This is a genomic window from Aeromonas sp. S9(2024), from assembly GCF_041403185.1.
Lineage (GTDB): Bacteria > Pseudomonadota > Gammaproteobacteria > Enterobacterales > Aeromonadaceae > Aeromonas > Aeromonas enteropelogenes.
This window is the reverse complement of the sequence record NZ_JBGLRE010000009.1, coordinates 1-170,437: the sequence shown is the minus strand read 5'-3', so window position 1 is coordinate 170,437 and position 170,437 is coordinate 1. Positions and strand designations below refer to the sequence as shown.

Annotated in this window: 157 protein-coding genes, 6 tRNA genes and 2 rRNA genes; 108 read left to right on the top strand and 57 right to left on the bottom strand. The window is 60.2% G+C overall.

From position 1 onward, the window contains the following. The 10 genes from rrf (ACB028_RS15565) to ACB028_RS15520 form a co-directional block, all read left to right on the top strand. Nucleotides 1-103 (top strand): 5S ribosomal RNA (gene rrf / locus ACB028_RS15565); the annotation flags it as partial. Between the two features lie 47 nt (nt 104-150). Beyond that, nucleotides 151-226: transfer RNA gene (locus ACB028_RS15560), tRNA-Thr, on the top strand. Between the two features lie 27 nt (nt 227-253). Continuing rightward, nucleotides 254-368, top strand: a 5S ribosomal RNA gene (gene rrf, locus ACB028_RS15555). 165 nt (nt 369-533) lie between these two features. Next, the gene (ebgR, locus tag ACB028_RS15550) at nt 534-1,499 is read left to right on the top strand and encodes a transcriptional regulator EbgR (protein WP_042027179.1); all 966 of its coding nucleotides are present in this window, start codon (nt 534-536) and stop codon (nt 1,497-1,499) included. Nucleotides 1,500-1,816: 317 nt separating this feature from the next. Next, nucleotides 1,817-4,891, top strand: a complete 3,075-nt coding sequence (gene ebgA, locus ACB028_RS15545; RefSeq protein WP_371144663.1) for a beta-galactosidase subunit alpha — start codon at nt 1,817-1,819, stop codon at nt 4,889-4,891. Next, a complete protein-coding gene (locus ACB028_RS15540) occupies nt 4,888-5,343 on the top strand; it encodes a beta-galactosidase subunit beta (RefSeq protein ID WP_026458447.1) in 456 nt (151 codons plus the stop codon). The genes ebgA and ACB028_RS15540 overlap by 4 nt, the downstream gene beginning before the upstream one ends. A gap of 106 nt (nt 5,344-5,449) precedes the next feature. Further along, the gene (locus tag ACB028_RS15535; protein ID WP_342017900.1) at nt 5,450-6,895 is read left to right on the top strand and encodes an amino acid permease; all 1,446 of its coding nucleotides are present in this window, start codon (nt 5,450-5,452) and stop codon (nt 6,893-6,895) included. Nucleotides 6,896-6,998: 103 nt separating this feature from the next. Then, nucleotides 6,999-7,337 carry a tRNA-binding protein gene (locus ACB028_RS15530; RefSeq protein ID WP_042072611.1) on the top strand — a complete coding sequence of 113 codons (339 nt, stop codon included), beginning with the start codon at nt 6,999-7,001 and terminating at the stop codon, nt 7,335-7,337. Nucleotides 7,338-7,508: 171 nt separating this feature from the next. Then, the gene (locus ACB028_RS15525; protein WP_338611571.1) at nt 7,509-8,951 is read left to right on the top strand and encodes an amino acid permease; all 1,443 of its coding nucleotides are present in this window, start codon (nt 7,509-7,511) and stop codon (nt 8,949-8,951) included. 187 nt (nt 8,952-9,138) lie between these two features. Next, entirely contained in the window at nt 9,139-10,116 is a 978-nt protein-coding gene (locus tag ACB028_RS15520; RefSeq protein ID WP_223379663.1) for a bile acid:sodium symporter family protein, read from the top strand. A 61-nt stretch (nt 10,117-10,177) separates the two neighbouring features. On the opposite strand, the gene ovoA is transcribed toward ACB028_RS15520, so the two are convergent. From ovoA to ACB028_RS15500, 4 genes are all read right to left on the bottom strand, one after another. Then, nucleotides 10,178-12,328 (bottom strand): 5-histidylcysteine sulfoxide synthase, encoded by a 2,151-nt coding sequence (gene ovoA / locus ACB028_RS15515; protein ID WP_371144662.1) that lies wholly within the window; start codon nt 12,326-12,328, stop codon nt 10,178-10,180. 251 nt (nt 12,329-12,579) lie between these two features. After that, nucleotides 12,580-13,086: a DinB family protein gene (locus tag ACB028_RS15510; RefSeq protein ID WP_371144661.1), complete on the bottom strand. Its 507-nt coding sequence runs from the start codon at nt 13,084-13,086 to the stop codon at nt 12,580-12,582. Between the two features lie 75 nt (nt 13,087-13,161). Beyond that, complete coding sequence (gene fghA / locus ACB028_RS15505; protein WP_371144660.1) at nt 13,162-14,016, bottom strand: S-formylglutathione hydrolase; 855 nt, start codon at nt 14,014-14,016, stop codon at nt 13,162-13,164. A gap of 48 nt (nt 14,017-14,064) precedes the next feature. After that, entirely contained in the window at nt 14,065-15,192 is a 1,128-nt protein-coding gene (locus tag ACB028_RS15500; RefSeq protein WP_026457166.1) for an S-(hydroxymethyl)glutathione dehydrogenase/class III alcohol dehydrogenase, read from the bottom strand. Nucleotides 15,193-15,312: 120 nt separating this feature from the next. Here ACB028_RS15500 and ACB028_RS15495 point away from each other — a divergent pair, with 120 nt between their 5' ends. Continuing rightward, entirely contained in the window at nt 15,313-16,218 is a 906-nt protein-coding gene (locus ACB028_RS15495) for a LysR substrate-binding domain-containing protein (RefSeq protein ID WP_371144659.1), read from the top strand. 116 nt (nt 16,219-16,334) lie between these two features. Here the strand turns inward: ACB028_RS15495 and ACB028_RS15490 are convergent, their stop codons facing one another. After that, nucleotides 16,335-17,198: a YicC/YloC family endoribonuclease gene (locus ACB028_RS15490; RefSeq protein ID WP_026457168.1), complete on the bottom strand. Its 864-nt coding sequence runs from the start codon at nt 17,196-17,198 to the stop codon at nt 16,335-16,337. Nucleotides 17,199-17,344: 146 nt separating this feature from the next. On the opposite strand from ACB028_RS15490, the gene rph reads away from it, so the two are divergent. From rph to ACB028_RS15445, 9 genes are all read left to right on the top strand, one after another. After that, the gene (gene rph / locus ACB028_RS15485) at nt 17,345-18,061 is read left to right on the top strand and encodes a ribonuclease PH (protein ID WP_268856083.1); all 717 of its coding nucleotides are present in this window, start codon (nt 17,345-17,347) and stop codon (nt 18,059-18,061) included. A 74-nt stretch (nt 18,062-18,135) separates the two neighbouring features. Then, nucleotides 18,136-18,789, top strand: coding sequence for an orotate phosphoribosyltransferase (pyrE, locus tag ACB028_RS15480; RefSeq protein WP_026457170.1), 654 nt, complete (start codon nt 18,136-18,138; stop codon nt 18,787-18,789). Between the two features lie 178 nt (nt 18,790-18,967). Further along, nucleotides 18,968-21,388, top strand: a complete 2,421-nt coding sequence (locus ACB028_RS15475; RefSeq protein ID WP_371144658.1) for a heavy metal translocating P-type ATPase — start codon at nt 18,968-18,970, stop codon at nt 21,386-21,388. Nucleotides 21,389-21,398: 10 nt separating this feature from the next. Next, nucleotides 21,399-21,788, top strand: coding sequence for a Cu(I)-responsive transcriptional regulator (gene cueR / locus ACB028_RS15470; RefSeq protein ID WP_026457258.1), 390 nt, complete (start codon nt 21,399-21,401; stop codon nt 21,786-21,788). Between the two features lie 192 nt (nt 21,789-21,980). Then, nucleotides 21,981-23,135, top strand: a complete 1,155-nt coding sequence (locus tag ACB028_RS15465) for a GGDEF domain-containing protein (protein WP_371144657.1) — start codon at nt 21,981-21,983, stop codon at nt 23,133-23,135. Nucleotides 23,136-23,165: 30 nt separating this feature from the next. Beyond that, nucleotides 23,166-23,429 carry a YihD family protein gene (locus tag ACB028_RS15460; RefSeq protein WP_026457260.1) on the top strand — a complete coding sequence of 88 codons (264 nt, stop codon included), beginning with the start codon at nt 23,166-23,168 and terminating at the stop codon, nt 23,427-23,429. A 196-nt stretch (nt 23,430-23,625) separates the two neighbouring features. After that, nucleotides 23,626-25,077 carry a cytochrome c oxidase accessory protein CcoG gene (gene ccoG / locus ACB028_RS15455; protein ID WP_371144656.1) on the top strand — a complete coding sequence of 484 codons (1,452 nt, stop codon included), beginning with the start codon at nt 23,626-23,628 and terminating at the stop codon, nt 25,075-25,077. Nucleotides 25,078-25,177: 100 nt separating this feature from the next. After that, entirely contained in the window at nt 25,178-26,167 is a 990-nt protein-coding gene (locus ACB028_RS15450; protein WP_371144655.1) for a serine/threonine protein kinase, read from the top strand. Nucleotides 26,168-26,315: 148 nt separating this feature from the next. Beyond that, nucleotides 26,316-26,924 (top strand): thiol:disulfide interchange protein DsbA/DsbL, encoded by a 609-nt coding sequence (locus ACB028_RS15445; protein WP_042027154.1) that lies wholly within the window; start codon nt 26,316-26,318, stop codon nt 26,922-26,924. Nucleotides 26,925-26,994: 70 nt separating this feature from the next. Here the strand turns inward: ACB028_RS15445 and phnE are convergent, their stop codons facing one another. The 5 genes from phnE to ACB028_RS15420 all read right to left on the bottom strand — a co-directional run bounded on the left by phnE (nt 26,995) and on the right by ACB028_RS15420 (nt 32,178). Continuing rightward, on the bottom strand, nt 26,995-28,545 hold the full coding sequence (phnE, locus tag ACB028_RS15440; RefSeq protein WP_371144654.1) for a phosphonate ABC transporter, permease protein PhnE: 1,551 nt from the start codon (nt 28,543-28,545) through the stop codon (nt 26,995-26,997). After that, nucleotides 28,533-29,294 carry a phosphonate ABC transporter ATP-binding protein gene (locus ACB028_RS15435; protein WP_371144653.1) on the bottom strand — a complete coding sequence of 254 codons (762 nt, stop codon included), beginning with the start codon at nt 29,292-29,294 and terminating at the stop codon, nt 28,533-28,535. The genes phnE and ACB028_RS15435 overlap by 13 nt, the downstream gene beginning before the upstream one ends. Continuing rightward, nucleotides 29,291-30,136 (bottom strand): putative selenate ABC transporter substrate-binding protein, encoded by an 846-nt coding sequence (locus tag ACB028_RS15430; RefSeq protein WP_061476843.1) that lies wholly within the window; start codon nt 30,134-30,136, stop codon nt 29,291-29,293. Before ACB028_RS15430 ends, ACB028_RS15435 begins: the two co-directional genes overlap by 4 nt. Before the next feature lie 126 nt (nt 30,137-30,262). Continuing rightward, nucleotides 30,263-31,441: a nicotinate phosphoribosyltransferase gene (gene pncB, locus ACB028_RS15425; RefSeq protein ID WP_042072588.1), complete on the bottom strand. Its 1,179-nt coding sequence runs from the start codon at nt 31,439-31,441 to the stop codon at nt 30,263-30,265. A gap of 101 nt (nt 31,442-31,542) precedes the next feature. Next, complete coding sequence (locus ACB028_RS15420; protein WP_042027151.1) at nt 31,543-32,178, bottom strand: nicotinamidase; 636 nt, start codon at nt 32,176-32,178, stop codon at nt 31,543-31,545. Between the two features lie 74 nt (nt 32,179-32,252). Between ACB028_RS15420 and ACB028_RS15415 the strand changes: the two genes are divergently transcribed. Together ACB028_RS15415 and ACB028_RS15410 are read left to right on the top strand one after the other, a co-directional pair. Further along, nucleotides 32,253-32,903, top strand: a complete 651-nt coding sequence (locus ACB028_RS15415) for a DNA mismatch repair protein MutT (RefSeq protein ID WP_371144652.1) — start codon at nt 32,253-32,255, stop codon at nt 32,901-32,903. Further along, nucleotides 32,900-33,376, top strand: a complete 477-nt coding sequence (locus tag ACB028_RS15410) for a DUF523 domain-containing protein (RefSeq protein ID WP_371144651.1) — start codon at nt 32,900-32,902, stop codon at nt 33,374-33,376. Before ACB028_RS15415 ends, ACB028_RS15410 begins: the two co-directional genes overlap by 4 nt. Here ACB028_RS15410 and ACB028_RS15405 read toward each other — a convergent pair. The 3 genes from ACB028_RS15405 to ACB028_RS15395 form a co-directional block, all read right to left on the bottom strand. Further along, nucleotides 33,331-34,287, bottom strand: coding sequence for an acyltransferase (locus ACB028_RS15405; protein ID WP_371144650.1), 957 nt, complete (start codon nt 34,285-34,287; stop codon nt 33,331-33,333). The genes ACB028_RS15410 and ACB028_RS15405 overlap by 46 nt on opposite strands. Nucleotides 34,288-34,293: 6 nt before the next feature. Beyond that, on the bottom strand, nt 34,294-35,193 hold the full coding sequence (locus tag ACB028_RS15400) for an acyltransferase (RefSeq protein WP_371144649.1): 900 nt from the start codon (nt 35,191-35,193) through the stop codon (nt 34,294-34,296). Between the two features lie 117 nt (nt 35,194-35,310). Next, nucleotides 35,311-36,825: a YifB family Mg chelatase-like AAA ATPase gene (locus ACB028_RS15395; protein ID WP_371144648.1), complete on the bottom strand. Its 1,515-nt coding sequence runs from the start codon at nt 36,823-36,825 to the stop codon at nt 35,311-35,313. Nucleotides 36,826-37,210: 385 nt separating this feature from the next. On the opposite strand from ACB028_RS15395, the gene ilvG reads away from it, so the two are divergent. From ilvG to ilvA, 5 genes are all read left to right on the top strand, one after another. After that, complete coding sequence (ilvG, locus tag ACB028_RS15390; protein ID WP_371144647.1) at nt 37,211-38,857, top strand: acetolactate synthase 2 catalytic subunit; 1,647 nt, start codon at nt 37,211-37,213, stop codon at nt 38,855-38,857. Then, complete coding sequence (gene ilvM / locus ACB028_RS15385; protein ID WP_042005585.1) at nt 38,854-39,105, top strand: acetolactate synthase 2 small subunit; 252 nt, start codon at nt 38,854-38,856, stop codon at nt 39,103-39,105. Before ilvG ends, ilvM begins: the two co-directional genes overlap by 4 nt. A gap of 12 nt (nt 39,106-39,117) precedes the next feature. Then, entirely contained in the window at nt 39,118-40,062 is a 945-nt protein-coding gene (locus tag ACB028_RS15380; RefSeq protein WP_017781281.1) for a branched-chain amino acid transaminase, read from the top strand. Nucleotides 40,063-40,208: 146 nt separating this feature from the next. Further along, nucleotides 40,209-42,050 (top strand): dihydroxy-acid dehydratase, encoded by a 1,842-nt coding sequence (gene ilvD / locus ACB028_RS15375; protein ID WP_371144646.1) that lies wholly within the window; start codon nt 40,209-40,211, stop codon nt 42,048-42,050. A 3-nt stretch (nt 42,051-42,053) separates the two neighbouring features. Further along, nucleotides 42,054-43,574: a threonine ammonia-lyase, biosynthetic gene (gene ilvA / locus ACB028_RS15370; RefSeq protein ID WP_042072576.1), complete on the top strand. Its 1,521-nt coding sequence runs from the start codon at nt 42,054-42,056 to the stop codon at nt 43,572-43,574. A gap of 43 nt (nt 43,575-43,617) precedes the next feature. Here ilvA and ACB028_RS15365 read toward each other — a convergent pair whose 3' ends face one another. Then, nucleotides 43,618-44,013 (bottom strand): HPP family protein, encoded by a 396-nt coding sequence (locus ACB028_RS15365; RefSeq protein ID WP_371144665.1) that lies wholly within the window; start codon nt 44,011-44,013, stop codon nt 43,618-43,620. A gap of 132 nt (nt 44,014-44,145) precedes the next feature. Here ACB028_RS15365 and ACB028_RS15360 point away from each other — a divergent pair, with 132 nt between their 5' ends. After that, the gene (locus ACB028_RS15360; protein ID WP_042027134.1) at nt 44,146-44,712 is read left to right on the top strand and encodes a TetR/AcrR family transcriptional regulator; all 567 of its coding nucleotides are present in this window, start codon (nt 44,146-44,148) and stop codon (nt 44,710-44,712) included. A 124-nt stretch (nt 44,713-44,836) separates the two neighbouring features. After that, nucleotides 44,837-45,964: a porin OmpA gene (gene ompA, locus ACB028_RS15355; protein WP_042072571.1), complete on the top strand. Its 1,128-nt coding sequence runs from the start codon at nt 44,837-44,839 to the stop codon at nt 45,962-45,964. A gap of 64 nt (nt 45,965-46,028) precedes the next feature. On the opposite strand, the gene ACB028_RS15350 is transcribed toward ompA, so the two are convergent. The 7 genes from ACB028_RS15350 to ACB028_RS15320 all read right to left on the bottom strand — a co-directional run bounded on the left by ACB028_RS15350 (nt 46,029) and on the right by ACB028_RS15320 (nt 52,491). Next, complete coding sequence (locus ACB028_RS15350) at nt 46,029-47,063, bottom strand: YeeE/YedE thiosulfate transporter family protein (protein WP_371144664.1); 1,035 nt, start codon at nt 47,061-47,063, stop codon at nt 46,029-46,031. A 296-nt stretch (nt 47,064-47,359) separates the two neighbouring features. Next, complete coding sequence (locus ACB028_RS15345; protein WP_042072568.1) at nt 47,360-48,004, bottom strand: LysE family translocator; 645 nt, start codon at nt 48,002-48,004, stop codon at nt 47,360-47,362. A 110-nt stretch (nt 48,005-48,114) separates the two neighbouring features. Then, complete coding sequence (locus tag ACB028_RS15340; RefSeq protein ID WP_371144645.1) at nt 48,115-48,936, bottom strand: helix-turn-helix domain-containing protein; 822 nt, start codon at nt 48,934-48,936, stop codon at nt 48,115-48,117. 66 nt (nt 48,937-49,002) lie between these two features. Then, nucleotides 49,003-49,905 carry an EamA family transporter RarD gene (gene rarD / locus ACB028_RS15335; RefSeq protein ID WP_042027126.1) on the bottom strand — a complete coding sequence of 301 codons (903 nt, stop codon included), beginning with the start codon at nt 49,903-49,905 and terminating at the stop codon, nt 49,003-49,005. Nucleotides 49,906-50,031: 126 nt separating this feature from the next. Continuing rightward, nucleotides 50,032-50,202 carry a hypothetical protein gene (locus ACB028_RS15330; RefSeq protein ID WP_167335337.1) on the bottom strand — a complete coding sequence of 57 codons (171 nt, stop codon included), beginning with the start codon at nt 50,200-50,202 and terminating at the stop codon, nt 50,032-50,034. Between the two features lie 125 nt (nt 50,203-50,327). Continuing rightward, on the bottom strand, nt 50,328-51,824 hold the full coding sequence (locus tag ACB028_RS15325) for an aldehyde dehydrogenase (protein ID WP_042027124.1): 1,497 nt from the start codon (nt 51,822-51,824) through the stop codon (nt 50,328-50,330). Nucleotides 51,825-51,948: 124 nt separating this feature from the next. After that, nucleotides 51,949-52,491, bottom strand: coding sequence for a cupin domain-containing protein (locus ACB028_RS15320; RefSeq protein WP_371144644.1), 543 nt, complete (start codon nt 52,489-52,491; stop codon nt 51,949-51,951). A 185-nt stretch (nt 52,492-52,676) separates the two neighbouring features. Between ACB028_RS15320 and ACB028_RS15315 the strand changes: the two genes are divergently transcribed. From ACB028_RS15315 to ACB028_RS15290, 6 genes are all read left to right on the top strand, one after another. Further along, complete coding sequence (locus ACB028_RS15315) at nt 52,677-54,008, top strand: aspartate aminotransferase family protein (RefSeq protein ID WP_201981856.1); 1,332 nt, start codon at nt 52,677-52,679, stop codon at nt 54,006-54,008. Nucleotides 54,009-54,084: 76 nt separating this feature from the next. After that, nucleotides 54,085-55,581, top strand: a complete 1,497-nt coding sequence (locus tag ACB028_RS15310) for a CoA-acylating methylmalonate-semialdehyde dehydrogenase (RefSeq protein ID WP_371144643.1) — start codon at nt 54,085-54,087, stop codon at nt 55,579-55,581. An 82-nt stretch (nt 55,582-55,663) separates the two neighbouring features. Continuing rightward, nucleotides 55,664-56,392: a glutamine amidotransferase gene (locus ACB028_RS15305; RefSeq protein WP_201942264.1), complete on the top strand. Its 729-nt coding sequence runs from the start codon at nt 55,664-55,666 to the stop codon at nt 56,390-56,392. Between the two features lie 155 nt (nt 56,393-56,547). Further along, nucleotides 56,548-57,519 carry a LysR substrate-binding domain-containing protein gene (locus ACB028_RS15300; protein WP_042025300.1) on the top strand — a complete coding sequence of 324 codons (972 nt, stop codon included), beginning with the start codon at nt 56,548-56,550 and terminating at the stop codon, nt 57,517-57,519. A gap of 103 nt (nt 57,520-57,622) precedes the next feature. After that, on the top strand, nt 57,623-58,462 hold the full coding sequence (locus tag ACB028_RS15295; RefSeq protein ID WP_371144642.1) for a PfkB family carbohydrate kinase: 840 nt from the start codon (nt 57,623-57,625) through the stop codon (nt 58,460-58,462). A gap of 288 nt (nt 58,463-58,750) precedes the next feature. Beyond that, complete coding sequence (locus tag ACB028_RS15290) at nt 58,751-59,203, top strand: Rrf2 family transcriptional regulator (RefSeq protein WP_026456341.1); 453 nt, start codon at nt 58,751-58,753, stop codon at nt 59,201-59,203. Nucleotides 59,204-59,259: 56 nt separating this feature from the next. Here ACB028_RS15290 and ACB028_RS15285 read toward each other — a convergent pair whose 3' ends face one another. Beyond that, the gene (locus ACB028_RS15285; RefSeq protein ID WP_201981862.1) at nt 59,260-59,784 is read right to left on the bottom strand and encodes a ferredoxin-type protein NapF; all 525 of its coding nucleotides are present in this window, start codon (nt 59,782-59,784) and stop codon (nt 59,260-59,262) included. Nucleotides 59,785-59,924: 140 nt separating this feature from the next. Between ACB028_RS15285 and ACB028_RS15280 the strand changes: the two genes are divergently transcribed. Together ACB028_RS15280 and rmuC are read left to right on the top strand one after the other, a co-directional pair. Further along, a complete protein-coding gene (locus ACB028_RS15280) occupies nt 59,925-60,140 on the top strand; it encodes a hypothetical protein (protein WP_026456343.1) in 216 nt (71 codons plus the stop codon). Next, the gene (gene rmuC, locus ACB028_RS15275; RefSeq protein WP_042072552.1) at nt 60,137-61,477 is read left to right on the top strand and encodes a DNA recombination protein RmuC; all 1,341 of its coding nucleotides are present in this window, start codon (nt 60,137-60,139) and stop codon (nt 61,475-61,477) included. Before ACB028_RS15280 ends, rmuC begins: the two co-directional genes overlap by 4 nt. 110 nt (nt 61,478-61,587) lie before the next feature. Here rmuC and ACB028_RS15270 read toward each other — a convergent pair whose 3' ends face one another. The 6 genes from ACB028_RS15270 to glnA all read right to left on the bottom strand — a co-directional run bounded on the left by ACB028_RS15270 (nt 61,588) and on the right by glnA (nt 68,226). Further along, on the bottom strand, nt 61,588-62,259 hold the full coding sequence (locus ACB028_RS15270; RefSeq protein WP_371144641.1) for a class I SAM-dependent methyltransferase: 672 nt from the start codon (nt 62,257-62,259) through the stop codon (nt 61,588-61,590). Nucleotides 62,260-62,414: 155 nt separating this feature from the next. Continuing rightward, the gene (add, locus tag ACB028_RS15265; RefSeq protein ID WP_371144640.1) at nt 62,415-63,416 is read right to left on the bottom strand and encodes an adenosine deaminase; all 1,002 of its coding nucleotides are present in this window, start codon (nt 63,414-63,416) and stop codon (nt 62,415-62,417) included. Nucleotides 63,417-63,558: 142 nt separating this feature from the next. Then, nucleotides 63,559-64,977, bottom strand: coding sequence for a nitrogen regulation protein NR(I) (gene glnG / locus ACB028_RS15260; protein ID WP_371144639.1), 1,419 nt, complete (start codon nt 64,975-64,977; stop codon nt 63,559-63,561). A gap of 9 nt (nt 64,978-64,986) precedes the next feature. Then, nucleotides 64,987-66,042 (bottom strand): nitrogen regulation protein NR(II), encoded by a 1,056-nt coding sequence (glnL, locus tag ACB028_RS15255; RefSeq protein ID WP_371144638.1) that lies wholly within the window; start codon nt 66,040-66,042, stop codon nt 64,987-64,989. Between the two features lie 80 nt (nt 66,043-66,122). Then, on the bottom strand, nt 66,123-66,701 hold the full coding sequence (locus ACB028_RS15250) for a DUF4124 domain-containing protein (protein WP_042025292.1): 579 nt from the start codon (nt 66,699-66,701) through the stop codon (nt 66,123-66,125). Between the two features lie 115 nt (nt 66,702-66,816). After that, nucleotides 66,817-68,226 (bottom strand): glutamate--ammonia ligase, encoded by a 1,410-nt coding sequence (gene glnA, locus ACB028_RS15245; protein WP_371144637.1) that lies wholly within the window; start codon nt 68,224-68,226, stop codon nt 66,817-66,819. Between the two features lie 354 nt (nt 68,227-68,580). Between glnA and typA the strand changes: the two genes are divergently transcribed. Next, nucleotides 68,581-70,392 carry a translational GTPase TypA gene (gene typA / locus ACB028_RS15240; RefSeq protein WP_026456607.1) on the top strand — a complete coding sequence of 604 codons (1,812 nt, stop codon included), beginning with the start codon at nt 68,581-68,583 and terminating at the stop codon, nt 70,390-70,392. Between the two features lie 190 nt (nt 70,393-70,582). On the opposite strand, the gene ACB028_RS15235 is transcribed toward typA, so the two are convergent. From ACB028_RS15235 to def, 5 genes are all read right to left on the bottom strand, one after another. Continuing rightward, nucleotides 70,583-72,025 carry a TrkH family potassium uptake protein gene (locus tag ACB028_RS15235; protein WP_042072547.1) on the bottom strand — a complete coding sequence of 481 codons (1,443 nt, stop codon included), beginning with the start codon at nt 72,023-72,025 and terminating at the stop codon, nt 70,583-70,585. A gap of 96 nt (nt 72,026-72,121) precedes the next feature. Beyond that, nucleotides 72,122-73,498, bottom strand: coding sequence for a Trk system potassium transporter TrkA (trkA, locus tag ACB028_RS15230; protein ID WP_042025290.1), 1,377 nt, complete (start codon nt 73,496-73,498; stop codon nt 72,122-72,124). A gap of 87 nt (nt 73,499-73,585) precedes the next feature. After that, nucleotides 73,586-74,878, bottom strand: a complete 1,293-nt coding sequence (gene rsmB / locus ACB028_RS15225) for a 16S rRNA (cytosine(967)-C(5))-methyltransferase RsmB (RefSeq protein ID WP_371144636.1) — start codon at nt 74,876-74,878, stop codon at nt 73,586-73,588. Nucleotides 74,879-74,923: 45 nt separating this feature from the next. Continuing rightward, a complete protein-coding gene (gene fmt / locus ACB028_RS15220) occupies nt 74,924-75,868 on the bottom strand; it encodes a methionyl-tRNA formyltransferase (protein WP_371144635.1) in 945 nt (314 codons plus the stop codon). 12 nt (nt 75,869-75,880) lie between these two features. Then, the gene (gene def / locus ACB028_RS15215; RefSeq protein ID WP_026456707.1) at nt 75,881-76,393 is read right to left on the bottom strand and encodes a peptide deformylase; all 513 of its coding nucleotides are present in this window, start codon (nt 76,391-76,393) and stop codon (nt 75,881-75,883) included. A gap of 108 nt (nt 76,394-76,501) precedes the next feature. Between def and ACB028_RS15210 the strand changes: the two genes are divergently transcribed. From ACB028_RS15210 to ACB028_RS15175, 8 genes are all read left to right on the top strand, one after another. Then, entirely contained in the window at nt 76,502-77,593 is a 1,092-nt protein-coding gene (locus ACB028_RS15210) for a LysM peptidoglycan-binding domain-containing protein (protein WP_371144634.1), read from the top strand. 1 nt (nt 77,594) lies between these two features. Next, nucleotides 77,595-78,710 (top strand): DNA-processing protein DprA, encoded by a 1,116-nt coding sequence (gene dprA, locus ACB028_RS15205; protein ID WP_371144633.1) that lies wholly within the window; start codon nt 77,595-77,597, stop codon nt 78,708-78,710. Next, nucleotides 78,703-79,176: a DUF494 family protein gene (locus ACB028_RS15200; protein ID WP_026456705.1), complete on the top strand. Its 474-nt coding sequence runs from the start codon at nt 78,703-78,705 to the stop codon at nt 79,174-79,176. Before dprA ends, ACB028_RS15200 begins: the two co-directional genes overlap by 8 nt. 55 nt (nt 79,177-79,231) lie before the next feature. Next, the gene (locus ACB028_RS15195; RefSeq protein ID WP_026456704.1) at nt 79,232-79,789 is read left to right on the top strand and encodes a type I DNA topoisomerase; all 558 of its coding nucleotides are present in this window, start codon (nt 79,232-79,234) and stop codon (nt 79,787-79,789) included. Between the two features lie 594 nt (nt 79,790-80,383). Then, nucleotides 80,384-80,944 (top strand): Sua5/YciO/YrdC/YwlC family protein, encoded by a 561-nt coding sequence (locus ACB028_RS15190; RefSeq protein WP_371144632.1) that lies wholly within the window; start codon nt 80,384-80,386, stop codon nt 80,942-80,944. Between the two features lie 101 nt (nt 80,945-81,045). Beyond that, entirely contained in the window at nt 81,046-81,954 is a 909-nt protein-coding gene (gene hemF, locus ACB028_RS15185; protein WP_371144631.1) for an oxygen-dependent coproporphyrinogen oxidase, read from the top strand. Nucleotides 81,955-82,057: 103 nt separating this feature from the next. Then, nucleotides 82,058-82,879 carry a shikimate dehydrogenase gene (gene aroE, locus ACB028_RS15180; RefSeq protein WP_371144630.1) on the top strand — a complete coding sequence of 274 codons (822 nt, stop codon included), beginning with the start codon at nt 82,058-82,060 and terminating at the stop codon, nt 82,877-82,879. Then, a complete protein-coding gene (locus tag ACB028_RS15175; protein WP_201942237.1) occupies nt 82,876-83,136 on the top strand; it encodes a DUF1488 domain-containing protein in 261 nt (86 codons plus the stop codon). The genes aroE and ACB028_RS15175 overlap by 4 nt, the downstream gene beginning before the upstream one ends. A gap of 778 nt (nt 83,137-83,914) precedes the next feature. Here ACB028_RS15175 and yihA read toward each other — a convergent pair. After that, a complete protein-coding gene (gene yihA, locus ACB028_RS15170) occupies nt 83,915-84,571 on the bottom strand; it encodes a ribosome biogenesis GTP-binding protein YihA/YsxC (RefSeq protein WP_026456286.1) in 657 nt (218 codons plus the stop codon). Nucleotides 84,572-84,713: 142 nt separating this feature from the next. Between yihA and ACB028_RS15165 the strand changes: the two genes are divergently transcribed. From ACB028_RS15165 to hemN, 4 genes are all read left to right on the top strand, one after another. After that, nucleotides 84,714-85,331 (top strand): cytochrome c, encoded by a 618-nt coding sequence (locus ACB028_RS15165; protein ID WP_026456285.1) that lies wholly within the window; start codon nt 84,714-84,716, stop codon nt 85,329-85,331. 824 nt (nt 85,332-86,155) lie between these two features. Next, nucleotides 86,156-86,728: a Der GTPase-activating protein YihI gene (gene yihI / locus ACB028_RS15160; RefSeq protein ID WP_371144629.1), complete on the top strand. Its 573-nt coding sequence runs from the start codon at nt 86,156-86,158 to the stop codon at nt 86,726-86,728. 11 nt (nt 86,729-86,739) lie between these two features. Beyond that, nucleotides 86,740-87,180 (top strand): DUF2489 domain-containing protein, encoded by a 441-nt coding sequence (locus ACB028_RS15155; protein ID WP_042025274.1) that lies wholly within the window; start codon nt 86,740-86,742, stop codon nt 87,178-87,180. Nucleotides 87,181-87,211: 31 nt separating this feature from the next. Beyond that, complete coding sequence (gene hemN, locus ACB028_RS15150) at nt 87,212-88,585, top strand: oxygen-independent coproporphyrinogen III oxidase (RefSeq protein WP_371144628.1); 1,374 nt, start codon at nt 87,212-87,214, stop codon at nt 88,583-88,585. A gap of 666 nt (nt 88,586-89,251) precedes the next feature. Here hemN and ACB028_RS15145 read toward each other — a convergent pair. The 3 genes from ACB028_RS15145 to ACB028_RS15135 all read right to left on the bottom strand — a co-directional run bounded on the left by ACB028_RS15145 (nt 89,252) and on the right by ACB028_RS15135 (nt 90,537). After that, entirely contained in the window at nt 89,252-89,620 is a 369-nt protein-coding gene (locus ACB028_RS15145; protein ID WP_042025272.1) for a hypothetical protein, read from the bottom strand. 1 nt (nt 89,621) lies between these two features. Further along, nucleotides 89,622-90,269, bottom strand: a complete 648-nt coding sequence (locus ACB028_RS15140) for an AAA family ATPase (RefSeq protein ID WP_026456280.1) — start codon at nt 90,267-90,269, stop codon at nt 89,622-89,624. 97 nt (nt 90,270-90,366) lie between these two features. Beyond that, complete coding sequence (locus ACB028_RS15135) at nt 90,367-90,537, bottom strand: hypothetical protein (protein WP_371144666.1); 171 nt, start codon at nt 90,535-90,537, stop codon at nt 90,367-90,369. A 754-nt stretch (nt 90,538-91,291) separates the two neighbouring features. Here ACB028_RS15135 and arcA point away from each other — a divergent pair. The 4 genes from arcA to ACB028_RS15115 all read left to right on the top strand — a co-directional run bounded on the left by arcA (nt 91,292) and on the right by ACB028_RS15115 (nt 96,081). Continuing rightward, nucleotides 91,292-92,512, top strand: coding sequence for an arginine deiminase (gene arcA, locus ACB028_RS15130; protein WP_026456279.1), 1,221 nt, complete (start codon nt 91,292-91,294; stop codon nt 92,510-92,512). Between the two features lie 62 nt (nt 92,513-92,574). Beyond that, nucleotides 92,575-93,501, top strand: coding sequence for a carbamate kinase (arcC, locus tag ACB028_RS15125; protein ID WP_026456278.1), 927 nt, complete (start codon nt 92,575-92,577; stop codon nt 93,499-93,501). A gap of 49 nt (nt 93,502-93,550) precedes the next feature. Continuing rightward, the gene (gene argF, locus ACB028_RS15120) at nt 93,551-94,555 is read left to right on the top strand and encodes an ornithine carbamoyltransferase (protein WP_042025270.1); all 1,005 of its coding nucleotides are present in this window, start codon (nt 93,551-93,553) and stop codon (nt 94,553-94,555) included. A 122-nt stretch (nt 94,556-94,677) separates the two neighbouring features. Further along, nucleotides 94,678-96,081: a YfcC family protein gene (locus ACB028_RS15115; protein WP_026458484.1), complete on the top strand. Its 1,404-nt coding sequence runs from the start codon at nt 94,678-94,680 to the stop codon at nt 96,079-96,081. A gap of 193 nt (nt 96,082-96,274) precedes the next feature. On the opposite strand, the gene ACB028_RS15110 is transcribed toward ACB028_RS15115, so the two are convergent. The 4 genes from ACB028_RS15110 to ACB028_RS15095 form a co-directional block, all read right to left on the bottom strand. After that, nucleotides 96,275-96,766: an arginine repressor gene (locus tag ACB028_RS15110; protein WP_042025268.1), complete on the bottom strand. Its 492-nt coding sequence runs from the start codon at nt 96,764-96,766 to the stop codon at nt 96,275-96,277. A 200-nt stretch (nt 96,767-96,966) separates the two neighbouring features. Continuing rightward, entirely contained in the window at nt 96,967-97,431 is a 465-nt protein-coding gene (gene pyrI, locus ACB028_RS15105; RefSeq protein ID WP_026455957.1) for an aspartate carbamoyltransferase regulatory subunit, read from the bottom strand. 10 nt (nt 97,432-97,441) lie between these two features. Then, nucleotides 97,442-98,362 (bottom strand): aspartate carbamoyltransferase, encoded by a 921-nt coding sequence (gene pyrB / locus ACB028_RS15100; protein WP_042025267.1) that lies wholly within the window; start codon nt 98,360-98,362, stop codon nt 97,442-97,444. A 232-nt stretch (nt 98,363-98,594) separates the two neighbouring features. Continuing rightward, nucleotides 98,595-99,179, bottom strand: coding sequence for a hypothetical protein (locus tag ACB028_RS15095; RefSeq protein ID WP_371144627.1), 585 nt, complete (start codon nt 99,177-99,179; stop codon nt 98,595-98,597). Nucleotides 99,180-99,380: 201 nt separating this feature from the next. Between ACB028_RS15095 and ACB028_RS15090 the strand changes: the two genes are divergently transcribed. Next, nucleotides 99,381-99,457: transfer RNA gene (locus ACB028_RS15090), tRNA-Trp, on the top strand. Between the two features lie 280 nt (nt 99,458-99,737). After that, nucleotides 99,738-101,630 carry a methyl-accepting chemotaxis protein gene (locus ACB028_RS15085; protein WP_342013668.1) on the top strand — a complete coding sequence of 631 codons (1,893 nt, stop codon included), beginning with the start codon at nt 99,738-99,740 and terminating at the stop codon, nt 101,628-101,630. 61 nt (nt 101,631-101,691) lie between these two features. Here the strand turns inward: ACB028_RS15085 and ACB028_RS15080 are convergent, their stop codons facing one another. Together ACB028_RS15080 and ACB028_RS15075 are read right to left on the bottom strand one after the other, a co-directional pair. Beyond that, entirely contained in the window at nt 101,692-102,204 is a 513-nt protein-coding gene (locus ACB028_RS15080; RefSeq protein WP_371144626.1) for a lipocalin family protein, read from the bottom strand. An 18-nt stretch (nt 102,205-102,222) separates the two neighbouring features. Beyond that, nucleotides 102,223-103,125, bottom strand: coding sequence for an AraC family transcriptional regulator N-terminal domain-containing protein (locus ACB028_RS15075; RefSeq protein ID WP_371144625.1), 903 nt, complete (start codon nt 103,123-103,125; stop codon nt 102,223-102,225). Nucleotides 103,126-103,271: 146 nt separating this feature from the next. Here ACB028_RS15075 and yqhD point away from each other — a divergent pair, with 146 nt between their 5' ends. The 6 genes from yqhD to ACB028_RS15045 all read left to right on the top strand — a co-directional run bounded on the left by yqhD (nt 103,272) and on the right by ACB028_RS15045 (nt 112,633). Then, nucleotides 103,272-104,435: an alcohol dehydrogenase gene (gene yqhD, locus ACB028_RS15070; RefSeq protein ID WP_371144624.1), complete on the top strand. Its 1,164-nt coding sequence runs from the start codon at nt 103,272-103,274 to the stop codon at nt 104,433-104,435. Nucleotides 104,436-104,941: 506 nt separating this feature from the next. Next, a complete protein-coding gene (gene pntA, locus ACB028_RS15065) occupies nt 104,942-106,468 on the top strand; it encodes a Re/Si-specific NAD(P)(+) transhydrogenase subunit alpha (RefSeq protein WP_371144623.1) in 1,527 nt (508 codons plus the stop codon). An 11-nt stretch (nt 106,469-106,479) separates the two neighbouring features. After that, nucleotides 106,480-107,964, top strand: a complete 1,485-nt coding sequence (gene pntB, locus ACB028_RS15060) for a Re/Si-specific NAD(P)(+) transhydrogenase subunit beta (RefSeq protein ID WP_042025258.1) — start codon at nt 106,480-106,482, stop codon at nt 107,962-107,964. A gap of 423 nt (nt 107,965-108,387) precedes the next feature. Beyond that, entirely contained in the window at nt 108,388-109,686 is a 1,299-nt protein-coding gene (locus ACB028_RS15055; RefSeq protein WP_371144622.1) for a serine dehydratase subunit alpha family protein, read from the top strand. Nucleotides 109,687-109,823: 137 nt separating this feature from the next. Then, nucleotides 109,824-111,224 carry an L-cystine transporter gene (locus tag ACB028_RS15050; RefSeq protein ID WP_371144621.1) on the top strand — a complete coding sequence of 467 codons (1,401 nt, stop codon included), beginning with the start codon at nt 109,824-109,826 and terminating at the stop codon, nt 111,222-111,224. A gap of 80 nt (nt 111,225-111,304) precedes the next feature. Further along, the gene (locus ACB028_RS15045) at nt 111,305-112,633 is read left to right on the top strand and encodes a CoA-disulfide reductase (protein ID WP_371144620.1); all 1,329 of its coding nucleotides are present in this window, start codon (nt 111,305-111,307) and stop codon (nt 112,631-112,633) included. Between the two features lie 92 nt (nt 112,634-112,725). Here the strand turns inward: ACB028_RS15045 and ACB028_RS15040 are convergent, their stop codons facing one another. Then, complete coding sequence (locus ACB028_RS15040) at nt 112,726-113,481, bottom strand: outer membrane protein assembly factor BamD (RefSeq protein WP_042025307.1); 756 nt, start codon at nt 113,479-113,481, stop codon at nt 112,726-112,728. Nucleotides 113,482-113,599: 118 nt separating this feature from the next. Here ACB028_RS15040 and rluD point away from each other — a divergent pair, with 118 nt between their 5' ends. The 3 genes from rluD (at nt 113,600) to clpB (ending at nt 118,170) form a co-directional block, all read left to right on the top strand. After that, nucleotides 113,600-114,580 (top strand): 23S rRNA pseudouridine(1911/1915/1917) synthase RluD, encoded by a 981-nt coding sequence (gene rluD, locus ACB028_RS15035; RefSeq protein WP_042072517.1) that lies wholly within the window; start codon nt 113,600-113,602, stop codon nt 114,578-114,580. A gap of 109 nt (nt 114,581-114,689) precedes the next feature. After that, nucleotides 114,690-115,427, top strand: coding sequence for a peptidoglycan editing factor PgeF (gene pgeF / locus ACB028_RS15030; RefSeq protein WP_371144619.1), 738 nt, complete (start codon nt 114,690-114,692; stop codon nt 115,425-115,427). A 169-nt stretch (nt 115,428-115,596) separates the two neighbouring features. Next, the gene (gene clpB, locus ACB028_RS15025; RefSeq protein ID WP_026457211.1) at nt 115,597-118,170 is read left to right on the top strand and encodes an ATP-dependent chaperone ClpB; all 2,574 of its coding nucleotides are present in this window, start codon (nt 115,597-115,599) and stop codon (nt 118,168-118,170) included. A 296-nt stretch (nt 118,171-118,466) separates the two neighbouring features. Here clpB and asnA read toward each other — a convergent pair whose 3' ends face one another. Further along, entirely contained in the window at nt 118,467-119,459 is a 993-nt protein-coding gene (gene asnA, locus ACB028_RS15020; RefSeq protein WP_042072512.1) for an aspartate--ammonia ligase, read from the bottom strand. Nucleotides 119,460-119,612: 153 nt separating this feature from the next. On the opposite strand from asnA, the gene asnC reads away from it, so the two are divergent. Next, nucleotides 119,613-120,074 (top strand): transcriptional regulator AsnC, encoded by a 462-nt coding sequence (gene asnC / locus ACB028_RS15015; RefSeq protein ID WP_042025306.1) that lies wholly within the window; start codon nt 119,613-119,615, stop codon nt 120,072-120,074. A gap of 112 nt (nt 120,075-120,186) precedes the next feature. Here asnC and ACB028_RS15010 read toward each other — a convergent pair whose 3' ends face one another. Next, nucleotides 120,187-120,951 (bottom strand): ABC transporter substrate-binding protein, encoded by a 765-nt coding sequence (locus tag ACB028_RS15010; protein ID WP_042025208.1) that lies wholly within the window; start codon nt 120,949-120,951, stop codon nt 120,187-120,189. Nucleotides 120,952-121,037: 86 nt separating this feature from the next. Between ACB028_RS15010 and ACB028_RS15005 the strand changes: the two genes are divergently transcribed. Next, on the top strand, nt 121,038-121,574 hold the full coding sequence (locus ACB028_RS15005) for a DUF2301 domain-containing membrane protein (RefSeq protein WP_042072510.1): 537 nt from the start codon (nt 121,038-121,040) through the stop codon (nt 121,572-121,574). 50 nt (nt 121,575-121,624) lie between these two features. Here ACB028_RS15005 and ACB028_RS15000 read toward each other — a convergent pair whose 3' ends face one another. Next, the gene (locus ACB028_RS15000) at nt 121,625-122,029 is read right to left on the bottom strand and encodes a CBS domain-containing protein (RefSeq protein ID WP_042072623.1); all 405 of its coding nucleotides are present in this window, start codon (nt 122,027-122,029) and stop codon (nt 121,625-121,627) included. A gap of 148 nt (nt 122,030-122,177) precedes the next feature. Here ACB028_RS15000 and ACB028_RS14995 point away from each other — a divergent pair, with 148 nt between their 5' ends. After that, nucleotides 122,178-122,882, top strand: a complete 705-nt coding sequence (locus ACB028_RS14995; protein ID WP_225633565.1) for an SDR family oxidoreductase — start codon at nt 122,178-122,180, stop codon at nt 122,880-122,882. Here ACB028_RS14995 and ACB028_RS14990 read toward each other — a convergent pair. Continuing rightward, nucleotides 122,808-123,365, bottom strand: coding sequence for a 2-amino-4-hydroxy-6-hydroxymethyldihydropteridine diphosphokinase (locus ACB028_RS14990; protein ID WP_371144618.1), 558 nt, complete (start codon nt 123,363-123,365; stop codon nt 122,808-122,810). The genes ACB028_RS14995 and ACB028_RS14990 overlap by 75 nt on opposite strands. A gap of 123 nt (nt 123,366-123,488) precedes the next feature. Between ACB028_RS14990 and ACB028_RS14985 the strand changes: the two genes are divergently transcribed. The 4 genes from ACB028_RS14985 to ACB028_RS14970 all read left to right on the top strand — a co-directional run bounded on the left by ACB028_RS14985 (nt 123,489) and on the right by ACB028_RS14970 (nt 126,884). After that, nucleotides 123,489-123,581, top strand: a complete 93-nt coding sequence (locus ACB028_RS14985; RefSeq protein ID WP_124239460.1) for a YnhF family membrane protein — start codon at nt 123,489-123,491, stop codon at nt 123,579-123,581. 101 nt (nt 123,582-123,682) lie between these two features. After that, on the top strand, nt 123,683-125,083 hold the full coding sequence (locus ACB028_RS14980; RefSeq protein ID WP_042072622.1) for an ATP-binding protein: 1,401 nt from the start codon (nt 123,683-123,685) through the stop codon (nt 125,081-125,083). A gap of 5 nt (nt 125,084-125,088) precedes the next feature. Beyond that, nucleotides 125,089-125,607 (top strand): hypothetical protein, encoded by a 519-nt coding sequence (locus ACB028_RS14975; protein WP_026456990.1) that lies wholly within the window; start codon nt 125,089-125,091, stop codon nt 125,605-125,607. Beyond that, nucleotides 125,604-126,884, top strand: coding sequence for a sigma 54-interacting transcriptional regulator (locus ACB028_RS14970; protein ID WP_026456989.1), 1,281 nt, complete (start codon nt 125,604-125,606; stop codon nt 126,882-126,884). The genes ACB028_RS14975 and ACB028_RS14970 overlap by 4 nt, the downstream gene beginning before the upstream one ends. A gap of 80 nt (nt 126,885-126,964) precedes the next feature. On the opposite strand, the gene ACB028_RS14965 is transcribed toward ACB028_RS14970, so the two are convergent. Continuing rightward, complete coding sequence (locus ACB028_RS14965) at nt 126,965-127,438, bottom strand: DUF1097 domain-containing protein (protein ID WP_042072502.1); 474 nt, start codon at nt 127,436-127,438, stop codon at nt 126,965-126,967. 368 nt (nt 127,439-127,806) lie between these two features. Between ACB028_RS14965 and msrP the strand changes: the two genes are divergently transcribed. Beyond that, nucleotides 127,807-128,811: a protein-methionine-sulfoxide reductase catalytic subunit MsrP gene (msrP, locus tag ACB028_RS14960; protein WP_061476777.1), complete on the top strand. Its 1,005-nt coding sequence runs from the start codon at nt 127,807-127,809 to the stop codon at nt 128,809-128,811. Nucleotides 128,812-128,831: 20 nt separating this feature from the next. Then, on the top strand, nt 128,832-129,458 hold the full coding sequence (gene msrQ / locus ACB028_RS14955; RefSeq protein ID WP_061476774.1) for a protein-methionine-sulfoxide reductase heme-binding subunit MsrQ: 627 nt from the start codon (nt 128,832-128,834) through the stop codon (nt 129,456-129,458). Here the strand turns inward: msrQ and ACB028_RS14950 are convergent. Beyond that, the gene (locus ACB028_RS14950) at nt 129,455-129,703 is read right to left on the bottom strand and encodes a PepSY domain-containing protein (protein WP_042025202.1); all 249 of its coding nucleotides are present in this window, start codon (nt 129,701-129,703) and stop codon (nt 129,455-129,457) included. The genes msrQ and ACB028_RS14950 overlap by 4 nt on opposite strands. A gap of 63 nt (nt 129,704-129,766) precedes the next feature. Between ACB028_RS14950 and ACB028_RS14945 the strand changes: the two genes are divergently transcribed. From ACB028_RS14945 to ACB028_RS14930, 4 genes are read left to right on the top strand one after another with little or no spacing between them, the layout of a single operon-like run. Next, nucleotides 129,767-130,102: a PepSY domain-containing protein gene (locus tag ACB028_RS14945; RefSeq protein WP_026458645.1), complete on the top strand. Its 336-nt coding sequence runs from the start codon at nt 129,767-129,769 to the stop codon at nt 130,100-130,102. 21 nt (nt 130,103-130,123) lie between these two features. Further along, nucleotides 130,124-130,780 carry a response regulator transcription factor gene (locus ACB028_RS14940; protein ID WP_042025200.1) on the top strand — a complete coding sequence of 219 codons (657 nt, stop codon included), beginning with the start codon at nt 130,124-130,126 and terminating at the stop codon, nt 130,778-130,780. Beyond that, nucleotides 130,777-132,126 (top strand): sensor histidine kinase, encoded by a 1,350-nt coding sequence (locus ACB028_RS14935; RefSeq protein WP_371144617.1) that lies wholly within the window; start codon nt 130,777-130,779, stop codon nt 132,124-132,126. Before ACB028_RS14940 ends, ACB028_RS14935 begins: the two co-directional genes overlap by 4 nt. 41 nt (nt 132,127-132,167) lie before the next feature. Next, nucleotides 132,168-132,629 (top strand): hypothetical protein, encoded by a 462-nt coding sequence (locus tag ACB028_RS14930; protein ID WP_371144616.1) that lies wholly within the window; start codon nt 132,168-132,170, stop codon nt 132,627-132,629. A gap of 87 nt (nt 132,630-132,716) precedes the next feature. On the opposite strand, the gene torA is transcribed toward ACB028_RS14930, so the two are convergent. Together torA and ACB028_RS14920 are read right to left on the bottom strand one after the other, a co-directional pair. After that, nucleotides 132,717-135,197 (bottom strand): trimethylamine-N-oxide reductase TorA, encoded by a 2,481-nt coding sequence (torA, locus tag ACB028_RS14925; RefSeq protein WP_371144615.1) that lies wholly within the window; start codon nt 135,195-135,197, stop codon nt 132,717-132,719. A gap of 23 nt (nt 135,198-135,220) precedes the next feature. Further along, nucleotides 135,221-136,351 (bottom strand): NapC/NirT family cytochrome c, encoded by a 1,131-nt coding sequence (locus tag ACB028_RS14920; protein ID WP_026457288.1) that lies wholly within the window; start codon nt 136,349-136,351, stop codon nt 135,221-135,223. A gap of 278 nt (nt 136,352-136,629) precedes the next feature. On the opposite strand from ACB028_RS14920, the gene ACB028_RS14915 reads away from it, so the two are divergent. From ACB028_RS14915 to ACB028_RS14905, 3 genes are all read left to right on the top strand, one after another. Then, nucleotides 136,630-138,594, top strand: coding sequence for an ATP-binding protein (locus ACB028_RS14915; RefSeq protein WP_042072496.1), 1,965 nt, complete (start codon nt 136,630-136,632; stop codon nt 138,592-138,594). Nucleotides 138,595-138,653: 59 nt separating this feature from the next. Beyond that, nucleotides 138,654-139,148 (top strand): response regulator, encoded by a 495-nt coding sequence (locus ACB028_RS14910; protein ID WP_201942202.1) that lies wholly within the window; start codon nt 138,654-138,656, stop codon nt 139,146-139,148. Between the two features lie 67 nt (nt 139,149-139,215). Further along, the gene (locus ACB028_RS14905; protein ID WP_371144614.1) at nt 139,216-141,186 is read left to right on the top strand and encodes a DNA topoisomerase III; all 1,971 of its coding nucleotides are present in this window, start codon (nt 139,216-139,218) and stop codon (nt 141,184-141,186) included. Nucleotides 141,187-141,226: 40 nt separating this feature from the next. On the opposite strand, the gene ACB028_RS14900 is transcribed toward ACB028_RS14905, so the two are convergent. Together ACB028_RS14900 and ACB028_RS14895 are read right to left on the bottom strand one after the other, a co-directional pair. Beyond that, nucleotides 141,227-141,667, bottom strand: a complete 441-nt coding sequence (locus ACB028_RS14900) for a DUF417 family protein (RefSeq protein ID WP_371144613.1) — start codon at nt 141,665-141,667, stop codon at nt 141,227-141,229. A gap of 13 nt (nt 141,668-141,680) precedes the next feature. Then, entirely contained in the window at nt 141,681-142,214 is a 534-nt protein-coding gene (locus ACB028_RS14895) for a carboxymuconolactone decarboxylase family protein (protein ID WP_371144612.1), read from the bottom strand. Between the two features lie 103 nt (nt 142,215-142,317). Here ACB028_RS14895 and ACB028_RS14890 point away from each other — a divergent pair, with 103 nt between their 5' ends. After that, nucleotides 142,318-143,151, top strand: a complete 834-nt coding sequence (locus ACB028_RS14890; RefSeq protein ID WP_371144611.1) for a cupin domain-containing protein — start codon at nt 142,318-142,320, stop codon at nt 143,149-143,151. A gap of 39 nt (nt 143,152-143,190) precedes the next feature. Here ACB028_RS14890 and ACB028_RS14885 read toward each other — a convergent pair whose 3' ends face one another. Continuing rightward, a complete protein-coding gene (locus ACB028_RS14885; RefSeq protein WP_061476763.1) occupies nt 143,191-144,546 on the bottom strand; it encodes a TrkH family potassium uptake protein in 1,356 nt (451 codons plus the stop codon). Beyond that, a complete protein-coding gene (locus ACB028_RS14880) occupies nt 144,543-145,196 on the bottom strand; it encodes a TrkA family potassium uptake protein (protein ID WP_026457411.1) in 654 nt (217 codons plus the stop codon). The genes ACB028_RS14885 and ACB028_RS14880 overlap by 4 nt, the downstream gene beginning before the upstream one ends. A 127-nt stretch (nt 145,197-145,323) precedes the next feature. On the opposite strand from ACB028_RS14880, the gene murB reads away from it, so the two are divergent. Both murB and birA read left to right on the top strand, forming a co-directional pair. Next, nucleotides 145,324-146,361, top strand: coding sequence for a UDP-N-acetylmuramate dehydrogenase (gene murB, locus ACB028_RS14875; protein ID WP_371144610.1), 1,038 nt, complete (start codon nt 145,324-145,326; stop codon nt 146,359-146,361). Then, nucleotides 146,358-147,323, top strand: a complete 966-nt coding sequence (gene birA, locus ACB028_RS14870; RefSeq protein WP_371144609.1) for a bifunctional biotin--[acetyl-CoA-carboxylase] ligase/biotin operon repressor BirA — start codon at nt 146,358-146,360, stop codon at nt 147,321-147,323. The genes murB and birA overlap by 4 nt, the downstream gene beginning before the upstream one ends. A 75-nt stretch (nt 147,324-147,398) precedes the next feature. Here birA and coaA read toward each other — a convergent pair whose 3' ends face one another. Further along, nucleotides 147,399-148,337, bottom strand: a complete 939-nt coding sequence (gene coaA, locus ACB028_RS14865) for a type I pantothenate kinase (RefSeq protein WP_026457408.1) — start codon at nt 148,335-148,337, stop codon at nt 147,399-147,401. A gap of 263 nt (nt 148,338-148,600) precedes the next feature. Between coaA and ACB028_RS14860 the strand changes: the two genes are divergently transcribed. The 24 genes from ACB028_RS14860 to ACB028_RS14745 all read left to right on the top strand — a co-directional run. Next, nucleotides 148,601-148,685: transfer RNA gene (locus ACB028_RS14860), tRNA-Tyr, on the top strand. 38 nt (nt 148,686-148,723) lie between these two features. Next, nucleotides 148,724-148,798 (top strand) — tRNA-Gly (locus ACB028_RS14855). A 4-nt stretch (nt 148,799-148,802) separates the two neighbouring features. After that, nucleotides 148,803-148,877 (top strand) — tRNA-OTHER (locus ACB028_RS14850). A gap of 93 nt (nt 148,878-148,970) precedes the next feature. Then, nucleotides 148,971-150,155 (top strand): elongation factor Tu, encoded by a 1,185-nt coding sequence (tuf, locus tag ACB028_RS14845; protein WP_061476754.1) that lies wholly within the window; start codon nt 148,971-148,973, stop codon nt 150,153-150,155. Between the two features lie 53 nt (nt 150,156-150,208). Beyond that, a tRNA-Trp gene (locus ACB028_RS14840) sits at nt 150,209-150,285 on the top strand. A 60-nt stretch (nt 150,286-150,345) separates the two neighbouring features. After that, nucleotides 150,346-150,717, top strand: a complete 372-nt coding sequence (gene secE, locus ACB028_RS14835; RefSeq protein WP_026456245.1) for a preprotein translocase subunit SecE — start codon at nt 150,346-150,348, stop codon at nt 150,715-150,717. A 9-nt stretch (nt 150,718-150,726) separates the two neighbouring features. After that, a complete protein-coding gene (gene nusG, locus ACB028_RS14830; RefSeq protein ID WP_005306318.1) occupies nt 150,727-151,278 on the top strand; it encodes a transcription termination/antitermination protein NusG in 552 nt (183 codons plus the stop codon). Nucleotides 151,279-151,412: 134 nt separating this feature from the next. Further along, complete coding sequence (rplK, locus tag ACB028_RS14825; RefSeq protein ID WP_026456244.1) at nt 151,413-151,841, top strand: 50S ribosomal protein L11; 429 nt, start codon at nt 151,413-151,415, stop codon at nt 151,839-151,841. Nucleotides 151,842-151,845: 4 nt separating this feature from the next. Further along, nucleotides 151,846-152,547, top strand: coding sequence for a 50S ribosomal protein L1 (rplA, locus tag ACB028_RS14820; protein WP_026456243.1), 702 nt, complete (start codon nt 151,846-151,848; stop codon nt 152,545-152,547). A gap of 257 nt (nt 152,548-152,804) precedes the next feature. Further along, nucleotides 152,805-153,305 (top strand): 50S ribosomal protein L10, encoded by a 501-nt coding sequence (rplJ, locus tag ACB028_RS14815; RefSeq protein ID WP_005339895.1) that lies wholly within the window; start codon nt 152,805-152,807, stop codon nt 153,303-153,305. 51 nt (nt 153,306-153,356) lie between these two features. Further along, nucleotides 153,357-153,722 (top strand): 50S ribosomal protein L7/L12, encoded by a 366-nt coding sequence (gene rplL, locus ACB028_RS14810; RefSeq protein WP_026456242.1) that lies wholly within the window; start codon nt 153,357-153,359, stop codon nt 153,720-153,722. A gap of 224 nt (nt 153,723-153,946) precedes the next feature. Continuing rightward, a complete protein-coding gene (gene rpoB / locus ACB028_RS14805; RefSeq protein WP_042025333.1) occupies nt 153,947-157,975 on the top strand; it encodes a DNA-directed RNA polymerase subunit beta in 4,029 nt (1,342 codons plus the stop codon). A 91-nt stretch (nt 157,976-158,066) separates the two neighbouring features. Beyond that, nucleotides 158,067-162,371, top strand: a complete 4,305-nt coding sequence (rpoC, locus tag ACB028_RS14800) for a DNA-directed RNA polymerase subunit beta' (RefSeq protein WP_042025334.1) — start codon at nt 158,067-158,069, stop codon at nt 162,369-162,371. 194 nt (nt 162,372-162,565) lie between these two features. Further along, nucleotides 162,566-163,282, top strand: coding sequence for a transcriptional regulator (locus tag ACB028_RS14795; RefSeq protein WP_042025337.1), 717 nt, complete (start codon nt 162,566-162,568; stop codon nt 163,280-163,282). Nucleotides 163,283-163,305: 23 nt separating this feature from the next. After that, complete coding sequence (locus tag ACB028_RS14790) at nt 163,306-163,686, top strand: RidA family protein (RefSeq protein WP_042070366.1); 381 nt, start codon at nt 163,306-163,308, stop codon at nt 163,684-163,686. 84 nt (nt 163,687-163,770) lie between these two features. Then, complete coding sequence (gene tusD / locus ACB028_RS14785; protein WP_026456687.1) at nt 163,771-164,163, top strand: sulfurtransferase complex subunit TusD; 393 nt, start codon at nt 163,771-163,773, stop codon at nt 164,161-164,163. A 9-nt stretch (nt 164,164-164,172) separates the two neighbouring features. Beyond that, a complete protein-coding gene (tusC, locus tag ACB028_RS14780) occupies nt 164,173-164,532 on the top strand; it encodes a sulfurtransferase complex subunit TusC (protein ID WP_026456686.1) in 360 nt (119 codons plus the stop codon). Nucleotides 164,533-164,539: 7 nt separating this feature from the next. After that, a complete protein-coding gene (gene tusB / locus ACB028_RS14775) occupies nt 164,540-164,818 on the top strand; it encodes a sulfurtransferase complex subunit TusB (RefSeq protein WP_371144608.1) in 279 nt (92 codons plus the stop codon). A gap of 182 nt (nt 164,819-165,000) precedes the next feature. Further along, the gene (rpsL, locus tag ACB028_RS14770) at nt 165,001-165,375 is read left to right on the top strand and encodes a 30S ribosomal protein S12 (protein ID WP_026456685.1); all 375 of its coding nucleotides are present in this window, start codon (nt 165,001-165,003) and stop codon (nt 165,373-165,375) included. Nucleotides 165,376-165,468: 93 nt separating this feature from the next. Further along, entirely contained in the window at nt 165,469-165,939 is a 471-nt protein-coding gene (gene rpsG, locus ACB028_RS14765) for a 30S ribosomal protein S7 (protein WP_026456684.1), read from the top strand. A 75-nt stretch (nt 165,940-166,014) separates the two neighbouring features. Next, nucleotides 166,015-168,120 carry an elongation factor G gene (gene fusA, locus ACB028_RS14760; protein ID WP_026456683.1) on the top strand — a complete coding sequence of 702 codons (2,106 nt, stop codon included), beginning with the start codon at nt 166,015-166,017 and terminating at the stop codon, nt 168,118-168,120. Nucleotides 168,121-168,174: 54 nt separating this feature from the next. Continuing rightward, nucleotides 168,175-169,359, top strand: a complete 1,185-nt coding sequence (gene tuf, locus ACB028_RS14755) for an elongation factor Tu (protein ID WP_061476754.1) — start codon at nt 168,175-168,177, stop codon at nt 169,357-169,359. 113 nt (nt 169,360-169,472) lie between these two features. Next, the gene (gmhB, locus tag ACB028_RS14750; protein ID WP_371144607.1) at nt 169,473-170,015 is read left to right on the top strand and encodes a D-glycero-beta-D-manno-heptose 1,7-bisphosphate 7-phosphatase; all 543 of its coding nucleotides are present in this window, start codon (nt 169,473-169,475) and stop codon (nt 170,013-170,015) included. 206 nt (nt 170,016-170,221) lie between these two features. After that, nucleotides 170,222-170,437, top strand: a 216-nt coding sequence (locus ACB028_RS14745; protein ID WP_371144606.1) for a hypothetical protein, incomplete at its 3' end; no start/stop codon positions are given.

Below are 170,437 nucleotides of genomic sequence, written 5' to 3'. Positions count from 1 at the left end.
AGCGCCGTGGAACCACCTGAACCCATGCCGAACTCAGAAGTGAAACGCGGTAGCGCCGATGGTAGTGTGGCATTCGCCATGCGAGAGTAGGACACTGCCAGGCACCCAATTTTAGATTACGCGGTGAGCGTGGTCTTTACCGGTTAGTGTGCTGATATGGCTCAGTCGGTAGAGCGCATCCTTGGTAAGGATGAGGTCCCCAGTTCGATTCTGGGTATCAGCACCATTTTCAAGTTAGTTTTAAAAGCTTTTGCCTGACGGCAATAGCGCCGTGGAACCACCTGATCCCATGCCGAACTCAGAAGTGAAACGCGGTAGCGCCGATGGTAGTGTGGCATTCGTCATGCGAGAGTAGGACACTGTCAGGCACCTATTCAGAAGAGGCCTCCCCATCGGGAGGCCTTTTTGCATTTCCGGCTCGCAAAATCACAATCCACCGCTGACATTTTAGTAAAAATGCTGGGCTATCAAGACATTGACCGTTACTCTTTAGCCGTTGTCGATTAACAGTTGATGCTGCCAGAGAGGTATTGATGGCCACGTTGAAGGAAATTGCACAGGAGGCGGGAGTCTCTCTCGCCACGGTATCCCGGGTATTGAACGAGGATCCCAGCCTGAGCGTCAAGGAAGAGACCAAGCAGCGGATCTTCGAGATTGCCGAGCGGCTGGAGTACAAGACCAGCAGCGCCCGCAAGGGCGTCCACAAGAGCAAGCTGCACTTCCTGGTGGTCTATGCCTATCCCCAGAGTACAGAAGTCAACGACCCCTATTATCTGGCCATACGCTACGGCATCGAAACCCAGAGCGCGCGCCTCAACATCGAGCTGACTCATCTCTACAACTGTGCTGAAGGACGCGATCTGACCGCTGTGGATGGCATCCTTGTAGTGGGAAGTCTCACTCCCGAGCGCCTGGCTCAGTTGCAGCAGTGCTCAAGCCAGTTGGTCTTCATCGATTGTCGCTCCCAGGGGGAGTTTGACTCGGTCGACGTGGATCTGGCCCTGATCAGCCAGCAGGTCGTCGACTACTTCATCGCGCAGGGGCACAAGCGCATCGGCTATATCGGGGGCCAGGACGATAGCCCGGATCTGCGCGAACTCGCCTTTCTCGATTACGGCCAGCGGTTGGGTGTCGTGCAAGAGGGCGATCTCCATCGCGGGGATTTCTCCAGTGCCTCCGGCTATCGGCTGGCGAAGGAGATGCTGGCCGGGGATTGGCCCAAGGCGCTGTTCGTGGCCTCCGACTCCATTGCCATCGGCGTGTTGCGGGCCATTCACGAGAAGGGGTTGGCCATTCCCCAGCAGATCGAGCTTATCAGCGTCAACGATATCCCGACCGCCAAGTTCACCTTCCCACCCCTCTCCACGGTGCGCATTCACTCCGAGCTGATGGGGTCCCAGGGGGTCAACCTGCTGGTTGAGCGGCTACGTGACGAGCGGGATATTCCATTGCGGGTGTTGGTGCCGAGCCGGTTGACCCTGCGTGGTACAACACGCTAATTTTAGTAAAATATATTTTTGTTTTAGTCGCGTCATACCCTTATGGCGCGACAACATCGATCCCTTCAGATCTTTCTCCATTTAAGGATGATTCATATCTCTGTTTTATAGAGATATAGTTCATTCCCTTGATTTTCATATCAACATCCATGCCATTCGGATGGACTGGTTCATCCTTTCTCCGCCACATCTGATCTCGCTCACAAAACAGACTCTTCTGTGTGATCAGGTTAAAACTTTACCGATCTCAAACTGATATTTAGTAAATGTTTATCTAAAGTTTACCCAGTCTATGTTGTCTTGTTCCGGGAGGACATGTGAATAACTGGGAAAACGTCCACTTCGTTGGTGAAAACAGGCTGGCCCCGCGCGCCTACTTCTTCTCTTATGCCGACCGCTCTCTGGCGGCTACCATGCAGCGCGAGCTGAGCCGCCGTTTCCTCTCCTTGAGCGGGCAGTGGCAGTTCCACTACTTCGAGCATCCCCTGCAGGTGCCGGAGGCCTTCTATCACAGCCCCATGAGCGATTGGGGCCAGATCACTGTGCCCAACATGTGGCAGATGGAAGGGCATGGCCAGCTGCAGTACACCGACGAGGGTTTTCCCTTCCCTATCGATGTGCCCTTCGTGCCGACCAACAACCCCACCGGCGCCTATCAGCGCAGCTTCGTGCTGAGCCCGGCCTGGGACGGCGAGCAGGTGATCATCAAGTTTGACGGGGTGGAGACCTACTTCGAGGTCTATGTAAACGGCCACTATGTTGGCTTCAGCAAGGGGAGCCGCCTCACCGCCGAATTCGACATCAGCGCCTATGCCAAGACCGGCGAGAACCTGCTCTCGGTGCGGGTGATGCAGTGGGCCGACTCCACTTACATCGAAGATCAGGACATGTGGTGGATGGCGGGGATCTTCCGCGACGTCTACCTGGTGGGCAAACCGGCGGTCCATGTGCAGGACTTCTTCATTCAGACCGCGCTGGCGGATGACAACCAGAGCGCCACCCTGAGCTGTGATATCCAGCTCGAAAACCTGGGCGAGTCGGCCAAGGATCACCGTCTGGTCTGGTCACTGCTGGATCAGGGCAGCGAGATCGCCAGCGGCTCACTCGACCATCTCGCCATCGACGGCAAGCTCGACTGCCGCTTCACGCTGGATCTGGCCAACCCCCATCTGTGGAGCGCCGAGGATCCCTACCTCTATCAGTTGATGCTCTCCCTCTACAACGGTCAGGGGGTGCTGCTGGAGGTGATCCCGCAGCGGGTCGGGGTGCGCGAGATCAAGGTCAAGGACGGCCTCTTCTACGTCAACGGCCGCTATCTCAAGCTGCACGGGGTGAACCGTCACGACAACGACCACCTCAAGAGCCGCGCCGTCGGCATGGACCGGGTGGAGCGCGACATCGTGCTGATGAAGCAGCACAACCTCAACTCGGTGCGCACCGCCCACTACCCGAACGACCCGCGCTTCTACGAGCTGTGCGACCAGTACGGTCTGTTCGTGATGGCGGAGACTGACGTGGAGACCCACGGCTTTGCCAACGTCGGCGACCTCAGCCGCATCACCGACGATCCTTTCTGGGAGCCGGTGTTCGTGGATCGTATCGAACGCCACGTTCACGCCCAAAAGAACCACCCCTCCATCATCATCTGGTCGCTCGGCAACGAGTCTGGCTACGGCTGCAACATCAGGGCCATGTACCGGTGCTGCAAGGCGATCGACCCGACCCGACTGGTTCACTACGAAGAGGATCGCGACGCCGAGGTGGTGGACGTGGTGAGCACCATGTATTCCCGCGTCTCCCAGATGAACTGCTTTGGCGAGTTCCCGATGACCAAGCCGCGCATCCTCTGCGAATACGCCCACGCCATGGGCAACGGCCCGGGTGGCCTCAGTGAATACCAGCAGGTGTTCGACCGCCACCCCCACATTCAGGGCCATTACATCTGGGAGTGGTGCGATCACGGCATCCTGGATCAGGACGAGCAGGGGCGCCCCGTCTACAAGTACGGCGGCGACTACGGCGACTATCCCAACAACTACAACTTCTGCATGGATGGCCTCATCTACCCGGATCAGACCCCGGGGCCGGGCCTGCGGGAATACAAGCAGGTGCTCTGCCCGGTCAAGGTGCGGGCGCTGGATCTGGCGAGCGGCAAGCTTGAGCTGGAAAACCGCTACTGGTTCTCCAACCTGGACGACATCCGCCTGCTGGTCGAGGTGAAGGCGGAAGGCGAACTGCTGGCGAGCCAGCAGCTGCGGGTGGAAGGTATTGCCCCCGGCGCCACCACAGAGTTGCAACTGGCGCTGCCGACCCTCGACGAGCGGGAGACTTTCGTCCAGCTGCGGGTCATCAAGGCCACCGCCACCCGTTACAGCGCGGCGGAGCACGAGCTGGGCCAGTACCAGTTCCAGCTCAAAGAGTCGACTCGCCAGCTGCAACCCTTTGCCAATCCCAACGCCACTGCATTGCAGATTGCCGACGAGCGGCTCGCGCTGACCTTGAGCGGCAGCGGCTTTGCCCTGCGCTTCTCGCGCCTCGACGGCAAGCTGGTGAGCTGGCAGCAGGATGGCATCGAACTGATTGAACGGGCGCCGCGCCTCACCTTCTTCAAGCCGATGATCGACAACCACAAGCAGGAGTACGAGAGCCTGTGGCATCCGAACCACCTGCAGATCATGCAGGAGCACTTCCGTGGCTTGAGCTGGCGTCAGCTGGGTGACGCGGTCGAGGTGACGGTAGAGAGCCTGATCGCCCCGCCGGTGTTCGACTTCGGTATGCGTTGCCGCTACGTCTACACCCTGAGCCCGAACGGTCAGCTGCACGTGGCCCTTTCCGGTCAGCCCTACGGCAGCTATGACGACATCATTCCCAAGATCGGTTTCGAGCTGGGTATTCGCCAGGATCTCGATCGGGTGCACTACTACGGTATGGGCCCGGGCGAGAACTATCAGGACAGCCGCCAGAGCAACTGGATCGACTGCTTCCAGAGCACTGTGGGCGAGATGTGGGAGCACTACCCCTTCCCGCAGGACAACGGCAACCGTCAGCAGGTGCGCTGGGCAACCCTGACCAACCGTCACGGTGTCGGTCTCTACGTGCGGCCCGATGCCCCCATCAACCTGAGCGTCTGGCCCTACAGCTGGGAGCACATCCACGCGGCGCAGCACATCAACGAGCTGGAACCGAGTGGCTATCTCACCCTCAATCTGGATCACAAGGTGCTGGGGCTTGGCTCCAACTCCTGGGGCTCCGAGGTGCTGGACTCCTGGCGGGTACGCTTCGAGCCGTTCAGCTTCGGCCTGACCCTGCTGCCCATCGCCCGTGGCAACCTCCATCCGGCTGCGCTGGCCGGGCTCGATCTCACCATCAACGGCGGGAGGAACCTCGCATGATCACCCTGGACAACCTGACCCTGTTCAAAAACATCTATCGGGAGGGCAAGAAGTGGGGCCGCTGCGTGGAGGCCATCAACAACGTTGGCAACCTCAAGCCGGGGATCTGCCACTCCATCGGTGACTCCCTCACCTACCGCTTGCAGGAGGGGGCCAGCCCGGCCACCTCATTGTTCGAGGGGCAACGTCGTTACTTCGACGTCCACTATTACTTGGAAGGGGAGGAAACGGTGGAGTGGGCTGCCAAGAATGAGCTGCGGGTCGAACAGGCTTACGACGACACCACAGACCGCGAGTGGCTGGCCGGCGAGGTGCGCGAGCGCCAGAAGGTGGGCAACGGCCAGGTGGTGATCTTCGAGAACGATGAGGCTTACCGGTTCGCAGGCGACGGCCCGGTGCGCAAGGTGATCATCAAGGTCACCGTCGAAGGCGGCTACTTCAAAAACAAATAACAAGCCGCTGATTTTGTACTGATAAAAAGCCGGAAGGCGCGGGGCTCACCCTACAGCTCAGGCCCCGCCCTTTCGCAGACAACTACTACAGGTCTGGAGATGCACCATGTCTGATTCCAAACGGAATACGATAGGCAAGTTCGGTTTGCTGTCGCTCACCTTTGCGGCGGTATTCAGTTTCAACAACGTCATCAACAACAACATCGAGATCGGTCTGGCGTCAGCCCCGATGTTCTTTCTGGCCACCATTTTTTACTTCATTCCGTTTTGCCTGATCATTGCGGAATTTGTGTCATTGAATAAGAACTCCGAAGCGGGGGTTTATGCTTGGGTGAAGAGTTCCCTTGGCGGTCGCTGGGCCTTCATCTCCGCCTACACATACTGGTTCGTGAACCTCTTCTTCTTCACATCCTTGCTGCCGCGGGTCATCGCCTACGCCTCTTACGCCTTCCTGGGTTACGAGTACATCCTCACTCCGCTGGCCACCACGGGCCTGAGCATGATCCTGTTCGCCTTTGCCACCTATGTCTCTACCAACGGCGCCAAGATGCTGGGCCCCATCACCTCGGTGACCTCGTCCCTGATGCTGCTGTTGACCCTCTCCTACATTCTGCTGGCGGGCGCGGCCCTGATCGGCGGCGTGCAGCCGGCCGACCCCATCACGGTGGAAGCCATGGTTCCCGATTTTAGCTGGGCCTTCCTGGGTATTACTACCTGGATCTTTATGGCGGCCGGTGGTGCCGAGTCGGTGGCGGTCTACGTCAACGACGTCAAGGGCGGCTCCAAATCCTTTGTGAAGGTGATCATCGTCGCCGGCATCTTCATCGGTGTGCTCTACTCCATCGCATCGCTCTTGATCAACGTGTTTGTCCCGAGCGATACCCTGAAATATACCGGCGGCTCGGTGCAGGTGTTCGAGGGGCTGGCCTCCTACTTCGGTCTGCCTGAAATCCTGGTGAACCGCTTCGTGGGTCTGGTCTCCTTCACCGCCATGTTCGGCTCCCTGCTGATGTGGACTGCGACTCCGGTGAAGATCTTCTTCTCCGAGATCCCGGCCGGCATCTTCGGCAAGAAGACGGTCGAGCTGAATGAGAACGGCGTGCCGGCTCGTGCGGCCTGGATCCAGTACCTGATCGTGCTGCCGCTGATGGTGATCCCGACCCTGGGCTCCAACACCGCGCAAGACCTGATGAATACCGTGATCAACATGACCGCCGCCGCCTCCATGCTGCCGCCCCTGTTCATCATGCTGGCCTACCTGAATCTGCGTCTGAAGCTGGATCACCTGCCGCGGGAGTTCAAGATGGGCTCGCGCACCACCGGCATCGCCGTGGTCTCCGTGCTGATCGCCATCTTCTCGGTGGGTTTCCTGGCCTCCACCTTCCCGACCGGCGCCGACATCATGACCATCGTCTTCTACAACGTGGGCGGGATTGTGATTTTCCTCGGCTTCGCCTGGTGGAAATACAACAAATACGAAGCCTCCCTGAGCGATGAAGCGCGCGCCAAAGAGGCCCAGCCGGCCGCGCAGGTGTCGCTCCAGGCGTCATGAGCCGCGTCCCTGAACAGACAGGCCCGAGGGGCCAACACAAGCAAAGCGGGTGGCCGATGGCCACCCGTACCCCGTTAAACCCAACAAGAAAAGGAAGAACACAATGAGCGAGGTGATCGAGTTTGCCGAATTCAAGCGAGTCGAGATGAAGGTGGGCAAGGTGCTGGAGGTGGTGCGCCACCCAGGCGCCGACAAGCTCTATATCGTCCAGATCGATGTGGGTGGCGAGCGCCCCCTGCAGACCGTCACCAGCCTGGTGCCCTACTACAGCGAAGCTGAGCTGCTGGGCAGCCAGGTGGTGGTGCTGACCAATCTCAAACCCACAAAGATGCGCGGTGAGCGCTCCGAGTGCATGCTGCTCTGCGCCGAGACCCCGGACGAGAGCCAGAGCGTGCTGCTGCAGCCCCGGGTGCCGATGGCGCCGGGTACCCCGATTGTATGAGTGATTGCCGGCGCCGGCGCGACCACTGCGCGCCGGCTTGCCGCAAGGCCGCCACAGACGGCCAGTTTGACCATAACAAGAGAGTAAAGGGCGGGGCCGACAGACCCTTGCCGAACACATTCAGAGTCATCAGCGCCTCAGAGAGGAGGCGCGATTCCATTGGAGGACATCATGTCTGAATCCGTACGCGGCACCATAGGCAAGTTTGCCCTGTTGTCGATGACCTTTGCCGCCGTGTTCAACGTGCGCAACATCGTCAACAACAACATCGAGCTGGGGCTGAGCTCCGCCCCCATCTTCCTGCTGGCGACCATCGTCTACTTCATCCCGTTTGTCTTCATCATCGCCGAGTTCGTCTCGGCCAACAAAAACTCCGAGTCGGGGATGTATGACTGGTTGAAAAAGCCGCTCGGTACCCGGATGGCCTATCTCGGCTCGTTTCTCTACTGGTTCGTGAACCTGTTCTGGTTCGTGTCGTTGTTGCCGAACGTCATCGCCTACGCCTCCTACGCCATGCTGGGGTATGAGTACAGCTTCTCGCCCATGGTCACCTCAGTCATCTCCATCGTACTGTTTGCGGCGGCGACCCACATCTCCACCAAGGGGGCGAGCTGGCTGGGCAAGATTGCCGAGCTGGTGGCCTACGGCGTCTTTGCTCTGTTCGCCATCTATGTGCTGGGGGCCCTGATGGCGCTTGGCGGTGACCATGTGCCGGCCCAGCCCATCACCCTGGAGGCCATGACCCCCACCGTCAACTGGGCAACCCTCGGTATCATGTGCTGGATCTTCCAGGCGGCCGGTGGCGCCGAGACGGCGGCGGCCTACCTCAATGACGTGAAGGGCGGCCAGAAGTCCTTCATCAAGGTGATCATCAGCGCAGGTATCGTGATCGGTGCCATGTATGCCCTCGGTTCCCTTTTGGTTAACGTGTTCGTGCCGCGCGAGAGCCTCACCTATGCCGGCGGCATGGTGGAGATCTTCACCGGCATGGCCCAGTACTTCCAGATCTCCGAGACCCTGGTGGGCCGCTTCGTCGGTGTCGTGCTGTTCATCGCCATGTTCGGTTCCATGATGATGTGGACCTCGGCCCCGGTGAAGATCCACTTCTCCGAGATCCCCAAGGGGGTCTATGGCGAGAAGACCACCGAGCTCAACCAGCACGGGGTGCCGGTGCGCGCCGCCTGGTGGCAGTTTGTCTTCGTATTCGCGATGCTGGTGGTCAACGGCTTTGGCTCCGAATCTGTGCAGCAGATGATGAACACCGCCATCAATCTCACTGCAGGGACGGCCATGCTGCCGCCGATTTTCATCATGGTGGCCTACTTCGTGTTCCGCTGGAAACATGACGACACTCCCCGCGAGTTCCGCATGGGATCGCGCAAGTTCGGCATGGCGGTGGTGTCGGTGCTGATCGCCATCTTCGTGGTGAGCATGAGTGCCTCGGCCTTCCCGACCGGGGTGGATCTGGTGCGCGCTTTCTTCATCAACGTCTTCATGACGGCTGTCTTCTCGGCGCTGGCCTACTGGTGGATCTCCCGCTTCGAGAAGCGCCAGGCGAGCAAACTGGCGGCCGGCAAGTCCGCTGATGGCGTCAATCTGGCCCGCCAACCTTGAACCATGCCCGTGCGAGGGGATAACCCCTGACAAGGCCGGTCACGGTGCGGCTTTGCGCCGGCAAGTGATCGGGGTAAGCTGGGGACTCGTTGCAGCAGGAGGTGTCAAACACCTCCTGCTGTGTTTTTGCCACCCTGGCGCCCGCTCACCCCATGGTGACGGCCTGCCTCTTTGCCGGAGACGGTTCGTGCGTCTGGATCCCTTTACCTCTGTGCTGATCCTGGTGGTCGCCCTGGCCTCCTTCTTCCCCTGCGAGGGGCAAGTGGCCGTCTGGTTTGGCTGGCTGACCAAGCTGGCGGTGGCGTTGCTCTTCTTCATGCATGGCGCCAAGCTGTCGCGCCAGAATCTGCTGGCGGGGCTGGGCCACTGGCGGCTGCACCTGGTGGTGATGCTCAGCACCTTCGTGCTGTTCCCGCTGCTGGGGCTCTTGCTCACGCCGCTGGTACCCCAATGGCTGAGTCCGGCCATCTACCTCGGCTTCCTCTACCTTTGCGCCCTGCCCGCCACCGTGCAATCGGCCATCGCCTTCACCTCCATGGCCGGCGGCAATGTGGCGGCGGCGGTGTGCAGCGCCTCGGCCTCCAGCATCCTCGGCATCTTCCTCTCCCCCGTGCTGGTGGGGCTGATGATCCAGGTTCAGGGGGAGGGGATCGACACCTGGCACTCCATTCAGGCCATCATGGTGCAGCTGATGCTGCCATTCGTGGTGGGCCACCTGTCGCGCCCGCTCATCGGTCGCTGGGTCGACAGCCACCGGCCACTGATCGGCAAGCTGGACCAGAGCTCCATCCTGCTGGTGGTCTACGTCGCCTTCAGTGAGGCGGTGGTGCAGGGGATTTGGCATCAAGTAGGTTGGTACGATCTGGCCAGTATCGTGCTGCTGAGCTGTGTGCTGCTGGCGTTGGTGCTGGGCTGGAACGTCTGGATCAGCCGCCGCCTCGGTTTCAACAAGGCGGACGAGATTACCATTGTCTTCTGCGGTTCCAAGAAGAGCCTGGCTAACGGGGTGCCCATGGCCAACGTCATGTTCCCGGCTGCCAGCGTCGGGATCATGGTGCTGCCGCTGATGATCTTCCACCAGATCCAGCTGATGGTGTGCGCTGTGCTGGCCCGTCGCTACCACGAGCAGGGCGCCGAGTCCCGGGTCTCACATCAGGCGGGATAAGCCATTCTGGCAGTGCAAAAGAGAGGGAGGCCAGTTGGCCTCCCTCTCTTTTGTCGCCGCGTCAGCGTTTGCGCCACACGGTGAGCTGGGCCACGGTGTGCTGGTGCTTGCGGGCGGTCTCGCGGATGACGAAGGGCACCTCCCGCGGCGCAATATGCTCCTCGAACTCCGCCGTCAACAGCCGCTGCAGCGCCTGATAAGTGGTGAGCGCCTCGCCGTTTTCGCGGATGCCGCCGAGCCAGTTGGCCTTGGGGGTGTACTCCGTCAGCCAGGTGTAGGGGCTGGTGAGCACCAGCAGGCCGCCGCTGCGCAGCCTGGGAGCAATGTCCCGCAGGAAGCGGGCGGGTTCCCGCAGCCGGTCAATGAGGTTGGAGGCGAGCACCAGGTCATAGTCGCCGTACCTGGGCTTGAGGTTGCAGGCATCTCCCTGGCTGAAGTGGACGCGGTCGGCCTGCTCGCGGCCGAGCTCATGGCGGGAGAGCCGCGCCTCGCAATACTCCACCAGCTCCCCTTCTACCGGCACCGCGTAGCGGAAGCTGTCCTGGCTGGCGAGCGCCAGCGCCACGTCGATGAAGCGGGCCGAGTAGTCGACCCCGTCCACGTGGGCAAAGTGGCGCGCCAGCTCGAAGCTGGCGCGGCCGGTGGCGCAGCCGATGTCGAGCGCCCGTTGGTGGTTGCTGCACAGCTCGCTGGCAAGGCTGGCCAGAGCCTGGGCGTAGTTGGCGACCCCGAAGTGGCTCGGCCCGTACTGGAAGTCGAGGTACTGAGCGACGAGCGTGTCGGTTTCATAGGGATTCACGATGACGGGCTCCTGATGGCGGGATACCAGATAGCGAAAGCCCGCATGCTGGAAGAAGTGGCGACGGAAGGCGTAGCGGGAGGACTTGAGCGCCTCGTTGCCGGTACTGATCCAGCTGCCCCCTTTGATGAGGGTGTGCTTGCCATCGAAGGTGGGGGTGGAGAAGTCGTCGTAGAGGGGGTGCACCTTGAACCCCTCGAAGCCGTCGATGGCGGTGCTGGTCCACTGCCAGACGTTGCCCACCAGATCGAAGAAGCTGCCCTGCGGGCAGGCATCCACCGGACAGGAGGACGCGAAGCGGGCCAGGTTGATGTTGCCGGGCGCCTCGATCCAGTCCGGCTGATCGCCGGTCAGCTGTTCGCGCAGCAGCATCCACTCCGCCTCGCTAGGCAGCTGGATGGGCAGACCGGTCTGGGCCGCCTGCCAGCGACAGAAGGCGGCGGCCTCCAGCTGGTTCACCTCCGCCGGCCAGTCCCAGGGCATAGGGACCTGCTCGGTCATCAGCCGTAGTTGCAGTTGCTCGGGTTCGAGGGGGTCGCCGACCCAGAAGGTGGGCATGCGGGCCCCGGCATACTGGCGCCAGCCCCAGCCTTCGTCATCCCACCAGGCGCGGGTCTGGTAGCCGCCCGCCTGCACGAAGTCGAAAAATTCTGCGTTGCTCACCAGCATGCGGCTGGCCTGGAAGGGGGCCAGTTCGATGTGGCGCTCGCCATATTCGTTGTCCCAGCCGTAGGTGGCATCCTGTTTGCCGAGCCGTACCCGGCCGCCGGCCACCGGCAGCAGGGTGTTGGCGGGCACCTCGTCACGGCGATGGCGCGCCTCGGGGCAGACCGGCCACTGGGGCTGGCTGCGTACCCAGGCCAGCGGCAGCTGGCGGATCAGCACGCTGGAGGTCTCGAGGTGGATGCGTTCGTGCTCTATCCCCATCAGGATGACCCAGGCCGGGCTCTGCCAATGGATAGGCAGTTCGATCGGCATCCGCTCGATGAAATCACACACCAGGGCGCGCACCCGGCCCCGATAGTCGCGCAGCTCGCTGACGGAGGGCCAGTCGTAGTGGGTCTCGTCCAGATCGTCCCAGCTCATCTCATCCACCCCGATGGCGACCATGGCCTCAATGCGGGCGTCGAGTCGCCCCTCGATGAGGCGGGCCGCCAGCAGCTTGTTGATGAAGAAGGCGGCGGTGTGGCCGTAGTAGAAGATGAGCGGGTGGCGCAGGGGGATCGCCTTGTCAAACCAGGCGCGCTCGTCGGCCAGGCAGTCGAACAGGGAGTCGTAGAGATCGAAGGTCTGGCAGAAGTAATCGAGCAGCTCGCGGCGCTTGTGCTCGGGATCGCTGCCGGTCAGCAGCGGAGTACGGGTTGGCGCGGGCAGACCTACATCGGTGGAAAACAGGGGGCTGGCTTGGGTCACGCTTTGACTCCTTGTTGGCAGTGAAGACTGACAAGGCGGTGGTAAATCCATTACCGCGCTGGCGAGCTCTGTGGGCACAAAGTATCACTATTGGCTCAACAGACCGGCGCAGCAACCAAAAACTTGCACTGATCGTCAGCCTCGTGGGTTCCGGCGTGGTGAGTCGGCAGGGCAGTTGCCCGGCGTGATGACAGATGACAAAAGACCCCTCAGGGGCCTTTTGTCATGTCGGGTTGTCGGGGCCTGCAGCCTCAGGCGAGCGGGATCGCGAGACGAAGATCCGCATTCAGCCGCATCAACAGCCACTGCATGCCGGCGAGATGCTGGAGGTCATGGCTGACGAGCAGGCGAACCAGGCCATCCAGGGTTACCTCGCCATAACCGCCATAGCGGGCGCGCCGCTGCCAAGCCGGGGAGGGCAGGGCCTTAAGCCAGTCAACCGTCTCGCTGCGGGCGGAGCGAAAGCGTGCCAGTTGCACGGCGGGATCCTGCTGCCGGTACTGGTTGTCTTGTGCCAGTTGATAGCCATCCAGAGAAGCCAGCTCGGGCAGGCTCTCCTCCAAAGTGCGGCGAAAGCGCACCTGATAGCCCAGGGTTTCGATGTCCAGCAGGTGGCAGAGGTGGCCCCGGGCGCTGAAGCGCTCGGAGGGAATGCCGGCCCAGTTGGCCGGCTCCCAGTCCAGATAGTCGGCTGGAACTTGTGCCAGCAGTTGCTCAAATTGATCCGGCATGGCCAGCAATATGGTGAAGAGAGGCATCCTTGTTTCTCGTTCCTTGTGTCTCGGGGCCGCCGAATCACGGCGGCCACCGGGTATGTATCTGATGGCGAGTCGTCACTCCTGGGCCGGTTCACCCAGATGGCGGGCATGGAAGCGCAGGTGCGCCTCGATAAAGCTCGCCACGAAGTAGTAGCTGTGGTCGTAGCCGGGGTGGCGGTTGAGCTCCAGCGGCCACCCCTTGCCAGCGGCGGCATCGGCCAGGGCATCGATATGCAGCTGCTCGGCCAGGAAGGGATCGTCCAGCCCGACATCGACCCGGGTCGGCAGTGGCTTGACCGGCTCATTGCGCAGCAGCAGGCAGGTATCCCATTCCTGCCACAGCAGGGGGTTGTTGCCGAGGTAGGCGCCGAGCGCCTTCTGGCCCCAGGGGCAGCGGCTCGGATGGCTGATGGGGCTGAAGGCCGATACCGAGCGGTAGCGACCAGGCTCGCGCAGGGCGGCGATAAGCGCCCCGTGGCCCCCCATGGAGTGGCCGCTGATGGAACGTTTCGTCGAGACCGGGAAGTGGGTCTCGATGATTTCGGGCAGCTCGCGGGTAACGTAGTCGTACATCTGGTAGTGATCGCGCCAGGGGGTCTGACTGGCGTTGACGTAGAAACCGGCACCCATGCCAAGGTCATAACCGGGATCGTCCGCCACACCCTCGCCACGGGGGCTGGTATCCGGGGCCACCAAGGCGATGCCGAGCTCGGCGGCGATACGCTGGGCGCCCGCCTTCTGCATGAAGTTCTCGTCGGTGCAGGTGAGGCCGGAGAGCCAGTAGAGCACGGGCACCTTCTGGCCGATGAGGGCCTGGGGTGGCAGGTAGATGGCAAACTGCATGTCGCAGCCGAGCACGGTGGAGCTGTGGCGGTAGCGCTTGTGCCAGCCATCGAAGCTCTTGTTGCTGCTGATAATGTCCAGATTCATCAAGGAACTCCTGCACCCCGCCCGCAGTGGCGGGCGGGGTGATCATGCTCAGTAGTGGATGACGGTGCGGATGCTCTTGCCTTCGTGCATCAGATCGAACGCTTCGTTGATCTGTTCAAGCGGCATGGTGTGGGTGATGAAGTCGTCCAGCTTGAATTCACCCTGCATGTAGCGCTGCACGTAGCTCGGCAGCTCGCTGCGACCGCGCACGCCGCCGAAGGCGCTGCCGCGCCAGACCCGGCCGGTGACCAGCTGGAACGGGCGGGTGCTGATCTCCTGGCCCGCGCCGGCCACCCCTATGATGACAGACTCGCCCCAGCCCTTGTGGCAGCACTCCAGCGCTGCGCGCATCACCTTGACGTTACCGATGCACTCGAATGAGAAGTCGACGCCACCGTCGGTCATCTCGACGATCACTTCCTGAATCGGCTTGTCGAACTTGTTCGGGTTGATGCAGTCGGTGGCCCCCAGTTTGCGGGCCAGCTCGAACTTGCTCTCGTTGATGTCGATGGCGATGATGCGGCCGGCCTTGGCCAGGCGTGCGCCTATGATGGCGGAGAGGCCGATGCCGCCCAGCCCGAAGATGGCGACGCTCTCACCCTCTTTCACCTTGGCGGTGTTCATCACGGCGCCGATGCCGGTGGTGACGCCGCAGCCGAGCAGGCAGACCTCTTCCAGCGGGGCGGCCGGATCCACCTTGGCGATGGAGATCTCGGGCAGCACAGTGTATTCGCTGAAGGTGGAGGTGCCCATGTAGTGATAGATGGGCTGCCCATCCTTGGAGAAGCGGGTGGTGCCGTCCGGCATCAGCCCCTTGCCCTGGGTGGCGCGGATCTTCTGGCACAGGTTGGTCTTGCCGGATTTGCAGAACTTGCACTCGCCGCACTCCGGGGTGTAGAGCGGGATCACGTGATCCCCCACCTTGACGCTGGTGACGCCCTCGCCGACGGACTCGACGATACCGCCCCCCTCGTGACCGAGAATGCAGGGGAAGACCCCTTCCGGATCCTCACCTGAGAGAGTAAAGGCGTCGGTGTGGCAGACGCCGGTGGCGACGATGCGCACCCGTACCTCGCCAGCCTGGGGCGGCATGACCTCGACTTCTTCGATGGAGAGGGGCTGGCCCGGGCCCCAGGCGATGGCGGCCTTACACTTGATGCTTTGAACCTGTGCCATGAATGATGTCCTTATGGTTGAGCAGGGTGAACGGAATTGGGTTCGGACATCCAGTGTAGTTTCCCGCCGATTTGGTGATAATAAGGCGAAATCTCAAATCACTTTTACACATAGGTAATAATGTTCGGTTGGGAAGGGATCTGTGAATTTGTCAGCGTGGCGGAGCAGGGGGGCTTTACCCCGGCGGCCCGCAAGCTGGGGGTGTCGGTGGCTCAGGTCAGCCGCCAGGTGGCGCAGCTGGAAGACAGGCTGCAGGCCAAGCTGCTGCTGCGCACCACCCGTCAGGTGCGACTCACCGAGCTCGGCGAGATCTACTACCGTCACTGTCGCCAGCTGCTCGACAACCTCTACGAGGCGGAGCTGGCGGTGGGGCGCCATCAGGCTGTGCCACAGGGTTCCCTGCGCATCACGGCCCCCGTCTCCTACGGCGAGAGCCGGGTCGCCCCCCTGGTGAACGACTTCATGGTGCGCTACCCCCAGCTGGAGGTGACCCTCAACCTCACCAACCAGCTGCTGGACCTGGTGCACGAGGGTTACGATCTGGCACTGCGGCTCGGCCACCTCAAGGACTCCAGCCTGGTGGCGCGCAAGCTGGCGCAGCGGGTGCCCTATGTCTGTGCCTCGCCCGCCTACACCGCCCGCCACGGCATGCCCAACAGTCTCTCGGAGCTTGCCCGTCACACCTGTCTGGTGGGCAACAGCGACGAGTGGTACTTCACCCTGGATGGCCGCTCCCACAGCATGCGGGTGCACGGCCTGCTGCAGTGCAACAGCGGCCACGCCCTGCTCGATGCGGCGCTCAAGGGGATCGGCATCATTCAGCTGCCGGACTACTACGTCTGCGACCATCTGGCCAGCGGGGAGCTGATCGAGCTGCTGCCCGAGCTGCGGGCCCCGGCGGAGGGGATCTGGGCCCTCTATCCCCACAACCGCCACCTCTCGCCCAAGGTGCGGCTGCTGGTGGACTATCTGGCCGAGCGGCTCGGCGCCCCCCAGCAACCGGCCCTGACCCGGCCGATAGGCTAGGGGGAGGCCGCCAGGAGCTTGTTCCTGGGCCGCGCTGGCCGGACAAATAAAAAGCCCTTGAAATTCAAGGGCTCTCTCACTCGGTTACGGTGGCGACAGGCTCGCCTTGCGAGGCATCACTCGATGTTCTGGATCTGCTCGCGCATCTGCTCGATGAGGACCTTCAGCTCGACGGCGGACTGGGTCACTTCGGCGTTGATGGACTTGGAGCCGAGGGTGTTCGATTCGCGGTTGAACTCCTGCATCATGAAGTCGAGACGACGGCCACAGGCGCCACCCTTCTTCATGATCTTGTTGGTCTCGCTGATGTGCATCTCCAGACGATCCAGCTCTTCGGCCACGTCGATCTTCTGGGCCAGCAGCACGATCTCCTGCTCGATGCGAGCCGGATCCAGCTCGACTTTGGCTTCGGCCAGACGGTCGGTGAGCTTCTGGCGCTGCCACTCGATGATCTGCGGCAGGTGGGCGCGCACCTTGGTCACTTCCACCTGGATGCCGGCCAGACGCTGCTCGATCAGTGCCTTGAGGTTGGCCCCTTCACTGGCGCGGGAGGCGAGGAAGTCGTCCAGGGTCAGGTCGAAACCGCCCATCAGTTCGGTGGCGACCGCATCCATGTCCTGCTCGGCGGCGGCCATGACACCCGGCCAGCGCAGCACGTCGACCGGGTTGAGCTGGCCCTGGCCTGCTTCTTTCATTACCCAGCTGGCGCTGTCGATGATGAGCTTGGCCAGCTCTTCATTGATATGAAGCTGGCTGGCGGCGGCCTGAGCGGCCTCGAAACGCAGGTTGCACTCCACCTTGCCACGCTGCAGTTTGGCGCGGAAACGCTCACGCAGTACCGGCTCCAGGCTGCGCAGTTGTTCCGGCAGGCGAATGTAGGTTTCCAGATAGCGCTGGTTGACCGAACGAATTTCCCAAACGGCTGTGCCCCAGTCGCCCTTGAATTCCTTGCGGGCGTAGGCGGTCATGCTGTGAATCATTGATTGTTCCGGGCTTGATGAAGTGTGGGGGCAGTATACCCAGCCAGGCTGGTGCCGTCAGCCGCTGCCTTGGTTTTAGCGGCTGATATTTGGGGCAGGATCACTTATACTCCTGCGCCAATTCAGCCAGCCCAGAGGTCCGTCCCATGCCACGTCCCAGCGATCGCACCGCCGCGCAAGTTCGCCCGGTTACCATCACCCGTCATTTCACCAAGCATGCGGAAGGCTCGGTGCTGGTGGAGTTCGGTAATACCCGCGTGCTCTGCACCGCCAGCGTCGACACCAGCGTGCCGCGCTTCCTGAAGGGCAAGGGCCAGGGCTGGGTGACCGCCGAGTACGGCATGCTGCCGCGCTCCACCCACTCCCGGATGAACCGCGAAGCAGCCTCCGGCAAGCAGAGCGGCCGCACCCTGGAGATCTCCCGTCTGATTGCCCGCTCCCTGCGCGCCGCCGTGGATCTGACCGCGCTCGGCGAGCACACCATCACGGTGGACTGCGACGTGTTGCAAGCCGATGGTGGCACCCGCACCGCCGCCATCACCGGTGCCTGCGTGGCGCTGGTGGATGCCCTGAACTGGATGGTGGAGAAGGGACTGATCAAGCAGAGCCCGCTCAAGCAGATGATCGCGGCCGTCTCCGTCGGCATGTACGAAGGGGAAGCCATCTGCGATCTGGAGTACATCGAGGACTCCGCCGCCGAGACCGACATGAACGTGGTGATGACCGAAGATGGTCGCATCATCGAGGTGCAGGGCACCGCAGAGGCCGAGCCCTTTACCCATGAGGAGTTGCTGGCCATGCTGGCGCTCGCCAAGGGCGGCATCGAAGAGATTATCGCGCTGCAGAAGCAGTCGCTCTCCTGATTTTAAAAACGCGGCATTGTCCGCGTTTTTTTATACCCGATAGAACGCAACAACAAGCCAAGCAAGGAGCCAGAATGAAAGCCTACCAGCGTCAATTTATCGAGTTCGCCCTGGAGAAGCAGGTCCTCAAATTCGGTGAATTTACCCTGAAATCCGGTCGCAAGAGCCCCTACTTCTTCAACGCAGGCCTGTTCAACAGTGGCCGCGATCTGGCCCGCCTCGGCCGCTTCTACGCCGCCGCCCTGATGGATGCGGGCATCGAGTTTGACGTACTGTTTGGCCCGGCCTACAAGGGGATCCCCATCGCCTCCGCCACTGCGGTGCAGCTGGTGGAGCAGCACGACGTGGACGTGCCCTGGTGCTTCAACCGCAAGGAGGCCAAGGATCACGGTGAGGGCGGCAACCTGGTGGGCAGCCCGCTCAAGGGGCGCATCATGCTGGTGGATGACGTCATCACTGCCGGTACCGCCATTCGCGAATCCATGGACCTGATCCAGGCCAACGGCGCTTCCCTGGCTGGCGTGCTGATCGCGCTGGACCGCCAGGAGAAGGGCAAGGGCGAGCTCTCCGCCATTCAGGAGGTGGAGCGTGACTACGGTGCCCACATCATCGCCATCATCCAGATGAGCGATCTCATCGCCTATCTGGAAGAGAAGCAGGTCGAGCAGCCGGAACTGGCTACGCAACTGACCGCCATGAAAGCCTATCGCGCCCAGTACGGCATCTGAGCTGCCGTTCATCCCACGCAATAGCTGAATGTGGCGCCCGTTTGCTTCTGGGTAGCAAACGGGCGCCGTTTTTTCATCTGCAAAAAGTGGATCATGTGGCTTGAGTTTACCCTTACAGTAAAGGTTATGGTTTGGTCATCGGCGCCATTTTGGCCGATTGGTTCCGGGGAGGAACAAGATGACCACTCATATTCAATTACCCATCCATCTGCAGCTGCCGCTCACGGGCATGAGTTGTGCCAATTGCGCCAGCCGCATCTCCGCCGCCCTTAATCAGCTTGAAGGGGTGACGGCTTCCGTCAACTTTGCGCTGGAGCAGGCCGCCATCGAGCTGGACGATCCGGGCCGGCTGCCTGCGGTGCTGGAGAGCATCAAGGGGCAGGGCTACGACTACGGCAGTGAATCCTTTACCTTCCAGATCAGCGGCATGACCTGCGCAGGCTGCTCGGCCCGCCTCGAACGGATGCTGACAGCCCTACCCGGCGTGCTCTCGGCCGAGGTCAATTTCTCCATCGAACAGGCCCGCATCACCCAGGTGCCCGGTATCCAGACCCCAGCCTCCCTGCGCGAGCAGATCGAGGGGCTCGGATTTGGTGCCCAGTTGGCGCAAGGCTCCGCCAGTGCTCGCCGCCAGCAGTTGCTGGAGCGAGAGGCGCAGGAGTCTGCCGCCGCCCACCAGGCACTGATCCAGGTTATCGTCTCGGCGCTGCTGACCCTGCCGCTGCTGGTGGGCATGTTCGCCATGGCTGGCCTGCTGCCCTGGCATCTGCCCGCCTGGCTGGAGCTGGTGCTCGCCACGCCGGTGCAGTTCTGGGTAGGCAGACGCTTCTATCGTGGCGCCTGGCTCGCCATCAAGAACCGCTCCGCCAATATGGACGTGCTGGTGGCGACCGGTACCAGCGCCGCCTATTTCTACAGCCTCTATCTGTTGCTGACGCAGGGGATGGCCGCCAGCGGCAAGCTCTATTTCGAGGCGAGCGCCATCATCATCACCCTGATCTCCCTCGGAAAATTGCTTGAGGCCCGGGCCAAGCGCAGCACCCGCTCCGCCATTCGCGAGCTGATGGCGCTGCGCCCGGACACCGCCACCGTCTGGCGCGGCGAGAGCTGGCAGAGCGTGGCCATCGATGATGTGCTGCGCGGCGATCGGCTACGGGTGCTGGTGGGGGAGCGGGTACCGGTGGATGGCAAGATCCTGAGCGGCGAGAGCGAGCTGGATGAGTCGATCCTCACCGGTGAGAGCCTGCCGGTGCCGCGGGGACTGGGGGAGAGCGTGCTGGGCGGGGCCATCAACCGCTCAGGGGTGCTGGAGATCGAAGCCACGACCGTGGGGGAGGACTCCAGCCTCAGCAAGATCATTGCCCTGGTGGAAAATGCCCAGATGGGCAAGGCGCCGCTGCAACAACTGGTGGACAAGGTTTCCGCCGTGTTCGTGCCGGTGGTGATGGCCATCGCCCTGTTCACCCTGCTGGCCTGGTATGCCTATAGCGGTGACTTCGGTCAGGCGCTGCTGGCCGCGGTGGCCGTGCTGGTGATTGCCTGCCCCTGCGCCCTGGGTCTGGCGACGCCGGCGGCCATCGTGACCGGCACCGGAGTGGCGGCGCGCCACGGTATTCTGATAAAAGATGTGGACACCCTGCAGAAGGCTCACGCCATCAAGGCGCTTATCTTCGACAAGACCGGCACGCTTACTCAGGGCCGACCTGTGCTGGCGAGCTGGAGCGGCACCGATGAGCAGCTGCGCCTGGCCGCGGCCCTGCAGCAGGCGAGCGAGCACCCGCTGGCGCAAGCCATGCGCGAGGCGGTCGGTCAGGACGCCGTGTTGCCCCAACCGGAAGCGGTGGAGGTGCGGGTTGGCGCTGGCATCATGGGTCAGGTGGCGGGCCATACGGTCGCCATTGGCAACACCGGCCTGTTGACCCAGCTTGGCATTGCACAGCCGCAGCAGGATGAACAGCCCGCTGACGGGGCAACCCGGGTCTGGGTCGCCATTGATGGAGTGGCGGTGGGCATCGCCGCCCTGGCCGATACCCTGCGACCGGAGAGCCCGGCCGCCATCGCCACCTTGCGCCAGCGCGGCATCGCCAGCTGGCTGGTGAGCGGCGATGCGCCGGCGCCGGTGGCCCATATCGCCGCCAAGCTGGGGCTGGACGGGGCGTTCGATTCAGTGTTGCCAGCCGGCAAGGTGGAGAAAGTCGAGGCGCTGCGGGCGCGTACCCAGGGGTTGGTAGCCATGGTGGGGGACGGGGTGAACGATGCCCCCGCACTGGCCGCGGCGGACGTGGGGATCGCCATGGGCTCCGGCTCGGACGTCGCGATGGAGACCGCCTCCATCACGCTCATGCGATCTGACCCGCGGCTGGTGGCCGATGCCATCGACATCTCGGCGGCCACCTGGCGCACCATACAGCAAAATCTGTTCTGGGCTTTCGTATTCAACATCATCGGTATTCCGCTGGCGGCGCTGGGCTACCTCAGCCCCGAGCTGGCGGGGGCGGCCATGGCCCTGAGCAGCATCACGGTATTGAGCAATTCCCTGTTATTGAAACGCTGGCAGCCCAAGGCGGGCAACCATGCTGGCACCCGAACAGACATGTAAGGAGTCATCCATGAACATCAGCAAGGTAGCCAAAGCCACTGGGCTGACCGCCAAGACCATCCGTTACTACGAGAGCATCGGCCTGATTTCGGCGCCGATCCGCAGCGACAACGGCTATCGCAGCTATACCGAGGGATCGCTGCGGGAGCTGCGTTTCGTCAAGCGGGCACGGGAGACCGGGTTCAATCTGGAGGAGTGTCAGGAGCTGCTGGCGCTCTATCGGGATGAGCACAGATCCAGTGCCCAGGTGAAGAAGCTGGCCCAGGAGAAGATCGTCGATCTGCGTGCCCGTATTGCCGGTCTGCAGGCCATGCTCAGCTCCCTCGAGGGGCTGGTCGGTTGCTGTCACGGGGATGAAAATCCTGAATGCCCGATCCTCGACGAGCTGGAAAAAGGCTGAAATCCGGCCCGGCAGACGCCGGCGTCATGATGGAAAAAAGAGGGAGGCTGGTCGTTTGTGAACGGCTTGCCTCCCTCTTTTTGGTCGGCATCCGGCTGCGGCAAAGTTGACTAACTTCTTAATAAAAGGCGCTTTATTGTTGCTCACTGGGGGGGATGGTAGACTGTTCGGCTCTTGTACAGGAGTACTCAGTTGACCCAGAGTGTGACACACCAGGTGAAGCAGGCCATCATGGTTCAGCTTTATACTCACGCCTTGTTCAGTCTTCCCTGTCTGGGCCTGCTGGCGTTTGGCTGGAGTCTGCTGTTTCATGACTATCTGCCCGTCAGCGAGGCGCTGGGCTGGTTGGCCGCAGTGTTCCTGTTGCTGCTGTTTCGCTATTGGCATCTGCGCTGGCGCCAGCCCGCGTTGCAGCGAACGGCGGTACCTGTCCTGGAGCGGGAGATGTTCATCGGGGTGACCGTCACCTCCATCATCTGGGCGCTCGGCGTGCTGCTCTACATGGACAAGCTGCCGGATACCTATCGTGCCGCCATGATGATGCTGACCAGCCTGATCCTCACCGGCAGCGCCATCATGCTGTTTGGCTCTCGCCGCATCGTTTATGGCGCCGTGCTGCCCCTGGGGCTCGCCATGCTGTTCGAGCTTGGAGTGGGCAACGAGCAGGAGCGGATCGTGTCCACCATGCTGGCCGGCTACCTGTTCGTCTTTCTGCCGACCCTGCTGCGCCGCCTGCGCCGGGATCAGGTTGCCTCCCTCTATCACCGTTTCTCCAACGCCGATCTGGTGGCCGAATTGAAGGCGGTGTCGGAGCATCTGCGCCTCACCTCCCGCCTAGACGGGCTGACCGGTATTGCCAATCGTGCCCATCTCGATGACTGTCTCGAACGGGCGTGGCGGCGCTGTCATCGTGCCAGGGCGCCGCTCTCGCTGGTCCTGCTGGATGTGGATTATTTCAAACAGTTCAATGACTTCTATGGTCACCAGCTGGGCGATGGCTGCCTGCAACAGGTTGGCAGACTGCTGGCCGGGGTCGAGCGGCGGGAAGATGATCTGGCGGCCCGTTATGGGGGCGAAGAGTTTGCCCTGCTGCTGCCCTGTACCGGCATGCAGGGGGCACTGCAGGTGGCGGACAGGATACGCACCGCACTCAAGGAATTAGGCATTCCCCATCAGAAGTCCCTGGTCTCGAGCCGGGTCACCTGCAGCTTTGGCGTGGCCACCCTGATCCCGGACAACAGCATGAAAATTGCCGATTTGATCCAAAAAGCGGATGCGGCCCTCTATCAGGCCAAGCATAATGGGCGGGATCGAATCGAAGTGGCCTTGATGGGTAAGGTTGCCTGAGTTTAACGTGACAGATTGAAGAGGTTGTCTATGCAATGTCATCGTATCGAAGAGCTGCTGGAGTTGTTGCAGCCTGCCTGGATCAAGGAACAGGATCTCAGCCTGGTGCAGTTTGTTGCCAAACTGGCCAAAGAAGCGGGATTTGAAGGCCCCCTGTCCGAGCTGACCGACGACATGCTGATCTATCACCTCAAGATGCGGGAATCCGACAAGCAGGCGATGATCCCCGGTCTGGCCAAGGATCATGTGCCGGATTTCAAGGAAGCCCTGCTCAAGGCGCGCGGCATCAAGTGACCCCGGGCGGTGTGCTGGACACCTGGCCTAGTTTCAGTGGAATCTCTTTGAAGGCGTTTCGTCAATGGGCGAAACGCCTTTTTTGTTACCGAAATTTGCGATCGATCGCCAATATTAGATACATCTAATCCACACAATTAGCAGGTTGTTTAAGATATAATCCGCTCCATAACAAATAAGGGAGCGATGTCTTGCAATGGCCGATCATGAAAAAATCGATATCAAGGATGTCACCGACAAGAGCGTAACCGGGACTTTCAACCCCAACACGTTCAAAGCCAGCGACGACAGATTCAACCCCGGCAACCGCATCTATGTCCGGGCCCAGACCGGGTACTGGCAGCGGGTACGCAAGGGAATGGGATGGTTCTTCGTCGCCCTGTTCGTGCTGCTGCCCTGGCTGCGCTACGAGGGGCGCCAGGCGATACTGTTCGATCTCGCTCACCAGCAGTTCCACATCTTCAGTGCCACCATCTGGCCGCAGGACCTGACCCTGCTGGCCTGGATCTTCATGATCGCGGCCTTCGCGCTCTTCTTCGTGACTACCTTCCTCGGCCGGGTCTGGTGTGGCTATCTCTGCCCGCAGACGGTCTGGACCTTCATGTTCATCTGGTTTGAAGAGAAGCTGGAAGGGCCTGCCAACAAGCGGCGCAAGCTGGATGCGGCGCCCTGGAGCGGTGAGAAGCTGGCCCGCAAGGGGGCCAAGCACCTGGCCTGGCTGGTCATCTCGCTGGCGACCGGCCTTACCTTCGTCGCCTACTTCCAGGATGTGACCAAGCTGGTGCCCGACGTTCTGACCCTGCAGGCGGGTGGCTGGGTGATGTTCTGGGTGATCTTCTTCACCATCTGCACCTACGGCAACGCCGGCTGGATGCGCGCCATCATGTGTATCCACATGTGCCCCTATGCCCGCTTCCAGTCCGCTATGTTCGACAAGGACACCTTCATCGTCGGCTATGATACCAAGCGCGGCGAGACCCGCGGTGCCCGTGCCCGCAAGGCGGACCACAAGGCTCTGGGGCTGGGGGACTGCATCGACTGCGATCTCTGCGTGCAGGTCTGCCCGACCGGCATCGACATTCGCGACGGCCTGCAGTACGAGTGCATCAACTGCGGCGCCTGTGTCGATGCCTGCGACCAGACCATGGAGCGGATGGGCTATCCGAAGGGGCTCATCAGCTACACCACCGAGCACAAGCTGGCCAACGACTCCACCCATGTGGCGCGGCCCAAGCTGATTGGTTACGGCCTGGTGATGGCCATCATGCTGGGGGTCTTCGTCTACAACGCCATGTCCATCATGCCGATGGGGCTCGATATCCTGCGGGATCGCAACCAGCTGTTCCGCGAGAACAGCGAAGGGTTCATCGAGAACACCTACACCCTCAAGATCCTCAACAAGACCCTGCAATCCCAGACCTATCAGCTGGACGTGGAGGGGCTGCCGGAGCACGAGTGGTTCGGCCCGCGCGAGGTGACCCTGAAGGCGGGAGAAATTTATACCTTGCCGGTGAGTCTGGCGGTCGACCCCTACAACCTGAAGCGGCCGGCCCTGGACATCCAGTTCGTGCTCAAACGCGAAGGCGCTGCTGACGATGACAGCAAGGGCACCCTGCGTCAGGCCAGCAAGTTTATCAGCCGGCTATAACGGCAGGGGGGACAGTCAGCACTCATCAAAGTGGTTGCCCGGTTCAGGCATCCATATCAACGAGTGGTGATAGAATGGGGCGCTACGGCGCCCCTTTCTCATGGTGGATGACATGCGTTTCAACTATTCCGATCTCACACCCGACCTCATCATGGATGCGCTGGATCTCAGCGGTCTGCGGCTCGACTCCGGCCTTATCGAACTCAACAGCTACGAGAACCGGGTCTACCAGTTTCAGGACGAGGACCGTCGCCGCTATGTGGTGAAATTCTACCGCCCCGGCCGCTGGAGCCGGGCCCAGATCCTGGAGGAGCACGCGTTCGCCGCCAGCCTGGCCGAGGCGGAGATCCCGGTCGCCGCTCCTCTCTCCTTCGCGGGGGAGACCCTGCTGGAGCATCAGGGCTATCCGTTCGCCATCTGGCAGAGCGTCGGTGGCCGCCAGTTCGAGGTGGACAACCTGGATCAGCTGGAGTGGGTGGGGCGCTACCTTGGCCGCATCCACCAGATTGGTGCCAGCAAGCCGTTTCACCATCGCGTCCGGCTGGATGTGGAGAGCATGCTGCACGAGCCGCGGCAGCTGCTGGCGGCCGGTGAGTGGCTGCCGGGCGGGCTGGCCAAACAGTTCTTCGGCGTGCTCGACGAGCTGATCAAGCATGTGGGCGATGCCATGAGCCTGGATGTCTCCCATATCTCCCTGCATGGCGACTGCCACCCGGGTAACATCCTGTGGCGCGATGGCCCCCTGTTCGTCGATCTCGATGATTGCCGCACCGGTCCCGCCATCCAGGATCTCTGGATGATGCTGAGCGGCGAGCGCCACGAGCAGCTGGTCCAGCTCGATACCCTGCTGGCGGGTTACGAGGAGTTCATGGAGTTTGATCCGCGCGAGCTGGCGCTCATCGAGCCGCTGCGGGCCATGCGCATCGTCCACTACATGGCCTGGCTGGCACGGCGCTGGGAAGATCCCGCCTTCCCACGTCACTTCCCCTGGTTCAATACCGAGCACTACTGGCGTCAGCAGATCGCAACCCTGCACGACCAGCTGGAGGCGCTCAAGGCGCCGCCCCTGACTCTGACGCCGGGTTGGTGATCGGGGCGCAACCCGGCTGGTGACGAGCGCGGGAGGAGGGATCCCTGGTCACTTCTTTGCCATTGACGGCGAAGGGGGGACGCAATAGGCTTGGCACTGCTTCGGTTCGCCGGGCGTGCCTCACAGTGATCCCTTAACAGGAAACATCATGAAAAAAATCCTATTTTTCCTCGCTGCCATGCTGATGATGCCCATGGTTCACGCCGCCCCCGAATTCAAGGAAGGCGTTAACTATGACGTGGTCAAGCAGACTGGCACCGCCCAGCCGGAAGTGTTGGAGTTCTTCTCCTACTACTGCCCTCACTGCTCGACCTTCGAACCGATCGTGGAACAGCTGAAGCAGGATCTGCCGCAGGGCGTTCCTCTCAAGAAGAACCCGGTTGCCTTCCTGGGCCGTGAAATGGGCCCGGAGATGCAGCGTGCCTACGCGCTGGCGACCCTGCTGAACGTTGAAGGCAAGCTGACTCCGGCCATCTTCAACAAGATCCATACCCAGCGCAAACCGCCGATGAGCCGCGATGACGTGAAGCAGATCTTCGTGGACAACGGCGTACCGGCCGAAGAGTTTGATGGTGCCGTCGACAGCTTCGCCGTCTCCGGCATGGTTTCCCAGTTTGACCGCAACACCGAGAGCTACAACATTCGCGGTGTGCCAGCCTTCCTGGTAAACGGCAAGTACATGGTGAAAATCGAATCCATTACTTCCCAGGAACAGTTCAACCAGCTAGTGAAATTCCTGCTGGCCAAGAAAGACTGATCCAGAGTGACCCGATGAAAAAAGCCCGCCGGTGCAAACCGGCGGGCTTTTTGTTTATCAGGAGCCTGCGTCAGATCTGGCAATCCCGCTGGGTGGGGGTCGGGCGCGGCAAGCGGGTGCGGCGGCTGATGGCCTCCGCCAGCCAGACCAGCAACAGAATGGCCAGCAGCAGGGTGGCAGTCTGATCGTAACGGAACAGGCTCAGGGAGACATAGAGCTGCTGCCCCAGGCCGCCGGCACCGACCACGCCGAGTATGGTGGCGGCCCTCAGGTTCATCTCGCCGCGATAGAGGCTGTAGGCCAGCCATTGGCGCGTCACCAGCGGAAACAGCCCGTACCAGAAACTGGTGATGGGTCCGGCTCCGCTCAGTTGCAGGGCGAGGCGGGGGGCGGGATCCGCGTTCTCCAGGGTCTCCACGAACAGCCGCGCCAGCACACCCGTGGTGTGCAGGGTCAGCGCCAGTATGCCCGCCACTGGGCCCAGTCCGACCGCGATCACCAGCAGGCTGGCGAAGATGAGCTCGGGCACGGAGCGCAGCAGGTTGAACAGCAGGCGCAGCGGCCAGCAGTGGCGGGCGAGACAGGCGAGCGGCAGGGCCAGCAGGGCGCTGAAGAGGGTACTCAACAGCGCCATCTGCACCGTATCGAGCAGGCCGCTGGCCACAGTCTTGAGGAAGGGCCATGACCAGTCCGGTCGCAAAAACTCCTCCACGAAGGAACCCAGCCCGCTCAGGGAGAAGCTCAGCATGCGCCAGTCGAGTTGATAAAGGGCGAGGGCAGCGGCCAGCCCCAGGCAGATCAGCAACAACAGGCCGGGAGATCGGCTGTGGCGCAGCCAGGCGCTGAGGCCATCCGCCAGGGTCACCAGCAGGATGAAGGCCAGCAGCAGGGTCACCACCTCGCCACCGGCAAACATGCGCAAGGAGAGCTCGAGCTGCTGACCGAGCCCGCCGGCCCCGACGAAGCCCATGATGACGGAGGCGCGCAGGGCGCACTCCCAGCGATAGACGGTGTAGGAGAGCAGTTCCTGGCGCACCGCAGGCAGCACGCCATACCAGAGTGCCTGCAGCCGGCCGCTGCCGCCGAGCAGCAGGGCGCGGGCCGGTTGCAGGGCGCAGCTCTCCATGATCTCGTTGTAGACCTTGGCCAGCATGCCGCCGTAGCTGACCGCGATGGCCAGGATGGCGGCCAGCGGCCCGAGCCCCGACAGGCGCACGAACAGCAGCGCCCAGATGAGCTCGGGCAGGCTGCGCAGCACGATGGCGACGAGGCGCGAGAGGCCCCGCAAGGCGCCGCGCAGCGGACTGGGAACCGGGCCCAGTTCGGCCAGCGACAGGGCGCGCGAGCCGAGCAGGGCAAACGGCACGCCGAGCAGCAGGGCACCTGCCAGCCCCAGGGTCGCGACGGCCAGGCTCTCCAGGGTCGCGGTCAGGGTCAGGGCGAGAAAGTCCCGATCGACGCGGGGTGGCCAGCTGGTGGCGAGGAAGTTGCCCATCTGCCGCCAGCTCTGGCCGTCGAACAGGCCGAGCCAGCCATCGGCCTGTTGCCACAGGCTGTAGCCGATCAGCAGCAACAGCCAGGGCAGGGGATGGCGCCAGCGGCTAGTAGTCAAATTGAACACGCCGCCGCCTCGTCATCACCGGCGTAGAGGTCGGCCAGCATGGCCGGGGTAACGGCTGCCGCCGGGCAATCGAACTGCACCCGCCCCTCGCGCAAGCCGATGATGCGGGGGAAACGGCCGAGCGCCAGCTCGACCGCATGCAGGTTGGCGACAAGGGTGCTGCCCCGGGCTAGGGCCTGGGTCAGCAGGGCATCCAGGCTGTTCTGGGCGAGCACGGGATCGAGGGCGGAGACGGGTTCGTCGGCCAGGATCAGATCCGGCTGCTGATAGAGCACCCGGGCGATGCCGACCCGCTGCAACTGGCCACCGGAGAGCTCGCCGCAGCGTTGCTGCCACTTGTCGGCAAGGCCGAGGCGGGCCAGTTCGGTTCGCGCGCCTGCGGGGTCGCAGGGGCGCAGCAGGGAGAGCAAGGAACGGCCGAGAGACCACTGGCCGAGCCGACCGGCCAGCACGGCGGTCACCACCTGCTGGGAGGCGGGCAGTGGCGGTTGCTGCCAGATCATGCCGATCCGGCTGCGCAGCCGCTGGCGGTCCCGAGTGGAGAGGGGCCAGGGATCCTGATCCCAGAGGGCGAGCCTGCCTTCGCCGCGCAGTTCGGTGCCGATCAGCCGCAGCAGGCTGGTCTTGCCCGCGCCGCTTGGCCCTATGACGGCCACGCACTCGCCCGCCGCTATCTGCAGGCGAAACGGCTGCAGGATGCGGCTCTGGCCGAGCCGCAGACCTTCCCCGTCCAGCGCGACGGCGATCACTTCAGCAGGCCGGCCTGGGTTGCGGCGGCTTCGATGCCCAGGTAGTTCTCGGGCTTGGTCTCGATGAAGCGGCTGGCGCGTTGCAGCTTGAGGATCTCGGCCTGGGCGGGTACCGCCGGATCCAGGCTGAGGAAGGCCTGCTTGATCTTCTCTTGCAGGGCCGGATCCAGGTCGCCGCGCACGGTCCAGTTGTAGTCAAAGTAGGTGGGGGTGGTCCAGATCACCTTGACCTTGGCGGTGTCGACCTTGCCCTCTTCCACCAGTTTCTCCCACACGGAAGCGTTGAGCGCGCCAGCCGGCACCTTGCCGGAAGCGACCCAGGCGACGGTGGCGTCGTGGGCGCCGGAGAAGGCGACGTGGGCGAAGTCACGCTCCGGGTTGATGCCCTGTTCGGCTAGGAAGTGGCGCGGCATCAGGTGACCCGAGGTGGAGGAGGGGGAGCCGAACGCGAAATCTTTGCCCTTGGTGTCGGCCAGGGTCTTGATGCCGCTGTCGGCATTGGCGATGAACTTGGAGGTGAACTGGGCATCTTCCTGGCGCTGCACCAGCGGTACCACCTTGTCGGCACGGCGGTGGGCCTGCACATAGGTGAAGCCTCCGAGCCAGGCCATGTCCAGCTTGCCGGCGGCCAGCGCTTCGACCACGGCGGCGTAGTCGTTGACCGGCACGAACACTACTTCACGGCCCGTCTTCTCGGCCAGGTAGTCACCCAGCGGAGCAAACTTGCGCTGCAGCTCGGTGGGGGCTTCGTCCGGGATGGCGGAGACCCGCAGCGGTTCGGCGGCGACGGCGCTCAGGCTGGCGAACAAGGTGGTGAGAGCGAGGATCCATTTACGGGTCATGGTGCATTCCTTTGTGGTCTGTCGTTCGGGTAATAGAAAGGCCCGACACGAGTCGGACCTTATCAGGGAGGTCATGGTAGGGGGCCACCGGCCCCGGGCGCAAGATGCTCCCCGCAAAAATGGGGGCTACACCCCGACGTGGAAGGCCTGCTTGAGGTTGCGGATGAAGTCCGCATCCCGGCACAGAGTCTTGCCCGGACTGTCGGAGATCTTGGCGACCGGGCCACCGTTGCACTCCATCATCTTGAAGACGATGTTCATCGGGGTGACCCCGGGCAGATCGCAGGTGAGCTTGGTGCCGATGCCGAAGCTGGTGTTGATGCGACCGCGGAAGTGGCGCATCAGCTGCACCGCCTTGTCGAGATTGAGACCGTCGGAGAAGACCAGGGTCTTCTCGGTCGGGTCGATGCCGAGCCGCTGGTAGTGGCTGATGGCCTTCTCGCCCCACACCACGGGGTCGCCGGAGTCGTGGCGCAGCCCCTGATAGCGGCTGGCCAGCTCGAAGTCGAAGTCACGCAGAAAGGCATCCATGGTGATGCAGTCGGTCAGGGCTATCCCCAGATGGTCGGTGAACTCGTCCAGCCAGCTGGTGAGGGCGGCGCGCTGGCTGTGCTCAAGCGGGAAGCCGAGCTGCTGGTGGGCCTGGAACCACTCGTGAGCCTGGGTGCCCACCGCCGGTAGCCGGTATTTCTGGGCCAACTGGTAGTTGCTGGTGCCGCGAAACGCCGGCAGGCGCTCCTTGAGGCGCCCCACCACGGCATCCTGTACCGCGTGGGAGAAGCGGCGGCGGGTGCCGAAGTCGATGAGGTTGAACTCCTTCATCTCTTCCGGGCTGAGATCCCGCTCCAGCTTGTCGATCTTCTGGTCGAGGCGTTCCAGCGCCTGGCTGACACCAAACTGGGGGTAGCGGAAGCGGTTGCGCATCTCGCTGATGATGGCGAGCACCGGGATCTCCCACAGGATCACGTCCTGCCAGGTGCCTTCGACCCGCACATTGATGCGGCCATCCTGCTCGAACACCTTGAGCAGGGAGGCATCCAGCGGCTTGCGGCGCAGGTGATCGAGATAATCGGTGGTGAAGAAGGGGCGCTCGGCCAGGAAGTCGAGCTCGGGTCTGGTCAGCCGCAGGGAGCCGGCCAGGCGCAGCTGCTCCTCGATCTGGCCCATCATGGGCAACAGGTCTTCTTCGTTGCGGCTGTGGAATTCGGCCACCACCTCGGCATCCGGATAGCGATGGAACACCGCCTGCTGCATATGCAGCTTGTAGGCATCGGTGTCGAGCAGGCTGTTGAGTATGGGCAGCATATCAGTATCCCCGCAGGCCGGTGAGCCACATGGCCCACCCCTGCTGCATAGGTAGTTTGCAGACGCCGCTGTCGGGCAGACCCTTGAGGGTCGGGGACATATCAGGCGTCCAGCAGGCGTTGTACATCGGTCAGGGTCTGGGCCAGTTCGGCGCCAGCCTCGATCATCTGGGTGCAGGCGCTGGCAACCGTCCCGGCGGCGATGCCACGGCAGGCATCGAGGTGGACGATCACCCGGAAACCGGCGCGGCGCAGTTGCAGCACGCTGGTCTTGACGCAGTAGTCGGTGGCCAGGCCGCCGACCAGCAGGGTATCGACCCCGCGGGCTTGCAGAAACTCGATGAGCCCTGTGCTGCGCCGCTCCGCCAAATCGTGGAAACAGGTGCCATAGGGATGCAGATCCGGCTCGACCCCCTTCCAGACGAAGAAGTCATAATCGACCGGGGCCGGCAGGCCGTCGAGCAGCTCGAAGCCGCGGGTGCCCGGCACGCAGTGCACCGGCCAGGTGAGGTCGGCGTTGGGCAAATCCAGCGGCAGCAGCATGCCGGCGGGATCGGAGACTGCCCAGTCTGCATTGGCGGGGTGGGCGTCCTTGCTGCCGATGCGTAGCGAGGCGAGAGCGGCCTGGGCGTTGAGCGCAGCCACAATATCATCCCCCCCTGCGACGGGCAGTTCATTCGGGCAGAGGGGAGTGAATCCCTTCTGCGCATCAATATCCAGGCTGGCGATGATTCCCATGAGTGGCTCCTGCACATATTATTCGTGTGATATTATCTACCAAACATTAATGGAAGGCGAGCAGGGCGATCGACATGTTGAGAATGAGTCTGGATATGGTGGTGTTGCGACTGCGTGACGAGCGGCTGGAACTGCTGCTGGAGACCCGCGATCGCCCCCCCTTCGCCCACTGTTGGCAACTGCCTGCCCTGCGCATCGACGAGACGCGGGATCGGGATCTGGACGCCGCCCTGCGCCGCTTGTTGGCAGAATGGGGGCTGGGCCATTGCTACAGCGAGCAGGTCTGCACCCTCGGCAATCTGGAGCGGGATCCCCGCGGCTGGTCCACCACGCTCGTTTATCTCTGTCTGGCCGAGCCCGATGTCGAAGTGACGCGCGGCTGCTGGCATCCGCTCTCGGCCCTGCCCGGCCTCAGCCTCGCCTTCGATCATCCCCAACTCATCGCCAGAGGGCTGGAGCGGCTGCGGATCAAGAGCCGCTACAGCACCCTGCCGCTGCAACTGCTGGGGACGGAATTCACCCTCTCCGAGGTGCAGCGCGCCTTCGAGATCATCCTGCAGACCCCCATGAACACGGCGGCGTTTCGCAAGCGGATCCATCGCGCCGAGATACTGACGGACACTGGCCGCAAACGGACCGGCAAGCAGCGTCCGGCCATCCTCTACCGGCTGGAGAGCCCCTGCTGCGTCATGTTCAATCAGGTGATGAATGGAGCGGAAGCATGAGTGATACGAGGGTACACAAGGTGTTGGTGAGTGCCTGCCTGTTGGGACAGCCTGTGCGTTACGACGGCCAGAGCAAGGGCATTGTCAGCGACTGGCTGGCAGAGTTGGGAGCCGAGGGGCGGGTGCTGGCCTTCTGTCCCGAGGTGGCGGGCGGCCTGCCGACCCCGCGCCCACCTGCCGAGCGGCAGGGGGAGCTTGTGGTGACCGCAAGCGGGCTGGATGTGACGGTGGAGTTTGCGTGCGGCGCCGTGCTGGCGCTGGCGACTTGTCAGCAGCAGGGGATTCGCTTTGCCCTGCTGAAAGAGGGGAGCCCCTCCTGCGGCAGCGGCCGCATCTACAACGGCCGCTTCGAGGGGCAATCCGTGGCGGGCGAGGGCATGACCACTGCCCTGTTGCGCCGCCACGGCATCGTCGTGTTCAGCGAGGATCAGCTGCCCGAGCTGGCCTCGGCACTTGCCTTGTCGGTAACCTGACTGGACCCAGTTGTCATATCATCCTTCTGCCACTGGGCTAGCACGGCGTCCTTCTCCTGCCAGCGCTGGTTCAGCCACTCCTGAAAGCCGCGTTTGAACTGCTTGTCGTTGAAGTAATCGCCGATCAGTGCCTCATCGATCGGCAGCTCCTCGATCCGCACCCGGATCCGTTTCATCCGCCCCATCAGGAAGTCCTTGAAGGGGGTCTCGGTGTTGTCCGGGTAGCTGATGGTGACGTTGATCAGGCTGTCGAACTGATCGCCCATGGCCGCCAGGGTGAAGGCGAGCCCGGCCGCCTTGGGCGGCATCAGGTGGCGAAAGCGGGAGCGGGAGGCGTCGCGTTTCTCCTCGGTGAAGCGGGTCCCCTCCACGAAGTTGATGACGGTGGTAGGGATGTGGCGAAACTTCTCGCAGGCGTTGCGGGTGGTCTCGATATCCTTGCCCCGCAGATGCGGATTGCGCAGCAAAAACTCCCGTGAGTAGCGACGCATAAAGGGCATATCCAGCCCCCAGCAAGCGAGCCCCAGCAGCGGGATGTAGATGAGCTCGTGCTTCATGAAGAACTTGGGTACAGGCAGCCTGTCCCGGAACAGATGGCCCAGCACGACGATGTCGGCCCAGCTCATGTGGTTGCTGATGATGAGATACCAGCCATCCTTGCGCAGCCGGGTGTCGTCCTCGACCTGCCAGTCGATGCGGGTGGTGAGGCGGATCACCAGGGCGTTGCAGCCGAGCCACAGGCGCATGAAGCGGTTGTTGAGCCGGCTGCAGGCGCGGCCAAAGGCCGGCACGGGCAGCAGCAGTTTGGCCAGCGAAACCAGCAGGATCAGGCTGGCGCACAAGGCAGTAAAAAGAATGGTCAGGCCGGCGCTGATGAGTAGCACCAGCGGGCCGGGAAGCAGGGATAACATGGGTGTTTACTGCGCCTTGGTTGCCAGCAGCTGGTTAAGGGTCTGGTCTTTCTCGCGCCAGATCCCGTTCAGCCACTGTTGAAACTCTTGTTGGAAGTCGGGGTCATTGAAGTAGTCCCCCACCAGCTTGCGGTCGATCGGCAAATAGCGGATCTGGACCTTGATCTCCCCGACCCGACCGCACATGAAATCCCAGTAGCTGGGAATGCCGTCCGGATAGGCGATGGTCACATCCACCAGTTGATGCAACTGATCACCCATGGCTGCCAGGGTAAAGGCGATGCCACCCGCCCTTGGATGGAGCAGGTGCCGGTAGGGTGACCCTTGCTTCTGATGCTTGGTCGGGGTGAAACGGGTGCCTTCGACAAAATTCATCACACTCACCGGAATGTGGCGGAATCTGGCACAGGCTTTACGCGTCGTTTCAATGTCTTTCCCCTTCAAATGGGGGTTCTTTTCCAGAAATTTTCTGGAATATCGCCGCATGAAGGGGAAATCGAGCGCCCACCAGGCCAGACCGAGAAAAGGTACCCAAATCAGCTCTTTCTTGAGGAAAAACTTCAGGAAGGGGATTTTTTGATTAAAAACCCGCTGTAGTACCAGTATGTCGACCCAGGATTGATGGTTGGCAATCACCATATACCACTCATTCCGGCGCCCTTTGTCCACTCCGACCACATCGAAAGGGGTTCTGATGATGGTTTTCTGGATCAGGTTGTTGAAACCGATCCAGCAGCCGGCACAGCCATCCAGCAACCAGTTGCAGAAGGTTCGCCAGCCCCTGACGGGCAGCAACAGCTTGAGCAGACCCAGGGAGAGCACGGGGATAAACCAGAACAGGGTATTGAAAAAGTAGAGCAGGGTGGAGAGGCTGCCGCGCAGTCGCTCTATCAGCTTGTTGGGCATGATTCGGGTCCGTCTTGCAGTCTGTAGCGACGCATCAAGTGGTCAGATCTGTGGCCATAATATCAGCCGATGCTTCCCAAGACCACGGACAGGCCCTTGGTGAGACGCTTTCTCAGCTCAGCCGCTGCGCAGCCTGGAGAGCAGGCGGTCCATGGCGCGATAGCCGAGCGCCTCGATCAGGTGCTCCTTGCCGATGGCAGGCTGGCCCGCCAGATCGGCGATGGTGCGCGACACCCGCAGGATGCGGTGCCAGGCCCGGATGCTGAGCCCGAGCTTCTGGATGGCGTTCTCCAGAAATTCGGCATCCTGTGGCGATAATCGGCAAATGTTTTCGATTTCACGGCTATCAAGCAGGTTGTTGAGCTTGCCATTGCGACTCAGCATGCGCTCGCGCGCCGCCAGCACCCGCTCGCGGATCTGTTGGCTCGACTCCCCCCGCTCCGCCTTGCCGGTCAGGCTCCCCTTGGGCAAGAGCGGCACCTCCACCGTCAGGTCGAAGCGGTCGAGGAAGGGGCCGGAGAGCTTGCCGAGGTAGCGCAGGATCTGATCCGGGCTGGAGCGGGTCTGACCGTCGCCATAGTGGCCACAGGGGCTGGGGTTCATGGCGCCGACCAGCTGGAAACGGGCGGGAAAGTCCACCTGACGGGCGGCCCGGCTGATGGTGATGTGGCCCGTCTCCAGCGGCTCGCGCAGGGAATCGAGCACCTTGCGTTCGAACTCAGGCAGCTCGTCGAGGAACAGCACCCCGTTGTGGGCCAGGGATATTTCGCCGGGACGCGGGTGACTGCCACCGCCCACCAGTGCCACCGCCGAGGCGCTGTGGTGGGGCGTTCGATAGGGCCTGTGGTGCCAGTGGCCGGCGCGCGGGGTGAGGCCGCCGATGGAGTGGATGGCGGCGGTCTGCTGCGCCTCCTGCTCGCTCAGCGGCGGCAGAATGCCGGGCAGGCGGCTGGCCAGCATGCTCTTGCCGGTACCGGGCGGGCCAATGAACAGCAGGTTGTGGCTGCCGGCGGCAGCGATCTCCAGCGCCCGCTTGGCCTGGGACTGGCCGATCACGTCCTGCAGGTCCGGCACGTCGGGCAGGCTCTCCGTGCTCTGGGGATCCGGCAGCGGCAGCTCGTACTGGCCCGCCAGCCAGGCGGTGACGGCCAGCAGCTGGTGGGCGGTGCGCACCTCGGCGTCCTGGATCAGCGAGGCCTCGGGGCCGTTCTCCCGCGGAACCAGCAGGGTGCGTCCGGCATCGCGGCAGGCGAGCACGGCGGGCAGCACCCCGAGCACGGGACGGATCTCGCCGGTCAGGGCCAGCTCCCCTAAAAATTCGTGATCGAGCAGGTATTTTGCCGGTATCTGCTTGGAAGCGGCGAGAATGCCGATGGCGATGGCCAGATCGAAACGGCCCCCCTCCTTGGGCAGGTCGGCGGGGGCCAGATTGACCGTGATGTGCTTGGACGGAAACTCGAAATTGCCGTTAAGCAGGGCGCTGCGCACCCGATCCCGCGACTCCTTCACCGAGGTTTCCGGCAATCCCACCATGTTGAAGGCGGGTAGGCCGTTGGAGAGGTGAACTTCCACCGTGACTTGCGGTGCCGCGACACCTAAGCTGGCACGGCTATAAACCACAGCTAATGACATAAATCTCGTCCTTGAGTTGGTATATGTTCTGGTTAACTGCTCTTTGGTGGTTTTTTATCCCAATCCGTCGGCTGCTAAATAGCCAAAATCAGAGGGTTGTCATCTAAAAAAACGCTTGCCCAATAAAATTCACCGTGCTAGTTCTAATAGCCATTCGCGGTAAAAACCGCCCCAATTTCACAGGATTTCCGGTTGTAACTATGAACATGGCCTACCGTTTCGTCAGCATTATTGTGGTCCTAGTGGTGATTATTATCTCACCGCTCGGGGCTCGTTTAGCTGCACGGAACAAGGGATAGACCCACCACCGGACAGAACGAAACAAGCGACCCCCGAGCCTCACGGCCCGGGGGTTTTTTTTCGACCAAAGGACAGGATTTTCCAGATGAACGGCGCGCAGTTTTTGGTACAGGCTCTCAAGAAACAGGGTGTGACCCAGGTGTTTGGTTACCCGGGCGGGGCCATCATGCCGGTCTACGATGCCCTGTATGACGGCGGTCTGGCGCACCAGCTCTGCCGCCACGAGCAGGGGGCCGCCATGGCGGCGGTGGGCTTTGCCCGCGCCTCCGGTCAGGTGGGGGTCTGCATCGCCACCTCGGGTCCGGGCGCCACCAACCTGGTGACTGGCCTTGCGGAGGCGCTGCTCGATTCGGTGCCGCTGGTGGCCATCAGCGGTCAGGTGCCCTGCGCCGCCGTGGGGACCGATGCGTTCCAGGAAGTGGACGTGCTCGGTATGTCTCTCTCCTGCACCAAACACTCCTTTATGGTGACGGACGTGGCGGATTTGCCTCAGGTGATCGCCGAGGCCTTCGCCATCGCCAGCGAGGGGCGCCCCGGCCCCGTACTGATCGATCTGCCCAAGGACGTGCAACTGGCCGAGGTGCCGGCCCAGAGCCCGCTGTTTGCGGTGGCGGAGCCCGAGCATCTCAATCCGGCCGAGCTGACGGCCGCTCGTACCCTGCTGGCAGCCGCCGAGCGCCCGGTGCTCTACGTCGGTGGCGGGGTGGGCATGGCCAATGCCGAGCAGCAGCTGCGCGACTTTGCCGCCGCCACTGGCATGCCTGCGGTCACCACCCTCAAGGGGATAGGTGCACTCGACCCCGACAGCCCCGTTTATCTGGGCATGCTTGGCATGCACGGCACCAAGGCCGCCAACTATGCGGTGCAGCAGTGCGACCTGCTGCTGGTGGTGGGTGCCCGTTTCGATGATCGGGTGACCGGCAAGCTGGAGGAGTTCGCCCCCGAGGCCAAGGTGATCCACCTGGATGTGGACGCCGCCGAGTTCGGCAAGCGCCGCGCCGCCGAAGTGGGCATCACCCAGGATCTGAAACAGGTGCTGCCGCACCTCGCCATGACGTTGGCCATCGAGCCCTGGCGTGAGCACTGCGCGAACATGGCCCGCGAGTACGCCTTCCGCTACGACCATCCCGGCCAGCCCATCTATGCTCCGGCGCTGCTCAAGCAGCTCTCCGCCAGGTTGCCGGAGAGCAGTGTGGTGGCCTGCGACGTCGGTCAGCACCAGATGTGGGTGGCTCAGCACATGCGCTTCACCAGCCCGCGCAACCACCTCTCCAGCGCCGGCCTCGGTACCATGGGCTTTGGTCTGCCGGCCGCCATCGGCGCCAAGATGTCGCGCCCGGAAGATGAAGTGGTGCTGGTGAGCGGCGACGGCTCTTTCATGATGAACGTGCAGGAGCTCGGCACCATCCGCCGCGCCCAGCTCAAGGTGAAGATGGTGCTGCTGGACAACCAGCGCCTCGGCATGGTGCGCCAGTGGCAGGAGCTGTTCTTCGACGGCCGCTACAGCGAGACCATCCTCTCCGACAACCCCGATTTCGTCGCCCTGGCCGCCGCCTTCGGCATTCCGGGCGAGACCATCACATGCAAGGAGGAGATAGCCCCGGCCCTCGACCGCCTGCTGGCGAGTGAGAGCGCCTATCTGCTGCATGTGGCCATTTCAGAGGAAGAAAACGTCTGGCCCCTGGTTCCGCCAGGAGTCGCCAACCACCAGATGATGGAGCAACGCCCATGAGTCAGTTCAATACCTTGCAAATCCATGCCCAGCCCAGACCCGAAGTGATGGAGCGGGTGCTGCGGGTGGTGCGTCACCGCGGTTTCAACCTCTGCGCCCTCAGCATGGAGCAGGATTGCCAACAACTGCGGATCACGGTTACTGTCGAGTCGGTGCGTCCCATCCAGCAGTTGTGGAGCCAGCTGGTGAAGCTGGTGGACGTCTCCCGGGTCGATGCACTGGAACAGCAACCCCGGATAAGAGCTTAAGGAGCCAAGCCAATGTCACAGCCTTCCCAATCCGCCACTCATCCCCAATACATCTGGTTCAACGGCAAACTGGTGCCCTGGCAGGATGCCCAGGTGCACGTGATGAGCCACGCCCTGCACTATGGCTCCTCGGTGTTCGAGGGGGTTCGCGCCTATGACACCCCCAAGGGGACCTGCATCTTCCGTTTGCAGGAGCACACCCGCCGCCTGTTCGACTCCGCCAAGATCTACTGGATGGAGGTTCCCTACAACGAGGCCGAGATCAACGAAGCCTGCCGCACCGTGGTGCGCGAGAACGGCCTGAAAAGCGGCTACCTGCGCCCGCTGGCTTTCATCGGTAACGTGGGCCTTGGCCTGCATCCTCCCAAGGATGCCAAGGCCGACGTGATCGTTGCGGCCATTCCCTGGGGCGCCTATCTGGGGGAAGAGGGACTGAAGAACGGGGTGGATGTGTGCGTCACCTCCTGGAACCGGCTCGCTCCCAACACCATTCCCACCGGTGCCAAGGCGGGCGGCAACTATCTCTCCTCCCAGCTGATCAGTCGCGAGGCCAAGCGCAACGGCTTCGCCGAGGGGCTGGCGCTGGACGTGAACGGTTACCTGAGCGAAGGGGCGGGGGAGAACCTGTTCCTGGTGAAGAACGGCGTGCTGTTCACCCCGCCCGCTACCGCCGCCATCCTGCCCGGCATCACCCGCGACACCATCATGACGCTGGCCCGCGATCTGGGTTACGAGGTGCGCGAGCAGGCGCTGCCCCGTGAAGCCCTCTATGTGGCAGACGAGATCTTCATGACCGGCACCGCCGCTGAAGTGACCCCGGTGCGCTCCGTCGATCGGATGCAGGTGGGCGCCGGTTGCCGCGGCCCGGTGACCGAGCAGCTGCAGAACGCCTTCTTCGGCCTGTTCAACGGCCAGACCGAAGACAAGTGGGGCTGGCTGACGCCCGTCAACGACTGATGAGAGAGGGGAGGTGTCATGCCTCCCCGAGTCGCTTCCGGTCAGGGCACTGCGCTGTGCCCTCACCAGGATCGATTCCCGATCCGAGAGTCACTTTTTCATTTCCAAAGATAATGAGCCCGCTGGGCATTCAGGGAGTAGAGACAATGCCGAAGTTGAGATCCGCCACCACCACCCACGGACGTAACATGGCCGGGGCCCGCGCCCTCTGGCGTGCCACCGGCATGACCGATCAGGATTTCGGCAAGCCCATCATCGCCGTGGTCAACTCCTTCACCCAGTTCGTGCCGGGCCACGTTCACCTCAAGGATCTGGGTCAGCTGGTGGCGCGGGAGATCGAAGCCGCCGGCGGGGTGGCCAAGGAGTTCAACACCATCGCCGTGGATGACGGCATCGCCATGGGCCACGGCGGCATGCTCTACTCCCTGCCGTCGCGCGAGCTGATTGCCGACTCGGTGGAGTACATGGTCAACGCCCACTGTGCCGACGCCATGGTCTGCATCTCCAACTGCGACAAGATCACCCCGGGGATGCTGATGGCCGCCCTGCGCATCAACATCCCGGTGATCTTCGTCTCCGGCGGCCCGATGGAAGCGGGCAAGACCAAGCTCTCCGACCAGATCATCAAGCTGGATCTGGTGGACGCCATGATCCAGGGCGCCGACCCCAAGGTCTCCGATGCCCAGAGCGAACAGGTGGAGCGCAGCGCCTGCCCGACCTGCGGCTCCTGCTCCGGCATGTTTACCGCCAACTCCATGAACTGCCTGACCGAGGCGCTGGGCCTCTCCCAGCCGGGCAACGGCTCGCTGCTGGCGACCCACGCAGACCGTGAGCAGCTGTTCAAGCTGGCGGGCCAGCGCATCGTGACCCTGGCCAAACGCTGGTATGAACAAGATGATGCGAGTGCCCTGCCGCGCAACATCGCCACCAAGGCGGCGTTCGAGAATGCCATGGCGCTCGACATCGCCATGGGAGGCTCCACCAATACCGTGCTGCACCTGCTGGCGGCGGCCCAGGAGGCGGGTGTCGACTTCACCATGGCCGACATCGACCGCATGTCGCGCAAGGTGCCCCAGCTGTGCAAGGTGGCGCCCTCTACCCAGAAATATCACATGGAAGACGTGCACCGCGCCGGTGGCGTCATCGCCATCCTGGGCCAGCTGGAAAAAGCGGGCCTGGTGCACGGCGACGCCCGCAACGTGCTGGGCACCTCGCTGGTGGAGCTGCTGGCCGAGTATGACGTCAGCCGCCAGCCGAGCCAGGAGGTGGTGGACTTCTACCGCGCCGGCCCGGCCGGCATCCGCACCACCAAGGCATTTAGCCAGGATTGTCGCTGGCCCGAGCTGGATCTGGACCGCGCCGAGGGCTGCATCCGCTCGCTGGACAACGCCTACAGCCTGGAGGGCGGCCTGGCCGTGCTGGCCGGCAACCTGGCGCTAAACGGCGCCATCGTCAAGACCGCCGGGGTGGACGAGGAGAACCTCACCTTCCGTGGCCCGGCCCGGGTATTCGAGAGCCAGGACACGGCTGTCGCCGGCATTCTGGACGGCACAGTGAAAGCGGGTGAAGTGGTGGTGATCCGCTACGAGGGCCCGAAAGGGGGCCCCGGCATGCAGGAGATGCTCTACCCCACCACCTATCTGAAATCCATGGGCCTGGGCAAGGCGTGTGCGCTGATCACCGACGGCCGCTTCTCCGGCGGCACCTCGGGTCTCTCCATCGGTCACGTCTCACCGGAGGCGGCCTCTGGCGGCACTATCGGTCTAGTGGAGGATGGCGACATCATCAACATCGACATCCCGGCTCGCAGCATGGTGCTGGAGGTGGCCGACAGCGTGCTGGCCGCCCGTCGCGTGGCCGTCGACGCCCGTGGCTGGAAGCCGCTCGATCGCCAGCGTCAGGTCTCCTTTGCCCTGCGCGCCTACGCCATGTTTGCCACCAGTGCCGACAAGGGTGCGGTGCGTGATCGCACCTTGTTGGGGGAATAAATCATGGTCTCTGCGGCGGATTATCTACGCAAGGTGCTGCTCTCCCCCGTCTACGAGGCGGCGCGGGTCACCCCTTTGCAAACCCTGAAAAAACTCTCCGAGCGGCTCGGCAATCACGTCAGCTTGAAGCGGGAGGACCTGCAACCGGTCCACTCCTTCAAACTGCGCGGCGCCTACCACAAGATTGCCACCCTGACCCAGGAGCAGAAGGAGCGCGGCGTCATCGCCGCCTCCGCCGGCAACCACGCCCAAGGGGTCGCCCTGTCGGCCGCCAGGCTCGGCATCAAGGCGATCATCGTGATGCCCAAGACCACGCCGGACATCAAGATCGACGCGGTGCGCCGCCAGGGCGGCAACGTGCTGCTGTTTGGCAACAGCTTCGACGAGGCCTACGGCGAGAGTCGCCGCCTCGCTGAATTGGAAGGCTACACCCTGATCCCGCCGTTTGACGACGTCGAGGTGATCGCCGGCCAGGGCACCATCGGCAAGGAGCTGCTGGAGCAGGATACCCACCTCACCCATGTCTTCGTGCCGGTGGGCGGCGGTGGCCTGGCCGCCGGGGTGGCGGTCTATATCAAACAGCTGTTGCCGGATGTGAAGGTGATCGGGGTAGAGGCGGAGGGCTCCGCCTGCCTCAAGGCGGCGCTGGCGGCCGGCGAGCCGGTCAATCTGGAGCGGGTCTCGCTGTTTGCCGACGGGGTGGCGGTCAAGCGCATCGGCGAGGAGACTTTCCGCCTGTGCAACCAGTATCTGGACGAGGTGGTGACCGTCTCCAACGACCAGATCTGCGCCGCGCTGAAAGACATCTTCGACGATTGCCGTGCCATCGCCGAGCCGTCGGGGGCCTTGTCGCTGGCGGGCCTCAAGGCCTACAGCGAGCGGGAGCAGGTGAAGGGGGGCCGGATGGCGGCCATTCTCTCCGGCGCCAACGTCAACTTCCACAGCCTGCGCTACGTGTCGGAACGCTGCGAGATCGGCGAGAAGCGCGAGGGCATGCTGGCGGTGACCATCCCCGAGCGCAAGGGGGCCTTCCTCGACTTCTGCCGCAATCTGGGGCCGCGCATGGTGACCGAGTTCAACTACCGTTACGCCGATGCCGAGCAGGCGTCGCTGTTCGTCTCGGTGCGCCTCAGCGGCGGTGACGAGGAGCTCGGCCAGATCATCGATCAGCTCGGCGGCAACGGCTATCCGGTGGTCAACATGACCGAGAGCGAGCTGGCCAAGAACCACGTGCGTTACATGATTGGCGGCCGCCCGGCCCGGCCCCTCGGTGAACGTCTCTACAGCTTCAAGTTTCCGGAGCAACCTGGCGCCCTGATGCGTTTCCTCGAGACCCTGGGGTGTCGCTGGAACATCAGCCTGTTCCACTATCGCAACCACGGCGCTGACTATGGCCGGGTGCTCTGCGCCTTCGAGCTGCCGGACGAGGACGTGGCGTCTTTCCACGACTATCTGCACGAGATTGGCTACGGCTGGAAAGAGGTGAGCGACGACCCCGCCTACCGGCTGTTTCTGGCCAGCTGACGGCAGAGCAAAACAGAGGGAGGCGTCAGCCTCCCTTTTTCATTCAGGATGTTTGCGGACGGGGCCGCCTGAGCCACTGAAAACTGTAGGCCAGCGCAATCAGCAGCAGGGTGCCGGGCAGCACGGTCTGCCACAGGAAGGGCAGGTCCAGTCCCGTCATCAGGATCAACAGGGGATTGGCGCCCGCCGGAGGGTGGATGATATCCAGCTGCTGCATCAGGGCGATGGCCAACCCCACCCCCAATGCCATCTGTAGCTCCACCGGCAACGGCAGCCAGGAGACGGCCAGACCGACACAAGCCGCCAGCAGGTGGCCGCCCAGCACGTTCTTCGGACGAGCGAGAGGGCTGTGTGGCAGTGAAAACAGCAGCACGCAGCTTGCCCCGAAAGGCGCCATCACCAGCGCCGCATGCCAGCTGAGGTTCATCCAGCCCAACAGGCCGATCGCCAACGCCGCCCCGCTTCCCGCCCATAGTGAGCCATACCATCTTGTCATTGCAGTTCCCTCTTGGTTTGTCAGTCGTGATTAGGCACATTAGGTAGACAGATCGGTGTACTTCAAGAGGCAATCATGAGTGAAAAGCGTCAGCAACTGGTGGAGACGGCCTATCGCCTGTTCAACCGCCATGGCTTTCATGCCACCGGTGTGGATCGCATCTGGGCCGAAGCAGGCAGCACCAAGCGTACCCTCTATCGCCACTTTCCCACCAAGGACGCGCTGATCGAGGAGGTGCTGATCTCCCGTGACCGGGAGTTCTTCGCCCTGCTCGACCAGAGGCTGGCCGGGCTAACGGGGCGCGAGGCTCGCCTGCAGGCGCTGTTCGACGGCTTCGGGGAGTGGTTCGGCCGTAGCGATTTCTATGGTTGCAACTTCATCAACGCCAGCGCCGAGTTTGCCGACCCGCGCCATCCGGTGCGCAAGCTGGTGGTGGCCCACAAGCAGGCGCTGCTGAACTGGGTGATGCACCGGCTCGACTGCAATCTGGCGCAGGCCACCGGGCTTTGCCTGCTGCTGGAGGGGGCCATAGTGATGGCGCACAGCTATCAGCAGCCGCCGGCGCTGGAGCAGGCTCGTGCGCTGGCACAGGCCATTTTGGTCGACGATGCGGCGATAATGCAGCCAAGTTCACACTCCTGACCTGCTGGTCATTTGAGGCTTCTTCGGGATGGGATACCCTGAGTGACGGCGAGGCCGCCTGACGGCTTCACACAGGGAGAGTGCGCACTCAGGCGCCCATAACGACTTATTGCAGAGGCTAAAAATGAAGAAATCGATGCTTGCCGTTCTGGTCAGTGGTTTGCTGGCAACGGGGGCGGTACAGGCCGCCGCCCAGGACAACACCTGGTATGTCGGCGGCAAGGCCGGTTGGTCCAATTTCTATGGCGTTGACTACGACCAGCAGGTCAAGGAAGTGCTGGATGCGGTGGATGCCAACGAGAAGGGGAACGAACTTGGCCTTGGCGCCTTTGCCGGCTATCAGCTGAACCAGAATGTGGCGTTCGAATTTGGCTACGACTGGCTTGGCAAGTACAAGGTGGATCAGCACTACTCTGGCAATGGCATCAATGCCGGACTGGAAGGTGAAGCCAAGGCCCAGATGCTGCAGGCCACCATGAAGATTGGCTTCCCGGCCACCTCGGCGCTGGATATCTATGGCCGTCTGGGGGGCGCCTATGCCTGGACCGAGAGTTCACTCGATGCCTGGATCAGCGATGGGACCAATTCAGTTTCCGGTTCGAGCAAGGGCAACAAGTATCACGGTGCGGCCTTTGTCGGGGCGCTGGGTATCGAATACGCCATCGACAAGGATTGGGCCGCCCGCCTCGAGTACCAGTACACCACGCCGCTTGGCAAGACCTCGCTGGATGAGTCCGGCATCGAGCTGGACAACGGCCTGCTCTCCGTCGGCATGCTCTATCGCTTCGGTCAGGTCGGCGATACGGTCGCCGCGCCGGCACCGGCCCCCGTGGTTGCCGAACCCGCGCCCGTGGTGGCGCCCAAGACCTTCAGCCTGAGCTCTGACGTATTGTTCGAGTTCAACAAGGCAACCCTGAAGCCGGAAGCCAACCAGGCACTGGACAACCTGTTCAGCCAGATAGTGGCGGCCAATCCGAAAGACGGGGAGGCCACCGTGGTGGGCTATACGGATCGCATCGGTTCCGACACCTACAACCTCTCTCTCTCCGAACAGCGTGCAAGAAGCGTGGCCAACTATCTGGTCAGCAAGGGTCTGTATGCCGACAAGGTGCGGGTCGAGGGGCGTGGCAAGGCCAATCCGGTGACCGGTGACAGCTGTGCCAGCCAGTCCCGGCAGCAGCTGATCGCCTGTCTGGCGCCGGATCGTCGGGTAGAAATCCATCTGGAAGGAGTCTCTCAGCCGGCGCAGTAACAGCCGCAGAGATGACAACGGGAGGCCTGGCCTCCCGTTTTTTTATGGTGTTTCGTGTGGCAGATCAGAGCCCGAACAGCGGCCGCAGGCGGATGCCGATCAGGCTGCCGGCGAGGGCCATCAGCATCCAGACCCAGCCGTGCAGGCTGCCCGACGCCGTGCCATCGAAGAAGCCGCCCAGGTTGCAAGCGCTGTACATGGCCCCCATGCCCATCAGCAGGCCGCCGAGAATGGCCGCCATGCTGTTGCCGAGGCGGATCGGGGCGAAGTTGCCGCCACCGCTGATGCAGCGCGCCAGCATGGCCCCCAGGATCCCCAGCCAGAACATGCCGACCATGGGGTTGATGAACAGCGGCTGGGCCAGTTTCGGGTTCCCCTCGAACAGGCCGAACAGGGAGGCGCCGCGCAGCGCCATGTCATAGACGGCGCCGGTGATGGTCCAGGCCGAGCCGTGCAGGGCGACCACGCTGGAGTTAAGCAGGGCGATGATGATGCCGCCGGTCAGCACGGTGAAGCGGCCGTCACGCCAGAACAGGTTGCCGCCGCTGAAGATGGGCTTGATCTCGCCGGTGTACTGCCGCTCGCTCTTGCGAAACAGCAGGAACAGCACGGCGACCAGCGCTAGGTTGAGCAGCATGCCGCTCCAGAGGTTGCCGGTCAGATCCTTGGCCAGTACGACCTGACTGGAGAAGGTGGCCTCCAGCTCGGGGCGAAACTGGTTGCTGATGAGGGTGCCGATGCCGTAGCAGATCAGCACCAGCCAGAAGCGAGGTTGCCCCTCGCCACAGCAGTAGAGAGTGCCAGTGGCGCAGACGCCCGCCAGCTGCATGCCGATACCGAACAGGAAGGCGCCGACGATGAAGGGAATGCCGATAGCCATCACGTTGCCCACCATAGCATCACCAAACAGGGCGTGGCTGAAGGAGAGAAAGGTGGTGAACAGCAGGATCTCGATGGCGATGGTGAGCAGGTGTACCCGCACGTAGTAGCTGTTGCGTTTGGTCAGCATTTCACGCCAACCGAAGACGATGCCGAAGCGGCTGAAGGAGAGAGTAAAGCCGAAACCGAATCCAATCAGGGCCATCAGAGCCCATTTCATACCAAAGGTGTTGCCTAGCCAGAGTAACGCTCCCCCCGCGATTGCCACGATGGGGAGCGACCATTTTCGATTCATGATGTTGTTTCCTATGTGTCATGGAAGATAGCCGAGCATCCTATTCCTCCACGACAAACGGGGCCAGCTCTGATTGGAGCTTTGCGTTGAAAGTGAAAAGAAAACCCCATCCAGATCAATTTACTGTGCGGCTTGCTCGCAGGGTGAACAGCAGAGTGGGGCTAGTCTGCCGACATGGTGCACAACAGGGGCCAGCACGACAGGGGGCGGCGCTTCACTGATCAGGAGAAGGCGCGGGAGAGTTCGCCCAGCATGCCACCCAGGATGGAGAGGCTGACGGCGCCAAACAGCAGGCCGGTCACCAGGTTGAGGGGGCGCTGAACCCGGCCGAGCAGGCGTTGTGCCCGGACGGTGGAGAGACTCCAGGCCAGGGCTCCGAACCAGAAGAGCGACAGCAGGAACAGCTCCAGCACCAGCAAGCCTCGGGTCAGGCCGTCCACCTGGGGCGTCACCATGGCGGCCAGCAGCCCCATGAAGAACAACAGCGCCTTGGGATTGAGCAAGTTGGTGGCCAGGCCGCTCTGCACCCCCTTGCGCCAACCGGCGCGCTCGCCACCGGCCTTGAAAGCCAGCTCACCCGCCCCTTGCCAGGCGGCCATCAGCGCCCCCCAGCCGAGCCAGCCCAGATAGAGGGCGCCGACCATCTTCACCGCCATGAACAACCAGTAATGCTCGGCGATCAGCAAGCTGATGCCGGTCAGGCTCAGGGTGGCGTGCAGCAAGATGGCGAGAGCGATGCCCAGCGCCGCGCCAAGGGCAGTGGGCCTGTGCAGGCTGGTGCGCAGGATCAGCGCGAAGTCGGGGCCCGGGCTCGCCAGGGCAACGAGATGGATGAGACCTATGGTCAGAAACAGGCTGGTAAACATGGGCATAACCTCAACGACATGATGAGGTCACAGGATGAAGGAAGCGGGGCCGGTTTGATTGTAAAAGATTGCACCGATCGCCGCGGATCAGTCCGTGCCAGTGGCCGTCATCAGCCCGGTACGTCTGAGACGGGGCGCATCTGCTGGCGGTAGTCGGCGGGGGTGAGGCCGAAGGCCTGCCGGAACCCGTGGTGAAAGTGGCTCTGATCGAAGAAGCCGACCGCGAGCGCCACCTCGCTCACCGGCAGGCCGCTGCCGAGCAGGCGCTTGCTTCGCTCCAGTCGCAGTCGCTTGAGCCAGGCGTAGGGGGTCATGCCAGTCTTCTTCTTGAACTGGCGCAGGAAGGCGAAGCGATCCAGCCCGAACAGGGCGGCCAGATCCTCCAGGCTGTGGCGCTCGTCCAGCCGGGCCAGCAGATGGTCGCGCAGGTATCTGAGCTGGGTATCGGCCAGGGCGTGGCGTTCGGGGGCGAGATGCAGCAGCTCGCCGAGCAGGGCCAGCAGCTGGCTCTCCGCCAGCAGGCCGTCAGGTTCGGGAGCCTCGCCCAGATACATGTGCAGGCGGGCGAAACCCAGATAGAGGTCGGGACGGCTTTGCAGTCCCTTGTCGAAGAAGGGTTCAGGGCTGTCCGGCAGCCAGATGGCCAGTTGTTCGGGAGCGATGGCGAACACCCGCACCTCGTACCCTTCCGGCAGCAGGCTCAGGCCATCGTGCATCTCGTCCGGGTTGACGGTGGAGAGCTCGCCGCGCACCAGGTTGTGGCTGCCGCCCTTGTGGATGAACCTCTGGCCGCCCTGCTGCACCAGACCGATGTGGTAGTCCAGGTGAACGTGGCGGCCATAGCTGAACTCCCTGTGGTGGGAGTGGGAGAGTTCAACCCCCGGCAACAGCCGGGATTGCCAGTAGTGGATGCGGGAGTGGGGTGTGCTCATCGTCTATTGATAACCTGAAACCCGGCTCAAGGCTTGTAGATTATTGCAGCGCGACGAGCCACACCGTCAATCCTGCTGTGTTACCGGCCGGCGGCTGCCGCTGCGCAGCCCGTCCAGACTGAACAGCACCAGGGCGCTCCAGATGAAGGCGAAGGTGACCATCTTGTCCAGCGCCAGTGCCTCGCCGTACAGGGTGACCGCCAGGATGAACATCAGGCTGGGCCCTATGTACTGGAAGAAGCCCAGGGTGGAGAGCTTGAGCCGGGTCGCGGCGGCGGTGAAGCAGAGCAGGGGGGCCGTGGTGACCACGCCGGCGGCGATCAGCAGCAGATTCAGGTGCCAGCTGTTTTCGGTCATATGGCTGGTGGGGCTGTCGGCAATACCCCACAGATAGAAGGCGGCCGGGGGCAACATGATCAGGGTCTCGATCAAGAGGCCGGTGAGGGCGTCGAGGGCCAGCTTCTTGCGAATGAGGCCGTAGATGGCAAAGCTCGCCGCCAGCACCAGGGCGATCCAGGGCAGGGAGCCGAACGCGATGATCTGGATGGCGACGCCGATCGCCGCCAGCCCGACCGCCCACCACTGCAAGCGACGCAGCCTCTCGCTCAGAAACAGCATGCCGAGCAGCACGTTGAACAGGGGGTTGATGTAGTAGCCGAGGCTGGCATCCAGCATGTGGCCGTTGTTGATGGCCCAGATGAACAGCAGCCAGTTGCCGCCGACGGTCACCGAGGTGAAGGCCAGGGTGAGCAACACTTTGGGTTGACGCAGCACCGCCTGTACCTTGTGCCACTGGCGGCCGAGCAGGGTCAGCACCAGCAGCAGGGCGCAGGACCAGATCATGCGGTGGGTCAGGATCTCGGCGGCCGGTACGGCCGAAATCGTCTTGAAGTAGATGGGGGCCAGACCCCAAAGGGTGTAGGCGCACAAGGCGTAGATGACGCCCTGGCGCTGAATTTGTTGCTGCATGCGGATGACCTTCACTGGAGAGTCGGATGCGAGAACGCATCGCAAAAAAACCAGTGTAGCGATCCTTTAGGAGGGACAGAAGCGAATAAATGGGGAAAGATCGATGGTGACGATATGTTTTAACGTCTAGCGACCACCGCGCCGGATCTTGTCGACGTCCCGCAGCAGCCACAGCATCAGGGCGATGGCCGAGATCCAGGGGCCCCAGGTCACGTAGGCTTCACCATGCCCCAGTGCGAAAAACAGCAGGGGTAGGCCGATCACCAGAAACAGTACACTTCCCAGAAAAAATAACATTTTTATCTTAATATTTAACGACTTGCCTGTTTGATAATTATATCGATTGAGACGTGCGATGAAAGGGGAAAAATGAAAAAGGGGGTTTTAACCCCCTTTTGCGAAGATGGAAGCTGTTTCTGCGATTATTCCAGCTGGATCCAGGTACTTTTCAGCTCGGTATATTTCTCCAGCGCATGCAATGACTTGTCGCGCCCGTTGCCGGACTGCTTGAAGCCGCCAAACGGCATTGTCATGTCGCCGCCATCCCAGTTGTTGACGAACACAGTGCCTGCGCGCAGGGCGCGGGAGCCCTTGACCGCCTTGTTGAGATCCGCCGTCCAGATCGCCGCGGCCAGGCCGTAGTCGGTGTCGTTGCCAAGGGCGATCGCCTCCTCCAGGGTATCGAAGCCGGTCACCGCCAGCACGGGGCCGAAGATCTCCTCGCGGAAGATGCGCATCTCTGGGGTCACCTCGTCGAAGATGGTGGGCTCGATGTAGAAGCCGCCGCTCTCCTCATTGGTGCGCTTGCCTCCCAGCAGCAGTTTGGCCCCCTCTTGCTGGCCGATATCGATATAGCGCAGTACCTGCGCCATCTGGATGTCGTCCACCATGGCACCGATGCGGGTGGTGGGGTCGAGGGGGTTGGCGGAGATCCACTCGCGGGCGTGGGCCAGCAGTCGCTCCATGAATTGCGGCTTGATGCTGTTTTGCACCAGCAGGCGGGAGGCGGCGGTGCACACCTCGCCTTGGTTGTAGAAGATGGCCCCGGCGGCGCTTCGGGCGGCGGCGTCCAGATCCGGCGCGTCCGCCAGTATGATATTTGGGCTCTTGCCACCGCACTCCATAAAGGCGCGCTTGAGGTTGGACTTGCCGGAGCACTCCACCAGATGTTTGCCGATTTTGGTGGAGCCGGTGAAGGTGATGCAGTCCACGTCCATGTGCATGGCCAGCGCCTCGCCCACCGTGTGGCCGAAGCCCGGCAGTACGTTGAAGACCCCGTCCGGAATGCCCGCCTCTTTGGCAATGCCCGCGATGCGCAGGGCGGTGAGGGGGGATTTCTCGGAGGGTTTCAGGATCACCGAGTTACCGGTGGCCAGCGCCGGGCCCAGCTTCCAGCAGGCCATCACCAGCGGGAAGTTCCAGGGCACGATGGCGGCCACGACGCCGAGGGCCTCGCGGGTCACCAGTGCCAGCGCGGACTCCTCTACTGGAGCAACCTGATCGTAGATCTTGTCGATGGCCTCGGCGTTCCAGGCGATGCAGTTGGCGGCGGCAGGGGCGTCGTAACCCATGGCATCACCGATGGGCTTGCCCATGTCCAGCGACTCCAGCAGGGCCAGTTCCACCAGATTGAGGCGCATCAGCTCGGCGAAACGCTGCAGGATCTGCTTGCGCTGTTTCGGTGACAGGCCGCTCCAGCGCTTGTCATTGAAGGCGGTGCGGGCAGCCTGCACCGCCAGTTCGGCGTCGGCGGCGTCGCAGGCTGCAACCTTGGTCAGCAGCTGGCCGTTGGCCGGATTGATGCAGTCAAAGGTGGCGCCATTGATGGCGTCCCGGTAGCTGCCGTCGATGAAGGCTTGCGAGGGCAGGGTCAGGTGGGCGGCCTTGTGTTGCCACTGGGCCAGGGTCAGGTCACTCATGTTCACTCCTTGAACCGGTCTTAAGTCAGTTCCCGCGTATCAATATGCTAAACAACCCGCCACTTGTAAATCAATCTTGTAACAATTTCTTAAACACTGTTCCCTGCCGAGGAGGCGCCGTCGTTTAGAAGCTGGCGGGGGTGTTGGCCGAGATCAGCACGCACTCCTGCTCGCCCACGTTGCGAAACCGGTGCGGGGTGCGGCTGTCGAAGTAGTAGCCATCCCCGGCCGCCAGCAAGTAGATCTGCTCGCCCACCGTGACCTCGACTTCACCGCGGATGATGATGCCGCACTCTTCCCCTTCGTGGCTCAGCATGTCGTCACCGGTGTCGGCGCCCGGCGGCAGTATCTCCTGCAGCATGCCGATGGCGCGGTTGGCACGGCTGTGGCCCACCAGGCGGTAGCTGATGGGGTGGGAGCCGAGGTCCGGCATCTCATCGGCGCGAAAGACCACCTCGGAGTCCATTTCTGTCTCGTCGGTGAAGAAGCTGGCCAGGGACATGGGAATGCCTTCCAGCACCTTGCGCAGGGAGGCGACGGAGGGACTTACCTGATTCTTCTCGATCTGGGAGATGAAGCCGTTGGTCACGCCCGAACGTTTGGCCAGCTCCCGCTGGGAGAGGGCGGCCTTGGTGCGAACCGCCTTGAGACGGTGACCGATATCCATCGATAGACACTCCTTGCTGTTTACTATTATTAAATTTGTGTTAAATATCTTATACCACCCTGCTCATGCCATCTAGCCGGGGTGACACCGGACAGGGCAATAATGAGCCCTTTTTTAGGAATTCAGGTGTTTAATTTAATAGGCGATAGCCGAGAGTTGCTAAACACCTTAAGGATGAGGTGACCATGAAACCGATCAGCGACATCAATACCCCCTCCGACATGTCCGCCTTCTGGATGCCGTTCACCGCCAACCAGCAGTTCAAGGCGGCGCCGCGCATCCTGAAGTCGGCAGAGGGGATGTATTATCACTCAGAGGATGGCCGCAAGATACTGGATGGCACGGCCGGGCTCTGGTGTTGCAACGCGGGTCATGGTCGCCGCGAGATCGCCGAAGCGGTCTCCCAGCAGATTTCCCACCTCGATTTTGCTCCCACGTTCCAGATGGGCCACCCCCTGCCGTTCGAGCTGGCCAACCGGCTGGTGGAGATAGCCCCCAAGGGATTCGGCCACGTCTTCTATACCAATTCCGGGTCTGAATCCGTCGATACGGCGCTGAAAATCGCACTGGCCTGGCAGCGTGCCCGGGGTCAGGGGACCCGCACCCGGCTCATCGGCCGCGAGCGCGGCTACCATGGCGTAGGTTTTGGCGGCATCTCGGTGGGCGGCATTCCCGGCAATCGCAAATGGTTCGGCTCCCTGCTGACCGGGGTGGATCATCTGCCCCACACCCTCAACATCGCCAAAAACGCCTTCACCAAGGGACTGCCTGACGAGGATGTCACCCTGGCCGACGAGCTGGAGAAGATCGTCTTTTTGCATGACGCCAGCAATATTGCTGCAGTCATCGTCGAGCCCATCGCCGGCAGCACTGGCGTCATCATGCCGCCCAAGGGCTACCTCAAGCGGCTGCGGGAGATCTGCACCAAACACGGCATCCTGCTGATCTTCGACGAGGTGATCACCGGCTTCGGTCGCCTCGGCTCCCCGTTTGCCGCCCAGGAGTTCGATGTCATCCCCGACATGATCACCTGTGCCAAGGGGCTCACCAACGGCGCTATCCCCATGGGGGCCGTGCTGGTACAGAACCACATCTATGACGACATGATGGCGGCGGGCAAGGGGGCCATCGAGCTGTTCCACGGCTATACCTACTCCGGTCATCCGGTGGCTGCGGCCGCAGGCCTGGCGACCCTCGAGATCTACCGCAACGAAAACCTGCTCAGCCGCGCCGCCGATCTGGCGGGCTACTGGGAGGAGGCGGCTCATTCGCTCAAGGGCTGCAAGCACGTTAAGGATGTGCGCAACTATGGTCTGGTTGCGGGTATCGAGCTCGAATCCATGCCGGATGCGCCGGGCAAGCGTGCCTACGAGGTGTTTGTGCGCTGCTTCGAGAAGGGGGCCCTGATCCGGGTCACCGGCGACATCATCGCCCTGTCGCCGCCCCTCATCATAGAGCGCAGCCAGATCGACGATCTCTTTACCCTGCTGCAGGATGCCCTGCAGGCCCAGCCCTGATCCCGCCAATGGCCCCGCTTCGGCGGGGCCTTGAGCAGGTCGGGCGCACCCAGCCATTACCCATCACGGAGGATACATGACATACAGGGTCAGCAATTTTATCAACGGCGTACGTCAGGAGAGTCGCAGCGAGCTCCAGGGGGCCATCTTCAATCCGGCCTGTGGCAAGCAGCAGGGAAGCGTGGGACTGTCGAGCGCGGCGGAGTGCCAGGAGGCCATCGCTGTGGCCCAGCAGGCCTTTTCTGACTGGTCGCAGACCCCGCCGCTGGTGCGAGCGCGGGTGCTGTTTCGCTTCAAGGAGCTGATGGAGCAACACAGGGACGAGCTGGCGGAGCTCATCAGCCGCGAGCACGGCAAGGTCTTCTCCGACGCTCAGGGCGAGCTGACCCGGGGACTGGAGGTAGTGGAGTTCGCCTGTGGTATCCCTCATCTGCTCAAGGGGGAGCACTCCCTCAACGTGGGGCGCGGGGTGGACAGCTACTCCATGATGCAACCGGTCGGGGTGTGCGCCGGTATCACGCCGTTCAACTTCCCGGCCATGGTGCCGCTGTGGATGTTCCCGGTGGCCATTGCCTGCGGCAACACCTTTATCCTCAAGCCGTCCGAGAAGGATCCGTCCCTCTCCCTGCGCATGGCCGAGTTGCTCAAGGAGGCCGGCCTGCCGGACGGCGTGGTCAACGTGGTGAACGGCGACAAGGAGGTGGTGGACGTGCTGCTGACCGATCCGAGAGTGGGTGCCGTGTCGTTTGTCGGCTCCACCCCCATCGCCGAGTACATCTACTCGACCGCTTCGGCCCACGGCAAGCGGGTGCAGGCGCTGGGCGGCGCCAAGAACCACATGGTGGTGATGCCGGATGCAGACCTCGAGCAGGCAGTTTCCGCCCTGATGGGGGCAGCTTACGGGGCGGCCGGGGAGCGCTGCATGGCCATCTCGGTAGCCGTGGTAGTGGGGGATGAAACCGCCGATGCGCTGGTGGCGCGCCTCGCACCGCTGGTGGAGAAACTGCGGGTCGGCCCCGGGCTGGGGCAGGCACAAGAGAACGAAATGGGCCCCCTCATCAGCCGCGAGCATCTGGCCAAGGTGCGCGGTTATGTGGATCAAGGGGTGGCCGAAGGGGCTCAACTGCGAGTCGATGGCCGTGGTTTGCAACATGAGGAGGGTTACTTCATCGGTGGCTGCCTGTTCGATCGGGTGAGCCCGGAGATGCGCATCTACCGGGAGGAGATCTTCGGCCCCGTGCTCTCCATCGTGCGGGTCCCCGATTACGAGATGGCGCTCAAGCTCATCAACGAGCACGAGTATGGTAATGGCACCGCCATCTTCACCTGTGACGGCGATACGGCGCGGGACTTCACGGCGCGGGTGCAGGTCGGTATGGTAGGGGTGAACGTTCCCATCCCCGTGCCCATGGCGTTTCACAGCTTTGGCGGCTGGAAGCGGTCCATCTTCGGGCCGCTCAACATGCACGGACCGGATGGGGTGCGCTTCTATACCCGGATGAAGACGGTGACGGCACGCTGGCCCCAGAGTCTGCGCAGCGGTGCCGAATTCTCCATGCCGACCATGAAGTGACGTTCAGCCCCACTGCCATGGATTAACGCTTTGCCCCCGCAGGTCATGGATCTGCGGGGGCAACTTTGTAAAGGAATAACAGATGCGATTGGGTATTCTTGATTGTGACCGGCTGGATCCCGATCTGGTGGATCGTTTTGGCCCCGTTTACTCCGAGATGTTTATCAAGGGATTCCAGCCGCTGGCGCCTGAACTGGAATTTCGGGTCTGGTCGGCCCTCGATGGCGAATTGCCGGAAGATCTGCGCGAGTGCGATGCCTGGCTCATCACGGGATCCCGCCACGATGCTTACAGCGATGTTCCCTGGATCCAGGCACTACGCGACTGGATCCGTCGTGCTCACGACGCCGACGTCAAATTGGCCGGCGTTTGTTTCGGCCATCAGGTGATCGCCCAGGCGCTGGGGGGGGAGGTGGTGAAGTCTACCAAGGGGTGGGGGCTGGGGGTCTCGGTCCATCCCATGCTGGCTGATGCGCCCTGGATGGCGCCGGCGCGCGAGCAGATCCGCATCCTGGCTAGCCATCAGGATCAGGTCGCGCTGCTGCCTCCCGGAGCCACCCGGCTGGCGGGCAATGACTTTTGTCCCAATTTCATGTTTTTGCAGGGTGATCATATCGTCGCCATACAGGGGCATCCGGAATTTTCGGTGGAGTACAACCGGGCGCTGATCGAGCGCCGGCGCGGTTTGCTGCCCGATGAGCGCTATCAACACAGCCTCTCCTCGCTGGAGGGGGAAGTGGATTCCGCCACCATGATGCAGTGGTTGTTGCAGTTTCTGGGGATCTTGCCGGTGCAGCCTGGCGAAGCCTGAGGCCGGTTTGTCAGCCACCCCCTTGGAGTGCTAGATTTTGTAGCAAAATGAAGGATCAAGCGCTGCGATGTCGGCCATGAATGATACACTGGCCGCCCTTTGTGGCGGCCAGTTTGTCTGGCTTGAACGCCGCGCCAGCCTGAGAGGGTGAAGCCTTGAAACTACAGCAACTGAAGTACTTGATCGCGATCCGGGACCATAACCTCAATGTCTCGGTGGCGTCGGATGCGCTCTATACCAGCCAGCCCGGTGTCAGCAAGCAGATCGGCCTGCTGGAGAGCGAGCTGGGCGTGCGGATCTTCGAGCGTCGTGGCAAGCACCTGCACCGCATCACCCCGGTCGGGGAGGAGATCATCAAGTGTGCCGAGGCGATGCTCAACATAGAGAGCAAGATCAAGGCGATCTCTCGCGAGTATCTGGATCCGACCGTGGGCACCCTCAATATTCACACCACCCACACCATCGCCCGCTACCTGCTGCCCAAATCGGTCACCTATTTCACCAAGAAGTACCCCAAGATCTCGTTCCACCTCCATCCCGTGATGTCGGCCAGCAAGGAGCAGATCAGCAAGGGGTATTCGGATTTTTCCATCGTGGCTCACGAGATTGGCTTCGACAAGGAGCTCATCGCCCTGCCGGCCTACCTCTGGACCCTCTCCCTGGTGGTGCCGCAGGATCATCCGCTGGCCAGGGTGAAGAAGCCGACTCTGGAGCAACTCTGCCAGTATCCCATCCTCAGCTACGAGAGTGGTGCAACCGGCCGTCAGGTGCAGGACGACGCGTTTCAGGCCGCGGGCCTCTCGCCGAGCTACTACATGACGGTGATGGATGCTGGGGTGATCAAGCGTTATGTGGAGCTGGGCTTTGGCATCGGCATCATCTCGTCGCTGGTGGCCAACGATACCGACAGCCCCGGGCTGGTCTCCATCAATCTGGAGCACCTGTTCAAACCCTGCCCGGCGCAGATCTGCTTCAGCAAGAGCATCCTCTTGCAGAACTATATGTATGACTTCATCAGCTCCTTCTCGCCCCACCTCACCAAGGAGGTGATCCAGAATGTGATGCAGCAGCCGACCCAGGCGCGCATTGATGAGCTGATGGCCGGGGTGGAGCTGCCCATCTATTGATCCGGATCGGATCCTGCCCCTCTGCCGGTTGCACCTCTGGGCTGGCTGAGCTCTACTCTGGGCTCTGCCTGTGCCGTTTTCAGACTCGTCGTTAGAGGTCGCTATGTCCCGGATTCTGCTGCTTGCCAATCTCAACTGTGATCATGTGCTCTCCCTCTCCGAACCCCTGGTGGCCGGTGCCCGTCTGCAATATGTGGATCAGGGGCGCAGGCTGGGTGGCGGCGCCGCCAACACCGGCATCGGGTTGGTCTGGGCCGGTCATGAGGTGACCCTCGCCTCCCGCATTGGGCTGGACGAGACGGGGGACTGGCTGCTGGAACAGGCGGCCGGTTACGGGCTGGATTGCAGCCACGTGGAGCGCTTCGGGGGTGAGACCGGTGAACTGCTGATCCTGGTGGATGCCACCGGCGAGCGCACCATCCTCAGGCGCCCCCGGCGCCCGGATCTGCCCGGCGACATGCCGCTGGAGGGGGTGGACTGCCTCTATGTGAACTATCCGGGCACCGCCATGGTGGGTTATATGCGCCAGATGCTCGGCAAGAGCTTCGTGGTAGCCCAGTACCCCAAGGGCGGGCAGGTGCGCCGCCCTTGCCACGTGCTGATCGCCTCCCGCTCCGATCTCGGGGAGGTGGGCGATCCTTGGCAACATGCCCGCCAGCTGGCCGGTGAGCAGCTGGAGTGGCTGGTACTGACGGAAGGCAAGGCCGGCGCCGTGGCCATTCATGACGAGGAGCAGATCCGGGTGGCGGCGCGGCCCGTCTCCGTGGTCGATACCACGGGGGCTGGAGATGCCTTCGCCGGCGGCCTGATCCACGGGTTGGCGCGGGGCATGGCAATCGAGGAGGCTCTGCAGTGCGCGGTGGATTGGGGGGCCTTTGCGGTCGCCTCCGAGAGCTCCATCCCTTCCCTTGCCCTCAAGAAATGGCTGAAACAGCCCCACTGAAGTTCCCCTGACAAGGGGCGAACGCGAGAGCTGGTAGTGTGCCAAGTTCTGGAAATTTCCCCGCCATAATGCCACCAAACGCCGGGATAACCCGGCAAGTTTGCGATCAATCAAAGAAAGTGTCGATTTATGTGCATCTTCATCGACACCCGGTTGTGCTGCTCTTAACCTGTCATTCCGCAACTCAGATTAAGAGACAGGCCCGCACAGGCGACGCGGTTGTCTCCTGCCTCTTAGCTCAATGTTGTCGTCCTGATTTCTGGCTTGTAGTAAGAGGCAAGTGCGACCATGCAACTGACACGATTTACCGACTATGCCCTGCGTACCCTGACCTTCCTGGCCGTCCAGCCGAGCGATCGCCTGTCGACCATCACCGAAGTGGCCGACACCTTCGGTATCTCCCGCAACCACGTGGTCAAGATAGTGCACCAGCTCGGGATCAAGGGGTACATAGAGACGGTACGTGGCAAGCATGGCGGCATCCGCCTTGGCCGTGCAGCGGTATCCATCAATCTGCGGGACGTGGTGATGGACATGGAGCATGTGCTCTGTCCGGTCGACTGCAAGCGCGAGAACTGTCGCCTCTCCGGCGGCTGCCGCATTCAGGGGATCCTGCGTCGCGCCATGAACGCCTTCCTGGAAGTGCTGGGTGAGTACACCCTGGCCGATGCGGTACGCGATCCTACCCGTCTGTGCCACCTGCTGGGTATAGAACAGGAGTCCATCCTGGCGATGGCGTGATCCGAAACGGGAACGAACAAGACATAAGAGGGGCCCTTGCTGGCTCCTTTTTCGTATCAGCGGTTGCCCGGCTGGCGGATCAGGGTGATGGCACCGTGCAGGCAGGCCAGTCCGCAGGCGCCACAGCCGTCACACGCTTCCATATTGACGCTGACTCCATCGGCGGTGGCCTTGATCGCCTGCTGGGGGCAGGCATCTTCACACAGCAGGCAGTAGAAGCCCTGACGGGCCTGGCAGCTGGCCTCGTCGATCTGGACCCGGGTCTGCACCTGGCGTCCCAGCTGCAGGTCGAGGGCGCCGGTGGGGCAGGCTCTGGCGCAACTGCCACAGTAGCTGCACTGGCCGCATTCGAGATCCAGCACCGGGGTGCCGGCGATCGGGCTGCCTTGATATTTTTCCCGGGAGGCGGGTTTGAGCAGGCCGCGCGGGCATGCCTTGAAGCACTCACCGCAGCGGGTACAGAGGGAGAGATACTGGGATTCCTCGATGGCCCATGGCGGGCGTGCTTCCTGGCACACTACGGCGGGTGCGCGGGAAGCCTGCCAACCTTGTGTCAGCCAACGGAGGAAATAATGAGTCATGCCCACCCCTAATACCTATTAGGGGTTAATTTTATCGGAGTTTATGGACGCAAGCCAGAGAATCGCGGCAGTCAGGATCGCAAGGGCGGTTGCCCTTGTGTAAGCTAGGCGGGTCTTTTTGCGTGACTGAATGAAAACATATGTGGTTATTTCTCTGGCGTGCCTCCCTGCTGTATGTGTTTCCTCTGCTGATGTGGATCTACTGTCGCATCAAGGGTATCGAGTTTGTCGAGCTTGATACCGGCGTCAACATGCACAAGTGGGTGGTGCTGGCCGCCTATCTCCTCTATGTGGTGATCTGGTTGCTGGCTAACCGCTATCTTGAACTCTTTCTGCGTCAACGGAGTCGCAAATGATCGAGCCCGGGCTCTGGGAGATCCTGCTGCCTGCCGCCGTGCTGGCCCTGGGGATTGGCTGGCTGGCCGGACGCCGGGCCAGTGCCGCCCAAGCCAGGGAGCTGTTGCTGGCTCAGGAGCGTTATCAGGCGCTGCAGGATCGTTTCGACGAGCTGCAGGATGAGCGGATGCTGGGTCAGCAGAAGCTGGATCAGCAGCAGACCCTGCTGATCAAGCTCACCGCCCGTCTCAAGGATGCCGAGGCGACCCTGCGCAGCGAGCGGCTGGCCGCCGCCGAGAAGCTGCAGTTGCAGCAGGAAGCGGAGCAGCGCCTCAGCCAGCAGTTCGAAAATCTCGCCAACCGCATCTTCGAGCAAAACTCGGGCAACTTCCGCGAACTGAATCAGAACAGTCTCGATCTGCTGCTGACACCGCTGAAAGAGCAACTCGAGGGCTTTCGTCGTCAGGTAGGGGAAACCCACGCCCAGGAGACGGCCCAGCGTCACAGCCTCAAGTTCGAGCTGGAGCGTCTCGCCGAGCTCAATGCCCGCATGACCGAAGAGGCGGCGGCCCTGACCCGCGCCCTCAAGGGGGACAGCAAGCAGCAGGGTAACTGGGGCGAGGTGGTGCTGGCCCGCATCCTGAGCGAATGCGGCTTGCGCGAAGGGCACGAGTACCACACCCAGGTCAATATCGAGGTGGACAAGGGCAAGCGCTATCAGCCTGACGTCATCGTCCACCTGCCGCAGGAAAAAGACATCATCATCGATGCCAAGGTGTCGCTGACCGCCTACGAGCGCTGGTACAACAGCGACGACGAGTTGGAGAAATCGGTCGCCCTCAAGGAGCATGTCGCCTCGGTGCGCAACCATATCCGCGAGCTGGGCCGCAAGGATTACCAGCAGCTGCCCGGGGTGCGTACCCTCGACTATGTGCTGATGTTCGTCGCAGTGGAGCCCGCCTTTCTCACCGCCCTCGAAGCGGATCCTTCGCTGGTGCGCTACGGGCTCGACAACAACATACTGCTGGTGAGCCCCACCAACCTGATGGTGGCGCTGCGCACCATCGAAAATCTGTGGCGCTACGAGCGGCAGAACCAGAATGCCCGTCATATCGCCGAGCGCGCGGGGCGCCTCTACGAGAAGCTGCGGTTGTTTGTCGAAGAGATGCAGCAGATGGGCGGCAGCCTGCACAAGGCGCAGGAGAGCTATGACAAGGCGATGGGGCGGCTGGTCAATGGTCGTGGTAACCTGATCGCCCAGGCCGAGCGTTTTCGCGAGCTGGGGGTGGAAGTAACCAAGACTCTGCCCGAGCCGCTGGTGGAGCGGGCGCTGGAGCGCGACCAGGCGCGGGATTAATCGCTCACTTTCTTCGGCGTCAGCCAAGCCCAACCATGCCCGCTATGCACTCCAGGGGAGTGGAATCATACGCGATGGCTTGCCAGCGTCTTCATTACCAGGGGAAATAGTCATGGCTGTTTTTTCAAAATAGCCAAGTAATTACCATCGTCCTCCTTATGAAGTATTTCAGTTGAGAAGCCATATATTTCGCCCTGGTGGCGCAATGTGTCCTGATCGATATCCAGCCAGCTGACAGTTTCATCACATTCATCTTTATATTCAAAGGAGAGTTTTCGTATTGTCGTCAGGTTGGTTGTGCCGTTGGTCGAGTTCAGAATGAGCCGGCCATTTGTCGACAGATATTGATGGGCAAGAGAGAGAAAGCAAGAGAGCATGGGAAGGCTCCCCACCGCGCCTATGCTACGGCCCAAGAGCAACCATGTATCGAATTCTGCATCGAAACGGGCGGAAAAGATGTCCGCGTTGATGACCCTGTTGATCCCTCTCCACCGCATCACTTCACAAGCCAATGGTGATATGTCCAACGCGGTCACATCGCGGCGATGCTTTTGCAGGAATAGCGAGTGTTCACCTGCCCCCGCGCCTATATCTAAAATACGTCCACAACACAGGGACAAGGCTAAACGATCAATGGCATAGTAATCTGCCGGTCGAAAAAATATAGATAATGGGAGACGGTATGATTCTTGTCCCTCAATATTAATTTGTAGCATCTCATTACCTTGATTCAGGTAGTGATCTCGTAGAGCCTTGCCGAATATATCCAGATTCTTTCCCATGGCTATGTCTCCCCTCATGCCAAACTCGGCCAAGATATCTCATGTTGTCGATATTGAATTTGTGGAGAGCACGATGTTTTTGAAACTATGAGTCGTCATAGCCAAATAAAAACGGCCCACCGAAGTGGGCCGTTTTTATTTAAATGGGAAGCTAATCAGCGATTGGCAGCGCGGGCGCTCAGCTCGGCTTTTTCGGTATCGCTCAGGAAGGCCAGGGTCAGGCCATTTTGCTGGGCGGTGCGGATCTCGCTCGCCGTCATGCCGGCGGCCGGGGCGGCTACATCGTATTCGTAGGGCAGATCGATGCCTTCCACCGCCGGATCGTCGGTGTTGAGGCAGGCCAGTACGCCGGCGGCCAGGAATTGGCGGATCGGGTGCTCGGCCAGGCTCGCCACCGTGGTGGTCTGCAGGTTGGAGGTGAGGCAGGACTCGATGCCGATGCGGTGCTCGGCCAGATAGGCCATCAGGGCCGGATCCTGAATTGCCTTGACGCCGTGACCGATACGCTCGGCACCCAGCTCGCGAATGGCTTGCCACATGCTCTCGGGGCCGGCGGCCTCACCGGCGTGCACGGTGACGCGCATGCCGGCATCCCGCACCTGGCGGAAGTGATCGGTAAACAGCTCGCCCGGGAAACCCAGCTCGTCGCCGGCCAGATCGATGGCGACCAGCCTGTCGCGATGGGCCAGGCAGGCTTCCAGCTCGCTGCGACACTGCTCGGTGCCGAAGGTGCGGCTCATGATGCCGATGAGGTTGGTCTTGATGCCGAAATCGCGGCTGCCGGCGGCCACGCCGTCGATGACGGCTTCTACCACCCCTTGCGGGTGCAGCTTATGGGCCATCGCCATATAGGCGGGGCTGAAGCGCAGCTCGGCATAGTCGATGCCGGCGCGCAGCAGGTCTTCCACGTTCTCGTAGGCGACCCGGCGGCAGGCGTCATAGTCGGCCAGCACGGCCACGCCCCAGTCCAGCTTCTTCAGGAAGGCGACCAGGCTCGGCTCGTTCTCGACGATCTGGACGTGGGGGCGCAGTGCCTCCAGCTCATCGGCAGGCAGCCGGATATTGTACTGACGTCCCAGCTCGAGGATGGTCTGCGGGCGGATGTTGCCGTCCAGATGGCGGTGCAAGTCGGTCAGGGGGAGAGATCTGTCAATCATGATATCGCCTTCTTCGAGTCGGGGTTGAAAGCCTGCCATTCTAGGGGGGGCTTTCAAAAAAGATACCCCGTTTGAAATCAAACGGGGCTCTTGTTGCGCAATGATTTACCAAGGCGTGATGGGAATCGTTTTTCCTCTGGACTCAGGAGATGTCTAGCTCTTTCAGCTTGCGGGTCAGAGTGTTGCGACCCCAGCCGAGCAGGCGGGCGGCCTCCTGCTTGTGGCCGTGGGTATGTTCCAGCGCTGTCTCCAGCATGATCCGTTCGAACTGGGGCATGGCATCCGCCAGGATGTCGATCTCCCCCAGCGCCAGCTTGGCGGCCACCCACTCCTGCAACTGCTGTTGCCAGCCGCCGGACAGGGCTGGCTGGCCCGGCTCGGCAGTACTGGTGATGGGGGTGAGCAGCTCGGTGGGCAGGTCGCTCACCAGCACCTCCTGTCCGGAGGCCATCACGGTGAGCCAGCGGCAGACGTTTTCCAGCTGACGGACGTTGCCCGGCCAGGGCAGGCGGCTGATATAGGCCTGGGTATCCGGATGCAGGCTCTTGGCCTCCACGTTCAGCTCCTTGGCGGCGCGCAGCAGGAAGTGACGGGCCAGCTGGGGAATGTCTTCGCGCCGCTCCTTGAGGGCCGGAATATGGATGCGGATGACGTTGAGGCGGTGGAACAGGTCTTCACGAAACTCGCCGTCGGCGACCCGTTTCTCCAGGTTCTGGTGGGTGGCGGCGATGATCCGCACATCTACCTGCACCGGCTGGTGGCCACCGACCCGGTAGAACTGGCCATCTGCCAGCACCCGTAGCAGTCGGGTCTGTACATCAAGGGGCATGTCGCCTATCTCGTCGAGAAACAGGGTGCCGCCGTCGGCCTGCTCGAAGCGGCCGTGACGGATGTTGTTGGCGCCGGTGAAGGCTCCCTTCTCGTGGCCGAACAGCTCTGATTCGATGAGATCTTTCGGGATGGCCGCCATGTTGAGGGCGATGAAATTCTTGTGGGCGCGCGGGCTGTGCTTATGCAGGGCATGGGCGACCAGCTCCTTGCCGGTGCCGCTCTGGCCGTTGATGAGCACCGAGATGCTGGAGCGCGACAGGCGGCCGATGGCGCGGAACACCTCCTGCATCGCCGGCGCCTCGCCGATGATCTCCGGGGGGCTGCTGGCCTCCTGCTGGCGTGCCTTGCGCTTGGTGCGCTGCTCCTTGAGGTGATTCTCGGCGCGCCGAACCAGGGCCACGGCCTCGTCGATGTCAAACGGCTTGGGCAGGTATTCGAAGGCGCCGCGCTGGTAGGCGTTGACCGCACTATCGAGATCCGAGTGGGCGGTCATGATGATGATGGGCAGGTCGGCCTGACGGCGGTGGATCTGCTCCAACAGGCTCAGGCCGTCGATCCCGGGCATCCGGATATCGGAGAGGATCACATCGGGCGAGCGCAGCTCCAGGGCATGGAGCAGGGCTTCGCCATCGGCGAAACTCTCGCAGGTGAAGCCTTCGCTGCCGAGGGTGCGCTCCAGCACCCAGCGGATAGAACTGTCGTCATCGACGATCCACACTTTGGCGGTCATGGTGGTCCCTTACTTGCGAAGCGGTAGAAAAATGGTGAATTCGGTATGACCCGGCCAGCTGATGCAGTCGATCCGCCCCTTGTGCTGATCGATCAGGTTCTGGGCGATGGAGAGACCGAGCCCGGTGCCCCCCTCCTTGCCGGTGATCATGGGATAAAACAGGGTGTCGCGGATGGCATCGGGAATGCCGGGGCCGTTGTCGATGATCTTGATCTCCGCCGCGAGCCGGTAACGCTGGCCGTGGATGGTGATCTGGAAGGCGGTGCGGGTCTTGATGCGAATAAGGCCGGTCTGATCGCCGATGGCTTCGGCGGCGTTGCGCACCATGTTGAGAAACGCTTGCTGTAGTTGGTCCGGCTCCATCTCGAACTCGGGAATGCTGGGATCGTAATCTCGCTCGATGCGTACCGAGGGGGGCAGCTCCAGCTCCACCAGCCGGCGCACCTGCTCCAGCACCGAGTGGACATTGTGCATCTGATGGCGGCCGGGGCGTTGGGGGCCGAGCAGGCGATCAACCAGCACCCGCAGCCGGTCGGCCTGTTCGATGATGATGCTGGTGTACTCCCGCAGTGCCGGATCGGGCAGCTCCTTTTGCAACAGCTGGGCTGCGCCGCGCAGGCCGCCGAGGGGGTTCTTGATCTCGTGGGCCAGGCCGCGCACCAGCTCCTTGGCCGCCTGCTGCTGGGCGTGCTGTTGCTGCTCCTGGCTGATCTTCTTCTGCTGATCGATCTTGCGCAGCTCCACCACCAGGAGTCGCTGCTCATGATCGGCCATGGGAGTGGCACTGAGCTCTACCAGACGGGGCTCCCCTTCGACGACCAGGGTGACTTCGCTGTCGGTGAAGCCCTGCCCCGAGATGAGGCAATGCTTGAGTCGCTGCAGATCGAGGGAGATGTGCTCCAGCAGATGGGGCAGTTCGATGCCGATCAGCCGCCGTTCGCTAAGGGAGAGCAGCTGTTCGGCCGCCGGGTTGACGAATTGAATGCAGAGCCGCTCATCCATGAGGATCACGGCGGTCAGCAAATTATCCAAAAGTGTCTTGGCACTATCCGAGCGGGTTGGCACAGGTTTCTCCCTAAAACGGTGCTTTACACCTGTAATGCACCGATATGGTGCATTGAGTTTACCCGCATCGGTGCGCTATATCACCCCTGATTGGCCTTTGGGGTGGGTTTGGGAGCCGCAGCCACACTCGCTCTATGCAGGTAAAAGGTGACTGGAGTGGATTTAGCAAGGATCGTACCGTCTTTGGCGAGCAGCTCGAGCTGCGCCTCGTGGGCACCGCGATCGAGGTTTTCAACCCGGATCGCCAGGCTGTTGCTGACGATGGGAGCGGCCTTGCCATCAAGTTTCAGGCGTACGTCATATTGCGTCGGCGGCTGGGGGGTGATCTGTCCCTGAAATACTATGTTGCCGGTGTTGTCGCGCAAGGTGCTGCCTTGTTCGGGGGAGAGCAGCTCAATGACCAGCTTGGCGGCCTCCTGCTCTTTCTTGGCATCGGCGCCGGTCAGGGCGTTGAAGTTCTCCACCTGCACCGAACGGGGCGAGCTGCCGATGAGGGGGGCCGTGCGCAGATCGACCTCCTGGGCCTTCTTGCCGGGGGGCGGGGCATCCGTGTAGTGGGTCACGCCATTGCCATCAACCCAGGAATAAACCTTGGCGGCCTCGGCACCGGCAGTGATCAGCAACAGGGTGAGCGTCCATGCGATGTAGCTTCTGTTCATCCATCTCTCCTTGACGGTATTTTGCTTAATCCTATCAGAGAAAAAACCCGCCAGATGGCGGGTTTTGTCACGATTAGGCAAGCTGGCCGGATTTAAACGGGCAGACTGTCCGGGTTTAGACGGAATAGTACAGCTCGAACTCCAGCGGGTGCGGGGTCATGCGTACGCGGTCAACGTCCTGCTGCTTCAGCTCCAGGTAGGAGTCGATGAAGTCGTCGCTGAACACGCCACCACGGGTCAGGAACGCGCGATCGCTGTTCAGGGCTGCCAGGGCTTCGTCCAGAGAACCGGCCACGGTCGGCACTTCTGCGGCTTCTTCCGGCGGCAGATCGTACAGGTTCTTGTCCATGGCATCGCCCGGATGGATCTTGTTGATGATACCGTCCAGACCGGCCATCAGCTGGGCCGCAAACGCCAGGTACGGGTTGGCAGCCGGATCCGGGAAGCGCACTTCGATACGACGGGCTTTCGGGCTCGGTACCACCGGGATACGGATGGACGCTGAGCGGTTGCGGGCGGAGTAGGCCAGCATGACCGGGGCTTCATAGCCCGGCACCAGACGCTTGTAGGAGTTGGTGGTCGGGTTGGCGAAGGCGTTGATGGCCTTGGCGTGCTTGATGATGCCGCCGATGTAGTGCAGCGCCATCTCGGACAGACCGCCGTACAGGTCGCCGGCGAACAGGTTGACGCCGTTCTTGGCCAGGGACTGGTGGCAGTGCATGCCGGAGCCGTTGTCACCGAACATGGGTTTCGGCATGAAGGTGACGGTCTTGTTGTAGGCGTGAGCCACGTTGTGGATCACGTACTTCAGCACCTGTACTTCGTCAGCCTTCAGGGTAAGGGTGTTGAAGCGGGTTGCGATCTCGTTCTGACCGGCAGTGGCCACTTCGTGGTGGTGAGCTTCAACAACCTGGCCCATCTCTTCCAGCACCAGACACATGGCGGCACGGATGTCCTGGGAGGAGTCAACCGGGGCAACCGGGAAGTAGCCACCCTTGACGAAGGGACGGTGACCCTTGTTGCCGTGCTCGTAGTTGGTACCGGAGTTCCAGGCAGCTTCTTCGGATTCGATCTTCACGAAGCTGTGACCCATGGTGTTGGAGAAGGTGATGTTGTCGAACATGAAGAATTCCGGCTCCGGCCCGAACAGCACGGTGTCGGCGATGCCGCTGGACTTCAGGAAATCTTCGGCGCGCTTGGCGATGGAGCGCGGGTCGCGGTCATAACCCTGCATGGTGGCAGGTTCCAGCACGTCACAGACGATGTTCAGAGTGGTCTCTTCGGTGAAGGGATCCAGTTTGGCGGAGGCAGGGTCCGGCATCAGTACCATGTCGGACTCGTTGATGCCCTTCCAGCCGCCGATGGAAGAACCATCGAACATCTTGCCGTCTTCGAAGAAATCTTCATCAACCTGATGAGCAGGGATGGATACGTGCTGCTCTTTACCCTTGGTGTCGGTAAAGCGCAGATCAACAAACTTGACTTCGTGTTCCTGGATCAGGGCCAAAACGTTCTGGGCTGACATGCTAAGTAACCTCCGGTGTTAAAACTCTTTTGGGTGAATGCGTCGTCGTATTCACATAAGCCAGTATCGTGCCAAGTTTGTGACAGCTTGATTTCAGGGCAGTCCCGGCAGGATGGCTCCCCAAAAGTAGGCGCTTTCGCGTCGGAATGCATCAAATTAGTGCGCCACTGGATCGTTTTGGTGCACTGAAATGGTGCGCAATAACGGAGTCACGAGACGCCCAAGCAGGCTTTGTGGGACGGGTCTATGATCCAGATCCGTTGATGTGCGCGAATGTACTGCAATTCTGCTAGGCAGATCACAAAGGCGAGAGTACAATTAGCGCCCAATTTTACCCGGTGTATTGAGGCGAGAATGTTAGATAATTTACGCAATATTGCGATTATTGCGCACGTTGACCACGGCAAAACCACGCTGGTGGACAAGCTGCTGCAGCAGTCCGGTACCCTGGACCGCTCCACGGAAGGTCAGGAACGGATCATGGACTCCAATGATCTGGAACGGGAACGTGGCATCACCATTCTCGCCAAGAACACTGCGATCCGCTGGAACGACTACCGCATCAACATCGTGGATACCCCGGGTCACGCCGACTTCGGTGGTGAAGTTGAGCGCGTACTTTCCATGGTTGACTCCGTGCTGCTGCTGGTTGACGCGGTAGACGGCCCTATGCCGCAAACCCGCTTCGTGACCCAGAAGGCATTCGCCCAGGGTCTGAAGCCGATCGTGGTGATCAACAAGGTTGACCGTCCGGGTGCCCGTCCTGACTGGGTAATGGATCAGGTATTCGACCTGTTCGACAACCTGGGTGCCACCGACGAGCAGCTGGACTTCAAAGTTGTTTACGCCTCTGCACTGAACGGTTGGGCCACCATGGATCTGGACACTCCGTCCGAGAACATGGAACCCCTGTTCCAGGCCATCGTCGATAACGTGGAAGCTCCGAAAGCTGACACCAACGGCGCATTCCAGATGCAAATCTCCCAACTGGATTACAACTCCTACGTGGGCGTTATCGGTATCGGCCGCATCACCCGCGGTCGCGTCAAGACCAACCAGCAGGTGACCGTGGTTGGCGCCGATGGCAAGACCCGCAATGGCAAGGTTGGCCAGGTGCTGGGTTACCTGGGTCTGTCCCGTACCGAAGTGACCGACGCGCAAGCGGGCGACATCATCGCCATCACCGGTCTGGGCGAGCTGAAGATCTCCGACACCATCTGCGACACCGGTGCCGTTGAAGCGCTGCCGCCGCTCTCCGTTGACGAGCCGACCGTGAACATGACCTTCCAGGTCAACACCTCCCCGTTCGCTGGTAAAGAAGGCAAGTTCGTGACCTCCCGCAATATCCTGGAGCGTCTGAACCAGGAACTGGTCCACAACGTGGCCCTGCGCGTGGAAGAGACCGATGATCCGGACAAGTTCCGCGTATCCGGTCGTGGTGAGCTGCACCTCTCCATCCTGATCGAAAACATGCGTCGCGAAGGCTACGAGCTGGCGGTATCCCGTCCGGAAGTTATCCTGCGCACCGTCGATGGCGAACTTCAAGAACCGTTTGAAACCGTCACCGTGGACGTGGAAGAAGCGCACCAGGGTTCCGTCATGGAGCAACTGGGTCTGCGTAAAGGCGAAATGACCAACATGACCCCGGATGGCAAGGGCCGTGTTCGCCTCGACTTCATGATCCCGAGCCGTGGCCTGATCGGCTTCCAGACCGAGTTCATGACCCTGACCTCAGGTACCGGTCTGCTGTACCACACCTTCGACCACTACGGTCCGCACAAGGGTGGCAACATCGGTGAGCGTCAGAACGGCGTGCTGATCTCCAACGCAACCGGCAAGGCCCTGACCTACGCCCTGTTCGGTCTGCAGGACCGTGGTCGTCTGTTCATCGGTCACGCGACCGAAGTGTACGAAGGCCAGGTGATCGGTATCCACTCCCGCTCCAACGACCTGACCGTCAACTGCCTGAAGGGTAAACAGCTGACCAACATGCGTGCCTCCGGTACCGACGAAGCCCAGGTGCTGACTCCGCCGATCCGCATGTCTCTGGAACAGGCCCTCGAGTTCATCGACAACGACGAACTGGTAGAAGTGACTCCGAAGAGCATCCGCATTCGCAAGAAGTTGCTGACCGAGCTGGATCGCAAGCGCGCCGGTCGTGGTTGATATGATGCGTTGAGTGGCCATGGCCACTCCATGCAGGCAAGCGGGCCCAAACCTCTGGTTTGGGCCCGCTTTTATTGTCTGGCACTGCTCTGTTCAACCTATGCATTACTGATGGCGAGGCAGGGCAGTGGATAAACAAAAGCCGCGGGTCGTGAGACTCGCGGCTTTTTCATTGCCTCGTCGGTAGCGTTTACTGGCGCCAGAACGAGGGGAAGAAGAGCACGGCGACGGTCAGGATCTCGAGGCGCCCCAACAGCATGCCGAACGACATCAACCACTTGGCCGAATCGGGCAGGCTGGCGAAGTTGGTGCTGGGACCGACCACAGGTCCCATCCCGGGGCCCACGTTGGCCACCGCCGTGATGGCGCTGGAGATGGAGGTGAGCGGGTCCAGCCCGATGGCGCCGAGCAAGGCGGCGATCACCAGTATGATGGCGAAGTAGGCCAGCACGAAGGAGATCATGGAGCGGATGATGGCGTCATTGACGGTGCGGCCGTTGTATTTCTGTGGAAACACCGCGGAGGGGTGCATCAGCTGGCGCATCTGCTTCTTGAACAGGGCAAAGGCAACCTGGATCCGGAATATCTTCAGGCCCCCCGCCGTCGAGCCGGAGCAGGCCCCCAGCGCCAGCAGCACGATGAAGAGAATGCTGGTGAGCGGCCCCCAGGTGCCGAAGTCGCCGAGGCCGTAACCCGTGGTGGTGAGCACCGAGACGATATTGAAGCTGCTGATGCGCAAGGCATCCCAGAAATCGAATACGTCCCGTTGCCACAGGTAGAGGGTCATGATGAGGGTGACCCAGACAACCAACCAGAAGAAGCCCCGTACCTGGGCATCCTTGAACAGGCTGTAGTCCCTGTGATTGAGGCTCTGCACATAAAGCAGGAAGGGCAGGCCGCCCAGGAACATGAAGACGGTACCGATCCAGTGGGCAGAGGGGGAGAAGTGGGACATGGATTGGTCAGAAGTGGAGTAGCCGCCGGTACTCAGGGTAGTCATGGCGTGGTTGACCGCCTCAAACATGGTCATGCCGCTCGCCCAGTAGGCCATGAAGCAGAGCATGGAGAGCACCAGATAGACCACGACGATATTGTTGGCCACCGTCTTGGCGCGCGGGGCGCTCTTGTCGGACCAATCCGAGCTTTCGGTCTGGAACAGCTTCATGCCGCCGACGTTGAGGTAGGGCAGTACCGCCACCGCCATCACGATGAAACCGACTCCGCCGAGCCACTGCAGTATGGATCGCCACAACAGGATGCTGTGGGCCATGTTGTCGAGCCCGGAGAGCACGGTAGAGCCGGTGGTGGTCACTCCCGACATGGTCTCGAAGTAGGCGTCAGCAAACGTGATGTGAGTGATGAAGACGAAAGGCAAGGCGCCAAAGACGCATGCCACTACCCAGACCGAGGTGGTGAGCAGAAACATCTCCCGCACCCCGAGGTGAAACTCCGCCTTGCGGCCATAGTGGAGGCAGAGCAGGGCGGCGCCATGGGTGATGAGCACCGACTTGAGAAATTCGACGAAGCCTTCGGAACCGGTCAGCAGTGCCAGCAGGGTGGGCAGCCACATGAAGAGCGCCAGCTTGGAGAGCACCAGTCCGAGAGTGAAGATGATAGGTCGCAGCTTGATCATGCCGGATAACCTGGTCGTTGATTAAAAAAAGACCCGGACCATTCCCTTGGAGGGAGCTGGCCGGGTCGGATTTGGCTGTCTGTACGCATTTGAACGTTACAGGAAGAAGGGGCTTGGCTGGAACAGCCGCTCCACTTCCGGAATGTACTTCTTGTCCACCAGGAACATGACCACATGGTCATCTTGCTGGATCTGCGTACGGTCGTGGGCGATCAGTACTTCATCCCCCCGAACCACGGCACCGATAGTGGTGCCGGGCGGCAGCTTGAGCTCGCCCACCGTCTTGCCCACCACCTTGGAGGTGTTTTCGTCGCCGTGGGCGATAGCCTCGATGGCCTCGGCGGCACCGCGGCGCAGGCTGTAGACGTTGGCGATATCGGCCCGTCGCACGTGGGTCAGCAGGGCCGAAATAGTGGCCTGCTGGGGCGAGATGGCGATGTCGATGGAGCCACCCTGCACCAGATCCACGTAGGCGCCGCGCTGGATCAACACCATGGTCTTCTTGGCGCCCATCTTCTTGGCGAGCAGGGCCGACATGATGTTGGCCTCGTCCTCGTTGGTCACCGCGATGAAGACATCGATCTGGTCGATGTGCTCCTCGGCCAGCAGCTCCTGATCCGCCGCATCGCCGCAGAAGACGATGGTGTTTTCCAGCAACTCGGAGAGCTGCTCGGCCCGCTTCAGGTTGCGCTCGATGAGCTTGACGCTATAGCGCTTCTCCAGCTGGCGAGCGAGGCCGGCGCCGATATTGCCGCCCCCGACGATCATGATGCGCCGGTAGGGGCTCTCGAGTCGCTGCAGCTCCGACATCACGGCGCGGATATGGCCGGCGGCGGCGACGAAGAAGACCTCGTCATCCGCTTCTATGATGGTGGTGCCTTGCGGGCGGATGGGACGTCCCTGACGGAAGATGGCCGCCACCCGGGTCTCGATGTTGGGCATGTGTTCGCGCAGGGTGGAGAGGGCATTGCCCACCAGCGGGCCGCCGTAGTAAGCCTTGACCGCCACCAGGCCGACCCGGCCACCGGCGAAATCCACTACCTGCAGAGCCCCCGGATATTCGATGAGGCGCCGCACATAGTCGGTCACCAGTTGCTCGGGGGCGATCAGGTGATCCACCGGCACGGATTCCGGCAAGAACAGACGATCCCGCTCGGTCAGATAGGCCGGCGAGCGGATCCGCGCCACCTTGTTCGGCGTGTTGAACAGGGAGTAGGCCACCTGGCAGGCGATCATGTTGGTTTCGTCGCTGTTGGTGACGGCTACCAGCATGTCGGCATCCTGGGCCCCAGCCTCGCGCAGCACCTTGGGGTGGGCGCCGTGGCCATTGACCACCCGCAGATCGAACTTGTCCTGCAACTCGCGCAGCCGCTCGCTGTCGGTGTCGACGATGGTGATGTCGTTGTTCTCCCCGGCCAGGTTCTCGGCCAGGGTGCCGCCGACCTGGCCGGCGCCCAAAATGATGATCTTCATACGGACCGTTTACTCACGTTGGTGCGGTAAAAGGGGCCGCCAGCACAGGCCAGGCGGGACTCCCGAATGATGCTGGACATGCCGGGCTCACTGCTTGATCAGCTTGGCATAGTAGAAGCCGTCCATTTCGGCCTCGCCCGGCAGGAACTGACGCCCCGGGCACTCCGGCGTGTCCTCTGCGTGCAGTGGTACCAGGGTGGCATCCGGCGTCGCCGCCAGGAAGGCGCGGATCTGTTCGCGATTCTCCTCCGGCAGTACGGAGCAAGTTGCGTAGAGCAGGGTACCGCCGCTCTTCAGCTTTGCCCAGAGTGCGTTGAGGATGCGGCGCTGCAGCTCGGCCAGTTCACGGATGTCCTGATCCCGGCGCAGCCACTTGATGTCGGGGTGACGGCGGATGACGCCGGTCGCGGAGCATGGGGCATCCAGCAGGATGCGATCAAACTGCCCCTCTGGGCACCACTGTTCCGGTGCGCTGGCATCGCCGTGGATCACTTGGGCGGTGAGGCCGATGCGCTCCAGGTTTTCCCGTACCCGAGTCAGGCGGTGTTCGTCGGCATCTACCGCGACGACGCCTGCCAGCTTGGGTTGGCGCTCCAGCAGGTGTGCTGTCTTGCCGCCAGGGGCGGCGCAGGCATCGAGCACCCACTCGCCCGGCTGCGGGTCGAGCAGGGCTGCGGCCTGTTGGGCCGCACCATCCTGTACCGAGCAGTCACCCACCTCGAAACCGGGTAGCTTGGCCACGTCGCAGGGGCGCTCCAGCAGGATGCAGTCCTCACCCTGTTCACCAGCCACCGCATTGATGCCGGCTTCGGCCATGCGTGCCAGCATCTGGTCGCGGCTCTGGCGCTGGCTGTTGTTGCGGATCCACATGGGCGGGCGCTGGTTGTTGGCCTCCATGATGAATTCCCACTCGTCGGGATAGGCCTGACGCAGCCGCTTGGTGAGCCACTCGGGATGACCGAGGCGAATGCTGGGGACGCGGTCGATGCGCAGCAGAATGACTTCGGCGCTGCGCTGGAAGTTGCGCAGCACGCCGTTGATGAGGCCACGCAGGGAGGAACCCTTGAGCAGCTTGACGGCATTGACGGTCTCGGCCACAGCGGCGTGGGCCGGGATGCGGGTGTAAATGAGCTGGTAGAGGCCGACCAGGATCAGGTAGTGAAAGATGCGGCTCTTGTTTTTGAGCGGTTTGTCCATCATCTCGCCGACCGCCGCATCGAGGCGGGGCAGCCAGCGCAGGGTGCCGTAGCAGAGTTCTTGCAGGAGGGCGCGATCGCGAGGCGCAACCTTCTCTTGAGCAGCAGGCAGTACGGCTGAGAGGGACTGGCCCTGATCCAGCACCTGTTGAATGACGAGAGCGGCCTGTGCACGTGTTTTCATATGATTACCTTAGATGCGCAAGTCGGGGCCTGAGCCCCGCTTGTTTCAATTCAATTGCGTGCCGGGTTCAAACCAGTCGCGGCGAGAGTTGAGCAGATCCGTGACGGACATGGCTTTCTTGCCGGGCGGTTGCAGGGTCAGCAGGCGCAGCACACCCTTGCCGGTGGCGATATCGATCCCCTGCTTGTCGGCCTTGAGCAGGGTACCGGCACTCTGGCTGTGTTCGTGCTCGATGACCTCGGCCTGCCACACCTTGATGGTCTGGCCGGCGACCTCGCACCAGCTGATGGGCCAGGGATTGAAGGCGCGGATGCAGCGCTCGATAGCGACGGCGTCCATCGTCCAGTCGATGCGGGCCTCTTCCTTGGAGAGCTTCTGGGCATAGTTGGCCAGAGCATCGTCCTGCGGCTCGGCGGTCGTGTTGCCGGCAGCCATGGCATCGACGGTGTCAACCAGCGCCAGCGGGCCCAGTTCGGCCAGCTTGTCATAGAGGCTGGTGGAGGTTTCGTCGGCTGCGATGGGGCAGCTCACCTTGCGGATCATGGCACCGGTATCCAGCCCCACATCCATCTGCATGATGGTCACGCCGGTCTCGGCATCACCAGCCCAGATGGCACGCTGAATAGGAGCAGCACCACGCCAGCGCGGCAGCAGGGAGCCATGTACATTGATGCAACCCAGACGCGGGGTATCGAGCACGGCCTTGGGCAAGATCAGGCCATAGGCCACCACGACCATCAGATCGGCGCCCAGTGACGCCAGTTCAGCCTGCGCCTCTTCGTTGCGCAGGGAGGCGGGCTGGTAGATCGGCAGATTATGGGCGATGGCCAGTTCCTTGACCGGGCTGGCGGTGAGTTTCTGGCCGCGGCCAGCCGGCTTGTCCGGCTGGGTGTAAACGGCGACGACCTCATGGCCGGAAGACAACAACGCCGCCAAGTGACGGGCGGCGAAGTCGGGAGTACCGGCAAAAATCAGTTTCAACTTATTCAATGCAGCAGATCCTCAAAGGGCTTTGCGATCTTCTCGGGCCATTTTTTCCAGCTTTTGGCGGATGCGCTGGCGCTTGAGCGGCGACAAGTAATCCACAAAGAGTTTGCCCATCAGATGATCCATCTCATGCTGGATGCAGATGGCGAGCAGATCGTCGGCCTCCAGTTCAAAGGGCTTGCCGTGACGATCCAAAGCCCGGATCTTGACCTGTTCGAAACGGGGAACCAGAGCCCGGCTGCCCGGGACGGAGAGACAGCCTTCTTCGATACCAGTGCTGCCACTCTGCGCAATTATCTCCGGGTTGATCAATACCAGAGGATGTTCACGGTTTTCAGAGACATCGATCACTATGATGCGCTGATGAATGTCGACCTGAGTCGCGGCCAGGCCAATGCCTTCCTCCGCGTACATGGTTTCGAACATATCATCTACAATCTGTTGTAACTCGGGTGTAAAGGTCTCGACAGGGGCTGCGATTGTACGCAGACGCTCATCGGGGAAACGCAATACATCTAGAATGGCCATAGTTTTTTCTTTAGTTTCGTATAAATGCAGTCAATATTGGCGTAATTCTAGTCATTTACGCCGACAAAAAACAGCAACACTTTGCGCGCAGAAGTAACAGGGAGTGTTATGTATCTGAAGCAAACCATCTTTGCCTGCCTGCTGGCCACCGTGAGTCAGGGCATTCTGGCCGATCAGCTGAAGCTGAAAGCAGGCTACCCCGAGAGCTATGTGGTGCAGAAAGGAGACACCCTGTGGGATATCTCCGGCAAGTATCTGGCCGAGCCCTGGCTCTGGCCCCGTCTCTGGAACATCAATCCGCAGATTGCCAATCCGCACTGGATCTACCCCGGTGATGTGCTGCACCTGAGCTGGGTCAATGGCGAACCACGCTTGGGCAAAGCGACGCAGGGGGGCAAGCAGGTCATCCGCCTCAGCCCCAAGAGCCGTTACGAGAACAAGGCCAACCCGATTCCCACGCTGCCCATCAGCGAGATAGGCCCCTTCCTGCAAACCGATCATATTCTGGCGGACACTCGCCAGCAGAAGAGCCTGCCTTATGTGCTGGGGTCGGACAAGAAACATATTGGCATGCTGGAGGGGGATACCCTCTACGTGCAAGGGGATCTGGTTCCGGGCCAGAATTATGGCATCTATCATCCCGGCGTCATCTACAAGGATCGCGACACGGGTGAATTGCTTGGCCAGGAAGCGATTTTTGCTGGCACGATCCGTGCCGTGGCCCGCCTGGATGGCAACAGGACCGAGGCAACCCTGACCCATAACCAGCGTGAAGTCATGCAGGGTGACAAGGTGATGGTGTTGCCCGAGCAGGAGAATTTGCCAGCGGTATTTATGCCGAAGGCGGCGCCGATCATTACTCCGGGCTATGTTATCGACTTGCCCAACAAGACCCGTGGTGGTGGCAAATTTGACGTGGTGCTGATCAACAAGGGAAGCCGGGATCTGTTGTCGGCAGGGGATGTGCTGGACATACGTCGCCCGGGTGCCGGCTTGGTGACCAAGAATGGCAAGGTGCAGTACAAAGAGTTTTCCTCTGTCTATGACAAGCTGTTTCACAGCAACAGCCGCAAAGCGGCTCTGCCTTCTGAAGCCATTGCCAGAGTCATGTTGTTCAAGGTGTATGACAAGCTGAGTTACGGTCTCATCATGCAGAGCAACGACATGGTGAGTTCGGGTTATCAGGTTACCCATTTCTGAGGTGAACTATCCCGACGGGCGGTTGGCCCTCTGGCTGACATTGGAAGCCGTCACGGGTATCGGCCCCGTGACGGCTTCTCGTTTGCTGGAACGGGTGGGTGGCGACATCGTGACATTGTTTGAGAGCGATGAAGCCAGTCTGCATGGCATGGGACTCTCCTCCGAGCAGATCAGACAGTTAAGATGGCCATCACCGGTTGTTGAAGAGGGGCTGAGGTGGGCCTGCCATCCCGATAATCATCTTGTTCCTCGTGATCATCCGGCCTACCCGGTCATGCTGGGTGAAATCCCGGCGGTGCCCTTGCTGCTCTATTGTCGTGGGGATTTGTCAGCCCTGGCATTGCCGCAGCTGGCAATGGTCGGCACCCGTCATCCTACCTATGCCGGCAAAGACAATGCGGCGCGTCTGTGTGCAGAGTTGGTTGCGTGCGGGTTGGCGATAACCTCCGGACTGGCGCTGGGGATCGATGGCATCTGTCATCAGCAGTCCTTGACGAGTGGCGGTGTCACACTTGCCGTATTGGGCTCCGGCCTTGACTGCATCTATCCCAAGCGTCATCAGGGGCTGGCGGTTAATATTCTGGAGCGTGGTGGTTTGCTTGTCTCTGAGTTTGCGCCGGACAAGGGGCCGCTTGCCGAGCATTTTCCTCGCCGTAATCGCATTATCAGCGGCCTCTCTTTGGGGACTCTGGTGGTGGAGGCGACCGAGCAGAGTGGCTCGCTGATCACCGCTCGTTATGCGCTTGAGCAGGGGCGCGAGGTTTTTGCGGTTCCCGGTGCCCCTCAAAATGAACAAGCGACGGGCTGCAACAGATTAATTCAACAAGGTGCCAAACTTGTGCTGAATGCAGCCGATATAGTGGAAGAGCTGCCCATGTTGATGGGATCTTGGCAAAGGCAACGAGTGGCTCCTGCGCCACAGATTAATAGCGAATTGCCTTATGCCGATTTGTTGGATAACGTAGGTTATGAGACCACGAGCGTGGATACCGTCGCCGAACGGGCTCAGCTCCCTGTCGAAGTGGTACTGGGCAGGTTGGTGGAGCTGGAACTGGCCGGGGCAGTGATGGCGGTAGCCGGTGGATACGTCAGAACGAGGAGGGCGAATCATGTTTGATGTATTGATGTACCTTTTCGAGACCTACATCCACAGCGATGCAGATGTGATGGTGGAACAGGACGAGCTCACCGACGAGTTGAGCCGTGCCGGTTTCGACAAAGACGAGATCGAAAAAGCGCTCAGCTGGCTGGAGCGGCTGGCCAATCTGCATGATAGCGAACGGGAGGTGTACGTCACCGCCAGCGCGCAAGGCTCGATGCGTATCTACGCCCCGCAAGAGCTGGCTCGCCTCAGCACAGAATGTCGTGGCTTCTTGCTCTTCCTGGAGCAGGCTCAGGTACTGAATGCCGAAACCCGTGAAATCTGCATCGAGCGCCTGCTCGAGCTGGACAAGCCGGATATCGAGCTGGATGACCTGAAATGGGTTGTCATGATGGTGCTGTTCAACGTCCCCGGCAGTGAAAACGCTTATCAGCAGATGGAAGAGCTGGTGTTTGACGAGTCAGACGGCGTCATCCACTGACAGTCCGCCGCCGCGCTGGTAGAATCTGGAGCATCTGGATTTCAAGGCGCGGCACATGTCAAAAATCGATCACCACCTCTTCTCTGCCCATGAGCATGCGTTCGAGCGCGAGCCCTGCCCACAATGTGGCGCCGAGCTGGTGATCCGTCAGGGTAAACATGGCTTGTTTCTTGGCTGCTCCGCCTACCCTTCCTGCGACTATATCCGCTCCCTGACGCCATCCGGTCGCGACATAGAGAAAGTGCTCGAAGGTTCGGCCTGCCCGGATTGTGGTCATCCTCTGGCGATCAAAAAGGGGCGTTATGGCTTGTTTGTGGGATGCACCCAGTATCCGGCCTGCCAGCATATCGAATCCCTGCAGGAAAGTGATGACACCCAGATCCTGTGTCCTGATTGTGGCAAGGGGCATCTGGTGAGCCGAACCTCCCGCTATGGCAAGCAGTTTTACTCCTGTGATGCTTACCCCCATTGCAAATATGTGGTGAACGACAAACCCATCCCCATGCCATGTCCCGAGTGTGGTTGGGGCATCATGGTAGAGAAAAAAGTGAGAGGGGCGTTGCGCTGGGTGTGCCCGCAAAAGAAATGTGGTCATCAAAGTGAGCGGTTATAAGTCCGCTGCACAACCAGGTTGCAGCATTGCTAGTAAATTCAATCCCTTGGAGTAGGGGAATACCTGCCATACATAGCCCTTCGTTACCGTATCACTGGGTTCTGATCCAACCTTTCCCGTAATGCAGAGTGCTCTCGATAAGCTCAACTCGTTTGAGATCAAGGCTGCAGTCAGCGTCATCTCCGTACTCCGTCAGTCCTCTCCCTGTTGGTGACCAACCTAGAGACCCGTGGCTGTCGGGTCTCAATATGTGCCATTGGCCGGGCGGTTCATCAGACAGGCCATTGCCGGCATCGCGCCCGCTCCATGATGGGTGTTTCCATCGATAGTGGTTTACTCAAAGAGCTGGTTGCTCAGATGCTGGTGGTGAGGGATGATGCGTGGGCAGCCAAGGGTGTGCCAAACGCCAGCTCAAGGTCGAGGAGACGGTAGCCAGGGATGCCGCACTGCAGGTACGACTCAACGTAGATTAAATGATGTGGCTGTTATCCGATTGGGCGCATTTTCCTCTCTGGAAAGTGCGATCACAGCGGTGGCGGTCATGTAACAGGTTCAACCCAATGATGAGGTGGCAGCCCGACTGCCGCATGTGTTATGTCCAACGAATTTGAACTCGCCGTTGCAGCCCTTCGCCAGGAAGGGGTGATTGCCTATGCCACCGAGGCCGTATTTGGTTTGGGTTGTGATCCTGATTCCGAGCCGGCGGTCCAGCGCTTGCTGGCCATCAAGCAACGTCCGGTGGAGAAGGGCCTTATCCTGATCGCAGCCGAGCTGGCGCAGTTGCAGGATTATATCGACCTGGATCAGCTGACCGATGAACAGCGTCAACGGGTTGAAGAGAGCTGGCCTGGCCCCTTTACCTGGATCATGCCCGCCAAACCAAATACTCCTGCATGGTTGACTGGCCAGTTCAATACTCTGGCTGTTCGGGTGACGGCGCATCCTCAGGTGCAGGCCCTGTGCCGTGCTTTTGGCAAGCCGCTGGTCTCTACCAGTGCCAACCTGACCGGTGAGGAGCCTGCCCGCCGGGTGGCGGATATCGGAGAATTGCTGGCAAGTCAGCTGGCCTATATTCTACCCGGAGAGGTTGGTGGTCAGATGAATCCATCAGAAATCAAGGATGCCAGAACCGGCGCCATCATCCGGGCTTCCTGACCCGGGCGGGGAACCTGGCTTGGCTATGACGGGCGTCGAGGGCGCCACAATCGCACAATAACAAGGACAGGGCGAACAGATCCTGCCTCACTGGAGACAAGATGAGCAAACCGGATGTGGCCGAGGTCAAGGCCTTCCTGTTGCAGCTACAGGACGAAATCTGTCGTGGTCTGGAACAGGCCGATGGCACTGGACAGTTTGTTGAGGATGCCTGGCTGCGTGAGGGGGGCGGCGGTGGCCGAACCCGGGTGCTGCGCCATGGCGCCGTCATTGAGCAGGGTGGGGTCAACTTCTCCCACGTGTATGGTGATGCGATGCCGGCATCGGCGACCGCCCATCGTCCCGAGTTGGCAGGGCGCCGGTTCGAAGCCATGGGGGTGTCGCTGGTGATCCACCCGCACAACCCCTATGTGCCTACCAGTCATGCCAATGTCCGGTTTTTCATTGCCGAGAAAGAGGGTGAAGAACCCATCTGGTGGTTTGGGGGCGGTTTCGATCTGACGCCGTTTTATCCGTTCGAAGAGGATGTGTGGCACTGGCATCAGGTATCCCATGAGCTTTGCCAGCCCTTTGGCGAGGAGATTTACCCCGAGTTCAAGGCGTGGTGTGACCGCTATTTCTATCTCAAGCATCGCAACGAGACACGTGGGGTAGGAGGCCTCTTCTTCGATGACTTGAATCGTTGGCCGTTTGCCGACTGTTTCGCCTTCATGCAGGCGGTGGGCCGAGGCTATCTCGAGGCTTATCTGCCGATTGTCGAGCGACGCAAGGCCTTGCACTATGGTGAGCGGGAGCGAGAATTCCAGCTCTACCGACGTGGCCGCTATGTAGAGTTCAACCTGGTTTATGACCGTGGCACTTTGTTCGGGTTGCAGACAGGGGGGCGCACCGAATCCATCCTGATGTCGATGCCGCCTCTGGCGCGCTGGGAATATGACTGGCAGCCTGCTGCAGGTAGCCCGGAGGCCCTGCTCTACAGCGATTACCTCACGCCTCGAGAGTGGCTGTGACAAAAGGGGCCGCTTGCGGCCCCTTTCTGTTGCCGAGATTCGGCTTGTCCCTGAGAAGGAAAACCCGTTAAATCGGGACATCGCTCTCTGCTGGAATGCTTTGATGGATCATTATCTGGTTTTTGGCCACCCGGTGCGCCATAGCAAATCTCCCTTCATCCACACCTTGTTTGCCAGACAGACTCAACAAGAGTTGGAGTACGGGCTTGCCGAGCCTGCCGTCGATCAATTTGCTGCTGCTTTGCACGATTTTTTTGCCCAGGGGGGCAAGGGGTGCAACGTCACGGTGCCATTTAAAGAGCAGGCGTTCGCATTGGTGAATCAACTGAGCCCCAGGGCCAAGCGGGCTGGGGCCGTCAATACCATCAAGCTGACCGACGATGGAGTGTTGCTTGGAGACAATACCGACGGCGCCGGCCTGGTAGCCGACCTGAAATCCCATGGGGTGTCTCTGGCTGGTTGCCGGATCTTGTTGCTGGGTGCCGGTGGCGCGGCTCGTGGGGCCTTGGCACCGTTATTGGCAGAACAACCAGGCGAACTGGTGATTGCCAACCGTACTCACGCCAGAGCCGAACAGCTGGCTGCCGAGTTTAGTGATTTGGGCGCGGTAACGGCGCAAACTTATGAACAGCTGAGCGGAACTTTCGATCTTGTCATCAATTCAACCTCTGCCAGTTTGCAAGGTGAGTTGCCTCCGCTGTCGCCTGCTCTGATCCATGCTGATATCGCCATCTATGACATGATGTATGGTGCTACGGACACCCCATTCATCGCCTGGGCCAGGCAACAGGGGGCCCGTCATACCATGGACGGACTGGGCATGCTGGTGGAGCAAGCTGCGGAAGCGTTCACCGTGTGGCGTGGCATCCGGCCAGGTACTAAACAAGTATTGAGAGAGCTGAAGCGTAATCTGGGGATCCTATGAACCAAGGTATTCTTTTTCCCGACTTGATGGAGTGGCAAGCTCAAGAGCAGCGGGTGCACTTCCCGGCCCAGCAGATGGGTGCGCTGATCAATTGCTACATCAGCCGCCGCAGACTGGAGAAAATGACCGGGCTTGTACTAACGAAGGAAGATGACATAGTGCGGGCATTCGAAAGTGTGCGCTTTGACATTGAGGATATAGCGGAAAAACTCATTGAAGAACAAGAGTTTGGCGAAGATGGCGCCATCTATCTTTGATTTTTTCAGGTTTTTTTTCTTTGCGTCGGAACTTCCATGGCTCGCCGTGGACTAACTAGATAGTTGAGGAAGTGCTAGCTAGTCACCTTTATAACTCCCCGGTATTCGTACTGGGGATTTTTTTATCTAAATGAAAAATAAAGAATTTTTGTTCAATCTTGAGTTTGGAATTTAATTACATAAATTCCTTTCACTTTTTGCTGCTTTGTTGTACGATTCTCGGCGTAGGGTACAGAGGTAAGATGTTCTATCTTTCAGACCTTTTATTTCACGTAATTGAATGTGGCTGAATAGCAGCCCCGATGAGATTCTCGTCGGGGTGTTTTTTTATGCGCAGCGCTTAGAGTAAATACTTTAATTTGCCGGTGTATTTGTTAGAATGAGGTGCTTCTTGAGGAAATACCTATCGTCGTGGTTCTCAAGAATCAGCTTCTTCCCATTTTTTTTAACTTCTTGTTTCAGGCCGGGTGACAGCACTGTCATTCGGCCTCATTTTTATCCTATCTCGTGCGCACTGCGTAATTAAATTACAGTTTTGTCGTTTTAGGTGATTTTATTACTTCTTGAACGCACCTGCGTGAAAACGATATCAGAATTTTGAAATGTTAATTCTCTTTGAAAATTAAATATCTATCTATCTGATAATTAAGGATGGCTCTGTTTTATGCGGGTAAGGGGTGGGGGCGAGGAGAAAGAATGGAGAGAAAATATCAATCTGAAACCCTTTCAATCAGCGGAGGGGGATCTCCGCCAATTGCAAGGAAAGACGAGGATCGGATTACTCCTCGCTAGACTCCTGTTCGTCGGCATCGACGAGACCTTCATCCGCGCCGGCCAGATACCAGTCGGTCAGGGTCTTCGCCAGCTTTTCTACGCCGATATTGCTGAGTGACGAGAAGGCTTCCACCTGGATCTGCGGACCCAGGCTGGCAACAGCTTGACGTACCTTGATCACCTGATTGTTGCGGGGACCCGGGCTCAATTTGTCCGCCTTGGTCAGCAGCAACATTACCGGCAACTCGCGGTGAGTACTCCACTCCAGCATATTCATATCGGTGTCTTTGAGCGGGTGGCGAATGTCCATCAGGATCACCAGTCCTTTCAATGACTCACGACGCTGCAGATACTCTGCCAGTGACTTTTGCCACTTGAGCTTCATTTCCAGCGGAACCTGGGCATAACCGTAGCCTGGCAGGTCGACCAGACGTTTGCCCGGTTCCAGTTCGAACAGGTTGATGAGCTGGGTACGGCCCGGGGTCTTACTGGTCCGAGCCAGGTTCTTGTGTTTGGTCAAGGTGTTCAAAGCAGATGACTTGCCGGCATTGGAACGGCCTGCAAACGCGATCTCGACACCCCCATCATTTGGCAGGTGGCGGATGTCGGGTGCGCTGGTCACAAAATGCACCTTATTGAAATTCAGAATTTGTGTATCCAACGTAAATTCCCTATGGAGATAGAGGGTTATGGAGTTACTTTTTTGTAAAATAGTGTAAAATGGCGTCGCTTAAACGCGTTTATTTTAACATGCCTTCAGCGGCATGGGATCTGGAAGCCTAATAACGAAAAGTTGGAACGCCATGAAGAACCTAGTCATTACTCTTGCTCTGATGGTTGGCGTAACGGGGATGGCACAAGCCACAGGCGATGCCGCTGCGGGACAGACCAAGGCTGCTGTTTGTGCGGCTTGTCATGGACCGGACGGAAACAGCCTGGTTGATATGTACCCCAAAATTGCTGGTCAGCACGCATCATATATCAAAAAGCAGTTGATTGAACTCAAGGCAGCCGCTTCCGGCCAAACTGGTCGGGTCGCGCCCGTGATGGGGCCGATGGCATTGCCTTTGTCTGAACAGGACATGGATGATCTGGCGGCTTATTTCTCCAGCCAGAAGGTGACGCCGATCGCCGTTCCTGACGATGTCGTCGAAGCAGGCAAGGCTCTCTATATGGGAGGCGACTTGAGTCGTGGTTTGGCTGCCTGTACCGCCTGTCATGGTCCGCGCGGTTCCGGAGTCGAGCAGGCCAAGTATCCGAATTTGTCCGGGCAGCATCCGGCTTACATCAAGGATCAGTTGACCAAGTTCCGTGCTGGCACTCGGGATAACGATCCGAATGGCATGATGCGCGATGTGGCCAAGAAACTGACCGATCAAGATATCGATGTGTTGTCCAAGTATATTGCCGGACTGCACTGATTAGACGATTGCATTGTAGGGTTGCATAACGGGGAGCTTCTGCTCCCCGTTGTTTTTGCTTTCACCTTCCCATTCTCGTAATAGTCCTTGTTGTTTGTAAGAGATCTTCCATTTATCGGGTCGGCCAAGGCTCAAATATCTCTGTGTCTTTTCAAATAACCTCAATTAATCATGTAGTTAAATTGAAAATGCACTTTTATGATGCATAGAAATGATCCCTGAGTGATTGAGCCGCTTTATGGTGTTGATACCATTAATGCAAAGGATTTCTCCAAAAGGCTCATTGCAGGACGCAGTGACAACAGGATGTCAGGCATGGTGGACGCCATGGGCTCTTTGGAGTCGGCAAGGGATTGAAGGATCAGGATGGTGACCATCTCCGGAGCGGGATGGGGGGGCGGGATGCGCATTCTCCTTCGCGATAACAGGATGTTGTCGGCGTGGGTCAAGCAAGCACACGCACATTCAGGACGACTCAATAACAAGGTCAGGAAGACCCTACCCGGATATGATGTGATCATTTGCCGTTACGGACGGATGAAATACGCGGTCTTGCCATTTCGGGAGGTGTTCGCATACACATATCAAGGCAGCTTCGGCTGCCTTTTTTCTGTTGGGTCATTAACCCGGCCCGCCATTCTGTGTCAAAATACCAGCAATATGCCCAGAGGATACCGATCCTGCGGTGTTCAGTGGCCTGAAAAGGCCGGATTGGTGCGGGTTCCTGCTCTTGTTCCAGCCTCACTGCTCCCCGTATCGTGTCCCACCGGGTGACATCACCCCGGATAGGGTTCAAACCAAGTTATTTTCGGAGTTAGCCATTCATGTCTGCCAAACAACCCACTCGCAAGCCTACTGGCAAGCGCAAAGAATCAGAAGCCAGTGCTCAGGAAGGTCGTGAGCGTAAACGGGCTGCCAAACGCAAGGGGCTGAAGGCGGGCTCTCGCCAGCAGGTCGAACAGCAAGGCAAAAAATCCGGCGCCAAACAGGCAAAAGATCCTCGTATCGGCTCTCGCAAGCCGATTGCTCTGATTGTTGAAGAGAAGAGCATCAAGGCGGCAGCATCCAAGCCGGTGAAAGAGAAGAAGCTGGCGATGACTCCGGAGCAGGAACTGGCGGCCATCGAGAATGATGATCGTCTGAATGCCCTGCTGGATCGTCTCGATGCCGGTGAGACGCTGGATGCCGCCGAGCAGGCCTGGGTCGATCAGCGTGTTGATCGTTATCAGGAGCTGATGGATGAACTTGGCATCATCGACAACGACGAGGATGAAGAGGAGTTCTCCTTCGTCGATGAGGAAGCTGAATACGATGAACCTCAACAGCCGGCCTCTGAAGAGGAGCTGTGGGATCGTTTCACCCAGGTTGATTATCAACCCGAACCGAAGAAGAAGTGATGAGTGGATGGATGCTGGCCGCCCTGTTGGGCGGCCTGATTTTGTCAGGTCTGGCGATTTATGCCGGCATGCTGTTGGCCCGGCTGAAACGGCAGCAAGAGATGCAGTTACAGGCGATCAAGGCGCGTAACGAGCGGATCCTGGATAGCGTGCGAGTGATCGCCCACGCCGTGTTGGAAGGACAGTGTGATTATTCCGAAGGGGCTATTCGCCTGACCAATCTGCTGGATGCCTTGCAGATCAAGGAAGGACGCGCTTTTGCTGCTGAATTCCCGGGCCTTTATGGTCTCTACGAGAAGGTGAAAGAGATGCCGACTCACGAGGCACGCCGTGCGCTCAAACGCAACGAAGTGATGAAGCTGGATCTTGAACGCAGTGGCTATGAAGCCGAGCTGGAGACCCAGATCCTCAAGGATGTCGCCCAGTTGAAAGATCTGCAGTTGAGTCAGTGAGCCATCAATAACAAGAAGAGAGGAAGCGAGCGTGCAAGCAGAACAGATTGTGTGGGATCAGGCCCTGATCGAAAAATACAACTACAGTGGCCCGAGATATACCTCCTATCCTACCGCGCTGGAGTTCAATGAGAGCTTTGGTTACGGCGATTTTGTCCAGGCCGCCAGTCAGTATCCCGAGCGCAATCTGTCGCTCTACGTGCACATCCCTTTCTGCCACAAGCTTTGCTATTACTGCGGTTGCAACAAGGTGATCACTCGCCACCAGCACAAGGCCGATGAATACCTTGATCACCTTGAGCAAGAGATCAAGGCGCAGGCCCCCCTGTTCAAACATCGTCTGGTGACCCAACTGCATTGGGGCGGTGGTACACCAACCTATCTGAACGAGCCCCAAACCCGTCGTTTGATGGGCATGTTGCGCGAACACTTCCGGTTTGCCGAACAGGGAGAGTTCAGCATCGAGGTCGACCCCCGCGAGATCGAACTCACCATGCTGGATGTACTGCGGGAGGTTGGTTTCAACCGCATCAGCCTGGGTGTGCAGGACTTCAACAAGGATGTGCAGCTAGCCGTCAATCGCGAACAGGATAACGACTTTATTCGCGCCATGCTGGAGCGGGCGCGTGAACTCGGTTTTCGTTCTACCAACCTCGACCTTATCTATGGTCTGCCACATCAGGATCAGAGCAGCTTCCATCACACCCTGGAAGAAGTGCTCAAAACGGATCCTGCGCGTCTCTCCATCTTCAATTATGCGCATCTGCCAAGCCGTTTTGCTGCCCAGCGCAAGCTGAAAGAAGAGGATATGCCTGCGCCACAAGAGAAGTTGGCCATGCTGCAGGACACCATCGCCTTCCTGACCGGGCGGGGTTACCAGTTTATCGGCATGGATCACTTTGCCAAGCCTGATGACGAGCTGGCTGTGGCCCAGCGTGAAGGCAAGCTGCACCGCAACTTCCAGGGCTATACCACTCAGGGTGACTGTGATCTGTTGGGGTTGGGGGTTTCATCCATCAGTATGATCGGCGATGCCTATTCCCAGAACCAGAAAGAGCTCAAGACTTATTACGCCCAAGTGAACGAGCTGGGCCATGCCCAGTGGAAGGGATGCTCGCTCAATCGGGATGACCTAATCCGCCGTGAGGTAATCAAGCGGCTGATCTGCGATTTTCGTCTGAACTTTGCTGCGATAGAGCAAGAGCATGGTCTGGTTTTCAAAGAGTACTTCGCCGATGACCTCAAGCTGTTGCAGACCTTTGTCGACGATGGCCTGGTTCGTATGACCGATGAAGGCTTGGAGGTTTCGTCCACGGGGCATTTGCTCATTCGCAACATTTGCATGTGTTTCGATGTCTACTTGCGTAACAAGGCGCGCCAACAGCAGTTTTCGCGAGTGATCTGACAATACACAACGGGCGCCATTTTGGCGCCCGTTGTGTATTTGCGACTGGGAAACACGCTCGATATGGGGTGAGCGGAAAACGCAGATAAAAAGATGGGGGCGACTTGCGTCGCCCCCGGTAGTCGTATCGCTCAGATCCTTGAACGAAGTTGCTCCCTGCAATCCCTGACTGTTTACCTCTTCCTTTAGGTTTCCCCTTCCCAATCCTTTGGGGTGTCCTTTAGCCATCTTGGCCTGACGAGTCATCCTTTCTCGCCGCACTTTCTCCATCCCGGGAGGTGTCCTTTACCACATCCTGTGGTGAGTCCATTTGCCCAACCCTGGCAGCCAGTCTTCCTGACCGACTTCATCGCGTCCGTGCATGAGTAACTATAAGGATTTTCCGGTTGCGTACAACGCCAGGGTGAAAAACGTTTTTATTTTGCTAATTTAAGAAAGTGCTAATGTTTTTATTTTTTGTATAAAAACAATTAATTAAGTGTGTTGTTGTCATTTTTTAGGATCGCCTTTTCCGATTATTTCGAGGAGCTTTTACGGCATTTGCTTACGGCTTGTATGGCAGATCTCTTACATGCGCTGGTTGGTTGCTGGTGCAACAGGATAGGGGGCTTGCCAGGAATGAAGTCAGGAGGGATGCCATAGGTAATGGCGAGGTGAAAGAGGGTATTAAAGTTGCTGGTTCAGTCGCTCATAGATGGTCTGGCGCTCCTCAGGGCTAAGGGAGGCGAAGTAGTGGGTGAAAAGACGCAACAACAGGGATTTGTTCATGCCATCTTGTTGCGTCAGGCTGCCCAGCTCGCTGATGGCCGCCGTACTCATGGAGAAGGTAGCCTTTTTATAGCTGGGCTTCAGATGGTCGCCGCGCTCGATGAACGCCAACGCCGAGAGAGCCTCATCCCTGTGCAGGCTCAGTTCCAGGCTGACCACCTTGGGTTTCCCCTTGGCATAGAACTCCGCGTCCTCAATGAACTCGTCGACGGTAAATTTCTTCTGGTGATGCAGCTGGTGCTTTTTCTTCAGGTCGGCAAGGCCCATATTACACTCCCAATGTCAGAAATTCTTTGGCGATGGTCCGGATCTCCTCGGCGGATTTGCCATCCGGCTCTATCTCCATTACCGAGAGCCCCTTCTCCTCGCTGTCGTCGTAGACATTGCGGCCATAAGTAATGGCATTGAGTACATCGACGCCAAACGATGCACAGACCTCCTTCGCCTCCAGAATACGCTTTGCCTGGTTGGGCAGGGCGGGGCACTGGGTCAGCACCACGGCCGCATTGAGGGTCGGATTGACCATCTTGCAGGTCGTAATGAGATCTTCCATATGCGGCAGGGTCTTGAGATCGCGGCGTTTGGGGCGAAGGGGGATCAGGGCATGGGTAGCGACTGCCATGGTGGAGCGCAATGCCCGGTTATCCTGGCCGCCACAATCGACGATGACGTAGTCGTAGCGATTCTTCAGGCTGATGAGATCGTTGCGGATATTGCCATACAGCTGCACGCAATTGATTTGGGGCAGGTCGGGATTGTCATTGCGCTCCTGGATCCAGTCGGAGGTGGTGCGCTGCGGGTCGCAGTCGACCAGTAGTACTTCCCCCTGAAACTGGGTCCTGAGATAGACAGCCAGATTTTGTGCCAGGCAACTCTTGCCGCTGCCTCCCTTCTCTCCACCAACCAGCAGGATCATTGTCGCGCCCCTTTCCCTGATGACACAGCTGTTTTGAGTATAGGAGGGGCTTTCTTCAAGACAAGGCGAGAGGAGATGGCTCCTCTCGCGCAGCGGGCTAGTAACGCTGGATGCCACCTTGCCAGCGGCAGACATACTCGGGCACCAGCATCTGGGGAGCCTGATCGACCTGGCAGACCACCAGGGGCATGGCTGGGGCTCCCTCCGCCTGACTGATACCCGGTACCACGGGCAGCAACAGGCTGGCGAGCAGCAGTAAAGATCTCATCTTCATAACGACTCCTTGTTAACACCGTTTATATGTGATCTAAATCACTTTTTGAGTTAAGCCGAGGTTTGGAGTGGCGCAAGGAGGATGAATAAATTCAATTAATGAAAAAAGTGCCGAACTGGTCCCTCTGTCGCAGGATGAATGGTTGATTGGCAAGATGCTGGCTGTGTGCATATTCATGGAGCAAGACAGGCATCAGGAGGAGGATATGAGGCAAGGCTCATGAGGCGTGACGACAATGCCATGATCTGGAGCAAGAAAAGATTTATGCAGTGAGAATTTGAAATATGACTATTTATTTCTCTCGATAGCGGAATAAAAGCAGTGAATTATTCATAAAAGTGAATGCAACATTCACATTAAAACTAATGTTGAAGTTAATTTGTTGAAATATAACAATTTAATTGTTTTTGATTACCCCTTTAGAGAGGGAGCGGTTGAATCAAATAGATTTATTTATGAAATTTACAGGCGTTTTTTTAGTTATCTATTCATATCCTCTGAATGAGGAAATGCCATTTCTGCTACCCCAGTCAAAGATCTCTTCGTGAATTTATTCAGTTCTGAGTGAATGTGATCAATGTCTAAGTTTAACTTCATTGGCAGGTCTAACCTCGCTCTCGAAAGGCAAAGGCAGGATAGAACACAAGCCGAATACCCTACATAAAGAATATCCCGCCTTAGCCACGAGCATGAATAGAAGGAATCTATTCAATCACTCGCATGGACCACTGCTAAACGGAATATAATCATGAGCAAATTTTATGTAGGTTCTGAAGTTGGCCAACTGCGCCGTGTCATGTTGCACCGCCCCAACCTCAGTCTGAAGCGTCTGACCCCCTCCAACTGCCAGGACCTGCTGTTTGATGACGTCTTGTCTGTTGAACGCGCCGGTCAGGAGCACGACAAATTCGCTCAGGTGCTGCGCGATCAGAATGTCGAAGTTTTCCTGCTGACCAATCTGCTGGCCGAAACCCTGGATGTGCCAGAAGCCAAAGCCTGGCTGCTGCAAAACCAGGTCTCCGACTATCGCCTCGGTACTTCTTTTGCCAACGATGTGCGCTGCTTCCTGGCTGACATGCCGCATCGCGAACTGGCCCGCATTCTTTCCGGTGGCCTGACCTACTCCGAGATGCCTTACAGTGGCGTCAACATGGTAGTCGGCATGCACGCACCGACCGATTTCATCATCGAGCCGCTGCCCAACCATCTCTTTACCCGTGACACCTCCTGCTGGGTCTATGGTGGCGTCTCCATCAACCCGATGGCCAAACCGGCTCGTCGCCGCGAAACCAACCATGTGAAGGCCATCTACCGCTGGCACCCCATGTTCGCCGGTCAGGACTTCATCAAGTACTTCGGTGACGAGGAGCGTGACTACGACAACTCCACCATCGAAGGGGGTGACGTACTGGTCATCGGCCGCGGCTCCGTGCTCATCGGTATGTCCGAGCGCACCACTCCGCAAGGGGTTGAGCACCTGGCCCGCAACCTGTTCAAACACGGTCAGGCCAAACAGGTCATTGCCATGGAACTGCCGAAACACCGCAGCTGCATGCACCTGGATACCGTCATGACCCACATGGATATCGACACCTTCTCCGTCTATCCGGAAGTCATCCGTAAAGATGTGAACTGCTGGAGCCTGACTCCGGGTGGTGCTACCGGCATGAACATCAAGGAAGAGGGTTACTTCGTCACCGCCATCGAGAAGGCCCTGGGCGTGGATCAGCTCAAGCTCATCACCACTGGTGGCGACAGCTTCGAGGCCGAGCGCGAGCAGTGGAACGATGCCAACAACGTACTGACCGTACGTCCTGGCGTGGTCGTGGGTTACGAGCGCAACACCTACACCAACGAGAAGTACGACAAAGCTGGCATCACAGTTCTGCCCATCCCGGGTGAAGAACTGGGCCGTGGCCGCGGCGGCGCCCGCTGCATGAGCTGCCCGATGGAACGCGACAGCATCTGATGATACGGCGTGGCGCCGGCAGAGGCTGGCGCCACACAGACAAGCACACGAGATCAACCACTATGAAAAAACCAACTGTCGTCGTCGCTCTGGGTGGTAATGCACTGCTCCGTCGTGGTGAGCCGCTTGAAGCCGACATCCAGCGCAAGAATATTGCAACTGCCGCCAAGACCATCGCTCGCATCGCCGAGGAGTACAACGTGGTGCTGGTGCACGGCAACGGCCCGCAAGTCGGCCTGCTCGCCCTGCAAAACAGCGCCTATACCAAGGTTTCTCCCTATCCCCTGGATGTGCTGGGCGCCGAGTCCCAGGGCATGATCGGCTACATGCTGATCCAGGAGCTGAAGAACCTGATGCCGAGCCGCAACGTCACCGCCCTGCTGACCCAGGTGCAGGTAGACCCGCAGGATCCGGCGTTCGCCAATCCGACCAAATTTATCGGCCCCGTCTATGAAGAAGCCGAAGCCCGCACCCTGGCCGAAGAGAAGCACTGGGTGGTCAAGGCTGACGGCAAGTTCTTCCGCCGCGTCGTGCCGTCCCCGCTGCCCCAGCGGATCGTGGAAGGCGATGCCATCGAAACCCTGATCGCCCAGGGCCACCTCATCATCTGTACCGGTGGTGGTGGTATTCCGGTGACCTGGAACGGCCAGACTCTGACCGGTATCGAAGCCGTCATCGACAAGGACATGTCTGCCGCCTACCTGGCCAAGCAGATCAAGGCCGACGCCCTGCTGATCCTGACAGACGCCGATGCCGTCTATCTGGATTGGGGCAAGCCGACCCAGCACCCGCTGCGGGTCACCAGCCCGGACGAGCTGGCTGGCGTCAAGTTCGATGCCGGTTCCATGGGGCCGAAGATCGAAGCGTCCTGTGAATTTGTCAAAGCGACCGGTGGCATGGTCGGGATCGGTTCTCTGGAAGATGGCCTGGCCATCCTCAAGGGTGAAGCCGGTACCAATATCGTCGCCACTCGCACCGTGAATGCGTAGTCAATAACACTGCCCAAATTGGTCTGAATAAATATAGAGAGAACTCATCATGGCTTTTAATCTGCGTAACCGTAACTTCCTGAAACTGCTGGACTTCACCCCGCGCGAAATCCAATACATGATCGACCTGGCCATCGACCTGAAAAAAGCCAAATACGGTGGCTACGAGCGCAAGCACCTGGTCGGCAAAAACATCGCCCTGATCTTCGAAAAAACCTCTACCCGTACCCGTTGTGCCTTTGAAGTGGCGGCCTTCGACCAGGGTGCCCAGGTTTCCTACCTTGGCCCGAGCGGTTCCCAGATCGGTCACAAGGAGTCCATGAAGGACACCGCCCGTGTACTGGGCCGCATGTATGACGGTATCGAATACCGTGGCTACGGCCAGGAAATCGTGGAAGAGCTGGGTGCCTATGCCGGTGTACCGGTATGGAACGGCCTGACCAACGAGTTCCACCCGACCCAGATCCTGGCCGACTTCATGACCATGCTGGAGCACGGCAAGGGCAAGCGTCTGGATCAAATCAAGTTCGCCTACCTGGGTGATGCCCGCAACAACATGGGTAACTCCCTGATGGTCGGTGCTGCCAAGATGGGCATGGACATCCGCCTGGTTGCGCCGAAAGCTTTCTGGCCGGAAGAAGAGCTGGTTGCCCAGTGCCGCCAGATCGCCGAAGAGACCGGGGCCCGTATTCACCTGACCGAAGATGTGAAAGAGGGCGTGCTGGGTGCCGACTTCCTTTACACCGACGTCTGGGTATCCATGGGTGAAGCGAAAGAAGCCTGGGATCAGCGCGTGAAACTGATGACTCCGTATCAGGTCAACATGGACGTCATCAACGCCACCAAGAACCCGGATGTGAAGTTCATGCACTGCCTGCCGGCGTTCCACAACGATGAAACCACCATGGGCAAGGAAGTGGCTGACAAATATGGCATGAAAGGCCTGGAAGTGACCGAGGACGTGTTCGAATCCGAGCACAGCATCGTGTTCGACGAGGCCGAAAACCGGATGCACACCATCAAGGCAGTGATGGTTGCTACGCTGGGCGACTAAGGTCGCAGTAGTGGTGCCGGGGGGTGACCCCCGGCTTTTCGACCATGTGACAGCGGAACAATACCTCTAACCCTACAACCCGCAGCCAGCATGGATACCACACCACAGAAGGAAGCTGGACCATGACCAAATTCAAGTTCCCGTCAGCCTACACGATACTGTTTGTGCTGATCGCCCTGGTAGCCGCCCTGAGCTGGGTAGTGCCTGCCGGCAAATACGAGATGACCATGAACGAAGCCCTCGGCAAGGAAGTGCCGGTGGCGGGTACCTACAAGCAAGTTGAGAGCAATCCCCAGGGGATCGTCGACGTGCTGCTGGCCCCTATCGATGGTCTCTACAACCACGATACCTATGAGGCAGGCGCCATCGACGTCTCCCTCTTCATCCTGATCATCGGTGGCTTCCTCGGCATCGTGACCAAGACTGGCGCCATCGACGCCGGTATCGAGCGTGTCACCGATCGCCTGCGCGGCCGCGAAGAGTGGATGATCCCCATCCTGATGGCGCTGTTCGCCGCAGGGGGCACCATCTACGGCATGGCGGAAGAGTCCCTGCCGTTCTACACCCTGCTGGTACCGGTGATGATGGCCGCCCGTTTTGACCCGGTCGTCGCCGCCGCTACCGTGCTGCTCGGTGCCGGTATCGGTACCCTGGGCTCCACCATCAACCCGTTTGCTACCGTTATCGCCGCCAACGCCGCCGGCATCTCCTTCACCGACGGTATCTGGCTGCGCGTGGCCATGCTGATCGCCGGCTGGCTGATCTGCGTTGCCTACGTGATGCGTTACGCCAAGATGGTGCGCAACGATCCAAGCAAGTCCCTGGTGGCTGACAAGTGGGAAGAGAACCGTGCCCACTTCCTCGGCAACAAGAGCGACGAGATGCTGGAGTTCACCACTACCCGCAAAATCGTGCTTGGTATCTTCGTCGCCGCCTTCGCCGTGATGATCTACGGTGTGGCCGTACTGGGCTGGTGGATGGCCGAGATTTCCGGTGTGTTCCTGGCTTCCGCCATCATCGTGGGCCTCATCTCCCGCATGAGCGAGGAAGAGCTGACCTCCAACTTTATTGATGGTGCCCGTGACCTGCTCGGTGTTGCCCTCATCATCGGTATCGCCCGCGGTATCGTGGTGGTGATGGACAACGGCATGATCACCCACACCATCCTGAACAGCGCAGAAGGGATCGTGACCGGCCTCTCCACCGTGGTGTTCATCAACGTGATGTTCGCGCTGGAAGTGGTGCTCTCCTTCCTGGTGCCGTCCTCTTCCGGTCTGGCCGTGCTGACCATGCCGATCATGGCGCCGCTGGCTGACTTCGCCAACGTGGGTCGCGACCTGGTAGTGACTGCCTATCAGTCCGCCTCCGGTCTGGTGAACCTGGTAACCCCGACCTCCGCCGTGGTCATGGGTGGCCTGGCCATCGCCAAGGTGCCGTATGTGCGCTGGCTGAAGTGGGTCGCGCCGCTGCTCGGCATCCTGACCATACTGATCGTGGTCTGCCTGAGCGTGGGCACCCTGATCTGACCACCCTCTTTCCATATTCAAACGGGAGCCTTAAGGCTCCCGTTTTTTATATGTGCAACAGGCGGCTGTGGTTCTATCGCCTGGGTCTTGGGTCACAAGGGTAGGGGCAAGTGAAACGGAAGTGCGCTCCCGGCGACAAGCAGGCAATAAAAAGGCGACCCTGGGGTCGCCTCGCTGCATGCGGGGGAGGGGTTTAGCGCGCCTGCTCCAGGGTACGCACCACGGCGGCATGGGCCTGGCGGGTGCGGCTGATGTGGCGGGGGGCGACCAGTACCACGTCGTTGCCCGCGACGGCGCCCATGATCTCCGGATTGGCATTGCGATCCAGCAGACGGGCCACCACGGTGGCGGCGCCCGGGGTGGTATGGATCAACACCATCTGCTGGTTGTGCACCACGGCGCGCACCATCTCGTGGATGGAGCGGGTGCTACCGGCCGGTTCCAGCTGTTCGTCCACCAGGGTGTAGACCTTCTTGCCGTTGGCATTTTGCGCCTTGGCGACGCCGAGACGGCGCAGCAGGCGGGAGATGGTGGACTGGCTGATATCGGCGAAGCCGCGCTCCGACAGCTCGCGACGGATCTCTTCCTGAGTGCTGTAACAGTGCTGGCCGATGATCTGGCGACAGGCATCCAGCTGGGCCAGTTCGGGCTCCTGGGCAACGGGGCGGCTGAGTGTTTTGACCACGGCAACTTCCTTTGACGATGACAGGAAACAAGTGCTCGATATCTGCCATATTCGCTGGTTAGCAGCAAAAAATACTGGCAATCATGATGCTGGCAGGGAATGAGCTGGGATAACCATCTTTGGATGGCAAATTATAACTGACTGGGAATCTGGTGATGTGACAGGGTTCAAAAATGGGCCCCGTAGGGCCCATTCAGATATCAATAACGCTCGCTGACGATATCCTGGGTGAAGGACTTCTCGCAGTACTTGCACTTCATCCGGACCACACCTTTTACCTCGCGTACCCGGAAGTAGCTGTCCACCGGCTCGTTGTGGGAGATGCAGTTGGAGTTGGGGCAGTGGAACACGCCGGCGATGAACTCGGGCAGTTCCAGCTGGTGCTTCTTCACCACGTTGAAGTCTTCGATGATATTGACGGTCGCTTTGGGGGCGAACAGCGCCAGCTGGTTGGCCTGCTGTTCGGTCAGGCGGGTGTTCTCGATCTTGATGAGGTCTTTCTTGCCCAGCGCGCCGGATTTCAGGTTGAAGCCGACGGTGATCCGCTCCTGGGTCTCCACCAGCTGGAACAGCTTGAGGATCTTGATGCCCTGGCCGGCGGGGACGTGGTCGATGACGGAGCCGTGACGGATGGCTTCGACTTGCAGTTGGTTCTTCTCAGACATGATGTTCCCCTCAGACAGTTTCGTTCAGTACCAGTGCCAGCAGAGCCTGGCGTGCATAGACCCCGTTTTCCGCCTGCTCGAAGTAGTAGGCGTGGGGAGTCTTGTCGACCGCCACATCGATCTCGTCGACGCGGGGCAGGGGGTGCAGGATCTTCATGGTGGGCTTGGCCCCTTCCAGGGTGGCCACTTCCAGCACGAACTTGGCGGCCATGTGCTTGTATTCGGTCTCGTCGAAGCGCTCTTTCTGGACGCGGGTCATGTAGAGGATGTCCAGCTCGGGCATCACCTCTTCCATGGTCTCGTGGACGCTGAACTGGATGCCTTTCTCTTCCAGCTCCTCGCAGATGTAGTCCGGCATCGCCAGCGCTTCCGGGGAGATGAAGAAGAAGCGGCAGTTGAACAGACTCAGGGCCTGGGCCAGGGAGTGCACGGTGCGGCCATATTTCAGGTCACCGACGAAGGCGACGTTGAGGCCATCCAGCTTGCCCTGGGTCTCGCGGATGGAGAAGAGGTCGAGCAGGGTCTGGGTTGGATGCTGGTTGGAACCATCACCGCCATTGATGACCGGCACGCGAGAGAACTCGGAGGCGAGGCGGGCTGCGCCTTCCTTCGGGTGACGCATCACTACCGCATCGCTGTAGGAGCCGATGATCTTGATGGAGTCGGCCAGGGTCTCGCCCTTCTTGGCGCTGGTGTTGCCACCGTCGGCAAAGCCGATGATGTTGCCGCCCAGGCGCTGGACCGCGGTCTCGAACGAGAGGCGGGTGCGGGTTGACGCTTCGAAGAAGCAGCTGGCGACCAGCTTGTTTTGCAACAGGCTGGTGTTGGGTTCAGCCTTCAACCGTTGTGCGGTTTCGACTACCAGTTCCATTTCGGGCCGGGTCAGGTCCGAGATGGAGATGACATGTTTCTTATAGAGTGGATTGGTCATCGTCTGCATTCCCTTTGGCATCAATGAAGGTTTTTCAGGCACAAAAAAAAGCCCCTGAAACAGGGGCTTTTTTCAAAAAATAACGGGAGATCTTTGGGTCGGAAACCGGAAACAACGGGGCCGCACTGGTGTGTTCCACCCGTTTGCAAGGCTGTTGTTTGCAATAAAAACGGCATCTTATGTCCCGACCTTTTTCAAAACCGGAAAGATTATAGGGCTGGTTTTTTATTTGTCAAAATTTTATTTCAGATGCCTTTTTGGTGCTGAAAAACGTTTGTGTGTCGTGAAGTTGCCGGCAAACCCACACCTGGTGTTCGCTTTGCAATGGCTCTCTGTCACGGGCCATGGCGCGCAGATAACCGAGTCTGTGGTGTCCCTCCAGCAGACAGCAGGGACCTGGCAGTGGCTGTCCACTCGGGTGGTGATCCTTTTCCCCCGGGATCAGCACTATGATGGGTTCGGGCCAGGTGCCATGGCCCAGCATGTAGTCACCTAGCCAGGAGCGACGCACGTAACGATTGTTTTGCAGCATCTCGCCCCAGCGTTCGATCACCTCCATATGACGGGAGTCGACTTGCGTGATCAGGCGCTCGGTGGGCCAGCGCTCGCACTCGAAGCGGTAGTTGGCGAGATCGATAAAGCTCCAGTTGGACTCAAAACCGCGCCAATGGCGATAAATCCACTGAGAAAGCACATTTTCCGGAATAAAGGGCACCAGCGGGGCTACCCGGGCAAGATAATCGGACAGCGACTCCGTCTTGCTTTCATCCCTGAAGTTGAGCGGCGCCAGTTGCTGGAGCAATCGGTAATTGAGCATGGACAACCTCCCTGTTCCACACTTTACCCTACCCCCATTTATGGCCCATTCCTACCCTGATGAGGCTGCAAATACAGCAAGTTATCCCGCATTGCTGCGCAAATCACCGCGACTTGTTCGGGATTTGTGCAATCACAGCGAAAGTGTGAAAAAAGCCTTTACCTTTGATCTCCACTTTGTATACTACGCCTCGTTTGTTGCAGGGGCGTAGTTCCAATTGGTAGAACAGCGGTCTCCAAAACCGATGGTTGCGGGTTCGAGTCCTGCCGCCCCTGCCATTTTCAGAAAGGCCAGCTCATTGAGCTGGCCTTTCGCATTTCTGCACCTTCCTTATTCGCACTTTCTGACCCCATTTGCCCTCTGCGTCGCTGTCATCAATCTGGCGGCATACCTCTGCTTGTCAGCATGGAATTTTGTCTCTTTTCTCACCGATAGCGCCTTGTGTTGTTGATGGATGTGAAAATATACAGATTCACTAAAGTCTGTTCATCTCGCCGCCGATAACCACAAATGAGTAGGGCCTTTCCCTGCCCGATACAACAACAAGGATTCGTAGTCATGACACTCTCTTTGCGCGGCAAATTGCTGGCAACCAGCCTTGGCGTGGTGCTGCTGATGGCATCACTGCTCGGTGTGGTGGCATTTCACACCCTCAAATCCCGGACCATGAACGCTATCCAGAGCGAAGCGGTCAACTATGGTCACGCCTATTCGGTGGCCATCGGTGACTGGATGGCGGACCGCAAGAATGTGGTGCACGCCCTGGTCAGCCTGATCGCCGACAATCCCCAGGCCGAACTGGTACCTCACCTGAAGCAGGCCTTCACCTCGGGGGGCTTCGGGCTCACCTATTTCGGTTCGGAGCAGGGGGTGATGACCCGCCAGGATCCCTCGCTCAATACCGGCAACTATGACCCTCGCGAGCGCCCCTGGTATCAGGATGCGGTCAAGGCGGGCCAACTCATCATCACGGCCCCCTATGTCAGCGTCACCATGCAGAAGCTGGTGGTGACCCTCTCCGAGCCGGTTCGTCATCAGGGTGAGCTGGTGGGGGCAGTGGGGGCGAATCTGGCGCTAGACAAGCTGATCGATGAAGTTCTGGCGATGCAGGTGCAGGGGGAAGGCTACGCCATGCTGCTCGACAACAGCGGCCTGATTGTCGGCCACCCGAACAAGAAGCTGGCGCTCAAGCAGGTCTCCGAGCTGGCGCCTGATCTGTCGGCCGCCACCTTCCAGCAGTGGGGACGTGAAAACAGCGAGCTGCATGCCGCCAACATAGATGGTCGTGATGTATTGCTGGCGGTGCAGCCAGTGCCAGGCACCGACTGGTTGCTCGCCATGGTGATGTACCGCGACGTGCTGGAAGCGCCACTTACTACCCTGTTGTGGCAACTGATGGGGTTGACCCTGGTGTTGTTGCTGCTGTTCAGCACCCTGCTGACCGCCCTGTTCAAATATCTGTTTGCGGATCTGGGCCGGGTGGCAAACGCCTTGCACGACATCGCCCATGGCGAGGGGGATCTCACCGTTCATATCAAGACCCGCAGTCAGGATGAGGTGGGCCAGCTTGCCGAGAGCTTCAACCAGTTTGTGGCTCGTTTGCACGGCATCGTCAGCCGGCTGCGGGACGTCACCCTGGAGCTGGCTGGCCAGTCCCGCACCCAGGCCGCCGGCGCCCATGCCCGTAGTCAGCGGGTACGCCAGCAGCAGGACGAGATCGTCATGGTGGCCACCGCAGTGACCGAGATGGCCTCCGCTACCCAGGAGATCGCTGGCAATGCCGAGTTTGCGGCCACTACCGCCGGAGAAGCGGTGCAGCTGGCCGTCGCCGGTCAATCCCAGGTGGGCCAGAGCCAGCGCAGCATCACCGGGCTCGCAGATGAAGTGGCCGATGCCAGCCAGGTCATCCATGAACTGGATTCCCATGCCCAGAAGATCAGCGGCATTCTGGCGACCATCAGCGGGATCGCCGAGCAGACCAATCTGCTGGCGCTCAACGCCGCCATCGAAGCGGCCCGGGCTGGCGAACAGGGCCGCGGCTTTGCGGTAGTGGCGGACGAAGTGCGGGTGCTGTCGCGCCGCACCCACGACTCTACCGCCGAGATCCAGCAGATGATCGAGACCCTGCAACAGACTACCCGGCGCGCGGTCGACGGCATGGAGACCAGCCGTCAGCTGGCAGGCACCAGCGTGGAGGATGCCGAGTCCGCCAACCACAGCCTGGCCCGGATCAACGAGGCAATCGGCTCCATCAGCGACATGGCGACCCAGATCGCAGCGGCGGCCGAAGAGCAGACCTCGGTCACCAGCGAGATCAGCCGCAACACCGAGAACATTCGCCACGTCTCCCAGGAGCTGGCCGAGCAGGCAGGTGCAGAGGCAGCCCAGGCGGCCGAGCTCAAGGCACTGACCGAGCGGCTGGAGCAGGAGATAGGCCGCTTCCGGCTCTGACCTCCCGGTTATTTTCATGAAAAAGGGCAGCCCGCGGGCTGCCCTTTTTGATCCTGATGATTCAGGGGATCTGCCTGACCCAGATCAGCTGGTCGGTGGCAAAGCCCAGCGCCTTGGCCTTGGCGACCAGCGCAGCCACCTTCTCCTTGGGCGGATTGGGGGAGCGGGCGAGGATCCAGAGGTAGTCGTGGTTGTAGCTGGTCACCAGGGATAGCTGGTAGTCGGGGTCGAGATCGATGACGTTGTAGCCACCATAGAAGGGCCCGAAGAAGCTCACCTTGAGCCGGGCCTCATCCGGCCGATCGACGAAGTAGGCCTTGCCCTGTGCCTCGCGCCAGCTGCCATCGCTCTGCTTGCCGCGGTTGATCACCCTGACGCCGCCATCGTCCCGCAGGCTGTAGGTGGCGCTCACCTGCTCCAGCCCTCGTTCGAAGCCGTGATCGAGGCGGGCGATTTCGTACCAGGTGCCAAGATAGCGATCGAGCTGGAAGCCGGTGACCGGGCGAATGCCGTCGGCAAGGCCGGTGCAGGCTGTCAGCAGCAAGGTGGCAAGCAGACAAAACAGTGAACGCATGGGTAGTCCCTCTCTTTATTATCCTTCGATGATACGCAGCTGGCCTTCCCGGAAGCGGGAAGCCTGATCCGTCGGCGTACTGCCGAAAAAGCGTTTGAACTCCCGGCTGAACTGGGAGTTGCTCTCGTAACCGACCCGGGCAGCCGCCGCCCCCGCCTTGACGCCGTCATGCAGCATCATCAGGCGCGCCTTGTGCAGGCGAAACGACTTGATGTACTGCAGCGGTGAGGTAGAGGTGACCGCCTTGAAGTGGTGGTGGAAGGCAGACACGCTCATGTTCACCTCCCGCGCCAGCTCTTCCATGGTCAGGTTGTCGGCGAAACGTTGCTCTATCATACGCAGCACTCGGGCGATCTGACCCACATGGTTGTGACGGTTGGCCAGCGCCTGCAGGGCCGGGCCACCTCCCTCGCCAAGAGCATAGAACAGCATCTCCCGCACCGTCTGTGGTCCCAGCACCCTGGCGTGGAGGGGGTTGTCCATCAGATCGATCAGCCGTTCGGCAGCGCAGAACATGGCCTCCGACATGGGCACCGAGTGCACGCCGCTCTTCTGCGGGGTCGGCGCGGGCAGGGCATCACCCAGCTCCAGCAGCAGCTCCTGCAGGGTGACCAGATTGATTTCGAGGGTGAAGCCGATGAGGGGTTGCTCGGGGGAGGCGAAGCATTCGCACTCGCAGGGCAGCGGCAGGGTCATCAGCAGATAATGGTTGGGGTCGTAGCGAAACACCTGATCCGCCAGATAACCCACTTTGTGCCCCTGCAGGATCACTATCATCCGCGGCTGGTAGAGCACCGGGGTGCGGCCATGGTACTCGGTGGTATAGATGAGGTTCACCTGCTCCACCGGGGAGGAGGTGATGCCGGGAGCGGTGACGTGGCGAGTCAGCCTGGTGGCCAGGTCGGTGTAACGGTCAGGCATGGAGCCCCTTGTTCTTTAAATTGGTGCGCTTGCAGAAATAGGCAATAAAAAAGCAGGATGTGACCTTGATGGTATGGCTGTTCAGGAGAAAAATGCAATCATGATTTCGCGGCCCTGCCGCACAGCTGTCAGAGAAGGTGATACCGATGAACAACTTTACCCTGCATACCCCGACCAAGGTCCTGTTTGGCAAGGGCCAGATCGCCCAACTGCGCGAGCAGCTGCCCGCCGATGCCCGTGTCCTCATCACCTATGGTGGTGGCAGCGTGGTGCGCAGCGGCCTGCTGGCGCAGATCCGCAGCGAACTGGCGGGCATGACCCTGTTCGAGTTTGGCGGCATCGAGCCCAACCCCGCCTATGAGACCCTGATGGGCGCGGTCGAACTGGCCCGTGCCGAGAAGGTCGACTTCCTGCTCGCTGTCGGTGGCGGTTCCGTGCTGGATGGCACCAAATTTATCGCCGCAGCTACCCCTTACGATCAGGCCAGGGATCCCTGGCACATTCTCGAGACGGTCGGCAGCGAGGTGCGTTCCGCCATCCCCCTCGGCACTGTGCTGACCCTGCCTGCCACCGGCTCCGAGATGAACATGGGGGCCGTCATCACTCGCAAGCGCACCGGCGACAAGCAGCACTTCTTCTCCCCCTTCGTGATGCCGCGCTTCGCCGTGCTCGACCCCGTGCTCACCTATACCTTGCCGGCGCGTCAGGTGGCGAACGGCGTGGTGGATGCCTTCATCCACATTCTGGAGCAGTACCTCACCTACCCGGTCAACGCCAAGGTGCAGGATCGCTTCGCCGAAGGGCTGCTGCTGACTCTGATCGAGGAGGGCCCCAAGGCGCTGGCCGAGCCGGAAAACTACGACGTGCGCGCCAACATCATGTGGAGTGCCACCATGGCCCTCAACGGCCTGATCGGTGCCGGCGTGCCTCATGACTGGGCCACCCACATGCTGGGTCACGAGCTCACCGCCCTCTATGGCCTGGATCATGCCCAGACCCTGGCGGTAGTGCTGCCTGCCCTGCTCGAGGCCAAGCGCGAGCAGAAACACGCCAAGCTGCTGCAATACGCCGAGCGGGTGTGGGATCTGCGCGAGGGCAGCGAAGTGGAGCGCATCGACGGGGCCATTGCCGCCACCCGCGACTTCTTCACTCGGATGGGGCTCAAGACCCGGCTGCGGGATTACGATCTGGGGTCACTCGATATTGATGCCTTGCTGGGCAAACTGGCGGAGCACGGCATGACCCGGCTCGGTGAGCACGGCGACATCGACCTGGTGCAAAGTCAGCATATTTATGAAGCCGCCTGGTAACGGCATACCCTTACCATCATCTGCGCGAAACGATTGAATACGTGGGGCCGACGCCCGCCATTTGGCGGTCGGATGGCCCTCTTTCGTTATTAAATTGTTACTTTATGGCATTTCGTTGCGAAAAATGAGACACGGCCGGATTTCGTAATAACAAAAAACGCTAAGATAGAGGGCCGGTAAAACATTTTTTTTGACTGGTTGGATCACTTTTTTCAGCCGTTTTTACTGGTATAAGCCTCTAATTTGGTTTGTTTTTTTTAATCGCGACCAGGGATGGGCTGAATTCTGTACGAGCGGCGTCGGGACTGCGGTTGTAATAAAACTCCAAAATTTGATACTAATCACCTTCGCGCCTGAAAAGCGGGGGCCTGACCATGACAGGAGGTTGCGGTAAAGCCTACTGATTTTCATAACAAAGAGCCCTGGACCTGCACTTTGGTCCTGTCTTGTTTCGCCAGAAATGAGACACTGGGCAGCGATTGTTTATTAACCATCAGGGAATAGTCATGCAGATTGGAATACCGAGAGAGAGTCTCGCCGGTGAAACCCGGGTCGCAGCGACCCCGGCTACCGTCGAGCAGCTGAAAAAGCTCGGCTTCGAGGTCGCCATCGAGTCTGGCGCAGGCCAGTTGGCCAGCTTCGATGATGCTGCCTTCGAGGCGGCCGGTGCCAGCGTGGTGCCGAATGTCTGGCAAGCCGACCTTATCTTCAAGGTCAACGCGCCGACCGATGCCGAGATCGCACAAATTAAGGATGGTGCCACTCTGGTGAGCTTCATCTGGCCTGCCCAGAACCCCGAGCTGGTCAAGAAGCTGTCCGAGCGCAACATCAATGTGATGGCGATGGATATGGTGCCGCGGATCTCCCGTGCCCAGTCTCTCGATGCCCTCTCCTCGATGGCCAACATCGGTGGCTATCGCGCCGTGGTGGAAGCCGCCCACGAGTTCGGCCGCTTCTTTACCGGTCAAATCACCGCTGCCGGTAAGGTCCCGCCCGCCAAGGTGCTGGTGATCGGTGCTGGTGTGGCCGGTCTGGCCGCCATCGGTACCGCCGGCTCCCTCGGCGCCATCGTGCGTGCGTTCGACACCCGTCTGGAAGTGGCCGAGCAGATCGAATCCATGGGTGGGGAATTCCTCAAGCTGGACTTCGGTGGCGAGGATGGCTCCTCCAGCGATGGTTATGCCAAGGTGATGAGCGAAGAGTTCATCAAGGCCGAGATGGAGCTGTTCGCCCAGCAGGCCAAAGAGGTGGACATCATCATCACCACCGCCCTGATCCCGGGCAAGCCGGCACCCAAGCTGATCACCAAAGAGATGGTCGACAGCATGAAGCCGGGCTCGGTGATCGTGGACATGGCCGCTCAGGCCGGTGGCAACTGCGAATACACTGTGCCGGGCCAGCTGCATGTCACCGATCGTGGCGTCAAGGTGATCGGCTATACCGATCTACCGGGTCGTCTGCCTGTCCAATCCTCCCAGCTTTACGGTACCAACCTGGTGAACCTGATGAAGCTGATGTGCAAGGAGAAGGACGGCAACGTCGCCATCAACTTCGAAGACGTGGTACAGCGCAACATGACGGTGATCCAGACCGGTGAAGTGACCTTCCCGCCGCCCGCCATCTCCGTCTCTGCTGCTCCGCAGAAGCCGGCAGCCGCCAAACCGGCCGCGAAGAAGGAAGAAGCCAAGCCCTCCAACAAGAAATTTGTCTGGGGTGCCCTGGGCATCGCCGCCTTTGGCTGGGTAGCTGCCGTGGCGCCGGCCGCGTTCCTCTCTCACTTCACCGTGTTCGTACTGGCCTGCGTGGTCGGTTACTACGTGGTGTGGAACGTCTCTCACGCCCTGCACACGCCGCTGATGTCGGTCACCAATGCCATCTCCGGCATTATCGTGGTCGGTGCCCTGCTGCAGATCGGGCAAGGATCGACCCTGGTCACCGCGCTGGCGTTTATTGCCGTGCTGATTGCCAGTATCAACATCTTCGGCGGCTTCACCGTCACTCAGCGCATGCTGAAGATGTTCCGTAAGGATTAAGGGGGTTTAACGTGTCTCAAGGACTGGTAACAGCATCCTATATCGTTGCCGCCGTGCTCTTCATCCTCAGTCTCGCGGGACTGTCGAAGCAAGAGACGGCCAAGCATGGCAACCTGTTCGGTATCGCGGGTATGGCCATCGCCCTGCTCGCCACCGTGTTCAACCCGGAAACCAGTGGTGTCCACTGGATCATTCTGGCCATGGTGATCGGCGGTGCCATCGGCGTGCGTCTGGCACTCAAGGTCGAGATGACCGAGATGCCCGAGCTGGTAGCCGTGCTGCACAGCTTCGTCGGTATGGCGGCGGTGCTGGTGGGCTTCAACAGCTTCATCGATCTGCACCCGTCGGCCCCGGCCGAGGTGGTAGTGCCCATCACCTCCAACCTGGATGCCACCCTGGCGGCCGCCCGTGCGGCGTTCGAACAGGCGGCCAGCGTGGCCCAAGTTGAGCACCTGACCGGCGCCATGCTGAACATCCACCTGGTTGAAGTGTTCCTGGGCGTCTTCATCGGTGCGGTGACCTTCACCGGCTCCGTGGTGGCGTTCGGCAAGCTGCGTGGTCTCATCTCCTCCAAGCCGCTGATGCTGCCGCACCGCCACAAGCTGAACCTGCTGGCCGTGGTGGTCTCTGTGCTGCTGATGATCTACTTCGTCAACGCGGGTGGCTCCACCTTCGCCCTGCTGGTGATGACCCTGATCGCGTTTGCCTTTGGCTGGCACCTGGTTGCCTCCATCGGCGGCGCCGACATGCCGGTCGTGGTCTCCATGCTGAACTCCTACTCCGGTTGGGCGGCTGCGGCGGCGGGCTTTATGCTCTCCAACGACCTGCTGATCGTCACCGGTGCCCTGGTGGGTTCCTCCGGTGCCATCCTGTCCTACATCATGTGTAAAGCGATGAACCGCTCCTTCATCTCCGTGATCGCCGGTGGCTTCGGCTCCGACGGCGTTGCCTCCAGCGGCGACCAGGAGATGGGCGAATATCGCGAGACCAGCGCCGAAGACGTGGCCGAGCTGCTCAAGAGCTCCAGCTCCGTCATCATCACCCCGGGTTACGGCATGGCGGTGGCGCAGGCCCAGTATCCGGTGGCCGAGATCACCCAGAAGCTGCGTGATCGTGGCGTCAAGGTACGCTTCGGTATCCACCCGGTGGCCGGTCGTCTGCCGGGTCACATGAACGTGCTGCTGGCGGAAGCCAAGGTCCCGTACGACATCGTGCTGGAAATGGACGAGATCAACGAAGACTTCAGCGATACCGATACCGTACTGGTGATCGGTGCCAACGACACCGTCAATCCGGCTGCCATGGAAGATCCGGGCAGCCCCATCGCCGGTATGCCGGTGCTGGAAGTGTGGAAGGCGCAGAACGTCATCGGCTTCAAGCGTTCCATGAATACCGGTTATGCCGGTGTGCAGAACCCGCTGTTCTTCAAGGAGAACACCCAGATGCTGTTCGGCGATGCCAAGGCCAGCGTCGAGGCTATCCTGAAAGCACTGTAAGTGCCTGTCAGAAAAAGAATAAAAGGAGGCTTCGGCCTCCTTTTTTATTGCCGGGGGCAATCCGAACACCCTGTACGTAAGCGAATTTTTATGCTGAGTTTTAAGTTATTTGCAGAGTGAAATGTGTAATGCTTCACATTTTGTCGCACTTTATACAAAGGCGGGCATAATGGCGTGCAAAAAGGGGATGTGGCTCAACATTAGTTGAATACATTGGGCGTAAAGTCAACTTTGGTTGACTAGGCTGGGCTGACCCGGATGGCGTATGCCATGGTCGCTGCCACCACCAGGGGACGAACGTTTATCCGCATTCCGGCCAGGCAGGCCAAGAGATCACCTGACTTCAGCAACCATACTCTTTAACAGGCTCGCCGCATGGCGGTGGCCACGAATAATCGAGATTGCCCCGCGGGCACCACGAAGATGAGACATACAGCAATGAACGCACAATGGACCGACTTTATTACCCTGCTCAAGCGTGAAGTGGTGCCGGCTCTGGGCTGCACCGAACCCATGTCGGTGGCGCTGGCCGCTGCCAACTGCCGCAAGTTGCTGGGGCAGGTGCCGACCCGCGTCAACGTCTGGGTCAGCGGCAACCTGTTCAAGAACGGCATGGGGGTCGGGGTACCCGGCACCGGCATGATAGGCCTGCCTGTCGCGGCGGCCGTCGGCATCACGGGTGGTAATCCGGATGCCGGACTGGAGGTGCTCAAGGGTCTCACCACCGAGCAGGTCGAGGCGGCCAAGGGACTGCTGCCGACCATCAAGGTGGATGTGAAGGATGTGCCTGACGTCCTCTACGCCGAGGTGCTGGCGGAAGTAGACGGCCACAGCGCCCGGGTGGTGATCTGCACCGATCACACCCGCATCATCCTGATGGAGAAGGATGGCGAGGTGCTGATGGCGCAAGACAGTGCTCCGGGCGTGCAGATCCAGCCCGCCAAGGCCGACAAGCCCACTATGAGCCTGCGCGAGATCGTCGACTTTGCCCTGCAGGTGCCCCTTGCCGATATCGACTTCATCCGCGAGGCTGCCTCGATGAACCAGGCCCTGGCGGACGAAGGGTTGCAGGGTTACGGCCTGCGCATCGGCAAGATCCTCACCGAGCAGGTGGAGCGCAAGCTGCTCTCCGACGATCTGATGACGCTGGCCATGCGCCTCTCTTCCGCCGCCTCCGATGCGCGGATGGATGGCGCCATGCTGCCCGCCATGTCCAACTCGGGCTCTGGCAACCAGGGCATCGCCGCCACCATGCCGGTGGTTGCCGCCGCCCGCTTCCTCAATGTGAGCGACGAGCAGCTCACCCGCGCCTTGGTGATGAGCCATCTGGTGGCCATCTACATCAAGACCTATCAGAACAAGCTGTCAGCCCTGTGTGCCGCCAGCACCGCCGCCATGGGGTCGGGGGCTGCCATCACCTGGCTGCTGGGCGGACAGTTCGAGCAAATCAGCCACTGCATCAACAACATGATTGGCGATGTCTCCGGCATCATCTGTGACGGCGCCGGCAGCGCCTGCTCCATGAAGGTCTCCACTTCCACCTCGGCGGCAGTGAAGTCGTCGCTGATGGCCATCAACAACCTGCGCGTTCCCCAGAGCGAGGGGATCGTCTCTGACGACGTGGATCAGACCATCGCCAACCTGGGGCAGCTCTCCAGACAGGGGATGCTGGACACGGATATCGAAATCATCAACATCATGCGCGCAAAGCAGAAGTCATAAGTTTGCGAACAAAGGGGGCAGCAAGACCCCCTTGTTCATGTCATGACGGTTACGCCGTCTGACTGCAAGGTTGCCAGGGCAGGCATGAGGCCTGCTCTCGTTTCTCGGGCACGGCCCGCTTTTTGGGGAGTCATCACATGACACTTAGCGTTATCGGCAATCTGGCCATTGCGGCCCTCTTGCTGCTCTTCCTCTACCGGTTGCAGCAAAAACACGTGAGCTTCACCCGCCGGGTCTTCGCGGGCCTGGGGCTCGGTATCCTGTTCGGGGCAGCCCTGCAACTGCTCTACGGCACGGGGTCGGGAGTGATTACCCAGACCATCGACTATCTGGATATTGTCGGCAGCGGCTATGTGAAGCTGCTGCAGATGATCATCATTCCGCTCATCATGGTCTCCATCATCAGCGCCATCCTCAAGCTCAATGGCGGCACCGCCCTTGGCAAGATCAGCGCCATGACCATAGGGGTGCTGATCTTTACCACCATGATCGCCGCCGGGGCGGGCATCCTGATGTCCAACCTGTTCGGTCTGACCGCCGAAGGGCTGACCGCTGGGGCCGCCGAGAGCGCCCGTGGTGCTGCGTTGCAGACCACCCTGGGCTCGGTTGAAAGCATGTCGTTTGCCAAGATGGTGCTGGAGTTTATCCCGGCCAACCCCTTCCTCGACATGACGGGGGCACGCAAGACCTCCACCATCGCCGTGGTGATCTTCTCCATCTTCATCGGCCTGTCGGCCACCGGCATCGCCCGCAAGAAACCGGAGATCTTCGAGAGCTTCAGCCACTTCATCGCCGTGGCTCACGCCATCGTGATGCGCATGGTGACCCTGGTACTGCGTCTGACCCCGTTTGGCGTGCTGGCCCTGATGACCAAGGTGGTGTCCGGCTCCAACTATGCCGACATCCTGAACCTGCTCAACTTCGTGCTCGCCTCCTACGGCGCCATCGCCATCATGTTCGCCGTGCACCTGCTGCTGGTGAGCCTGGTGGGGATCAACCCGATGCGCTACCTGAAGAAGATCACCCCGGTGCTGGCGTTTGCCTTCACCTCGCGCACCAGTGCGGGCTCCATCCCGATGAACGTGCAGACCCAGACCAAGTCGCTGGGTATTCCGGAGGGGATCGCCAACTTTGCCGCCTCCTTCGGTTCCACCATCGGTCAGAACGGCTGCGCCGGCATCTACCCGGCCATGCTGGCGGTGATGATAGCGCCGACCGTGGGGATTGACCCTTTGGATCCCGGTTTCATCATGACGCTCATCGCCATCATCACCATCAGCTCCTTCGGGGTGGCGGGGATCGGCGGCGGCGCCACCTTCGCCGCGCTGATCGTGCTCTCCGCTCTGGATTTCCCGGTGGCGCTGGCGGGCCTGCTCATCTCCATCGAGCCGCTGATCGACATGGGCCGCACCGCCCTCAACGTCTCCGGCTCCATCACCGCCGGGACCGTCACCAGTCGCGTGCTGGGGCAGACCGACATGGCGGTGTTCAATAGCGACCATGAAGTGAGCCTGGACGGCGAAGAGTCCACCATCTGATCCGCAGCGGGGAGGGGAAGCCTTCCCGCCATTCATCACAGGGAGGGTTCGCCCTCCCTGCGTCATTGCGAGGAAATAGCATGAGAATCCTGATCATCGGTGGTGAAGCCGCCGGTATGAGCGCGGCGGCCAAGGCTCGCCGCCTGGCAAAGGATGCCGAAATTGTCGTCTACGAGGCCTCCGAGGTGGTCTCCTTCGGCGCCTGCGGCCTGCCCTACTTCGTGGGGGACGAGTTCCAGGAGCCGGGCTACATGGCCGAATTCACTCCGGCGCAGTTCGCTGCCAAGGGGATCGAGGTCAAGACCGGCCACCGGGTGCTGAGCGTCGATTCTGCAACCCAGACCCTGCTGGTGGAGCACAAGGGCGACACCTTCAGCGACCGTTACGATCGCCTGATGATCGCCACCGGTGCTCGCGAGGTGATGCCTCCCATTCCCGGTCTGCAGCAGCAAGGTGTATTCGGCCTGCGCCGGATGGTCGACGGGCTGGCCCTCAAGGCCGCCGTGCAGGACAAGGCCAACACCCGTGCCTTGGTGATCGGATCCGGCTTTATCGGGCTGGAGGTGGTCGAGGCGCTGGTCCATCAGGGCAAGGAGGTGCGCCTTATCGAGCTGGCCGAGCGGGTTATCCCGGAGGCGTTTGACGAGGAGATCACCCGGCATATCGAAACCGAGTTGCGCGAGCAGGGGGTCTCCCTCCATCTCGGCGAGCGGGTAGAAGCCCTGCTGGGGGATGGCCGGGTGACCGGTGTGCGCACCAGCCATGGCGAGTACGAGGCCGATATCGTGGTGGTCTGCACCGGGGTCAAGCCCAACACCGAGTTTCTGGCCGGCACCGGCATCGCGCGTCTGGGGAATGGCGCCATCGAGGTGGATCGCCAGGGCCGTACCTCGTTGCCAAACGTCTGGGCCGCCGGTGACTGCGCCAGCGTCTGGCACAGCGTGAAACAGCAGCAGGTCTATGTGCCGCTTGCCACCATCGCCAACAAGCTGGGCCGCATGGTGGGCGAGAACCTGGCGGGCGCCGAGCAGGCCTTCCCGGGCACCCTGGGCTCGGCCGCGCTTCAGGTGCTGGGACTGGAGGCGGGGCGTACCGGTCTCTCCGAGAAAGAGGCGCAGCAGCTTGGCATCGACTATCGCACAGTGGTGATCAAGGACAAGTGCCACACCAACTACTGCCCGGGCCAGTCCGACATCCACGTCAAGCTGGTCTATGAAGCGGGCAGCAAGCGCCTGCTGGGTGGCCAGATCCTGGGTCGCAAGGGGGCGGTGCACCGCATTGACGCCCTGGCGGTCGCCATCACCATGGGAGTCACCACGGAACAGCTTGGCATGCTCGACTTTGCCTACGCGCCGCCCTTCTCCCGTACCTGGGATGTGCTCAACGTGGCGGGCAATGTCGCCAAGTAAGGCTTTTCCTTCTGGAAGGAAGACTCCTGGTGACCATCACCCATAAAAAAACCGGAGCCACTGGCTCCGGTTTTTCATTGGAAGTTTGCTGCTCAGCTGCGGCCAAGACGATTCTTCGGATAGTTTTCCGCCAGCACTTCCCGGGCATGTTTGGCCAGGGTAGGCATGTTCAGGGTGTCGTAGGCCTTGACCATGATCTCCAGCGCCTTCTCGGTTTCGGCGGTATCGGGGTAGGTCTCGACGACCTGCTTGGCCCGGTTGGCGGCGGCCACCAAGGCATCGCGCTTCACATAGTACTCGGCGACGCTCAGGTCGTAGCGGGCCAGACGGTTCTTCAGACCGACCATGCGGGCACGGGCATCGGCGGCGTACTGGCTATTGGGGTAGTTCTGCAGCAGGGTCTTGAAGTCCTGGAATGCCTGACGGGCATAGGCCGGGTCCTTGTCGTCCCGGTCGATCCCGAACATGTCCTGGAAGAAGTTGTAGTCCGCCGCCATGTTGGTCAGACCGCGCATATAGAAGACGTAATCGATGTTCTTGTGCGCCGGATTCAGACGGATGAAGCGGTCGATATTGGCGATCGCCTGGGCGGTGTCATCCTGCTTGTAGTAGGCATAGATGAGGTCGAGCTGCACCTGGTTGGAGTAGGCACCGAACGGATAGCGCGAATCCAGCGCCTCCAGCAATTCGGTGGCCTGCACGTAGTTGCCCACGTCCAGTTTCAGCCGTGCTTTCTGGTACAGGGTCTCCGGCGGCTCGTCGGGTACCTTGGGTTTGGTGCTGGAACAGCCTGTGATCAAGGTAGCGACCAAGGCGAGCGACATCAGCAGGTGAGACTTCTTTCCCATCAACAACATCCGGTCCATTTCCACGAAATTGGCAAAGTATCCGTTATGCTTGGCTAAAAGAAAAGCTAGAATACCCGGATTATTTCGAATTAACACCCCCCCGCTCAAGAGACCTTACATGAGCCAGCATATTGAACTGACAGGCGAATTCCAGGATCACCAATTCGGGCAGCGACTCGATCAGGCCCTGGCTGAAATGTTTCCAGACTACTCCCGTACCCGTATCAAGGAGTGGATTTTACAGGACAGAGTGACCCTGGATGGTCAGGTTGCCAACACCCCGCGCGAGAAAATTCTGGCCGGGCAGAAGGTGCATGTGAATGTCGAACTGGCAGACGATACCCGCTTCGATGCGCAGGATATCGAGCTCAACATCGTTTACGAAGATGAACACATTCTGGTGATCGACAAGCCGGCCGGCCTGGTGGTTCACCCGGGGGCAGGCACGCCGGATGGCACCATCCTCAATGCCCTGCTGCACCGTTACCCCGGCATCGCCGAGGTGCCCCGTGCCGGCATCGTGCACCGTCTGGATAAAGATACCACCGGCCTGATGGTGGTGGCCAAGACGGTACCGGCCCAGACCCACCTGGTGGAGGCGCTGCAGGCGCGCCAGATCACCCGTGAATACGAGGCGATTGCCATCGGTCACATGACCGCCGGCGGTACCGTCGATGCCCCCATCGGCCGCCACCCGACCCAGCGTACCCACATGGCTGTGGTGCCCAATGGCCGCCCCTCCGTCACCCACTACCGGGTGCACGAGAAGTTCCGTGGTCACACCCGTCTGCGGCTGCGTCTGGAAACCGGTCGTACCCACCAGATCCGTGTGCACATGGCCCACATCAAGCACCCGCTGGTGGGCGATCCCGCCTACGGCGGTCGTCTGCGCCCGTTGCGCAACGCCACCCCGGAACTGACCCAGGCACTGCGCAACTTCCACCGTCAGGCCCTGCACGCCACCATGCTGCAGCTGGCCCACCCCATCACCGGTGAGGTGATGCAATGGCACTCTCCCACGCCCCAGGACATGGTGGAACTGATGGAGGTGCTGCGCGCCGACACCCTGGCCAATCCGGACGAGCTGGTCTGGAAATAATGATAAAGAGGGCGGGGATGAGCTGACGCCGTTCCCTGCTTAAACGGGGCCCCTTGACTTGTAGCCAGGGGCCCCGTTTCTATATGAACGAATGCAAAAGGAGCCACAGATGAAATGGATTGAACCCGACTGGCCGGCACCGGCCCATGTCCGGGCCCTCTCGACCACCCGGGACGGGGGCGTAAGTGAAGGGGTCTTCGCCGGTCTCAACCTGGGGGCCCATGTTGGCGATGAAATGGCGCGGGTCGAGGCCAATCGGGCCCGCCTGCAACAAGAGACCGGGATCCCCGGGCCACTGAACTGGCTCAACCAGGTGCACGGCACCGCCGTGCATCCGGTCAGCGGCCGGTATGAGCGTGCGCCAGATGCTGACGCCGCCTGTGCCCATGAGGCGGGGCTGGCCTGTATCGTGATGACAGCCGACTGCCTGCCGGTGCTGTTCTGCGATCGGGCCGGCTCCCGGGTGGCCGCTGCCCATGCCGGTTGGCGCGGACTGCATGCTGGTGTGCTGGAGGCGAGCATCAATGCCATGGGCTGCGAGCCTGCCAAGATCCTGGCCTGGCTCGGCCCGGCCATCGGCCCGCAAGCGTTCGAGGTAGGCGGCGAAGTGCGCGAGGCCTTTATGGCGGAGCAGGCTGAGGCGGTGAGCGCCTTTACCCCTTCAGCCAACGCAGGCAAGTGGCTGGCGGATATCTACCAGCTGGCCCAGCTTCGCCTCGCCCGCGCCGGTGTGACCGCCGTCTATGGCGGTGGCTGCTGCACCTTCAGCGATGGGGAGCAATTCTACTCCTACCGTCGTGACGGCCAGACCGGCCGCATGGCCTCGATTATCTGGCTCGCCGAGTAAAGCTTCACCGGCTCCCTCCTCATGAGGGGGCCGGGATCCCGCCAATCCCTTGTTTGCAGAAAAAATAACCACTCCTGCCCCTTGAAATAGCCCGTACGGGCCTCATCTTTCATCTCAGAAAGTTATGTTGTTTGCCGCGCACGCGGCGTCTGTTTGAAGGGGGAGTGCAATGCGCCTCGATCGCCTGACCAGCAAATTCCAGATTGCTATTTCCGATGCCCAGTCTCTGGCACTGGGTCGTGACCACCAATTTATCGAACCCGTCCATCTGATGTCTGCCCTGGTCAACCAGGATGGCGGTTCCATTCGTCCGCTGCTGACCCTGACCGGGATGGATATCAATGCCCTGCGCTCGCGCCTGGGTGAAGAGCTCGATCGCCTGCCCCGCGTCAGCGGTGTGGAAGGGGACGTGCAACTGTCCAATGGCCTCGGCCGGCTGCTCAACGTCTGTGACAAGCTGGCCCAGCAGCGCAAGGATCAGTTCATCTCGTCCGAACTCTTTGTGCTGGCGGCCCTCGACGAGAAGGGGACCCTCGGCGAGCTACTGCGCGCCCAGGGGCTGACCAAGGAGAAACTGGAAGCCGCCATCGACAAGGTGCGTGGTGGCAAGAAGGTAGACGATGCCAACGCCGAGGAGAACCGCCAGGCGCTGGAGAAGTACACCATCGATCTCACCGAGCGGGCCGAGATCGGCAAGCTCGACCCGGTGATCGGCCGCGATGACGAAATTCGCCGCACCATCCAGGTGCTGCAGCGCCGCACCAAGAACAACCCGGTGCTGATCGGCGCCCCCGGCGTCGGCAAGACCGCCATCGTCGAGGGGCTGGCCCAGCGCATCGTCAACGGCGAAGTGCCGGAAGGGCTCAAGAACAAACGGGTATTGTCGCTCGACATGGGGGCCCTGGTGGCCGGTGCCAAGTACCGCGGCGAGTTCGAGGAGCGGCTCAAAGCCGTGCTGAACGATCTCGCCAAGGAAGAGGGCAATGTCATCCTCTTTATCGACGAGCTGCACACCATGGTTGGTGCCGGCAAGGGCGAGGGGGCCATGGACGCGGGCAACATGCTGAAACCTGCGCTGGCCCGTGGCGAGCTGCACTGCGTCGGGGCCACCACCCTGGATGAGTATCGCCAGTTCATCGAGAAGGATGCCGCGCTGGAGCGTCGCTTCCAGAAGGTGTTGGTGGAGGAGCCGAGCGTGGAGGACACCATCGCCATCCTGCGCGGCCTGAAAGAGCGTTACGAGCTGCACCACCATGTGCAGATCACCGACCCTGCCATCGTGGCGGCGGCCCAGCTGTCCCACCGCTACATCGCGGATCGCCAGCTGCCGGACAAGGCCATTGACCTCATCGACGAGGCCGCGGCCAGCATCCGGCTGCAGATCGACTCCAAGCCGGAGTCTCTTGATCGCCTCGAGCGGCGCATCATCCAGCTGAAACTCGAACAGCAGGCGCTGATGAAGGAGGACGACGACGCCAGCCGCAAGCGGCTGGAGCTCATCAACCAGGAGATCGGTGAAAAGGATCGGGAATACAACGAGCTGGAAGAGGTGTGGAAGGCCGAGAAGGCCGCCCTCGCCGGCACCCAGCACATCAAGGCGGCGCTGGAGCAGGCCCGTCAGGATCTGGAAGTGGCACGCCGCGCAGGGGATCTGGGCCGCATGTCCGAGCTGCAGTACGGCCGCATCCCCGAGCTGGAGAAACAGCTGGATCTCGCCACCCAGGCGGAGATGCAGGAGACCAGCCTGCTGCGCAACCGGGTCACCGACGTGGAGATTGCGGACGTGCTGGCGCGCTGGACCGGGATTCCGGTCGCTCGCATGCTGGAAGGTGAGCGAGAGAAACTGCTGCGGATGGAAGATCAGCTGCACAGCCGGGTGATCGGTCAGGAGGAGGCAGTCGACGCCGTCTCCAACGCCATCCGCCGCTCCCGCGCAGGGCTGTCTGACCCGAACCGTCCCATCGGTTCTTTCCTGTTCCTTGGCCCCACCGGGGTGGGCAAGACCGAGCTGTGTAAGGCGCTGGCCGAGTTCCTGTTCGATACCCAGGATGCCATGGTGCGCATCGACATGTCGGAGTTTATGGAGAAACACAGCGTGGCCCGTCTGGTGGGGGCGCCTCCCGGATACGTGGGCTATGAGGAGGGGGGCTATCTCACCGAGGCGGTACGCCGTCGCCCCTATTCGGTGATCCTGCTGGACGAGGTGGAGAAGGCTCATCCGGATGTGTTCAACATCCTGCTGCAGGTGCTGGATGACGGTCGCCTGACCGACGGTCAGGGACGTACCGTGGACTTCCGCAATACCGTGGTGATCATGACCTCCAACCTGGGGTCGGATCTTATCCAGGAGCACCACAGCGAGAAGGACTACGACGAGATGAAGGGCATGCTGATGGAGGTGCTGACCCGCAGCTTCCGTCCCGAGTTCATCAACCGGATCGACGAGACCGTGGTGTTCCACCCCCTCGGCGAGGAGCACATCAAGTCCATCGCTCGCATCCAGCTCAAGAGCCTGATGGGCCGCCTGGAGGCCCAGGGTTACGAGGTGGAGGTGACCGAGGAGCTGCTGACCAAGCTGGTTCACGCCGGGTTCGACCCCGTCTACGGGGCGCGTCCCCTCAAGCGGGCGATCCAGCACAAGGTGGAGAACCCGCTGGCCCAGGCGCTGCTCTCCGGCCGCATCGTTCCGGGCAAGAAGCTGGTGCTTGGAGCCGACAGCAACGGCCTGACCATGCGCCAGTAACCTCCCCTTTGTCCGTGTTTACAACGCCAGCCCTCGGGCTGGCGTTGTCATATCCATGAAATGGAAATAAAAAAACGGCAATCCTAGGATTGCCGGGAGGAATGTATTCAATGCGACCTGACGTGGGTTGAGCGGGTCGCAGGGGTAAGCCCCGGTTTCGCAGAAGGACAGGATGGCCGCTCTGCTTACAGCCTGCCCGAGATGCGCTCTCTCATCCCGGATGACCACACACTTGTTGAACCTGAACCGTGTCCTGTTTTGTCGCAGCACAAGGTTCAGGTGAAATGACTCTGGCTTTACAGCATGCCCTGAACGGCTGCCTTCATCTCGGCCGGCCAGACACCAACTTGCACCTGACCGATATGTTCCTTTTGCAGCAACAACATGGCCAGACGGGATTGGCCGATACCGCCGCCGATAGTCTGGGGCATGCGCTCTGCCAGCAGCTCCTGATGCCAGTCATACTGCAGGCGATCCTCGTCGCCGGTGATGGCGAGCTGACGGCGCAGCGCCTCTGCGTCTACCCGGATCCCCATGGAGGAGATCTCGAAGCTGTCTTGCAGCACCGGGTTCCACACCAGGATGTCGCCGTTCAGACCCGCCAGACCCAGCTCGCTGTGGCTGCTCCAGTCGTCGTAGTCCGGGGCGCGCACGTCGTGGCGCTCACCGTGGGACAGCGCCCCGCCGATGCCGATGAGGAAGACTGCCCCCAGCTCCTTGGCGATGGCGCGCTCGCGCCCCTTGGCGTCGAGGTCCGGGTAGCGGGTCAGCAGTTCCTCGCTGTGCAGGAACTGGATGTCGCTCGGCAGGAAGGGGGTCAGTTCGTGCTCGGCACAGACGGCGCGCTCGGTGGCCTTGATGGCGGCCCAGATACCGCGCACGGTTTCCTGCAGATAGGCCAGATCGCGGCGCTCGCTCGGCATCACCTTCTCCCAGTCCCACTGATCCACATAGACGGAGTGGATGGGGCTGAGTCTGTCTTCGTCCGGGCGCAGGGCCTTCATGTGGGTGTAGATCCCTTCGCCGGGCGCGAAACCGAAGCGGCCCAGGGTCTGGCGCTTCCATTTGGCCAGGGAGTGCACCACCTCGTAGCTGTGCTCCGGCAGAGTCTTCACCTTGACCTGCACTGCATTCTCGCTGCCGGACAGGTTGTCCTGGGTACCGTCACCGACCCGGCTCAGGATGGGGGCTTGCACCTCCATCAGACCCAGCTGTTGGGCGAGTTGGCGAGAGAACATCTCCTTGACGAAGCTGATCTGCTGTTGGCTGCGAATGTAGTGCTGTTTCATGCTGAATACCTGTCTTGAACCCGTTGGATGTGAGGATTCTTCAACAGATCGCCAACTAAATTCAATATTCGATAATAGAAATAGGCTTTGTGTATTTTTTTCTTCAAAATATATGGGCAATTAATGATGAATCATCAAAGGGAGTGCAAAAAAGTGCCGGAAAATTATCGGATCGATAATCTCGATCAGGCCATCCTCACCGCCCTGATGGACAATGCGCGGATCCCCTATGCCGAGTTGGCCAAGCAGCTGGCGGTCAGCCCGGGGACCATTCACGTGCGAGTGGAGAAGATGAAGCAGGCGGGGATCATCGAGGGCACCCGGGTGCAGGTGAACCCCAAGAAGCTCGGCTATGACGTCTGTTGCTTTATCGGGATCAACCTCAAGAGCGCCAAGGATTACCCGTCGGCCCTGGCCAAGCTGCAGGCGCTGGACGAGGTGGTGGAGGCCTACTACACCACGGGCCACTACAGCATCTTCATGAAGGTGATGACTCGCTCCATCGACGAGCTGCAGATCGTGCTGATCAACAAGATCCAGACCATTGACGAGATCCAGTCCACAGAAACGCTCATTTCGCTGCAAAACCCCATTCTGCGGGACGTGAAGCCTTGAGTCGGGTTGCATGAGAGGGGCGTAGAGATCCCTCTCCCGCGTGAGACGCTGCTTTCGCTGTAGAGCCCGATCCTGCGGGATGTGAAGTCCTGATGAAGCAGGTTGGCCGGGATCAGGGCTCGATATAGGGGATACCGTACTTGTTGTAGAGGGCCTTGAGGCGGCCATCCCGCTTCATGTGCAGCAGTTCGTTATCATAGGCTGCCATCTGGGCAGGGGTCTGTGCGTCGGCGCGGGCACGGGCCCAGGTATTGAAGTAGGGGCTGCTCTTGAGGGGCCTTGGCAGGTAATCCACCAGATCGCCGAGTTTCTCCTCATGGATCTGGGCGAAGGCGGTGACCAGCGGCATGGGGACGACATCGATGCGATTGGCGATCAGCTTGCGCAGCTGCAACTGGTTCATGGTGACTTCCTGGAAGTGATAGGCTGGGTCTGCCATGGCTGCAGCCAGTTCGGGGGTATAGGAGAAGTCTTTGGTGACGCCGATGCGCCAGGGTTTGAGGTCGGCCAGGGTTTCATAACGGATCGTCAGCAGATCGCTCTTGCGCACAAAAAAGTGCCAGCTGTGGCGCAGGTGCGCCTGCTGCGGATAGAGCAGATAGCTCTCTCGTTCAGGCTTGTAGGAGTGAGTCATCACCACATCGCAGACACCGCTCTCGGCATTGCGGGTGAGACGGGCACCGGAGTCGGTCAGCTCTATCTTGATCGGGAGCCCAAGCTTGCCAAAGATGGCGGTCACTATGTCGATATCGAGCCCCTGCGGCTGCCCGGCGGCATTCATGAACTTGAGCGGGGCTTCCAGAGTGCCGCAGATCACCAGCTCTCTGGCGTTGAGCCAGAGCGGGAAGAGTAGCCACAGCAGGGGAATCACGCGCACACTATGCCTCCTGACCCCGCAGGAAGATGATGTTGGGGGCCTGCTCCCAGTATATTGGTTTATAAGGTGTAAAGAGGTGATCCCGCATGGCAAACCCTGAAATCGAAAGCCCGCTCGATGGTGTCGACAAGCTGACGGTGCTGCTCTACCGCATCGGCCTGAGTGGTGCCGCCCTGTTGCTGCTCGGGCGTGGGGCGTCGCTGCTGAGTGGTATCGAGGTCATCGCTCCTGCTCGCTGGTTGAGTCTGTTGGCGCTGACCAGTGCGCTGTGCAGTTTCTCCATCCATCTCTACGACAAGCGTATCCGTCTGATGCTGCAGGGTTTTGGCTGGGGGGCGCTGGCGTTCGCCGCGCTGGGGGCGCCGGATGCTCTGGTGCTGGGGGCGGCACTGGCCACCCTCTCAGGTTTGGCATTCAAGGAGCAGTTCTGCTTCGCCATCCCGGGGATCAGGTTGGTACCCGTGTTGTTGCCGCTGTTATGGTTGCTGGAGTGGGGTCGGCTGGAGTGGGCCGCTGCCCTGGCAGCGCTGGTCAGCGGGGCCTTGTTAACCCTGCTGGCGCTGGCCAAGTGGCGAATGCCCCTGCACTTCGACATCGGTGACAAGGGGCGTTACCAGATTTAGAAGGGATGGTTGGCGCAGCCACTGGAGTTGCGCCAACTTGCCGGCGGTCTTTAGGTCTGCTGGCAGACTTTGAGCTGCTGGTTGAGGGCCTGCATGACCTGGCGACGGCTGATGATGCCGATCACCTTGCCCTGCTGCAGCACGGGGTAGATCTTGGGTTTGGCTCCCGTCATCTGGCGTGCCAGCTCCAGTATGCTCTCGTCTGGGCCCACCGAAAGCGGTGCCCGGTTCATCATGTCTTCCACCCGGGTTCGGGTATCGCAGTGGTAGCTGCCGGTGAGCAGGCTGGGAATGCAGTCTTGTTCCGACAGAAAGCCGATCAGCTGCTTCTCGTCGCCCAGCACCGGCAGGCCGCTCAGGCCCGAGTGATGCAGGCGATCGAGCGCTTCGGCCAGGCTCAGTCCGGCGGTGAGCGAATGGGTCAGGCGGCTCATATGATGGTGAACTTTCAGCATGGTGGTGGCTCCCTTGGTGTGCATGGGGGCTACTATGGCGGAGCCGTGGGGCGGTGCGCCAATGGCTTGTACCGCAGGGATTGATAGGCGGCGGAAATGGCTGCTGAAGCGGTGGGATTGCCGGGGTATTCATGGAAGAGGAGATCTTATGAGGGCATTGGTGACGGGCTGTGGTCGGCGACTCGGCTTCTATCTGTGCGAACAACTGGTGGCGGCGGGATGGCGGGTGACCGGCAGTTATCGCAGCGAGCGGCCCGAACTGGCGCGGCTGCGCGAACTCGGGGTCGAACTGGTGCAGGCGGACTTTGGCTGTGAGGAGGAGGTCAGCCGACTGATTGAGGTGCTGGCCACCCACCGCGATCTGGGGCTGGTGATCCACAACGCCTCGGCCTTCGAATCCCAAGCGGCAGATCCTGCCGCACAGCTGGCCCAGTTCGAGCAGTACTACCGGGTACACATGGCGGCCCCCTTCCAGCTCAACCGGGCACTGGCCCCCCAGCTGGCGCGCAACGACAACGCCAGCATCATCCATATCACGGATATCTACATCCACGCCCCTCCCCCGCATTTTGCCAGCTATGTGGCCACCAAGGCGGGAGCCCATTCGCTCGCCATGAGTTTTGCCCGCGAGCTGGCGCCGGCCGTACGGGTCAATACCATAGAGCCCGGCCCCATCCTGTTTCTCGATGAGCATGACGATGCCTGGCGTCAGCAGGTGCTGGCCAGGACGCCGCTGGCCCGTGAAGGGGGGCTTGAGCCCATCTGGCAGGCGGTGCAACTACTGATGCAGAACAGTTACATGACGGGGGCCAGCATCAAGGTGGATGGGGGCCGTGCCCTGGCCACCCTGTGAGGCCAGCTGCAGGGTGACTGGGTGCAGGCCAATCTGCTGATTATGGCCGTGGCCCGCAGCCAGCTGGCTGCGTAGGGAGAGCGCCACCTTGGTGGCGTGCACCTCGCCGGTGCCATACCATTCGGCCAGCAGGGGGGCCAGGTAGCTATCGACCCTGGCCGTCGCAAAATCAGCGATCGGGCTGCTGGCCAGGATATCGATATCGAGCGGCCGGTCATGCACCTTGCACAGGGGGTCATTGCGATCCCGTCCGTGGGCGACTTCAAGGGTGACAAACCACTGCTTGAGTACTGTGGTTTCCAGCCGGCTTTCAATGACAAACAGGCAGTTGAGAAAATCGTGGCGGGAGAGCATGCCCACCGGTTTGGTCCGGATCACCGAGCTTAGCTGTAGCCAGCCAAACTGGGTGATCAGCTCGTCCAGCGCCTGGCCGACATGGCGATGGGGCTCGAGATTGGATCCTATGCTGCACAGATAGAACATGCTCACCTTCCCTGGGTTGGGCTCATCTGAAATGTATACGCAGTTCACGGTTATCATATTAACTATGACGTAACATGGATTTATCTATTGTGATCCGGCACTGATTGGCAGAAGGAGACTTGCATGAGTGTGGAACTGAAATGGGCACTGCTGACGGCTGCAGGCGCGCTGGCGATGATCCTGGTTATCTGTGTGGCCTCCGTCGGTCTGGCGTGAATTACGCTTTCGTTCGTAGCATCAACCGGCCTTTGGGCCGGTTTTGTTTTTTGAGCTGTGCGGCTATGCTGGCGCACCGGTGAAAATGAAGAGAAGAGATGATGGCCAAGGTTCGCCCGCGTTCCCTGCTGCAGGTGGTGTTGATGGGATTTGTGCTGGTACTGATGCCGCTTGGCGGCATGATCTGGCATAACAGCAATGCTCTTTCCCACCTCAGCAAGCTGACCAGCGACGAGATGGAGCGGGCAGTCAAGGATACCCGCCGTGCCACCTTGCTGACGGCGCAGGCCATCGATATCGAGCGAACCCTGCGTCGTTATGTGGTGCTGGGGGATATCAGGAGCCTGGCCAGCTACCGCCAGCAGCTGTCGAGTTACCGCGAGCTGCTGGCGGAGCATCGCCACTCCATCGCCGACAGCGATGTTTACGGCGGACTTGAACAGGCGATCGAGTGGCTCGGTAGCCTGCAGGATATGACTCAGGCCAGGGCGGCGGTGGAGAACGACAAGCTCGTCCATTTCAATCAGCTCGGCCAGCAGCTCGAACAGGTTACCCGCAGCCGGGTTGATGAGCGGATGGATCGGGTCCGCCTTACCATCGCTGGGCTGACCCGTGAGATCTGGTGGGTGAGTGGTGTAGTGGCCGTGCTCAGCCTGCTGCTGGTGCTGATCTTCACCTACCTTATTATTCACCCGGTGCGACAGATTGAGTCGCGCATTCTGAGCCTGGGGGCCGGCGTTGAACCGGATGCGGAGCCGGTGGATGGGCCGGCCGAACTGGTCTTGCTGGGAGAGCGGATCGTCTGGTTGCACGGCAAGCTCAAGGAGCTGGAACAGCAGAAGTACCAGTTCCTGCGCCATGTCTCCCACGAGCTCAAGACGCCGCTGGCGGTGCTGCGGGAAGGATCGGATCTGCTCTGTGAACAGGTGGTTGGGCCGCTCACGCCGGATCAGTTGGAGATCTGCCAGATGCTGGACGAGAACAGCCGCCGTCTGCAGACCCTGATCGAGCGGCTGCTCGACTTCAACCGCCTCAGCCAGCAGGAGGTGTTCGAGCTGGAGCCGGTGCCGCTCAACCCTATTCTCGACAAGCTGGTCGCCGAATACCGGCTGGCATTGGAGTCCAAGCAGATCCGTGTACACTTGCCGACCGAGCCGGTGAGCCTGCTGGCCGAGCCCTATCGGCTGCAGTTGATCCTCGATAATCTGTTTTCCAATGCCGTCAGTTATGGTGCCAGTGGCGGCAATATCTGGATCCGCGCCGGCGAGGAGGCGCAGGGACACTGGCTGGTGGTCGCCAATGAGGGACCCGAGATCCCCGAGGCCGATCAGCAACGGATTTTTGAACCCTTCGAGCAGGGCAGCACGGTACGGCAAGGCATTCTGAAAGGCTCTGGCATGGGCCTCTCCATTGCCCGCGAGTCTGCCCACAGCTTGGGAGGGACGTTGGTTCTGGTGAAAGATGAACAGGCGGATGTCTGTTTCAGGTTGACGTTGAAATGAGGACTATGAAGATACAACGCGTATTGCCAGCCCTGATCGCAGGGTTGATAGCGGGTTGCTCCTTGCTGCCACAACATGAACAGCGGGAGTCCTCCGATATCGCTTTTGCCAAGCGGATGGAGTTTGCCAACAAGGAGATGCAGGTGCGCCTGCAATACTCCGACTGGTTGCTGGCCAGCCATCCCCAGCAACGGGTCCAGGAGCGTCAGCGGCTCAAGGGGGCCGATGATCTGGAGAGCCGGGTCAGTCTGGCCATGGTGGACTCCCACCCGGCCGAGTCGGTGGCCAATCGCCGCGCCGGTCTGGCCAGACTCAAGCAGATGCTGCCCGAACTCGGTCTCGATACCCAGGCGTTTCTGCGCAGCTGGATTGCCCTCGGCGAGGCGGTATTGGAACGGGATAGCCGGCGTGACGACCAGAGCCAGGAGATCCAGCGGCTGCGCCGCCAGATAGAGCAGCTTTCCGCCATCGACGACCAGCTCAACCAGCGCAAGCTCAACGAACATCGCGAGGTCCTGCCATGAGCCGGATCCTGCTGGTGGATGACGACGTCAGCCTGCTCAAGCTGATGAGCATGCGCCTGCGCAGTCAGGGTTATGAGGTGGATACCGCCGACAGCGCGGAAGGAGCCCTCGACCGGTTGCGCCAGCAACGGGCTGACCTGGTGCTGAGCGATCTGCGGATGGCGGGCATGGACGGTCTGGCCCTGTTCGAGCGGATCCAGACCCAGTGGCTGGGGCTGCCGGTCATCATCATGACTGCCCACGGCACCATCCCGGATGCGATCCAGGCGACTCGCTCCGGGGTGTTCAGTTTTCTCACCAAGCCCGTCGACAAGGACGAGCTGTTTGCCACTATAGAGCATGCCCTGAGTCTGACTCGTCCCAAGCAGCAACAGGAGTGGCAATCGCTGATCCTGACCCGTAATCCCCAGCTGGAACAGGTGCTGATCCAGGCTCACAGCATGGCTACCATGGAGGTGCCTGTGCTGATCATGGGGCCGTCCGGTTCAGGCAAGGGGGTGATGGCCCAGGCGCTGCATCAGGCGAGCCACCGCAGTGACAAGCCGCTCTATACCATCAATTGCGCCGCCATCCCCTGGGCTTCGCTGGATCTGCAACTGTTCGGTGAAGACGGTCACTCCGGCCTGTTCGAGCAGGCCAGGGGAGCGACCCTGTTTCTCGACGAGATCGGCGGTTTGTCGGAGTCGCTGCAGGCCAAGTTGCTGCAGGTGATGGAAGAGTACGGTCAGGGCACTCCCGAGGTGCGGGTACTCAGCTCCAGCCATCAGGATCTGGTGAAGGCGATGGAGGAGGGGCGCTTTCGTGAGGATCTCTTCTACCGCCTCAACGTGGCCAACATCACGCTGCCGTCGCTCAGCGCCCGCAGTGAGGACATTCCCCTGCTGGCTCGCCAGGCGCTCGATGAGTATCGCAGCCGCCACGAAGAGTGCGCCGTCATGGGCTTTTCGCCGGAGGCGCTGGCCATGCTGGCCGCTGCCGCCTGGCCCGGCAACGTGCGCCAGCTCTGCAACGTGGTGGAACAACTCGCCAGCCTCTGCTGCAGCCCGGTGATCGGCGCCGCCATGGTGGAGTCGGCTCTGAGTAGCGGTGGGGGCGGCATTCCCTCGTTCAACGAGGCGCGTGCTGAGTTCGAGAAGGAGTATCTGATCCGCTTGCTGCGCACCACCGAGGGTAACGTGACCCTGGCGGCCAACATGGCGGGCCGAAATCGAACCGACTTCTACAAGCTATTGAACCGCCACGGTATCGAGGCGGCCAACTTCAAGTCGAAGGGATAACGGGGAAGAGACGGGAAAGCGGGCCTGGCAGCAGGCCCGTTTTTTTGATCCGGAAAGCCGGCTCGGATCGGGGGAAGGGCTCAGGCCGGATCGGCCACGCCGGCGTCGGTCTGGGTCTTGCGGGAGAGCCAGAGACCGCTTGCTTTCATCAGATAACCGAACAGGGCACCGATCACCAGGGAGGGCAGCACCAGCCGCCACTCACCTGCCGCGCCGAAGGTGGCACAGCAACCGGCAAAGGTGCCGGGAATATAGCCGAGCCACTGTTGCCTGGCCTGCACGCACATCAGGGTGGCCACCACGCCGGTCATCACATACCCCGCCACGCCGGCGCCCCACCAGGCTTCGCCATTGAGCAGCAAGAGCGCCCACAGCATGCCGCTGGCATTGCACAGCAGGGTCTGCAGCAGCGCCTTGTAGCCGCCGCTGGAGGCAAAGTAGCTGGTGCAGCCGAGGAAACCGACCCAGGAAAGCAGGCCGAACGCGACGGCAATCCAGCCCCAGAGGGCGGAGAGAATACCTGTGGTGATGGCGATGGCGATCAGTGGGCTCATGGCGCGATCCTGCTGTGGATTTCGAAGAAAAAGCAGCCTACGCCTGACTGGCGGGGCGGCAAGCGGGGGGCGAATTGTGTGTGATCTGCATCACTCTTTGCAACTCGGGAATACGCTTGCGCTCGCGAAAAAAATTCACTGGCGACCGGTCTGGCCCTGTTCCATAGTTAGGGGCCCTGTCCTGCTCATGGAGTGAGTCTGATGGTGCCAAATGTGCTCGTGCCCCTGCTGGTGTGCGTACTTCTGTTTCTGGTCGGAACCATGGCCAAGGCGCTGCCCCTGCACCCCCTCATGTAAATTTGTGTGAAATAAAAATCTGCCGGGGCGGGTCTTATCTGTATCGCCTCTATTCGCCCCGGGAGTTTTTCATGCTGATCAAACGCTCTTCTTCACATCACCTTACCGAACGGGATGTTACCCCGGAAGCCGTCTATCAGGATCGCCGCCTGATCCTCAAGGGATTGGGCCTGGGGGCCGCGACCCTGGCATTCCCGACCCGGGCGGGTGTGCTCGATCTGTTTGGTGCCGACAAGGCATCCCCTGCGCCTGCAACCAAGGCGCTCAACAGCCCGCAGGCCGCGAGACCGGCTGGCATGGTGCTGACGCCGGAAGAGAAAGCCATCAGTTACAACAACTTCTACGAGCTGGGAACAGACAAGGGGGATCCGGCCCGCAATGGTCACAGCCTCAAACCCGAGCCCTGGACTCTGAAGGTGGAGGGGGAGGTGGCCAAGCCCTTCACCCTGGATGTGTGGGATCTCATCAACAATACCGAGCTGGAGGAGCGCATCTACCGGCTGCGCTGTGTCGAGGCCTGGTCCATGGTGCTGCCCTGGAACGGCATCTCGCTGGCGGATCTCATCCGCCGGGCCGAGCCCACCAGTCGCGCCAAATTTGTGGCGTTCGAGACCCTGTTTGACCCGAAACAGCTGCCGGGTCAGGCCTCCCGCAGCCTGGGGGGCGGCATCGATTATCCCTATGTGGAGGGGCTGCGCATCGACGAGGCGATGCACCCGCTCTCCTTCCTGGCGATGGGGCTCTATGGCAAGACGCTCCCAGCCCAGAATGGGGCGCCGATCCGGCTGGTAGTACCGTGGAAGTACGGCTTCAAGAGCATCAAGAGCATCGTCTCCATCCGGTTGGTGGAGGAGATGCCTCCCACCACCTGGAACCTGTTGGCACCCAACGAATATGGCTTCTACGCCAACGTCAATCCACAGGTGGATCATCCGCGCTGGAGTCAGGCCAGCGAGCGTTTCATCGGTGAAGGGGGGCTGTTCGGTGCCAAGCGCCAGCCGACCCTGATGTTCAACGGCTATGCCGACGAGGTGGCCTCGCTCTATCAGGGCATGGATCTGCGCAAGTGGTATTGAGACAAGCTGGAGCTGACACCATGACATTGCGACTGACGGCGCGTCACATCACCTTGCTGCGGGCGCTGGTGCATCTGGGAGCGCTCGGCTTTTTGCTCTGGCTGGGGTTTGCCATTCCGGCCGGACGGTTGGGGGGCGATCCCGTCCCCGAGCTGATTCATTATCTCGGCAAGGGGGCGCTCAACCTGCTGCTGCTCACCCTGCTGGTGTCGCCGCTCGCCAAGCGCTGGCGTCAGGGGCAGCTCATCAAACTGCGCCGCCCCCTCGGTCTCTGGTCTTTGGCCTGGGCCTTGCTTCATTTCATGGCCTGGCTGGGGCTGGATCTGCAGTTCGACTGGGGCCTCATCGCAGGGGAACTGGTCAAGCGCAGCTACATAGTAGTGGGCCTGGTGGCGCTGCTGCTGCTGATTGCGCTTGGCATCACCTCGCTGCCGGCCTTGCAGCGCGCCATGGGGCCGGCCTGGCAGAAGCTGCACAACTGGGTCTATGCCATCGCCCTGCTGGTGCCGGTGCATTACTGGTGGTCGGTGAAGAGCGGCTGGCTGGAGCCCTTCATCTATCTGGCGCTGGCCTGTGCCTTGCTGCTGCCACGGCGGGACAGGTTGCTGCGCCCCTGGCGCGGACGCTGGAAAGCAAAAGAGGCCTAGTCGGCCTCTTTTTGTTTGATCTCGCCGGTGTAGGCATCGACGATGAGATGGACTTTCTCGTCCTGGCGATTGAGGGTGCGGACCTCGAACTTGTCGCCTTCCAGCTCCACTTCCCGGATGTCGTGATACCCTTGAGCCAGCAAGAGTTTGACCAGTCCGGCCATGTCGAGACGGTTGTCGAGCGCCCAGCCTGTGGCGCTGAAAAGGCAGAGGATTAGCAGGAAACTGCGCGGGATCATATTCATTCCGGATTCATGGCTGGCAGACTATAAACCCCATTATGTTAGTTTTTTGGAGATGAATCATCCATGAATAGAGCGCTCCCTCTGCTCGGGCTCTTGTTGCCGGTACTGGCGCAGGCGATCACGCCTGATGAGGCCCAGTTGCAACAAGCTGTCCGCGAGGGACGGGTTCGGCCCTTCCAGGAGATGATGGAGGTGGCAGCCAGATTGCCGGTACGGGTGCTGCGGGTGGATCTGGGGGAAGAGGATGGTGTCTGGCTCTATGAACTGCGAGTGATCGACCGGGAGAACAGCGTGCTCAAGGTGGCCTATCGGGCCGACAACCTGGAGATGGTGTGGGCCAAGGGCCACCACCTGGAGCGGCTGTTCGTGCCCAGAGCGGATCCGGTTGACGAAGAGTAATCCCTGTTTGGAAAGCTGCTGATGCGAATTCTGATAGTTGAAGACGAAAAGACCCTGGCGGGCCAGTTGGCGGAACAGCTGAGGCTGTCCGGTTTTGTCACCGATCTCTGCCACGATGGCAACGAGGCGGGCTTTCTCGGCGAGACCGAACCCTATGACGCCATCATTCTCGATCTGGGTCTGCCGGGACGCGATGGCCTGAGTGTGCTGAAAGAGTGGCGCAGCAAGGGGATCGACACGCCCGTGCTGGTGCTCACCGCCCGCGGCCAACTGCACGAGAAGATCGAAGGGCTCAATGCCGGCGCGGATGACTACCTCACCAAACCGTTCCAGGTGGCCGAGCTGGTGGCCCGGGTCCATGCCCTGGTGCGCCGGGCGGCGGGCAATGCCAGCTCGATCCTGGAGATCGGCGGGGTTCGCCTCGACATGGCGGCCTCCCAGGTGTGGTATGAGGGCACCCCCATCAAGCTCACCGCCCACGAGTTCCGGGTGCTGGGCTACCTGATGCAACACAGGGGCAAGGTGGTGTCGCGCAGCGAGCTTATCGATCACATCTATGCCCAGGATTTTGACCGCGATTCCAACACCGTTGAGGTGTTCATCGGCCGGATCCGCAAGAAGACCCATCCCGATTTGATTGAAACTGTGCGCGGCCTCGGATACCGGATCAACGAATGAGGCTGGTTAGAACCCTGCGGGGACGGCTGGTCGCCATCGCCCTGGTGTGGTGCGGCCTGTTCCTGTTTGCCACCGGCTTCAGCCTGCAGACTATGATGCGCAACTACTGGCAGGAGGCGGAAGCCGACGGCCTGCGTCTGCAGCTCTATGACCTGCTCTCCCGACTGGAGGTGGCGAAAAATGGCCTGCCGGTGGTGAGTGAGCCCTTGTCGGATCCCCGCTTTCGCCAGCCCTATTCCGGCCACTACTGGCAGCTGGAGCTGGAACATCACGTCATCGGCCGTTCCCGCTCCTTGTGGGACACCAATCTCAATACCCAGGGGCTGAAATCCGCCTTTGGCGACCCGGATCTGTTTCTCGGGCGGGGCCCCAACAAGGAGCCCCTCCTGATCATGACTCGCACCGTGCTGCTGCCGGGGTCGGACAAGGTGTTCACCCTGGTGATGGCGAAAGACAGCAGCGCCCTGACCCAGACCCTGAAGAAGACCCGGATCAGCCTGTTTCTCGGTCTCGGGTTTGCGGCCGCCGGTCTGGTGCTCGGCTTCATGTTCCAAATTGTCTACGGCCTGCGCCCTCTGCATCTGCTGCGCCGCGAATTGAGCCGGGTGCATCAGGGGCATCAGGAGGGGTTCCGGCTGCGCTATCCGCTGGAGATCCAGCCGCTGGTGGAGGACATCAACCGGCTGCTGCACCACTACAGCGAGTTGCTGCAGCGGGCCCGCTCCCACACCGGCAACCTGGCTCACGCCCTCAAGACGCCGCTGAGCATCATGCGCAATCAGGTAGTCCAGCTGCCGCCTGAAGATCAGGCCGCCATCGGCGAGCAGCTCGATCAGATCCAGCGTCACATCGACTATCACCTCGGCAAGGCACGGGTGACCGGGGCGGCCAAGATCCTGGGGGTCTCGACCCCGGTGCGGGCCAGGGTGGAGTACATCTGCCGCGCCTTCTCCCGCCTCTATCCGGGCAAGACGGTGGATTTGCAGGTACCCGCCAATCTGGCGGTCGGGGTGGAGGAGCAGGATTTTGACGAGATGGTGGGCAACCTGCTGGAAAACGCCTTCAAGTGGTCCGCCAGCCAGCTGCGCATCTCCAGCGCCGAACTGGGGGGCTGGATCACCCTGCGCATCGAGGATGATGGCCCCGGCATGAGCGAGGATCAGATCGCCAAGGCGGTGCTGCGCGGAGTGCGGCTCGACGAGAAGGTGCCGGGCTCGGGGCTTGGCCTCAACATCGTCTCCGATCTGGCGGAAGCCTATCGGGGCAGCTTCATTATGGGCCGCGCCGAGCTGGGCGGTCTGGCGGCCTCTCTCTCCCTGCCCAAGGTGGCAAGAGTAGAGAGCTAGGCATAAGATATGGCACTTGTTTCAGCCTGAGGAAGAGAACCATGACTGACGATCCGTGGGCACTATGTCATCTTGACGATTCATTCGATGCCTCTGTTCTGGGCACCAAGGGTGCCCAGATCCAGTGGTTTGAAGACAGGGACGGCCTGATCCAGTTCCTGCTGGAGGATTTTGTCGATCTGCTGGCCGATGTCGGCGAGCTGGACGAGGAGCAGACCGAACAGGCGCGCGAACGCTTCACCCTGCTGGTGGAACAGAGCTTCGACGATCGCATCCTGATGGACGCGATCAACGATCTCGCCTCCGGCCTGCGCCGCATCGCTTGGTTGGGGCCGCTCTCCGAGCTGGCGGAGATCAGCGACGAATTTGCCTCCGGCCTGCGCCGCTACTTCTGGAGCCAGTACGATGGCGACGAGGATGACCCGGATGCCTGGGTGCCGGAAGAGCTCTGGCCCCAGCTGGTGGAGTGCGCTCAGGAGTATATGGAGGAAGGGGACTTCTGATCCTGTCCCCGGCTTCTGTTGCAGCAGAGATAAAAACGGCGCCTGGATGGCGCCGTTTTTGTTGCACTTTGTCAGGTTCTGGCGTTGTCAGGCACCGGCCGGCACCGCGTGGGCGGTGTTGGGCAGCGCAGGGCCTGTGTACTTCTCGATCTGCAGCTGGGCCATGTGACCGCAGTTGCCCTGGGCCAGGCTGGAGGAGCCTTCATCGAAGGTGAGGCAGTTGACGTTGCCGTTCTTGCAGATGCTGCCCACGTCACCCGGCTTGGCCGGATCGAACCAGGCCCCTTCGCAGATCCGCACTACCCCCTGGCGAATATCCTCGGAGATGAGCGCCCCCACCAGGATCTGGCCGCGCTCGTTGAAGGCGCGTACCAGATCCCCCTGGGCGATGCCGCGAGCCTTGGCATCCGCCGGGTTGATCATGATGGCTTCGCGATCGGCGATGGCGAACTTGTCTCGCAGCGGAGTGTTGTCGAGCTGGGAGTGCAGCCGCTGGGTCGGGTGCGAGGTGTTGAGGGACAGGGGATAAGCGGTTGCCACCTCGCTCTTGATCCACTCCTTGGGCTCATACCACTTGGGATGACCGGCACAGTCGGCGTAATCCATGCCTGCCACCGTATTGGAGAAGATCTCGATCTTGCCTGACGGGGTACCGAGCGGGTTGAGCAGCGGGTTCTCGCGAAAATCGGCGTGGCGTACCCACTCGCGGCTCGCCTCGGGCACCGGGAAGCGCACATAGTTGTTGGATTCCCAAAACATGTTGAACGGTGGCAGCGCCACCCGGGCACCGCGCGCCTGGGCCGCCATGCCGTCGTACATCTGCTTGAGCCACAGCATCTCGTCCTTGCCTTCGGTGTACTGATCCTGCACACCCAGCTTGGCCGCGATGGCGCTGAAGATGTCGAAGTCGTTGCGGGCTTCAAACTGGGGCGGCACGCACTGGTGCATCGGGAAGACGTAGCGCTGGGAGTAGTCCCCGCCCATCTCCAGATCGTTGCGCTCATAGCTGGTGGTCACCGGCAGGACGATGTCGGCCTGCTTGGCGGTGGCGGTCCAGTAGGGCTCGTGGACGATCACGGTCTGCGGCTTGCGCCAGGCCTGGATCAGGTTGTTGGTGTCCTGATGATGATGGAAGGGGTTGCCGCCCGCCACATAGACCAGCTTGATGTCCGGATAGGTGACCTTGCGACCGTTGAAGTCGATGGTCTTGCCCGGATTGGCGAGGCAGTCGGCGATGCGGGCCACCGGGATCGGCGCCGGACTGTTCTTCGGTGCGTTGCCGGCTGAGATCCCCGCCAGGATGCCGCCCTTGGCGGTGGGGCTGCCGCCGGAGGAGTAGTGGTAGCTGAAGCCAAAGCCACCGCCCGGCAGGCCGATCTGGCCCAGCATGGCGGCCAGGGTGACCAGCATCCAGTTGGGCTGTTCACCGTGCTGCTGACGCTGCATGCCCCAGCCCGCCATGATCATGGTGCGTTTGCCGGCCATGTCGAGGGCCAGCTGGCGAATGACCTTGGCGTCGACGCCACATACAGTGCTCGCCCATTCGGCGCTCTTCGGCTGACCGTCGTCCTTGCCGAGCAGGTAGGCGAGGAACTTGTCGAACCCGACGGTGTAGCGGTCGAGGAAGGCCTGATCGTGTTTCTTCTCGCTATACAGGGTGTGGGCGACCCCCAGCATCATGGCCACGTCTGTGTAGGCGTTCGGGGCGATCCACTCGGCATTCAGCTGCTTGGCGGTCTCGTTGTAGATGGGGTCGATGCTGATGACGCGGGTGCCCTTCTCCTTGAGCGCCTTGAAGCCGGCCTGACCCTCGTGATCTGGCATGTTCCAGCTGTTCTTCAGGGTGACCTGGGCGTTGACCCCCCACAGTACCACCAGCTCGGCGTTTTCCACCACGTTGGGCCAGGCAGTCTGCTGCTCGTACACCTCGATGGAGCCCATCACGTGGGACATGATCACCTGAGCGGCACCGGTGGAGTAGTCACCGGCATAACCGGTAAAGCCGCCGGCCAGGTTCATCAGACGGTGCAGCAAGGTACGGCTGTTGTGGAACATGCCGACGCTCTTCCAGCCGTAGGAACCGGCGTGGATGGCCTGCGGGCCAAAGTCGCTCTGCACCCGTTTGATTTCGCTGGCGACCAGCTCGATGGCCTTCTCCCAGCTCACCCGCACCCATTCGTCGGCACCGCGCAGCTCGGTCTTGGCCCCCGGGCCGTGTTCCAGCCAGCTCTTGCGTACCATGGGGTACTTGATGCGGTTCTTGGCGTGAACCTGGAACGGCGCCATGTCGATGAGATCGTTCGGGGCCGGATCATCGGCCACCGGCTGGACACGCACCATGCGCCCCTCTTCGACGATGGCCTCGAAGGCCCCCCAGTGGGCGCCGGTGAGGATGCCCTTCTGGGCCGGCACCAGAGTCGGGAACTGGCTCAGCGCCGTGCTGATGGCCTGGGCCAGGGCGCTTTTCGGGAACAGGCCGCCGAGCAGGGGCAGGGCGGCGCAGGCACCCAGACCCTTGAGCAGATTGCGGCGGGACAGATTGGTTTTCTTGTCGTTGTAAAAAGTCATAACGGTTTTCCTCTGTGCCAGCCTTAGTGGGCCGCGCTCATGTCACTGGCGTGTTTCTGGACATACTGGGTCAGCATGCGCGACTGTTCGGGGGTCAGGGAGGTGCGAGATTCCATCCCCTTGATGACGCCGATCCACTGGTTGGCATTGAAGTGATCCAGTGCGGTGAGGCCGTGACAGCCGGTACAGTTGTTGGACATCAGGGTGGAGGCGTATTGCCACAGCTTGCCCTGATCGCCGATGAGCTGGCTCTGGTCAACCCAGGCGGTCAGGCTGACCTGATGCCAGGTGAGGTTGGTGGCGCTGTCGGTTTCGCTCTTGCCGGTGACCAGCTCCTTTTTGGCGGCGTCGCCGACCAGGGCGCTCAAGATCCGTTTACCGGGGGCGGCGTAGAACACTTCGCTCACGCCATCCTGCTGCCAGCCGTCGATGCGCACCTGGGCGCGGCCGTTCTCGTTGGCCAGCACTTCAACCTGGGTGGAGGGCATCAGGGTACCTTCGTCGGTCTTGGCGTTGGCGTCGAGGAACAGCGGGGTAGTGGCGATGGCGTAGCGGGTGGTGACGCTGGCCGGGGTCTGGGCGGCAGCCTGGGCCAGTTCGCTGGCGCCGGCGGCGGCCAGGCCGCTCATGTCGGGCATGATGTGGGCGACGCCGCGGTGGCAGTCGATGCAGGTCTGGCCATCCTTGATGGCGACCGGGTGCTCGGCGCGGGCGTTGGGGCGCTGGGCCAGGATGTCCATCGCCTCATAACTGTGGCAACTGCGGCAGGTGGCCGAGTCGTTGGCCTTGAGCTCGTCCCATACCGACTGCGCCATGCGTAGCTTGTGGGCCTCGTATTTTTCCGGGGTGTCCAGGGTGCCGATCGCTTCGTGGTAGATATCCTTCACGGCGCGGATCTTGGTCCACAGATAGGAGGTGGGATCCCCCGGAATGTGGCAGTCGGCGCACTCGGCGCGGATCCCCTTGGTGTTCTGGAAGTGAACGCTGCCCTGGTACTCGGCAAGCGGGGTCTGCATCGAGTGGCAGGAGACGCAGAATTCGGTGGAGCTGGTCTTGTGCAGCACAGTCACTGTCACCCCCAGTGCCGCGACGCCCAGCAGGGCTCCGAGCAGCAGGAGCCAGAACCAGGTTTTTCGGGTCAGTTTTCCAATCATGACGACATTGTCCTACAGTTATTTTGTACCAATATAGTAGTACCTCCATGGTAGTGGTATCGGTGGTTGTAAGACGTTGACCTTTGTCATGCTTTATATTTTTTGAATGGCGTCACACTTCGTGATTAATTTATTTTTTGGAGTTATTGCTGAATTAAATTCACCACTTGGATCGCTGCCTGTTTTCTGACCCTTTCCTTTGCAGCTGTTAGCCTCCTCGCAAAACCCTCCCGGATTCATTGATATAGTCATGAGTGAGCCCCCATGGAGCGTCGCTGATGAGCCCCTTCTCCCTGTTGTGTGTTGCCGCCGATGTACAGATGCTGGCCGAGTTCGAGCAGGAGCTGGCCCCGTTGCTGAGTCACTTCAATCTGGTGGTGGTGGCCGGACAGCAGTCCGCTGAACAGGCGCTGGACGAGCTGGAAGGCAAGGGGCAACTGCCCGCCGTGGTGGTGTGCGACAGCGATCTGGGGGATGGCCGGGGGGCCGACTTCCTCATCCACCTTGGCGATCGCCACGATGCGTGCCGCAAGATCCTGCTGGGCAGCCAGCCGGAGATGAAATCCATCATAGAGGCGGTCAACCTGGGCCGGCTCGACTACTACCTGCAGCTCCCCTGGCGCGATGGCAGTCTCCGCCGGGCGGTGATCGAACAGGCCAGCCATTTCGTGCTGCAGCACCCCGAGGTGGATCTGCTTAGCTATGCCGCCGTGCTCGACAACCAGAAGCTGCTGCGAGCTCACGTCGATCGCAAGATGGCCGAGTACCGCCAGGGCTTCATGGATTACACCCATTGCAGTGATGAAGAGCTCTCCCGGGTGGTGATCGAGGGGCTCTACCAGTTCTTCGAAGGGGATGACGAGGCCAAGGTCTGTCTCCACTACAGTCCGGGCCATGTGCTGACCCGGGAAGGGGAGCCGAATCGCTTTCTCTGGTTCATCGCCAAGGGGGAGGTGGTACTGCGCAAGCGCGATGAGCAGGGGATCGAGCAGGAGGTGGTGCACTATCGTACCGGCTCCCTGGTGGGGGGCATGTCCTTCGTCACCGGCGAACCCGCTTTCACCACGGCGGTGACCCTGACCGGGGCCGAGGTGATCAAGCTCGACAAGCTGCAGTTTTCCCGCGTCATGCAGGCCCGAAGCGAACTGCTTCCCTCCTTTACCAGCCTGTTGCTGCGCCACTTCAACCGCCGTCTGCAGAACAGCATTCGCACCGAGATCCGCTTGCAGCAGACCCTCAACTCCCTCGATGCGGCCTATGCCCAGCTGGTGGAGAGCGAGAAGATGGCTGTGCTGGGGCAGCTGGTGGCCGGCGTAGCCCATGAGCTCAACAATCCGGTGGCGGCCATCATCCGCGGCAGCGAAACCCTGCGGGCCGCCATCCCCGATCTGGTCAACCTCGAGCTGCCCGCCGCCATCAAAGGTCTGGGCAACCAGACCCTCTGCCAGGCCCTGACGGCCCAACCGGTCTCGACCAGCGAGATCCGCGACAAGACCCGCCAGGCGGAGGGGCGTTTCGGTGATCGCCAGCAGGCGCGGCTGGCGGTGCAGATGCATCTGGATGACGAGCTGAGCTGGCAACGCTGGTTTGCCGGCCGCACTGGCGCACAGCGGGAGGCCCTGCTGGCGCAGCTGGAGCTGTTCCAGCAGACCGGCAGCTTCCTGCGCAACATAGAGGTGTGTGCCCGCCGCATCGGCGATCTGGTCAAGAGTCTCAAACAGTATGCCCGCCAGGACGGGGATGAGCCCTCGCTGGTGGACTTGCACGAGGGGCTGGAAGACACCTTGATGATCTTCGAAAACCGCCTCAAGCAGCACGAGCTGTGCAAGGAGTACCAGCCGCTGCCGCCGGTGCGCTGCCATCCCATCGCCCTGCAGCAGGTGTGGACCAACCTCATCGGCAACAGCCTGGATGCCATGAGCGGCCCTGGCCGGCTCACCATCCGCACTGCCCTGCTGGATCCCGAGTGGGTCATGGTGGAGGTGGAGGACACGGGCTGCGGCATTCCTCCCGAACTGCGGGAGCGGATCTTCGATCTCAACTTCACCACCAAGCGAGAGGGCCACTTTGGCCTCGGCATCGGTCTGAGCGTGGCGTTGCAGATAGTGCAGCAGCACCACGGCCGGATCGAGGTGGCCTCCGAACCTGGCCGCTACACCCGGATGCGGGTCTGTCTGCCGCTGGATGGCAGAGGGCATGCCAGCCATGGGGGAGAAAATCATCACAAGGAACACGCGGCCTGATGCGGCCGCCGACATCAACCGGCGGGGCCGTCGCGAGATGCCGCCAAGGAGGAAAAACAATGAAAAACTACCTGATCCTGTGTGTGGATGACGAGCGGGAAGTGCTGGAGGCGGTGATCCACGATCTCGCCCCCTTCCGTACCCACTTCGAGCTGGAAGCCGCCGAGAGTGTCGACGAGGCGCGCGCCGTGGTGGATGAGTGGGAGAGCGAGGGGGGCAAACTGGCCCTGATCCTCTGCGACCACATCATGCCGGGGACTCTCGGCATCGACTTTCTCATCGAGCTGAACCAGCGCGCCAGTACCCGGGCCAGCCGCAAGCTGCTGCTGACCGGTCAGGCGGGGCTGGAGGCGACCGTCGAGGCGGTCAATCGCGGCGGCCTGCACTACTATCTGGCCAAGCCGTGGAAGCTGGAGACGCTGCAAGAGGCGGTGCGGGAGCAACTCACCGATTATCTGCTGGCGGAGGATGGCGACAACGCCTTCCATTACGCCTCCCTGCTCAACCAGGCCAGGCTGTTTGCCGCCATTCACGACCATCCGTTCGACGAATAGCGGCGGTTGGGCTTTGCCGCACTGGACTGTATACTGTCTGCATATACAGTATTGCAGGTAGCCACAGATGCGACTCTTTATCGCCGAGAAGCCCACCCTCGGCCGCGCCATAGCCGATGCACTGCCCAAGCCCCACAAGAAAGGGGAGGGTTTCATCGAGACCGCCCAGGGGGATGTGGTCACCTGGTGTATCGGCCATCTGCTGGAGCAGGCCGAGCCCGACGCCTATGACGCTGCCTTCAAGCAGTGGCGAATGGAACACCTCCCCATAGTGCCGGATCAGTGGCAACTGGTGGCCAAGCCCAAGACCAGGACCCAGCTCACCGTCATCAAACGCCTCATCAAGCAGGCCGACTGTGTGGTCAACGCCGGTGACCCGGACCGGGAGGGGCAGCTGCTGGTGGACGAGGTGATCGATTTTCTCGGCTACCCCAAAACCAAACCGGTGCAGCGCTGCCTCATCAGCGACCTCAACCCGCCGGCGGTGCGCCGCGCCCTCGACAAGCTCAGGGACAACAAGGAGTTCGTGCCGCTGGCGGTGTCGGCCCTGGCCCGTAGCCGGGCCGACTGGCTCTATGGCATCAACATGACCCGCGCCTACACCCTGCTGGGGCGCAAGGCGGGCTGCAGCGAGCTGCTCTCGGTAGGGCGGGTACAGACTCCGCTGTTGGGGCTGGTGGTGCGCCGGGATCTCGAGATAGAGGCCTTCGTCCCCAAGCCCTTCTACGAAGTGCTGGCCCATCTGGTGACTGATGGCAACGAGCGTTTCACCGCCAAGTGGTTGCCCTCTGAAGCCTGCCTGCCGTGGCAGGATGAGGAGGGGCGGGTGCTCAGCCGGGCGCTGGCCGACAAGGTGGTGAGCCGGATCCACGGCCAGCCGGCGCAGGTGGAGTCGGTGGAAGAGCAGGCTCGCAAGCAGGCGGCGCCGCTGCCCTACAACCTCTCCAGCCTGCAGATCGATGCCGCCAAGCGCTTCGGCATGGATGCCAAACGGGTGCTGGACGTGTGCCAGAGCCTATATGAACGCCACAAGCTCATCACCTACCCCAGATCCGACAGCCGACATCTGCCAAGCGATCACTTCAGCCGGGCCCCCCAGGTGCGGGAGGCCATCGCCAGCACGGCGCCCGCTCTGGCCAAGGCGATGAGCGAGGCGGACGGCAAGATCCGCAGCAAGGCGTGGAATGACAGCAAGGTGGATGCCCACCACGCTATCATCCCCACCGAGAAGCATGGCAACGAGGGAAGCCTGAGCGGTGATGAAGCCAGGCTGTATGGTCTTATCGCTCGCCAGTATCTGCTGCAGTTCTATCCGCCGTTCGAGTACAACGACAGCAAGGTGCTGCTGCGCATTGCCGGCGGGCAGTTTCAGGCCAAGGCGCGTCGCATCCTCAAGGCGGGCTGGAAGGCGTTGCTCGGGGTGGAGGAAGATGATGATGAAGAGAAAGCAGGCACTCTGCCCGCCCTGAAGGAGGGAGAGCAACTGCTATGCGAGCGGGGTGAGCTGCTGGAGAAGATGACCCAGCCGCCCAAGTCGTTTACCGATGCCACCCTGCTGGCCGCCATGACGGGGATTGCCCGTTATGTGCAGGATCCCGAGATCCGCAAGACCCTGCGGGAAACTGATGGTCTTGGCACCGAGGCGACCCGGGCCGGCATTATCGACCTGCTGTTCAAGCGCCGCTTCCTGGTGCGTCAGGGCAAGGCCATCAAGGCAACCCCCACGGGACGGGCGCTGATCCAGGCCTTGCCGACCAGCGCCACTACCCCGGACATGACGGCGTTATGGGAGCAGAGTCTCGGCCGGATTGCCGAGCGCCACGGAAGCTACCAACAGTTCATGGGACCGCTGACCGAACAGTTGCACGGGCTGGTGGAGGGGGCCAGGCAGGATTCGGGTGCCGGTTTCAGCGCCCTGCCCAGGGAGGCGCCCGGCGCAGCCAAGCGGCGTTTCACTCGGCGCAAGGGGGCGGCCAGCACGACCGGTGGATCCCGACCACGCAAAACGACCAGCAAGCGCCAAACCAGGGCGGCATGACGAAAAAAGGCGCCCGTCCTGGGCGCCAAAGGCATTGTTGTCAGGCTGCCCGGGCGGGCAAGCTGGCGCGGATCCTGTGCTGGTAGTGCAGAACCACACCGAGGAACACCAGATCCTTGAAGATGAAGAACTCGGTGACCGGCACGCCGTCGACCACCTTCCAGACCCCTGCCAGGGTCAGTAGGAAGCTCAGGGTAACCAGGAAGGTGACGATAGCCCCCATGCTGCTCCAGTAACCGATGCGGGGTTGCCACAGACCCACGACCAGCCCGATGGCGATCACTATCTCGGCCAGCCCGATCAGGTTCGATACGCCCTGTTCCGACAGGGGGCCATAGAGCCAGCTCATCAAGGGGTGGCTGGCTACCAGTGGCTTGATGGCGGCTGCCTCGGTCGGGGTGAACTTGAACACGCCGATCCAGAGCAGGGTCAACACCACGCCCGCCAGGGCGATCAGAAAGCCTTTGTCATGTTGCTGCATGGGGGAGCCTCGCTTAAGGGGTCAGGGTGACGGGCGGGAAGTCGATATCGGTCGCCGCCAGATGGTTGCCATAGTTGGTCAGGGTATTGACCACCACCTGTCCGAGCACCTCCAGCAGCAGCTCGTCGTCCACACCGGCGGCGCGGGCGCTCGCCAACTGCTCGTCACTGATGACACCACGCTGGCTGACCAGCGCCGTAGCCAGCTGCAGCAGGGCGTGATCGAGGGGATCCGCCGCCTGGCCGAGACGGGCTGCGCGGATCTCCTGGGTTGAGAATCCGGCCTTGCCCGCCAGCAGGGTGTGGGCAGACAAGCAGTATTGGCAGGCGTTGGCCTGGCCGATGGCCAGTGCCAGCAGTTCTCGTTGAGGGGCGGTGAGGCGTCCCTTGCCGAGGGCATCGGCAAAAGCCAGGAAGCCGTTGAGCAGGGCTGGCGAGTGGGCCAGGGTGGCGTAGAGGTTGGGCACCATGCCCAGAGTGCGTTGCAGGGTGGCCAGGGTCGGGGCGGCAGCCGGTTGCGGCTGGGATACGGGTTGGATACGGCTCATGATGTACTCCTGTGTGTTGGTGAAGGTACGGGAGACAGTGTGCCGTTGTTCGTGATACTGTTTATCACCAATTGTCTTTAAATAGATACTATTCGTCTCAAATATGGATCCGCTCTCCACCCTGTTGGCCCATGCCACCCCCGAAGCCAGGCTCTTCTTCGCCGGCAACCTGTGCCAGCACTCCCCCAGCGACGATTACCCGGGCGGCGGACATCTCCATCTGCTGCGCAGCGGTGCCCTGACGCTGCGTGAAGAGGGGGGCGCCAGCCTGCAGCTCGAGGAGCCGACCCTGATCCTGTTTCCCCGGGGGCGCCGGCACAGGCTTGAGCCCAGAAAGCTGGGAGGCTGCGATCTGGTGTGTGCCAACGTGGCGTTCGGGCAGGGGGGCGCATCGCCGCTGCAGCAGGCGTTGCCAGACTCACTGGTGTTGCCACTGCGAGCGCTGCCTGCCCTGACGCCGGTGCTGGATCAGCTGTTTGACGAGGCCTTTCACCCCCGCTATGGGCAGGAGCCGGTGCTCTCCCGCCTGCTGGAGGTGCTGTTGATCCTGCTGCTCCGTCATCTGGTCGAGCGGGGGGAGTGCCAGCAGGGGATGCTGGCGGGTCTGTCCGATCCCCAGCTGGCGAGGGCTATTTCGGCGATGCATCAGCGCGGAGATGAACCCTGGACCGTGGCCACGCTGGCTCGGGAGGCCGGCATGTCGCGAGCCCGTTTTGCCGCACGGTTTCAGGAGCGGGTCGGTCAGGCGCCGCTCGGTTATCTGACCCGTTGGCGCATGGCGCGTGCTTGCCAGCAGTTGCTGGCGGGGGAATCCATGGTGCAGGTGGCGCTGGGGGCGGGGTACAGCGGCAGTGTCGCCTTCGGCCGGGCGTTCGAGCGGGAGCTGGGGATGAGTCCGGGGCGCTGGCTCAAGGCACAGCAGGAGCGTGCAGAATAGAAACGGGGCAGCCAGTGGCGGCCCCGTTCTCATGGTCGATCAACCCGTGTAGACACCCTCTTCCGGGTAGCGGATGCGAGTCTCGACCGGGCGAGCCAGCATGAAGGCCAGGGTGAGGGGGCCAAGACGGCCACAGATCATCACCAGCACCAGGATGAGTTTGCCCGGCTCGCTCAGGGAGCTGGTGATACCTGTGGAGAGGCCGACGGTGGCAAAGGCCGAGATGGTCTCGAACATGATTTTGTCAAACGGCAGATCCTCGGTGATCATCAAGAGGAACATGGCCAGCATCAGCCCCATGACGCTGACCATGATGATGGCCAGCGAGCGGGTCACTATCTGGGGCGACAGGGTGCGACCAAAGGCAGTGACGTGGGGGCGCTTGGTCAGGAAGGCCTTGGTGGCGAGCAGGACCACCGCAAAGGTGGTGACCTTGATACCGCCCCCCGTGGAGGTGGCGCCGGCCCCGATGAACATAAGCATCATCATGAACAGCAGGGAGGCGGGCACCATCTGGCCGATGTCGATGGAGTTGAACCCCGCCGTCCGGGCGCTGGCCGACTGGAAGAAAGCCGCCAGCAACTGGCTGCCCAGGCTGGCTTCACCAAGAGTGCCCGGGTTGTTGTGCTCAAGCAGCCAGAACATCAGGGTACCGATCAGCAGCAGGGCAGGCGTCATCACCAGCATCAGCTTGCTGTGGAGCTTGAGCCTGCGCCAGCGGCGGTTGCGCACCAGATCGACGATGACGGTAAAGCCAAGCCCCCCCAGGATCAGCAGGCCGGCGATGGTGAGGCTGATGAGAGGGTCATCTCTATAGTCCATGAGATTGTTGGCAAACAACGAGAAGCCGGCGTTGTTGAAGGCCGATACCGCATGGAAGAAGCTGACGTAGAGGCCGTGGACCCAGCCCATCTCGGGCACCCAGCGAATGGCCATGATGGCGGTGCCGATCAGCTGGGCGATGAAGGCGAACAGCACGATGCGCTTGACCAGCTGGACTATGTTGACCGACCCCTCCTGGCCCAATGCCTCCTTGGCCAGCACCTGCTGGCGCAGGCCGACCCGCTTGCTGAACATGGCGATCAGCAGCAGGGTCATGGTCATCTGGCCCAGACCGCCAATCTCCATCAGGATGAGCAGGAAGATCTGCCCCTGCAGGGTGAAGGCGGTACCTGTATCCACGACCCCGAGGCCGGTTACGCTGATGGCCGAGGTAGCGGTAAACAGGGCGTTGATGAAGGTGACCTCGCCCTTGTGGCTGGAGGGCTGCACCAGAAATATGGTGCCGACCAGCAGGATGATCAGAAAGCTGCCGAGGATCAGCCGGGCTTCGCTCCAGCGGGACTCATCCTTCTGATACAGGGCGAAGGTGTAATTGCTGCGCCAGTTGATCATAGGGTTTCGAGCCAGTGATCGATGGCGTGCTTGTTGCCAGCCAGGATCAGGATATCTCCCAGCTGCAGCTCCATCTTGCCGGTCAGCACGTTGTGCAGGGTTTCGCCGCGCTTGATGGCGAGCAGCTGGAAGTCGCTCTGTTGCAACAGGTGGAAGTCGCTGAGGGCCTTGCCGTTTAGCTGCAGACCGATGACGAACTCGGTCAGCACCATGTCATGGCCCAGTTCCAGATAGTCGAACAGGCGGTTGTCGAGCATGCTCTGGGCGACCCGGCGACCCATGTCCCACTCAGGGTTGATCACCTTGTCGGCCCCCACCTTCTGCAGGATCTTGGCGTGAAATTTGTCGCGCGCCTTGACCCACACCTTCTTCACGCCGGCTTCTTTGAGCACTAGGGTGGTGAGGATGCTGGTCTCCAGATTGTCACCGATGGCGACGAAGACGATGTCGAAGTTGGCCAGCCCCAGCTCGGCCACTGTGGCCTCGTCGGTGGCATCGGCAACGATGACATGGTTGCACAGGGTGGCGATCTGGCGGGTTCTGCTCTCGTCGATGTCGATAGCCAGTACCTCGGCATCCTGTCGTTGCAGCTCTTCGCACAGGGCGCTACCAAACAGGCCCAGGCCGATGACGGCAAACTGGTTGTTCATGAGTGGTTCCTCAACAGTTGGATCTGTCTACTCTAAACCACTGTTATTCGGCCGGAAAGAGCCCAGGTTTTTCGTCATCGACCAACTTGAGGTAGACTGCGCCTTCGCACCAAGCCGGGACAGACCGATGAAACTGAATGCCAACGCCTCCCTGTTGAGTCTCAACACCCTTGCCCTCAATGCTCATTGCCTCTGGCTGGCCGAGGTGGAGCAGGTCGCCGATCTGGGCAACCTGCGCGCCGATCCCCAGCTCGGGTCTTTGCCGCGTCTGACTCTGGGTGGCGGCAGCAATGTGCTGTTTACCACCGATTTTCTCGGGCTGGTGATCCTCAACCGTCTGAAAGGGATCGAGATGCAGGATGGCGGCAATCACTGGTTGCTCCATGTGGCGGCGGGCGAGGATTGGCATCAACTGGTGTGCCATGCCCTGCAGCAGGGGTGGCATGGACTGGAAAACCTGGCGCTTATCCCGGGTACGGTCGGAGCCGCACCGGTGCAGAATATCGGTGCCTATGGTGTCGAGCTGGCCACCTTCTGCGACTATGTGGATGCGTTCAACTGGCAGAGCGGCGAGATGGAGCGGATCGCGGCGGACCAGTGCCGTTTCGGCTATCGCGACAGCATCTTCAAGCATGAGTATCAGGATACTCACCTGATCACCGCCGTCGGCCTGCGTCTGCCCAAGGCGTGGCAACCGGTTGCGGGCTACGGCCCGTTGGCAGCCCTCGGTGAATCCCCAGCGGCCCAAGCCATCTTCGATACCGTCTGCGCAACCCGCATGGCCAAGCTGCCGGATCCGGCTGTGCTCGGCAATGCGGGTAGCTTCTTCAAGAACCCCGTGGTGCCGGCCGAGCTGGCGCAACGGCTCAAGCAGCAGTATCCGCAGATGCCCTGCTATCCGGCCGGAGAGGGTGAGGCCAAGCTGGCCGCGGGCTGGCTGATCGATCAGTGTGGCCTCAAGGGCTTTGCCATCGGTCGCGCCGCCATCCATCAGGAGCAGGCACTGGTGCTGGTCAATCTGGGGGACGCCAGCGCCATGGAGCTGATCGCCCTGGCGGCCCATGTGCGTGACAGCGTGGAGCAGAAGTTTGGTGTAGTGCTGGAGCACGAGGTGCGCTTCATGGGGGCGCAGGGGGAAACATGGCTTGACGAGGTGCTGGCATGACATTGACACCCATCAGACAGACCCTGATTTCCATGCTCAGCGACGGTCAGTTCCACTCCGGCGAACAGCTGGGTGAGCAGCTCGGCATCAGCCGTGCGGCGGTGAGCAAGCATATGGCGGCCCTCAAGGGGCTGGGGCTGGATCTGTTCAGTCTGACCGGCAAGGGCTATCGATTGGCCGTGCCGCTGGCCCTCTACGATCAGGCCCAATTGCAAACCTTGGCCCCGATGGCGCCAATCCACTGCTTCCCGGTCATCGACTCCACCAACCAGTTCCTGTTGGAGCGGGTTAACCAGGCCCGCGCCGGCGAGTGCTGTCTGGCCGAGAGCCAGACTGCCGGCCGTGGTCGTCGTGGCAAGCCGTGGATTTCGCCGTTTGGTTGCCAGCTGATCTTGAGCATGTACTGGCGGCTGGAGCAGGGGATGGCTGCTGCCATGGGATTGAGCCTGGCAGTGGGCGTTGCCGTGGTGGAGGCGCTGGAATCCCTGGGTTATCAGGGAGTTGAGCTCAAGTGGCCCAACGATCTCTACTATCAGGGGCGCAAACTGGCAGGGATCCTGGTGGAGATGAGCGGCAGTGCCGGTGCCAGTTGCCATCTGGTGATCGGGGTAGGGCTCAATCTGGCCATGCCTGCCCGGGAAGGGGAGAGAATTGATCAGGCCTGGGCCGAACTGCGCCACATCAGCCCAGAGCTGGTTGATCGCAACCAGTTGGCTGCCAGGGTGATAGAGCACCTGCAAACCGCCATGCAGACCTTCGAACAGAGCGGATTGGGGAGCTTCGTCGACGCGTGGAACCGGCTCGATCATTTTGCCGGTCGCCCTGTTCGTCTGCTGATGGGCGATCAGGAGGTCCGCGGCATCGCCAGGGGGATCGACGATCGCGGTGCTCTGCGTCTGGAGACGGAGGAGGGCATCAAGTTCTATCTGGGCGGTGAAATCTCCCTGCGCCGGGGAGACTGAGGGCGATCGTGACAGTTATAAACGAAGAGGGGGCCACTGGCCCCCTCTTCGTTTATCCGTTGTCTGTTCAAGCCGTCACTTGCGCAGTTTGATCTGTTCGATGGCGTGCTCCTGTCCCTTGGTCAGGATCAGGTTGGCTCGCTCCCGAGTTGGCAGGATGTTTTCTTGCAAATTCAGATAGTTGATATCTTGCCATATGTTGCCGGCAATCCGGGTCGCTTCGCTTTCCGCCAGCTTGGCATAGTGGTGGAAGTAGGAGTCCGGATCCGAGAAGGCGCCGCTGCGAAACTTGAGGAAACGCTCGATATACCAGGTGCGCAGCAACTCGGCATCGGCATCCACATAGATGGAAAAGTCGACGAAATCAGACACGAACACGCGGTGCGGATCCTGCGGGTAGTCCATGCCGCTTTGCAGCACATTGAGCCCTTCCAGGATCAGGATGTCCGGCTGCTCCACCACCTTCTTCTCGTCGGGAATGATGTCGTAGATAAGGTGGGAATAGACGGGGGCCTCCACCTTTTCGTGTCCCGCGCGGATGTTGGCGACAAACTCCACCAGATGACGGATATCGTAGGACTCGGGGAATCCCTTGCGGCGCATCAGGCCGCGCTCCTCCAGCACCTTGTTGGGATAGAGAAAGCCGTCGGTGGTAACCAGCTCTACCCGCGGGTGCTCCGGCCAGCGCTCCAGCAGCGCTTGCAGAATACGCGCCGTGGTGCTCTTGCCACCGGCCACGCTGCCCGCGATGCTGATGATGTAGGTGCCCTTGCCGCGGGACTGGCCGAGAAACTGCTCCAGCACCCGGCTGCGACGCTGTTTGGCCTTGACGTAGAGATTGAGCAGACGGGAGAGCGGCAGATAGATCTCTTCGACTTCCCGCAATGACACCTTCTCGTTGATCCCGCGCAGGGTCTGCAGATCGTGCTCGGTCAGGGTCAGGGGGACCGAATCGCGCAATAACGCCCATTGTTCGCGGGTGAATTGCAGATAGGGGTTATGCTCTGTCGTCATGGTGTCGTCACTGTTTCTTGGGCACGGCGACCATACACCAAGGGTGGGGGAGCGACAAGCGACCTGGCGGGATTGCCCGATTTGTCGCCATGTTTTTGCAAACTCGGCGGCAATAAAGCACTTTTTGCCAGGCTCAATGGTTGCATCCCCCAAATCCTTACAATAAAATGCGCGACGCTTAGATGTCTGTCGTCTATTTGCCGAGCAAAAGCGATAAAAACAACGGGTGCAAGCAGAATTACCGTTGTGACAATCTGGTATTTGGAGGGGTTCCCGAGCGGCCAAAGGGATCAGACTGTAAATCTGACGGCTCTGCCTTCGAAGGTTCGAATCCTTCTCCCTCCACCATATTTCTCTGCGGTTTGAGTTCTTTGGGTTAGAGAAATGCGGGCATCGTATAATGGCTATTACCTCAGCCTTCCAAGCTGATGATGCGGGTTCGATTCCCGCTGCCCGCTCCAAGATGCTGATATGGCTCAGGCGATACCAAGAGCTACACCCTCGGGTGAGGTCGGCAGTCGAATCTGCCTGTCAGCACCAACCTCTCTTCCCCACCAGATTCAAATCCATCATATAAACTGTTCTGTGGTTAGCTTGCCACCGCGTACTCAGCGTTAGTTTAGAGGGACGATCATGTCTAAAGAAAAATTTGAGCGTAGTAAACCGCACGTTAACGTGGGTACCATCGGCCACGTTGACCACGGTAAAACCACCCTGACTGCTGCTATCACCAACGTGCTGGCCAAGCACTTCGGTGGTAAAGCTTTCGCCTTCGACCAGATCGACAAGGCACCGGAAGAGCGTGAGCGTGGTATCACCATCAACACCTCCCACGTAGAATACGACACCGCTACCCGTCACTACGCTCACGTAGACTGCCCGGGTCACGCCGACTACGTTAAAAACATGATCACCGGTGCTGCCCAGATGGACGGCGCAATCCTGGTAGTAGCTGCGACTGACGGCCCGATGCCGCAGACCCGTGAGCACATCCTGCTGGGTCGCCAGGTAGGCGTACCGTACATCATCGTGTTCATGAACAAGTGCGACATGGTCGATGACGAAGAGCTGCTGGAACTGGTCGAGATGGAAGTTCGCGAACTGCTGTCCGAGTACGACTTCCCGGGTGATGACCTGCCGGTAGTCCGTGGTTCCGCACTGAAAGCGCTGGAAGGCGAAGCTCAGTGGGAAGAGAAGATCATCGAGCTGGCCGGTCACCTGGATTCCTACATCCCGGAGCCGGAGCGCGCGATTGACCAGCCGTTCCTGATGCCAATCGAAGACGTATTCTCCATCGCTGGCCGTGGTACCGTAGTAACCGGTCGTGTAGAGCGCGGTATCGTTAAAGTAGGTGAAGAAGTGGAAATCGTAGGTATCAAAGATACCACCAAGACCACTTGTACCGGTGTTGAGATGTTCCGCAAGCTGCTGGACGAAGGTCGTGCAGGCGAGAACATCGGTGCACTGCTGCGTGGCGTGAAGCGTGAAGACGTAGAGCGTGGTCAGGTCCTGGCCAAGCCGGGCACCATCAAGCCGCACACCAAGTTCGAATCTGAAGTGTACGTACTGTCCAAAGAAGAAGGTGGTCGTCACACCCCGTTCTTCAAAGGCTACCGTCCGCAGTTCTACTTCCGTACTACCGACGTGACCGGAACCATCGAACTGCCGGAAGGCGTAGAGATGGTTATGCCGGGCGACAACATCAAGATGGTTGTTACCCTGATTGCGCCGATCGCGATGGACGACGGCCTGCGTTTCGCCATCCGTGAAGGTGGCCGTACCGTAGGTGCGGGTGTTGTAGCTAAAGTTATCGCTTAATCTTTGGCTTACATAAATAAAGCAAAGCCCCTATAATAGGGGCTTTCTTATGCAGGGGCGTAGTTCGAATTGGTAGAACAGCGGTCTCCAAAACCGATGGTTGCGGGTTCGAGTCCTGCCGCCCCTGCCATATACCTCGTCTCGTACGGGGCTTTTGTGTCTTTGGTTACGTCAGATACAGGTGGGTTGTATGAGTGTTAGTTCTGAGAGCCAGGGCGGAAGCAAGGATACCCTGCTTTGGGGCCTGGTTTTCATTATCCTGGCGGCCGCTGTAGTGGGTAATTATCTGCTGAGTGATGTCATGGTTGCCGTCCGCGCCCTGGGTGTGGTCGTTGTGATTGCTGCTGCTGGTGCAGTGGCCCTGCAAACCACCAAGGGAAAGGCAACACTGGCATTCGCCCGTGAGTCTCGCCTGGAAGTCCGCAAGGTCGTATGGCCGACCCGTCAGGAAGCCATTCAGACAACCCTGATTGTGCTGGCGGTGACTGCCGTGATGGGCCTGCTGCTGTTCGTTCTGGACGGTGCCTTGGTCTGGTTGGTCAACCTGATTACCGGTGTGTAAGGATAAGCCATGACTGAACAACGTGAACAACGTATGAGATGGTATGTCGTGCAGGCATTTTCCGGCTATGAAGGCCGTGTTGCCAAATCTCTGCGTGAACATATCAAGATGCATGGCATGGAAGACATGTTCGGTGAAGTACTGGTCCCGACCGAAGAAGTGGTCGAGATGCGTGCCGGCCAGAAGCGCAAGAGTGAGCGCAAATTTTTCCCGGGTTATGTCCTGGTCCAGATGATCATGGATGAAACCACGTGGCACCTGGTACGCAATGTACCGCGCGTCATGGGCTTCATCGGCGGTACTTCCGACCGCCCGGCGCCGATCTCCGACAAAGAGGCCGATGCCATTCTGAATCGTCTGCAGGATGCCCACGACAAGCCGCGTCCGAAAACCCTGTTTGAACCGGGTGAGATGGTACGGGTTGCCGATGGTCCGTTTGCCGACTTCAACGGTACCGTTGAAGAAGTGGATTACGAGAAGAGCCGCGTGAAGGTCTCCGTACTGATCTTCGGTCGTTCTACTCCGGTTGAACTGGATTTTGGTCAGGTCGAAAAAGGCTGATCGAATTCTGTACGTTTAACGGTTGTCAGGGGCAGCGAATATCTCTATAATTCGCTGCCCCTTTATTAGTTGGGGAGCCGTTTGCAGGAGCATGTCTCCGAGGCGCTAGAACCCATATTTGAGGTAATTTCCTAATGGCTAAGAAAGTCACAGCTTATATCAAGCTGCAGGTTGCTGCTGGTGCAGCCAACCCGTCTCCTCCCGTTGGTCCTGCACTGGGTCAACACGGTGTTAATATCATGGAATTCTGTAAGGCGTTCAACGCCCGTACAGAGAAGCTGGAAAAAGGTTCACCGACTCCGGTCGTGATCACCGTTTACAGCGACCGTTCCTTCACCTTCGAAACCAAGACTCCGCCCGCTTCCTTCCTGCTGAAGAAAGCTGCTGGCATCAAGTCTGGTTCTGCCAAGCCGAACAAAGACAAGGTTGGTAAGGTGACCGTTGCTCAGCTGCAAGAAATCGCCAAGACCAAAGAGCCGGATATGACCGGTGCCGATCTGGATGCAAAAGTACGTTGCATCGCCGGCTCCGCTCGTTCCATGGGTCTGGTAGTGGAGGATTAAGACAATGGCTAAACTTTCCAAGCGTATGCGCGTTATTCGCGAAAAAGTTGACGGTACCAAAGAGTACTCCATCAACGAAGCCATTGCCCTGCTGAAAGAACTGGCTACCGCCAAGTTCGTTGAAAGCGTTGACGTTGCTGTCAACCTGGGTATCGACGCTCGTAAATCCGACCAGAACGTACGTGGTGCAACTGTACTGCCGCACGGTACCGGTCGTGACGTTCGCGTTGCCGTATTTACCCAAGGTGCCAACGCCGAAGCTGCCAAAGCTGCCGGTGCTGACCTGGTAGGTATGGATGACCTGGCCGAGCTGGTCAAAAAAGGCGAGATGAACTTCGACGTCGTTATCGCATCCCCGGATGCCATGCGCGTTGTTGGTCAGCTGGGTCAAATCCTAGGCCCGCGTGGTCTGATGCCGAACCCGAAAGTTGGTACTGTAACTCCGAACGTTGCCGAAGCCGTCAAGAACGCCAAGGCTGGTCAGGTTCGTTACCGTAACGACAAGAATGGTATCATCCATACCACTCTGGGTAAGGTTTCTTTCAACGAAGTTCAGCTGAAAGAAAACTTGGAAGCTCTGCTGGTTGCCCTGAAAAAAGGCAAGCCCTCTTCCGCCAAAGGTCAATTCATCAAGAAAGTCAGCATCTCCACCACCATGGGGGCCGGTGTTGCCGTAGACCAAGCTTCTCTGGAAGCTCAGGCCTAATTGATGGGTTTTACAAGGCGCAAAATTTAATCTATAATTTTGCGCCTTGATTGGTTGGGGGTTTCGACCTCCGTCCAAGACCGCAGGAGGCTGCAAAGCCTTAATGTTTCCTGCGTAGACGGTGCCGGAAACCCAGCGAGAAAGATTCTTTCTCTTCTGGAATCCTGCTACCGCATCGTTCCCCTCTGTTGTTAAAAGTAGGGGGGATGTGTCAGTACTGGGTCTACAGACCCGGATTCAATCCAGGAGTTAAGCCAATGGCATTGGGACTCGAAGACAAAAAGGCAATTGTTGCTGAAGTCAACGAAGCTGCCAAAGGCGCCCTGTCCGCAGTTGTAGCCGATTCTCGCGGTGTGACTGTAGACAAGATGACCGTCCTGCGTAAGACCGCTCGTGAAGCTGGTGTGTACATGCGCGTTGTGCGTAACACCCTGCTGCGTCGCGCGGTTGAAGGTACCGAATACGAGTGCCTGAACGACGCATTTACCGGTCCTACCTTGATTGCTTTCTCCAACGAACACCCGGGCGCTGCCGCTCGTCTGTTCAAAGAGTTTGCCAAAGCGAACCAAAAGTTCGAAATCAAGGCTGGCGCTTTTAACGGTGAGTTTATCGCCGCAGCACAAATTGATCGTCTGGCCACGCTGCCGACCTACGAAGAAGCAATTGCGAAGTTGATGGCTACCATGAAGGAAGCCTCTGCTGGCAAGCTGGTTCGTACTATCGCTGCTGTTCGCGACCAGAAACAAGCTGCTGCTTGATTCTCGCCTATCTAGGCTGTTTGAGTTTATTCAACATCAGGAATTTTTGTCATGTCTATCACTAAAGACCAAATCATCGAAGCCGTTGCTTCCATGTCCGTAATGGAAGTTGTTGAGCTGATCGAAGCTATGGAAGAGAAGTTCGGTGTTTCTGCCGCTGCTGCCGTAATGGCTGGCCCGGCTGCTGCTGAAGCAGTAGAAGAGAAGACCGAGTTCGACGTAGTTCTGACTGCTGCCGGTGCTAACAAAGTTGCCGTTATCAAAGCCGTTCGTGGCGCCACCGGTCTGGGCCTGAAAGAAGCCAAGGACCTGGTAGAAGCTGCTCCGGCTAACCTGAAAGAAGGCATCTCCAAAGACGAAGCTGAAGCTCTGAAGAAAGAGCTGGAAGCTGCCGGTGCTTCTGTTGAGATCAAATAATCTGCATTTATGTAGATTAGCCTGATAAAACAGGCTAGGGCTGGTGAATTTTTGTTCACCAGCCTTTTTGCGCTGTAGACTGAGAGCATTTCACACCGTTTACGACTCTCGGTGCACCAGCAATCCGGACTGTTTTCTTTCGTCCGGGCCAACACAAAACGGTGTTGAGACAGAGCTGTCCCGCGGGACAGAGTGGGTCACTTATCAGCGAGCTGAGGAACCCTATGGTTTACTCTTATACCGAAAAAAAACGCATTCGTAAGGACTTCGGTAAGCGAGACCAGGTACTGGACACGCCTTATCTGTTGTCCATTCAGCTGGACTCCTTCAAGCAGTTCATCGAGGCTGACCCGGAAGGTGAATATGGCCTAGAGGCCGCTTTCCGTAGCGTTTTCCCGATCACCAGTTACTCCGGTAGTGCTGAGCTTCAGTATGTCAGCTATCGCCTGGGTGAGCCGGTATTTGACGTAAAAGAATGCCAGATCCGTGGAGTGACCTACTCCGCGCCGCTGCGTGTCAAGCTTCGTATGGTTCTGTACGACCGTGAAGCAGCTGCCGGCACCGTCAAAGACATCAAGGAACAAGAAGTATACATGGGCGAAATTCCGCTCATGACCGAGAACGGCACCTTTGTTATCAATGGTACCGAGCGGGTAATCGTCTCCCAGCTGCATCGTAGCCCGGGCGTCTTCTTCGACCACGATAAAGGCAAAACACATTCATCCGGTAAGGTGCTCTATAACGCTCGCGTTATCCCCTACCGTGGCTCCTGGCTGGACTTCGAGTTCGATGCGAAAGACAACCTGTTTGTCCGTATCGACCGTCGTCGTAAATTGCCGGCATCCATTATTCTGCGCGCCCTGGACTTCAGTTCCGAAGAAATCCTGGCCACCTTCTTTGAGACCATCGGTTTCGAAGTGAAAGATGGCAAGTTGATGATGGATCTGGTGCCTGAGCGCCTGCGTGGTGAAACTGCGACCTTTGACATCGTGGCCAATGGCGCCGTGGTGGTTGAAACCGGTCGTCGTGTGACCGCGCGTCACATCCGCCAGTTGGAAAAAGATTCCGTCACCCAGATCGAAGTGCCGGTTGAGTATGTTGTTGGCAAAGTTGCTGCCAAGGACTACGCACATCCGCAGACTGGCGAGCTGGTTGTCGCTGCCAACCAGGCCCTGAGCCTGGAAGCCATCGCCAACCTGTCCCAGGCCGGCTTCAAGCATTTCGAGGTTCTGTTCACCAACGAACTGGACCACGGTGCCTACATGTCCGAGACCCTGCGCATCGACTCCAGCACCAACCGTCTGGAAGCGCTGGTAGAGATCTACCGCATGATGCGTCCGGGCGAGCCGCCCACCCGCGAGGCCGCAGAGCAGCTGTTCGAGAACCTGTTCTTCTCCGCCGAGCGTTACGACCTGTCCACCGTTGGTCGGATGAAGTTCAACCGTCGCCTGGGTCGTGAAGACGAAACCGGCGTGGGTGTGCTGACCAAGGACGACATCGTCGAGGTGATGAAGCGCCTGATCGATATCCGTAACGGCAACGATGAAGTGGACGATATCGACCACCTAGGTAACCGTCGTATCCGTTCCGTCGGCGAAATGGCTGAAAACCAGTTCCGTGTCGGTCTGGTGCGTGTCGAGCGTGCGGTCAAGGAGCGTCTCTCCTTGGGCGACCTGGACACCCTGATGCCGCAGGATCTGATCAACGCCAAGCCGATCTCCGCCGCAGTCAAAGAGTTCTTTGGTTCCAGCCAGCTGTCCCAGTTCATGGACCAGAACAACCCGCTGTCCGAAGTGACCCACAAGCGCCGTATCTCCGCGCTGGGCCCGGGCGGTTTGACTCGTGAGCGCGCCGGCTTTGAAGTCCGAGACGTACACCCGACCCACTACGGTCGTCTGTGCCCGATCGAGACTCCTGAAGGTCCGAACATCGGTCTGATCAACTCCCTGTCCGTGTACTCTCGTACCAACGAGTACGGTTTCCTCGAGACTCCGTACCGCAAGGTCATTGACGGTGTGATCACCGACGAAGTGGACTATCTGTCTGCTATTGAAGAAGGCAAGTACGTGATCGCACAGGCTAACGCCGCGACCACCGAAGATGGCCGTCTGAAAGATGAATTGATCCCGTGCCGTCACAAAGGTGAATCCACCTTTATGAACGCCGACCAGATCCAGTATATGGACGTGAGCCCGCAGCAGATCGTATCTGTGGCAGCAGCCCTGATCCCGTTCCTGGAACACGATGACGCGAACCGCGCATTGATGGGTTCAAACATGCAACGTCAGGCTGTACCGACCCTGCGTGCTGACAAGCCGCTGGTAGGTACCGGTATGGAACGCGCTGTGGCCGTTGACTCCGGTGTAACCGTAGTCGCCAAGCGTGGTGGCATGATCGACTATGTCGATGCCTCCCGTATCGTTATCAAGGTAAATGAAGATGAGCTGTTGCCAGGCGAAGCCGGCATCGACATCTACAACCTGACCAAATACACCCGTTCCAACCAGAACACCTGTATCAACCAGCGTCCTTGCGTGATGTTGGGTGAGCCGGTGATGGCTGGCGACGTACTGGCTGACGGCCCGTCCACCGACTTGGGTGAACTGGCGCTGGGTCAGAACATGCGCGTCGCGTTCATGCCGTGGAACGGTTACAACTTCGAAGACTCGATCCTGGTGAACGAGCGTGTTGTTCAGGAAGATCGCCTGACCACCATCCATATCCAGGAACTGGCCTGTATCTCCCGTGACACCAAGCTGGGTCCGGAAGAGATCACTGCCGACATCCCGAACGTGGGTGAAGCCGCGCTGTCCAAGCTGGATGAGTCCGGTATCGTCTACGTGGGTGCCGAAGTGAAGGGCGGCGACATCCTGGTTGGTAAGGTGACTCCGAAAGGTGAAACCCAGCTGACTCCGGAAGAGAAGCTGCTGCGTGCCATCTTCGGTGAGAAGGCCTCCGATGTGAAGGACTCCTCCCTGCGTGTGCCGAACGGTGTGTACGGTACCGTGGTTGACGTGCAAGTCTTTACCCGCGATGGCGTGGAAAAAGACAAGCGCGCCAAAGAAATCGAAGAGATGCAGCTTAAGGAAGCGAAGAAGGACTTGACCGAAGAGTTCAAGATCCTGGAAGACGGCATTTTCGGCCGCTCCCGCAACCTGCTGCTGGCCGCTGGTTACAGCGAAGATCGTCTGAACAAGCTGGAGCGTTCCAAGTGGTTTGAACTGGCCATCGAAGATGAAGCCAAGCAGACCGAACTGGAGCAGATCGCTGAGCAGCACGTTGAGCTGAAAGCCGAGTTCGACAAGAAGTTCGAGAACAAGCGTCGCAAGATTATCCAGGGTGATGATCTGGCGCCGGGCGTACTGAAAATCGTCAAGGTTTATCTGGCAGTCAAGCGTCGCATCCAACCGGGTGACAAGATGGCGGGCCGTCACGGTAACAAGGGTGTTATCTCCAAGATCTGCCCGGTCGAGGATATGCCTCATGACGAATTCGGCCGTCCGGTCGACATCGTACTGAACCCGTTGGGTGTACCGTCTCGTATGAACATCGGTCAGATCCTCGAAGTTCACCTGGGCCTGGCGGCCAAGGGGATCGGCGAGAAGATCGACCGCATGGTCAAAGAGCAGCGTGAGCTGCACGAGATGCGCAACTTCCTGCAACAGGTCTATGACCTGGGCGAGAAGGACTCCCAGCAAGTGAACATCGCCGAGCTGTCCGACGACGACGTGCGTACCCTGGTGGGTAACCTGCGTAAGGGTCTGCCGGTTGCTACGCCGGTCTTTGATGGTGCCAAAGAGCGCGAAATCAAGGCCCTGCTGAAGCTGGCCGATCTGCCGGAATCCGGTCAGATTGATCTGTTCGATGGCCGCACTGGTAACCGCTTCGAGCGTAAGGTAACCGTAGGTTACATGTACATGCTGAAGCTGAACCACTTGGTCGACGACAAGATGCACGCGCGTTCTACCGGTTCTTACAGCCTGGTTACCCAGCAGCCGCTGGGTGGTAAGGCTCAGTTCGGTGGTCAGCGTTTCGGTGAGATGGAAGTGTGGGCCCTGGAGGCTTACGGTGCGGCATATACCCTGCAGGAGATGCTGACCGTCAAGTCTGACGATGTGAATGGCCGTACCAAGATGTACAAGAACATCGTGGATGGCGACCACCGTATGGAGCCGGGCATGCCCGAATCCTTCAACGTATTGCTGAAGGAAATCCGCTCTCTGGGTATCAACATCGAGCTGGACGAAGAGTAAGAGCTCGCTCTTATTGTTCGAGAATTGACGTGGGCGCCCCGCTGTTTTGGCAGCCGGGGCGCCGAGGTTAGACTCCTGACAGGGGAAACACGTGAAAGACTTACTCAAGTTTTTGAAGGCTCAGACCAAGACCGAAGAGTTTGACAGTATCAAGATCGGTCTGGCCTCTCCTGACATGATCCGCTCCTGGTCATTCGGTGAGGTCAAAAAGCCTGAGACCATCAACTACCGGACTTTCAAGCCGGAGCGTGATGGTCTGTTCTGCGCCCGTATCTTCGGACCGGTGAAGGACTACGAGTGTCTGTGCGGCAAGTACAAGCGCCTGAAACACCGTGGTGTGATCTGTGAGAAGTGCGGCGTTGAAGTGACCCAGACCAAGGTCCGTCGTGAGCGTATGGGCCACATCGAGCTGGCCAGCCCGACTGCCCACATCTGGTTCCTGAAGTCTCTGCCGTCCCGTATCGGTCTGCTGCTGGACATGACCCTGCGCGACATCGAGCGCGTGCTCTACTTCGAATCTTTCGTGGTAATCGAGCCGGGCATGACCAACCTCGAACGCAGCCAGATGCTCTCCGAAGAGCAGTACCTGGATGCGCTGGAAGAGTGGGGCGACGAATTTGACGCCAAGATGGGTGCCGAAGCAATCCTGGCATTGCTGCGTGCCATCGATCTGGAAGGTGAAGTCAAGACCATGCGCGAGGAGCTGGATCAGACCAACTCCGAGACCAAGCGCAAGAAGACCACCAAGCGTCTGAAGCTGATGGAAGCCTTCCTGCAGTCCGGCAACAAGCCGGAGTGGATGATCATGACAGTGCTGCCCGTGCTGCCGCCGGACCTGCGTCCGTTGGTACCGCTGGACGGCGGCCGTTTCGCGACCTCCGATCTGAACGATCTGTACCGTCGCGTGATCAACCGTAACAACCGCTTGAAGCGTCTGCTGGATCTGGCTGCGCCGGACATCATCGTGCGCAACGAAAAGCGCATGCTGCAAGAGTCCGTCGATGCTCTGCTGGACAACGGCCGTCGTGGCCGCGCCATCACTGGCTCCAACAAGCGCCCGCTGAAATCCCTGGCCGACATGATCAAGGGTAAGCAAGGTCGTTTCCGTCAGAACCTGCTCGGTAAGCGTGTCGACTACTCCGGTCGTTCCGTTATCACCGTAGGTCCGACCCTGCGCCTGCATCAGTGTGGCCTGCCGAAGAAGATGGCGCTGGAACTGTTCAAGCCGTTCATCTATGGCAAGCTGGAAACTCGCGGCCTGGCGACCACCATCAAGGCTGCCAAGAAGATGGTTGAACGCGAAGAAGCTGTCGTTTGGGATATCCTGGACGAAGTGATCCGCGAACACCCGGTCCTGCTGAACCGTGCACCGACCCTGCACCGTCTGGGTATCCAGGCGTTCGAACCGACCCTGGTTGAAGGCAAGGCAATCCAGCTGCACCCGCTCGTTTGTGCTGCGTATAACGCGGACTTCGACGGTGACCAGATGGCAGTTCACGTACCGCTGACCCTGGAAGCCCAGCTGGAAGCGCGCGCCCTGATGATGTCTACCAACAACATCCTGTCGCCTGCCTCCGGTGAGCCGATCATCGTTCCGTCCCAGGACGTGGTCTTGGGTCTGTATTACATGACCCGTGCCCGTATCAACGCCAAGGGCGAAGGTATGGTGCTGTCCGGTCCGAAAGAGGCCGAGAAGGTTTACCGTGCCGGCCTGGCTGACCTGCATGCGCGCGTCAAGTGCCGCATCACCGAGTACGTGAAGAACGAAGCCGGTGAACTGGTTGCCAAGACCGAGATGAAGAACACCACCGTTGGTCGTGCGATCCTGAGTCTGATCCTGCCGAAAGGCATGGAATACGCCCTGATCGACGAGCCGAAGGTGCTGAGCGCTGCCGAGCAAGCCGATCTGGACGCCAATCCGCAAAACTGGATCAAGTGCGTATCCAACAAGGCGCTGGGCAAGAAGCTGATCTCTCGTCTGCTGAACACCTGCTATCGCAAGCAGGGCCTGAAGGACACCGTTATCTTCGCTGACCAGCTGATGTATACCGGTTTCCACTATGCGGCCCTGTCCGGTGCGTCCGTTGGTATCGATGACATGGTCATCCCGGATGCCAAGAAAGACATCATCGCTGCGGCCGAAGCCGAAGTTGCCGAGATCCAGGATCAGTTCCTGTCCGGTCTGGTGACTGCGGGCGAACGCTACAACAAGGTTATCGATATCTGGGCCAGCGCCAACGAGCGCGTCTCCAAGGCCATGATGGAGAACTTGTCCAAAGAGCGTAACGTCAACTCGCTGGGTGACGAAGAAGAGCAGGCCTCGTTCAACAGCATCTTTATGATGGCCGACTCTGGTGCGCGGGGTTCCGCAGCTCAGATCCGTCAGCTGGCCGGTATGCGTGGCCTGATGGCCAAGCCGGATGGCTCCATCATCGAGACCCCGATCATCGCGAACTTCCGCGAAGGTCTGAACGTACTGCAGTACTTTATCTCCACTCACGGTGCTCGTAAGGGTCTGGCGGATACCGCACTGAAGACTGCGAACTCCGGTTACCTGACTCGTCGTCTGGTAGACGTGGCGCAGGACATGGTGATCACCGAGGACGATTGCGGCACTACCGACGGTCTGTGGATGACTCCGCTTATCGAGGGTGGCGACGTAGTCGAGCCGCTGCGTGAGCGCGTGCTGGGTCGTGTGGTGGCGGAAGATGTCATCAAGCCGGGTACCGAGGACGAGATCCTGGTGGCTCGCAACACCCTGCTCGACGAGCAGCTGTGTGACCTGCTGGAGCGTAACTCCGTTGACCGTGTGAAGGTACGTTCTGCCATCACCTGTGAGACCGACTTCGGTAACTGTGCCCACTGCTATGGTCGCGACCTGGCCCGTGGTCACCTGGTTAACAAGGGTGAGGCTGTCGGTGTTATCGCCGCCCAGTCCATCGGTGAACCGGGTACTCAGCTGACCATGCGTACCTTCCACATCGGTGGTGCCGCATCTCGTGCCGCAGCAGAAAGCAGCATCCAGGTGAAGAACACTGGTAGCATCAAGCTGCAGAACGCCAAGTTCGTTCACAACAGCGAAGACAAACTGGTTATCACCTCTCGTTCAACCGAACTGACCATCATGGACGACATGGGCCGTACCAAGGAAAGCCACAAGCTGCCTTACGGTGCTGTGCTGGAAGTGAAGGACGGTCAGGCGGTGAACGCTGGTGATACCGTTGCCAACTGGGATCCGCACACTCACCCGATCATCACCGAAGTGGCAGGTCGTCTGCACTTCGAACACATGATCGACGGCGTGACCATCACTCGTCAGACCGACGAGCTGACCGGTCTCTCCTCTATCGTCGTGCTGGACGTCAACGAGCGTCCGAGCGCCGGTAAAGAGATGCGTCCGACCGTGAAACTGGTCGACCTGAACGGCAACGATGTGATGATCCCGGGTACCGATGTAGCCGCCCAGTACTTCCTGCCGGGCAAGGCGATCGTGAACCTGGAAGATGGTGCCAACGTGGGTGTGGGTGACGCGGTTGCGCGTATCCCGCAGGAATCCGGCGGTACCAAGGACATCACCGGTGGTCTGCCGCGCGTTGCGGATCTGTTCGAAGCTCGTCAACCGAAAGAACCGGCTATCCTGGCCGAGATCTCCGGTACCATCTCCTTCGGTAAAGAGACCAAGGGCAAGCGCCGTCTGGTCATCACCCCGACCGATGGTGGCAACGTCTACGAGGAGATGATTCCGAAGTGGCGTAACCTGAACGTGTTCGAAGGTGAAAAAGTTGAGAAGGGTGAAGTACTGGCGGACGGTCCCGAGTCTGCTCACGACATCCTGCGTCTGCGCGGTATCAGCCCGGTCGCCAACTACATCGCCAACGAAGTGCAGGACGTTTACCGTCTGCAGGGCGTTAAGATCAACGACAAGCACATCGAAGTCATCGTTCGTCAGATGCTGCGCAAGTGCGAGATCCTGACTGCTGGCGACACCGACCTGATCGAAGGCGAACAGGTTGAAGTGGCTCGCGTGAAGATTGCCAACCGTAAGCTGGTTGCCGAGGGCAAGACCCCTGCGACCTACCGTCACGTGCTGATGGGTATTACCAAGGCGTCTCTGAGCACCGAGTCCTTCATCTCCGCGGCTTCCTTCCAGGAAACCACTCGTGTTCTGACCGAAGCCGCCGTAGGTGGCAAGCGTGACGAACTGCGTGGTCTGAAAGAGAACGTCATCGTGGGTCGTCTGATCCCGGCCGGTACCGGTTTTGCGTACCACCATGGCCGGATCAACCAGCGTGCTGCCGCAGCTCGTGCTGTTGGCACCCCCCAGGTGACCGCTGATGAGGCTCAACAGAACCTGGCGGATCTGCTGAACGCAGCCGGTAGCTTCGACGAAGAGTAATCTCTTCTCCATGATTAAAAAGGGCTCCTTCAGGGAGCCCTTTTTGTTGGTGTTTTCCTCGTCAAAGTCAGGTCTGGCACGGTTTTCAGGATGATCCAGAGCAAAGTTGTAGAGTAAAAAATCAAAAAAAGTTGACTTTAATGCCCTGCAATTTAAAACTCGGAAAAGTTGAACGGTTATTACAGGGGTAGAACATGACTGTCGGTATCGAGGAGGCCATGCTTCCCGAAGAACAGCTGATCAGCCGCACTTTTACAGATGAAGACAGGGAATTGTTGCGCTCATATGACGGGCTCATCGATGGCTTGGCCGAGTTGTTCGGCAAGCATTGTGAAGTGGTGCTTCACTCCCTGGAGAATCTGCATGAGTCGGTGATCAAGATCGCCAACGGATTCAATACCGGACGCTCCCTGGGGGCGCCCATCACCGATCTGGCCTTGCGTATGCTCAAGGATATCGAGAGCACGGGGCAAGATTACACGCATAGCTATTTTGCTCGCAGCCGCACCGGTGCCCTGATGAAGTCGAGCACCATCGCCATCCGGAACAGCGAGCGGCAGGTGATCGGCCTTATCTGCATCAATCTGCACATCAATGCCCCCTTCCACGAGTTCGTGGCCGAATTTTTCCCGACGCCGCAGCAGGTTGCGCGTCAGTCTCCCGAGACGTTTGCCAACAGCGTCGAAGAATTGGTTGCCCAGACGGTGGACAATACCATCGATGAAATCAACCGCGATCCGACCGTGGCCAACAATGCCAAGAACCGGTTTATCGTGACCCAGTTGTTCGAGAAAGGAATTTTCGACATCAAGGATTCGATCAACCTGGTGGCAGACAAACTGAATATTTCCAAACATACCGTTTATCTCTACATCCGGCAGCGCAAGCAGGGTGAAGACGAAAACGAATAATCATTCCAGAAGGGGATACATGAATGGCTAAAGAAGTTATTGCAACCGACAAGGCACCCGCTGCGATTGGTCCGTATGTTCAGGCGACCAAGGTGGGTGAGATGATCTTTACTTCAGGACAGATCCCGCTTGATCCGGCTACCATGGAGATTGTCGAAGGCGGTATCGAAGCCCAGGCTGAGCAGGTAATGAAGAATCTGGTTGCCGTGCTGAAAGCGGCTGGCGCTGATACCGGCAAGGTGGTGAAGACCACCTGCTTCCTGAGCGACATGAATAACTTCGTGGCCTTCAACCAGGTTTATGCCCGTTACTTTGGCGACGCAGCTCCGGCACGCTCCTGTGTGGAAGTGGCCCGTCTGCCGAAGGATGTGCTGGTTGAAGTGGAAGCCATTGCCCACCTCTGATCGCTCTGGTTGAACAAGCCCCTCCTGGCAGGGGCTTTTTTGTTTTTGGCGTACAATGGACAGGCATCAGCACAGGAGCCTGATATGAGTTTGAGTTTTGCCCTCCTGGTGACCGGACCTGCCTATGGTACCCAGTCTGCCAGTACCGCCTATCGTTTTGCCCGTAGCCTGTTGGCGCAGGGGCATACCCTTTCCCATCTGTTTTTCTATCAGGACGGTGTCTACAACGGCAACGGCCTCCATGCGCCCGCTTCCGATGAAACGGATCTGGTGCGTCTGTGGCGAGAGTTGGCGATAGAGCAGGGGATCCGGATCGATGTCTGTGTCGCCGCCGCCATGCGCCGTGGCGTACTCGATGAACAGGAGGCCAAGGGGGTTGGACATGATCACTTCAATCTGCAGGCCCCCTTCTGCCTGAGCGGTCTGGGGCAGCTGGCCGAGGCGACCTTGACGGCCGATCGGCTGGTCCAGTTCTAGGAGAGGGTCATGACCAAAAAAATTGCATTTATCTGCCGCCGTGGGCCTCATGGCTATGCGGCCGGGCGAGAGGGACTGGATGCCCTGCTGGCCACGTCGGCGCTTACCGAATCAGTGGCACTCTTTCTGATCGGTGACGGCGTGCTGCAACTGGTCAAGGAGCAGCAACCTGCCGCTATTCTGCAGCGTCACTATGCACCGACCTTCAAGATGCTGGAACTCTACGATATCGAGGAGGTCTATGTCTGTGCTGACTCACTGGCCGAGCGCGGGCTGACCCTCGATGATCTGCTCATTCAGGTCGAGAGCATGCCACGGGAGGCATTGGCTCGCTGCTGGGCACAATGTTCGGCTCACATCAGTTTCTGAGGTCTTCATGTTGCATCTGATTATGAACTCCCCCTTCCAGAGCCAGGCGTTGGCGCAAGCGTTGGCATACTGTCAGCCGGAAGACGAGCTGGTATTGATGCAGGATGCGGTGATCGCCGCATCGGCGCCACACTGGTGTGAACAGCTGGCAGGCATACCGCTCTATGTCATGCAGGAAGACCTGCAGGCTCGCGGATTGTCTCGTCGCGTGGGGACAGAGATCGATATGGCGGGTCTGGTCGCCTTGATTGCACAAAAAGGGTCCCCACTGACCTGGGGGGAGTGACAGGATTATTTTCAATATAATTCAGGTTGTTATTATGGATCTCGGTGGTTTGCGCTGCGCCGTCCATGCCGCGAATTGTATAAATCTTGACTCCCTAGACAACAGGGCATAAAATTTCGCGTCCCCGTATCTGCGGGGAGGATTTTTCACATGTTTATGAAGTCATTATCAGGAGCCTTTTGATGGCAACTATTAACCAGTTGGTTCGCAAGCCGCGCACTAAGCTCGTTGTTAAGAGCAACGTGCCTGCGCTGGAAGCGTGCCCTCAGAAGCGTGGCGTGTGCACCCGTGTATACACCACCACCCCGAAGAAGCCTAACTCTGCACTGCGTAAAGTATGCCGTGTACGTCTGACCAACGGCTTCGAAGTCACCTCCTACATCGGCGGTGAAGGTCACAACCTGCAAGAGCACTCTGTTGTTCTGATCCGTGGCGGTCGTGTAAAAGACTTGCCTGGTGTTCGTTACCACACCGTTCGTGGTGCGCTGGACTGTGCCGGTGTTAAAGACCGTAAGCAGGCTCGCTCCAAGTACGGCGTGAAGCGTCCGAAAGCTTAATGGTTCTCCGTTAAGTAAGGCCAAACGTTAATTCGTTTCTAGTTAGATAACTTTCTAGTTTTGGGTAACCCCTGAAGTTCACGGAGAATTGAAATGCCAAGACGTCGTGTTGTTGGTCAGCGTAAAATCCTGCCGGATCCCAAGTTCGGATCTGAGCTGCTGGCTAAATTCGTCAACGTAGTAATGGTTGACGGTAAGAAATCTGTTTCCGAAGCCATCGTATACGGTGCTCTGGATATCATTGCCGCTAAATCCGGCAAAGAGCACCTGGCTGTATTTGAAGAAGCTCTGGATAACATTCGTCCGGCGGTCGAGGTTAAATCTCGTCGCGTCGGTGGTGCAACCTATCAGGTACCGGTAGAAGTTCGTCCGGTTCGTCGCAATGCTCTGGCAATGCGCTGGTTGGTTGATGCCGCTCGTAAACGTGGTGAAAAATCAATGGCTCAGCGTTTGGCTGGCGAGCTGCTGGATGCCGCTGAGAACAAGGGTTCGTCTGTCAAGAAACGTGAAGACGTTCACCGTATGGCTGAAGCGAACAAGGCCTTCGCTCACTTCCGCTGGTAATCCGCTTGCGCAGGGTCTTCTGGCTCTGCGCACCTTTAATTATCTAGGGACAAGCGCCTTAGTAAGAGGATGACAATGGCTCGTACAACCCCCATTGAGCGTTATCGTAACATCGGTATCTCCGCTCACATTGACGCCGGTAAGACTACTACTACCGAGCGTGTACTGTTTTACACCGGTGTAAGCCACAAGATCGGTGAAGTTCACGATGGCGCTGCCACCATGGACTGGATGGAACAGGAACAAGAGCGTGGTATTACCATCACCTCCGCCGCGACCACCGCTTTCTGGTCCGGTATGGGTAAACAGTTCCAACCGCACCGTATCAACATCATCGATACCCCGGGCCACGTTGACTTTACTATCGAAGTAGAGCGCTCCATGCGTGTTCTGGACGGTGCCGTAATGGTGTACTGTGCCGTAGGTGGCGTACAGCCACAGTCTGAAACCGTATGGCGTCAGGCTAACAAGTACAAGGTTCCCCGTATCGCGTTCGTCAACAAGATGGACCGTACCGGTGCCAACTTCCTGCGTTGCGTTGAGCACATCAAGACCCGTCTGAAAGGCACTCCGGTTCCTCTGCAGCTGAACATCGGCTCCGAAGAGAACTTCAAGGGTGTTATCGACCTGGTCAAGATGAAGGCCATCAACTGGAACGAAGCTGACCAAGGCGTTTCCTTCGACTACGAAGACGTCCCGGCTGAGCTGCTGGAACAAGCGCAAGAAATGCGCATGAACCTGGTTGAAGCTGCTGCAGAAGCCTCTGAAGACTTGATGGAAAAATACTTGGGCGGCGAAGAGCTGACCGAGGAAGAGATCAAGCAAGCTCTGCGTCAGCGCGTGCTGAACAACGAAATCATCCTGGTAACCTGTGGCTCCGCGTTCAAGAACAAGGGCGTACAGGCAATGCTGGATGCGGTTGTTGAGTATCTGCCTGCTCCGACCGACGTTGCTGCTATCGACGGCCTGAAAATGGACGGCGAAACCAAAGACGTGCGTCACGCTTCTGACGACGAGCCGTTCTCTGCTCTGGCGTTCAAGATCGCTACCGACCCGTTCGTTGGTAACCTGACCTTCTTCCGCGTGTACTCCGGTGTGGTTAACTCCGGTGACTCCGTGCTGAACTCCGTCAAGGACAAGCGCGAGCGTTTCGGCCGTATCGTTCAGATGCACGCCAACAAGCGTGAAGAGATCAAAGAAGTTCGCGCAGGCGATATCGCTGCTGCCATCGGTCTGAAAGACGTGACCACTGGTGACACCCTGTGTGACGAAAAAGCGCCGATCATCCTCGAGCGTATGGAATTCCCGGAACCGGTAATCTCCATCGCGGTTGAGCCGAAAACCAAGGCTGACCAAGAGAAGATGGGCTTGGCACTGGGCCGTCTGGCTCAGGAAGACCCGTCCTTCCGCGTATGGACCGACGAAGAATCTGGCCAAACCATCATCGCCGGTATGGGTGAGCTGCACCTGGACATCATCGTTGACCGTATGCGTCGCGAGTTCAAGGTTGAAGCCAACGTAGGTAAGCCGCAGGTTGCCTACCGTGAAACCATCCGCAACACCGTTAAAGACGTTGAAGGCAAGCATGCCAAGCAGTCTGGTGGTCGTGGTCAGTACGGTCACGTTGTGATCGACATGTACCCGCTGGAAGAAGGCAAGGGCTACGAGTTCGTAAACGACATCAAAGGCGGTGTCATTCCTGGCGAATTCGTCCCGGGTGTTGACAAAGGCATCCAGGAGCAGCTCAAGTCTGGTCCGCTGGCTGGTTACCCGGTTATGGATCTGGGCGTGCGTTTGCACTTCGGTTCCTACCACGATGTTGACTCTTCCGAACTGGCGTTCAAGATCGCTGCTTCCATGGCCTTCAAGGCTGGCTTCATGAAAGCCAACCCGGTTCTGCTGGAACCGATCATGAAAGTAGAAGTCGAAACTCCGGAAGATTACATGGGCGACGTTATCGGTGACCTGAACCGTCGTCGTGGTCTGATCGAAGGTATGGAAGATGGCCCGTCCGGCAAGATCGTACGTGCCCTGGTGCCGCTGGCTGAAATGTTCGGCTACGCGACTGACCTGCGTTCCGCCACTCAAGGTCGTGCCTCCTACGCAATGGAATTCGGTAAGTATGCAGATGCCCCGAACAACATTGCCCAGGCTGTGATCGAAGAGCGCAAATCCAAGTAATTTAAGATTCCCCGCCTACGACGGTAGGCGGGTTTAACCTAGAAGGACTACGTCGTGTCTAAAGAAAAATTTGAGCGTTCCAAACCGCACGTAAACGTCGGCACCATCGGCCACGTTGACCACGGTAAAACCACCCTGACCGCTGCTATCACCAACGTGCTGGCCAAGCACTTCGGTGGTAAAGCTTTCGCCTTCGACCAGATCGACAAGGCACCGGAAGAGCGTGAGCGTGGTATCACCATCAACACCTCCCACGTAGAATACGACACCGCTACCCGTCACTACGCTCACGTAGACTGCCCGGGTCACGCCGACTACGTTAAAAACATGATCACCGGTGCTGCCCAGATGGACGGCGCAATCCTGGTAGTAGCTGCGACTGACGGCCCGATGCCGCAGACCCGTGAGCACATCCTGCTGGGTCGCCAGGTAGGCGTACCGTACATCATCGTGTTCATGAACAAGTGCGACATGGTCGATGACGAAGAGCTGCTGGAACTGGTCGAGATGGAAGTTCGCGAACTGCTGTCCGAGTACGACTTCCCGGGTGATGACCTGCCGGTAGTCCGTGGTTCCGCACTGAAAGCGCTGGAAGGCGAAGCTCAGTGGGAAGAGAAGATCATCGAGCTGGCCGGTCACCTGGATTCCTACATCCCGGAGCCGGAGCGCGCGATTGACCAGCCGTTCCTGATGCCAATCGAAGACGTATTCTCCATCGCTGGCCGTGGTACCGTAGTAACCGGTCGTGTAGAGCGCGGTATCGTTAAAGTAGGTGAAGAAGTGGAAATCGTAGGTATCAAAGATACCACCAAGACCACTTGTACCGGTGTTGAGATGTTCCGCAAGCTGCTGGACGAAGGTCGTGCAGGCGAGAACATCGGTGCACTGCTGCGTGGCGTGAAGCGTGAAGACGTAGAGCGTGGTCAGGTCCTGGCCAAGCCGGGCACCATCAAGCCGCACACCAAGTTCGAATCTGAAGTGTACGTACTGTCCAAAGAAGAAGGTGGTCGTCACACCCCGTTCTTCAAAGGCTACCGTCCGCAGTTCTACTTCCGTACTACCGACGTGACCGGTACCATCGAACTGCCGGAAGGCGTAGAGATGGTCATGCCGGGTGACAACATCAAGATGGTTGTTACCCTGATTGCACCGATCGCGATGGACGACGGCCTGCGTTTCGCCATCCGTGAAGGTGGCCGTACCGTAGGTGCTGGTGTTGTGGCTAAAGTTATCGCTTAATCGATACTTTATATGCACACATGAAAGGGGTGGCTTCGGCCACCCCTTTCACTTTTGGGGCTTTAAATGGCCTGTGAGATACTTTTGCGAAATTATTGATAGAGGTAGCTGCTGTGAGTAAACCCGCCATTTTTCTGGATCGCGATGGTGTCATCAACAAGGACACGGGTTATGTCAGCCAGGTTGATGACTTCCATTTTCTGCCCGGGGTGATTGAGGCCATGCAATTGCTGAAGAAAAAGGGCTATTTGCTGGTCGTGGTGACTAACCAATCCGGCATCGCCCGTGGTTACTTCACTGAAGATGACTTCATGAACCTGACCGAGTGGATGGATTGGTCCCTGGCCGATCGCGATGTGGATCTCGATGGTATCTACTTCTGTCCCCATCACCCGGACCACGGTACCCCCTGCGACTGCCGCAAACCCGAACCGGGTATGCTGTTGCTTGCACAGCGAGAGCTCGGTATTGATATGAGCCGCTCTTATATGGTGGGTGACAAACCTTCGGACCTGAAAGCCGCCATCAATGCCAAGGTCGGTCACAAGGTCATGGTCAGAACGGGCAAGCCGATTACTGATGCGGGGATTGAGCTGGCCGATGCCATCTACGACAAGCTGCATGATTTTGCCGTTGCTGCGCCTGTCGCAGGCTGATTTCGCTGGATTAAGATGCTTTTTGGTGGCTTTGTGAGCGGTTGAACGATGAAAGCCATCTTTTTGCAATTATCCTCTTGCCAGAACGAATTCACTCCCTATAATGCGCCTCCATCGACACGGCAAGCGGCAACGCAAACAGCCGGGTTGATAACCTCGACAAGCCTGTGAAAATAAGGCTTGACTCGAGAAGGCGGTTGAGTAGAATGCCACTCCCGCAGCAGCCAAAAGCTGCATCGCTCTTTAACAATTTGAATCAAGCAATCTGTGTGGGCACTCACAGCATCGAGCATCAAAAACAATTTTTGATATCAATGTCTGATGAAGTGACCAAAGCAACTTTTAAGTTGCAGCAGTTAATTCAGCAATTCATTGAGCCGCTTTTCGAAGCAACCAAACTTAAATTGAAGAGTTTGATCATG

Bases quoted from the DNA above. Each gene is read 5' to 3' on its own strand.
- ACB028_RS14930 (WP_371144616.1), top strand. From the start codon at position 132,168: ATGACTGACGATCCGTGGGCACTATGTCATCTTGACGATTCATTCGAT.
- ACB028_RS15460 (WP_026457260.1), top strand. From the start codon at position 23,166: ATGCAATGTCATCGTATCGAAGAGCTGCTGGAGTTGTTGCAGCCTGCC.
- rluD (WP_042072517.1), top strand. From the start codon at position 113,600: ATGAGCCAGCATATTGAACTGACAGGCGAATTCCAGGATCACCAATTC.
- ACB028_RS15295 (WP_371144642.1), top strand. From the start codon at position 57,623: ATGTCCCGGATTCTGCTGCTTGCCAATCTCAACTGTGATCATGTGCTC.
- ilvD (WP_371144646.1), top strand. From the start codon at position 40,209: ATGCCGAAGTTGAGATCCGCCACCACCACCCACGGACGTAACATGGCC.
- typA (WP_026456607.1), top strand. From the start codon at position 68,581: ATGTTAGATAATTTACGCAATATTGCGATTATTGCGCACGTTGACCAC.
- yihI (WP_371144629.1), top strand. From the start codon at position 86,156: ATGTCTGCCAAACAACCCACTCGCAAGCCTACTGGCAAGCGCAAAGAA.
- pncB (WP_042072588.1), bottom strand. From the start codon at position 31,441: ATGCTGCCCATACTCAACAGCCTGCTCGACACCGATGCCTACAAGCTG.
- ilvM (WP_042005585.1), top strand. From the start codon at position 38,854: ATGAGTCAGTTCAATACCTTGCAAATCCATGCCCAGCCCAGACCCGAA.
- ACB028_RS14995 (WP_225633565.1), top strand. From the start codon at position 122,178: ATGAGGGCATTGGTGACGGGCTGTGGTCGGCGACTCGGCTTCTATCTG.
- ACB028_RS15140 (WP_026456280.1), bottom strand. From the start codon at position 90,269: ATGATCCTGCTGGTTGGTGGAGAGAAGGGAGGCAGCGGCAAGAGTTGC.
- hemF (WP_371144631.1), top strand. From the start codon at position 81,046: ATGAGCAAACCGGATGTGGCCGAGGTCAAGGCCTTCCTGTTGCAGCTA.
- fghA (WP_371144660.1), bottom strand. From the start codon at position 14,016: ATGAATCTGGACATTATCAGCAGCAACAAGAGCTTCGATGGCTGGCAC.
- add (WP_371144640.1), bottom strand. From the start codon at position 63,416: ATGATTGACAGATCTCTCCCCCTGACCGACTTGCACCGCCATCTGGAC.
- aroE (WP_371144630.1), top strand. From the start codon at position 82,058: ATGGATCATTATCTGGTTTTTGGCCACCCGGTGCGCCATAGCAAATCT.
- ACB028_RS15190 (WP_371144632.1), top strand. From the start codon at position 80,384: ATGTCCAACGAATTTGAACTCGCCGTTGCAGCCCTTCGCCAGGAAGGG.
- ACB028_RS14900 (WP_371144613.1), bottom strand. From the start codon at position 141,667: ATGCAGCAACATGACAAAGGCTTTCTGATCGCCCTGGCGGGCGTGGTG.
- ACB028_RS15525 (WP_338611571.1), top strand. From the start codon at position 7,509: ATGTCTGAATCCGTACGCGGCACCATAGGCAAGTTTGCCCTGTTGTCG.
- rsmB (WP_371144636.1), bottom strand. From the start codon at position 74,878: ATGAAAACACGTGCACAGGCCGCTCTCGTCATTCAACAGGTGCTGGAT.
- rpoB (WP_042025333.1), top strand. From the start codon at position 153,947: ATGGTTTACTCTTATACCGAAAAAAAACGCATTCGTAAGGACTTCGGT.
- ACB028_RS15040 (WP_042025307.1), bottom strand. From the start codon at position 113,481: ATGGGAAAGAAGTCTCACCTGCTGATGTCGCTCGCCTTGGTCGCTACC.
- ACB028_RS15115 (WP_026458484.1), top strand. From the start codon at position 94,678: ATGACCAAATTCAAGTTCCCGTCAGCCTACACGATACTGTTTGTGCTG.
- ACB028_RS14895 (WP_371144612.1), bottom strand. From the start codon at position 142,214: ATGAGCCGTATCCAACCCGTATCCCAGCCGCAACCGGCTGCCGCCCCG.
- arcC (WP_026456278.1), top strand. From the start codon at position 92,575: ATGAAAAAACCAACTGTCGTCGTCGCTCTGGGTGGTAATGCACTGCTC.
- pyrB (WP_042025267.1), bottom strand. From the start codon at position 98,362: ATGACCAATCCACTCTATAAGAAACATGTCATCTCCATCTCGGACCTG.
- ACB028_RS15350 (WP_371144664.1), bottom strand. From the start codon at position 47,063: ATGAAATGGGCTCTGATGGCCCTGATTGGATTCGGTTTCGGCTTTACT.
- ACB028_RS15495 (WP_371144659.1), top strand. From the start codon at position 15,313: ATGTTCGGTTGGGAAGGGATCTGTGAATTTGTCAGCGTGGCGGAGCAG.
- ACB028_RS15280 (WP_026456343.1), top strand. From the start codon at position 59,925: ATGTGGTTATTTCTCTGGCGTGCCTCCCTGCTGTATGTGTTTCCTCTG.
- ACB028_RS15330 (WP_167335337.1), bottom strand. From the start codon at position 50,202: ATGTTATTTTTTCTGGGAAGTGTACTGTTTCTGGTGATCGGCCTACCC.
- rplA (WP_026456243.1), top strand. From the start codon at position 151,846: ATGGCTAAACTTTCCAAGCGTATGCGCGTTATTCGCGAAAAAGTTGAC.
- tusC (WP_026456686.1), top strand. From the start codon at position 164,173: ATGACCAAAAAAATTGCATTTATCTGCCGCCGTGGGCCTCATGGCTAT.
- ACB028_RS15530 (WP_042072611.1), top strand. From the start codon at position 6,999: ATGAGCGAGGTGATCGAGTTTGCCGAATTCAAGCGAGTCGAGATGAAG.
- ACB028_RS15410 (WP_371144651.1), top strand. From the start codon at position 32,900: ATGAGTGATACGAGGGTACACAAGGTGTTGGTGAGTGCCTGCCTGTTG.
- ACB028_RS15075 (WP_371144625.1), bottom strand. From the start codon at position 103,125: ATGCCTGACCGTTACACCGACCTGGCCACCAGGCTGACTCGCCACGTC.
- yqhD (WP_371144624.1), top strand. From the start codon at position 103,272: ATGAACAACTTTACCCTGCATACCCCGACCAAGGTCCTGTTTGGCAAG.
- glnA (WP_371144637.1), bottom strand. From the start codon at position 68,226: ATGTCAGCCCAGAACGTTTTGGCCCTGATCCAGGAACACGAAGTCAAG.
- ACB028_RS14975 (WP_026456990.1), top strand. From the start codon at position 125,089: ATGAAGATACAACGCGTATTGCCAGCCCTGATCGCAGGGTTGATAGCG.
- rpsG (WP_026456684.1), top strand. From the start codon at position 165,469: ATGCCAAGACGTCGTGTTGTTGGTCAGCGTAAAATCCTGCCGGATCCC.
- ACB028_RS15405 (WP_371144650.1), bottom strand. From the start codon at position 34,287: ATGTTATCCCTGCTTCCCGGCCCGCTGGTGCTACTCATCAGCGCCGGC.
- rplK (WP_026456244.1), top strand. From the start codon at position 151,413: ATGGCTAAGAAAGTCACAGCTTATATCAAGCTGCAGGTTGCTGCTGGT.
- trkA (WP_042025290.1), bottom strand. From the start codon at position 73,498: ATGAAGATCATCATTTTGGGCGCCGGCCAGGTCGGCGGCACCCTGGCC.
- rplJ (WP_005339895.1), top strand. From the start codon at position 152,805: ATGGCATTGGGACTCGAAGACAAAAAGGCAATTGTTGCTGAAGTCAAC.
- ACB028_RS15345 (WP_042072568.1), bottom strand. From the start codon at position 48,004: ATGTTTACCAGCCTGTTTCTGACCATAGGTCTCATCCATCTCGTTGCC.
- argF (WP_042025270.1), top strand. From the start codon at position 93,551: ATGGCTTTTAATCTGCGTAACCGTAACTTCCTGAAACTGCTGGACTTC.
- asnA (WP_042072512.1), bottom strand. From the start codon at position 119,459: ATGAAACAGCACTACATTCGCAGCCAACAGCAGATCAGCTTCGTCAAG.
- rmuC (WP_042072552.1), top strand. From the start codon at position 60,137: ATGATCGAGCCCGGGCTCTGGGAGATCCTGCTGCCTGCCGCCGTGCTG.
- ACB028_RS14985 (WP_124239460.1), top strand. From the start codon at position 123,489: ATGAGTGTGGAACTGAAATGGGCACTGCTGACGGCTGCAGGCGCGCTG.
- ACB028_RS15235 (WP_042072547.1), bottom strand. From the start codon at position 72,025: ATGATCAAGCTGCGACCTATCATCTTCACTCTCGGACTGGTGCTCTCC.
- ACB028_RS15055 (WP_371144622.1), top strand. From the start codon at position 108,388: ATGAGACATACAGCAATGAACGCACAATGGACCGACTTTATTACCCTG.
- ACB028_RS14945 (WP_026458645.1), top strand. From the start codon at position 129,767: ATGAATAGAGCGCTCCCTCTGCTCGGGCTCTTGTTGCCGGTACTGGCG.
- ACB028_RS15535 (WP_342017900.1), top strand. From the start codon at position 5,450: ATGTCTGATTCCAAACGGAATACGATAGGCAAGTTCGGTTTGCTGTCG.
- ACB028_RS15475 (WP_371144658.1), top strand. From the start codon at position 18,968: ATGACCACTCATATTCAATTACCCATCCATCTGCAGCTGCCGCTCACG.
- ACB028_RS15305 (WP_201942264.1), top strand. From the start codon at position 55,664: ATGCGATTGGGTATTCTTGATTGTGACCGGCTGGATCCCGATCTGGTG.
- ACB028_RS15080 (WP_371144626.1), bottom strand. From the start codon at position 102,204: ATGCGTTCACTGTTTTGTCTGCTTGCCACCTTGCTGCTGACAGCCTGC.
- rplL (WP_026456242.1), top strand. From the start codon at position 153,357: ATGTCTATCACTAAAGACCAAATCATCGAAGCCGTTGCTTCCATGTCC.
- ACB028_RS15250 (WP_042025292.1), bottom strand. From the start codon at position 66,701: ATGAACAGAAGCTACATCGCATGGACGCTCACCCTGTTGCTGATCACT.
- ilvG (WP_371144647.1), top strand. From the start codon at position 37,211: ATGAACGGCGCGCAGTTTTTGGTACAGGCTCTCAAGAAACAGGGTGTG.
- pntA (WP_371144623.1), top strand. From the start codon at position 104,942: ATGCAGATTGGAATACCGAGAGAGAGTCTCGCCGGTGAAACCCGGGTC.
- rarD (WP_042027126.1), bottom strand. From the start codon at position 49,905: ATGCAGCAACAAATTCAGCGCCAGGGCGTCATCTACGCCTTGTGCGCC.
- ccoG (WP_371144656.1), top strand. From the start codon at position 23,626: ATGGCCGATCATGAAAAAATCGATATCAAGGATGTCACCGACAAGAGC.
- ACB028_RS14910 (WP_201942202.1), top strand. From the start codon at position 138,654: ATGAAAAACTACCTGATCCTGTGTGTGGATGACGAGCGGGAAGTGCTG.
- ACB028_RS14935 (WP_371144617.1), top strand. From the start codon at position 130,777: ATGAGGCTGGTTAGAACCCTGCGGGGACGGCTGGTCGCCATCGCCCTG.
- pgeF (WP_371144619.1), top strand. From the start codon at position 114,690: ATGAAATGGATTGAACCCGACTGGCCGGCACCGGCCCATGTCCGGGCC.
- msrP (WP_061476777.1), top strand. From the start codon at position 127,807: ATGCTGATCAAACGCTCTTCTTCACATCACCTTACCGAACGGGATGTT.
- coaA (WP_026457408.1), bottom strand. From the start codon at position 148,337: ATGACGACAGAGCATAACCCCTATCTGCAATTCACCCGCGAACAATGG.
- ACB028_RS14795 (WP_042025337.1), top strand. From the start codon at position 162,566: ATGACTGTCGGTATCGAGGAGGCCATGCTTCCCGAAGAACAGCTGATC.
- ACB028_RS15000 (WP_042072623.1), bottom strand. From the start codon at position 122,029: ATGCTGAAAGTTCACCATCATATGAGCCGCCTGACCCATTCGCTCACC.
- nusG (WP_005306318.1), top strand. From the start codon at position 150,727: ATGACTGAACAACGTGAACAACGTATGAGATGGTATGTCGTGCAGGCA.
- ACB028_RS14920 (WP_026457288.1), bottom strand. From the start codon at position 136,351: ATGATTGGAAAACTGACCCGAAAAACCTGGTTCTGGCTCCTGCTGCTC.
- ACB028_RS15540 (WP_026458447.1), top strand. From the start codon at position 4,888: ATGATCACCCTGGACAACCTGACCCTGTTCAAAAACATCTATCGGGAG.
- ACB028_RS14880 (WP_026457411.1), bottom strand. From the start codon at position 145,196: ATGAACAACCAGTTTGCCGTCATCGGCCTGGGCCTGTTTGGTAGCGCC.
- ACB028_RS15430 (WP_061476843.1), bottom strand. From the start codon at position 30,136: ATGACCCGTAAATGGATCCTCGCTCTCACCACCTTGTTCGCCAGCCTG.
- glnG (WP_371144639.1), bottom strand. From the start codon at position 64,977: ATGACCGCCAAAGTGTGGATCGTCGATGACGACAGTTCTATCCGCTGG.
- ACB028_RS15400 (WP_371144649.1), bottom strand. From the start codon at position 35,193: ATGCCCAACAAGCTGATAGAGCGACTGCGCGGCAGCCTCTCCACCCTG.
- ACB028_RS15325 (WP_042027124.1), bottom strand. From the start codon at position 51,824: ATGAGTGACCTGACCCTGGCCCAGTGGCAACACAAGGCCGCCCACCTG.
- ACB028_RS15155 (WP_042025274.1), top strand. From the start codon at position 86,740: ATGCTGGCCGCCCTGTTGGGCGGCCTGATTTTGTCAGGTCTGGCGATT.
- ACB028_RS14885 (WP_061476763.1), bottom strand. From the start codon at position 144,546: ATGATCAACTGGCGCAGCAATTACACCTTCGCCCTGTATCAGAAGGAT.
- cueR (WP_026457258.1), top strand. From the start codon at position 21,399: ATGAACATCAGCAAGGTAGCCAAAGCCACTGGGCTGACCGCCAAGACC.
- def (WP_026456707.1), bottom strand. From the start codon at position 76,393: ATGGCCATTCTAGATGTATTGCGTTTCCCCGATGAGCGTCTGCGTACA.
- ACB028_RS15045 (WP_371144620.1), top strand. From the start codon at position 111,305: ATGAGAATCCTGATCATCGGTGGTGAAGCCGCCGGTATGAGCGCGGCG.
- ACB028_RS15085 (WP_342013668.1), top strand. From the start codon at position 99,738: ATGACACTCTCTTTGCGCGGCAAATTGCTGGCAACCAGCCTTGGCGTG.
- rph (WP_268856083.1), top strand. From the start codon at position 17,345: ATGCCACGTCCCAGCGATCGCACCGCCGCGCAAGTTCGCCCGGTTACC.
- ACB028_RS15290 (WP_026456341.1), top strand. From the start codon at position 58,751: ATGCAACTGACACGATTTACCGACTATGCCCTGCGTACCCTGACCTTC.
- ACB028_RS15450 (WP_371144655.1), top strand. From the start codon at position 25,178: ATGGTGGATGACATGCGTTTCAACTATTCCGATCTCACACCCGACCTC.
- ACB028_RS14915 (WP_042072496.1), top strand. From the start codon at position 136,630: ATGAGCCCCTTCTCCCTGTTGTGTGTTGCCGCCGATGTACAGATGCTG.
- tuf (WP_061476754.1), top strand. From the start codon at position 148,971: ATGTCTAAAGAAAAATTTGAGCGTAGTAAACCGCACGTTAACGTGGGT.
- arcA (WP_026456279.1), top strand. From the start codon at position 91,292: ATGAGCAAATTTTATGTAGGTTCTGAAGTTGGCCAACTGCGCCGTGTC.
- ACB028_RS14790 (WP_042070366.1), top strand. From the start codon at position 163,306: ATGGCTAAAGAAGTTATTGCAACCGACAAGGCACCCGCTGCGATTGGT.
- pyrI (WP_026455957.1), bottom strand. From the start codon at position 97,431: ATGTCTGAGAAGAACCAACTGCAAGTCGAAGCCATCCGTCACGGCTCC.
- ACB028_RS15050 (WP_371144621.1), top strand. From the start codon at position 109,824: ATGACACTTAGCGTTATCGGCAATCTGGCCATTGCGGCCCTCTTGCTG.
- ACB028_RS14905 (WP_371144614.1), top strand. From the start codon at position 139,216: ATGCGACTCTTTATCGCCGAGAAGCCCACCCTCGGCCGCGCCATAGCC.
- ACB028_RS15320 (WP_371144644.1), bottom strand. From the start codon at position 52,491: ATGGATATCGGTCACCGTCTCAAGGCGGTTCGCACCAAGGCCGCCCTC.
- ACB028_RS15415 (WP_371144652.1), top strand. From the start codon at position 32,253: ATGTTGAGAATGAGTCTGGATATGGTGGTGTTGCGACTGCGTGACGAG.
- ACB028_RS15165 (WP_026456285.1), top strand. From the start codon at position 84,714: ATGAAGAACCTAGTCATTACTCTTGCTCTGATGGTTGGCGTAACGGGG.
- ACB028_RS15210 (WP_371144634.1), top strand. From the start codon at position 76,502: ATGTATCTGAAGCAAACCATCTTTGCCTGCCTGCTGGCCACCGTGAGT.
- ACB028_RS15095 (WP_371144627.1), bottom strand. From the start codon at position 99,179: ATGCTCAATTACCGATTGCTCCAGCAACTGGCGCCGCTCAACTTCAGG.
- ACB028_RS14940 (WP_042025200.1), top strand. From the start codon at position 130,124: ATGCGAATTCTGATAGTTGAAGACGAAAAGACCCTGGCGGGCCAGTTG.
- ACB028_RS15420 (WP_042027151.1), bottom strand. From the start codon at position 32,178: ATGGGAATCATCGCCAGCCTGGATATTGATGCGCAGAAGGGATTCACT.
- ACB028_RS15005 (WP_042072510.1), top strand. From the start codon at position 121,038: ATGGCAAACCCTGAAATCGAAAGCCCGCTCGATGGTGTCGACAAGCTG.
- ilvA (WP_042072576.1), top strand. From the start codon at position 42,054: ATGGTCTCTGCGGCGGATTATCTACGCAAGGTGCTGCTCTCCCCCGTC.
- ACB028_RS15500 (WP_026457166.1), bottom strand. From the start codon at position 15,192: ATGGCACAGGTTCAAAGCATCAAGTGTAAGGCCGCCATCGCCTGGGGC.
- ACB028_RS14980 (WP_042072622.1), top strand. From the start codon at position 123,683: ATGGCCAAGGTTCGCCCGCGTTCCCTGCTGCAGGTGGTGTTGATGGGA.
- fusA (WP_026456683.1), top strand. From the start codon at position 166,015: ATGGCTCGTACAACCCCCATTGAGCGTTATCGTAACATCGGTATCTCC.
- ACB028_RS15445 (WP_042027154.1), top strand. From the start codon at position 26,316: ATGAAAAAAATCCTATTTTTCCTCGCTGCCATGCTGATGATGCCCATG.
- ACB028_RS15340 (WP_371144645.1), bottom strand. From the start codon at position 48,936: ATGAGCACACCCCACTCCCGCATCCACTACTGGCAATCCCGGCTGTTG.
- ACB028_RS14990 (WP_371144618.1), bottom strand. From the start codon at position 123,365: ATGTTCTATCTGTGCAGCATAGGATCCAATCTCGAGCCCCATCGCCAT.
- ompA (WP_042072571.1), top strand. From the start codon at position 44,837: ATGAAGAAATCGATGCTTGCCGTTCTGGTCAGTGGTTTGCTGGCAACG.
- birA (WP_371144609.1), top strand. From the start codon at position 146,358: ATGACATTGACACCCATCAGACAGACCCTGATTTCCATGCTCAGCGAC.
- ACB028_RS15270 (WP_371144641.1), bottom strand. From the start codon at position 62,259: ATGGGAAAGAATCTGGATATATTCGGCAAGGCTCTACGAGATCACTAC.
- ACB028_RS15380 (WP_017781281.1), top strand. From the start codon at position 39,118: ATGTCACAGCCTTCCCAATCCGCCACTCATCCCCAATACATCTGGTTC.
- tusB (WP_371144608.1), top strand. From the start codon at position 164,540: ATGTTGCATCTGATTATGAACTCCCCCTTCCAGAGCCAGGCGTTGGCG.
- ebgR (WP_042027179.1), top strand. From the start codon at position 534: ATGGCCACGTTGAAGGAAATTGCACAGGAGGCGGGAGTCTCTCTCGCC.
- ACB028_RS14890 (WP_371144611.1), top strand. From the start codon at position 142,318: ATGGATCCGCTCTCCACCCTGTTGGCCCATGCCACCCCCGAAGCCAGG.
- murB (WP_371144610.1), top strand. From the start codon at position 145,324: ATGAAACTGAATGCCAACGCCTCCCTGTTGAGTCTCAACACCCTTGCC.
- ACB028_RS15195 (WP_026456704.1), top strand. From the start codon at position 79,232: ATGTCAAAAATCGATCACCACCTCTTCTCTGCCCATGAGCATGCGTTC.
- secE (WP_026456245.1), top strand. From the start codon at position 150,346: ATGAGTGTTAGTTCTGAGAGCCAGGGCGGAAGCAAGGATACCCTGCTT.
- clpB (WP_026457211.1), top strand. From the start codon at position 115,597: ATGCGCCTCGATCGCCTGACCAGCAAATTCCAGATTGCTATTTCCGAT.
- ACB028_RS15395 (WP_371144648.1), bottom strand. From the start codon at position 36,825: ATGTCATTAGCTGTGGTTTATAGCCGTGCCAGCTTAGGTGTCGCGGCA.
- ACB028_RS15360 (WP_042027134.1), top strand. From the start codon at position 44,146: ATGAGTGAAAAGCGTCAGCAACTGGTGGAGACGGCCTATCGCCTGTTC.
- pyrE (WP_026457170.1), top strand. From the start codon at position 18,136: ATGAAAGCCTACCAGCGTCAATTTATCGAGTTCGCCCTGGAGAAGCAG.
- ACB028_RS14970 (WP_026456989.1), top strand. From the start codon at position 125,604: ATGAGCCGGATCCTGCTGGTGGATGACGACGTCAGCCTGCTCAAGCTG.
- ACB028_RS14965 (WP_042072502.1), bottom strand. From the start codon at position 127,438: ATGAGCCCACTGATCGCCATCGCCATCACCACAGGTATTCTCTCCGCC.
- ACB028_RS15315 (WP_201981856.1), top strand. From the start codon at position 52,677: ATGAAACCGATCAGCGACATCAATACCCCCTCCGACATGTCCGCCTTC.
- ACB028_RS15490 (WP_026457168.1), bottom strand. From the start codon at position 17,198: ATGATTCACAGCATGACCGCCTACGCCCGCAAGGAATTCAAGGGCGAC.
- rpsL (WP_026456685.1), top strand. From the start codon at position 165,001: ATGGCAACTATTAACCAGTTGGTTCGCAAGCCGCGCACTAAGCTCGTT.
- msrQ (WP_061476774.1), top strand. From the start codon at position 128,832: ATGACATTGCGACTGACGGCGCGTCACATCACCTTGCTGCGGGCGCTG.
- ACB028_RS15200 (WP_026456705.1), top strand. From the start codon at position 78,703: ATGTTTGATGTATTGATGTACCTTTTCGAGACCTACATCCACAGCGAT.
- tusD (WP_026456687.1), top strand. From the start codon at position 163,771: ATGAGTTTGAGTTTTGCCCTCCTGGTGACCGGACCTGCCTATGGTACC.
- ACB028_RS15310 (WP_371144643.1), top strand. From the start codon at position 54,085: ATGACATACAGGGTCAGCAATTTTATCAACGGCGTACGTCAGGAGAGT.
- ACB028_RS15285 (WP_201981862.1), bottom strand. From the start codon at position 59,784: ATGACTCATTATTTCCTCCGTTGGCTGACACAAGGTTGGCAGGCTTCC.
- ACB028_RS14950 (WP_042025202.1), bottom strand. From the start codon at position 129,703: ATGAATATGATCCCGCGCAGTTTCCTGCTAATCCTCTGCCTTTTCAGC.
- ACB028_RS15510 (WP_371144661.1), bottom strand. From the start codon at position 13,086: ATGCCTCTCTTCACCATATTGCTGGCCATGCCGGATCAATTTGAGCAA.
- torA (WP_371144615.1), bottom strand. From the start codon at position 135,197: ATGACTTTTTACAACGACAAGAAAACCAATCTGTCCCGCCGCAATCTG.
- ACB028_RS15135 (WP_371144666.1), bottom strand. From the start codon at position 90,537: ATGAGATCTTTACTGCTGCTCGCCAGCCTGTTGCTGCCCGTGGTACCG.
- ACB028_RS15145 (WP_042025272.1), bottom strand. From the start codon at position 89,620: ATGGGCCTTGCCGACCTGAAGAAAAAGCACCAGCTGCATCACCAGAAG.
- ACB028_RS15175 (WP_201942237.1), top strand. From the start codon at position 82,876: ATGAACCAAGGTATTCTTTTTCCCGACTTGATGGAGTGGCAAGCTCAA.